Source organism: Wolbachia endosymbiont (group A) of Hylaeus communis (assembly GCF_947251915.1).
GTDB classification, from domain to species: Bacteria; Pseudomonadota; Alphaproteobacteria; order Rickettsiales; family Anaplasmataceae; genus Wolbachia; species Wolbachia pipientis.
In genome coordinates this window covers 749,729-980,414 of the sequence record NZ_OX366396.1, presented here as the reverse complement: position 1 = coordinate 980,414, position 230,686 = coordinate 749,729, and the positions used below count along the sequence as shown (strand labels likewise).

Sequence of the window (230,686 nt, the reverse complement as noted above, 5' to 3'; positions counted from 1 at the left end):
AGAAGCAGTGAAAAAATTAATAAAGGAAGTAATGGTAAAAGAAGATGGAATAGAGGTGCGTTCTGAATCAGAGGAGACATTTATAGCAATGAATTTGAAGAAGAAAGGAAACAAATGCACAGTAGTGGAACCAGAGGGGAAAACAAACAATGCACTACTGAGAGCAGTGGTGAGAGCTCACCTATGGAAACGGCAGCTAGAAGAAGGAAAATATAGAAGTGTGAAAGAGCTGAGCGTTAAAATTAATATAGGTACAAGACGTATACAACAAATTTTAAGGTTAAATTATTTAGCTCCAAAGATTAAAGAAGACATAGTAAATGGGAGACAACCAAGTAATTTGAGGTTAGCTGATTTAAGAGAAATACCGATGCTTTGGGGTGAGCAATTGAAGAAATTTTACGGCTCAGCATCGTAACGTTTATAAAAACAACAATATGAAAAAACATCGAAAAAAGTATGTGCCAGAAAATTAAAAAAGGTTATTGCAAAAGGAGCTACTACAAAGAGCCACACAAAAAGATGTTGAAATTGATACAGAAGAGCAAATATAGCATTTCTCATAATAGTCCGAACAGGTCATAGGAAGGCAGAATCAACAGCACGACGAAAGGATTCGAATAGAGGAATGTTTTTCCTGGCTCTGTTTTTTATAGCAAACCAATGATGCTCAATTTTGTTGAAATCTGGAGAATAAGGCGGCAGATACAAAATTTCTGCACCAACCCCTTTAGCAAGCTCGATAATCTTATCAGACTTATGAAAAGTAGCATTGTCAAGAATGACAGTCTGTCCAGGTTCCAAGATCGGTGTCAAAAATTGCTCAAACCATCCATTAAAAACATCCATATTACAGTGGCCTTCAAAGGTTAACGGAACAACTATCTTTCTTCCACTTAAGGCTGCAACCATACTGATTCGTTGAGTTTTCTTTCCAGATTTTAAGGCATAAAACCGCTGTCCTTTCTGGCAATATCCGTAGGGGTAGTCTTCGGTGTTATCAATGCCAGACTCATCTATATACACTAAGTTTTTAGGTTCTTTTGTCGCTATAATTTTCAAAAATTCAGCACGTTTTTCTTCGTTTCTTTCCTTGTATCCATATGTCTTTTTTTGCGCGTAAATTCAATTTTTTTAAGGGCTCGATAGATCGTTTGGATACTAACGTTGTTCCAAAGTTTAGCCATTTCCGATAGAGTCTTTCCTCCGTGTTCTCTGGCAAATTTGGCAAAGGTATCCCAGTCGGTAATTTTGTGATTGTAACCCCCATTTCCAAGTTTTTTTGATTGAAAGTCTCCTGTTTCTTTTCTTCTTTGCTGCCACTCCCATAAAGTAGTTCGTCCAATCTTAAATCTTGCTGCCACTGTTTCTCTGCTTTCTCCTTCGTCTAGCGCTTCCATTGCTTTTTTTCTTAAATCATAACTATATGCTGCTGGCATTCAACCTCCTTATCATCATCTACCCTTATCCTATCACATCCGGACTTTTATGGAAAGAGCTCTAAGAGGTTGTCCGGAAACAAGTAAAAGGCTATAATATCTGAAATTTTAGTACGGGGTAAAGATGAGAAAAAAGTATCCAACAGATCTAAGCGAAAGGGAATGGGCAAGAATAGAAAAACACTTCAGAGTATCATACAAGAAAGGAGGAAGGCCGCCAAAGTATAGCAAAAGAGAAATATTAGAAGCAATTTTCTATGTATTGCGTACAGGGTGTCAATGGCGGTATTTACCAAATGATTTTCCGCTATGGAAGACTGTGTATGAGCAGTTCAGGCAATGGAAGAAGCAGGGAATTTTTGAGAAAATGAATTATGAAATTACAAAATATAGTAGAAGAAAAATAGGAAGGAATGAGCAGCCGAGTGCCTGTATAGTAGATAGTCAATCTGTAAAGACTACAGAAAAGGGGGGATCAAAGGCTATGATGGAAGTAAAAAAGTAAAGGGTAGAAAAAGGCATATAATTACAGACACTCAGGGTTTTATACTAGGTTGTTACGTAGGCGCTGCTAACGAAAATGATAGAGATGGTATTAAAATAGCATTAAACAATATGAGAACAAAATATACTAAAGTTAAAAAAATGTGGGCTGACATGGGATACCAAGGAAGAAATTTAAAGAATCACATAAAGGAAGAATATGACATAGATATTGAAATTGTTAAAAGGCCTACATGTAGATTTTGGGTGCACAAAGATACGCCACCTGAGCTACTACCAACAAGAGAACAAGGGTTTAAAGTACAGCCAAGAAGATGGGTTGTAGAAAGGACTTTTGCTTGGGTTAATAGGAATAGAAGGCTATCGAAGGAGTATGATTTACTCACAACATCCACTGAGAATTTCATATACCTAGCTATGAGTAGGGTTATGTTAAAGAGGGAATATGCTTGAATTTACTTGTTTCCGGACAACCTCTAACACCGAAGACTACCCCTACGGATATTGCCAGAAAGGACAGCGGTTTTATGCCTTAAAATCTGGAAAGAAAACTCAACGAATCAGTATGGTTGCAGCCTTAAGTGGAAGAAAGATAGTTGTTCCGTTAACCTTTGAAGGCCACTGTAATATGGATGTTTTTAATGGATGGTTTGAGCAATTTTTGACACCGATCTTGGAACCTGGACAGACTGTCATTCTTGACAATGCTACTTTTCATAAGTCTGATAAGATTATCGAGCTTGCTAAAGGGGTTGGTGCAGAAATTTTGTATCTGCCGCCTTATTCTCCAGATTTCAACAAAATTGAGCATCATTGGTTTGCTATAAAAAACAGAGCCAGGAAAAACATTCCTCTATTCGAATCCTTTCGTCGTGCTGTTGATTCTGCCTTCCTATGACCTGTTCGGACTATTATGAGAAATGCTATATCTATAACGTTTGGACGATTTCTCGAGGTTCGTTCTGATGTACCTTGATTACAAATAAAAATACGTTTGCTTAATTTTTCATCTTCAATTCTATCAGGAATAAGCATTAACTGTCCTATAATAAACCGACTTACGTAATGTATATTATCACTACCTCCATTGCTCCAAACAATTCCATAGTAAAGATACTCTAGCTGTGTTCTTATCACCTCAGCATTCGCTGCTTCAGTGCCAAGTAACTTTTCTATTACAGAATTACCTTCTCGACTAAGAAAATTTTCTACATCAATTTTAACATTTTCGTGATGAACCATGTCAAAATTTAATCCTACACAAATAGCTTCATTAGCTATAGTAATCATTCTTATAGAGTTAGAAAAAGAGCCCTTAACATAATCTTATGCTTGCTTCAATGCTTTTATCACTGTACTTATCTCACCAGTACCTGCTTTAAGCTCAATAATAATAGGAATAGAGCTTAGCGACTTATCAGAACCGCGCACAAGTAAAATAATGTCTGCGTAACCTTTTCCAGCAAATAATTCGAGATAAAGTTTTAGGTGAAAACGATACTTAAAATTTATCAAAAACCCAGCTAAAAACCCATGATGACTTGATTCTTTACCGCTAAATAGAGTTTCTTTTTCATATTTCTTATAGACATTTGTAATATAATTAAACATTCTTCTAGCGTTCTTTTTTACTTCTTCGAAATCTTGATTACTCAATTTTGAAATTAAGCTCTCTAGGTCTTGTTGGTCACGATCTTTTTCTATTTCTGTAAAACCTTTTTGTGAATAATCAGTCTTTTTACTAAAAGCTGGATCAACATTTCCGTACTTTACTTCTTTTCCTGTAATTGTTATTTCATGCTCTTCTTTTTCTAGTTTATCAAACTCTGCTCCCATTTTCCATTTCTGTGCTATTTTTTCTCACTCTCCTTGAGAGAACTTTAGATGCATGTTACCATCAACTTGATCAGACACCGTTATACACTTAAGTCCCTCATTAGTTAATATAGCTATTTTTAAAGTTCTATTATCATCAAAACGAAAATGAAGTTTTTTGATACCAATTTTAGTAGCAAGTTCTGTGTCTAATACAGTAGCAAACATACCAAAAAGAAACTAGGGAAAAAGCCTGGCTTTCCAACTGAATGCAAAAAAGAAGGAGATTGATTGATAAACGATTGGAACCTTTTGTGAAAATCTAGGAACTCGTCTTTTGATTTATTTCTCATTAACAGAAGCTGTACCAACTCAAGCGGCTTGACATTGCTTGGCATATTACTCTCCTATTTGCTATGGCCTAAAGATTTTATATTATATGGGTTATCAGTCGTACTGAGACTTGACTGTGGCAAAGTATCACCAGCTTCACACAAAATTGATTCTTTAGAAGCTTCTTGAGCTAATTTAGAAAATACTTGTTCTCCTAATTGCAATTTTTTACCCCCATGAAATAACTGAATTTTACTTAATACAGAATCTTTAACCTTTATCATCCCTTCACCACTCATTTCTTTTACGTGCTTTAATATCTTCCCTAATATTTCTTCTTTACTTACCCCTTGTGTACTTGGATCCACAATTAAATTTGCTATTGTATATGTAACTGAATAGTCTACAAAAATAGAGGAAATAGATTGCTCCCCGCGGTCTTGAGTTTTTAATTTTATTATACGTTCCCAAACATTCATCATACATTTTTTTGTTTCTTCAGACAGATCTGGATTCTTCAGTACTTGATCTGATAATGAAGATAAAAAAGTTGTGTAACGTTCACATTCAATCTGACTACACAATCGGCTTAATTCCATAAAAGAATCAAAGTAATACTGACCTACTAGCACATTCAACACTGCATAATAAGTATTTTCCTTATAATCTCTATCTAGTAATTTTTTCTTTTGCTCATCATCCATTTTAGACAGGCAAAACTCTATGGTGTCTACTTCTTTGTAACCCTTTACTGCAGATAAAGCTGCTTCAATTAACAAATTATTTTTATCTTGACTAGAAATACTGGAATCATTGTGCAATTTATTATAGAAGAACTCTATACCTTCTTCCCAGTTTTTATTAGAATTTATCTGTATGGATTTTTGCAAACCTTCAACTGATTTATATTCGTTTAGTTTTCCAATCTGCTTATCAATAAGAAAAGACCAGAAAGCTTCTATAGGTCTAGTTTCTTCGATATTTTCCAACAATTCTCTTCTCAGATCATCATCAGATCCATCTTCTTCAAAGGCACTTCTCTTAAATCTCATAAATACTTGTTCAAATAATCCAGGAATCTTATCTTCTAGACAATATTTACATGCTAAGTAATATCTTTTAGAAATGTTTAATGGATTCTCTTTTCCATTTTTATTTTTTTCTTCAGTTAACCTTTCACCAACAATTTCATTTTTTAATCTTACTCCATCCCAACAAGAATTATCAGAGAATATATCAGAAAAAAAAATTAGTTTTTCCTCATCAAAATCTTCAATTAATTGAATATAAACCCTCAACCATCTTTCTACTCTAAGATGTTTTCTTGCTTTAACTTGATTATCGTCGCCTTTAATAGCACCTTTTAATATATCAAGTATTTTATTGTAATTGTGATCCAAACCAGATTCCATACCCGCAACCCCATTTTGTATTTTAATATAAACTTTAGTCTAGTAAATTATCGTTGCCAAGCCAATCTTTTTCTCCAAACCTTACCACTGCACAACAGGAAATTTCTTGAGAGCCAAGTATGATATTTTCATTCTAATAATTAATTGTAAAACACTTTTACTTACGAAAAAATAGACCTTGCTGTAACTAAAGAAATTCCTATTTTAGTGCCACAAAAATTTGAATTATTGACTCTTCCTAAGATTGCAAAAAGGGTCGTATATTTGTGAGAACAAGCCGCGTAAAAATAAGATTATAAAAATAGAAGATTTAAATTATTTTCATAAGCTTAGGCAAAATAGTTCGTATGTAGATGTGGGTGAAATGGGCTAATGTGGTTAGTTTTAGCGTATAATGAAACTACCATATAAAAAAGTTCGTATGTATCGTTTGGTAGTCCAACACATCCCAAAACAAACTCTTCTCACGGCCCTTGGTTTTGAGCGCTGGAAATGGCTGTTTTATTTAAGTTCTTAGTAAAATACATTAATAAATCATTATTACTCCACTTGCAAATGTATAGAATGCAATTCTTTTTATTAATACTTGTATAGAAATATTCCAAACTCCTCTACAACTTTTTCTGACTAAGGCCACTATGTTCTACAATAAATATTTGACATATACAGCGTATCTTACGTTTAAATTATCTGACATCCAAAAATCAAGGAAGGCATTTTTAATGAAACATAATCACACATATGGAACGAACAATTTGAGGTTTTTTATAGTTAAGAGATCGTTATTTATTGGAGTAGTATCAGTCTGGTACTGCATGATCACTCAACATAAAAACGCCGCAAAACTATATAGAATTTATAAACCTACTACCAGTGACATGGTAGGAAAACGAAATTAATATAGTATTCCCTACCACACACTTGTAAAACCTTAATAAAACATTGAAATTTACTACTTACCCTTAGAACTACCTGCAGAATTAACCTGAACTATGTTAAGGGCTTCTGTTATTTTAGTAGATACTCCATCTTTTTCAAGATCTATATCTTCCATTTTTTTTAATTTCTCTTGTTTATCTTTTAACAAATCATTCAGATTCTTGTGCATAGTGTCATCTCTTTCCAAAGACCCTCTTGCCATTACTATTGCACCTGTCAGTACTTCACATTCTTTTATTTTTAATTCTTTATAGCTATCCTCATTTTTGAACTTCTCATTATGAACCGCATCAAGAAGAGTGACAATACTACCAAACTTACCCTCACGAATATACTTCCTAATTAGTGATTTTTCTGCCTCATAAAAAGCAGTTCTTGATGTTTTACCACCTCTTATTTGGTCGTCACCTTTCATTAGGTTATTTTCCACCCATTGTGTAATCAAGTCAGGGTTATTATTATTCACTGCATCACATAAGAAATCTGAGTGTGCTCCTTCAAATGCCACCTGTAAATTACTTTTACGTTTTTTCATATAACCTCCTTTATATATATTTTCCTTAATACCTTTTCCTTTTAAGCGTTGTTCAATATCACTGACACCGCCTTCTCTTGGTAGTTTTTCAATATGAGTCTCATCGATACCACCTTCTTCTGGCGGTCTTTTAGTATCACTTTCCTCTATAATGATACTGCTTGCTTCAGAAAAAGACTGATTTTGTTCTTGATATTTTTCAAGTGTTCGATTTACCCAATCATCATTTAGTACTTCTCCAATTCTTTCGTGAAATGGCGCATTAATATAGTCTTGCTGTACTAAATCTATAAAAGACTTTAGTATCTTTTGCATTCCATTTCCTAATCCTTCTTCCACTGCACTTTCCATAAAACCATCCTTCAAGTACCTGTATGGCACTAGATGAATAATAACATGAGAAACAATTTTACTAGATAGTATTTTTCCTATTAATTTATTAGCCATTCCTGAACGAAATATTGCTTTATCATTATAACCTTTTGCTTCATTTATTTTTAACCTTCTATATTCATCTCCTTCTTGTACTAAATATTCTGCTTCTCTTATACCACCAGCAGAAGGATATACTTTGATAGCATCCCCTGCCTCTCTTCTTGGCGCTAATACTCTTTTTTCCAACGGTTTAAAATCAAATACTTCATACAAATGTTTTGCTACATGATTATAAAGAACATCATTTAGATTATTTTTATTAATCTTCCCATTATAATTACCTAAATCTTGACTATGTGTTCTAATAGTAGAATTACACTTTTCATTATAATCATCCAAATATTTCTTACTTTCTTTTTCATTGATATTATATGAAGTAGTTTTTAGTAAAGAATTTAAAACACTCAACGCACATGCTGTTCTCTTTACTATATATCCTTCATTATTCACAATTCTAATACGAAGATTATAATCTCCGACTATCTCTTGAGTGATTTCGTCATGTAGCAATACACTAAACACCTTTGCTTTAGGTTCTTTTGCATCGTTTTGGCTCTCATATAAACGAATTTCTTCTGATAGAGTATTACCTTCTTCAGGAAAAGCAGCATGTATGTCTTGATTAAACATAGTTAATATTATTCTGGCAACTCCCTCACACATTATTGTAACAGTGTTTATATCTTCTGCAGCTAATCCATCAGTTAGATAATCAATTCCATGGCTTATGTATTTTCTAAGTCTTGCATTAAAATCAGAGCGAGCTTTTTTTATTTCTTCTTCTGTAAAAATTTTTTTGCTATTAATGGCTTCTATAATCTCTTTATCGTATATTAAGTGATATTTTTTACGTTGTCCTTTTTTAGTTTCAGTCGTGAGTTTAAATTCATCATATTTACCAGAAGAAATAACCTCTTTCTCTTTAAGATTATTATACTGTTCTTCTGTCAAACACAAACCTTCTCTGCTCATTACTAGTGGAGTCATAACTTGTTCTACCATGTTTTTCACATATAACTCGTAGTCACCTTCTGCTTTTATTACACTTTCAATAGCACTCTTTACCGAAGAATATGATATAACATGACGCATTTGTTTTGTAGAACTTCCCAATACCTTTGGACGTCCTACTACAGCGATTTTAGTATCATCTTTACTATCAACTATAATATCTACTAGCACATCAGGACTCATCTCTATTCTAAGAAGATTTTCTAAAAACTTATACGCGTAAGCCTTATCATGTCCTTTAGGTATATTTCTTCGGGCAATTGGTGTAGAAGCACGTACAGGAGAAAAAAGACTACGTGAACCAAAGCCCCTGATTGATGCTACAAATTCATTATATGGACATTTCAACTCTCTAGTAAATTCTTGCTTTTCAGAAAATGATTTACAGACTAATTCTCTATCATTCCCCTTCCTTTCTTTTCCTGTGAACATTTTATACTCTTGAAACACAAATGCTCGTTTTTTCCCTTCAGTATCGCTATCAGGTAGTTTGTTTCTTACCAATTCCATCTCTTCTTCACTGAATCTTGAGTCAGGACTGTTTATTCTATAAGAAATAGTATAGCACCTTACAATTTGTTGACCTTCTGAGTCTCTTTTATTAGTTAAAACAGCAAACTTCAAATTTCTTTCTTCAACGCAGTCTTGATTATTGTAACGACCTAAATAAATTACTTCAACGTTCCCAAATATATCAACAAAATGCGAAGATTCGCCAAGGTAACCTTCGATCTTTTTTTCAAGATCATTAAGAGGCTCACCACTTCCTCTGTCGTTTTGTTTTCTCAATATTGGAATAAAATGACCATGGCCTCTATTTATTATGTGTATAGTATTTTCCTCATTATAATCTATGTTGTCCACATTCTTAGAACCTTCTTCACTATTTATGATCTGATTTGTCCATACCTCTTTTCCATCCACAACATGTCTTTCCATAACATACAGTTTTACACCATACTTTCCACAAAGTATTCTACCTTCAACTTCGGAATCACCCCATCTATTGTTATTTAGAATATTTTTTGCATAAGAATCTGGAGTTTTCCTACGCACTACACCATTATTGTCATAACTGTTAGCAATAGCATTTATGAACCATTCTGGTGGGTTATTTTGTGCAAACTCTTTACAATATTCTCGCAGTTCCTCAACAGCAGCGCTCATTCCTAATTGTCCTAGTCCTTGCTTAAACGAATCAAAAAAACAGTTTCCATCTGTAGTTGCTTTTCCTACACGAAAGCCTGGAGGCAAAACTGGCTCATTTACTCCTAAGAAACTCACTCAACTAACTCTTCTTGTTGAACTAATATGTAGCCAAATTCGCTCGCTTTTTTGATCAAATTTTTTACAGTTCTATCTTTATAGCGTGTTTCATAGTATTCCATTCCTTTTTCTACATATTCCTGTCCGTATTTGAGCATACTATAAAATATGCATGCCATTTTTCTTGCAGTAGCTGTTATTGCTTTTGGTGCTCCTAGTCGTTTTTTCAATCTTCTGTAGTATGCACCCAACGCACTTTTACTATTTCCTACAGAATGAGCAGCTATTCGCAAAGCATTTGCAGCACGGTTAATGACTTTACGTGTTCTTGTGTTAAACACTTTTTCCCCTGTAACTTTATTAGCAGGACTGAGTCCCAACCACGATGAAAAGTGCTTTTCTGTTGGCCATTTACTATGGTTTATACCAACTTCTGAAATTATGGTTTGTATACTTAATACATCAAATCCAGGAATTTTAGTGAAATCCATACCAGTTATTCGGTGCAGTTCCTCATACAAAGCAAAGCTTGGCTTACTTTTGCTATTTTTATTCTTTTGCTTACTTAGCTGTTTGCTTTCACAAGACTTTGTTTCAAACGTTTTATAATAGGCTTCAATATTTCTATCACATTCTGCTATTTTTTCTTGATAAATATTATATAGTTCAAATTCTTGCTTTAGCGTGAATAAGTGTTCCTCTCTATAGTCACCAGCTAACGCTTTTGCAATAGTAGACTGATCATTTTTCATTCGCACGTCCCTGAATTCTGCCAATTTTTCAGAATCTCTTTCGCCTTCAATTATAGCTTCAATGATTTTCATACCAGTTATCCCAGTAATATGACTAATAACCTTGTGTAATTGTATATTCATTTGAATTAATGCCTTCTGCATACGCAGAATATGTGTAGATGCACTTTCAGTGAGATTTTTGCGTTGCCGCACGTAACTGCGCAATACACACATCTGATTATCTGGCCTAAACGATCCATGAAGCAGTCCGTAGCTATGCAGTTGTTGGAGCCATTGGCAATCTTGAACGTCAGACTTCCTACCAGGTACATTCTTTACATGCCGTGCATTTACCAATCTTACCTCGAATTTGTATGACTTAAGTATTTGAAATAAAGGAATCCAATATACTCCTGTTGATTCCATAGCTACTGTTGTAACTTTACACTTTTTCAACCACTGTGCTAAGTTATGAAGGTCTTCAGTAAAGCAGCCAAATTTCTGAACGCGTTGTTCATCTCTTCCTTCAGGTACACACACATAGTGTACAGCTGAACCAATGTCTATTCCTGCTGCATTAGGATTCACTATTTCTAATTTACTTTTTGCTTTTTTCATGGTAACTCCTACATATAATTTGTAATAGGGAAACGCTTCAGCTTGGAACGGTTGATAGTACAATCTCCTAACCGAGGTAGTCTAAATGACTCCATCAATGATTTGACCGTTCCTTCCAAAACCATGCTTGCATACGGGCACTTAGGCACCATTGAAAATGTCGGTCATAACTGCAAAGGCGCTCCCTGTACAACTATACTTGAAAACTACTAAAAACTTAAATTTGTGTGTTTCTTTCTGATTTGACAGATTTCGTCTGTTCGATGCTTGCATAACCATATAACAAACTTTTATTGGGAATAGAAACGAAAAAACTTGCTTGACAAGCCTTGCCAGTCCCCTTATCATGAAACTGAAGCTATTGTATTTGCTTTCGCCAATCTGCAGATTAAAAGGTAAGGATTACTTAATGTATCGGCGTCTTATGTTCAATTTTTTGCAGTATATAGATACTGTATGTCTTTACAAAACTTCATCTACATCTAGATTTTTATCTAAATAAGCTGAACGCGCTTATAAAGCGTTACAAGACATCAAAAAATGCCAATACTCGACAGAGATAGTAAAAGACTAGCTAACTCGGGGATTCTTTGTCTTTTTTTCTGCTTAGTAAACTTCTTAAACATTTGCAGCGTAAGTTAGTTGCAATTAAAAGCAGCTTAATCTTGCTTGTCAAGCGTTTAAAACATAAAAAACGCCAATATTTTAAAGCGGATAATAACCACGGGGCTTCTTTTGCCTTTTTTCATTTGGTAAATTTCTTAATATTTATAGCTAAACAACAACCGTCATCCCTAAGTATCCCGCTGCTTGTTAGCGGGATCTAGAGATACCGCGACGTCTCACCTATAGCCTTCAGTGCTCCTTTTTTTGTCATCCCAGCGTCACGCGCTGGTTTCAACATTATATCATGAACTTTCTAAAATTCATTGAGTTATGCTTTCAAACGGTAGTGCCGGGGTGTGAGTATAACGATTATCAGTATATAAAAGTCATAGCAGACAGGCTGGAAGCAGCGAGCGCTGGTGAAGTGAAACGAATAATATTCAATATGCCTCCGCGTTCGATGAAGTCCATATGTGTAAGTGTTGCGTGGCCCGCATGGATACTGGGAAACCAACCAACTGCGAGAATAATAGTTGCAAGTTATTCTCAGCGGCTCAGCGAAAAGCACTCGCTCGACACCAGGTGCGTGATGCAGTCTAGTTGGTATAGAGCGCTATTTCCAGAGATAGAACTATCCAAAGACCAGAATACCAAATATAAATTTCAAACAGTGCAGAGAGGATACAGAATCGCAACATCAGTTGGTGGAACACTAACTGGTGAAGGTGGTGATTTTATCATTGTGGACGATCCGCTCAGTTCTGCTCAAGCTTTGAGTGAAACGCTTAGAAAGCGTGCCACAAACTGGTTTGATCAGACTTTAGTAACCAGGCTGAACGATAGAAAAAAAGGAGTCATCGTTCTTGTAATGCACAGGCTACACCAGGAGGACTTAACTGGACACCTTCTCTCCAAGCCAAAAAACATATGGCATCATATTTGTTTGCCAATGATTTCTGAAAATAAGCAGGTTATTTATTCAATCAAAAAGCCAATACCTCCTGTTCCTATCATCCGAGTAGCTCAGCACTGTGCGACCAGGCGATTATATAATAAACCAGCGTCACCTGTAAGGATATTATATTCAAGAGAAGAAGGTCAGTTGTTATATCCCCTCGATGGAGGAAAAGAAGAAGTTGAGATAATAAAAGCTGAACTTGGGAGTTACGCTTTTGCTGCTCAATATCAACAAAACCCTCTGCCGCTTTCAAGTGGTATAATTAAACCAGAGTGGTTGAAACGCTATAAAAAATTTCCTGATAATCTCTCGCATATAACACAAAGTTGGGATACTGCGGTTTCAACAAGTAACATGAGCAACTTTAGTTCCCTAATTGCATGAAAGTCAATAATAATTTTTTGTATCATGAAAAATATTTTTTGATGTAAAATTCAGCTCTAATACAACCTTTTATTTACTATCGTATTATCTTATTCAATCAAAAGGGGTTTTATTGGCAATAAAAACACCAGCACTAAATTTCTAATTAATCCCTTTTAAATTATGCAGCCAATGAATATGTGGATAAATACGCCACACACATTTAAAGTATTTATCCACATATTCATTAAGCTTATAAAAACTAAGGTATCATTCTTTCCCTCCATAGTCTTAATATAAGTTAAAATAGCATGCTTCCATGGTTCTCTCCGCGGTCTGATATGGCTAATTTGTATTTTAGCCAAGCCGCACTATACTTGTTAGGCGGAAGTGGACGGCAACATGTGTCTTACGAAGTCTATGCTTCAACCTAGGATCTTGCTTATCCCTTCCATCGGCATTGCTATCTTTACTTTACATCAAATTATCTACTTTTTGCATTTATTGATAACAAAATTCTGTTTTACTAACCAATATCCTATGCATAATTACAGACAACTTCCGCGCTACGGCAACAATTGCTTTCTTCATACCCTTCTTTTTTGCAAGCCTCAATCCCCAGCTTCTCAATTTAAATTTCCTTTTACATTTTACCAGTAAGACTTGTGCTGCTTCGTACAACACATTCCTACATTCTACTGGTCCCATTTTTGATATACTTCCATGCCGATCAATCTCTCCAGAAGCGTACTGTCTTGGGCTCAATCCCATATAGGCTCCAACTGCATAAGATGTTTCAAACCTATATGCATCATCTATCGCAGCTTTGTATGTCATTGCTACTATAATACCAACTCCTGGAACAGTAGTTAATAATTTACAATCCTCATCTTTTTTACCTTGCTCTGAGAGCATTTTGTCAAGTTTTCTTATCGATTCTTCTATTGTTTCTAAGCTATGTACTAATACTTCAATTGAGTTCTTGCTAATTTCATCTAGCTCATTAATTATTTCTTGCACTTTTAAAACGAAACTTGTAGATCTGGCACGCTGATCAATTTTTATCCCGTATATTTTTAATAATCCTCTTATTGTTCCCTCAATTTTCCCTCTGCTACGTGTTAATTGTCTTCTGCTTCCAAGCATTATTTTAATCTGACAAGCTTCATCTGACTTTACTAATACCTCTTTAAATAGCCCAACTCTCATCATTTGTGCTATACCTCTTGCATCATTTTTATCATTCTTATTGATTCTTGCAGACAATGCTGCTGCCATATGCCTTGCATCTACACAAGTTACTGGCAATCCAAATCTCCTCAATTCTTTGCACATTGATATTGATAGTTGTCCACTTTCTATCCCTATTGCTTCATATTTTTTGCTTTGACTAAGCAAATACTCCGCTATTGTACTGCTTTCACTTACAATAACTTCTTCTTTAACAATTTTTCCTTTCTCATCAATGATACTGATAAAAGTTTCCTTGAGTGAGACATCTAATCCACTATAATATTTCATGAGGCTGCTCCTACTGTAAAAGTTTAAATTATTTTTGAAGAACTAATTCTATTGAACTTGTTACTTCGTGCTAAAATAATGGAGTATGTCTCTCCATCATTCAATAGCAATTACAGTATGTGTCTGCACCACCTGGGCAAAAATAGATAATAAATTCTATTTACTCGACGTATATCGCGCAAAGCTTGAGTATCCAAAGCTTAAAGAACAGGTTTTGTCACTAGCTGCAAGATGGACGCCACACGCAATTTTAATCGAAGCAAAAACAAGTGGTCAACAATTGGTGCAAGAGCTAAAGACAAACAGTGATTTACCGATTATTGAAATAGTGCCACATGATGACAAGCTCACTCGATTTCATCAAATTGTTCCGATTATAGAGTCTGGCAAGGTTTTTCTGCCACATCAAGCAGTATGGCTGAACGATTTTGAGTATGAGATTTTAATGTTTCCTGAAACTCGACACGATGATCAAGTAGATAGTACCGTGCAATATCTCCAGTGGGTGAGAAACAGTACCTCCAGGGTTGCAGCTATACGAGCATTGTGATTTGAGTCTACCAGTACTGGGATGACAGCTAGGAGACAACCGTCATCCCGCTTCTTGTTAGCGGGATCTAGAGATACCGCGAATGAATCGCGGTATGACGTAGGACTGCTGTTATTCCAGTGTCTGGGCACTGCCGTCTTGGATGGAAAGGCTGGATCCAAGTAGTCAGCTACTCGTATGACATCTTTGTGTTTGAGGCAAAACCAGCTATAACATTTCTTCGCAAACAAATGTTCGTACAGTTGTGGGTCGTGCACAACTCTATTCCTATAGTGAGTAGCTCCCTCCTATCTTATTTATATCATATTTTTAACTTACCCAATAACATAAATTACTTTAGCTATGCTATAGCTAAAGTGGCTTAGGTTTACTTACAATTTGAAAAACAACAAATTCGTCATTCCGCTACTCGTTAGCGCTGCGGCGGTATGATGTAGGGAAACCTTTCTTGGGTTAGCTATATCAATAGCATTGCTTTAAAAAGAGTGCCCATATTTTCAGTCAACCTTAAGAATTCACTAAAGATCCTATTCTTTTGTTTATCACTTGCGCTTTTCATTAAAGCCTGGGTTCTTTCTTTTATGCCAAAAAGATATAAAAATTCCCTTTGAGTTAAAATCTCACAATCTACATGCTTTAATGAATCTCTTAACGCTTGAAAGTTCACAAGTGCGGTAATATCACTATTACCAACATTCTCAAGAAAATTAGCATACTTATGTTGTTTTATCGATTGCAAAGTGCTCTTATATGCGGGGTATACATAACCGTAATCTACAATCAAAGCAGCTCCTTTATTATTATATATCTTCTTCTCAAGTTTTTTTAATATTTCAACCCCAACTGAACATATTTCCACCACTGCACCATTAAAAAATTTTCCATTTGTCATCTGAGTAGCTGACACTGGAATCCATGATTCTTTTTTTCTGGATTCCAGTGTCACGCACTGGCATGACACCAAGAGACTGCCATCATCTTGTTTTGTCACCATATTTTCATACCACCCCTCATCATGATATACAAACTGATCTATCGGAAGAGCGTCAAAGAACTCATTTGCTAAAAAAATGGTTGGTTGTTCTGGTAGGTTGTCAATATTTTTGTGCCAATTAACATCTAAGCTTTTTAATTTTTCCTTTTGTATCTTCCGTAAAGTAGGGCTTATTTCAACTAAGTGGATCAACATCGAATTAAAAAAGCTGCTGTATTTTTTAGTGACTCTTATTATATCGTGAATGAGTGTTCCTTTGCCTGGCCCAAGTTCAACTAGAGAAAATTTTAATGGCTTTCCTAATTTTTCCCATGTATGCATTATCCAAACTGCAATTACTTCACCAAATAATTGGCTGATCTCAGGTGCGGTAGTAAAATCACCATCCTTACCAAGCGGTAATTTACTTGTATAATAGCCGTATTTTTCATGGTACAAAACGGCATTCATGAAATCACTGATGGATATTGATCCTTGACTTTTGTCAATTAATTCGTGTATATAAGTGAGCATGTTATTAATAAATGTTTAACTATAGCGTGCCATAATATAAAATAGTAGAGTATTTATATATATAGTATACACTTAAGTTTGTGAGTAATAGTGCTTCAGTTATGGACGACAAAAACACCGATTATGTTGCCCTTATAGCTCAAGATGATAGTATTGAATACAAATTTGAAGAAGCTGTCAATTTTATAGAAAACAAGGTTATAAATGCTGATGGGCTAACTTTAGCGGAAGTGTTTCAAGTGCTAGTTCAAATGCTAGATGGTGATCTAGCATTGGTAAAAAAAGTACTAGCATATGCTAATATTATGGCAAAGTATGGAATGAAGGTAGCAAAAGAGTCGCAATTAAGCAGAGCTGATGTTCGCCGAGCTTTGGAAGGTAGAGAAAGTGTTGTCAATAGACAAGATTTTATAAAGAAACCACCTCTTCCACCTGCTATAAAATCGACCAAAAAGAAAAGTAGAGGTCTTTAGATGGCTGAATCTATAAAAAAATTTACTGTACAATGTGACTTCAAAGGACAAAGTTCACCTTTTGCAATATACATAGGAAATCCAAAAAGTGATGCTCATCCAATTCATCATCAAGATTCCTGGCTTGTAAAAGAACGTGGAGGGAATATTCCTAATAAAGTAAAAGAAAGTCTACAAAAATTATATAAACTATCTCAAGAAAATGGAGTCTCTTTCTCAGAGTTATGCGCGTATGCCATTACTGTGGTTAGTAACAATGATAAAAAAAGTGACGACAAGCAGTGAGATAGTTTAATCCCTCAATATTTCATTTATAGAGATTTTCGATCTCGTCTTTTCATCCACTTTTTTTACTATGACTGCACAATAGGTTAAAATATTATTTTTAGATGGAATAGACCCTGGTACCACTACAGAATAAGGTGGCACTTCGCCGTAAAATACCTTGCTAGTTTCTCTATCAATAATCTTTGTTGATGCCCCAATAAACACGCCTATGCCAAGGACTGATCCTTCTCTCACTACCACACCCTCGGCCACTTCGCTACGTGCTCCAATAAAGCAATTATCTTCTATAATGACAGGTGAAGCTTGAATAGGCTCAAGAACTCCACCTATTCCCACTCCACCGGAAATATGACAGTTTTTTCCTATTTGCGCACAGCTACCAATCGTTGACCAGGTATCTATCATTGTTCCTGAATCAACATATGCACCAACGTTGATAAAACTTGGCATTAGAACAACATTTGTACCTATATAAGCAGATCGGCGAACAAAACACCCAGGAACTGCTCTAATTTTTAACCGGCGAAATTTCTCCTCATTCCATTCACTAAACTTGTTACCGATCTTATCAAACCAGCAATTAGTATTATCTATTATTTTATTTTCTTCGGTGAGAAAATGTAATAATATTGCCTGCTTTATCCACTTATGTACTACCCATTCTCCACTTGATAGCTTTTCTGCTACTCTAATTTTGCCACTATCAAGGAGCTCAATTACCTCTTTAATTGCTATTCTTGCTGTTTTCTTTAGATTACAGTCATTAAATTTTTCTCTATTTTTCCAAATATCTTTTATCTCACTCTGTGTTTTTTTTAGTTGCAAACCTTCCATTTGTTATATATATATTGATATTAAATTTGTAGCTCTGTATCATTTAAGCTTGTTACTACTTTATACGTAAGTACTATGAAAATACAATGTTATAATTGTACTAAGACTTACTTAGTATCTCCTAAGCAAATTGGTGCGTCTGGAAGAAAGGTAAAATGTACGCACTGCAATCACATATGGCATGAATATCTAGAAGAAGTGTCAAACAAATCGCACTCTGCTAATATACAGGAAAAAAAAGTTAGTGGAAGGAATTTTTTACAAAATCTAGCATTTACCACTCTAGCTTTTGCAACAGCTACAGGGTTATGCATTGTAATTGCTAATGGCATCTTTCCTAGAGAGATGAACAAAGCATACAAAACGATCAGTTCATATAAGGATTCAATAAGCTATAAATTAGGGTACAAAAAAGAACAAACGGAAAGTCCAAATGTAAAAAAACTTGCTGTAAATAAGTTTTATCAAGACTACCTTTTTTTATCTAATTTAAGATCTAGTTAAATAGGCATACCGATATCGGTATCCAGCTTCTCTAGCTACTTAGATGGTGTTTAGGGTGACAGAGTTTAAAAATAAGTTATTTTTTAGTAAAAAAGGCAGCTCATGAGTATTAAAATTGCACCTTCTATACTTTCAGCAGACTTTGCAAAATTAGGAGAAGAAGTAAGAAAAATTAGCGATTTAGGTGTAGATTACATACACATAGACGTTATGGATGGGAATTTCGTTCCAAATATTACAATTGGTTCTAGCGTTGTCTCTGCAATACGTAAATACAGCAATCTTCCTTTTGATGTGCATTTAATGGTCAAATCTCCTAGTAACCACATTGAAAGCTTTATAAATGCTGGTGCTGATATTATCACTGTACATGCAGAAGCAGAGATACATCTTGAGAGGTTGATAAGAAAGATAAAGTCATACAAAAATGTAAACGACGCAAAAAAACCGATTCAAGTTGGAGTTTCAATTGTTCCTTCAACTTCTCCAAGTGTGCTTGAATACATAATACATGAGCTAGATATTGTGCTGATTATGACAGTCAACCCTGGCTTTGGAGGGCAGGAATTCATTCATTCACAGTTGAACAAGATATCTACTATAAAAAAAATGATACAAGAGCGTAACCTTAAAACACAAATTTCAGTAGATGGTGGAATTAACTTTTCTAACGCAGCTGATATAATAAAAGCAGGTGCAGATATTTTAGTTGCGGGATCGGCGATATTCAAGGCTGAAGATATTAAGAAGGCCGTAAACGATCTTAAAAATCTATTGTTGTGACCCTATATAGCTAAAGTGGCTTAGGTTTACCTACAATTTGAAAAACAACAAATTCGTCATTCCGCTACTCGTTAGCGGAATCTATGCTGAGATACCGCGGCGGTATGACGTAGAAAAACCTTTCTTGGGTTGTATCCGTTCAGCTAAGCGGTGTGAGAGATGATAGATAAGAGGTTTTGGAAAGCCCATTTGTTTCCATGTCAAGTATAATGAAATTATCCGTTCAAGTTCCCCACTTCGATTGGGTAAAATATGAATTTTTGCGATAAACGACATAATGCCGTATCTGCTGTTCAGCATGGTTGTTTGTCAGCGGAATGTTTTCTGGGTCATCTAAAAAATTCCACATTATTCTTTCAGATTTCAAAATATTTTTTGCAACTCGAGAAGCTCCAATTGCTTCAGGTAAACGGCTTCAAGTAATACCTTGTACGTTTTCGCAATTTTCTGGCACGTCTGGTAAATCTAAAAACATCTATCTCATTTTTTAGCAAGGCCTTTTTTAGTGCAAATAATTCAGTGGCTACGTTTCTTAAGTAACAGCCCAGAACTTTAACTTCAACTATGTGCTAATCTTTCAAAATCTCTTGATAAATGTGCCCAACAGATTTGCCTGTTCTTATCGGCAAAGTAGTTGTATGCTGCGTACCTGTCGTAAGCTATTGCGATTGCAGAACTTACTATTTTGTAAAACCTTCATTCCTCTTGACTCTGTCAATTTTATAAAACTTGCTGTATTACTGGCAAACATCCAGCACCAACCAAGTTTACCTTTGTTATAATGGCTCGTTTCATCGATATGCAGAACTTCACTTTTACTTACTTCTTGCTCGATTTGCTCATATGCTTCTTGGCATTTTTCTGCAACTCTAGCCTCGCTATTTGACACGCTACCAACACTGATGTCCAGGTTGAAAATATTTTTTATAATATTTGCTACTTCTCTTTTCGAGTTCTTGTAAAATCCGCTCAGCGCCGCAATTGTTGACTTAACTTTTGGACCAAATGTATCCGCAGTAACACCTTCTGGTAGCCTGCTACTTTTTCTTTTTCCACACTTGCAACAGCGGCCATTGGTATTCCACAACATAAGGCTTAATTTCTGGCAAATCAACTTTTTGATGAATGTATGGCTCTTTCGATATCGCAATTTCTCCTCCGCACTCGCAAGAACTCTATTTTCACCACTTCATCTGCTTCCATTTTAGGGCGATACTTTCCTTCATGCCCAATCTGTGCCCCTATTTTCCTGTCACTTTTTTTCTTTTTCTTCTTTAGCTTGTATAACTCTTTTGAGCTCGGTATCGATGAATTTTGTGAATTCAGACCTAGTCTTTCTTTCAATTCAGCATTTTCGATTCTTAGCGCCTTATTCTCAGATCTAAAATTTTCGTTTTCTATCTCTAACCTCTTTATCTCTGCTTTTAGTTGCTCTATCTCTATTTTAAAGCTTTCACAGAGCTTGAGAAGACTAGCTAGTAGATCAGACATATTTACCACACATACTACTTGTGATATTATGTTTTTAGCACTCCTTGTCTACTTTTTATTTTACCGCTCCGCTGAACGGATACCTTTTTTTTACTGTTTGAGTATGTAAGGATTATGACGACCTATCCCAAACCTCAACTATATCCTCACTAAACTCTATTATCTTTGTTTTTTTAAACTGATAACAGTTGTTAATGAATTGAATCCCTAAATCTCCTACAAAAGGAGTGGCATCATTGCCTAAAATTTTACCACTGCGGCATATTATCAACCTGTCGATTAAATTACACTTTAATAGTTCTGTGATTAACACTCCTCCACCTTCAACTAATAATCTTGTTATACCAATTTCTGAAACAAGTTTTAATGCCATGTCCTTTAGGCAAACCTTACCTGCGTTGCTTGAATTAACTACTAAGTAGTTAATGTTTTTTATTTTTTTCTCTACTTCTTTATTTGTGATGACCCAAGTTATTACTTTGTCTGCAGTCTTTGCAATGTTATGCTCTTCCTTTAATCTCCCTTGGCTATCTATAATTAGCCTTATTGGCGATCTACTTCCAAGTCCTGGTAATCTGCAAGTTAAGAGTGGATCATCATTAATAAGAGTATTGCTGCCAATCATAATTGCATCATATTTTGCTCTAAGCTCATGCACCCAATTTCTCGTATTTTCACTTGTTATCCATTTGCTATCGCCTGTAGATGTTGCGATTTTTCCGTCAAGAGTTGTTGCGACTTTGCAAGCTATAAATGGTCTATGTAATTCTTTAGTGGTGAAAAAACCGACATTCAGTTCTTTTGCCTCTTTTTGCATAATACCTTGCTCAACTTCAATTCCTGCTTCTTTCAGAGCTTTCATGCCTCTGCCTGAAACTCTACTATCTGGGTCAATAGTTGCAATTACTACTCTTTTTATGCTAGCTTTTATGATTTTTGCAGTGCAAGGCCCCGTGACTCCGTGATGACAACATGGCTCAAGAGTGATATATATAGTTGCGCCATGAGTTGAATCTTTAGCGTTTTGCAAAGCGACTACCTCCGCATGCGGACGCCCACCAATCCCTGTATATCCCTCACTAACAATTGTACCATCTTTTACAATAACACACCCGACAGCAGGATTTGGTGCAACATTTCCAAGATTTTTTTCTGCAAGCCTTAATGCAATTGACATGAAATGATCATCAGTCATTAGAAAGAAGTCATTTCGTATGAGGTATCAAAAATTCTTCTGTGCTCGTGTATAGCAAATCTATCTGTCATACCTGAGATATAGTCACATATTATTACTGAACGCTGAGATTCACAAGCGAGTTTGCTCCACTCTGTGGGAAGTAATCCTGGGTTTTCATAAAAACATTGAAAGAGTTCCTGTATTATGCGTTTTGCTTTGTTCATCGTTCTACTCAGTTTATAGCTTCTGTATATTTTCTCCATGTTGAATCTTTTCATTTCTTTTGTAGCATTCGCAACTTCTGGTGAAAATGTGACTAGCATTTTATTTAGACTTCTTACGTCTTCTACGCTTTTTATTTTGTGATCTTCAATATTTCTTTCAGTCTGAGAAACAACATCACTTATCATAGTTCCTATAGTTTCACTCAGTGATTCATGTATGAGTTTGCTCTGAGGCAATTCTGAATATCTGCTCCTTATGTCTTTAAACATTTTTTCAATTAAAGGAACATTCAGCAAATCTTCGATGGTTACTAAATTCGCCCTGAGTGCATCATCAAGATCGTGAACACTGTAAGCAATATCATCGGCAATTGAAGCAACTTGCGCTTCAATGCTTGAAAATTCTTCAAGTTTTAGATCATATTTTTTGTTGTATTCTAATAACAGCTGATTACTTGTAGAAGACTCCGCGTTTTGACCAAGCAAGGGACCGTTATGTTTTGCAACTCCTTCAATCACCTCCCAACTTAGATTCATACCATCAAAATCAGCATGTTTTTGTTCAAGATAAGTTAAAATCCTTATAGCTTGAACATTATGATCAAACTCATACTTCTCGTTATCAAGATTCAAATCTTGAACTGATTTCTTTAGAGCATCTTCACCTGCATGACCAAATGGAGGATGACCAAGATCATGTGCGAGCGCTATGCATTCAGTGATATCCTCATTTAAGCCAAGTCTACGCGCAATGGACCTTGCAATTTGTGCAACTTCAAGGCTATGAGTAAGCCGAGTGCGATAGTAGTCGTGCTCATAATTGATAAAAACTTGTGTTTTGTACTCCAATTTTCTAAACGCATTAGAGTGAATGATACGGTCCCTATCACGCTGAAAGCAGCTGCGATTCTCATCTTCTGGCTCTTTGAAGTATCTCCCTTTTGTTTTGCTTGGAAAACATGCATAATTTAATAGAAAATTATTGTTTGACATGTAAAATTTCTACTATAATAAGTTATCAATAATAAACGGTGGTTACTATGTCAACAAATTACAACATCAACTTAACTGATAATGCACTAAAAAAAATCCACTCTCTTGCAGAGCAGGAAGGGGATAAGAGTTCCATTTTACGGGTTGCAGTTTCAGGTGGTGGATGTTCTGGCTTCAAATACAATTTTCTTATGGATCAAATGAATAAAAATCTATCTTTGGATGATGAAGACGATGATTACGATGATGAGTTTGATGACGAAGACGAAGATGATGACTATGACTATGAAGAAAGTGAGGACTATAGAAGCCACTCCAGTTTTAGCGAAAAAGGTAAAGATATAGTAATTAATGATGAAAATGGAAACCCTGTATTAATGGTTGATAATTGTTCAGCAAAATTTTTAAATAACTCAGTTATAGATTATACTGAGGATCTCAGTGGTTCTGGTTTTCAAATAAAGAATGCCTTTGCTAAGTCTCAATGTGGTTGTGGTAACAGTTTTTCGGTTTAATTATTACTAAAACTTAGATGCCTTCTGGATCTTTTAAACATGGGTGGTAATGTAGCACTAGAAATAACTTCTGTAGATAAAAGCTTCAAGGACAATTCTGCTGTTGTAAAGGATATCAACTTAAGTGTTACAAGAGGGCAAGTAGTAGCGCTGATTGGCAATTCAGGTGCAGGGAAAACAACTATATTGCAAATCGCAGGCTTATTGGATAAGCCAACTTCAGGTATAGTTACGATAGATGGAATAAATTGCACACAAGCCAGTAATAAGCATAAAACTCATGTAAGAAGAAATTTTCTTAGTTTTGTTTATCAATTTCACTATTTGTTACAAGAGTTATCGGTGTTGGAAAATATTATGCTTCCTCAACTCATTGCAGGAAAAAGCAAAGCTGAAGCAAAAAAAAATTCGCAAGCAATGTTGGAAAAATTTGGTCTGGAAAACAAAGCAAGTAGCATGGTATCTGAAGTTTCGGGTGGGGAAAGGCAGAGAGTTGCAATTGCAAGAAGCATTGTAAATTCTCCAAAGCTTTTACTTGCAGATGAGCCAACAGGAAACTTAGATCCAACAAATTCTTTTAACGTGTTTTTACTGCTACATTCATACGTAAAGGAAAATAACAGCTCTATGCTTATAGTAACACACAATCATCTCCTTGCAGAAAAGGCAGACTGCATTTTCCAATTGAGAGATCGATCATTAGTGAAGTTGTGAATAGGAAAAATAGCACAATTTCTATGCCTTATACTTATCTAACCAATGATCATTAACAGAGTACAACTCGCATGAAATGCTTTCATTGCTTTTTATACACGGACTTTTTAACTTACGCTGTTTACTTAGGGAACACCCCGATAACATAAACACAGCTAAAACAAAAAATAATAGCTTTTTAAACATAACAAAACCTTTTCATTTATATTACTACACTCATTTCTCTTGTTTGTAAAGATTAGGCATATTCTTTTACCCTTACCTCTTTTTTGACCTTTTGAGAAGAAATAGTTGCACTATTCAAGCGCAGTTTTATATAATTGTCCACGATTTGAGTCACTTCCTCTTCTTTATCCTTTAGAAAGTGATTAGTATCATCTATTATATGGTATTTCATGTGATCACTTCTTACTGAATTTATCAACCTTTTTGCTAATTCTGTTACATCGCTTTCTTCTGAGATTGTATCATTACTGCTTTGTATTATAAGCCCAGAAACTGGACAGGGAGAAAGAAAAGAAAAATCGTACTTAGTTACCGGAAGAGAAAGAGCAATAAAACCCACTATCTCAGGGCGGCGCATTGTTAGCTGCATAGCCACCCATGTTCCAAAAGAAAAACCAGCGATCCAAATTGGAACATTGCTAGGATTATGTTCCTGAAGCCAATCAATGGCTACCGCAGCGTCAGTTAATTCTCCTATACCCTTATCAAAAGTTCCGGTAGATTTTCCCACACCACGAAAGTTAATCTTCAATGCAGAAAAATTGTTATCGATAAAAGACGTATATGTACTATGTACAATTTTACTATCCATATTACCACCATATTGAGGATGATGATGTAAAACCAGCACAACCGGCGCGTTGGCATCTTTGCTTTGGTGGTATTCACCTTCTATCTTTCTTGTTGCATTATTTAAAAAAACTTCAACCATGGTAACTCCTAATAAGAACCCGCTTGACAGGTATTGATGACGTGAGTTATTAATTATGTATTAATTTCGCTGTTTTTGCAATAAATTTTTTATCGTGTTAAAGCTAACGTACATAGTTATGGCTATAGTTGATGGTAAACTTATTTAAGTGACAGATGAGTCCATTCTCTTTAGAAAATAGTGGTTGCGTATATGCTGATTACAATGCAACTGCTCCAATTAGTGAAAATGTAAAAAAAAGTATATTTGAGGTCTTGTCAAAACAAACGCTCAATCCATCATCACTACATAAGAGAGGACAAGAAGCGAGGAAGATTCTTCAGGATGCAAGAGATAACGTACGTGGTGCTATTGGCGTTTCAAGTGATAAAGAAATAGTTTTTACGTCTGGTGCAACTGAAGCGAATAACCTTGTTATGAGAGGAATAGCAGGCTACCTGCATATAATTTCAGCTATAGAGCATCCTTCAATTCTTAATTCTGCATGTAATCCATATATAATACCTGTTAATCAGGAGGGCATTGTTGACTTTTTAGAGCTAGAAAAAATTCTAAGCGAACTTAAAGGAAACAAAGCAATAGTTTCAGTTATGATGGCAAATAACGAAACCGGAGTTATTCAACCTATTGAGGAAATAGCTAAAATAGTACACAAGTTTGGAGCAATTTGCCACACTGACACTGCTCAAAGTGTTGGGAAAATTAAAGTTAATATGGAAGATTTAGGAGTGGATTTACTCACTTTATCCGCCCATAAATTTGGCGGTGTAGCAGGCAGTGGAGTTTTAATATTCAATAAAGAACTTGCGATAGAACCTATTATAATAGGTGGTGGACAAGAGAAGGGATTTCGTGGTGGTACGGAAAATATTGTTGCGATTGCAGGCCTTTCTGCTGCACTGCAAAATATTCCAGACCTTCTATCAAAAATGGATGAAGTAAAGGAGCTACGTGATCAATTAGAGTGTGAATTATTAAATCTTGCCAGTGACATAAGAATCTTCGGTAAAAACTCTAAGAGGCTGCCAAACACAAGTTTTATTTATATGCCAGGAGTAAAGAGTGATGTGCAGCTTATGCATTTTGACTTGAATCATATTGCAGTTAGTAATGGCTCCGCATGTTCTTCTGGAAAAGTTGAGCCTTCCCATGTTTTGCTTGCAATGGGGGCAACAAAAGAGCAAGCAGAGTGTTCAATTAGAATCAGTATAGGTCCAGAAACTAAACCACAAGACATAAAAAAAATAGTGGATTGTTGGTATAATATCTACAAGCAGAACTCCTTGGTATAGATAATACGTGATATCATGCAGGGAGCTATAAATTAGATGTAAAAAATTCCTTTACAAGTTTCGCCAGCCCCCTTATCATAACAGTGAAGCTATTTATTTATCTTCGCAATCTGTGCAGGTTAATGACAAAAACTTAGGGTATTTGGCGTCTCATGTTTAATTTTTCGCACTACGTGCATCGCATGTCTTTAAAAATTTTAGGTTTTTACCTATATAAGCCGAAACGCGCTTACAAAGCGTTTAAGACAGCAAAAAACGTCAAATTGACAAGGGAGAATTTGAATGCTAGCTACTACGGGGTTTCTTTGCCTTTTTTCCTGCTTAGTAAATTTCTTAAACACTTGCGGTGTAGGTTAGTTGCAAGTTAAAAGCAGCTAAATCGCTCTTAATCAAGCGTTTTAGAATAAAAAAAACGCCGATATTTTAGTACATAGTAAATAGCCAACCACCACGGGGCTTCTTTTGCCTTTTTTTATTTAGTAAATTTCTTAAATATTTATGGCTAAAGCAATTTAAGAGACCGAAAATGGTGTCATTTCAGTGCCCCTGTAATGTCATCCCAGTGCCCTGACTACTTGGATCCAGGAATTTTATTAAGTTGGTGAGCATAAAAATAGCTGTTTTACGTTAAAATACAATATTTTGATGATTATGGAAAGGCTGGATTCCAGTGCCAAGCACTGGAATGACATCCTCCCTTATGGAAATTGCTCTCAAATCACAATGTTCGTACAGCTATGGAATGAATCGCGGTATGACGGTTATCAGTAAACATGAATTACTTTAGCTATGCAATCAGGCTTCCTAAAAACACTTTGTAGCCAATCAATTCTTGAGTATAAAAAGAATTCCTTTAATAATAAGGTATGCTAATCAGGAATTTAATAAAACAAGCAACTCAAGTAGGAAGCAGTGAAAATGCAATACGGTATGTCGAATATCTCTATCAATTTGAGAAGTTTAGAAACACATTAAACCTCACTTTATCACTAATAAAGCAAAACAGGCTCTCATTTGAAATATACCAAGAGGGATTAGTGGATATGGAAGAGGGAGTGTGTAAGACAATCAGGTCTTCCAGTGTAAATAGATATGTTATTGTAGAGGTTGTCCGGAAACAAGTAAATTCAAGCATATTCCCTCTTTAACATAACCCTACTCATAGCTAGGTATATGAAATTCTCAGTGGATGTTGTGAGTAAATCATACTCCTTCGATAGCCTTCTATTCCTATTAACCCAAGCAAAAGTCCTTTCTACAACCCATCTTCTTGGCTGTACTTTAAACCCTTGTTCTCTTGTTGGTAGTAGCTCAGGTGGCGTATCTTTGTGCACCCAAAATCTACATGGAGGCCTTTTAACAATTTCAATATCTATGTCATATTCTTCCTTTATGTGATTCTTTAAATTTCTTCCTTGGTATCCCATGTCAGCCCACATTTTTTTAACTTTAGTATATTTTGTTCTCATATTGTTTAATGCTATTTTAATACCATCTCTATCATTTTCGTTAGCAGCGCCTACGTAACAACCTAGTATAAAACCCTGAGTGTCTGTAATTATATGCCTTTTTCTACCCTTTACTTTTTTACTTCCATCATAGCCTTTGATCCCCCCTTTTCTGTAGTCTTTACAGATTGACTATCTACTATACAGGCACTCGGCTGCTCATTCCTTCCTATTTTTCTTCTACTATATTTTGTAATTTCATAATTCATTTTCTCAAAAATTCCCTGCTTCTTCCATTGCCTGAACTGCTCATACACAGTCTTCCATAGCGGAAAATCATTTGGTAAATACCGCCATTGACACCCTGTACGCAATACATAGAAAATTGCTTCTAATATTTCTCTTTTGCTATACTTTGGCGGCCTTCCTCCTTTCTTGTATGATACTCTGAAGTGTTTTTCTATTCTTGCCCATTCCCTTTCGCTTAGATCTGTTGGATACTTTTTTCTCATCTTTACCCCGTACTAAAATTTCAGATATTATAGCCTTTTACTTGTTTCCGGACAACCTCATATAGCATTTCTCATAATAGTCCGAACAGGTCATAGGAAGGCAGAATCAACAGCACGACGAAAGGATTCGAATAGAGGAATGTTTTTCCTGGCTCTGTTTTTTATAGCAAACCAATGATGCTCAATTTTGTTGAAATCTGGAGAATAAGGCGGCAGATACAAAATTTCTGCACCAACCCCTTTAGCAAGCTCGATAATCTTATCAGACTTATGAAAAGTAGCATTGTCAAGAATGACAGTCTGTCCAGGTTCCAAGATCGGTGTCAAAAATTGCTCAAACCATCCATTAAAAACATCCATATTACAGTGGCCTTCAAAGGTTAACGGAACAACTATCTTTCTTCCACTTAAGGCTGCAACCATACTGATTCGTTGAGTTTTCTTTCCAGATTTTAAGGCATAAAACCGCTGTCCTTTCTGGCAATATCCGTAGGGGTAGTCTTCGGTGTTATCAATGCCAGACTCATCTATATACACTAAGTTTTTAGGTTCTTTTGTCGCTATAATTTTCAAAAATTCAGCACGTTTTTCTTCGTTTCTTTCCTTGTATCCATATGTCTTTTTTTGCGCGTAAATTCAATTTTTTTAAGGGCTCGATAGATCGTTTGGATACTAACGTTGTTCCAAAGTTTAGCCATTTCCGATAGAGTCTTTCCTCCGTGTTCTCTGGCAAATTTGGCAAAGGTATCCCAGTCGGTAATTTTGTGATTGTAACCCCCATTTCCAAGTTTTTTTGATTGAAAGTCTCCTGTTTCTTTTCTTCTTTGCTGCCACTCCCATAAAGTAGTTCGTCCAATCTTAAATCTTGCTGCCACTGTTTCTCTGCTTTCTCCTTCGTCTAGCGCTTCCATTGCTTTTTTTCTTAAATCATAACTATATGCTGCTGGCATTCAACCTCCTTATCATCATCTACCCTTATCCTATCACATCCGGACTTTTATGGAAAGAGCTATACCATGCAGGCAAGGTGTAACGCAGCAAATTTGCTACTTCGTTCCACTGCGTTTACATCGGCTCCTGCCTTTATCAGCTCTTTTGTATTTTCTACACGTTGTCCCATGACTGCTAAGTGCAGTGGTCTATATTTCCCGGCATCTGCTGCATCTACATCTGCTCCCTTTTTGATTAATAACCTCACTTTTTTTGGATCTGGCATTCCTACTGCGTAATGTAATATCGTCCTTCCTTTTGTGTCTTTTTTATTAATATTTTCTATTGAGTTATCTAATACCTCTTTCCACGCCTTATTAAACTCTTCTCTTTCTTTTTTACTAAATTTTACCATAACTTTCCTCAGCTATTAATGCAATATAAAGTGCCTCCAATTTGGCTCACTTTAGCGCTTAGCAAATCTTGTTTATTTACTAGCTACTTTTTCACTTAGGGCTATCTTGGCATAAAAAGCAAGTTTTTTTTTGCTAAATTTACACATTTTTTCGAATATTAATATAATATATTAAGATGTATGTCTATCTATTTAACCTGTTAAACAATACCTCCTTTTCTAAGTGACTTCATTTTTTCAGTCTCGTTTCTCCATTACCTCCTCTATTGCCTTGTTTGCTTCTCCATACATCACTTCTACATCTCTCATATTCACTCCCTTCTTTTCTAGATAACTTGTCACTTTCGGGTAAATTTTTGCATAGTTTAGTGGGCTACATCCAAATTTATCTACTGTATCAAGATCTCCTCCTGCATTTATCAGCTCTTCTATTGTTCCTATTCTTCTTGCTAAACAGGCTAAGTGTAGTGGTACTGCTTTATTGTTTGATTTTGCATTTACTGTAGCTCCTCCTTCTATCAGCACTTTCACATTTTTTCTTCTTCCTAAAAACGCTGCTAGGTGCAACGGTGTCTCGCCTCTATTGTTTCTATCGTTTGTACCTGCACCTTTTTCTATTAATAACTTTATTACTTCTGGCTCTGACACCTGTGCTGCTCGGTGCAATATTGCGCAACCTGCTGCGTCTTTTTCATTTATTTGTTGAAACCTGTTTTCTGATAATGCTTTCAATAACCTATCAAAAACATTCCTTGCTTCTTTCCTTGACATAACATACCTCACTTTCCCTTTGAAATTTTCGCAACCAAACTCTTTGCTCATCTTTTTGAGCTCCCTCCTCACCACATCTTGCTTAAGTCTGCCTCCACCACCTCATCTATCATTTCGTTCACTTGGCTCATTATTTTGCTTGCTAAATTTTTACATTCTTCCTTTATTAGTGACTTATCTTTCTTCCTTATTTCTCCTATCTCTATTATTTTTAACTCAGGCAAATAACTCCTATTCAACATGTCTGCTATTTCTCCCACTAGCCTCTCTATTCCATAGCACGTCAGTTCTCTACTTTTTGTTATTCCGCCTTGCTTTCCCAGAAATTTCCTCGCCTTTTCATTCTCTCCATTATCCCATAGGCCATACCTTTCACTTTCCCAGATATAGTACATTGGTGTTGCACCATATTTATCCAGTTGATTAACTGCAGCTCCTGCTTTTACTAGCTCTTTTATTATTGCAATTCCTGCCCCTAGCCTACATGCAGAGTGCAGTGGCGTACATCCGTTGATATATTGAGTAGCATTTACTTCTCCTCCTTCCCTTATCAGCTCTTTTACGTTCTCTAGACGTTTCGCCGATGCTGCCCAGTGCAATGGTGTAGAACCCCTGTTATCTGTTGCATTGACATCCGCTCCCTTCCTGACTAGAAAACTTACTTTTTTTCTTGTCGACATTCTTGCTGCCTTGTGCAGTATTGTTTCTCCTTTTTCGTCTTTTTCGTTAATATTCTTAAACGAGTTCTCTAATAATTCATAAAATGACTTATTAAAAGCTTTTCTCTTTTCCTTGCTAAACCTGTTCGGTAGAAGCTGTAGCTTTACTCCTCTCGTTTGAGTTTTATTACTACAACTCCCCCTAAAGAACCGTGCTTGCAGATTTCCCGCACACGGCTCATCAATATTAGTTTTCACAGTCGTCCCTCTTATGCATATAAAGAAAAATGTATTTTTGGCTTTGGTAATGGATTTACTTCTACGTAGTGTACAAACTGTTCCCAGGTCATACTCTTTTTCTGACTACGCCGATTTATCCATTTAAATGCTAGCTTTCTTACTGATGTGTAAAATTGTTTCAAACACCAATAATTTCCGCTAATACCAAAGTAGTTATAGTGTCCTGTTAATTTAGCCTTCAGTACTTGCCACCAATCTTTAAGTCGAATACTTCCGCGGACTATTTTCAACCACTCCTTGATTTCTTTTAGTTTTCTGGCTAGATTTAACTTAGAGGTTTTATGTCCCATCATTAATCTACCACGACGACTTTTTGCACCATAGTGCGTAAACCCCAGAAAATTGAAACTTTCCGTCCTTCGTTTCTCTCTTATCGCTCGTTGCCACTCCCTCTTGCCAAACTTTACTACTCTGGTCTTGTTTTCAGATACTTCCAACCCAAATTTATTTAGCCTTTGTTTCAGTAATTCCAGAAATTCTTCCGCGTCTACCTTACTTTCGCAACAAACCACAAAATCATCGCAAAACCTTATTTGTTGTATATATCCTCTGGATCTTGATTTAAATTTCTTTTCTATCCATAAATCCAACACATAATGTAAGTATATATTTGCTAATACAGGACTTACTATACCGCCTTGTGGTGTACCTTGTTTTGTTGCTTCATAATTTCCAGCTTCGACTATCCCTGCCTTGAGAAACCGCTTTACTAACCACAGCAAATTTGGGTCAGTTATTCGTTCCCTTAGACACCTCATTAGCCATTTATGCTGTATATTATCGTAGAACTTCTTGATATCCACTTCTACAATGTAGTTTATTGGCTTGTACTTAACTGCTTTATCTAGTGCATTTACCGCTTGATGACAGTTTCTTCCAGGTCGAAATCCATATGAGCTGTCCAGAAAGTTTGCCTCGTAAATATTTTCTAATATCTTCTTCAGCATAATCTGTACTAATTTATCCTCGGTCGATGGTATTCCGAGTCCGCGTTTCTCTTTACTTCCAGCTTTCGGTATATATACCCTCTTTACTGGTTGTGGTTGATATTGCTTCCTCTTCATACTTTCTACTAGCACTTCGAGTTTCTCATTCAGATTTTCTCCGTATGATTCCACTGTTATCTGGTCTACTCCACAAGCCTTGTTACGCTTCAGTTCTTTATAACATCTCGCAAGATTCTCTGTATTTATCAGATGGACTAACGATGTGAATTTTAGTCGCTTATCTTGCTTTGCTCTTACTGCTATCTGGTTTAGTTTATATCGCATGTTATTCCTACCTCCGTTGTATTGGCATAGCAATCCCTATTCCAGTTACTATATTGCTGATCGCTTCCCCTTGTACGTGGCTTTCCCACATTCTGAGTACTATCAATCAGTCCGACTTCCCCTGCATCTTCCGCTAGTTCTTGCCTTTGTTGACTTGTTCCAACGTACCTTAATAGGAATGCATGGGATCTCCCAAGTTCACTTGAAGTCCATTTCAATACATGGCACGGTCTCAGATCCCGATAGAGTGAGTGATAACTTGCCTTTACGTTATCCTTCATGCTGTCTTCCATGGCCATGAACATGTCGACCTCTATGTCTTCAGGTATTTCGGGACTCCACTCCTTCACTTCCGTTGTGCCCTGCATTGTCCATCCCACTAGCTCTATTACACTCGTTACCTCATGCAACATAGTGGTCTGTTCCAAACTTTTGGCTAGACTTTGTTTGTGTTGGATTTTCACCAACTGTTCTCCAAGCACTTCTTGGCGCACCACAGTATACCTCTCAAAATTACCAATTTCTATTGAATACAAAAAACATCATTTCCAGCATGAGCCATAAGGGCTGTTGTTACGATAACTCTGTTGCAGAAAAGTTCACTTAAAAGGGAGCTGCTTATTGATACTTCTCGCTCAACAAACCAGAACTGCCATATTTGAATACATAGAAATCTTTTATAACAAATAACGTAGACATTCTACTATTAACTATTGCATTCCTGCACAATTTATTCTCATGATAAAAACGTCTTAACTTTCTCTCTGCTTTTTCTGGGTAAGGTCACCTCTTTAGGTGCTCCTTTTTTCTTTCTTATACACACAAAAATCATATAGAATTGTAAATACAGCTTTTTTATTCTGATGCTTTTCAATTCTATAGCTCTGGTTGTCTCTCTATTACTATTTTTCTACATTATCGTAAAAAAACTGAGCGAAAAGAAAGCAAACCTTGAGGGTAATTTATGTAAATTAGAGCAAGAACTTCAAGAAACAAAGCAAACTTTGCTTACGAAGAATGAAGAAATAGTTGATTTAAGGGTCAAAAGAGCAGAACTTGAAGTAACTCTGCAAAAAGAACGTGAGGAAAAGAAAAAGGAAATAGAATTACTAACAAAAGCAGAGGAGAGATTAACAAACACTTTTAAAGCGCTCTCTCTTGATGCTTTGCAAACAAATAACAATAATTTTCTGAACTTAGCAAAGGAAGTAATCGATAGTAAATTAAAAGAAACGGAAAGCGATTTCAAAAAAAGACAAGCAACGATCAACGAAGTTGTAACTCCAATAAAAGAAAAATTAGAAAAATTCGATAATGAAATACGTGAGCTAGAAAAGGAGAGGGTAGGGGCCTATGAAGGTTTAAAGGAGCAAATTGGAGCGCTGATGAACCAAACTTCCAACCTTGCTAATGCCCTGAGGAAACCTCACATTAGGGGCAAATGGGGTGAAATGCAACTCAAAAGAGTGGTAGAAATGGCAGGAATGATTGAGTATTGCGATTTTTTTACTCAGCCGTCAGTGATTGATAAAAACGAGGATAATTTATTGCGTCCTGATTTAATAATCAAAATGCCATCTGGAAAGCAAATAATAATAGATGCTAAAGTGCCGCTTGATTCTTACATGGATGCTATATCACAAAATGATTTGCAAATACAAAAGGAGAAATTAAAGAACCATTCCCTGGCAATAAAAAAACACATAAATGACTTGGGTAAAAAAGAGTATTGGAATCAATTTGAAAATACGCCAGAACTTGTGGTGCTTTTCTTAACAGGGGAGGGAGTTTTTAGCGCAGCACTGGAATATGAGCCTGCTTTGATAGAGATTGGAGTGGAAAAAAAAGTGATCATTGCAACACCGATCACTCTAATTGCGTTGCTGAGAGCAATAGCGTATGGATGGAAGCAAGAGATGATAGCTGAAAACGCAAAGAAAATCAGTGAACTAGGTCATATTTTATATGAGCGCATTTGCACAATGGGTGAAAACTTTGATAATTTGCGCAGGAGCTTAAAAAGTGCTGTTGATCATTATAATAAAACTGCTGGCTCTCTTGAAGCAAGGGTGTTTCCTGCTGCTCGAGAATTCAATAAGCTTGGTATACATGCAAAAAATAAAAGTTTAAGTGCTGCAAAGGAATTAGAGTCTTTACCACGCAGTTTACATACTGAGGAGCTGAAAGTAGATTAGGCATCTTAACAGGGAATGTTCAAAAAAGCATACGCGTCAAGTTAAGAGATTGTGAGCAAATTTAGAGAGGTTAAAGTGGATACTCTAGCCCTTCTACGTTTGTCTTTTAATGAAAATCGCGACCAAGTTATAGTGAGTTTTTTAAGAAATGCTTTTAAACTATTAATTTTGGTTAATACTAAAAATAACTCTCTAACCCGCCTTTTTAGCTCAATAAATGCCTTTGTTAAGCTAAGTTCTGTATTCTTTTTCACTTCTGTGCAAACAACTATGCCGTGAAATATAAGAATTGCGCACAATTTAGCATATAGTTCACATAATACTCTGCATGGCTTTCCTTTTAGCTTATCAAGTCTGATATGGCTTTTATACAATTTAAATAATAACTCAATTTGCCACCTTACTCTGTAAATCGTTAATACTTGCTCAGCACTAATTTTATTTTCTGGAACATTAGTTATAAATATTGACCAGTTCAACAATTTTTGATTTCTTTTAGAGGATGTATATCCCTGCGATCTTGCTAATCTATTAGCTTTCCTTCTTCTGGCTATAGACTGTTCTTCAGTTAGTTTCTGACATATAATTCTTACTCTAATTTTTGCTTCTTTTCCTAACAATACCTCGTTTTCTAAAAATAACTTATCCTCTAAACATTCTAATAACTCCATTTTTTGATTTGTTTCTACATCATATACGTTGGTATCGGATTTATAACGACTTATGAAATAAGCTCCTATTTCATTGATTTGTTTAAAAGAACTTGGCACAAAATAACCGAGATCAGATATTAGCAAATCATTGCTTGATATATTACTTAAATGTTTCCTATATCCCTGGTCTGATCTTATTCCCTCCGTTAAATTAAGTTGGTCTATTATCTGATTCATGTAATCGAAAACTAATTGTAACTTTATTCCAGACTTAGTATTGCTTTCATAGCCACTGTAGCTAGTACCATAACCTTTATACATCTCTTCCATACTGTTAGGTAGAGTAATATAGCTACTGTCCAATAATTTAACACTATTAAATTGCTGTAAGATTTTGCAATCAACTTGCAAGATATTTTTAAAGAGAACCACAGATTCATTATACATCCTTTTCATAAATTCCACTGCTTCTTCAGTAAATCTAAAATCCAAACCTTGTTTTGTTATATCTATCGAGTCCTCGTTTAGTAATTGACACATTGTTTCTACGCTACAATTATCAACTCCTATATTACCCAAGACCATGGCTTTTACGAATGATGAACCTTTTAGCTTTCTCTTTCTTTTTATAAACCTTGTTGTAATTGAGATTTTCTCTGCTTTTTCATTAAAAAATTCTTTGAGCTTTTTTGATAAGCAAGTTATTTTATTCATTGGTTCTCTCACTAAAAGTATATCTGGGAGAACTTATACCTTATTATTCTATCTCTTTCATACCTTTATTTCCTTAACTTGACGCGTATGGTTCGTACAGCTGTGCGTCATGCGCTGGAATGGCATCAAGGGGTAACTTTTTATTTAAACAATGATTGTAAAATGATTATAATAAGAGATCTATTGAAATTTTAAAGTTATTAAATATTGACGCTGTATACTTAAGTGTTAAAATAGAATGAAAAGTTTTTAGGAGTTTATATGTCAGCAGGTGGGAAAGCAAAGACAGCTAGTAAAAATAACCCTACTCAGCGTAAGAAAGCTGAGCAAAAAATGTATAAAGATAAACCGGTAAAACCTGTTAGATATATAGATCGTGATTCGCGCATGAATTATATGTCTGCTCAATATGACAACGGCAATCTGGTTGAAGATGAGGTAAGCGGCAATCCTATAAAGTGGGAAGCTGTATAATAGTTGTGGTTAAAGTTACTATTAATTCTAAGGAATGTGAAGTAGAGCATGGGCTCACTATAATTCAAGCTTGTGAAGTCGTGGGCGTTGAAATTCCACGTTTTTGTTATCATGAGCGTTTAGCAATTGCTGGTAATTGCAGAATGTGTTTGGTTGAAGTGGAGGGTGGACCTCCAAAACCAGTAGCCTCTTGTGCAATGCCAGTTGCAGAAGGGATGGTTATTCACACTGATACCCCTAAGGTTAAAAAAGCACGTGAAGGTGTGCTTGAGTTTTTGCTAATTAACCACCCGCTTGATTGCCCAATTTGCGATCAAGGTGGTGAATGCGATTTGCAAGATATCACGATGGCTTATGGGAAAGGAACCAGCAGACTTGATGAGCATAAGAGGGCTGTGCCAAAAAAACACTTCGGACCACTGATTGAGACTGCGATGAATCGATGCATTCATTGCACTCGGTGTGTTAGATTTTTGTCTGATGTTGCAGGTACAAATGAACTTGGAGGAATCGGAAGGGGAGAAAATGTAGAGATTAGCACTTACATAAAAAGGCATATTAGTTCTGAATTATCTGGAAATATCATAGATCTCTGCCCGGTAGGGGCTTTAACTTCAAAGCCTTACTCCTTTACAGCGCGTCCATGGGAGCTATCACATTGTGAGACTATAGATGTGCTAGATGCTGTGGGCAGCGCAATTAGAGTTGATTATCGTGGCCCGGAGGTTATGAGGATATTACCAAGGCTGAGCGAAGAGGTAAATGAAGAATGGATATCAGATAAAACCCGCTTTGCCTATGATGGACTAAAAGTTCAGCGTCTTGATCGACCTTATATAAAAAAAGATGGTAAATTAGCCCCAGTTGATTGGAATGAAGCATTAACTGTTGCTGCAAAGAAATTAAAGAATACAAAATCAAATAAAATAGCTGCAATTGCAGGTGATTTAGCAGATTGTGAGTCTATGCTTCTACTCAAAGAAGTGATGCAGAAGCTCGGCTCGGGGAATATAGACTGTAGGCAAGATGGTGCAAAGCTTATACCAAGTAATCGTGGATCGTATGTGTTCAATACCACTATTGAAGGTATAGAAAATGCAGATTTATGTCTGCTTATAAATACAAATCCAAGGATAGAAGCACCGATTATTAACGTAAGATTGAGAAAGAGATATTTACAGGGCAACTTTCCTGTTGCAAGTGTTGGTCCTAACATTGAATATTTGTATCATGTTGAGAAATTGGGCGATAATCCTGATATTTTGAGTGAAATAGCAAATGGAAATCATAAGTTCTGTGAGCTGCTGAGTGCTGCTCAGAGCCCTATGCTGATTATCGGTCAAGATGCATTAGTAAGAGACGATTCTGAATCAGTTCTAGTTCTAGCTGGCAAAATTGCAGAAAAATTTAACATGGTCAGAGATGACTGGAATGGCTTTAATATGCTGCATAAAGCTGCAGCAAGAGTTGGTGGGCTAGATACTGGGTTTGTTCCTAAAAAAGGCGAAAGGGATATTAATCAAATATTGGAACATGCAGAAAGTGGTGAAATAGAAGTGGTTTATCTTCTTGGTGCAGATGAAATTGATACATCAAAATTAGAAAATACATTTGTAATTTATCAAGGTCATCACGGTGATAAGGGTGCACATGTGGCAGATGTTATCTTGCCTGGTGCTGCATATACAGAAAAATATGCAACTTATGTAAACACTGAAGGTCGAGTGCAAAGAACAAATTTAGCTGTATTTCCTCCAGGTGAAGCAAAGGAGGATTGGTTAATTATTAAAAATCTCTCGCAATATTTGGATCTTTCCTTACCATATGATAGTTTATTTGACGTGAGAAAAAAATTAGATACTATCGGTCCACAGTTTAGAAATGCTGATCAAGTGGTAAAAAACACATGGGTACCAATCAGCAGCGGTGAAATAAGCTTAAGTAATACACCTTTTACTTTAAAGGAGTGTAATTTTTATATGACGGATTCAATAAGTCGCGCTTCAAAAATAATGGCAGATTGTACTAAAGCTTTTTATGAACACGCTAGTTAATATTTTATTTATTTTAGTACCGCTACTACTTTCAGTTGCATATTTGACATACTTTGAGCGTAAGGTCCTTGCTGCAATTCAACTGAGGCAAGGCCCAAATGTAGTTGGATCTTTTGGGCTATTGCAGCCATTTGCAGATGCTATTAAGCTCCTGATTAAGGAGCCGATAATACCATTTAGAGCGAGCACCATACTGTTCATTATGGCTCCAATGCTTACCTTTATCTTGGCATTAATTGCCTGGGCAGTTATACCGTTTGGTGCTGAAGTAATTGTAGAAAATGGCCAGCAAGTAGTTATTCCTAAGGTTATAGCAAATATTAATGTTGGAGTGCTTTATGTGCTAGCTATATCGTCGCTGGGAGTATACGGCGTGATTATTGCAGGCTGGTCAAGCAATTCTAATTATGCATTTCTTGGCGCTATACGGTCGGCTGCTCAGATGATTTCGTATGAAGTTTCAATAGGCTTAATAGTTGCTACAGTCGTTATTACCACTGGAACATTAAATCTTGGAGAGATGGTGGTAGCGAAACACAATATGCCATTTTGGGTTGATTTACTACTAATGCCTATAGGAATAATATTTTTTATTTCTTTGCTTGCAGAAACTAATCGTCACCCATTTGATTTACCAGAAGCTGAAGCAGAGCTTGTCTCTGGATATAACGTTGAATATTCATCCATGCCTTTTGCCCTCTTTTTTCTTGGAGAATATGCAAATATGATTTTAGCAAGTGCTATGATGACAATATTCTTTCTGGGGGGATGGTATCCTCCGTTAGAACTTGGTTTGCTTTATAAAATTCCAGGTTTAATTTGGTTCGTTTTGAAGGTAATTATACTTTTATTCGTATTTATTTGGATTAGAGCAACAATACCTCGTTATCGATATGATCAGCTAATGCGCCTTGGTTGGAAAGTATTTTTACCAATATCAGTGTTTTGGGTGATACTCATTTCAGGGGTGTTGCTCTTTACTGGGAATTTGCCTGGATCCAATGTTTAATTTCCCAAATACAAGATTAAGACGCAGGCGCTCGAGCAAATGGGTTCGCAATTTAACAAGTGAAAATAGTTTATCAGTAAATGATCTGGTTCTTCCTCTGTTTGTTCATGACAGAGAAGAAACAACTGAACCAATTTCTGGCTTACCAGGCGTAAAGTGTTATTCAATAGATGGATTAGTGTCTATAGTTAAGGAAGCTAAAGATTTAGGGATTAATGCTGTTGCAATTTTTCCTGTAGTTGATAGTAAACTAAAATCTGAAAACGCTGAGGAAGCATATAATTCTGACAACTTAATCTGCAGAGCAATTTGTGCTGTAAAATTAAAGGTACCTGAAATTGGTATTATTGCAGACGTTGCATTGGATCCATACACTATTCACGGCCATGACGGCATTTTAAAAGATAATCAGATGGATGTAGAAAACGATGAAACTATATCAGTGCTGTGTAAGCAAGCGTTTGCTTTAGCGAAAGCAGGATGTGATATAGTTGCTCCTTCTGATATGATGGATGGTAGAATAGGAAGAATCAGAAAATCATTAGATGATAACAACTTTCAAGACGTATTAATATTATCTTATGCAGTGAAATACTGCTCTAGCTTCTATGCTCCATTCAGGCAAGTCGTTGGTTCATGTGGGCTATCACATTCTATAGACAAAAGTGGTTATCAAATGGATTATAAAAATGCGCGCGAAGCAATGTGCGAAATTGAAATGGATATAAATGAAGGTGCAGATTTTATTATGGTTAAACCGGGTATGCCATATTTGGATATTATCAAAACAGCAAGTGATAAGTTTAATTTTCCGATTTTTGCTTACCAAGTAAGCGGTGAGTACGCAATGATAAAAGCTGCTGCAAATAATAGCTGGCTGGATTATGACAAGGTGATTTATGAATCTTTGATTGGTTTCAAACGTGCGGGTGCAAGTGCAATATTCACTTACGCTGCACTTGATATTGCAAAAAATTTAAGTGCACAAGCCCTATAAAATTACTAAATTTTTGGCGCATGTTCTTCTACTGTTGCTGCATATTACCTAAAATTTTCCAATACATGTTTTAAGTTATTGATAAGTCCGTTACAATACAGTATTATAAATAATATAAACCAAGTGTTACTTAGGGCATGGGGATTTTTTTTGAATTTTTGGGGAAGATGCTAGGCAAGGTTTTTCCTGCTAAAACAGTAAGCTCTTTTTTGGGAATAGGATATTTACCAGGTTGGCAGAACTATTGGTCTTCTTTTTTAATATTATTTATTGTCGATGTTATATTGATTTTTACATATGGAGGCGAATATTTACTATATAAAATGCCAAATTCAGGAGTAGTTGTAGCTGCTGTTTTTACAAAATTGGCAATAGTTATGTTAGTAATGCAATTAATTGGAATATTTATTTTTCATGCTCAGGACCCTTCAGCAAACAGTGGTGAAGACATAGTAATACAAATAGCGTCAGGGCAAGTATTGACTGTAGCACTTTCAATGCCAGCAATAATGTCAATTTATTATGCTGTAAGTAAACTCTATGGGAGTATATGTAAGCAGATGTTTCAATGCCCATTTTGGTTTAATGATTTTATGCACTTTTTCTTTTTTCTTATGATACCTTACGTATTTTTTAATGTCGTAGAAGTGATAAAACCATGGCCAATAAGTTCAATACAGCTCAGCTATAATAATGCAATGTCAATTACATTTGAGGGGATTTTTCACACATTTTATGCGGTGATTTTACTGTATTTAACAGCATTTATATTCTGCGATTTAACTATGCGTGATGCAATTGTCCTAAATAAAAGCATAATTCAGTATGTGAGGGAAAGTTCAGCAGTTTTAGGTGATTATTTACATAGTGCTGCAAAAAAAATAAATATTGAATAGTACTTATTTATTTATATATTTAGTATAAAAAGTGTACAATTTGTGTGAACTTACAAAGTATAATAAAAGAGTTACAAGATTTTTGGGCTGGTGAAGGGTGCGTTATACTTCACCCATACACATCTGAAGTTGGTGCTGGTACATTACATCCCGCAACAATTATGTCTGCAATTGATACAAAACCGACAAAAATTGCATATCTACAACCAGTAATTAGGCCATCAGATGGGCGCTATAGTGATAATCCTAATCGCTTGTATCAACATCACCAATATCAAGTTATAATAAAGCCATCTGGTAATAATTTACAAGACGTCTATTTAGATAGCTTAAAAGCTCTTGGCATATCTACAGAAAAATATGATATTAAGTTTGTTGAAGATGATTGGGAAAACCCAAGTGTTGGTGCATCAGGACTTGGATGGGAAGTTACATGCAATGGAATGGAAGTAACACAGCTTACTTATATACAGCAAGTTGGAGGGATTGACTGCAAGATGATTCCTGGTGAGGTGGCATATGGGTTGGAACGTTTAGCAATGTGCATACAAGGTGTAGATAATGTTTACGATATAATTTGGAACGATAACGGTGTAACTTACGGAGATATTTTTAAACAAAGAGAATATGAATTTTCTTATCTAGCGTTAGATTATTATGATACTAAAGTGGTACAGCAGCAATTCGAAGATACGGAAAAATTGTGTAAGTTCCTTATTGAAAAGGAGCTACCAATGGCAGCTTATGACCAATGTATTAAAACTAGTCACCTACTTAATCTGCTTGATGCAAGAGGTGTGCTTGGTGTGAATGAACGTACAGCTTATATTGGTAAAGTTAGAGAGCTAACAAAAAAATGTTGTGAATTGTACATGAGTAAATAGCGTATGTCGTTGCAGTTGTTATTTGAGTGCCTTTCAGAAGAAATACCCCCGAGAATGCAGAATTCAGCTACAGTTCAAGTTAAGAGCTGTATTGCCAATGTTTTTAACAAAAATAATGTAAAATTTACATCAATGGAGGTTTTTATAACGGCACGTCGCATTACCCTATTTGTCGACAACATAAATGCTTTGGAGCTAAAGGATTCCAATAACGAAGTTAAGGGACCAAACATTAACGCACCAAAAAGTGCTATCGAAGGTTTTTTAAGAAAATATCAGAAAAATGAAGAAGATTTGCTCGTTCGAAAAGTAAATAATGAGGATTTTTACTTCATTAAAAGAGAAAGCTGCTCATTTAACATTCAAGAGTTTCTTAAAAATCAACTAGGAGAAATATTAAAAAATTTCTCTTGGCCAAAAAGTATGAGATGGGGCAAAGGAAAAGAAAGGTGGGTTAGGCCAATTAAAAACATTTTATGCATTTTAAATGATGAAATAATACCTGTATCTTTTGCAGGGATTACAGCATCTAACACAACATATGGCCATCGATTTCTCTCAAGTGGTACGGCGCTTACTGTTAAAACACCTAAAGACTATTTTGAATTGCTAGAAAAAAACAGTGTAATTCTCCAAATGGACAAAAGAAAGCAATTTATACTAGATCAGATTAATAAATTCACAAAAGAGCAGAATTTACAACTTGAGAAAAATGATTATTTACTAAATGAATTGACAGGGCTTATAGAGTGGCCAATCGTACTGTTTGGTGAAGTGAATCAAGAAAAGTCATTTGGATTACCGAAGGAAGTAATACTTAGTATAGTTAATACACAACAAAAATACCTTGCTTTAAGTAATGGAAAGAGAATTTCACACTTTGTCACTGTTGTCAACGTCAACAATGGTGAAGTTGTTAAAGGACACGAAAGAATATTAGAAGCACGTCTTGCTGATGCCCAATTTTTAATATCTCAAGATAAAAAGGAAAATCTAGATTATTATGTCAAAAGATTAGGTTCAATATTATTTCATGCTTCACTTGGCAGCGTGGGGGAAAAGGTGAAGCGTATTACGGCTTTGTCAAAGTATATAGCTATATTTATTCCACATGCTTCGCTGATAAAAGTTGAACGTGCTGCATATTTGGCAAAAGCTGATTTGGCAACATCGATAGTAAGAGAGTTTCCAGAATTACAAGGAGTAATGGGTGGATATTATGCTTCTTATTTTCAAGAAGATAGAGAAATAGTGGAAGCTATAACTGAGCATTATAAGCCAATCGGGCCAGAGCAGGAGTGTCCTAAATCTCCTTCTGCAATTGCTGTGTCAATTGCAGACAAAGTGGATAGCTTAGTTGGTTTAATTGCAGCAGGTGAGAAAATCTCTGGTTCGTATGATCAATTTGGTTTGCGGAGAATGACAATTGGTATAATTAGGACAATACTTGAAAATAATTTGCATGTTCCAATTAGGCTAATGATAGACAAGTCAGTATCTTTATATTCAAGGCTTCTATTTAATAAAAATACAGCGTCGGTTGATAAGCCGAATAGAAAACAAATTTCAGAACTAGTATTTAGATTTTGCTTAGAAAGATTCAAGGTTATTTTAAAAAATAGAGATATAAGGCAAGATGTTGTAGATTCAATACTATATAAAATCGATATTAATGATCTGCTGACAGCAGAAAAGCAAACTGTTATATTGGATCGTTATCTTAGTACTCCAGAAGGTGAACAAATTCTAAGCACTTACAAAAGAGTCAGTAACATGATGAGCAAAGCAAGGAAAAGTGATGGCACTACTTATAGTGCATCTTACGGTAAGAGGTTTTTGATTGAAAGTGAAGAAATTGCGCTATCAAATTGTGCTATAACTGCTTGTAAAAACATAAAACAAGCGATAAAAAATAACCACTTTAATGTAGCACTTGATGAACTTGCTGGTTTTGCTCCGTTTATCAATCAGTTTATGGACAGTATAAAGATTAACTGTGATTCTGATAAGCTGAGAAGAAACAGATTATCTTTGCTTGAAAATGTAGTTTCCATCTTTCATTTAGTAGCAGATTTTAACCTCATACAGGTTAAGCAATGGATAAATGCTCAGGCAATATAAAGAACAAATCAAATCATCTCCACAGTCCTGTGGCGTGTATAAGATGGTCGGAGATAAGAATAAAGTTTTATATGTTGGAAAAGCAAAAAACTTAAAGTCGAGATTATCCGACTACCTTCAATTCGAAAACCTTTCTGAACGAATTAGAGTTATGCTCTTACAGGTTATTAAGGTTGAAATATTCATCACTGAGAATGAAATCGAAGCACTGCTTCTTGAAGCACAGCTAATAAAATCATTGAAACCACTTTATAATATTGTGCTCAAGGATGGAAAATTTTATCCTTATATAACAATTTCCAAGCACGATTATCCAAGAATAGCAAAATATAGAGGCAAATTTAAGAAAAATGAGTTTCATTATTATGGTCCCTTTACATCTGCCGCTGCTGTTAAGCAAACTATATTGTCATTGCAAAAAGCTTTTCTCCTAAGAGTATGTTCAGATCAATACTTTTCCTCAACAAAAAGACCATGTATTGAATATCAAATTAAGCGCTGCTCAGCACCATGCATAAACAAAATCACAAAAGACGACTACTGCCAATCAGTAAAACAGGCACGAAATACATTGCTTGGAAGAAATAAGGAAGTGAAAGAACAGTTACTTTTCACAATGAGAAAGTGCAGCAGTGAAGAAAACTATGAGCTTGCTGCTATATATAGAGATCGGGTAAAGTTTCTTGAGCAAATTCAAATACAGCACACGGATTTTTCTTTTGAAAAAGATGCAGATTTCTTCAGTATTGTACGTGAAGAGGATCTAGCATGTATTAGTGTGTTATCGTTCAGAAATAAAGACAACTACGGCAGCACTCCTTACTTTGCCGAGAACTGTGGTGATCACTCAAATGATGAAATTTTATCCACCTTTTTGGTCAATTTTTATAATTCAGCTAACATACCTCCAATACAAATTTACGTTCCAGATTCTATTGTGGATAAGGAAATTATAGAACAAGCACTATATAAGGTTGCTCAAAAGCCAGTAAAAGTTCTGCATGCAAAGAATAAAAAAGAGCGTGATTTATTGAAATTTGTTTATGATAACTCTCAGCATAGCTTAGAGCAGAAGCTTATCGATTATAGAAATAACCTAGAAAAGCTTGAAGAGCTTAGCAAAATCTTCTTGTTACCAAACATTCCAAAGCGTATTGAGGTTTATGACAATAGCCATATATTTGGAAACCAACAAATTGGTGTAATGGTTGTTGCAGGGCAGGAGGGTTTTTTAAAAAGTGAGTACAGAAAATTTACTATAAAGGAAAAATTTTCAGGCGATGACTATAAAATGATGAGGGAAGTGCTAACCAGACGTTTCTCCGGCAATATAAAAGGCATAATACCTGATTTTTTACTGATTGATGGTGGACCAGGACATGTTTCCATAGTACAGAATGTACTGGAAGTATTGAATATAAACGTTCCTTTTGCTTGTATGGCAAAAGGTCCTGATCGTAACGCAGGAAATGAAAGATTTTATATGCTGGGCAGGGAAGAATTCAGTCTGGCAAATGACAGCAAAGTCATGCTTTACTTACAATCGCTGCGTAATGAAGCCCACCGTTTTGCGATAACTTCACATAGAAAAAAACGCGATAAACAGTTTATAGTTTCACAATTAAGCAAAATACCCGGCATTGGCAACAAAAGAAAAAAAGCGTTGATGTCTTATTTTGGTTCAGTGAAAAATATAAGCAAAGCTTCTCTGGCTGAAATTCAAAACGTACCTGGAATTAGTAAAGGTTTAGCAGAAGTCATTCTTAAATACGTGAATTATAAGAGAGGAGTACTGGAATGACACAAAACCCGTTTTATTATTAGGGAATTTATATCTTAAACCCGCAAAAAAAGGTGTGCGTATTTGTGAAAAAAAATCTCCATAAAATTTGTGAAGCAATGTGGTGGGACTAGTGCGATTCGAACGCACGACCTTCGGATTAGGAGTCCAACGCTCTATCCTGCTGAGCTATAGTCCCGTGTTTCCTACCATTCATGTAAAGTTATAGCAAAAAATCCTTTCTTTTCTAGATTTCTTGCATAACCAATTTATGACGACAAAAAACATTTCTGTACTTCTTGAGTATAATGCTATTATATTTAATAACATGGTTTAAGTAAGATTAATGCTAGTTAACAATATTGGTTATTTCTATAACAATCAAAACGACTTTGCTTTAAGCAATATAAACATTAAAGTAAAGAAAGGAAATGTTGCATGTTTATTGGGGCATTCTGGCTGTGGCAAGTCAACAATTTTGAAATTAATTGCGGGGATAGAAAATCCAAAATCTGGAACTATTTTTATAAATGATAGGTTAGTTGCAAGTAATAAGGCATCAGTCGCTATAGAGCATAGAAATATCGGATTGATTTTTCAGCATTCTGCATTATTTCCTCATAAAACAGTAGTAGAAAATATAACCTTTGCTATCCGCAGCTCTTCCAAGAGAGAAAAGCACCTAATTGCATTGGAAATCTTGAAGTTACTCAATATAGAAAAATATGAAAATATGTACCCTAACGCCTTATCTGGAGGACAGCAACAATTAGTTGCAATAGCAAGAGTGATGGCACAAAACCCTGATGTTGTGTTGTTAGATGAACCATTTTCTAATTTAGATATACTGCTCAAGTGCCGAATAAGACAACATATATTGTCCCTTTTCAGAAGTAAAAATATCCCTGTGCTAATGGTAACTCATGACCCGCAAGAAGCATTGAAAGTTGCAGATTTTATCTACGTAATGAAAAATGGTAAAATTATTCAATCAGGAGTTTCTAGCGATATATACCATAAGCCTAAAGATGATACGCTAGCAAAGTTTTTTAGTGAGCTCTCTTCTACTCTACAGTTAAGCGAAAAGTTTCCACTTATTCGCTGCAAGAAAATAATCTAGTTTGGGATTGTTATAAAATAATTAAAAAACCTTGATTTATAATTAAATAAAGGTGATATAATCTATGTGTTACTTGACTTCAGTCAAGTTTTAATATTTAAAGGTCAATATTTTAAATGGAGGTGAAAATGAGTTTAGGACCATGGCAATTGTTTCTAGTCTTAATAATAATTTTAGTTCTGTTTGGTGCAGGCAGATTACCGCAAGTTATGGGTGATTTAGGAAAAGGCATCAAAAACCTTAAACAGGAGCTTAAGGACTCAGAAAAATTATCGTCTAATGAACCAGATCGTTAGCGTCCTCATACTTCGTGACATGCACCTTAGTGCATGTCATCTGTTTAAAAACTTAGTCAGGTTAAAGAATGAAAGAGATGAAGTGTTGGTATGAAATAAATAACAAATATTGAAATACAGCAACAACTATGTTAGCTTAAGAGGAATATTTTATTAAAGGATAATTGTGCAAAAAAGTGAGAAACTAACTAAAGATAAAAAACTAGCTTCTGATATTCTAAAAGAGGTTGCAGATACCAATAACAATGATAGCAATAAAGTAACTTTGTTTGACATTAAAACAGCTTTGCATGAGCGCGGTTTTGGTATTTTAATAATCATCTTCTCCTTGCCGCTATCGGTGCCTATACCGGTTCCACCTGGTTATACAACTATTCTTTCTATACCTTTAATCTTATTCTCACTGCAGCTTCTATTTGGATTTGATTCTCCTTGGATGCCCAGTTGGCTAGAAAGAAGATCTTTTCAGCGTTCAACACTAGCTCTTGTGGTAGAGAAAACTTCCCCTGTATTAGAAAAAATAGAAAAATTCATGAAGCCAAGACTGTCTTTCATTTTCTATGGGCCTGGTGAGAAGATTCTGGCTTTTATAATGTTGCTTTGTGCAATAATAATAGCTCTTCCATTACCTTTTACTCACTTCCTTCCTGCAATTGGCACAACTCTTATTTCACTTAGCATTATGAGTAAAGACGGGTTTCTATCCATATTGGGAGTTTTAGTATCATTGTGCGCGTTGTTGCTTACTCTTGTTGTAATAGTCAAAGGACCACAACTTATAACCGGAGCACTTTCTCTTCTTAAAAGCTTTACAACACTTTAACAAAAGAACGAATTACTAGCGCAAAATGAATAATGCATATTGAAATAAAACAATAATTGTGTTAAGAATTATTTTTATCAAAGGTTTTTCGTGTCAAAAAATGATAAGTTGACTAAAAGTGATAAATTAGCTTCTGATATTCTAAAAGAAGTTGCAGATACCAATAACAATGATAGCGATAAAGTAACTTTGTTTGACATTAAAACAGCTTTGCATGAGCGTGGTTTTGGTATTTTAATAATCATCTTCTCCTTGCCGCTATCGGTGCCTATACCGGTTCCACCTGGTTATACAACTATTCTTTCTATACCTTTAATCTTATTCTCACTGCAGCTTCTATTTGGATTTGATTCTCCTTGGATGCCCAGTTGGCTAGAAAGAAGATCTTTTCAGCGTTCAACACTAGCTCTTGTGGTAGAGAAAACTTCCCCTGTATTAGAAAAAATAGAAAAATTCATGAAGCCAAGACTGTCTTTCATTTTCTATGGGCCTGGTGAAAAGATTTTAGCTTTTGTAATGTTGCTTTCTGCATTATCGATAGCTCTTCCATTGCCTCTTACTAACTTCATTCCTGCAATTGGTACGACTCTTATTTCGCTTGGCATTATGAGTAAAGATGGGTTTCTATCCATATTGGGAGTTTTAATATCATTGTGTGGGCTATTGCTTACTCTTGTTGTAGTAGTCAAAGGGCCACAACTTATCATTGGGGCATTTTCTTTTCTCAAAAGCTTCGTATATGGTTAGGCTTTACAACACCTTAACAAAAAAAAAGGAGCTTTTTACACCTATCGATAAAGATCATGTGAAAATGTATGTTTGCGGACCAACAGTATATGACACAGCACATATAGGCAATGCACGGTCTGTTGTTGTGTATGATGTGTTATTTCAGCTACTTAAGTTTTGTTATGGCAAAGTTACCTATGTGCGTAACATAACCGACATTGATGATAAGATAATTAATGCAGCAAGTGAAAAAAATAGCAACATAGAAAGTATAACCACATATTACATTAAAGCTTTTCATGATGATATGGAAAGCATAAATTGTAAAAAACCAACATACGAACCAAAAGCAACGGAAAACGTAGATTATATTATAAAATTAATTGAACATTTGCTGCAATCAGGCCACGCTTATGAATCTGACAAACACGTGTATTTTAATATAGAATCTTACCATGAATATGGTGCTTTATCAGGAAAAAAAACTGATGAATTGGTTCCAGGTAGCAGAGTTGAAGTTAATGAAAATAAAAAGCACCCGGGAGATTTTGTGCTGTGGAAGCCTGCAAGTGATATTGACTACAAACTTTCAAGTTATTGGGATAGCCCATGGGGAGAGGGCAGGCCTGGATGGCATATAGAATGCTCAGCAATGTCATATGCTTACCTTGGCAAAGATTTTGATATTCATGGTGGCGGCATAGATTTACAATTTCCTCACCATGAAAATGAAATTGCACAGAGTAAGTCTGCATTTGCTGGATCAATGTTTGCAAAATACTGGATACATAACGGCTTTCTTACAGTAAATGAAGAAAAAATGAGCAAGTCCTTATTTAATATAGTCAAAGTAAGAGATTTGCTAGATAGTGGAATAAAGGGTGAAGTAATACGCTATGCACTGCTCAAAACTCACTACAGAAAACCACTTGATTGGACAGAAAACGTTATTTCTGATGCACAGGAAACCTTAAATAAATTTTATCGATTATCACGTGGTTTAGATACAACGAATATTGATGAAAGTAACGCAGAGATTTCTAAAGATTTTATAGACGCTTTAAAAAACGACTTAAACATCCCTGAAGCTCTAGCTATATTACATGAAATGGCTGCAAAAATCAACAAAATGAGTAATGAAAGTGAAAAGCTTAAATTAACTAAGAGTTTTGTTAAGAGTGCCAGATTTATTGGTCTTCTTGAGTCAAGTTATCAAGAGTGGTTTGCTGTGGATGTAAATCATCAAGAAATAGAAAGGTTGATAGACTTAAGAAAAATTGCAAAAAAAAATAAAAATTACGATACTGCAGACAAAATAAGGGATCAGTTGAAACAAAAGGGGATTACAATTTCTGACAATGAAGATGGTACAACAACTTGGTAAACTTATATGGAAGATTACTTTCTGCTGTTTAAAGACAGCCTATTATCATCGTTAATCTTGCCTATACACCAAGGCTTTATGTTTGAAGCTATGCTGTACTTTAGATCACATCACAATCTACTACTTATGTTATTTTTTGGAGTACTAGGATCAAGCCTTGGTGGAACAGTTAATTGGTACTTAGGTAGAATAACAATCTTAATGCGAGAATTATACCACAAACTAGAAAACAAACGTACAACGCCAAAAGCCACAAAAAATTTGCTAATTTTTGCAACTTTATTACTTTCGTGGGTGCCAGCACTTGGAAGTGTGATTCAAATTTTATCAGGTTATTTTAAGTTAAACCTTTATATCCTTACCCCTTTAATCATTCTATCTAATTTCTTCTATTTGTTATATCTAATACTTACTTTTGGAGTATAACAGCTATAGTACTACAGCTATTAAAGCCCACTTCTGTCATCCTATGCCCTGATAGAAGCGGAGCTCTAAGAGGTTGTCCGGAAACAAGTAAATTCAAGCATATTCCCTCTTTAACATAACCCTACTCATAGCTAGGTATATGAAATTCTCAGTGGATGTTGTGAGTAAATCATACTCCTTCGATAGCCTTCTATTCCTATTAACCCAAGCAAAAGTCCTTTCTACAACCCATCTTCTTGGCTGTACTTTAAACCCTTGTTCTCTTGTTGGTAGTAGCTCAGGTGGCGTATCTTTGTGCACCCAAAATCTACATGTAGGCCTTTTAACAATTTCAATATCTATGTCATATTCTTCCTTTATGTGATTCTTTAAATTTCTTCCTTGGTATCCCATGTCAGCCCACATTTTTTTAACTTTAGTATATTTTGTTCTCATATTGTTTAATGCTATTTTAATACCATCTCTATCATTTTCGTTAGCAGCGCCTACGTAACAACCTAGTATAAAACCCTGAGTGTCTGTAATTATATGCCTTTTTCTACCCTTTACTTTTTTACTTCCATCATAGCCTTTGATCCCCCCTTTTCTGTAGTCTTTACAGATTGACTATCTACTATACAGGCACTCGGCTGCTCATTCCTTCCTATTTTTCTTCTACTATATTTTGTAATTTCATAATTCATTTTCTCAAAAATTCCCTGCTTCTTCCATTGCCTGAACTGCTCATACACAGTCTTCCATAGCGGAAAATCATTTGGTAAATACCGCCATTGACACCCTGTACGCAATACATAGAAAATTGCTTCTAATATTTCTCTTTTGCTATACTTTGGCGGCCTTCCTCCTTTCTTGTATGATACTCTGAAGTGTTTTTCTATTCTTGCCCATTCCCTTTCGCTTAGATCTGTTGGATACTTTTTTCTCATCTTTACCCCGTACTAAAATTTCAGATATTATAGCCTTTTACTTGTTTCCGGACAACCTCTAATTGATGTTAATTCGTTCTAAAATTGGTAGCTTGCTCTGAAGAAACACTATAGTTGTTTTCTCTAAGGTGGGTTTGATATATTTAGAAAAATTATCTATAAGATTAATATTCAATTTATTTATATTGAGATATACGATTTTATAAAATGGCTATTTATGGAAGAACATGGTGGGGAGAGAAATGGCTTCAGTGCTTCAATAGAATTGATTATGATAACCGTCTTCCACGTGGCAGAACTTGTGCTAATACTGGTCGAGCTTTTGGTATTAAAATTAATGGTCACATAGTTACAGCTAAAGTTCATAGCTCAGGATCTTACCCATATCGTGGTTCAAAACCTCAACCATATAAAGTCAAAATTATACTCAATGAATTAAGCTCATCAGAACAACAGACCATTCGTCAAATTATTGAAACTTCACCTTCTATACTATCTAAATTAATAAATAGGCAATTACCAACCAGCTTGTTTGATAAGCTTAATGATCTTGGGATTAAATTGTTTCCTTCAAATTGGGAAGAGATGAATGCAAATTGCAACTGTCCTGATTGGGCTATGCCTTGTAAACATATTGCTGCTGTAATTTATCTTATTGCTGCAGAAATTGATAAAAACCCCTTCATGATTTTTAATATTCATAATTGTAATTTGTCAGCACTTATCGATGATTTTGGGAATGGAAAATTAGAAAATGCTCAAAACATTTTAAAGATAGATGATATATTTAAGGCATGTTCTAAAATTAGAATACATAACCAAGCAATTTTAAATGATATTGATTTATCAACTATTCCTAACCTTTTTGATTGTATCAGTAGTATTTTAACAGATAATCCACTTTTTTTTGAAAAAAACTTCCATAATATTTTACAGATAGCTTATAAGCACTGGCAAAAGTATCCTGCAGGAAAGTTAGTGTACTATCCAGCTTCTAAGAAGGAACTATCAGAAGAGGAGCTATTTATTAAAAGATGGGGAAATATTGAGAATTGGAAAACATTTCAACTATTCATTGATGATCAGCATTACCTTACTCAAGTGAGCAATGGTACAACTAATGTATTTATGCTAAGTAGAAATGTATTGAAAGATATAGCGCGATTTTTAAACGACATTCCTAATTCGTTACTTCACAGGCTTAATCCTGAACTTCGCTTCATGCATATGATTTCACAGTTTGCACATATGCTGATGGAAAAGTCAGCGCTAATACCACAAGTATTACAAAACAAAAGAGGAGAAATTATAATTAGGTGGATTCCGGCGTTGTTTAATGAGTCAGTTAAGGAAATTCATAGCAAGATATCATCTATTTGTCCGCCTCTATTGATTAAATATCAAGAAATCGCTATGGAACCAGAGGAACAAGTAAATGTTGCTATCTCTTTCATCCTTTTAGGGTATATAGAAGATAACTTTCCTGCATCTCTGGATAAGTATGGAGATAAGGACATCTTTGAATTATTCTTTACTGGAAGACCATACAAGTTTACTGAGTTTAGCAACAAGGAAATACCGCAAGCAATTAATCTCTGGCTTTCACGTCTTTATTTAGCAGATAAGCCTTACAAATTCTATCTAATGATAAAAGATCACCATGAAAAATTTGAACTTGAGGTACAGTTATCACTGGATGATGAGAAGTCATTCATAAAGCTGGAAAAAGCATTTTCTAATCAAAACGTAAAGCTTAGTATTTTATCTGATCTTGCACTCTTATCTGAATACATACCTGAATTAGAAAGATCGATTGATAGCAATAGCAAGTTATCATTTAATTTAGATGATTTTGCACCTTTATTCCTGGGTATTGTACCAGTACTAAGAGCAATAGGTATAACGGTTATCTTGCCGAAATCTTTGCAAAAAATCTTCAAACCACAATTAAGTCTTAGTTTGTCTGCCAAGGATAAAATAAAAGAAGATCGCGAAAGTTTTTTAACGCTGGAAAATTTATTGAAATTTGATTGGAAAGTAGCAATAGGAGATAAAAAATTAAGCGTTACAGAATTTAAAAAATTGCTAAAAGATTCCCGAGGGCTTGTGCGAATAGTCGATCAGTATGTGCTTTTGGATGATAAGGAGGTAGAAGCTTTATTAAAAAAACTTGATAAATTGCCTGATTATTTAAGTCAAGCAGAGCTTATGCAAGCTGCTCTAACAGGAGAAGTAAATGAAACTAAAGTAGCATTTGACCAGCAGCTTACAAGCTTATTTAATAAACTTAATACTTACACACCTGTTACTACACCAAATAATCTAATAGCACAACTACGCCCATATCAAGAACGCGGATTTAGTTGGCTTATACAGAACATAGAAAACGGGTTTGGTAGCATAATTGCTGATGATATGGGTCTTGGTAAAACATTACAGGTTATAGCAGCTATTCTGTATTGCAAAAATATAGGGTTTTTGGATCGGGACAGAGTCTTGGTAGTAGCTCCCACAAGCATATTAAGTAATTGGCAACGAGAGATGGAACGTTTTGCACCAGAATTAAAGCTTTTCGTCTATCACGGACAAAATCGAGAATTGGCAAGTGATTATGATGTAGCTCTAACATCTTATGGTCTTGCACGTCGTGATAAAAAAGAACTTAATAAAATTCGCTGGTTTTTGCTCGTGATTGATGAAGCACAAAATATAAAAAATCCTAATACCGAACAAACCAAGGCAATTAAAGCTATTGAGGCAACGCATAGAATAGCAATGAGCGGTACTCCTGTTGAGAATAGGTTACTTGAGTATTGGAGCATTTTTGACTTTATCAACAAATCTTATCTTGGTACTCCTAAGCAGTTTAAAAGCAGCTTTGCAACACCGATTGAAAAAGCAAGAGATAAAATTTGTCTAGAAAGGTTTATGAAAATCACTAGCCCTTTTATGTTACGTAGGCTTAAGAGTGATAAAAGCATTATTCAGGATTTACCAGATAAAATTGAGAATAATCGTTATTGTTCCCTCACTTCAGAGCAAACAGCGCTTTATCAAAAGGTTGTTGATACAACTATGGAGAAGATAGAAAAAAGTGAAGGGATTGAACGTAAGGGACTAATCTTTAAACTTATCAATGCTTTAAAGCAAATTTGTAACCATCCATCACAGTTTGGCAAGAAAAAGCGTGCGAGTATTGAACAATCCGGTAAAATGCAGATGCTTGAGGAAATATTGATTAGTATTGGTGAAGTTGCAGAAAAATCATTGATATTTACTCAATACACTGAAATGGGTGAGATTATAGCTAGGCTACTTGAAGAAAGGTTTGAATCAAAAGTGCCATTTTTACATGGAGGACTGTCCCGTAAAGCACGAGACGAAATGGTTGATGACTTTCAAAATTCATTCCAATCAAATATTCTTATAGTATCTTTAAAAGCTGGTGGAACAGGGCTTAATTTAACAGCAGCAAACCATGTAATACATTACGATTTATGGTGGAATCCAGCAGTGGAAGCACAAGCAACAGATCGGGCCTATCGTATCGGGCAAGAACGTAATGTCATGGTGTACAGGCTACTTTCAACAGGTACATTTGAAGAGCGTATTGATGAGATGATTCAAAGCAAGAAGGAATTAGCAAACCTAACTATAAGTAGTGGCGAGAGTTGGATTACAGAATTTAACAACGATCAATTAAGAGATTTAGTTAATATAAAAAATGCACTATAGAACTTATAAAGTTTATATGTTGCTGTATTCAAAAAAAATCAAAAATTTTCTGTTTTTTCTACTTACAACAGGTTATACAAAACTTAAGTAGAGAAATTTTTTTATGATGTACGAGATGATTTTTTGACTGATTTCAATACTGTAAAACCATAGCAGTTAGATGTATACACCCTATTATTGCGGCCTGTTTGTATGAGCTTATACCATATATTTATGCCTTTTCCTCTATCGAAGCGGTCTTGAATAGCAATGATTAGGATATTCTGTAGTATTAATTGACTTTTTATACTATTTGCATATAATTGTACATAAATAATGTTGTTAATTATATAAAATCTATTATGAGTATTGAAAAGCAGAAGCTAGACATTGAAAATATTGTTAAAGCGGGAAAAAAAGTATATCTAGGATACCTTTTGCTAGATATAATTAATGATAAAAAAAACAGTTATTTTACTATAAATAACAAGAGGGGCTTATCATTAAATGAATACGTAACAGAGTCAATTAAGGAAGAAAAGGCAGATAAATTTTCTAAGCAAGTAAAGATAGGAAAAAAGAATTGCAAAATTCATATAGAAAAAAACTCTGATGATAAATATGATGTAAAGATTACTGGTACTATAGTATCTGACCGTGAAGATTCAGGTTATGAAAGTGATAGCAGTCAAGGAACTCAGACTCAAAACATTGAGTTTAAACCGAAAAATAAGTATAATGACGATGATTTCCTTGATTTATGTAGTTCACATGAATTGACGTTTAGTTGTGATAATAACGGTAATTATGCTTTTAATACTAAAATAGATGAGCATATTATCGGTGGACCAGACAAAATTGATCTCTATCCAATACATATATCCAACCTTTATCAAATGATAAATTATGTAAATGGTGATACAAAAAATCCTGATGTATTAATTGCTATGGCAACAGGATCTGGAAAATCATTTACACAAGCACTATGGACTTTTGTATTAGATTTAGCAGGTTATCATGGAGTCTGTGCAGTTCATCAGGATGCTTTAGCACATCAACTAAGAGAAGATTTTTGTAGGCTATTACCAAAAAGTATCACTGATAAAGTCAAATTAGGTGATAAAGGTAAAATTGATAATATAGATCCTAATTCACATATCATCACTACTCATGATATTCTATTCAAAGAAAAATCAAGTGAGTTTGAAACTATATTCATTAAAAATAATAAATGGTGGATTAGTGTTGATGAAGCACATAAGGCAACTGAGATAGAACTATATAAAAGAAATATTGAAAATTTAAAAAATCCTATCGCATTTTTAACTGCTACACCTTCAGAAGTCATTGCTAAACGAGTTGGTTGTATTATAAATCTTTCTCTTAAAGAAAAAGAAGAGCAGGGTATTTCTAAATCACCTGCTGTAAAAACTAGAACAGCAAAAAGCCGTATCCAGGCAGCTAAGAAGAGATCCAAATTTAATTTTGGAGAAAGGATAGCACTATGGTTTGCTAGTATTATCGAGAAAGAAAGATTGAGCTCAGCACATGAATGCATTGGTAGCATTGAGGAATGTGTAATCTATAGAAAAACTACTGATCCTTTTTATGTATCAGATGGTAATGAAGGTGATATTAGAAAAAGCATAAGATGGAATGTTCATCTTCCAATAGGGGAAAAGTTTCTAGGTTTGGTCGGACGCGGTAGTCATGACTCAGTAGTAAATTTTCATCTTATGCTAAATGGTAATGAGGTTGGTAGTGCATACGAAAACGGAAATAAAGTTTCTCGTGAAAATGTATATGATTTTTTCGGATTAAGTCTTTTATCTTCTCATGGAGCAGAGTTAGATGAAGCTATATTTAAAAAATATGAAGAATCAAAACAAGAATTGAGAAAAGCAGGCTTACGTAATTATTTGATTGATTATCATGGGTATGATTCAAATAAAGCAGAAAATTTTATAGAAAGTAACGTAGATTATTCCAGTAATGCTGCAAAATATCAAGAATTTCATGTTCTACATGGTATCATTGAAAATACTATCTCATATCTCACTGGTTATGATAGTATTACTTTAGATTACAAAAGACGCCACGATTTAGACTCATTAGTTAAAGAAGTTAAGGCAAAATTATCATCCAAAAATATCGGAGATACTGAAGAGCACATGGATCAAATATCAAAAGATCTGATTAGTGAAGGTATTCCACAAGATATAGCTGAGAGTATAGCAACTCAAGAAATAAGAGTTTTACAGGCTTTATTACAAACCAGGAATGATGACGATGAATTCTTTAAAATGATTGTTGATAATTGGGCACTTGATAAAAGAATTCATAACCAATATTTAGGGACAGATAACTGCTCCTATAGTCCTCTTTTAGCATTACAAGAATTTTGTCAAAAGCATAAAACTATCTTTTTAGTTAATGGTTTACAAAAGAGTGCTACAAAAGTTGAGGATAATAAGCCATTTTTTAACTTAAAAGAAAAAAGCTTTAAACTATCTGATGATAATCATGATAAAGAGAAGAATCTTACAAAACATAAATTAAGTACTATAGAGGCGTTAGATGATACAACGAAACAATATTATTATGAACCTAATTATTGTTCTGCAGAATACACTGAAAAAGTAGTTGATAAGCTATGTAAGAAGGGGCTTATAGGCTCTTATATTACTAGCGAAAAGACTACTGGATTTAATGATCTAAATTTATGTAGTGTTGGCCTTATCACAGACAAAACAGATGACAATATTAACGATCCTGCTGAAATTATACAGGCTTTTGGTAGAAATAGAGGGTTAAATTGGGCAAAACAGCCAATTTTTTATCTTGTTACAAAATCAGGAGTAAAAGTAAGTTTTGATGTTAATGAGCTAACAAGAAATGGCTACATTAAAGCTCTAAATAAAGCTGATAAGAAACATCATAAAGAATTAGTGAAAAGACTTGGATCTAAGATTGCAAAACAAATACAAGATTATATTGATATAAATACTGAGCCATCAGGAGAAATTCATTCTAATCATTTAGAAAATAAATTAATTGAAATTATCTGGAATGAGTATGAGGATTTATACAATCAAAATAATCACGATAATCAAAAGACAAAAAACGATTTTATTGATGTTCTAAATGATACATATAAGATACTTTATTCTTATAGAGATAATATAAAAAAGAATTATCATCTGCCTACTTCAGCTCACGTGATAACTTTCATTTTAGAATTTATCACAAAAATTGTCTACTGGTTCAAAACGCATTCTTCATACAAAGAGTTTAAACAAGAAGTAAAAAAACTAGAAAATAACGAAAAAAAAGATGAATTGATAAATGAAAGAACGTACGCACATATAATTCAAAATTATAAATATAAAGATATTATTAGCAATGGATTGGCATTGAAGAAAATCCTTTCTTTAACAGGAGATAAGGTTAAAAGTAGCACAGATTTTATAATGGAAAATCTACATGAATTCGTAAAAGAAGAAAGAAAAGAAGAATTGAACCAACTAAACCAGACTATAAAAACTTTATTAAATAAATTAGTTGTAACTACTGGTCTAAGTAAAGAGCAGAAAGAACAAATAACTCAGTACATTAATGAGAAAAATTCATGGGCTAAAGAAGTATATGATCACGCACAGTCATTATTTTCGAATGATCAAAAGATTGGTTCAAATGATATATCTAGTATAATATTTAATCTGATTTCAAGTGACTCTACAATTAAGCAGTATTTAGAGAAGGAAAAAATTACAAAAGAGAAATTTTATGTTAATGTTCTTAATGACCTATCTATTTTTACAGAATTGCAAAATTCTCCTCTAATAAAAGAGTTAACTAGTTGTAATTATGAAAATGTTATAGATAAAGATAAGGCAGAACAATACGCTGTAAATAGTATAGCTCATTATTTTCAGTCTAAAGTTTACCAAAAATTACTTAATGATTTCATATCACCGCTTAAAGAAGAGCACTTACTTGCTATTTTAAATGCAGTTTATCCAGAAGATAATGCTAATAAAACAGAACTAAATAGTGAAAAATTGAAAAAAATCTTGGAGTTTAAGAAAGGTATAGATGATGAAGAACGATTTAGAGAAGTAGTTAAAAAATGTGGAGATATAGAAAAAATACAGGATATTCAAGAGAGTATATATAAAGTATGCTTTGAAATTCTACACTGTTATTGTTACTATCAAAACATGTCTGAAAAGGGTGATCTGTATTGCAGTGATAAAAATGATATTATTCCTAGAGACAAGAATCTGGCAACACCGGAGTTATATAAAAGAACAAATAATAAGAAAAATTCAATATGGAGTTATAGCAGTAGAGGCTCTGATTTTGATATAGGCATGATGTGCAATAAGATTCAATTTATCAGTGGTAGTCTTAAGTCATTTGATGATACTAGTGAAATAGATCTTTTAGATCAAATACAGAAGGTTCAGCATGGACAAGAGGCTGCAGATAATCTTCAACTATTTAATAGAGCTCTTAAGTATCCTAAAAACAATACGACTAGTACAAATAGAGAAATAGAAAAAGTAGCATCAAAACTAGGTGATTTGAAGCCATTAACAAGTAAGGATTATGACAATGCTGTGCAACAGGTACGTTCAGCTTTTTCTCCCCCAGCTACTTAACTTGATCACGAAAAGTGTTCAATAAACCGTACGCGGCCAAGTTAAGGAAAAGTGTGACTTAAGGCTGAAAAACCAACCTTTGTACTCTTGCCGCGCTCTGCAATACCGGAAAAACTTTGTTTCTTATGATCTTTTTGGCTGGCAAACTGCAATAAAAGTTGAATCTATTGCATTTTTAGTATTCGAATAAACAGCATTAATTTTGATGAAGTAGATCTAATTTTAAAAATAAACGTTTTCGACCGGTAATTGCGTTTCTAAGACTATTCTGTGATTTTATGTACTCCCTTATTTAATGAACGGATGTGGCATACCTTAAACCCTAGCAAAAGGCGCTTCCAATTAACTCTTATTACAACAAACCTCTATGGTCTCTTGTGAACCCAAAAATAATCGCTGTTTTGTAGAGTGCAAATTTATATAGAAGTTAGATTTATGTAAGTTAGAGGTTGTCCGGAAACAAGTAAATTCAAGCATATTCCCTCTTTAACATAACCCTACTCATAGCTAGGTATATGAAATTCTCAGTGGATGTTGTGAGTAAATCATACTCCTTCGATAGCCTTCTATTCCTATTAACCCAAGCAAAAGTCCTTTCTACAACCCATCTTCTTGGCTGTACTTTAAACCCTTGTTCTCTTGTTGGTAGTAGCTCAGGTGGCGTATCTTTGTGCACCCAAAATCTACATGGAGGCCTTTTAACAATTTCAATATCTATGTCATATTCTTCCTTTATGTGATTCTTTAAATTTCTTCCTTGGTATCCCATGTCAGCCCACATTTTTTTAACTTTAGTATATTTTGTTCTCATATTGTTTAATGCTATTTTAATACCATCTCTATCATTTTCGTTAGCAGCGCCTACGTAACAACCTAGTATAAAACCCTGAGTGTCTGTAATTATATGCCTTTTTCTACCCTTTACTTTTTTACTTCCATCATAGCCTTTGATCCCCCCTTTTCTGTAGTCTTTACAGATTGACTATCTACTATACAGGCACTCGGCTGCTCATTCCTTCCTATTTTTCTTCTACTATATTTTGTAATTTCATAATTCATTTTCTCAAAAATTCCCTGCTTCTTCCATTGCCTGAACTGCTCATACACAGTCTTCCATAGCGGAAAATCATTTGGTAAATACCGCCATTGACACCCTGTACGCAATACATAGAAAATTGCTTCTAATATTTCTCTTTTGCTATACTTTGGCGGCCTTCCTCCTTTCTTGTATGATACTCTGAAGTGTTTTTCTATTCTTGCCCATTCCCTTTCGCTTAGATCTGTTGGATACTTTTTTCTCATCTTTACCCCGTACTAAAATTTCAGATATTATAGCCTTTTACTTGTTTCCGGACAACCTCTTAGAGCTCTTTCCATAAAAGTCCGGATGTGATAGGATAAGGGTAGATGATGATAAGGAGGTTGAATGCCAGCAGCATATAGTTATGATTTAAGAAAAAAAGCAATGGAAGCGCTAGACGAAGGAGAAAGCAGAGAAACAGTGGCAGCAAGATTTAAGATTGGACGAACTACTTTATGGGAGTGGCAGCAAAGAAGAAAAGAAACAGGAGACTTTCAATCAAAAAAACTTGGAAATGGGGGTTACAATCACAAAATTACCGACTGGGATACCTTTGCCAAATTTGCCAGAGAACACGGAGGAAAGACTCTATCGGAAATGGCTAAACTTTGGAACAACGTTAGTATCCAAACGATCTATCGAGCCCTTAAAAAAATTGAATTTACGCGCAAAAAAAGACATATGGATACAAGGAAAGAAACGAAGAAAAACGTGCTGAATTTTTGAAAATTATAGCGACAAAAGAACCTAAAAACTTAGTGTATATAGATGAGTCTGGCATTGATAACACCGAAGACTACCCCTACGGATATTGCCAGAAAGGACAGCGGTTTTATGCCTTAAAATCTGGAAAGAAAACTCAACGAATCAGTATGGTTGCAGCCTTAAGTGGAAGAAAGATAGTTGTTCCGTTAACCTTTGAAGGCCACTGTAATATGGATGTTTTTAATGGATGGTTTGAGCAATTTTTGACACCGATCTTGGAACCTGGACAGACTGTCATTCTTGACAATGCTACTTTTCATAAGTCTGATAAGATTATCGAGCTTGCTAAAGGGGTTGGTGCAGAAATTTTGTATCTGCCGCCTTATTCTCCAGATTTCAACAAAATTGAGCATCATTGGTTTGCTATAAAAAACAGAGCCAGGAAAAACATTCCTCTATTCGAATCCTTTCGTCGTGCTGTTGATTCTGCCTTCCTATGACCTGTTCGGACTATTATGAGAAATGCTATACTATTTCATCACGTGTTGTAGTCATTTTCTCTGCTAAATCCTTTTGAGTGCACTCTCTTACCAGTCTCCATTCCTTTATCTTTTTCCCTATTTTGTAGTAGATAGAACCTATTTTTTCTTCAACACATTCATCAGCAGAGAGACCAATTGCTTGTGAAACAATATCAACAGAAACTCCTGCTTTAACCAGATCCTTTGCAATTTTTATTTTCTCTGCTTTTTTACCACTTTTCTCACTAATTTGAACAAACTTGGTTAGTAAACAAAATATCTTACGTAACTCTTGATCATTAATCTTTTTATATTCTCTTACTAGATCTAATATTTCCTCTCCCTTATCTTCAAAACAGATTTTTTCATTTGATACAGGAATGAGATCCGTAATACTGATTGATAGTGCCTCAGCTATAGCATATAACCTTTCAATTGGAACTCTACGATTCCCTTTCTCATATTGCAGTATTACCCAATACTTTACACCAATTTTCTCAGCTAAATCCTTCTGAGTATACCCTCGCTCTAACCTCCAACTTTTTACTTTTTGCCCTACTTCATAGTCTAGACTTCTTTCCACGCAAAGAACCATATATAATATTTTCTACTATAGCTCAAAGGCTCCAGATATAATAGCCAGACTCTGGAACCTTTAAATTAAAGTGCTCTACAAGTTTCTTTACTATTTTCACGTACTTTGTCTGCCCATGAAAACAATTTTTCACTTACTTCCTTCTGCTTTTCACTCCATATGCCGCACCTAGTGAAATTACCTTTCTCTACTGCTTCTTTAAGTTTTACTCCAGCAAAAAGGCAATTTTTTCCAATTTCTTCGCCTCTTTTTTGTAACTCAGCCCACATTTCCTTGTTTTCTACTCTGACTTGTACTTGATCATATTTTTTTACATCGTGGTACAATATAACATTTAGCTTACCAATGCTCGTAGGAAACTCTAATATAATAGAGCTTTCATCTGACATATCGATATAGTTTCTTATACCTCCCTTCTCACTTTTAACCTCAACTGCATCATTGCCAATTTTTAAAATATTACTTCCTAACTCTCTCAGTATTTTGGCTACCTCTACCTTGCTATCATCAGAAAATTCTATATATGATGTTGTATTGTCTATCTCGAAATCTATTAAGGATCCTTCTTGAACAGCACTTTCGCCAGCTTTTTCTAGTTCTTCTAGTTGCTTATCTCTCTGTGGCTGAATTTCTGGTTGTAGCTCATTATAGATTTCACCTATCAGTTTATTCTGTAGTAGAGTATCATGAAACTCTGCACCGCTTAGCATTAATTTTCGTATTAGCTTTTTACGATCACTTTTTTCTAATTTGTGAAAATGTGTACCTAATACTACATATTCTGCAAAACTCCATTCGCCATCATTACATGCATTTAGCCTTGCTCCAGCAGCTAGTGCTTCGTCTACAACCTTGTGCAGTTCATTTGGATTTTTTGCTCTTACCACAGCACTCTTAAACCAGCTCAACTTTTCTGTATTTGGCTTTATTTTTTGCAAAGCTGAAGCAAATGGATTTAATCCTTCTGGATAATCTGCTTGATTACTCAAAGGTTTTGTGCCATAAATATAGTCAAATCCTTTCCCATAGTTGATTTTGTTTTCGCGAACTTCTCTACCAGGGAAAGGCATTGCATCTTCCGGTTTTATCTCCTTCTGATTATTAATTTTGCTCACAAACTTAGACTGCTTTATATCAACGCCTTCAAGAGCACCAAATATTTTCTTCAATAACTTGTCTTTACTAGTCATATAACCCCCATATTAAAAATACTTTTTAAGTATATAAATCTTAGTTTATACATTCTATTACTCAGTATAAATTATAATGAGTAGATTTGCAAATACTTTCTGCTATAACAATCCGTTTTCTCTAAAACTAAAATAGCCTCCACTTGTGATAATAATGTGATCAAATAATCTAACGCTTACAGTACTACATGCTGCTGCTAAACTCTTCGTTACTTCTTGATCTTCTTCTGATGGTTCTAAACTCCCTCCAGGATGGTTATGTGACATTATTACTAATGTTGCATCTTTTATTAATGCTTTTCTTGTAATTTCCTTTATGTATACTGGTGCTTTTTCCATTTCACCAATATAGGATTCTTCTCCGATTAATTGGCGCCTTTTATTCAAGTACAGTATTTTTACACATTCCCTTTCTGAGTGGCCTATACTTACGTTTAAGTACTCTACTAGCCCTTGTAAGTCCATTATTGGCTCACTTTTTAGCTTTTCTCTCAGTACTCTTTCTAGTGTTTCCTTAACACACATAATCATTGCTACTGCAGAATCAGTTACTCCTTCTATAACTTTCAGGTCATCCATTTCTCTACCTAAAATCCTTCCTACTCCTGCATAAGTATTCACCAGATTTTTAGCAATTTCTTGAGCTTGTGGCCTTTCATGTACTGCACTTAAAAATGTTTCCATTATTTCACGATCAAGTAATGCCTTGCCTTTGCTTTCTAATATTCTGAATTCGATTTCTTCTTTACTTTTATTCATATAATTTACCCTTCACTAACAACAAACTTTTTTTAGATATTTACTGCTGTTTTTTATCAGCATTGGCATAGAGCCATAGCTTCCGAGTGAAGTCAAATCAATTTTTCAATCTTTTTTACTTATTTTTTCATGAATAAGTAAAGATATTAATATATGGTGATTTTTTTATTTTAAACTTGTCGAATTTCATCTAAAGAGATGCCTATTATTTTTAAAATAATATTGATAGAAATTCCTTTTTTTACTAAGTCTTTTGCAATTTTGATCTTTTCTGCTCTTTTCACTTTTTCTTCGCAAATCCGTATGCCTTCAAATAGAGATCTTATTAATGCATTACGTAGTTCTTGACTTTCAATCTTTTTGTATTCTTCAATTAAATTCGGTAGTTCATTTTCTACTTTACTACCTTCCTCTATTAGCAGATCTGTAATATTAATCGATAATGTTTCTGCTATTGCATATAATTTTTCCAGTGGAATAGCTACACGTCCTTGTTCATAGTTGCTTATTTCATCACGTGTTGTATCCATTTTCTCAGCCAAATCCTTTTGAGTATACTCTCTCACTAGCCTCCATTCTTTTATCTTCTTTCCTATTTGGCAGTAAATAGAACCTCCTTTTTCTTCAACACATTCATCAGCAGATAGACCAATTGTTTTTGAAACAGTATCAACAGAAACTCCTGCTTTAACCAGACCTTTTGCAATTTTTACTTTCTCTGCTTTCCTACTACTTCTTTCACTGACTTGGACAAATTTGGTTAGCAAACAAAACATCTTACGTAATTCCTGATCATTAATCTTTTTATATTCTCTTACTAGATTTAGTATTTCTTCTCCCTCATCTTCAAGACAGATTTTTTCATTTGATACAGGAATTAGGTCTACAATACCAATCGACAATATCTCTGCTATAGCATACAACTTTTCAATCGAAATTTTACGTGTTCCTTTTTCATATTGTAGTACTACTTGATACGTTACACTGACTTTCTTCGCTAAATCTTTTTGAGTATATCCTCGCTTTAACCTCCAGTTCCTTACTTTTTGTGCTATCTGATACCTTATTGAGATGTTTGCCATAAATATTATACATGTTAATACTACCAAACAAAGATATACAAAAACTTCTATGTTTGCATTTTAGTTGAATATTTCTTCACAATTGTGTATAATTATTAATGCTTTTTAAGTCGATTCCCTATGGCTCTCTCGAAGTTTCTGGATCCCAAGAATGATGTCGCATTTCGCCGTATCTTTGGCACTGAAAAGAATAAAGACATCCTCATTCACTTTCTCAATGATATTCTGGGTTTTACTGGCAAAAATGAAATAAAGGATATAGAGTTTTTAAGTACTATTCAAGACCCTGATATTGCCTCTAAAAAGCAAAGCATTGTTGATGTATTATGTAGAGATTCCACGGGGGTGCAATGGATTATTGAAATGCAGGTCGCTAAAACCAAAGGCTTCGAGAAACGTGCCCAATACTATGCTGCTAAAGCCTATTCAAGACAAGCCGATAAAGGTGATCAATACCAGGACCTTAAGGAAATTATCTTTATTGCTATAGCAGATTGTATTTTATTTCCTGATAAGTCTGAGTACAAATCAAAGCATACTATTCGCGATGAAGATACTAATGAACGTGATCTAAAAGATTTTTACTTTATATTTATTGAGTTGCCTAAATTTCCAAAAACAAAAGAAGATCAGCTTTCAAGTATAGTTGAAAAATGGGTCTACTTCTTTAGATATGCAGATGAAACTAGTGAAGAAGAGCTAGAGAGAATAATAGGAAGTGATCTAATAATTAAAAGAGCGTATGAAGAATTAAATAGGTTCAACTGGTCAGAAAAAGAATTTATAGCCTATGAACAAGAGATAAAGCGTATTCGTGATGAACAGGCTGTCCTCGCTCAAAAACTCGATGATGCCACTCAAAAAGGTAGACAAGAAGGTAGACAAGAAGGCATCCAAATCGGCCATGAAAAAGGCAGAAAAGCAGAGAAAATTGAGGTTGCAAAGAATCTACTTAAAGCAGGAGTTTCTATTGACATTATAACTCAAACTACTGGTCTTTCTGTTGATTATATTGAGAAAATTCAAGAAAAGAAGTTTTAGCCATAACGTTTTTTTATTAAACCCTCTATTCTGGTAATTTTAATATTGCAATCCATTCTAATGTCTGTATAATGCCTTTTTTACATGACACTGTTAATACTTAATAGGGGGGATAATGTCAACACAGAAAGAGCTTCGGGCTACGATGTCCAAAAAATTACAGGAAGCTATTAAACATCCAGATCCAGCAGTTGTTGCCGGGAGGAAGTCAGCTATCAAGAGATGGGTGGGAGTCCTTCAAGATAACTTTATGGAGCACATAAAATACTTTAAGGGTGATAAGTTGAAGTTTTTGCACAATGTATTTCAAGATGAAGGTTGCTGGTCAGGTGTAAGGTTGGATAATGCTGCTTTAGGTCAAAGGTTTACTGAAGAAAAAATAGGTGGAATAGATAATCCACTTCGCAAATATGAGATGGCTTGTAGTTACTGTGTAGTGGATAAAATTCATCCTCTCTTTCAAAAAAGATTTGAATCTTATAGGAACAAGTTTCCTCCTGGTGCATTTGATGGTAAAACTGAAACTGAATTTGGCAAATACGTACGAAACTCGTTACTAGATAGCATAAAGAGGAAAGGTCCTGTATTTGATTTCTGGATCGATAGAGAATCTGGGGAATTAAAGAAGTATGATGCAGTAGAAGGTTTTGACAGTGCTGTAAAACTTAAGTGGAGTGAAGGAGTAGAGTATTTTTATAATCTGTTGAAAGAAGAAGATAAAGAAAAGAAGCTCACAGAAGCTATTCTTGCTCTATCTCGCGTTCAATCTGTTGAGAAAGATGCTCCTATTTTAGATTTTTGTGTAAATAAGATAGTCGATAAAGATACTCTTTTACAGAAATTATTGCAGAAAGATAAGGGAGTATATGCTCTTCTTGCTGAATTAATAGAGTCATGTTTTTTTGATACAGTTCATGATTTGGTAAAGTGCTGGTGCTATAAAGACGTTTCAGCAGGAGGAGACCATTCAGACAAAATATTCTCACAGCGAGAGTATGAACTTCTTCTTTCATCACTCTCAGATGTAATGTTGAAAAATTCTGAGTCAAGTGTTCAAGCTAGATCTCTTATTATGAAGATTTGGGAATGTGATCACTTTTATAAACACAAGAAGGCTGCCGTTAATACTTCTAATTATACAGTTCATGTAAGTGGTATGCTTGCAGGATTAATAGTCAATTGGAGACGAGAAGACATTTATAAGACTGATGAAGAAAAAGAAATAGAGAAAAAAGAAATATTAGATATGATGTCATTTGCCAAAGATTGCTTTCCTGAAAAGTTTGAACTTTTTAAAGAAGTCATGATAGAAAACCTTAGATTATGTGGTAGAGAAGGTAAAAGAGTAAATGTAGATTACGGTCTGTTTGCAGAAGAGTTATTCTCTGAGTTAGAGAAAACAACTCTACCTCTTGGTCCTGTAGGTGATGGTCCTTGGAATAATTTACGGTCACGATCTAAAGCTCATGGTAGTAAGGAAACAACTTTGCCAGTTGATGATGGTCCGCAGTCTGAGCTTGGAACTCCTAGTGTAAGTGGTGTTTCTTCTTATAAGAAAAAAGCGTCTTTACGCTTAGTGGTAACAAGTAATCCACTTATGAACTCTTGGTGTTTCTGGTCGTAGTAAATAAGGGGTATTTTGTATGAGTAATGGTGATGGACTTATTAGGAGTTTGGTGGATGGAGATCTTGAAGGATTCAGACAAGGATTTGAATCTTTTTTAGATCAATGTCCATCTTTCTTGTATCATGTAAGTACAGGTCGTTTCCTTCCTGTATTCTTTTTTAGTATGTTTGCTACTGCACATGATGCTAATATCTTAAATGCAAATGAGAGAGTCTATTTTTGTTTTGATAACCATGGTGTTAATCCACGTAATGGTGAAAATCGAAATACGGCAAACCTAAAAGTTGCTGTTTATCGTGACGGACAGCAAGTTGTCAGATGCTACAGTATTTCTGATCGTCCTAATAGTGATGGGTTGAGGTTCAGTACAAGGGAGAGAAATGCTCTAGTACAAGAGATTAGACGGCAAAATCCAAATTTAAGGGAAGAAGACCTAGATTTTGAGCAATACAAAGTATGCACGCACGGAAAGGGCAAGAGTCAGGGAGAGGCAATTGCAACGGTATTCGAGGTAATTCGTGCAAAAGATCGTCAAGGTAGGGATAAATTTGCCAAATATTCAGCATCTGAAATCAATCTTATTAGACTGCTCTTAGAAGATCACAGACTAACAATTAAGGAAATAGCAGGAAGACAACTCAGTCAAAATCAGCGTAGACAACTTGGTAACTTGGTCAATTTTGCGCAAGTAGCACAGGGTCAACAAGGAATTGATAATTTTATGGAAATGCTAGCGAGTGATAGAAGACAAGATGTAAGAGATAGAATGTACGAAGAAATTGTCCCATACATAGCTCGCATCTATCATAATTACAGGCAGGAACTGGAATATAATATTGAAAATCGCATTCAAAAATTTGAGAGTCACGGGTTTTTATTAGGTTTCTTAGCAAATTTTAGTCATCGCTACACAATAGGCATCGAGCTTGATTTATCTCCTAGAAACTCACATGTTGCATTTTTTGTACGTCACCAAGCAGAAAAAGCACAGGTAATAGAAACATTCAAGTCAATAAGGATAGGTGGTACTCCTACAGCACAAGTAATATTACAACAAATAAATGCTATCCTTCGTAGAAACAACGCTCGTGAGATAGAAGATGTGCATGATCTACTTGCACTAGACTTTGCAACAGATAATCAAAATGATCGTTATTGGCTACAAACTCATGACATGTTTTTCGCTGCACAACAATATACTTTCTATGATGATCGATCTAATCCAACTAATAATCGTCATGATTTTACAATAACTTCAGTAGGAGTCGATGGAAATCAAAATGATCCAACAGGTAGGGGCTTATTAAGTAGTCACATAGCTAACTTTAAACAAAAAGTAGATTCGGGTGAAAAAGATAGATTAATTGCTATTATTAATGTAGGTAATCATCATTGGGTTACATTAGTTATTGTACACCAAAATGGAAATTATTATGGGTATTATGCTGATTCACTTGCTCCAGATAGTCGTATTGACAATAATATTCGAGGAGCTTTAAGAGAATGTGATATTAACGATGGTAATGTCCATAATGTTTCCGTTCATCAGCAAACAGATGGCCATAATTGTGGCATATGGGTATACGAAAATGCTAGGGATATTAACCAAGCTATTGATCAAGCTTTACAGGGAAATAATAACTTTGGAGAGAAAGGTGAGGGTATTATAGGTTATATACGTGGTCTTCTTAGTGTAGGCATTGGAAATGACACTAGACAATCTCAAAGAAATGAACAACACTTTAAAAATCGGAGAAGAAATATTTCACAATTATTCCAAAATGATCCTCTATCTTCTCCTAGGGGTAGACTGATTCAAGATCATCCAGGAATTCAACATGAAATTGATCCATTACTATTACAATTTTTAGGACTCCAATACCCACAGCGTGGAGGTGGAGGAGCATTACAATTAGGCGGAGAAAGAGTGATATCAATTGATTTGGGTAACCCGCAGTCTGCATTAGATAAAATTGATGGAGTGAGTAGAGTTTATAACCATAGCAATAGTAGAGGTAGTAGGTAGAAGTTAATAGGTGGATGAAGTTTTCTTTACTCTATATTTACGCATTGGTTGTAATCGGTCTTCTAGGTTGTTTCTGCATATTTTATCTTACTATTACCCACAAATATAAATGTTTGTTGCGTAGCTCTTAATGGCATAACTTTTGCTTGAAATAACTGTTTATATGGTGCAATTTACAGCTTTTAGTTGCTAAAATTATAACTCTTAGTTTAATAATTTTAATCCAATAAGCTTTCAGGTTAATAAAATTAAATTATTTGAGTAAATACAATACTATGTTTTTATTTGTGGGTAATAGTAAGATATTTTATGGTGGTGTTTATTAACAATAATATAGAAGACTATTATTAAGACTCTTGTCCGTAAAGCACCTTCATTTGCTCCTCTCATGAGAGTGATATTTCCTTCAAATCAGCTAGTTTTAGATGCTGAGGTTGTGTGCCGTTTAAAATGGCTTCCTTAATTTTGGGTATCAAATAATTTAAACGTAAGACCCATTGTAAAAGATAAGATTTAATTTGAAAGAAAAATTGATGTGGTTAAAACTTGACCTTGCGCAGTATAGGAATATTTTTTATAAAAAGAACAATATCGATTTGAAATGTAAAATTATCATAAATTTTTCTTTTTATTCTCAAATGAATTACTATTAATTCAGTAAACTATATTATTAATATCTCAAGTAAATCAACCATTTTCAGCGCTCAAAACCAAGTGCGGTGAGAACAAGTTTTTTTGGTATGGATTGGACTACCAAACGATACATACGAACTTTTTTATATGGTAGTTTCATTATACGCTAAAACTAACCACATTAGCCCATTTCACCCACATCTACATACGAACTATTTTGCCTAAGCTTATGAAAATAATTTAAATCTTCTATTTTTATAATCTTATTTTTACGCGGCTTGTTCTCACAAATATACGACCCTTTTTGCAATCTTAGGAAGAGTCAATAATTCAAATTTTTGTGGCACTAAAATAGGAATTTCTTTAGTTACAGCAAGGTCTATTTTTTCGTAAGTAAAAGTGTTTTACAATTAATTATTAGAATGAAAATATCATACTTGGCTCTCAAGAAATTTCCTGTTGTGCAGTGGTAAGGTTTGGAGAAAAAGATTGGCTTGGCAACGATAATTTACTAGACTAAAGTTTATATTAAAATACAAAATGGGGTTGCGGGTATGGAATCTGGTTTGGATCACAATTACAATAAAATACTTGATATATTAAAAGGTGCTATTAAAGGCGACGATAATCAAGTTAAAGCAAGAAAACATCTTAGAGTAGAAAGATGGTTGAGGGTTTATATTCAATTAATTGAAGATTTTGATGAGGAAAAACTAATTTTTTTTTCTGATATATTCTCTGATAATTCTTGTTGGGATGGAGTAAGATTAAAAAATGAAATTGTTGGTGAAAGGTTAACTGAAGAAAAAAATAAAAATGGAAAAGAGAATCCATTAAACATTTCTAAAAGATATTACTTAGCATGTAAATATTGTCTAGAAGATAAGATTCCTGGATTATTTGAACAAGTATTTATGAGATTTAAGAGAAGTGCCTTTGAAGAAGATGGATCTGATGATGATCTGAGAAGAGAATTGTTGGAAAATATCGAAGAAACTAGACCTATAGAAGCTTTCTGGTCTTTTCTTATTGATAAGCAGATTGGAAAACTAAACGAATATAAATCAGTTGAAGGTTTGCAAAAATCCATACAGATAAATTCTAATAAAAACTGGGAAGAAGGTATAGAGTTCTTCTATAATAAATTGCACAATGATTCCAGTATTTCTAGTCAAGATAAAAATAATTTGTTAATTGAAGCAGCTTTATCTGCAGTAAAGGGTTACAAAGAAGTAGACACCATAGAGTTTTGCCTGTCTAAAATGGATGATGAGCAAAAGAAAAAATTACTAGATAGAGATTATAAGGAAAATACTTATTATGCAGTGTTGAATGTGCTAGTAGGTCAGTATTACTTTGATTCTTTTATGGAATTAAGCCGATTGTGTAGTCAGATTGAATGTGAACGTTACACAACTTTTTTATCTTCATTATCAGATCAAGTACTGAAGAATCCAGATCTGTCTGAAGAAACAAAAAAATGTATGATGAATGTTTGGGAACGTATAATAAAATTAAAAACTCAAGACCGCGGGGAGCAATCTATTTCCTCTATTTTTGTAGACTATTCAGTTACATATACAATAGCAAATTTAATTGTGGATCCAAGTACACAAGGGGTAAGTAAAGAAGAAATATTAGGGAAGATATTAAAGCACGTAAAAGAAATGAGTGGTGAAGGGATGATAAAGGTTAAAGATTCTGTATTAAGTAAAATTCAGTTATTTCATGGGGGTAAAAAATTGCAATTAGGAGAACAAGTATTTTCTAAATTAGCTCAAGAAGCTTCTAAAGAATCAATTTTGTGTGAAGCTGGTGATACTTTGCCACAGTCAAGTCTCAGTACGACTGATAACCCATATAATATAAAATCTTTAGGCCATAGCAAATAGGAGAGTAATATGCCAAGCAATGTCAAGCCGCTTGAGTTGGTACAGCTTCTGTTAATGAGAAATAAATCAAAAGACGAGTTCCTAGATTTTCACAAAAGGTTCCAATCGTTTATCAATCAATCTCCTTCTTTTTTGCATTCAGTTGGAAAGCCAGGCTTTTTCCCTAGTTTCTTTTTGGTATGTTTGCTACTGTATTAGACACAGAACTTGCTACTAAAATTGGTATCAAAAAACTTCATTTTCGTTTTGATGATAATAGAACTTTAAAAATAGCTATATTAACTAATGAGGGACTTAAGTGTATAACGGTGTCTGATCAAGTTGATGGTAACATGCATCTAAAGTTCTCTCAAGGAGAGTGAGAAAAAATAGCACAGAAATGGAAAATGGGAGCAGAGTTTGATAAACTAGAAAAAGAAGAGCATGAAATAACAATTACAGGAAAAGAAGTAAAGTACGGAAATGTTGATCCAGCTTTTAGTAAAAAGACTGATTATTCACAAAAAGGTTTTACAGAAATAGAAAAAGATCGTGACCAACAAGACCTAGAGAGCTTAATTTCAAAATTGAGTAATCAAGATTTCGAAGAAGTAAAAAAGAACGCTAGAAGAATGTTTAATTATATTACAAATGTCTATAAGAAATATGAAAAAGAAACTCTATTTAGCGGTAAAGAATCAAGTCATCATGGGTTTTTAGCTGGGTTTTTGATAAATTTTAAGTATCGTTTTCACCTAAAACTTTATCTCGAATTATTTGCTGGAAAAGGTTACGCAGACATTATTTTACTTGTGCGCGGTTCTGATAAGTCGCTAAGCTCTATTCCTATTATTATTGAGCTTAAAGCAGGTACTGGTGAGATAAGTACAGTGATAAAAGCATTGAAGCAAGCATAAGATTATGTTAAGGGCTCTTTTTCTAACTCTATAAGAATGATTACTATAGCTAATGAAGCTATTTGTGTAGGATTAAATTTTGACATGGTTCATCACGAAAATGTTAAAATTGATGTAGAAAATTTTCTTAGTCGAGAAGGTATAGCTCTTTCCATAAAAGTCCGGATGTGATAGGATAAGGGTAGATGATGATAAGGAGGTTGAATGCCAGCAGCATATAGTTATGATTTAAGAAAAAAAGCAATGGAAGCGCTAGACGAAGGAGAAAGCAGAGAAACAGTGGCAGCAAGATTTAAGATTGGACGAACTACTTTATGGGAGTGGCAGCAAAGAAGAAAAGAAACAGGAGACTTTCAATCAAAAAAACTTGGAAATGGGGGTTACAATCACAAAATTACCGACTGGGATACCTTTGCCAAATTTGCCAGAGAACACGGAGGAAAGACTCTATCGGAAATGGCTAAACTTTGGAACAACGTTAGTATCCAAACGATCTATCGAGCCCTTAAAAAAATTGAATTTACGCGCAAAAAAAGACATATGGATACAAGGAAAGAAACGAAGAAAAACGTGCTGAATTTTTGAAAATTATAGCGACAAAAGAACCTAAAAACTTAGTGTATATAGATGAGTCTGGCATTGATAACACCGAAGACTACCCCTACGGATATTGCCAGAAAGGACAGCGGTTTTATGCCTTAAAATCTGGAAAGAAAACTCAACGAATCAGTATGGTTGCAGCCTTAAGTGGAAGAAAGATAGTTGTTCCGTTAACCTTTGAAGGCCACTGTAATATGGATGTTTTTAATGGATGGTTTGAGCAATTTTTGACACCGATCTTGGAACCTGGACAGACTGTCATTCTTGACAATGCTACTTTTCATAAGTCTGATAAGATTATCGAGCTTGCTAAAGGGGTTGGTGCAGAAATTTTGTATCTGCCGCCTTATTCTCCAGATTTCAACAAAATTGAGCATCATTGGTTTGCTATAAAAAACAGAGCCAGGAAAAACATTCCTCTATTCGAATCCTTTCGTCGTGCTGTTGATTCTGCCTTCCTATGACCTGTTCGGACTATTATGAGAAATGCTATACCTGAAAATTGCAATGTTCGTACACTTGACTACTTGGATCTAGTATGATTTAATTAACCAAGAAGTAGGCATGAAAAAATTATGTAGTGAACCAGTTTGCATAACACCAGGAGGAAAATATGGATAGAAAGACGAGAATAGAATCAGACAGCTTAGGGGAAGTAAAAGTACCAAGTGAACATTACTGGGGAGCGCAGACTCAGCGTTCTTTAGAAAATTTTAAGATTGGCACAGAAAAAATGCCAGAGCCTCTGATTAAAGCATTAGCAATAGTAAAACTTGCAGCAGCACATGTTAACATGAAGCAGGGTAGCATAGATAATAAGGTAGGGGACGCAATCTGCGCAGCCGCAAAGGAAGTAATAGATGGCAAATTTAATAATGAATTTCCGCTTGTTGTTTGGCAAACCGGATCCGGAACGCAGACTAATATGAATATGAATGAAGTGATCAGCAATCGCGCAATAGAGATTTTAGGTGGTAATTTGGGTAGTAAATCTCCGATACATCCAAATGATCATGTGAATTATGGTCAGTCGTCAAATGACACCTTTCCAACAGCAATGCATATAGCAGCAGCAGACCAGATAAACCGCTTGCTTATTCCAAATCTTGAAAAATTGCATAAGGTGCTGGATAATAAGGTTCAGGAATTTAAAGATATAATAAAAGTAGGACGTACTCATCTGCAAGATGCAACGCCCCTAACACTAGGACAGGAGTTCTCTGGCTATGCAGTCCAGATTAAAAAGGGGATAGAGAGAGTAAAATCAACTTTAAGTGATATATATGAGCTTGCACAAGGTGGCACTGCGGTTGGCACGGGACTCAATACTAAAAAGGGTTTTGCTGAAGATTTTGCAAAGCAAGTTGCAGGAATTACTAACCTTCCATTTACTTCAGCAGGCAATAAATTTGAAGCGCTAGCAGCAAATGATGCTTTAGTTGAGCTCAGTGGAACACTCAATACAGTAGCAGTCAGTTTAATGAAAATTGCAAATGATATAAGGTTGCTTGGTTCTGGTCCAAGATGCGGAATTGGGGAAATAATGTTACCGGAAAATGAGCCTGGTTCTTCAATTATGCCAGGTAAAGTGAATCCAACTCAGTGTGAAGCGGTGACTATGGTATGCACTCAAGTTATGGGAAATCATGTTGCTGTAACCATTAGTGGTTCAAACGGTCATTTTGAATTGAATGTGTTTAAGCCAGTGATAATTTACAATGTTTTGCAGTCTATAAGACTTTTAGCTGACGCAAGTTTAAATTTTACAGAAAAATGTGTAATTGGTATTAAAGCAAATGAAGAGAGGATAAAAGATTTACTGAATCAGTCGTTGATGTTGGTCACTATATTAAATACGCATATAGGGTACGACAATGCAGCAAAAATAGCGAAGCTTGCTTATAAAGAAAATATCACTCTAAAAGAAGCAGCAGCAAAACTTCAACTGCTCACTGAGGAAGAGTTTGAAAGGATAGTGAAACCAGAAGAAATGGTAAATTATTTGTAACCGCTCACACTTAATTCTTCAATCTCACTAATAGAAAGGCCAGTAAACTTGACAATAGTGTTAACATCAACATTATTAGCTAGCATTGTTTTTGTAACTTCAATTTTCCCTTCCTCTTTACCAATTTTTTGTATCCGTTCAGCGGAGTGGTAGAATAAGGTAGACAAAGCAAGATAATAAAGATAATCATAGAGCAAAAGTGAGGTAATGTGGTAAACCTTTTAGAACTTTGCAAAAATTTGCAGCAAAAAATAGAAAAACTGAAAGCAGAGATAGAAAACTTAAAAGCAGAAAATAAAGCTTTAAAGATAGAGAACGCTGAATTAAAGGAAAGGCTCGGTTTAAATTCAAAAAACTCATCCCTGCCCAGCTCAAAAGAGCTATACAAAATAAAAAAGGACAAGCCAAAAAGCGAAAGGAATGTTGGCGATCAGGTTGGGCATAAAGGAAATTTTCATGCCACAATGGAAGCGGATAAAGTAGTAAAAATAGAGTTGCCTAATATTTGCGAATGCGGAGGAGAGTTTGTAATATGCGAAAAACCTTATGTTCACCAAAAAGTTGATCTTCCGGAAATTAGGCCTTATGTAGTAATTGGAACATGGTCGTTGTTGGAGATGCAGAAAAAGAAAAAGTAGCAAGTTACCAGAAGGTGTTACGCCAGATACATTTGGTCCAAGGGTTAAGTCTATAATTGCAGCACTCAGGGGATTTTACAAAAACTCAAAGCGTGAAGTGGCTAGTACCATAAATGACATTTTTAATTTGAACATAAGTGTTGGCAGCATATCAAATCTTACTATTACCCACAAATATGAGGTTCGTGAGCAAGTCGCCATCCTTCTGCTAAATCAAAGAGACGTTTATATCCTTTCCAAAGAGTAATTGGTCCTGGTTTTGGGTCATTTTTTCTTGCTAAATGGCCTCCAAGTTCACGAAACGGCTTCTTTTATAGTAGGGGCTATATTTGGACATGGTTTCCTGTGTATTTTAACATATAAAACTTTCCATTCTTCCTCAGCTAATAAGGCAGTACATGGTAATGTTGGGTTAGTTCTTGCAATTGATGTAATAAAGAAAATTCTCCAAGCAATAATGCTCATGACTGTTAAATACCTCATTAATCTTTCTGCTGTTCCAAGTCTACATTCCTCAACTTTGAGACCAGATTTTAAAATCTTATGCAATATCTCTATTTTCCATCTCAAACAATACCAACTAACTTTTTCAACAGCTTCTTCAAAAGTACTGACCGGAAAAAAGCATCCACTCTAGAGGACTTGCTTCGGGAGGAGAGTTTTTTTCAACAACATGAATTGCGTGAAGTTGTAGACTCTGTCGGTTTATATCTTATGTGACCTTCTTTACATTTTATATGGCCTTCATGTGATAAATTTTCCGAATCTAATTTCTAAAAACGCTGTCCTTTTTTGCTTGTTATCTCTAGCAGGGATTTCAACTTCTACTTTTCCAGCGCAAGGGAGGCCTTGGATAAATGACCATAATTTTTGCTTGTTCCTGGTATGCATGAATTTTTTATTTACATTTCTGTTGTGGCGAGCTCTTACTAAAATTGCTGAGTTAAGATTATGTGCAAGTTCAAAAAAATCATGCATATCTGCTTCTCTGTCACATACAGTTATAGCTTCGGTTTGGGCCAGATCTATAATATTATTTGTTTTCTTTAAACTTTCTAGCCATTTCATACTTTCTTTATCCTCAATATGAACGTTGTTACGATGGCTCTTTAGTCTTTTTTCTTCTTCAGAAATGAGTTGCCTCGAGTAAATCTTTTGATCCAGTATTCCCAGCTTCCGTACTAACAGCAAGGGCTGTATGCATTACTGCTCCTTTTCCAGCAATAGTTCCCAATCCGCTTATGGCTTGAGTATGAAATATAAGTTGTATCTTGAATCACAAGAATTCTTTTATGAGCTTTTGTTCTCTCAACTGTTTTATCAATGTGTGAAGCTAGAATATCGACTTCTTTTACGTTCTCATTTTGAAAAAAACGTTATGCTGCTTTTGCTTCTGACCAACTTCCGCATGCCTCATTAATTGAGCTTTCAGGTAAACTTATCAAACTATCAGCAATCTTTACTAATCGGTCAGTTAATCTTTTATCTCCAAGTACAGCATCTCCAAATTCATTTTTAGCCCATTCATTACTCTCGTTTGCCATTTTTATACCCTCAATATTTGCAAACTCTAATATTGTAATACTTTATTTATAAGTACATTTATATTTGTGGGTAATAGTAAGATTTGATATGCTGCCAACACTTATGTTCAAATTAAAAATGTCATTTATGATACTAGCCACTTCACGCTTTGAGTTTTTGTAAAATCCCCTGAGTGCTGCAATTATAGACTTAACCCTTGGACCAAATGTATCTGGCGTAACACCTTCTGGTAACTTGCTACTTTTTCTTTTTCTGCATCTCCAACAACGACCATGTTCCAATTACTACATAAGGCCTAATTTCCGGAAGATCAACTTTTTGGTGAACATAAGGTTTTTCGCATATTACAAACTCTCCTCCGCATTCGCAAATATTAGGCAACTCTATTTTTACTACTTTATCCGCTTCCATTGTGGCATGAAAATTTCCTTTATGCCCAACCTGATCGCCAACATTCCTTTCGCTTTTTGGCTTGTCCTTTTTTATTTTGTATAGCTCTTTTGAGCTGGGCAGGGATGAGTTTTTTGAATTTAAACCGAGCCTTTCCTTTAATTCAGCGTTCTCTATCTTTAAAGCTTTATTTTCTGCTTTTAAGTTTTCTATCTCTGCTTTCAGTTTTTCTATTTTTTGCTGCAAATTTTTGCAAAGTTCTAAAAGGTTTACCACATTAGTTATCTAAGTGAGGAAAGTCACCTCTCCCCACTCGACTTCGAAACCGGACTTGTGACTTTCACCACATCCGGCTTCTCTCTAACTTGGTGTTTGTCATACACACTCCTATGTAAATAATGTTCGGTAGAAGCTGTAGCTTTACTCCTCTCGTTTGAGTTTTATTACTACAACTCCCCCTAAAGAACCGTGCTTGCAGATTTCCCGCACACGGCTCATCAATATTAGTTTTCACAGTCGTCCCTCTTATGCATATAAAGAAAAATGTATTTTTGGCTTTGGTAATGGATTTACTTCTACGTAGTGTACAAACTGTTCCCAGGTCATACTCTTTTTCTGACTACGCCGATTTATCCATTTAAATGCTAGCTTTCTTACTGATGTGTAAAATTGTTTCAAACACCAATAATTTCCGCTAATACCAAAGTAGTTATAGTGTCCTGTTAATTTAGCCTTCAGTACTTGCCACCAATCTTTAAGTCGAATACTTCCGCGGACTATTTTCAACCACTCCTTGATTTCTTTTAGTTTTCTGGCTAGATTTAACTTAGAGGTTTTATGTCCCATCATTAATCTACCACGACGACTTTTTGCACCATAGTGCGTAAACCCCAGAAAATTGAAACTTTCCGTCCTTCGTTTCTCTCTTATCGCTCGTTGCCACTCCCTCTTGCCAAACTTTACTACTCTGGTCTTGTTTTCAGATACTTCCAACCCAAATTTATTTAGCCTTTGTTTCAGTAATTCCAGAAATTCTTCCGCGTCTACCTTACTTTCGCAACAAACCACAAAATCATCGCAAAACCTTATTTGTTGTATATATCCTCTGGATCTTGATTTAAATTTCTTTTCTATCCATAAATCCAACACATAATGTAAGTATATATTTGCTAATACAGGACTTACTATACCGCCTTGTGGTGTACCTTGTTTTGTTGCTTCATAATTTCCAGCTTCGACTATCCCTGCCTTGAGAAACCGCTTTACTAACCACAGCAAATTTGGGTCAGTTATTCGTTCCCTTAGACACCTCATTAGCCATTTATGCTGTATATTATCGTAGAACTTCTTGATATCCACTTCTACAATGTAGTTTATTGGCTTGTACTTAACTGCTTTATCTAGTGCATTTACCGCTTGATGACAGTTTCTTCCAGGTCGAAATCCATATGAGCTGTCCAGAAAGTTTGCCTCGTAAATATTTTCTAATATCTTCTTCAGCATAATCTGTACTAATTTATCCTCGGTCGATGGTATTCCGAGTCCGCGTTTCTCTTTACTTCCAGCTTTCGGTATATATACCCTCTTTACTGGTTGTGGTTGATATTGCTTCCTCTTCATACTTTCTACTAGCACTTCGAGTTTCTCATTCAGATTTTCTCCGTATGATTCCACTGTTATCTGGTCTACTCCACAAGCCTTGTTACGCTTCAGTTCTTTATAACATCTCGCAAGATTCTCTGTATTTATCAGATGGACTAACGATGTGAATTTTAGTCGCTTATCTTGCTTTGCTCTTACTGCTATCTGGTTTAGTTTATATCGCATGTTATTCCTACCTCCGTTGTATTGGCATAGCAATCCCTATTCCAGTTACTATATTGCTGATCGCTTCCCCTTGTACGTGGCTTTCCCACATTCTGAGTACTATCAATCAGTCCGACTTCCCCTGCATCTTCCGCTAGTTCTTGCCTTTGTTGACTTGTTCCAACGTACCTTAATAGGAATGCATGGGATCTCCCAAGTTCACTTGAAGTCCATTTCAATACATGGCACGGTCTCAGATCCCGATAGAGTGAGTGATAACTTGCCTTTACGTTATCCTTCATGCTGTCTTCCATGGCCATGAACATGTCGACCTCTATGTCTTCAGGTATTTCGGGACTCCACTCCTTCACTTCCGTTGTGCCCTGCATTGTCCATCCCACTAGCTCTATTACACTCGTTACCTCATGCAACATAGTGGTCTGCTCCAAACTTTTGGCTAGACTTTGTTTGTGTTGGATTTTCACCAACTGTTCTCCAAGCACTTCTTGGCGCACCATTATATACCTCACTAAAAATTAAATTATAATTAAAATAAGATGTTAAGTTAAATAATTTAATAAGATTAGTAAATTTTAAAATACAGAGCTGACTGTAATTAACACTCTAATTACATATTTTGTTAATGTATCAATGTTATAATAACACAGAGCCTTATCTTAACCCTTGACTTTGTCCTATAAAATTCATACTTTATTTACTGTTATAGTTCAAGTACATAGGGTCAAAATGGCGTTAAATCCGCTAGAGCAATTTAAAGTATATACAATAATAGAGTTACCTAGGTTATTTGGGTATGACGTAAGCTTTACCAATTCATCTTTTTTCACGATGATTTCGGTGATATTGATGATACTCTTTTTGCTTTTTGGAATAAAGAAGGGGTCAGTAATACCAGGATATTTGCAAGCTGCAGTTGAGTATGTATATGATTTTGTTATTTCAATAATAGAAAATAACACTGGAAGCAAAGGCTTGCAGCACATTCCATTGATATTCACAGTATTTATTTTCATTTTATCGTGTAATTTAGTTGGTGTTCTTCCTTATAGTTTCACGGTCACAAGTCATGTGATAGTCACCTTCGCTTTATCGATGGTGGTTTTTATTTATATAACGATTGTTGGATTTAAAGAAAGGGGAGTAGAATTTTTACGCATATTGCTACCAAAAGGAACTCCTTCGTGGCTTGCACCTATAATAATTATTATTAAGTTGTTTGCTTATTTAGTAAGGCCGGTTAGCCTATCAATAAGGCTTGCAGCAAATATGATTGCTGGTCATACAATCATCAAAGTGATAGCAGGGTTTATTGTAAATATGAACATATTTTTCACTCCTGCGCCGTTTTTGTTCATAATTGCATTGATAGGATTTGAAGTATTTGTTGCAATTTTACAAGCTTATATATTTACTATATTAACATGTGTATATTTGTCAGATGCAGTAAAGTAATTGACTTCCTTGTAGAATATTTTACAATTATATTATAAAGAAATAATTAAAGGTAATATATGGATTTAGTAGCTTTAAAATTTATAGCAATTGGTTTAGCTGTGTTTGGAATGCTCGGTGCTGGTTTAGGTATAGCTAATATCTTCTCTGCTATGTTAAATGGGATTGCGAGAAACCCTGAATCAGAAGGTAAAATGAAAAGTTATGTTTATATTGGTGCTGCCATGGTTGAAATCATGGGATTGCTTGCGTTTGTACTTGCAATGTTATTAATATTTGCTGCTTAACAGATGCCACAGCTTGATGTTTCAACCTTCTTTTCTCAAGTTTTTTGGTTTTTAATTTTTTTCTCTTCACTTTTTTTCGTAGTAAGTTGTTTATTTTTGCCAAAGTTAGATGAAATAATAATCACTAGAAGTAAAGAAGTATTGGATTCTTTTAATAGTTCTGTTCATCTTTTAAGACTCACGGAAGATCAGGTTGCCAAGTATAATGCCGCTTTAAACCAAGCTAGAATACAGGCAAAAAAAATCATAGATGATGCACTTGCTCAGGTAGAAGAAATGAGAGCTAATGTTAAGAATATATTAGAAGAGGAAGATAAAAAAAAGAGCAAGCTTATTGAAAAAAAAGTGGCAGAATTTAAATCTGAATATACTGATCAGTTAAAACAAATGGCTACTAGTATTGCTTTAATTTATTATACTAAATTGACTAATTCTGAAATTGAAGAGGAATTTATTGCTGACTTGGTGTCCAAAGAATTTTAGGGGTTTTTATGTCTACATCACTGATTATCGGTCTTGCCTTCTTGGTAAGTTTTGTCCTTTCGTATAAATTGCTAAAGAAAGTGATAAAAAATGCGCTTAACAATAAGCGTAACAAAAGCAAATTTTCAAGTGAAGAAACTGAAAAATTCAGGAAAGATATGTTGGAGTATTACAAAAAATCTTCTAAAAAATACAAAGAATTAGATGCAGAAGTTAATAAAATGATGAATGAAGCACTTGATAAAGCTAATAGTATCATTAAGCACAATAGACAGCAGCTAGATCAGACATTAGATGACAATGCCCATTCTAACTTGAAGAAAGTCACTGACCAAGTTGAAAAAGCTCTTGGGGATTTACAGACTAACACAGTGAATATAGCTGCTGATGCTGTAAAAAAAATAATGCATGAACGTAAAGATGATAAGCGTAGTAGCGAGGTCATATCTTCATTTTCACGTGACTTAAATAAAAAATTGCATTAGGTTCAATGCAACAATTGCCTATACTTCAAGCTGATAATGTAGAAAAAATTAAGTTTGATTCTAGTTTGTGCAAAGAGCCAGAGAAACTTTTTTACTATAAATTTAATATAATTCCTTGGCAAAAATTAAATAATACTACTTTTTTTATGGTTGAAGACACATACTGTAATTGCTATTGAATGATGGAGAGACATACTCCATTATTTTAGCACGAAGTAACAAGTTCAATAGAATTAGTTCTTCAAAAATAATTTAAACTTTTACAGTAGGAGCAGCCTCATGAAATATTATAGTGGATTAGATGTCTCACTCAAGGAAACTTTTATCAGTATCATTGATGAGAAAGGAAAAATTGTTAAAGAAGAAGTTATTGTAAGTGAAAGCAGTACAATAGCGGAGTATTTGCTTAGTCAAAGCAAAAAATATGAAGCAATAGGGATAGAAAGTGGACAACTATCAATATCAATGTGCAAAGAATTGAGGAGATTTGGATTGCCAGTAACTTGTGTAGATGCAAGGCATATGGCAGCAGCATTGTCTGCAAGAATCAATAAGAATGATAAAAATGATGCAAGAGGTATAGCACAAATGATGAGAGTTGGGCTATTTAAAGAGGTATTAGTAAAGTCAGATGAAGCTTGTCAGATTAAAATAATGCTTGGAAGCAGAAGACAATTAACACGTAGCAGAGGGAAAATTGAGGGAACAATAAGAGGATTATTAAAAATATACGGGATAAAAATTGATCAGCGTGCCAGATCTACAAGTTTCGTTTTAAAAGTGCAAGAAATAATTAATGAGCTAGATGAAATTAGCAAGAACTCAATTGAAGTATTAGTACATAGCTTAGAAACAATAGAAGAATCGATAAGAAAACTTGACAAAATGCTCTCAGAGCAAGGTAAAAAAGATGAGGATTGTAAATTATTAACTACTGTTCCAGGAGTTGGTATTATAGTAGCAATGACATACAAAGCTGCGATAGATGATGCATATAGGTTTGAAACATCTTATGCAGTTGGAGCCTATATGGGATTGAGCCCAAGACAGTACGCTTCTGGAGAGATTGATCGGCATGGAAGTATATCAAAAATGGGACCAGTAGAATGTAGGAATGTGTTGTACGAAGCAGCACAAGTCTTACTGGTAAAATGTAAAAGGAAATTTAAATTGAGAAGCTGGGGATTGAGGCTTGCAAAAAAGAAGGGTATGAAGAAAGCAATTGTTGCCGTAGCGCGGAAGTTGTCTGTAATTATGCATAGGATATTGGTTAGTAAAACAGAATTTTGTTATCAATAAATGCAAAAAGTAGATAATTTGATGTAAAGTAAAGATAGCAATGCCGATGGAAGGGATAAGCAAGATCCTAGGTTGAAGCATAGACTTCGTAAGACACATGTTGCCGTCCACTTCCGCCTAACAAGTATAGTGCGGCTTGGCTAAAATACAAATTAGCCATATCAGACCGCGGAGAGAACCATGGAAGCATGCTATTTTAACTTATATTAAGACTATGGAGGGAAAGAATGATACCTTAGTTTTTATAAGCTTAATGAATATGTGGATAAATACTTTAAATGTGTGTGGCGTATTTATCCACATATTCATTGGCTGCATAATTTAAAAGGGATTAATTAGAAATTTAGTGCTGGTGTTTTTATTGCCAATAAAACCCCTTTTGATTGAATAAGATAATACGATAGTAAATAAAAGGTTGTATTAGAGCTGAATTTTACATCAAAAAATATTTTTCATGATACAAAAAATTATTATTGACTTTCATGCAATTAGAGAACAAGCCGAGATATCAACCGTTGGGTCGAAGCTCATTACGGTATTGACTATGTATTAATAAAAGTGGATAGCGAACAGATTTTAAATCTTCTTAACTCGCACTTTGGTATTTCAGAATTTGCAAGCAACTACTTATATTACAAGAATCCTAATTTTTCAGCTAAAAGCATTAAACTAAGCTCAATATTTTTTGCTTCTTTCTTTATTGTATAGCCTTTCTTATAATAGTCCGAATGCGATAAGATATGTGTTTATGGCTATAGCAGGCCAGTAGCATATTACGGTCTGTTCGGATTATTGTAAAAAGAGCTATAACTTCAATTTTAACACTAACAGAGAAATATACATATTTTGCTTTGATGTTGATATTTATAATCGGATGTTCTAGTTATTTATTCAAGTTTATAGCTACAGTTTTTAGCTTATGTGAAACCTCCAACCAAAAAGTGGATTATAGTAAGCTGAATGAAGAAGATTTTCCTATATATACTATTTTATTGCCTGCTTTTAAAGAAAGTGCAGTGATAGAGCAATTGATCGAAAGCATTGAAAGTTTGGATTATCCAAAATCAAAATTAGATGTGAAGCTTCAGGTAGAAAGTGATGACCAAGAAACGCTAGCAGCTATAGAAAAGTACACTTTACCGCAGTATTTTGAAGTAATAAAAGTGCCTCATTCTTTGCCTAGAACAAAAGCCAAGTCATGCAATTATGCTATGAGCTTTGCTAGAGGAAAGTATGCAGTAATATATGATGCGGACGATAAACCAGACCCATTGCAGTTAAAAAAAGCACTGATTGAATTTAATAAGGACGACGATAAGCTTGCCTGTGTACAGGCGAAATTAAATTACTACAATTGTGATTATAATTTTCTCACAAAATTCTTTTCTCTGGAGTATATGAACTGGTTTCAATACTTATTGCCTGGATTCCAAAAAATGAACATGCCGATGCCTTTGGGTGGTAGCAGTAATCATTTTTCAGTAAAAATTCTAAAAAAAGTGTTTTTCTGGGATGCTTACAGTGTTACCGAAGATGCTGACCTCGGTTTGAGACTTGCGCAAATGGGATATAAAACCAGGATGATTGACTCAGAAACATTGGAAGAGTCACCAATTGTTGTATTTGCTTGGATTAAGCAAAGAGCGCGCTGGATCAAAGGCTATATGCAAACTTATATTGTTCATTTAAAAAATATAAAGTCACTTTATAAACACACTGGATTTAAGGGAATTTTGCTATTGAATCTTTTTGTTGGCTCTGCAGCTTTTATATTTTTTACTACTCCATTTTTACTGCTTTCATTGATATTAACTAAAGTTTTAAATGAATTATTTTTGTACTACTTTGTAGTGGTATACGTTACTAACCTGATTCTTTTGGTAATAGCTGTCAAACAGCAAAAGATGCCTTTTTATTTTTATATAGTATCGATATTTTTTCCGGTCTATAGTCTGCTACATAGTGTTGCAGCTTTTCTTGCCTTATGGGAATTTATTCTTTACCCTGAGCGATGGAACAAAACTCAGCATGGTTTATGGAAGCAAAACCTGTAGCTATTTGGCTTTTTCTCTGCTCGGTCATGGTAATTCTCATGGTAGGGATTGGTGGATTTACCAGACTTTCAAAAGCAGGATTGTCAATCACGGAGTGGAAACCAATTACTGGAACATTACCACCACTGAGTGAACAAGACTGGCTACAAGAAAAATTAAAATACGAAGCTACACCTGAATATAAAGCACTTAACTATGGTATTAGTATGGAGGAGTTTCGCGCTATATACTTAATAGAATATATACACAGATTGGTTGCAAGACTAACAGGTTTAGTTTTTGTCCTGCCATTTATATATTTCATATTAAGAAGAAAAATATCTAAAAAGGTAGTAATAAAGCTATTTGTGGCATTATTATTTGGAGCTTTACAAGCTTTTGCTGGTTGGTATATGGTTAAAAGTGGTTTAGTAACTGAACCTCATGTTAGCCACTATAGGCTTGCACTTCACTTATTATTAGCATTAATTATCTTTGCATTATTGTCATATCAATTTTTTGATTATCAGATAAGGCCACAACAAACAAAAGTTAAGGTTAGTGGTAACACTATATACTACGCAAGGATGATTTTGGTCCTAATTGTAATACAAATAATTTTCGGCGCATTTGTTGCGGGATTAAATGCTGGTTTGATTTACAATACCTTTCCACTAATGGACGGACAAGTCGTTCCAGAAGATTTATTTTTCTTACAGCCTATATGGCTGAATATCTTTGAGAACAGAGCGACAGTGCAATTTATACATCGAGCACTGGCATTGCTAATACTAACTTTGGTAGTAATACTCACAGTAAAAAATGCTAGCGTAAAACCGGTATATATTATGCTGCTCTCCATCATCATTCAGATAATTTTAGGAGTGGTTACTCTTTTGTTACACATACCAATAGCCATTGCCATAGCTCATCAAGTGTTTTCATTTATCTTGTTTGGGTCAAGTTTGTACTTCTTGTGTTATTTAAGAAAGCAGACTACATCACCGATCTGCACATTTTTTCCTTCTTGAACGGGAATATTTTTTATCACCATTGCTGCTTCAGCACATATGATATTTTCCATTTTCATTGCCTCCACCACAAATAAAGGTTGTCCTATTTCCACCTGATCTCCTACATTTACGTGCAATTTAACTAATAAACCAGATATTGGGGATTTTACAGCATCTGCTGAAATCCCTTCTGTTTCATTATTTAGCATTAACCTACTTAATTCAGCTACATGAGGCTTAAATATACAACACTCAGCTTTCATGCCTGCATGCCTTATGAAGTACTTGCTGCCTTGTCTTTCTATTTTAAGTGCTATATTGGTATCGTCATTAATTGTGATATATAGCAATCTATAACTTGATTTCCACTTGCCTATAACGGAGTATTTATTGTGATTATATACCGTTATTAATATATTATCTTGGTATTTTGCATTTACGGAGTACTCATTGTCATTTATATTCACTATGAATAAATCTCTTGCACGGTCACCTGCCATCCGAGTAGCTGATACTGGTGCCCCTTCTTTTTTACTAGATTCCAGTGTCACGCACTGGAATGACACCTGAGATGTTTCATTCACTGCTTTATGATGGTACCTTTCTTCATTTTCCAAATGAATATATAACGCAGTGAAAATAAATATTTTAATATACTCCTCTGTAACAAAATCGCCGTGAAACCCACTAGGGTAATGATCTGGAATGAATCTCGTGTGGAGCTTTGCTGCAATAAAATTTGGGTGATGGAAGATGGATTCTAGAAATTCTATATTATTTGTTACTCCTTCTATATAGCATTCAGACAATGCTTTTTGCATTCTGCTGATCGCTTCTACTCTATCTTTTCCATATGTTATAACTTTTGCAATCATTGAGTCATAGAACGTGCTAATTTCTGAACCTGCAGCAACTCCATCATCTATTCTTACATAATCATTTTCATCCGGTTTATCATAATATTTTATCCTTCCGCTGGAGGGGAAAAATTTCTTCGATGGGTCTTCAGCGCAAATTCTACTTTCCATCGCAGAACCAGTAAGTTTAATGTCATCCTGACTAAACCTTAGTTTTTCTCCACAGGAAGTTCTAATCATTTCTTCTACTATGTCTATTCCAGTGATAAATTCTGTTACTGGATGCTCAACTTGTAATCTCGTATTTACCTCAAGAAAATAGAAGTTTTGGTCTTTATCTACAACAAACTCAACAGTGCCTGCTGAAAAATAGCCAACTTGCTTTGCTAAAGAAACACATTGGGCATACATTTTTTGTCTTACTTCTTCACTAATGAATGGACTTGGCGTTTCTTCTATTATTTTCTGATTATTCCTTTGTATCGAGCATTCTCTCTCTCCAAGACACACTATATTGCCATATTTATCTGCTATGATTTGTATTTCAATATGTCTTGGTAACTCTATATATTTCTCTATAAAGATACTGCCATCCTTAAAACTTTTCTCTGCTTCATTTGTTGCTGATGTGAACGCTAGTTCAATTTCTTTTTTGGAATTTACAATTCGCATTCCTTTGCCACCACCGCCTGATGCAGCTTTAAGCATAACCGGAAAGCCAATTTCTTCAGCAACTTGAGCTGCGTGGGCAGCGTCGCTAATCTTACCCATATATCCTGGCACTACATTCACTCCAGCTTTTCTTGCCGCTTCTTTTGCTGTTATTTTGTTGGCTGTAACTTCTATTGTTTCTGCACTGGGGCCGATGAAGTCTATATTATGTTTTTGAAGAGCACGTGGAAAATCTGGATTTTCTGCTAAAAAACCATAGCCAGGATGAACTGCCTCAGCACCTGTTTCAACTGCTACTTCACATATTTTTTCAATGTTTAAGTAACTGAGGCAAGAAGGCGAAGGGCCGATACATCTTGACTCATCTGCTTGTCTTACATGCACAGAATTTACATCTGCATCCGAATATACGCATACACAAGATATACCCATCTTATGGGCAGTTCTGATAATCCTGCAGGCAATCTCCCCTCTGTTTGCTATTAAAATCTTACTGTACTTCTTTTCTGTCATCTTATCAGTATACTTTCTTAGCTTGAGAAAGTAAATTTCTATATCATTGTCTGCAGGTAATTTCTAGCTTCATGCTGCAGCTAAACCACCATCTAAAAGTTGCATAACATCAGGATCTGTCACTATAGTACTTTCATCATACAAGCCGTATATCCCGTTACATGCCTTAAACAACAAACATGTAGATCCTCCAGAAGCTATTGTAGCTACTGAAGCTAGTGCAAGAGATTGAGAAACCAAAAATAAAAAGTACAAGGATAAACACAAGGCAGCAATACACGCTATAGCTCCTATTATGTATAAGCACAAATGAAATTTTCTATTACATATAAAACCGCCCTTTATACCTGCGATTTGCTTAGCTTCCTCCCGTTCTGCAGCATTTAAAAAATAAAGAGGAGCTACCGCTACTCTCCCATGAAGAAAGCAGCTTTTATCGCAGAGTGCATTTTTAATGTATTTGTTATTACATTTAAGCTCCTCTTTTAATCTTTTTACTTCCCCCCAATTTTTAGCTTCTTCTGCTTTTTCAACCTTACTCTTAGTACCTTCTTCTAAATCCCTCATAATCTCTTTGATTGCAGGTAGCAGAATCTTGCTTCTTGCTGCTTCATGAAATGGATTATCTCCGCTTTCATTATGCACAGTTACAGAAGCAATGTTCTTTTTGCAAATGGCTACAAATGCCTCTTTATTTCCTGTTCTTGCAGCTATGTGTAAATAATTATCTCCCCGCACTATTTGTTTTGTTTTATCAAATGGGCCGGTGTAGCCATAGTTAACCTCGAATCCTTTTGCGCCCAGTAATAATTCTATAATTTGAATGTTAGGATTAGACTGCTCTAAAGCAATATGAAGAGGAGTTTTCCCATCTTCTTTTAAGTTAATTATTAAGGGTTGCTTGCCTGGGACTCAGAGCGGCTTCCACTCTCTCATAATTGCCTTCTTTGATTGCATTGACCAGATCTTTGAATTTTTCATTCATAATATACACCTACTATTTAACCAATAATAAATTATACAACACAATTTATTGAAAATAAAGAAAATTTAATCTCTCAGAATAAATAAATTCTAAATTGTTACAAACATAAATTTTAGCTATTATCATTTACATTACTGTAACAGACAAATATGCCAGGTATAGTCACTAGATTCGCTCCATCACCTACAGGGTTTTTGCACATTGGAGGGGCTCGTACTGCGTTATTTAATTGGCTCTACGCGAGGCACCATGGTGGCAGGTTTTTGCTAAGGATTGAGGACACCGACAGAAAACGTTCAACACAGGAAGCAATTGATACAATTATAGAAGGGCTAAGATGGCTCGGTGTGAGCTATGATGGGGAAATAATATACCAATCAAAAAGAGTAGAGCGGCACATTGAAGTAGCAAACCTTTTAGTTGAGAAGGGTAAGGCGTATCACTGTTATTGCCCTGAGGATGAAGTTGCAGAAAAGAAAATAAAAGCAAGAGAAGAGGGCAAGATATACAAGCATAAATGTACTACAAAACCTCCTTCTTGTCATCCAAGTAGCCGACACTGGAAAAATATGTGGTCACGTGCTGGAATGACATCGGGTGTGAGGTCAGTTATCCGTTTCAAAGTGCCAGACTCGCAAGAGATCGTCATTAATGACAAAATATACGGCCAAATCAAAGTAAATAGCAACCAGCTTGATGATATAGTGATCTTACGCTCTGACAACACTCCAACATATATTTTTGCTGTCGTAATTGACGATCATGATGCTGGAATAACTGATATAATACGTGGTTCTGACCATCTTACTAATACCTTTAAACAACTACTAATATACCAGGCTCTTGATTTTGACATTCCACGCTTTGCACATGTGCCGCTTATCCATGGGGAAGATGGGAATAAGCTATCCAAAAGGCATGGTGCCACAAGCGTTTGCGATTATGAAAAGATGGGAATATTGCCAAAAGCGATGCGTAATTACTTGCTGAGACTTGGCTGGAGTCACGGCAACGATGAGATTATTAGCGATGAGCAAGCAATAGAGTGGTTTAATTTAGAAAGTATTGGTCGTTCATCTGCACGGCTCGATTTCAAAAAACTGGAGCATTTGAATAACCACTATATTAGTAATATGAGCAATGAAGATATTCTGGCTCTAATACTTGGAGAAAATACTCTAACTGACAAAAAAAAGGGCTATTTACTGCAAGGGCTAACGGAACTAAAAAAAAGAGCAAATTACCTGGCTGAACTGCTGGATTTAGCAAGGTTTTATATTCAAGATCCGCCACTTGATTTAAGTGAAGAAGCTCGTCAAATTGTCAAATCTAACCTCGATATAATCAAGTTACTTGCGTCATTTCTGTCAAAGATCGGTGATGAAAATTGGAATAAGGGTTTTTTATCTTCTCAGATCAAGGAATGTGCAAAATTGCACGATATGAAAATAAGCGATGTATACCACTCATTACGCGCCCCTATAACTGGAGTAATGGATGCACCTGGAATCATCGATATCATGGTGATTCTTGGTAAAGACGAGTGTATAAGAAGGTTACAAGCAATTTAAATGAAATAAGAAAATTTCTTGACAAGCTTTGCCAGCCCCTTTATCATGACAGTGAAGCTATTGTATTTGCTTTTGCCAATCTGCAGATTAAAAGGTAAGGATTACTTAATGTATCGGCGTCTTATGTTTAATTTTTTGCAGTATATAGATACTGTATGTCTTTACAAAACTTCATCTACATCTAGATTTTTATCTAAATAAGCTGAACGCGCTTACAAAGCGTTACAAGACATCAAAAAATGCCAATACTCGACAAAGATAGTAAAAGACTAGCTAACTCGGGGGTTCTTTGTCTTTTTTTCTGCTTGGTAAATTTCTTAAACATTTGCAGCGTAGGTTAGTTGCAATTAAAAGCAGCTGAATTTCGCTTGTCAAGCGTTTAAAACATAAAAAACGCCAATATTTTAAAGCGGATAATAACCACAGGGCTTCTTTTGCCTTTTTTTTGTTTGGTAAATTTCTTAATGTTTATAGCTAAAAGAGCCCAAGAGAGGTGTCATTCCAGTGCCCCTGTGATGTCATTCCAGTGCTTGACACTGGAATCCAGTTTTCCATATAATCTCATCGAAAACGTTGTAACCACTTTCTATGCTAGTTTGCTTGTTTACAAGCAAACTTTCCTGGATCCCAGTGTCAAGCACTGGGATGACAGCTAGCCTGATAACCGTCATCCCGCTGCTTGTTAGCGGGATCTATGTTAAGGTATGACGGTTAAGTAAGGGATCTATGTTAAGAGATACCGCGGCGGTATGACGGTTCGTGGCGGTGTGACGGTTCGCGGTGGTATAGCTATAGAAAACTTGTATAGATTTTTTCTACTTCTGTGATATCATAAGCCTATAATGATAAAATAAGTAAATATGGATAAGTCAGCGTATGAGATCATAGAACATGAGTATGATGTGGTAGTAGTAGGTGCAGGTGGAGCAGGGCTCAGAGCAACGCTTGGGATGGCTGCAACTAATTTTTCAGTTGCCTGCATTTCTAAAATTTTCCCTACACGAAGTCATACAGTTGCAGCACAAGGCGGAATTAGTGCAGCTTTAGGTAATATCGGTGAAGACGATTGGCGCTGGCATGCATATGACACAATAAAAGGTTCAGACTGGCTTGGTGATCAAGATGCAATAGAATATATGTGTAAAAACGCTGCTAAAGCTGTTATTGAACTTGAAAATTTTGGCGTACCTTTTTCTCGTACAGAAGATGGCAAAATATACCAGCGCTCTTTTGGTGGAATGACAACTCACTTTGGTAAAGGAAAATCAGCTCAACGCACTTGTGCGGCGGCAGATAAAACTGGGCACGCAATCCTTCACACTCTATATCAGCAGTGTCTTAAATTCAACGCTGAATTTTTTGTTGAATACTTTGTGATTGATTTAATTATGGATAGCGAAACCGGAGCATGCTGCGGAGTTCTTGCTTGGTCGCTATGCGACGGCACATTACATAGATTTCGTGCGCATAGAGTGGTGTTAGCAACAGGTGGATATGGACGTGTTTATTTCTCTGCAACAAGTGCGCATACCTGCACAGGTGATGGTAATGGCATGGTAGTAAGGGCTGGATTACCACTTGAAGATATGGAATTTGTACAATTTCATCCAACAGGAATATATGGCTCAGGGTGCTTGATGACAGAAGGGTGCCGTGGCGAAGGGGGATATCTCGTTAATTCTCAGGGCGAAAAGTTTATGGAACGTTACGCACCAAAAGCAAAAGATTTAGCTTCTCGTGATGTGGTAAGTCGTGCAATAACAATTGAAATTAGAGAGGGAAGGGGAGTTGGACCAAAAAAAGATCATATGTATTTAACTATAGCGCATCTTGATCCGGAAGTAATAAAACTCAGATTGCCGGGCATCAGCGAAACCGCAAGAACTTTTGCTGGAGTTGATGTCACTAAAGATCCAATACCGGTCATTCCGACTGTTCACTATAACATGGGTGGCATTCCAACCAATTATTATGGAGAAGTGATCACGCTGAAGCAAGGTAAGGAAGAAGTGGTAGATGGACTATTTGCAATTGGAGAAGCTGCGTGCGTCTCTGTGCACGGTGCAAATCGACTTGGTTCTAACTCGCTTCTTGATCTTGTGGTTTTTGGCAGAGCTGCAGCGCTCAGAGCAAGAGAGAAACTAAAATCCGGTACACCACATAAAAAATTGCATTCAGACTGCACAGACTGGATAGTAGATAGATTCAATAAAATGCGATTTGCTTCTGGTGGGCTAAAAGTAGCAAAAATACGCAGTGAAATGCAGAACACTATGCAAAAATACGCATCAGTTTTCCGTGTTGCTGAAGTTTTAGAAGAAGGCAAAAAAGCTATAAAAAAGGTAGCAAAAATGATGCCTGATATTTCACTTGAGGATCGCAGTATGATGTGGAATAGTGATTTAGTTGAAGCACTGGAGCTTGCTAACATGATCCCACAAGCGGTTATTACCATGGAATGCGCAGCTAATCGCGAGGAAAGCAGAGGTGCCCATGCTCGTGAAGACTTTCCTGAACGTGATGACAAAAACTGGATGAAGCACACTATAGCGTGGCTTGAAGAAAAGAAAGGGCAAATTAACGTAAAAATTGATTATAAAAAAGTGGCTGAAAAAACTCTGAGCGGTGAGATTGATTTCATAGCGCCAGAGAAGAGGGTTTACTAGTTACACTATCCCTACACAATTTTTCAACGAGTTCATTATTGATATGGCACTCATTTTAGTGTCTGGAGGACTCTCAGTATGCTCTGATTGATTTGGTGACTCTTGTACTGCTTGATTTTTAGTCTCATTCCTTAAATTCTGTTGATCATTATTAACAAGGTTCTTCGAAGCTTGATTCTGCTCTGTTGTTGAATTAGAGCGGTTTTTGTCGTTAAATGTGTCCTGTGCTTTGTTGGTTGATTTTTCAAAAAGTTTCTTAATACCACTAAATCCTAAAGTTAAAGTAAGGCATATAACTCCAGCAACAGCTATGATAGGAATGGCTGCTCCAATTGCCATTTGACCCTGAAAGAAAGCAAATGTTACCATTGCAATAACAGTAATCGTTATCGTGATTGCTAACAGTTCGCGGGTCCTTTTTGCTGGATCTATGAATCCTGCTACAGCAGATACTCCTTTTTTTATACCAGAACCTGCTTCTTTAATGCCAGACTTGCATTTTTTTGAAGCAGTTTTACAGTGGTATTTTTCTTCAAGCTTCTCTTTTAGTTCTTTAGCTTTCTCCTGTGCTTTCTGTGGAGTCCCTGAATAATCTTTTAGATCTCGTAAAGTTAAATAGTACTTTTTAGTATGGAATTTTGGATCTTTCAGCTCCAGAGAACAGGGATCAGCGCCTATTTCTAGCAGCATTGTACAAAATTTTGTTGTATTGTCATAAGCAGTTGCTGTATCAAAAATTGTTCCTTGCGGTAGGTATTCGATACTTCTTTTTTCTGCTTTTTTCTTTAATGCCAATTCTAGGGGTGTGTTCCCTTCTCCATTCTTAGCATTTATAGCTTTACCTAATTTATCTTTAGATATTGTTCCATTTTTTACTAAACCTAAAATCAATTCCAAACATGTAACTTTTTGTTCTCCTTTGAATGAAGCAATATAGTGCAAAGCATTTTTTTCATCTTTATCTTGCACAGTAATATCTGCACCGTTTTTTAGCAATAGTTCTAGGGTTTCATACCTTTTAGTTTTTTCAAATTTTCTATCTGTACATGATCGATCCTCATTCTTTCCTTTTATATGCTGAAGCAGCTGATGAAGAGGTGTTAATCCTTCCCTGTTAGTAGTATTTACAGCATCATCTTTATTTGAAATCAACTCTAAACATGTAACTTTTTGTTCTCCTTTGAATGAAGCAATATAGTGCAGAGCATTTTTTCCATCTTTATCTTGCACAGTAATATCTGCACCATTTTGTAGAAATAACTCTAAGGCTTTATACCTATTTGTTTTTTCAAATTTTCTATCTGTACATGATCGATCCTCATTCTTTTCTTTTATATGCTGAAGCAACTGATGAAGAGGCGTTTGTTCTTCCTGATTTTTACTATTAATGAGTTGTGCTAAATCTTCCTCGGTGACCGTTTTTATTAGGGTACCTAGAAACTTGCATTTCTGTTTCTTTTCCAACGACACGATAAGGTGTAAAATATTGTTGTCTTTTTCACCTTTTACACTATTAATATCCGTACAATCTTTTAGATATTTTTTAAATTTCCTGTTATTTCCATTTTTGATCGCTTTTAGTAATAGAGCATTGCTATTTGTTATTTCGTTGCTTATTTCTACTTTATGATCATCTTCAACATCGCTACCGTAGCCACTTTCTGCTTCACTATCTTCACTATTCCTACGATCATTTTGGTTGTGGGTAATACTATTAGAACAATATTTGCTATTATCAGTAATTTCTGAAATTACTTGCTTTACTCGTTCTTTTGTTTCATTTGATATTTTTTTCGATCGTTTTATTGCTTTATCTAGCACTGGAAGGAAGCATTGGACATAATACCTATAATATTTTTCTTGTTCTCTAAGTGATTCTTCTAATTTAGTTAATACTTCAGGGCTAGCACCTTCCTTGAATAACCTTTTACACTCCTTGAGAGCTCCATCTTGACCTCTTGGTTTTTCACGCTTGTGTTCTTCTTTTTTTACCTTTCTCTCTATAATGCCATACAATTGTTCGTCTTTTCTATCCTGCTCTTGCTTTTTATTTTTATCTATGCATTCACCTAATTTATCTGCATTAGTAGTTAGTGCAGTTATATCTATACCCATAATAAAACCTCAATATTAAAAGCTATTTAAGTTGTCAGCACTAAACTAACAACCAAGAAGTTTGACTTTTAAATTGAGCTAAACGTTGTATATGTATAGGTGGAAAGGCAGAAAACTAGTTTCTATTAGAAAATCTGTTATCATAGTCAAATCCTCACTTGAACAGTTGCTACTATTTTAACCATTTAATCTTAAAAAATAATAAATATAGCTAAACTGTGAAACGTGCTATTGGCTAAAATAGGATAAGAAACTATAGCTGCAAATATCCAAATTGATTTTTTATAAATCTTCCAGGCTTGGTTTTTCTTCTGATTTTTTAAGTCTTTCTTTATTTAGTATGGAGCTTATCTCTTCTACACTTTTGTCAATATCATCATTGATTATTACATAATCATATTTATCACGTTTGCTTATCTCTTTTTGAGCTTCGGCTAATCTGCGCTCTATTTCGCTTGCATCATCACTATTACGCTTTTGCAAACGCAACCTAAGCTCTTCCATTGAAGGGGGAAGTATAAAAACACTTACAACTTTTTTTCTCATGAGCTTGAATAAGTGAAATGCTCCTTGCCAGTCTATGCTGAGTAAAACGCTTATTCCATTGCTTAAGTTTTGCTCTATAAAATTTCTTGGTATACCATAAAAATTCTCAAAAACTTTGGCGTATTCAAGCATTTGGCCAGCTTTGCATAACTCGTGAAATTTTTCTTCGGTAACGAAAAAATAGTCTTTTCCATTTATTTCGCCGGGGCGAGGCTTGCGTGTAGTCATAGAAACAGACCTAACTAAATTAGTTGATTGCTCAAGTAATTTTGCTGATATAGTAGTTTTTCCAGCTCCAGAAGGGGAGGATAGAACCAATAATACGCCCTCACTTTTTACGGTCATTTTTCTTTGCATTTTTTAACATGGTGCTTTTTGGATCAGAGTTTAAAAAGCTAGAACCTTCTAAATTAGAATTTGATAAGTTGGTGCCAATAAGAGAAGAGTTATCAAAGACAGTATAGCGCAAATCGGTTTTTTCAAAATTTGCCTTATTCAAATTAACGTTTACAAACTTTGCTCTACTCAATGTTGAATTAGAAAAATCGGCATTTTCTAAATTCATATTCTTAAATTCAAAGTAAGAATAATTTACATTAAATTTTTCACCCTGTGATATTTTCTCTTGCAAATCTTTAATCGAAGTTATAGCATTTTCTGAACCTGCAAGTTTTTTCTGTCCTTTATTGTCAATCAAAATTGAATTATCAAATTTGCAACCTGTTAAGTGAGCATCAACAACTGAACTTTTATATATGCTTGAAGAGAGAAAAGACATATCACTAATTGTTGAATTACTCAAATTGCTAAGAAAAAAACTAGTTTTCCTAAAGGCATTAGTGTGAAGCAAAGAAGATCTGAAATCGCTTTCAATAAAATTTGAATTAGTTACTTTTAAATTGGACCAACTCGAATTATCAGCTAATAAATTAAAGAATGTTGAATTTTCTATTTCACTGGAATCAATATTATGGCGAGAAAGTGTACTGTTATAAACTTGAGAGTCTTGGATTTTTATCTTATACATTGAAGTTGTAGAAAGGTCTGAATCTTCTATCTTCGCAGAGGTGAATAGTGAATGGTCAAAAAATGAGCCATTCATGTTAGAATTTGCAACTTTAGTATTATGAAACTTTCCGTGACGAATGTCAGCATTAGAGACATTAACTTGATGCAGTTCACTAAAACTAAAATCAATATTGGATAAATCAGCATCATGAAGATTTGCTTCAGAAACATATGCATGTTTTATCTTGGAACCATTTAGTATAGATTGAACAAAACTTGAATTATCGTCATTCACATAGGAAATTTGTGTGTTGCTTAAATCAGTTTCGTCGAAGTTACTGTTAATTATGATAGAAGAATTAAGGCAAGCATCGGAAAGATTGCTACCTGTAAAGTCTGATTCTTTTAACTCTGCACCATATATGTTAGCATTTTTTAATGAAGAAAATTGTATCTTTAATTTATATGCATCCACTCCAAAGAAACTTGCATTATCAAGGTTGTTTTTCTGCATAACAGTATCGTTTATTTCACTATCACTAAAATTTACGTGGCTAACATTCGAGTTTGATAAGTTGGAGAAATTCATTTTCACATTCGAGAAATTAGTATGCAAACCAATTACGTTGTGCATACTTACTTTTTTGAGATCGGAACTGATAAAATCAGCATAACTAACATTAGACTGATCAAATACGATATCTGTTAAGTTTGCAGAAACAAATTTTGTAAAACTCAAATTTGTACCTTTTATTTTAATGCCATGTAAATTAGCATTGGAAAAATTAGCACCACGTAAATCAACATCAATGAAAGACACATCGGATAAATCGGTGTTAGAAAAATCGGCACCAATCAGACTTACTCCATCAAAAACAGATTTACTTAGGTACAGTTGGTTAAAATTAGCTCCATTTAAGTTAGAACCAAAACCTTTCTTAAAATCTTCTGGCACGCCCTCTTTGTGGCACTGCACCAAAAATTCAGCAAAGTCTTTTTTACTGTAAGATACGTATTTTGCATCACGCAAAGCGTTTAAAAAATCACTAATCTGATTTTTTTCATCATTTGTTTCGTTTCCATAACATAAATGACCAACTAAAATTAATATCAAAAATCTAATCATCTTGCTTATCGCACTGTATTTCTTTCGTTTTCACAGCCCAATCGTACATTGCTGAGCTTTCTTTATTGTCTATTTTTCTATCCTCCAAAAGATGTGGCATCATTTCGGCAATCGCATTTATTATATTGATCTGCTTTTTTTCGATTGCTATATCAATTGGGGATTGAAAATTATTGTTAACTACTCTAAGATCAGCACCTTGTAATAAGAGAAAGCGCACTATGTCTACCTCACCTTGTTTAACTGAATAAATGAGAGGAGTATCACCCAATTTATTTCTAAACCTTAGTATCTCTTGAATTGTTAATCCAATTTTTTCTAGCTTACTTATTACTCCTCTTAAGCAAGTTAAGTTGTTCTTCTTAATGCAGTAAAAAAATTGCTTACTGTAATCATCAATAAACACAGTTGTAGGAAGATGCTCATTAAGGCTATCATATTGTCGTTTATATATTGACTTGCTTTGTATGTCTTTATGACCCCATTCTTTTATTGGTTCTCTGTTTAGCTTTGTCCATTTTTGTAAACTTTTCTTTTCACTTTGCTCTTCTTCATCTTTTTTAGTTATAGGTTTTACTCTATTGCGGTCCTTGGAATTACTGTTTGTTTCTTTCACTTTTTTTTCTTCAGACTGATTCTCTACTTTTTCTTTTTTTCCCTCTAATAATTGACTCGCATCACTTTTTGAAAGTTCATTATCTTTTATATCAATCTTCTGATCAGCTTGTAGATTTTTTTGCGGGTTAGCTGTATTCTCATTTAAATCAGCACTTAAAGGCAAAGGCTCTGGTTTCAAATCTTTATTCACTTCTTTATTGGCCACATTTGGTAAATTTTGAGCAAATTTGTCTGTGCTTCCTTCTAGCTGGTCATTTGGCAAATCTTTATCAATCCTTTCACCTTCACTTATAGTTTTTTCAACCACGAAAGCTTTGTTCTCGTTGTGTTGCAGTTTCTCTTTATCGGTAGTGCCGTCTAATCTTTTGCTCTCAGCCTCTTGTGTTTGTTTAGCATCGACGTTGCTTTTTAACTCATCTTTTTGATTTGTGCTATCTTGCTTCCTTACACCTACATTTTCGTTTTTATGAACTGATTCAATTTTCTTTTCTTCAAATTGCTCTACAGCAAATAGGCTCAGTGATCCGAATACAACAGCTAATAATATAAAATATAAAATATTTTTCATAAATATCCCAAGCATAAGCTTAATTAAAATGATACTATAATCAAATGATTAATCTACAGTAAAAAATGCCTTAGGATTTAATTTATAAAAAAACAATAGATTTTTTGTATCTGTTCAGGGGCATCGCAAATATTGAAGCAAAGTGGTCAGTGCTTACTGTACGAACATTGTGATTTGAGAGCAATCTCCGCTAGGGAGGATGTCATCCCAGTGCCAAGCACTGACCATTTGCTGTGCAATTTACCTTCAAAAATGAATGTTCGTACAGCTATGGAATGAATCGCGATATGACGTAGGACTGCTGTCATTCCAGTCTGGAATCTAGTCTTTACTGGGGAGAAGAAACTATCCTTCTACAGTGTATCCGTTTAGGGGAGGTATCTGTTCAGATGCATGGCTAATGTACAAATATTGAAACAAAAATTCCAGTGCTCCCTTTCTTGTTATCCCAGTGCCCAGACACTGGGATCCAGAAAACTTAACTTTAAATAAGTGGCTGCATAATAAACTACACATTAAACCTAAAGTGCATTATATCACCATCTTGCACGATGTAATCTCTGCCTTCAAAGCGAATTTTTCCTGCGTCTTTACAAGCCGGTTCACTTCCATACTTTATGTAGTCTGCAAAGCCTATCGTTTCTGCTTTTATGAAACCTTTCTCAAAATCAGTGTGGATTACACCTGCAGCTTTGTCAGCTGTTGACCCTATTTTTACTGGCCATGCCCGTGCTTCTTTGGGGCCCACAGTAAAGAAAGTTATCATACTCAGCACTTCATACATAATACGCGCTACTCCATCAAGGCCTGATTCTTGTAAGCCAAATTCTGATAAAAAACTCTGTTTTTCCTCTTCAGTATCAAGATTTGCAATATCTGCTTCGAGTTTTGCTGAAATACAATAAAATTTACTTTTATTTTCCTCCGCCATTCTCTCTACCTTTTTAGATAATTCATTGCCAGTTATAACATTTGTATCTTCAACATTGCAAACGTACATAACGGGCTTTGTTGTCAGCAATTGAAGCGACTTCATCTCATCTTCATCGATATTCTCCAAACTTCTTGCAGGTTTACCCAATTTTAAAGTAGCTAATACCTCTTGCATTAATTCAAGTTGTCTCTTTAGCTCTTTATCACCTTGCTTTGCTTTCTTTTCCAATTGAGGAAGCCTTTTTTCTATGCTATCAATATCAGCTAGGATTAATTCCATTTCTACCACTTCAGCATCTGATATTGGATCTATTTTACTGTGTACATGGCTGATATCGTCATCCGTAAAGCACCTGAGCAGATGAACGATAGCATCAACTTCTCTGATATGGCTTAAAAATTTATTGCCGAGCCCTTCACCTTTGCTCGCACCCTTTACCAGACCTGCAATATCTACAACTTCTAATTGATTATAAATTATCTTCTCTGAGCCTGCAATTGCTGCGATTTGTTTCAAACGCTGATCTTTTATCGAAATCTTGCCTATATTTGGCTCAATTGTGCAGAAAGGATAATTTGCAGCTTCGGCTGCACTTGACTCTGTAAGTGCATTAAATAAGGTTGATTTTCCTATGTTTGGTAACCCAACTATACCGCAGTTAAAACTCATATTTGCTATTTAAAGCTACAACTATTGCATAATTTAAAAATTTCTGCTATACTTAATTAGTTGCTTATTAATAATTTTGTTGGTATAGTAACATATAGCTCAAATTAAGGTAAAAACTATGGCTGAACCTAGGAAACGGAAACTATCAAATGATTTTTACGATACTGGAAGTCCGAAAAGGTTCAAGAGCTCTGGACAAGAAATAACTCTTTTAAATAGTAATCCTTACCCTGACAATTTCCATGTAGGACAAGCAATTGGTAATGGAAGCTGCTTTTTTGACTCGTTCAGACAAAGTCTAGAACAACAGACAGGAGAGCAAGTTACTATCGAAAAATTAAGAAATGATTGTAAAGAATTTGCGCAAAAGAATCCACCAAAGTGGTTTACAAATGCAATTGTCAATAGTCATGATAACAATGGCCAGCACCGTAGTGAAACTGTAGATGATTATACAGCAGACATTATGCGTAACAGTAGGTGGGGTGATCCTGACGTTGAAGGCAGAATACTTTGTGAAAAGTATAAGGTAAAGCTACATGTTATAGAGAACCAGACTGTTGATAACCAAGATCTGTCTTTGCATGAATTAATAGACAATTCAGGTTCAAAAAGTGCAGGTGAATACAATAAAGTTGATTATGATGATAGTAGTATTGTGCATATAATAAACAAAGGCGGATTGCATTTCGAACCATTGCTTGATAGAAATAAAAGTTTAGCAAAACAACTGCAAGAGGAAACCAAACTTAAACAAGAGCAAGAACAAGAAGATTTCCTATTAGCAAAAAAACTTCAGGTAGACGAGATCTTAGAATATTGTAACCTTTCAAAGGATATCTCTGAGAGAGCAGAGGTTGAAAAGGGATTTGATGAGTTATTGGCAAAAAATGCTGATGGAAAAATTGGTGATGTTGTAGAGCAGTGCGTTAGTGAGATAAAGCAGCACATAGAGCGCTCTGAGAAGCAAAACCCTTCAAGCTCACCAAGATGTAGTATGGCGGAATCAAGAACAGAAAAAACATTTCATCAACAACAAATATTACAATTGGAAGTGTAAAATAAATCTTCATAGCCCTGTATATTTTTATATGGGGCTTTTTGCAAGCATTTCATATAATATGAACTGCAGCATATACTAACTAAATGCAAGTTGACCGTGAAACTAGTTTAATTATTGATGCCATAGAGAAATTTGGTGGTGAGGCTAGGCTTGTCGGCGGGTGTGTGAGAGACTCAATTTTGCAGCGTGATGTCCACGACATCGATTTAGCTACTAATTTGCCTCCCAATCAAACGATTAAAGCGCTAAAACTCCGTAATATAAAAACTATTCCAACTGGCTTAAAACATGGAACTATCACTGCGATCTTAAATCAGAGGTCTTTTGAAATTACAACACTAAGACATGATGTGAAATGTGATGGTAGGCATGCAAAAGTAGAATTTACCAATAATTGGCAAGCGGATGCTTCAAGGCGCGACTTTACATTTAATGCTCTGTATGCAGATAAGCATGGCCATATATATGATTACTTTGGTGGTATAGAGGACTTAAAGGCGCGAAGGTTAAACTTTATAGGCAACGCTGAAGATAGAATTAAAGAAGACTATCTACGTATTTTAAGAGCATTTCGTTTTCATGCAAAAATATGTGTCGGAGATTTGAGTGATGAAATACTAAGCGTATGCAAAAAGCATTCGCATATGATCCAAAACCTCTCTGGAGAGAGAATAAGAGATGAAATACTTAAATTGCTGGAGTGCAATGATCCTTTTCCAACACTTAAGAGCATGCAAGAATCTGATATTTTGCAAAAGATTATCCCAAAAGAAATAAAATGCGAAATTCTGTCTTCGCCACTTCTTTTGGGCACTGATGCACTAGTAAAATTAGCGTTACTCCTTAGGACCACTAAAGAAAATGACAGGCTAAGTCTTGGAGAATACATAAGTAAGTTTTTACGTCTTTCGAACAAGCAAAAGAAAAAGCTGCTATTTTTACTATCCAACGATATCAAAACAGAACTCTCAGAAAAAGAGCAAAAAAAATACATATCTTTATTTGGTAGAGAATCATATTGTGATTTAGTAAGAATTTGTGGTGTTGAGTCTGGAGAAAATGTTGATAAATACATTTCATTTGCTAATATATTCAATATTCCAAAATTTCCTTTATCTGGTAATGATTTGATAAATATAGGTCACCAGCCAGGAAAAAGTTTAGGTAGAAACTTAGAGTTGCTCAGGCAACATTGGGAAGACAGCTCCTACACTTTAACAAAAGAGGAGCTGGTGCTTTATGCTAAGAGCCTACTCTAACTGCTTTCTGGCTGTTTAATGAATGTACGCTTACAGTATTAGTGTAACTCATCGAGGAATTAGGTGTGTATTCTTTTTTAGCTTTTTCTGTTAATTGGTATTCGTTTACTCCTCCTTGAGTTTGATTACACATTCCCTGATCTGTAGATAAAAATTTATCTCTTATGCTTGATGTCAGTTGTAACTCTTGAATCTTATCTAAAAAAAATCTCATTCTAGCTTCTACTAGCTCTTTCACAACAATTTCTTTAAGTAATTCTCCTGAGTCGTTATTATTATTATTCTTGCTATTAAAGCTGTGCAAGATAGAGTCTACAATCTTATTTACCCCTTCTTCTTGTTTGTTAAATTCTAATTTTTTTATGCATTTTCTAACAGAAGGTGATAACTTGGCTTTTAACGTACCATCTCGTAGTTCTTTTATATTTTTTTCAATGCAATGTTTATTGACAACTTCTTTAACCTTAGCTTCTATGATCTCCCTTGCGGATTGTTTCAAATCACTTTCTAATAATTCAAGCAGCTTACTGCTTTCAAATTTGCCATCATCTTGATTTGATAGAGATTTTATGGTTTCATCAAGCACGTTATGGCAAAAGTGCTTTTCTTTAAATTCAGGAAAACCTTTTTTTAACTCCTCGTTTTTCCTAGATAAAAAGTTATTGAGACCCTTATCCCTAGAAAGCTTATTGGGCAAGTTTCGTAATTTTGAAAGGGTTGATTTACTAGAGCCTGTAGTTGATTTTACAGTAGATACTGTGCTTACCAAACTCACTGCATCTGGCTTGTGAGCTTTTGTTTGTTCTTGTGATTTTTTAGTTTCTCCATCAATATCTTCTAACCTTTTATCAACACCTTTTAACTTTTCTTCCAACTTTTGTTGTTCTTGATTATTTAACAGTTGTTGTTGCATTATTTTTAATTGTTCTTCCATGTTTTCTTTTTCTCCCTGTAGTTTCTTAATATCAGCTTTTGATTGATCTTCTGCTTGCTTCCGTTCCTTTTGTAACTGCTCTATCAACTTCTCTTGTTCTGCAAGCTTTTCTTGTAACGCTTCATCTGATTCTTCATTTAACCGCATTAAACTATTTATTTTCATATCCTTTTCTACTTCAATCAGAGGTCTTTTTATTTCATTTAGAGATTCTATGTTGCACTCAATTAATCTTTCGCTTAGTCCAAATATCAATTTAGATTTTTCCTTTAATTCTGCTGAGAGCTCTTCCTCTAGTTGGCCTGAAACATCTTCCAATTCCGTATAATCTTTTTCGCATTCTGCAAGTTTAGACCTTAACTCTCTATTTTCCTCTTCTAAAAAGTCATTTTGTGCACGCTCAAGTTCTAGTTCCTGACTCAGTTGTTCATTCAATTCTTCATCCTCCTCTATGCTTACTTCTTCCATACTATCGTAGTCTTCATCAATGAATTCATCATTTACTATAGTATCAAAACAACTCTCATCAGTGAACTCACTATTTTCTTCAGTTTGAACCTCTTCATCCTTACTTATTGCTTCACTTTGACTCTCTTTTACTGCAACTCCAGGTTTTAAATCAATTTGAGCACTTTCATCTGTTGTTTTAAGACCATCAGTATGACTTCCAGTAGCTTTATCGTAATATAGAATATTTTCCGCCCATTTGTTCCATTTCTTTGGTAGTATTCGTCCAATCGTTTTTAAGTACAACCAAGCAAACACAGTAGACCAACTGTATTTTTGTTTAACATTAATTTCATAATTAACCGTATTATTAATATTTGACATAAAATTACCTTGTTTTTTAACTTTAATTTACAGAAAATTTTAATAGTGATAAAGTTATATATATTAGTATAAATGTTAAATAAATACTAACGCGGGTTGTCAAATTATGGTAAAGCTTTTGCCTGCATAATACACTTTAAGCAGAAATACACATGTCTGTAAGTACAGCATTTGCTTTTCCTATCGCCCTTGCTAACATTTCCTGTTCATTGTTCTGATTTTTCACATTGATTACCTGAGCAGCTAAGTTTGCAGGAAAAGTGACCAAACTGACTTCCCATAATTCCACTTGTTTTAACACTCTAGCTCCGCTTTTATGATCAACATCATACTCTATAGGTATATAGCCGATGGAAAGTCCGTTAATTGCCCCAGTTTTGAGCATCAAATACACTTCTTCTGCTTTCTGAATACCCAAAAGTAAATGTGCAATTATATATAGACCAACATCATTTTCATAAATATCTATGATGCTACCTATAGGTTCGTCAGGATTATGCTGCCAAAGGAGTTTTATTTTATTTCTGTTTAAATTTTCCTTAAATGCTCCGGGTAAGATCAGATCATTTTGTTTATCAACTATATTAAAAACGCTAGCATAACCAGAAAATACACCGTTTTCTCCTATGCTTTTTATTGACAATGGTGAATAGAGAAATTTCTTATTCATAAAGCCTCCTGTAGTATTGGGAATTTTGTTTCGCAATGCACTGCGATATAATTCTATTATATGCAGTGCTCTAAAAGGGGGAAGCACTTTTCTTAGTTACTAAAAACGCTAACTAGAATCCAGATTGGACACTGGGTTATAAAATTCTACGTCATACCACCGCGGCGCTAACAAGTAGCGGAATGACGATTGTCAAGGTGTCATCCTAGTGCCTCTATGATGTCATCCCAGTGCCCTGACTACTTGGATCCAAGAAAAAGAATGATGTCATGCAAGCCCCTATGATGTCATTCCAGTGCGTGACACTTGTATCTTTATGATGTGAGGCATTAGAGCTAAAATACCTCACAGGGAGGGTGAAGCTGATGCGACACTAATGCCATTAAGCCAGATTTTGCTTCCCTCCCATAGAGTTAAAGACTGAACAGTATCTTTTGGAATTATATCCCGTATTACAAGGTTAGTCTAAACTCTCAGTTTATTTATAGTCTTGGAGGCAATTTTATGCAAGCATCGAACAGACGAAATCTGTCAAATCAGAAAGAAACACACAAATTTAAGTTTTTAGTAGTTTTCAAGTATAGTTGTACAGGGAGCGCCTTTGCAGTTATGACCGACATTTTCAATGGTGCCTAAGTGCCCGTATGCAAGCATGGTTTTGGAAGGAACGGTCAAATCATTGATGGAGTCATTTAGACTACCTCGGTTAGGAGATTGTACTATCAACCGTTCCAAGCTGAAGCGTTTCCCTATTACAAATTATATGTAGGAGTTACCATGAAAAAAGCAAAAAGTAAATTAGAAATAGTGAATCCTAATGCAGCAGGAATAGACATTGGTTCAGCTGTACACTATGTGTGTGTACCTGAAGGAAGAGATGAACAACGCGTTCAGAAATTTGGCTGCTTTACTGAAGACCTTCATAACTTAGCACAGTGGTTGAAAAAGTGTAAAGTTACAACAGTAGCTATGGAATCAACAGGAGTATATTGGATTCCTTTATTTCAAATACTTAAGTCATACAAATTCGAGGTAAGATTGGTAAATGCACGGCATGTAAAGAATGTACCTGGTAGGAAGTCTGACGTTCAAGATTGCCAATGGCTCCAACAACTGCATAGCTACGGACTGCTTCATGGATCGTTTAGGCCAGATAATCAGATGTGTGTATTGCGCAGTTACGTGCGGCAACGCAAAAATCTCACTGAAAGTGCATCTACACATATTCTGCGTATGCAGAAGGCATTAATTCAAATGAATATACAATTACACAAGGTTATTAGTCATATTACTGGGATAACTGGTATGAAAATCATTGAAGCTATAATTGAAGGCGAAAGAGATTCTGAAAAATTGGCAGAATTCAGGGACGTGCGAATGAAAAATGATCAGTCTACTATTGCAAAAGCGTTAGCTGGTGACTATAGAGAGGAACACTTATTCACGCTAAAGCAAGAATTTGAACTATATAATATTTATCAAGAAAAAATAGCAGAATGTGATAGAAATATTGAAGCCTATTATAAAACGTTTGAAACAAAGTCTTGTGAAAGCAAACAGCTAAGTAAGCAAAAGAATAAAAATAGCAAAAGTAAGCCAAGCTTTGCTTTGTATGAGGAACTGCACCGAATAACTGGTATGGATTTCACTAAAATTCCTGGATTTGATGTATTAAGTATACAAACCATAATTTCAGAAGTTGGTATAAACCATAGTAAATGGCCAACAGAAAAGCACTTTTCATCGTGGTTGGGACTCAGTCCTGCTAATAAAGTTACAGGGGAAAAAGTGTTTAACACAAGAACACGTAAAGTCATTAACCGTGCTGCAAATGCTTTGCGAATAGCTGCTCATTCTGTAGGAAATAGTAAAAGTGCGTTGGGTGCATACTACAGAAGATTGAAAAAACGACTAGGAGCACCAAAAGCAATAACAGCTACTGCAAGAAAAATGGCATGCATATTTTATAGTATGCTCAAATACGGACAGGAATATGTAGAAAAAGGAATGGAATACTATGAAACACGCTATAAAGATAGAACTGTAAAAAATTTGATCAAAAAAGCGAGCGAATTTGGCTACATATTAGTTCAACAAGAAGAGTTAGTTGAGTGAGTTTCTTAGGAGTAAATGCTATTTTGGGTGTGGATATTTCAAAAAAGAAATTTGATGTTTGTTAGTGGACAGTAAAAAACGACACAAAGTCTTTCAAAATAATCAAGATGGTTTTGCAAAACTTGTAGTTTGGTGCAATGGCCATGGAGCAAATCTTACTCATTTATGTCTTGAAGCAACTAGTTGGTATGGAGAAGATTTGGCTACTTTTATGCACGATTTAGGACATAATGTCAGTATAGTAAACCCAGAAAGCTTTTGGCAAAAGTGAGCTGCTCAGAAATAAGACAGATAAATCAGATGCAGCTATGATAGCTAGATTTTGTATCGCCAACAAACCTGCTCTTTGGAAGCCCATTGCACCTGAAATGAGGCATTTGAGGGAGCTTTACCGTTGCATGCAATCGCTAAAAGATGATAAGGTGCAACAGACAAATCGCTTGGAAAACAAAAATATGCATTCCAGTTGCAAAGAAGCTATATCTAAAGTAATTTTGGCAATAGAGGAGCAAATTATTGTTCTCGAAAAAGAAATTAATGAGCATATAAATAACTATCCACATCTAAAAAATATGGTGGAAAACCTTAAGACTATAAAAGGTATAGGATATCTTACTGCTGTTGCTGTTGTCGCAGAAATGCCATCAGTTGATAACTTTGACAATGCTAAACAATTTACAGCTTTTGCTGGTCTAAATCCAGGACATTATCAATCGGGATCGTCAGTAAGTAAGAGAAGTTGCATATGCAAAATAGGATCTGAGCGTATTCGAAAAGCTCTTTATATGCCAGCTATAGTAGTCAAAAACCATAATAATCATTTTCAAAAGTTTTGTCAGCGTCTAGCAAGTAAAGGCAAATGTCCAAAAGTCATAGTTCTTGCGTTAATGCGAAAATTAATGCATGTCTTTTTTGGTATTCTTAAAAATAATCAACCATTTAATTGTAATTTTGTTGGATAATTTGTTTGACAGCAGAGACAGTATCTGGGATCTCATTTTACTCTATAATAGCAGTGCTCCTTTCTTGTCATCCCAGTGCGTGATACTGGGATCCAGCCTTTTCATAATCATCAAAACATTGTATTGTAACGTAAAACGGCTACTTTTATGCTTACCAACTTAATAAAATTCCTGGATCCCAGTGTCTGGGCACTGGGATGACACCCTCCTAGTAGAAACGCTTTTGTAATTGCAACATTCGTGCAATCTTTAGCCATAAATATTAAGAAATTTACCAAACGAAAAAAAGGCAAAAGAAGCCCCGTGGTTGGCTAATTACTTACATTATACTTTCAAGTATGGCGTTTTTTTATTCTAAACGTTTAATAACCACGACTCAGCTGCTTTTAAACCGCAACTAATCTAAATTATAAACGTTAAGAAATTTACTAAACAGAAAAAAAGGCAAAAGAAACCCTAGAGTAGCTAGTTATTCACTATCCATTTTTTAAGTTGGCGTTTTTTTATGTTTTAAATGCTTTATAAGCGCATTTTAGCTTATATTAGGTAAAAACCTAGAAATTTTATAAAGACATAAGGTGCACATAGTGCAAAAAATTAAACATGAGACGCCAGATACGTGAGTTTTTTGTCATTTAATCTGTACAGAGAAGATAAATAAATAGCTTCAGTACCATGATAAGGGGGCTGGCGGAGTTTGTCAAGCAAGTTTTTAGCCCTGTCTCCTTGCTATAATGTTCATATCGATAGAAAAGCAAAAGAATAGAATGAAATATCAAGTGATATCCTCTATAATTAAATTTTTTGAATGAAGAGATGACGATTCGTGTAGGAATTAATGGTCTTGGTAGAATAGGCAGAAGTGTATTGCGTGCTATTTATGAAATAGAAAAATATGGTGAGCAAATAGAAGTCGTGGCTGTAAATGGGTCACTCAGTGCAAAGCAGCATGCACATTTGATTAAATATGATTCTGTTCATGGCAAATTCAGTGGTGATATTGATTTTAATGAGTCTCAAAATTGGCTATCCATAAATGGCAGAAAGTTTTCTTTGTATAGAGAACGGAGCCCTGAAAATATTCCTTGGAATGTTGATGTAATACTTGAATGTACTGGTGCATTCAACAAACGTGAAGAAGCAATAAGGCACAATGCAGAGAAAGTAATTGTCTCTGCTCCAGTTCCGGATGCTGATGTCACTATAGTTTATGGTGTGAATAACGATATGCTCGAAAAAGAGCATAAAGTGATATCAGCAGGTTCTTGCACTACAAATTGCCTTGCTCCGATTGTGAAAGTCCTACATTCTAGTTTAGGCATAAAAAGCGGTTTTATGACTACTATACATGCCTACACGAATGATCAAAATGTTCTTGATGGTAATCATAAAGATTTGCGTAGAGCAAGAGCTTGCGGATTATCTATGGTGCCAACTACAACCGGGGCAGCAAAAACAATTGGTTCTGTCATTCCTGAATTAAAAGGAAAGCTAGATGGCACTGCCGTCAGAGTTCCGGTTAGCAATGTTTCTATAGTTGATTTTACATTTACGACTGATAAGAAAGCGACCGTTGAAGAAATCAATGAAATGTTTAAGGATGCAGCTCTCTACTCTACGTCATTCCAGCGCGTGACGCTGGAATCTAATTTCTGGATCCCAGTGTCAGCTACTCGGATGACATCAGAGGGTACTAGGATGACATCAGAGGGTACTAAGATGACATCAGAGGGTACTAGGATGACATCAGAGGGTACTAGGATGACATCAGAGGGTACTAGGATGACAGAGGGTTATCCAATGTCAAATGTACTTTCTATATGCGAGGAACCTTTAGTCTCAATAGATTTTGTGCATAACCCTTATAGTGCAATTGTGGATTTAACTGGTACATATGTTACAGGTGATATATGCAGGGTTGCAGCGTGGTATGACAATGAGTGGGCTTTTTCGCTGAGAATGTTAGACATAGCATTATTGAGCTATAGTAAAGTATGAACTGGAACTCAAACAAATACGCCTCATTTTATGAGCACTTTGCGGAACTCAGAAAAAGAGTTATCTTTTGCTTTCTATTTTTTTGCGTTGCTTTTGGTTTTTGTTATTATTTTAAGGAAAATATATACCGTTTTTTACTCGCACCTTTAATAGAAGCAACAAAAGGTAGCGAAGGTTTTTCTTTAATTTACACAGACTTAACAGAGGCATTTTTTGTGTATCTCGAAGTTGCAATAATGAGCGCACTTTTGTTTTCTTTTCCTGTGTTTGCATGGCAATTTTATATGTTCTTAGCACCTGGGTTATATAAAAGTGAAAGGGCAGTGTTGTTGCCATACTTGATTGCAACACCGGTTTTATTTGTAACGGGAGCTACTGTAGTCTATTACTATATATTTCCTTTAGCCTGGAAGTTTTTCATCACTTTTGAACATAGTGGGAAATCTTTCGGTATACCAATAGAGTTTATGCCATCAGTTAGCGAATATTTAGACCTCGTTCTCCAATTTATGTTTGCATTTGGCACTGCATTTCAAATTCCAGTAATACTCACATTGATGGTGAGGGTAGGGTTACTTACTACACAAAGTTTGTCAAATAAACGCAGAATCGCGATAGTGGTAATTTTTATTATCGCTGCAATCTTAACTCCACCTGATGTATTAAGCCAAGTAGGGCTTGCAATACCAATGCTGATTCTATATGAATTGTCCATTCTGATATGTAGGTATATTGAAAAAAAGAAGACAAAGATTTAAACAAAGGAATCCCTCTTATCTCCTTTATATCACATTTTTAACTTACAACATTCTTATTCAGGACTTAAATATGGAAATGTTTCATAAATTGATTGTAATACTTTGTTAAGTTCAGCCTTACTTTTGATGATCAATAATACTGTATCATCACCTGCTATAGTTCCTATAATTCCTATGTTTTTGCTATTATTTAATGAATAAATAACATACTTCTGATCTAGAAAGTAAGCCAGACTGCTAGCTTGTCCTGGTTGGGTATGTAGTACTATTAAACCAAAATCCGAAATTTGCATATTAAGTATCAATGGTAATTGATACTGGTTGATATCGATTACTTTATATACACCAGCAACTTTGGCAATTTTAAGTTTTTTTAATTTTCTTGATAAAGTAGCCTGAGGAATGTTGTGCCCTCTTTCTTTAAGCAAGGTCTGTAAATCGCTCTGCTCTAAAATTTCGTGATTTTGAATAATATTTAAAATATGTTCACCTAGTGTGTTGTCATGCATTATGCATTTTCCTCATATTGAATATGTAATAAGTATATTTGAAATTATATTCATTATTTCTTGACTATTCAATTTTTAATGTCTATACTCATAAGATGAATAAAACATGAATATAAATTAGTAATATGAAAAAATATATTTTAAATGCTATTATAGTGATAAGTATTCTATTAACAGGATGCAAGGAAGATAAACACGATAATATCATTAGATTTGCAATTTCTGCAGATTATCCACCTTTTGAATATTATGAAAATGGTAAATTTACTGGCTTTGACATTGAGCTTGCTCAATTAGTAGCAAAAGAGTTAGGTAAAGAAGCAATGTTTAAAGATATGCAGTTTAGTGCTATATTTGCAGCATTACAAAGTAATTCTGTAGATGCTGCTATATCTACTATTGGTAGCACAGAAGAGCGTGAAAAAAATTTTGATTTTTCAAATAGTTATTATACAGGGGAATTTGGTATTCTATATCACAAAAATAAACCCATAGCCGGTATAAACAACTTAACTCACAAGAAGATAGCCGTTCAACTAGGAACTGTCATGGAAATTTGGCTAAAAGAGCATGTTCCTACAACAGCTCAAATTATTGCTATAGACAATAATAATCAAGCTGTAGAAACATTAAAGTCTGGTCATGTTGATGGCGTCCTAATTGATGAATTCCAAGGTAAAGTATTTAGCAAAAAAAATCCTGGTCTATCATGGTCAGCCATCGCTAAGTCAGATAATGGTTATTCTATTGCTGTGAATAAAGGATCTGATTTAAAGGATAAAATAAACGAGGCGTTAAAAAGTTTAGAAAGTAAAGGTGTAATACAAAAGATAGCAGAAAAATGGCTAGGAGATAACTGATGCAAGAATTAATTTCTAATTTCTTGTTTGTTGGAACAGGCCTTGCCTTTACTTTAAAATTATTGATTGGAGGACTGCTTTTAGGTATGAGTCTAGGAGGGTTATTTTCAGTACTCAGATATAATAAGATCTGTATTCCATTAATTAATGGAATTATATCTGTAATACGTGGCACCCCCCTTATATTACAGTTAAGTGTTGTTTATTTTATGACTCCAACCATTGCAGGAATTAAATTAAACATATTTAGTGCTGGCATTATAGCATTTGGTCTAAATAGCTGTGCTTATATTGCTGAGATTTTACGAGCTGGTATTGAAACTATATCAAAAAACCAGTTTGAAGCAGCTAAAACTTTACAAATACCTAGTTTCTATATGTGGAGAGATATTATATTACCACAAGTTATTAAAAATATTCTTCCTGCAATGATAAATGAGATCATTGCACTCCTTAAAGAAACGGCATTAATCTCTACTATTGGTGGTGTTGATATTATGCGCTCTGCGCAAATGCTTGCAGCAGAACAATTTACTTATTTTATACCACTTTGTCTTGCTGGGGCTTATTATTACGCTCTTGTATTACTAATTGAATATATAGGCAAAAAGATTGAACAGAAAGGTATATATGATAAAAATGCATAATGTTTGTAAATTATTTAATAATATTCCAGTACTTAATAATATTAACCTGATTATAGAACAATCTATAGTTGGTCTTGCTGGTCCTTCTGGTAGTGGTAAATCAACATTGTTACGTTGTATACAAAAACTCGAAGTTTTAGATTCTGGTAGCATTGAATGCAATGATAGTACTGGTTTTGTATTTCAGGATTTTCAACTTTTCCCACATATGACTGTCTGGGAAAATCTTACATACGCTCCCAAGCTTAAAAATAAAACTCAGGATCAAAGTTATTCACTACTTGAGTTTTTGGGTATTGCCTCTAAAAAAAATGATTACCCTAATAATCTATCTGGTGGGCAAAAACAGCGGGTTGCGCTTGCCAGAAGTTTAATGATGAATCCAAAGATTCTATTATGCGATGAGCCAACGTCTGGTTTAGATGTAGCAACAATAGTCGACGTTGTGGAACTATTACAATCAGTTAGAGATATGGGTATTACTATGATTATCGCTTCTCACAATTTGGATTTTTTAACAAAAATATCAGATCGGATTATTCTGTTAAAAAACGGAAAAATAATTGTAGATATCAATCCTAAAGAAATTGATGAACCAACAAACTATTTAAAAAATAATTATTAAAAGAGAATCACTCATATCATACTGAGAGCTATAGCAGATCTTAGCATCGAAAATTACATAATATACATTATGGAAAATAAATCACATAATATAAGAAGCAACGCTAAAAATAAAATTACATAATGTAAGAAGCAAGGTTTTCCTGCGTCATACAGCGATTCATTCGCGGTATCTCGGCATAGATTCCGCTAACAAGTAGCGGAATGACGAATTTTTGTTTTTCAAACTGTCGGTAAATCTAAGTCAGTTTAGCTATATGTGTCAAGCACTGGGATGACACCCTCCTGATGGGCCAAAATCACAATGTTCGTACAGTTATGGAATGAATCGCGGTATGACGTGTTGCTTTGATCAGCTATAAAGATGATGCTGCGGAAGTTTTTAGTACTTGCTCGCAACTTTCAACAATTTAATAGCACTGGTGTTTACAACCTCTCCGCCGACACGCTTAGTGACAAAAAACCTCACATAAGGTTTATTCGTATAAGGGTCTCTTAATATTCTCATTCCTCTGTTATCTACAATCTTATAAGCTTGTTTGAAATCTGCCATCGCAATTACTGGTAGCTGATTGTTTGGCGCTGGTGGCATATCGGCAGATTGATATACTGGTATTCCCATTAAAGTATCTGGAGCTTCAAGCGACAGACTTGGCTGCCAGAGATACTGACCTGTTTGAGATTTTAGCAGCCTGATATCCTTCAACGTACTCCTGTTCATCAAAAATGACGCATTTTTGGAATAATATTCGTCCAGAGAGTAATACAACATCATTATTGAATCACTATCTAATTTTTCAGTTTTAACTTGCTCTATTTTATTATAACTGTTCCCATTTTCATAAGCTAAAATTCCTTTTGGTTGAAAAGTGCCCTCACCCTTAATGAAGGCTTCGCTTTCTTCCTTACTAAAAGTCTCGGCAATCTTTTCCACCAGCCAACTCTCAACATCGACAAACGCATCATCGAGTAACTTTTGTGATATTTGTGGTTGAGCATATAATAGCTCTTTCCATAAAAGTCCGGATGTGATAGGATAAGGGTAGATGATGATAAGGAGGTTGAATGCCAGCAGCATATAGTTATGATTTAAGAAAAAAAGCAATGGAAGCGCTAGACGAAGGAGAAAGCAGAGAAACAGTGGCAGCAAGATTTAAGATTGGACGAACTACTTTATGGGAGTGGCAGCAAAGAAGAAAAGAAACAGGAGACTTTCAATCAAAAAAACTTGGAAATGGGGGTTACAATCACAAAATTACCGACTGGGATACCTTTGCCAAATTTGCCAGAGAGCACGGAGGAAAGACTCTATCGGAAATGGCTAAACTTTGGAACAACGTTAGTATCCAAACGATCTATCGAGCCCTTAAAAAAATTGAATTTACGCGCAAAAAAAGACATATGGATACAAGGAAAGAAACGAAGAAAAACGTGCTGAATTTTTGAAAATTATAGCGACAAAAGAACCTAAAAACTTAGTGTATATAGATGAGTCTGGCATTGATAACACCGAAGACTACCCCTACGGATATTGCCAGAAAGGACAGCGGTTTTATGCCTTAAAATCTGGAAAGAAAACTCAACGAATCAGTATGGTTGCAGCCTTAAGTGGAAGAAAGATAGTTGTTCCGTTAACCTTTGAAGGCCACTGTAATATGGATGTTTTTAATGGATGGTTTGAGCAATTTTTGACACCGATCTTGGAACCTGGACAGACTGTCATTCTTGACAATGCTACTTTTCATAAGTCTGATAAGATTATCGAGCTTGCTAAAGGGGTTGGTGCAGAAATTTTGTATCTGCCGCCTTATTCTCCAGATTTCAACAAAATTGAGCATCATTGGTTTGCTATAAAAAACAGAGCCAGGAAAAACATTCCTCTATTCGAATCCTTTCGTCGTGCTGTTGATTCTGCCTTCCTATGACCTGTTCGGACTATTATGAGAAATGCTATACATTGCAGTTTGTTAATTAACTTTTAATGCCTATGGTGGCATTTACAGCTTGGACCAAAGGTTTATGTATTATAGAAAATAATTATAAAAAAAACACACTATTTGTATACCATACAAACTTTTTTTATTCTGCATAGCTGAGTTACTAGATTCTGTAAACGAAATCTTTAGAGAAGCCAAATGGGCAAAGTTTCATGAAGGTCTTTGGCATCTCTTAGCATAGATCCCTTACTTAACCATCATACCGCGATTCATTCGCAGTATCTCAAAGCATAGATCCCGCTAACACGTAGCGGGATGACGATTGTCGTTTAGCCATAAACATTAAGAAATTTACCAAATAAAAAAAAAGGCAAAAGAAGCCCTGGGGTTATTATCCGCTTTAAAATATTGGCGTTTTTTATGTTTTAAACTCTTGACAAGCGAGATTCAGCCGCTTTTAATTGCAACTAACTTACGCTGCAAATGTTTAAGAAATTTACTAAGCAGAAAAAAAGACAAAGAATCCCCGAGTTAGCTAGTCTTTTACTATCTCTGTCGAGTATTGGCATTTTTTGATGTCTTGTAACGCTTTATAAGCGCGTTTCGGCTTATATAGGTAAAAACCCAGAAATTTTTAAAGACATGCGATGCACGTAGTGCGAAAAATTAAACATGAGACGCCAAATACCCTAAGTTTGACTCGCGACATAATGTTGAACATTTTTTTTTGCATTTCCAGAGCAAGTTCTTGAAACTTAAACATTATATGTACATCATCATGATCAATTCTAATGCATCTAACTAATGCTATGATGACCTTACCCAGAAAAAGTGGAGAGAAAGTTTGGAATGTTTTTCACAAAGAGAATGATGAATCAAAATGCTCAGGAATGCAATAGTTAATAGTGACGTTGTTTGTTATAAAAAATTTCTATATATTCAAATATAGCAGTTTTGATATGCTGTTTAGAGTGCCGAGAGGTGTCTATTGGTAACTCCCTTTTTAGAGAACTGAAGAAGCTTTCCACAACAGAATTGTCGTAACAACAACCTTTATAACTCATCTATGTTTTTTATGGATAAGAGATATTGATAACCTTGCGAAGTATATTGTGAACCTTGATCACTATGTAATAGTAGATTTTTGGCAGGTTTACGCTTGTTAACGGCCATTAATAAAGAGTCCATAACCAATTGTTTATTTATTGAACTGCTCATTAACTACCATGCGTGAATATAGATCGATTATTGTTGCCAAATATAGCCATCCTTCTTTGGTTTTTATATAAGTAATCCCATACTTTATTTGGTTGATCGACAATAAAGTTTTGGTCTAATATATTGGGAGCTACTGTCCGTTTGTTGTTTCTTAATTTTAAATTTTCTTCTCAATATAGCCTGAATACCATTTTTCTGCATAATACTTTGCACTGTTTTTAAGTTGCAACTTTTACCCAAAGCCTTTAATTCAGCATGAATTTTAGGAGCTCCATATCTACATTTAGAAGCTTGATATATTTTTTGAATATCTGCTAATAACTCTTTATTTGCTGATTCTCTACTGCTTATTTTCCTTGTAGTCCACTTATAGTAGCCACTAGCAGAAAACCCTACATAATTCCTGCACTTTATAGTGTTTACTATGCTCTTTTATGAAAAAATATTTTACTCTTTTTGACTGGCCAGGGCTTTTTTTTAAATGTCTCTTTCCCTTGTTACTCTTGCTTTGTAAATCAAACCTCTCTTTGTCGTAAGGAGCCATGTTACCTCTACCTGGAAATGCATTTGCCGCTGACTTTTTTTCGTTATATTTCTTCATCCATTTTCCTAATACACTATCCCTTATTCCTAGATCTCTTGCTACTTTTGCAACTGGTTGACCTACCTTTCTTTGTTCATTTGCCAGCTTAACAGCTTCCAATTTGAATTCTGCCGTATATTCTCTTACCATTTCTAATCCTCCAAAATTTTATTTTACCCGAAAAACTCCTTTCTTTCTCTCCACTTTTTCTGGGTAAGGTCAATTCGGAACTCTATTTCTTTTTTACGATCTTTACTTTTATTCTTATTGTTCATATAATATACCCTTCACTAATAATAAATTATTTTTAAATGTTTACTGTTATTTTCTTAGCAGTATTGGCATAAAGCCATAGCTTTTGGGTGAAGTCAAATCAAATTTTCAATTTTTTTTTGTTTATTTTTTTATGAAAAGGTAGAAGATATTAATAGCTGCTAATTTCTTTAAACGATGTTGTCGTAGATTCGTATTTTTATACACCAAAAAGGGTATCTTTGATGTCTCCTACAGCTCCAAACTCATAGCATCCATTTGCCAGCCTTTTAAGGCGCTTTATAGAAGGGTTAATAAAAGATGTACAAAAGGACGTCTAAGGTGCGTAGTAGCATTCTAAAGCCATCTATGGGAGACATTTTTTTCATCAACGCATTCAAAACTTAAAAAAATAAAAAACTTGAACATTTCTTCAGAATTGTGTATAATTATTAATGCTTTTTAGGTTGATTTCTTATGACTTTTTCTAAGTTTCTTGATCCCAAAAATGATGTATCGTTTGTGCGACGTGAAAAGTCGCTTATTAAATTGTTTAGCAGGTCACCCTGACTAAACCGAGTGTTTTGCCGCTCGTACCCTACTAGACTGTACAAAAGCAGTAATGCTTTGTGCAAAGCGTTTAGGACAATGAACCCGCCTGAAAAGGAGAAGTTCGGTCTGCGAAGAAAGAACAATGCTATAAGTGTCGAGTTGGCACGGGGGCTAGGGTTAATGGTATGGATAGCGCAAGCAAATGATCCTAAGCATCGTTACGTCGAACAAGCCAAAGACACTGATAGGCTTGAACCAAAAGGTAAGTAGACTGGTTATCAAACTGAACGCATTTGATACGCAAACATCAAGGTCACCGGTGTAGAGATCAATCCTAACCCGTTGTTGTTTAATAGGTGGAACACGGAAACCCCATATATCTCTGGGTACCAATATTGGATATTCAGTAAGGTCGATCGTGAGAAAGGCTTATGGGTATGTGGGATTGGGAGTGTGGAAAAAGTGAACGCTCATCTGTAATGGATGTGATACAGGTTTAACGTTACCTGGCTCGAAAGAGAACTGACGTCCACAATGGTCATCTTGGATAAGATTGTTTGTAAAACTTTTAAAGAGAGGAAAGCAGATGGTTACAGGTAAAATTGTAAGTGCACCTTTCGGTACTGCCGAGCACTGGAACCAAATTAATTGGTCTCAATGTAAGAAAAAAACCAGGAAGCTACAAGCTCGTATTGTTCAGGCAACAAAAGATGGGAGATGGAATAAAGTGAAAACTTTACAACATCTTCTCACACGTAGTTTTAGTGCTAAAGCATTAGCAGTGAAACGCGTAACTTCGAACAAAGGAAAATACACGGCTGGTGTTGATAATCAGTTGTGGCAAAGTCCTTCAGCTAAATCTCAAGGAATTGCTAGCCTAAAGCGACGTGGATATCGCTCTCAACCTATGAGACGCATTTATCTAATCAAGCCTGAGGGCGGCAAGCGGCCGATTAGTATTCCAACTATAAAAGATCGTGCGATACAAGCCTTATACCTTATGGGCTTGGACCCTGTTGCAGAAACAATAGGAGACACTCACTCATATGGATTCAGGGTGCATCGTTCAGCAGCAGATGCGGTAAGTCAAATTTTCATAACATTGGCAAGACGTGATGCTCCGCAATGGATTTTAGAGGGGGATATTAAGAAGTGTTTCGATGAAATAGACCACCACTGGTTGAAAAACTCAATTCCAATGGAAAAGAGTATCCTAAATAAATGGTTAAGGTCTGGATTCGTAGAAAGACGAATGCTACATCCCACAATAGCAGGAACTCCACAAGGTGGAATTATATCTCCTGTACTTGCTAATTTAACTCTCGACGGTCTTGATGATGTTTTCAATAAACATTTCGGAAAAAAGGGAACCAAAAAACGCAAGAAATATGGTGTACACATGATCCGCTATGCGGATGATTTTATAGTAACTGGAAAATCGAAAGAAATTCTAGAGACTAAAGTCAAACGGCTTGTAGAGGATTTCCTGAGCCAAAGAGGGCTATCTTTATCGGCAGGAAAGACAAAGATCACACATAGAACAGGGATTCGATTTTCTCGGTCAGACAGTACGCAAGTACAAAACAAAACTAATCATCAAACCTTCAGAAAAAAGTGTAAACAGACTTCTGAAGCGCATCCGGTACCTAATTCGCAAGAAGAACGCAGAAACCCAAGAAAAAGTAATTGATATGCTTACACCTCAAATTCGAGGATGGGCCAATTACCATCGAGGAATATGTGCGAGAAAAGCTTACGAAAAAGTGGACCATGAGATCTTCAAAGCCTTATGGCACTGGTCAAAACGCAGACATCCTAATAAAGGATTACGTTGGATTAAAGGTAAATACTTTAAAGTCAAGGAATCTCGAAAATGGTGTTTTGCAGTACTGGCTAAGAATAAAAACATAATTGAATGGAAAGAACTCTTCCAAGCGACAAGTGTACCAATTCGCCGCCATAAGAAAATTAGAGCAGTAGCTAACCCCTATGATAAAGAGTGGTATGCTTACTTTAAAGAACGTCAATCAAAAAACTCTTCTCTTTGCAAAAATGGTAAGGTATGATTAATGTTAGTTCTAAGAAGGAATTTGATATGTCCAAATATTCGATAAAAACTGTTGCCGGTTCTAAAGAAAAGGACTTAAGGTGGCTCGAGCCGTATGAAGGGAAACTTTCACGTACGGTTCCTAGAGGAGGGTTCGATGGGTAAATATCTTAGTCCATTGAACTCTTACTCTTTCAAGCGTATCTTCGGTACTGAAAAAAATAAAGATATCCTTATTCACTTCCTCAATGATATTCTTGGCTTTACTGGTAAAAATGAAATAAAGGATATAGAGTTTTTAAGTACTATTCAAGACCCTGATATCGCCGCTAAAAAGCAAAGTATTGTTGATGTTCTCTGTAGAGATTCTACAGGTGCTCAATACATTTGCGAGATGCAGGTCGCTAAAACTAAAGGCTTTGAAAAACGTGCCCAATACTATGCCGCTAAGGCCTATTCAAGTCAAGCTGATGTAGGTGATCAGTATCATGATCTTAAAGGCGTTATCTTTATTGCTATAGCAGATTGTGTGCTGTTTCCTAATAAATCTGAGTATAAGTCAAAGCATACTATTCGAGATGAAGACACATACTGTAATTGCTATTGAATGATGGAGAGACATACTCCATTATTTTAGCACGAAGTAACAAGTTCAATAGAATTAGTTCTTCAAAAATAATTTAAACTTTTACAGTAGGAGCAGCCTCATGAAATATTATAGTGGATTAGATGTCTCACTCAAGGAAACTTTTATCAGTATCATTGATGAGAAAGGAAAAATTGTTAAAGAAGAAGTTATTGTAAGTGAAAGCAGTACAATAGCGGAGTATTTGCTTAGTCAAAGCAAAAAATATGAAGCAATAGGGATAGAAAGTGGACAACTATCAATATCAATGTGCAAAGAATTGAGGAGATTTGGATTGCCAGTAACTTGTGTAGATGCAAGGCATATGGCAGCAGCATTGTCTGCAAGAATCAATAAGAATGATAAAAATGATGCAAGAGGTATAGCACAAATGATGAGAGTTGGGCTATTTAAAGAGGTATTAGTAAAGTCAGATGAAGCTTGTCAGATTAAAATAATGCTTGGAAGCAGAAGACAATTAACACGTAGCAGAGGGAAAATTGAGGGAACAATAAGAGGATTATTAAAAATATACGGGATAAAAATTGATCAGCGTGCCAGATCTACAAGTTTCGTTTTAAAAGTGCAAGAAATAATTAATGAGCTAGATGAAATTAGCAAGAACTCAATTGAAGTATTAGTACATAGCTTAGAAACAATAGAAGAATCGATAAGAAAACTTGACAAAATGCTCTCAGAGCAAGGTAAAAAAGATGAGGATTGTAAATTATTAACTACTGTTCCAGGAGTTGGTATTATAGTAGCAATGACATACAAAGCTGCGATAGATGATGCATATAGGTTTGAAACATCTTATGCAGTTGGAGCCTATATGGGATTGAGCCCAAGACAGTACGCTTCTGGAGAGATTGATCGGCATGGAAGTATATCAAAAATGGGACCAGTAGAATGTAGGAATGTGTTGTACGAAGCAGCACAAGTCTTACTGGTAAAATGTAAAAGGAAATTTAAATTGAGAAGCTGGGGATTGAGGCTTGCAAAAAAGAAGGGTATGAAGAAAGCAATTGTTGCCGTAGCGCGGAAGTTGTCTGTAATTATGCATAGGATATTGGTTAGTAAAACAGAATTTTGTTATCAATAAATGCAAAAAGTAGATAATTTGATGTAAAGTAAAGATAGCAATGCCGATGGAAGGGATAAGCAAGATCCTAGGTTGAAGCATAGACTTCGTAAGACACATGTTGCCGTCCACTTCCGCCTAACAAGTATAGTGCGGCTTGGCTAAAATACAAATTAGCCATATCAGACCGCGGAGAGAACCATGGAAGCATGCTATTTTAACTTATATTAAGACTATGGAGGGAAAGAATGATACCTTAGTTTTTATAAGCTTAATGAATATGTGGATAAATACTTTAAATGTGTGTGGCGTATTTATCCACATATTCATTGGCTGCATAATTTAAAAGGGATTAATTAGAAATTTAGTGCTGGTGTTTTTATTGCCAATAAAACCCCTTTTGATTGAATAAGATAATACGATAGTAAATAAAAGGTTGTATTAGAGCTGAATTTTACATCAAAAAATATTTTTCATGATACAAAAAATTATAGCATTTCTCATAATAGTCCGAACAGGTCATAGGAAGGCAGAATCAACAGCACGACGAAAGGATTCGAATAGAGGAATGTTTTTCCTGGCTCTGTTTTTTATAGCAAACCAATGATGCTCAATTTTGTTGAAATCTGGAGAATAAGGCGGCAGATACAAAATTTCTGCACCAACCCCTTTAGCAAGCTCGATAATCTTATCAGACTTATGAAAAGTAGCATTGTCAAGAATGACAGTCTGTCCAGGTTCCAAGATCGGTGTCAAAAATTGCTCAAACCATCCATTAAAAACATCCATATTACAGTGGCCTTCAAAGGTTAACGGAACAACTATCTTTCTTCCACTTAAGGCTGCAACCATACTGATTCGTTGAGTTTTCTTTCCAGATTTTAAGGCATAAAACCGCTGTCCTTTCTGGCAATATCCGTAGGGGTAGTCTTCGGTGTTATCAATGCCAGACTCATCTATATACACTAAGTTTTTAGGTTCTTTTGTCGCTATAATTTTCAAAAATTCAGCACGTTTTTCTTCGTTTCTTTCCTTGTATCCATATGTCTTTTTTTGCGCGTAAATTCAATTTTTTTAAGGGCTCGATAGATCGTTTGGATACTAACGTTGTTCCAAAGTTTAGCCATTTCCGATAGAGTCTTTCCTCCGTGTTCTCTGGCAAATTTGGCAAAGGTATCCCAGTCGGTAATTTTGTGATTGTAACCCCCATTTCCAAGTTTTTTTGATTGAAAGTCTCCTGTTTCTTTTCTTCTTTGCTGCCACTCCCATAAAGTAGTTCGTCCAATCTTAAATCTTGCTGCCACTGTTTCTCTGCTTTCTCCTTCGTCTAGCGCTTCCATTGCTTTTTTTCTTAAATCATAACTATATGCTGCTGGCATTCAACCTCCTTATCATCATCTACCCTTATCCTATCACATCCGGACTTTTATGGAAAGAGCTATAAGAGGTTGTCCGGAAACTAGTAAATTCAAGCATATTCCCTCTTTAACATAACCCTACTCATAGCTAGGTATATGAAATTCTCAGTGGATGTTGTGAGTAAATCATACTCCTTCGATAGCCTTCTATTCCTATTAACCCAAGCAAAAGTCCTTTCTACAACCCATCTTCTTGGCTGTACTTTAAACCCTTGTTCTCTTGTTGGTAGTAGCTCAGGTGGCGTATCTTTGTGCACCCAAAATCTACATGTAGGCCTTTTAACAATTTCAATATCTATGTCATATTCTTCCTTTATGTGATTCTTTAAATTTCTTCCTTGGTATCCCATGTCAGCCCACATTTTTTTAACTTTAGTATATTTTGTTCTCATATTGTTTAATGCTATTTTAATACCATCTCTATCATTTTCGTTAGCAGCGCCTACGTAACAACCTAGTATAAAACCCTGAGTGTCTGTAATTATATGCCTTTTTCTACCCTTTACTTTTTTACTTCCATCATAGCCTTTGATCCCCCCTTTTCTGTAGTCTTTACAGATTGACTATCTACTATACAGGCACTCGGCTGCTCATTCCTTCCTATTTTTCTTCTACTATATTTTGTAATTTCATAATTCATTTTCTCAAAAATTCCCTGCTTCTTCCATTGCCTGAACTGCTCATACACAGTCTTCCATAGCGGAAAATCATTTGGTAAATACCGCCATTGACACCCTGTACGCAATACATAGAAAATTGCTTCTAATATTTCTCTTTTGCTATACTTTGGCGGCCTTCCTCCTTTCTTGTATGATACTCTGAAGTGTTTTTCTATTCTTGCCCATTCCCTTTCGCTTAGATCTGTTGGATACTTTTTTCTCATCTTTACCCCGTACTAAAATTTCAGATATTATAGCCTTTTACTTGTTTCCGGACAACCTCTAAATCCATTACCAAAGCCAAAAATACATTTTTCTTTATATGCATAAGAGGGACGACTGTGAAAACTAATATTGATGAGCCGTGTGCGGGAAATCTGCAAGCACGGTTCTTTAGGGGGAGTTGTAGTAATAAAACTCAAACGAGAGGAGTAAAGCTACAGCTTCTACCGAACATTTTTGATATAGAGATCTGCACCATTCTTAAGAAAATCATAAAAAGTAGCGTTAGCTGTATAGGTTTCATCACATTCAATTAAGCGCTGCTTAATAAAATTAACAACAGCGTAGTGTAGTGAGCTATTTCCATTATTATCTGGTATATTAACGTTAACTCTTTGTTTTATGAGATATTTTGCATGGCCCAACTTATCTTGAATAATTGCATTTAGTAATAACGTTCTTCCTTCAGCATCTTGAGAATTTACTCCTTCATGTGCTCCCCTTTCAAGCAATAGCACAGCATTTTCAACATCACCTTTTTCAGCTGCAACACTCAGTAGGGCTTGATCACCTTTATTAACATTAATGTTAGCACCATTTTTTAGCAACCAATCTATAACCTCTTCCTTTTCGCATCTGTCCTCAATCTCTAATGCTTTTGTAAGCACATCAAAGCAGTAGTTATGGTCAGAAACAAGTTTATTTAAATCTAATTCCCCTATATTAAGGTTGCGTGAGTATAAAAACTTTTCACTATGTTGTGCTCCATATTTTTGCAGCAAGCTATACATTTCACTGCCATATTGAGCATAATCCAAAGCAGTACAACCATCATTATCCTTAGCATTTACTTCTATTTTTTGATATAACATAGACAATGGCAAAAACCTTGCTACCAGGTACTGAGACACTTCTTTTTCATTAGCTTCTAAAAACAACTCAACAACTTTTCTATTTTCATTCCTAACAGATCTATGCAGTACAGTACGATCGCTAGCATCTATAGTATCAATCCTACTGCCATTGCTTATTAATGAACTTATAACTTTTGATGAGCATTTTTTTTCTATAGCAACGTCTAGAATAGTTTTGCCATTTTTTGTAGCATTTATATCTAAATCTTCCTTGATAAGCTGCTTAATTCTGTTTTCCCTATCGGTGCTGTTTTTTATTCTCAACACATCTTCAAAGTACTCAAAATTAGACCACGCATCACACAATGCTTCATTTTCTACTGATTTTTGTATTCTTTCTGAGTAAGCAATATCTGAATGAACAGCATTTCCTGCTTGTTCACGTACTATATTAATTCTATTATTATTTTCTGTATCTGTTGTCATATACCCTCTATAAAGCCTAACTTATATCATACTATATTTGTGACGCTTGTAAAAACTTAAATTTACAGTTGGAAATACTGTTTTTTTAGACGAATAGAATAAGAAATTAGTGTTACGCATAAAAAAGTTTATCATGGCATGTGTTTTTGATCGTTCTAATTTTTCCGCAATAAAATTTTCTCATTTAGCGAGATTAGCGCATTTTTCACACCTTTTTTCAACTTAGGAGAATACACACTTAAGAGAAAACTAAGACCAATCAAATTTCTTATCTTGCGGTTTTATTTGCAATATTGCTACCACACTGATCAACAAGCAGAAGACTATATAAAGCCCAGCAGCAAGGTTTGTTTGAGGAAATGTTACAGTCAACCAAATACAAACCATAGGAGTAAATCCTCCATGTAACGCATAAGAGATATTGCGTGATAAGCTCACACCACTAAATCTAACATTGGTAGGAAAGAGTTCAGATGCAACTATTCCTATGGGAACTATACCCCTTTCTATTATAGAGAGAACCATTACGCTCAACGCAATCACAAGATAATTTTTATAGTAATATGCAATAGATAACGCAGGACAACACAGTGCCATTGTAATTGCTATAAATAAGATTGCAGTGCGCTCTTTTCCAACTTTATCAGCCAACATTCCAAACGCTATTGAAGATATCGGCATTAATACACTGGTTATAATCAATACAATTTCGTTGATATATGTTGTTACATAAACATCCACTGATGCTATTTCCTTTGCGAGAGTTCGAAGAAATATGGTAAATCCAACAGCAACATTAACAGGTACAGATATTAAAATAGCAAGTATAAGAGCTCTCTTGTGGCGTTTTATAAGCTCTATTATTGGCAAATCAGGTAAATTTCTTTGTTTTCGATTTTTTTCATATGCTGGAGTTTCTCCCAATGTGTATATGCTATACGCGCTAATTAATCCTAAAATAGCTGAGAAAATAAATGGCAATCTCCAACCCCAGGTACAAAAATCAGTAGTTTTTTTGCAGATAATCACTATCACCGCAGAAAGCAAGACGCCAATGGAGCGACCAAAACCCATCATTCCAAAATACATCCCTAAGTTCTCTTTCCTACTGGATAAATGCTCTATAAGATAAACAGAACTTCCTTGTTCACCACCAAGTGCAATTCCTTGTGTTATATGGATTGCAAGAAGCAATATAGTAGAAATTATACCTACTTGATTGTGACTTGGAATAAATGCAATGAGACTTGATGGTATCGATATTAGCAAGATAGTAATTATTAATGCTATCCTCCTTCCATACCTGTCACCAACGTGACCAAATATGAATGCACCAAGTGGCCTTACAATTGCACCTAGCCCTACAATTCCAAATAATTGCAGTATGTTACTGTAGACATCTTTTGCAAAACAAAACTCTCTGCTGATTATGTTAATCAAATCAATAAAAAGCATGTAGTCATACCATATTGCGATTCTGCAGAGTATGGTTGATATCAACACCCTTGTTTGCACTAAATTCAATTCGTAAATGTTTGCTTATTCTATTCTGGCTGCTTTTTGGGATTTTACAACCTAAACATATGGAGTTGACTTTTTTATTATGGTGTGTGATAATTGCAGTGTTATTAAGTTTAGTGGTAAAGTTATAATGAATATAGCTTATTTAGCAGCACTTATAGCAGCAGCTATAATAAAAATAGCAGCAGTAATACTTTGTGCTATAATGTGTATAAGCATTTTCTTTATATTATTTAAGGGAATTAAAGAACATTTAGATTCAAAAGGATTTCTATCTCTTCTGAAAACAGTAGGTGTAATTTCTATAATACTATCAATTATATCTCTCCCACTTATTATATTAAGCCTTACTACTCCGTCACCTCTGGTAGTAGGTATAGTAGGTGGTATCGTTGGTGCTATTTCCATAATACCATTAATAGTAGCTTACATTTTGCTTGTGGCTATATCGGATATCTTTATTACCAAGTCTTTATAAATTTGAGCTAATGTTACTGTCTTCATTTCTTCTTGGTTGTAATATTGCTGAAAGTTATCTATTTCCATAGGTATAACATATAATCTGATTTTATAAGATATTCTACCGGGATTAAAATATCGTAAATCTTAGGCGTTATAAACAAAATTTACAGGAAAAATAAGATGATACTACTCAAAAAGGCAAACAAGACGGTATTTTTTTGGCATAAGTTAACGTTCAGCTTTACCTTTCCTTGCAAGACATTTTAGAGCTATTATGTCTTACTTCTTGAAGATACCTAAAGTACTCCGACACTGGGATGACACCCCGGGGTTTCTGGGATGACAAAAAAGAGCCCCCTGAGCAAAAATCTTATAGCCACTTGAATGATAATTGACTTTTTGTCTAAAATAACTAAGAAAGAAACTTCTCATCAAGATAACTTAAATATATACTAATTCTCTTATTTTTAAACGATTTCTCATCATGAATTGCACGATCAAAAACCTGAATTTGACTTGTTATAATGCTACAATTATTATTTGCAACTTCTAATACGCCACTATCAATTACAACCTTCTTTTCTGTTTGGTTACTCATTTTAACAGTAATCATACCAGGCAATAAATAAATTAAGTAAGGAGCATGGTGAGCTAAAATCATAAGCTCCCCTTCGAGCCCAGTTACTGAAAGAGAAACCACTCCACTGAATGAAATTTGATCATCAGGAGAGAAAAATTGCACTTTAAAAGTATTCATAATCTTTAACTTTTATTTAGCTTCAGCTTGTATTAATTCAGCCTTTTTTATTGCTTCATCTATATTCCCCACCATATAAAAAGCAGCCTCTGGTAAGTGATCATATTTGCCTTCAACAATCCCTTTAAAACTGGAAACAGTATCAGAAAGTGAAACAAATTTACCAGGCATGCCAGTAAATATTTCTGCAACGTGAAAAGGTTGAGAAAGAAATTTCTGAATCTTACGAGCCCTATCAACAATAATTTTATCTTCATCAGATAGCTCATCCATACCAAGTATTGCGATAATATCTTGCAGTGATTTATAAGTTTGCAATATACGTTTCACCTCAGAAGCTACATTATAATGTTCTTCACCAATGATTTCAGCAGATAAAGACTGAGAAGTTGAATCAAGTGGATCAACAGCAGGGTATATTCCCATTTCAGCTATTTGCCTTGACAACACTGTGGTTGCATCAAGGTGAGAGAATGTAGTTGCTGGGGCTGGATCAGTCAAATCGTCCGCAGGAACATATATAGCTTGCACAGAAGTAATAGAGCCAGAAGTTGTTGAAGCTATTCTTTCTTGCATTGCACCCATATCAGTTGCAAGGGTTGGCTGATAACCAACAGCTGACGGTATTCTTCCAAGTAAAGCAGAAATTTCAGAACCAGCTTGTGTAAATCTAAAGATATTATCCACAAAAAATAGAACATCTTGGTTTTCACGGTCACGAAAATACTCTGCCATAGTAAGTGCTGTTAAAGCAACTCTAGCCCTTGCTCCAGGAGGCTCATTCATCTGACCATAAACCAAAACAGCTTGAGATTTTTCATGCTCATTTATATTTATTACATTTGAAGTGATCATCTCGTGATAAAGATCGTTACCTTCACGCGTTCTCTCCCCTACCCCGGCAAACACAGAAAATCCTTTATGAGCTTTTGCTATATTATTAATTAATTCCATTATTAGGACTGTTTTACCAACACCGGCTCCACCAAATAAGCCAATTTTTCCTCCTTTAAGATAAGGTGCAAGAAGATCTATAACTTTTATTCCCGTAACTAAAACTTCTTCCTGTATTCTCTGTTCAGTAAAACTTGGAGGTGCTCTGTGTATAGGCTCTAAGTTATACTTTCCCTTCAGTGGACCACACTCATCTATAAGCTCTCCAACAACATTAAAAATCCTTCCTAAAGTTGAACGCCCAATTGGCACCGATATTGGTGCACCTGTATCAACAAATTCATCCCCCCTTGACATGCCATCTGTGCTATCCATAGCAATACAACGAACTATATTGTCACCTATATGCTGCGAAACTTCTAAAACCAGCTCCTTATCCTTATATTTTAGTTTGCTTTTTAAAGCATTAAATATTTTAGGCAATTCACCTTCAAATTTTATATCAACAACTGCTTGAGTTACCTTAATCGCTCTACCTATATTCATCTCTTTATTTTTATCACCTAACACTATAATTCCATAAAAGAACTTCTAAAGAAAATAAATTTTATATTATTAATAGAAATTTTGCAACATTAAAACGCTTACTAGTTACGCTTCATTACAAACAATGCAAATGCATTTAATAGCCAAGTAATAATAAACAATACTAAACTAAGCGCATAAGCAGCAAGAGTTTGTACACTATTGAAATCCTGATCTCCGGTAAGTAATGTAGCGATCTGCACGGTAATGGTAGTAACTGAATTAAGAGGGTTAAAAGTCAAATTTGCGTTGATTCCCACAGCCATTAGCACAATCATTGTTTCACCTATCACTCTTGAAATTGACAATAAAATTGCACTTAAAATTGTAGGCATTGCATAAGGTATTGTTATATGCCATATAGTTTCCGCTGGAGTTGCACCAAGTGCCATGAAGCCATAACGCAAGCTTTTTGGAACAGATCTTATGGCATCTTCGAGTAAAGAAATAATAAAAGGAAGAATCATTATCCCAATCGATAAACCGGCAACTAAGGCACTTTCTGAGTGTATACTTAAACCAAAAAAATTTGCTACCTGCTTTATAAAGAAAGACAAAAACACAACCGCGAAATATCCATATACAACCGTAGGAATAGCAGACAAAACTTGCAAAGTTGTATTAACAATATAACGCGCTTTCTCACTCGCATATTCACTAATATATATTGCAGAAAATAAACCAAGCGGAACGACAACTAACATTGCTATAATAGTTATAAGTAATGTACCAACTAAAAGCGGCGCTATACCAAAACATCCTATCTTCTCTTCATTGATAGTGACTACATTGTGGCCCCATTTCAAGCAAAACAAGAATTCTGAAATAGCTACTTTATTAAAAAAACTAATGGATTGAATAAAAATAGACAGCATTATAAATAAAGTGATAAAAAATGATATGGCCAAAGCCACAAATAACGAAAGTTTTATTATCTTATTTCTTTTATTTTTAAAGATAAAAGCAAGCATGAAAAAAAGTAACGCTATAGAAATAAAAGTTACAAAACAATTATTATAGAATACTAACAACCAAGTTAGCATCCATACACAACTAAGATATAGATAAGATTTAACCTTATTTACTTCTTGAAACCTACTAAAACAAAATAAAAGGATTAGTAAGACAGGTATGACTATCACCGAATTCATTCTTCCATGCATCAAATTTTATTCTACGAAAATGTCATACAAGTTCACCATTATTTGACAATAAAGTAAAACAATTTAAAATAAATAATTATATTAATATAAAAACAATGAAGAGAACATTTCAACCAAAAAATTTGATAAGAAAGCGCAGACACGGATTTCGTTCACGTATGGCAACAAGAGCTGGAAGAAAAATCCTTAATAGGCGCCGTTCATTAGGGTGTAACAAATTATGCGCATAGTAAGTATAAAAAAAAAGATTTTTCTTCTGCTTTCAAAAATAAGTTAGCACTCAACAGTCTTTTTTATCGTGGGCTTTATATATCACTGTACGCTATAAAAGAAAGAGAACCTGAAAAGTACATTCATACTATTAGAGTAGGTCTGGCTATCAGTAAAAAAACCGGAAAAGCAGCAAAAAGAAATAAAATAAAAAGGCAACTACGAATGCTTGCTAAAATTAGCATTTTAAATATAAGTAATATAGGGCACTACTACATAATACTAACTCATAGAAACATTATGCAAGCAAGTTATAAAAATTTACAAAAAGATCTAACTATTTGCTTAAAAAAGATAAAATAAAAAAAAATCTCAATTAAGGTATTTACAACTATATTTTTTATGATAATATAGGTAAAATTTTTAAAAATAGTTAATGGGTGTGGTGAATGGTAGAGCATATAAAAGAGGTAAATAACACAGGCTTTGGTCAGATGTATCAATTCTTATTTCTTCCTAAAGGAACAGGAACAGATTGGAGGTCAGCATTTCGCCAACAAGAAGAATTATTTAAAAAAGTGGGAGGTAATGTAATATTACCAGAAATCAGTAATTCTCCTTCAAAAGGGAATCAATTAGGGGAAGTAGGAACAATGCTAAATAATGTAGAAAATGACCAAGAACATATAAGAAAAAAAAGATATCGTAGTTAAAGTAAAAACTTAAAGAATAGTAACAAAACAAGAAAGTTAAAATATAAGTATACCTACTGTCTAATTAACAAAGAAATTTTTATAAACTTGGCGGCGACCTACTCTCCCTTTTCAAGTACCATCAGCGCTAAAAAGTTTCACTTCCGAGTTCGAGATGAGATCGGGTGGTTCATTTTTGCTATAGCCACCAAGTCAATAAAAATTTCTAACTTAACAATTTTAACTTAATATTTAACACTGCATACACACATATAGAAAGCAAATAAATCAATCAGGCTATTAGTACTAGTTAGCTTCACATGTTACCATGCTTCCACACCTAGCCTATCAACGTGGTAGTCTTCCACGGCCTTAATTGGGAAATCTTTTTGAAGAGGGTTTCTTGCTTATATGCTTTCAGCAATTATCCCATCTATACATAGCCACCCAGCGATGCTATTGGCATAACAGCTGGTACACCAGAGGTATATCCATCTCGGTCCTCTCGTACTAGAGTCAGACCTTCTCAAATTTCCTTCACCCACGGCAGATAGAAACCGAACTGTCTCACGACGTTCTAAACCCAACTCACGTATCACTTTAATCGGCGAACAGCCGAACCCTTGGGACCTTCTTCAGCCCCAGGATGTGATGAGTCGACATCGAGGTGCCAAACGGTGTCGTCGCTATGAACGCTCGAACACCATCAGCCTGTTATCCCCGGCGTACCTTTTATCCGTTGAGCGATGACCCTTCCATACAGAATCACCGGATCACTATGACCGACTTTCGTCTCTGCTTGGCTTGTCAGCCTCGCAGTCAGGCAAGCTTATGCCATTATACTATCAAGCTGATTTCCGACCAGCTCTAGCTTACCTTCGCACGCCTCCGTTACTTTTTAGGAGGCGACCGCCCCAGTCAAACTACCCACCATACAATGTCCTAGTTCCAGATAATGAAACATAGTTAGATATCAAAAGTGTAAAGGGTGGTATCTCAAGGTTGACTCCATTATAGCTAGCGCCATAACTTCAAAGTCTCCCACCTATCCTGCACATCACACTTTTAATAGCAATGTAAAGCTATAGTAAAGGTGCACGGGGTCTCTTCGTCTAACCGCGGGTACCCCGCATCTGCACGGGGAATTCAATTTCGCTGAAGTGATGTTGGAGACAGTGGAGAAATCGTTACGCCATTCGTGCGGGTCGGAACTTACCCGACAAGGAATTTCGCTACCTTAGGACCGTCAGTGTTACGGCCGCCGTTTACTGGGGCTTCAATTCGGAGCTTGCACCCTTCCTATTAACCTTCCAGCACCGGGCAGGCGTCAGACCCTATACTTCCACTTACGTGTTTGCAGAGTCCTGTGTTTTTAGTAAACAGTCGCTACTCCCTATTTTGTGCCACCTACTCATAGTTGCCTAAAAGCAGGTTACCCTTCTTCCGAAGTTACAGGTATAATTTGCCGAGTTCCTTCAACATCATTCTTTCAACACCTTAGTATACTCTACTCATCCACCAGTGTCGGTTTGCGGTACGGCCTCATAAATATAAGTGCTATTTCCTGGAGCTTCTTTTAAGCATAGATCAATCCAATAAGATCTATACAAATACGAAACCCGTCACACTTAAGAGGTTTAGGAATATTAACCTAATTGCCATCGACTACTCCTTTACGGACTCGCCTTAGGAACCGACTAACCCTACGCAGATTAACTTAACGTAGGAACCCTTAGATTTTTGGTGAGAGTGTTTTTCACACTCTTTTACGCTACTTATGTCAGCATTCTCACTTCCGATATCTCCAGCAGTTTTCACAAACCACCTTCACAGACTTACGGAACGCTCCGCTACCGCGCCTATTGATCGAAATCAATAAGCACTCACATCTTCGGTATACAGCTTTAGCCCCAGTACATTTTCGGCGCAGAAAAACTTATTTAGACAAGTGAGCTGTTACGCTTTCTTTAAAGGATGGCTGCTTCCAAGCCAACCTCCTAGCTGTAATGGTTTTTCTACTTCCTTCCCCACTTAGCTGTAATTTTGGGACCTTAGATAGTGATCTGGGTTGTTTCCCTCTTCACCACGGACTTAGCACCCGTAGTGTGCCTGCTGTATAATTAATTGTTGGTATTCGGAGTTTAGTTAGATTTGGTAAGACGGTGAATCCCCCTAGTCTATCCAGTGCTCTACCCCCAACAACATACATACAACGCTCTACCTAAATAGATTTCGCGGAGAACCAGCTATTTCCAAGTTTGATTGGCCTTTCACCCCTAATCACAACTCATCCAATAATGTTGCAACATTAACTGGTTCGATCCTCCAGTGTGTTTTACCACACCTTCAATCTGGTCATGACTAGATCACTTGGTTTCGGGTCTAATCCATAAAACTAAAACGCCCTATTCAGACTTGCTTTCGCTACGCCTACACCTAACGGCTTAAGCTTGCTTCATAGATTAACTCGCTGACCCATTATGCAAAAGGTACGCTGTCACTCTAAATATCAATAAATTGATATAGAGCTCCAACTGTTTGTAAGCACTTGATTTCAGATTCTATTTCACTCCCCTCCCGGGGTTCTTTTCACCTTTCCCTCACGGTACTTGTTCACTATCGGTCGTTAAGGAGTATTTAGGCTTGGAGGATGGTCCCCCCATATTCAAACAGGATTTCACGTGCCCCGCTCTACTCAAGGATTTAAAAACTTTCTACTTATACAGGACTATCACCTTCTATGGTTACTATTTCCAGAGTATTCTAATTCTTATTCTTAAATCACTAGCCTTTTCCGCTTTCGCTCGTCACTACTAACAGAATCTCGGTTGATTTCTTTTCCTTTGGCTACTTAGATATTTCAGTTCACCAAGTTTGCTTTACATACTTAGTACGTAATAACTAGCTAAACTAGTTGGGTTTCCCCATTCGGAAATCTGCGGATCAAAATTTGTTGACAATTCCCCACAGCTTATCGCAGCCTGCCACGTCCTTCATCGCCTCTTAACGCCAAGGCATCCATCAAGTGCTCTTAATAATTTATTTATCCGACTATATGCAGAATATGCAGAGTTAAATATTATTAAAATTGAATTGAGATTAAATTAATCTCTACCATAAAACTTGTCAAATATCTAAAAACTAAATTAATCTTTTATATGTTATAACCTAATAAATAATATGTCAACGCCTTTTTGCACAAAACATTTACTTATATTATCAACAACAATATACTAGCAATCCTAAACAGTATAATCTGAGAAATATGTGGTAAACTTATATATACAGTAAAAATTAATAAAAAAGATATTTTGTAAGATAAAATGTGTTAAAATCAATTGCCTAAAAATGATAATAAACATTCGGAGTATTTCTAACGTATGAAAAGTAATCTCTCTTTTATAAAAAACGTTGCTTTAAATTGTATGTCTAAGCTCATTGGCGTATTAAATATTAAGAAAGTAAAACACTTCATTGTGAATAAATATAATACTCTTCATAAAGAAATGACAGTGCTTCTTAAAAAATCTAAGAACCTGTTAAACACCAACATTGAAATCGGTTTATATCACTTTTATAAAGGTAGCATATCAGATGCAAAGTTACGATTTTGGTTAATTAGCATATTTTACCCCCATTTACCTATAGTCTGGTATAACATCGGAAGGTGTCATTTTGCGGTAGGGAATACTAACAAAGCTTATAATTATTTAACAAGGGCACTAAAATTAGATAATGACCACGAGGAGGCGTCTTACTATATAAAAAAAATGACAAACTCAGCGCCTATTACAGAATTGCCAAAAAACCTCATAAGACAATATTTTGATTACACAGGTGAATATTTTGTTGAGCATTGGTTGATTGCCAAACAATATAGAGGGCATGAACTTGTACACATGATAATTACAAAAATCTTCAACAACTCCACTTCTGAGCTCAATATACTCGACCTTGGTTGTGGAACTGGAATATGTGGTCATTTCTTGAAAATAAATAGTATTGGAAACCATATAACAGGAATTGACATTTCAAGTAGAATGCTAAATATCGCAAGAGGATGCTTTATAAAAGGTAAGCCTGTTTACAATGAATTAATACATATGGAAATGAAAGAGTTTCTTAAACAAGAGAAAAACCAGCAGTATGATGTAATTATCTTTGCTGAAGTGCTACATTATCTACATGACTTTCAAGAAGAGTTGGAATTAGCAAAAAGATCTACGAGCAAAAAAGGAGTTATTGTATGTTTAATAAGAAGAAAGGAAGGTGAAGGTATTGACTTTGTAAATAAAGGAGACTATTTTCGTCACTCAGAAAGTTATGTTCAACATGTTGCAAAAGAAATAAATATGCAAATAAGTTATATGAGTTACTGTAAAATATATGGCAGTCAGGTTGACGGTATCTTGTTTGCATTACAGCATCAACAAGAAAATCCGAAAAACCTAACTTAAAAATCGCTCAAAATGACTTTTAAGTATCTATATATAATAAAAGAATAAAAGGAACTTTATGAATAACATTACCATTAATTACGCAAAGGACAGCAAATTAACCGACTTTGGAAAAGCAGTTCTATCAGACAGGTATTTAATAGAAAATGAAAGTTATCAAGACCTCTTTGCACGTATTGCTAATTACTATTCTGATAATAAAGAACATGCGCAGCGTCTTTATGACTACATGAGCAACTTGTGGTTCATGCCTTCAACACCAATACTCAGCAATGGTGGCACTAAGAGAGGGTTACCTATCTCTTGCTTTCTTAATGAAACCGAAGACAGCTTGCAGGGAATAGTTGATCTATGGAACGAAAATGTTTGGCTTGCTGCACGTGGAGGAGGCATAGGTAGTTATTGGGGAAATTTACGCTCAATAGGCGAAAGCGTAAAGGGTAGCGGCAAAACATCAGGAATTGTTCCATTTATTGTAGTGCAAAATGCTCTAACGCTTGCAATTAGTCAGGGATCCCTAAGGCGAGGAAGTTCAGCAGTCTACCTTCCTGTATCTCATCCGGAGATAGAAGAGTTTCTAGATTTACGCAAGCCAACAGGCGGTGACCCAAATCGCAAAGCGTTAAATATACATCATGCTGTAATAGTAACAGATAAATTTATGCAGGCTGTTGAGAATGATCAAGAATGGAATTTAATAAGCCCTCACAACAATAAGGTTATTTCAACTGTAAAAGCGCGGGATATATGGATCAAAATATTAACAGCAAGAGTTGAAACTGGAGAACCTTACATTATTTTCCTTGATGCAACAAATAACAATAAGCCAGAATCTTACAAAAAGCTCAACTTAGACATCAAGATGTCAAATCTATGCAGTGAAATAACTTTAACCACAGGTTATGATCACCTGAATAAGTCACGCACTGCTGTGTGTTGTCTATCATCCGTAAACCTTGAGTACTACGAAGAATGGAAAGACAATAAACTCTTCATAGAAGATATAATGCGCTTTCTTGATAATGTATTGGAAGATTTCATAAATAAAGCACCGAATGAAATGCAGCGAGCAAAATATTCTGCAGCCAGAGAACGCAGTATTGGTCTTGGTGTGATGGGCTTTCACTCATTTTTACAAAGCAAAATGGTTCCTTTTGAATCAGTAACAGCACAACAATGGAATAAAAAAATATTTAAGTATTTACGCGAGCAAGCAGATATAGTTTCTAAAAAATTAGCAGAAGAAAAGGGAGCATGTTCTGATGCCAAAGAAGTTGATCTAATGGAAAGGTTTACACACAAACTCGCTATTGCTCCTACTGCCTCGATCTCCATTATTGCAGGTAATACCTCCCCTGGAATAGAACCATACGCAGCAAACGTATTCATACAAAAGACACTTACAGGCTCATTTGTAGTGCGAAATAAATTCTTGCAAAAACTATTAGCAGAAAAAAATCAAGACAATGATAAAATATGGTCTTCAATTTCAACAAACGAGGGTTCCGTTCAGCATTTAGATTTTCTTAGTGAGCATGAAAAATTGACATTTAAAACAGCGTACGAGCTTGACCAAAGATGGATTATAGAACATGCAAGTGATAGAACTTCGTATATTTGTCAATCTCAATCAGTAAATCTGTTCTTACCTGCCAACGTACATAAACGTTACTTGCACAAAATACATATGCTTGCTTGGAAAAAAGGATTGAAGAGCTTATATTACTGCAGATCACAATCAATGCAGAGAGCCGATAAGGTCTCGCATGACATATTCAAAAAAAGTGAAATATTGCAACAAAAAACAGATATTGACTACGATGAATGTCTGTCATGCCAATAGCGGCCTTACTCAAAAAAAGTAGAGAGAAAGTTAAGCAAATGGGTAAATAGACTTCTTGCATAACCATATAACGCACTTTTATTGGGAATAGAAACGAAAAAACTTTCTTGACAAACTCCGCCAGCTCCCTTATCATAAAACTGAAGCTATTTATTTATCTTCGCAATCTGTGCAGGTTAATGACAAAAAACTTAGGGTATTTGGCGTCTCATGTTTAATTTTTCGCACTACGTGCATCGCATGTCTTTAAAAATTTTTAGGTTTTTATCTATATAAGCCGAAACGCGCTTACAAAGCGTTTAAGACAGCAAAAAACGTCAAATTGACAAGGGAGAATTTGAATGCTAGCTACTACGGGGTTTCTTTGCCTTTTTTCCTGCTTAGTAAATTTCTTAAACATTTATGGCTAAACGACAATCGTCATCCCGCTACTTGTTAGCGGGATCTATTGCCGAGATACCGCGAATGAATCGCGGTATGACGGTTCGCGGTGGCATGACGATAAAGTTTATACCTCGTCATCCCGCTGCTTGTTAGCGGGATCTCTTGTTAGCGGCTGAGATACCGCGAATGAATCGCGGTATGACGGTTCGTGGCAGCATGAAGATAATCCCGCTACTTGTTAGCGGCTGAGATACTGCGGCGGTATGACGTAGATTGCTGTCATTCCGCTACTAGTTAGCGCCGCAGCGGTATGGTGTAGGAAAATTAGCTATATAGCTAACTTGTACCACGCGTTAAAGCTTTTAAACAGGTCTTGGTTTACTTACTCCATTATTTTCTTTATTATCAGATATCATTTTAAATAATATGGAGGAGCAAATTGTCAGCAATTGCCATTATTGATTTTGGTTCACAGTTTACACAGCTTATCGCAAGACAAGTAAGAGGAATGGGTGTTTATTGTGAGATATTTCCAAGCAACATCAGTTTTGAAACAATATCAAAATTCAATGGGTTTATTCTCTCTGGAGGACCACAATCTGTAAATGATGATTGTTCTGAAACAAGTAGAGTAGTACATGAAATTATAAAACTTAATGAGGCAACAAACGTTCCTATACTTGGAATATGCTATGGACAGCAACTCATTTGTCATTATTTTGGAGCAAAAGTAAAAGAGAGTTTCAAACAGGAGTTTGGTAGAACTAAAATCAAGATACTAAAAGAATCCCCCATTGTAAAGGATACCTGGGATGTTAATTCTGAAGTGGATGTATTAATGAACCATGCGGACAGTGTTGATACTATACCACATGGATTTACTGTTATTGCATCAGGTGTGATAAATCAAACAATTGCAATGATTGTCAACGAACAGCGGAAGATTTACTGTACTCAGTTCCATCCTGAGGTTAAGCCCACAACAAATGGCAGTAAATTGCTCTCTAACTTCTTGGATATTGCAAATTGCGAAAGGGACTGGACAATGAAGTCGTTTATTGAGGAGCAAAAGGAAAAAATCAAAAATGTAGTAGGAGAGAAAAAAGTAATCGCTGCAGTGAGTGGTGGGGTTGATTCAAGTGTTGCAGCGGCTCTCACACATAAAGCTATAGGAAAACAATTGAACTGTATTTTTATCGATACTGGGTTGTTACGCAAGAACCAAACCATCGCTATGTTGAAAGAGATTCCGATAAATTACGTTGATAAATCAAATTTATTTTTGAGTAGGTTGAAGGGAATAACTGATCCAGAAGAAAAGCGAAAAATTATCGGTAACACTTTTATTGAAGTGTTTGAAGAAGAAGCAAAAAAAATAGGTGATGTGGATTTTTTGATGCAAGGTACCATCTACTCTGATGTAGTTGAGTCAGGGCATGCCTCAGACAACACTAGTACAATTAAGTCTCACCATAATGTTGGTGGGTTGCCAGAAAAGATGAATCTGAAGTTAGTGGAGCCTTTACGTTACCTCTTTAAAGATGAGGTAAGGCTACTTGGAAAAGAAATTGGGCTTTCAGACGAGATAATATTTCAACATCCATTTCCTGGACCCGGACTTGCAGTGAGGATTATAAGTGAAGTCGATAAAGAAAAGGTGCAAATATTGCAAGAAGTAGATGAAATATATATTAATACGATGAAAAATTACGATCTATATGATAAGATATGGCAAGCTTTTGCTGTATTATTACCAATAAAAACTGTAGGCGTTATGGGAGATGGTCGTACGTATGGATATGTTTGTGCTTTAAGGGCTGTAACATCATCTGATGGTATGACAGCCGATGCATTTCCATTTGAAGATAAGGATCAACACTTGCTAGTATTTTGGGATTTTTTACGCAATGTCGGCAGTATAATTGTTAATAATGTTCCCGGAGTAAATAGAGTTGTTTATGATATCACTTCTAAACCACCCGCAACTATTGAGTGGGAGTGAATCAAAAAGATCCCGCTGCTTGTTAGCTGGATCTAGAGATACCGCGAATGAATCGCGGTATGACGGTTAATTTTCTTTATTTTGCTTATAATTTCCACAAGCAGTGCAAACATAAATGAAGAATACAAATATCCTTTTGGTAATTCTATATGAAATCCATGAAGTATGAGGTACACACCGACAAGTAAAACAAATAAAATGGCGATTATTTTTAACACTGGGTTAGATTTGATTAACTGGGCGGTATAACTTGATAAAAACAGCATTGCTAGCATGGAAAATGTAAATGCTGTAGCAATTATTACCATGTTATAAGTTAGTGCTATAGCAGTTAATATCGAATCAACCGAAAAAACTAAATCTATTAATATAATTTGTAGCACAACTAAAAAAAATTTTGATTTAACGTTTGCTTTCCTTTTATTTTTCTTACATACAAAGATGTCATCCCGTAACTCCATAGAGCTTTTAACAATAAGGAATAATCCCCCTGCGATCATAAGTAAATCCCTTGCTGATGCAGTGTGAAATATAGGTTTTTGCATTGATAATATAGATGATGTAAAAAATAGTATTACAAAACGCATTAATAGTGCTAATCCAAGGCCCATAAGGCGCACTCTTTCTCTCAGCGCATTTGGTACCTTATCTATTGCTAGAGAAATAAAGATTAAATTGTCTACACTAAGTATAGTTTCAAGTAGTGTAAGTGTCAGTAAAGTCCAAGCATCAGTTAGCATTTTTGTTTCAAATTCGGTTCTTCTTACTCTACAATAGATGTGTAAAAATTAAGTGACTTCACTCAGAAGTTTTATAGCAGTTCTCCAGAAAAACAGGATATATAAAGTTCAGCAGCTTCTTCTATTTTCGTTTTTGAGCAAAATCAATAATAAGAGAGTTTCTTATTTTCATGCACGCAAATAAGATAAAGCCTTATTTTCATTTTTGACTTTATTTGAAAATAATATATACTATAAAAATAGTGTGCTAGGTTGAATGAATGTATATTAAAGGATCACCATCAGGCAAAGTATTCGCTGGTTATCAGGCATTTATACCAAGCCCCTTGCCACCAAAATTTGAATGGGACAATGATTTAGTTAATAGTCTTTAAACCCTTACTTTACTATAAGGAAAGTGGTTGAAAACTTAGGTGTCGTATTTACAACAGCCCAAAGAGCAATCGTAAAGCTTGAAGATTTAGGCATCGTTTCACAAACTTCTCAAGGAAAGAGAGATCGGGTTTATTGTGCAACTGATATTTTGAATATTCTAGAAGAACCAACTAAGATTACAGAGAACTTCGATAGCACATTGTAGCTATTATGATGAATAAATTCAGCAAACAGCAAGCTTAAAGAGTCTGATCCAATGGACATGCTGAACAAAAAGTAAGGAGCTCCTTTTGGAGGATTGTATTAACTTATTAATTAATTGCTTGACTTTTAGCAGGATTTATTATACTATTTATTAATGAGTAATGCAATCAAACCAAGGAGGATAGCATGATAAATAATTTGGATTCAATAATTCTTGGAATAAAAGATGGTGAAAAGGCGATTGAAGATTTAAGGGTTGTTCTTAAAAAAAGAAAAGAAGACGTTATCACTACACAGACATTTAATTATGCTTTACGATGCCTACAAACTACAAAGGAAGCGATAGTACACGAAATTCTGCTTCATTTTATACAAAATCCTGGCGAGCAATCACTAGAACAAGTGATACAATGCTTAGATAGAGCAATACAATCTGGGATATATGCAAAAAACAACCCAATAAGAAATCTAGATGAAGAATTTCGTACTCATATAAACTTTAAAGATGAAGAGGGAAATACATTACTACATCATGCAGTTATAGGTAATAAAACTGAAGAAATAATCACCCTTCTTGTTACATATAGTGCAAATCCTTTGATACAAAACGCGGATAATAAAATTCCTTTAGATTTAGCTCAAGGAGAAACAAAAGAAGTGCTTATTAAAAGTATGAAAAAACAAGCTCATACGAAAAAAGAAAGCGCTATGATAGGCAGTTTAGTGCCTGGCGTAATAATTGGTGGTTTTCTTGGTGTTGTACTTGGAGCTGGTGTGTATGTTGCAGTAAGTCTTTCTGGTGGTATGATACTAGGTGTAATGATAGCATCTGTTCTTGTTGCTAGTATAGCTGTTGGACTGGCCATGTATTTTTTGAGTCAAGACTATGAACAGGCTAAAGCGATAGAAAAAACTATTAGCACTGTTAGCTCTGTTAGCTCTGAAATATCTGTTGGTGCTGCAAATGGTAAAAATGATAAAGAAGGGCAACAACTTACATAGAAAAAGCTATAGTATTTTTCAAACTAAATAATAAACCTTGTAATTAGGATATTCTGGATTCCAGCGTCACGTGCTGGAATGACAACTGCGTTTTTTGTTTTTTTGTCATCAAATACTCCTACTCTTTATGTCATCCAAGTGTCCTGACTACTTGGATCCAAGAAATTTAATTGTTTTAAATTTTTCCCTCTATACACCTATTTAAAATTTATGTTATCCACATGTGCAATATAATCTATAATAACGTTTATCAATACAATATATTAAAAAATATTATGAGCTTCGTAAAAGAAAAAAACACCCCTGTGATGGAGCAGTATTTGAACCTGAAAGCTCAATACAAAGATCATCTGCTATTTTATAGGCTAGGAGATTTTTATGAATTGTTTTTCGATGATGCTATTAAAGCTGCGAAATTGCTGAATATAGTGCTAACCAAGAGAGGTAATTCGTGTGGGCAGGACATACCAATGTGTGGAGTGCCAGCACACAGTAGTGAATCTTACCTACACAAGCTAATAGATTTAGGATTCAAAGTAGCAATCTGTGACCAATTAGAAACTGCTGATGAAGCAAAAAAGAGGGGCTATAAATCCATAGTAAAACGTGATGTAGTGCGAGTTGTAACTCCAGGTACAATTATAGAAGATTCACTACTGGAGGATAAAAGCAATAATTATCTCGCGTCCATAGTTGAACAAAATGACGAATATGCTATTAGTTGGCTTGAATTATCGACGGGAAAATTTTTTCACACTTTAACGAGTTTGAAAGCTCTAGATAGTGATTTATTGCGTATATCACCAAGAGAATTATTAATTTCTGAAAAATTCACTGAGGATGAAAAAATTAGATCGGTTTTAAAAAATTATAAAATATCAATTACGCAACACGCACAGAGTTTTTTTGAGTATAGTAAATCTCACAGAACGTTATGCGAGTTTTATAAAATCAGGGAACTTGGGAGTATAGGAAATTTCAGCAAAGTAGAAATCATGGCGTGCGGTGCACTGCTTGAATATGTCAGAGTAACACAAAGGGGCTCCATTCCAAGGCTTGAATTCCCAAAAACCTATAAGCAACAAAATTTCATGCTTATTGATGCTTCAGCAAGGAGAAATCTTGAGTTGTTTTCAACTCAATTTGGTGAAAAGAAAGGTTCACTAATTTCAGTTATTGATCACACAGTTACAGCCTCTGGTGGACGCCTGTTAAAACAAATGCTTGCTTCACCACTTGCTTGTTCTAAGGCGATTAACCTAAGGCTCAGTACCGCTCAATTTTTTGTAAATAATCATGATTCACGCAGAAAAATACGAGAGATATTATCTAACATTCCGGATATTGAAAGGTCTTTATCGCGCTTAATACTAGGGCGTGGTTCACCAAAGGATATGAACCTATTGAAAATAGGCCTAGGAAAGACTTTAGAATTGTCTGAGTTCTTATGTAAAATTGAATCAGGTGAAAATGGATCTCTCCCACAACAATATGTCATCCAAACTGAGATCCAGCCAGCGTCACACGCTGGAATAACAGTAAAATCAGACGAGAGTGAACTAAGCACAATACATAAAAGCCTTGGCAATCATAAAGACCTATTTGAACTGTTAAATAGTGCTATACTCGATAATAACCTCAGTTCCGTGAAAGAAGGAGGATTTATTCACTCAAAATACAACTCAGAATTATCTGAGTTATCCTACATATTAAATAATAGTAATAAACTAATAACCAAACTCCGTGAATCTTATCGCGACCTAACTGGCATTGCCGCACTCAAAATATTACACAACAACATACTTGGTTATTACGTTGAAGTGTCGGCAAATCACAAAATAACTTCGGATATATTTATTCATAGGCAAAGCTTAGCAAATAGCATGCGCTACACTACTAATGAATTGAAAGAACTAGAAAATAAAATTCTTACGGCACGTGATGCTGCAATCGGCTTAGAAATGAAAATTTTTAGTGAACTGTGTAGTGAAGTCGCTAAAGAATCTGAAAAAATTGCTCTTGCTGCAAATGCTTTGGCAAAACTTGATATTAGAACCGCATTTGCAGAGCTTGCAGTGCAAAATAATTACGTAAAACCCATTATTGATGACAGCAAAGAGTTCAATATCTGTAGCGGAAGACATCCATTGGTTGAAGTTAACGATAAATTCATTGCAAATAGCATCAATTTAGCTGGTATACATCTAATTACTGGTCCTAATATGGCTGGAAAAAGCACTTTCTTGAGGCAAAACGCTCTCATTGCAATTTTAGCTCACATGGGGTCATTTGTGCCAGCAGAGAGTGCACATATTGGAGTGATTGACAAGATATTCAGCAGGGTTGGCGCAACGGATAATATAACAGCTGGTTATTCTACCTTCATGGTAGAGATGATCGAAACAGCAACGATAGTAAATCAGGCAACGGACCGTTCCTTGGTGATACTTGATGAAATTGGTAGGGGCACAGGGGTGTATGATGGATTATCTATTGCACAGGCGGTGATTGAACATATTCACAATGTAAATAAGTGCCGCGCCATTTTTGCAACTCATTATCATGAATTAACTAAAGTAAGCAAATACTTGAAGAACGTGAAATGTTTTTGTGTAAAAATAAGAGAGTGGAACGGAGAGGTTATTTTTCTACATGAAGTAATTGAAGGCATTGCAGATGAGTCATATGGAATACATGTAGCAAAACTTGCTGGTTTTCCTGATTCTGTTTTAAATAGAGCAAGTGAAGTGTTTGAGGAGCTGAAGGCTTGAATCATTATTATAAGTGAAGAATTACCTATACAATCGTGGTAGTAGCTATAGAAACGAAAAACTTACTTGACACCCTTCGCCAGCGCCCTTATCATGATAGTGAAGCTATTGTATTTGCTTTCGCCAATCTGCAGATTAAAAGGTAAGGATTACTTAATGTATTGGCGTCTTATGTTTAATTTTTTGCAGTATATAGATACTGTATGTCTTTACAAAACTTCATCTACATCTAGATTTTTATCTAAATAAGCTGAACGCGCTTATAAAGCGTTACAAGACATCAAAAAATGCCAATACTCGACAGAGATAGTAAAAGACTAGCTAACTCGGGGGTCCTTTGTCTTTTTTTCTGCTTAGTAAATTTCTTAAACATTTGCAGCGTAAGTTAGTTGCAATTAAAAGCAGCTTAATCTTGCTTGTCAAGCGTTTAAAACATAAAAAACGCCAATATTTTAAAGCGGATAATAACCCCAGGGCTTCTTTTGCCTTTTTTTTATTAGGTAAATTTCTTAATATTTATAGCTAAACGACAATCGTCATCCCGCAGCGGGATCTAGAGATACCGCGGCGTTATGACAGTTCGCGGCGGTATGACGTAGAGTGCTGTCATTCCAGTGCTTGGCACTGGAATCCAGCCTTTATTATGCAGCCACTTGGTTGAAATTAAGTCTTCTAGATCCCAGTGTCAGCTACTTGGATGACAGGAGAAGGAAGCACTGGGATTGGGATGGAAAAGGCTATTTGTGTGATGCCAATGAGTGATAGAAAGTTCTGCAAGAAGTCATTAATTGCAAAAATTTAATATAAGTGGTAAAGTAGAACCACTGAATAAAAAACATATGTTAATTAATACAACGTCGGAGCTGGAGGACATATGTGAGGGGTTGATAGCAAAAAAGCCAAAATTTATAGCAGTTGACACGGAGTTCATTAGAAATAATTTAATCTACTACCCAAAATTATCGTTAATTCAAATTTCTTACGGAGAGAAGAGTTTTATTGTAGACGCATTAGTGCCAGAAATTGATTTATCATTCATTAAGAAAATAATGCTAAATCAGGGGATAACCAAAGTGTTTCATAGCTGCCGGCAGGATATAGAATCCTTACTCACTGTATTTAAATGTATTCCCACTCCCATTTTTGATACCCAAGTTGCTGCTATGTTTTGTCATTATTATCATGACTTTATTGGTTACTCAAAAGTAGTGGAGCAATATCAAGGAATAGCACTGGATAAAATTAAAGCTAAAAATTCAGATTGGTTAAGGCGTCCGTTGTCCGAAGATCAGTTAGATTATGCAGTAAACGACGTGGTACACCTATATGACCTATACCAAATATTGTGCAATAAACTTGAAGAAAATAATAGGATGGGTTGGTTTCAAGAAGAGATGGAATCAATAGTTGATATAAATAAGTATTTACATAGCCCAAAAGATGCATGGAAGAGGATTAAATTTAATTATGAAGTAAATCCAAGATTGATACTAACTGTTAAAGCAGTTAGTGAGTGGCAAGAAACCTTAGCACAGCGCTATAATATGAACCGTAATAAAATAATCAATAATGCTGTAATAGCTGATTTTATTGAAAAAAATGTAGAGCATGTTGATGAGATTTTAGATGATCTCAAGAGGAATACAAAAAATATAAAAGATGCGGATTTACTAGAGTTTGTGAATATTTTTAATGAAAATGAGAGAAATTGGATGCAGCAAAACAACACCTTATCGAGTAATTATGATAAATCTGTACTTGATATACTCTCAATTATTTTAGATAGTAAATGTAAAGAAAGTAACATATCAAGGAAATTAGTTTCTTCAAAAGATGAGTTAACCGGGTCAATATCTGGACAGACAGATAAATTATTCAAGGGATGGAGATATGATTTTTTTGGCAGGTCAGTTGAATCATTTTTCAACACAAGCTCAAAATTTGAGATTTCAGCAGTGAAATCCGCAAATAATATAACCAAAATTCAGAGTAATTTAGTGGAGAATAACTGTTGCTAAAGTAACTTAGATTTATCGACAATCGTCATCCCGCTACGTGTTAGTGGCTAAGAGATACCGCGGCGGTATGACGGTTAAGTAGGGTGTCATCCCAGTGCCTTGACTACTTCGATCCAGGAAAATTGATTGTAAACGAGCAAACATTTTCGATAAAATTACCAAAAAGCTAGAGCCCAGACTGGGATGACACCACCTACAAATTGCAATGTTCGTATAGTTATGTGCTTGACACTGGGATCTAGAAAATCTAGTTAATATATATAGAGAAACCTTAGCTATAGTTTCAAAAGAAGTCGAATGTATTTTGTTATATGATTATAAGTCTAACAGGCGGAATTGGGGTAGGAAAGAGCTTTGTAGCTAATTGCTTTCAAGAGTTTGGTGCTGTTGTATTTGATGCTGATTCTGTTGTACACCAACTTTATAAAGTGGATAAAAGCATAATAAGTTATGCAGAGAAAAATTTTCCTGGAGTGGTAGTAAATGGTGAAATAGATAGAACAGTACTGTCTAAATATTTCTTAGCCTACGATGAAAATTGGAAACAATTTCAATCTTTGGTTCACTCTGCTGTGCTGCGTGAATTAGAATTTTTTATTGCCAAGGAAAAAAAGATCGATAGAAAACTTTTAGTTTTAGATGTGCCACTTCTATTAGAAACAAAATTTTATTTATATTGCGACCTTATTGTTTTTGTTCATGCAGATAGCGTTGTGCAAGCTCAAAGACTTAACGAACGCAACATAGATAAAGAAAAGCTTAATCTAATCTCCGATGTTCAGTTATCTATTGAGGAGAAAAGGAAGATGAGTGACTTTATTATCGATACCAGTGTAAGCAAAGAGTATGTTTTTTCTCAAGTAAAAGATATAGTGGATTCATTAAACCTAAACACGTAGCTCTACGTCATACCGCCGCGGTATCTCTAGATCCCGCTAACAAGCAGCGGGATGACGGTTGTCAGGATCCCAGCAGCCTCCCTCCCCTGTCATCCCAGTGTCAAGCACTGGAATGACACCCTTCCGATGGGAACTGCTCTCAAACTACAACAGCATGAGTAGCTATAGAAGCTTTAATGATACAAGCATCGAACAGACGAAATCTGTCAAATCAGAAAGAAACACACAAATTTAAGTTTTTAGTAGTTTTCAAGTATAGTTGTACAGGGAGCGCCTTTGCAGTTATGACCGACATTTTCAATGGTGCCTAAGTGCCCGTATGCAAGCATGGTTTTGGAAGGAACGGTCAAATCATTGATGGAGTCATTTAGACTACCTCGGTTAGGAGATTGTACTATCAACCGTTCCAAGCTGAAGCGTTTCCCTATTACAAATTATATGTAGGAGTTACCATGAAAAAAGCAAAAAGTAAATTAGAAATAGTGAATCCTAATGCAGCAGGAATAGACATTGGTTCAGCTGTACACTATGTGTGTGTACCTGAAGGAAGAGATGAACAACGCGTTCAGAAATTTGGCTGCTTTACTGAAGACCTTCATAACTTAGCACAGTGGTTGAAAAAGTGTAAAGTTACAACAGTAGCTATGGAATCAACAGGAGTATATTGGATTCCTTTATTTCAAATACTTAAGTCATACAAATTCGAGGTAAGATTGGTAAATGCACGGCATGTAAAGAATGTACCTGGTAGGAAGTCTGACGTTCAAGATTGCCAATGGCTCCAACAACTGCATAGCTACGGACTGCTTCATGGATCGTTTAGGCCAGATAATCAGATGTGTGTATTGCGCAGTTACGTGCGGCAACGCAAAAATCTCACTGAAAGTGCATCTACACATATTCTGCGTATGCAGAAGGCATTAATTCAAATGAATATACAATTACACAAGGTTATTAGTCATATTACTGGGATAACTGGTATGAAAATCATTGAAGCTATAATTGAAGGCGAAAGAGATTCTGAAAAATTGGCAGAATTCAGGGACGTGCGAATGAAAAATGATCAGTCTACTATTGCAAAAGCGTTAGCTGGTGACTATAGAGAGGAACACTTATTCACGCTAAAGCAAGAATTTGAACTATATAATATTTATCAAGAAAAAATAGCAGAATGTGATAGAAATATTGAAGCCTATTATAAAACGTTTGAAACAAAGTCTTGTGAAAGCAAACAGCTAAGTAAGCAAAAGAATAAAAATAGCAAAAGTAAGCCAAGCTTTGCTTTGTATGAGGAACTGCACCGAATAACTGGTATGGATTTCACTAAAATTCCTGGATTTGATGTATTAAGTATACAAACCATAATTTCAGAAGTTGGTATAAACCATAGTAAATGGCCAACAGAAAAGCACTTTTCATCGTGGTTGGGACTCAGTCCTGCTAATAAAGTTACAGGGGAAAAAGTGTTTAACACAAGAACACGTAAAGTCATTAACCGTGCTGCAAATGCTTTGCGAATAGCTGCTCATTCTGTAGGAAATAGTAAAAGTGCGTTGGGTGCATACTACAGAAGATTGAAAAAACGACTAGGAGCACCAAAAGCAATAACAGCTACTGCAAGAAAAATGGCATGCATATTTTATAGTATGCTCAAATACGGACAGGAATATGTAGAAAAAGGAATGGAATACTATGAAACACGCTATAAAGATAGAACTGTAAAAAATTTGATCAAAAAAGCGAGCGAATTTGGCTACATATTAGTTCAACAAGAAGAGTTAGTTGAGTGAGTTTCTTAGGAGTAAAAATAAACAGCTATCATTTTTTTAGTAATTAAGTAAAATAGAGTGAAAGATTGCGAGGAAGTTTTGAAAAATAAGATAAAAAAGATAGTAATTTCAGGAAAGGAAGTGTGGCCAATCATCGAGGGCGGCAAAGGCATTGCAGTTAGTGATGGAAGATCAAGCGGAGTATTTGCTGCAGCAGATGCTGTGGGTACATTTTCTGGTGCAAATGCTAAGCTTATTGATGATAATGGCGAGTTAGTGCCACTAATTTATAAAGGCAAAACAAGAAATGAAAAGCATAGTGAATTGATTGAGTATAGTATTGAAGCTGGAATTAGTCAGGCAAGAATAGCAAATGAAATATCAAAAGGTCATGGAAGAATACACATGAATGTACTTTGGGAGATGGGAGCAGCAGAACGCGTGCTTCATGGCATATTAGAAGGAGCGAAAGGTTTGATTCATGGTATTACCTGCGGTGCTGGTATGCCTTATAGGCTTGGAGAAATTGCAGCTAAATATCAGGTTTATTATTACCCTATTATCTCATCGGTGCGTGCTTTTAAAGCATTATGGAAGCGTGCTTACCAAAGAATATCTTCCTATTTGCTTGGTGGAGTAGTGTATGAAGATCCATGGCTTGCTGGAGGGCACAATGGACTGAGTAACAGTGAAGACCCAGAGCTACCACAGGCTCCATTTGAAAGAGTTGCAGAGCTTAGATCTTTCATGAACGAGATCGGTCTTTCAGAAACACCAATTGTTATGGCAGGAGGAGTGTGGCATTTGAAAGATTGGGAACATTGGTTTGACAATCTGCAAATTGGACCAATAGCTTTTCAGTTTGGCACTCGTCCACTTTTGACGAAAGAAAGCCCAATTTCTGCAGAGTGGAAAAAGAAGCTACTCACTTTAGAAGAAGGTGATGTATTTTTAAATAAATTCAGTCCAACAGGGTTTTACTCATCTGCAGTAAAAAATAACTTCATACGTGAGTTGCAGGAACGGAATTCACGTCAAATAAAGTTTTCAGAAAATGCTAGCGAAGAATTTAATAATGAATTTGCAATGGGTAGCAGAGGTAGAAAGATCTACCTTACTGCAAAAGACAAAGAACTGGCAAATACATGGACTAAAGCAGGGTATACAGAAGCAATGAAAACTCCAGATACAACTGTTATTTTTGTGACGCCAGGCAGGTTTGCAGAGATAAGACAAGATCAAATCAATTGTATGGGATGCTTAAGTCATTGTTTGTTTAGCAATTGGAAAGATCATGGTGACCATTCAACAGGACGAAAGCCAGATCCTCGTAGTTTTTGCATACAAAAAACACTGCAAAACGTTATACACGATGGTGATATTGAGAACGAACTCATGTTTTCCGGGCACAATGTGTACAAATTTAAGCAAGATCCATTTTATGAGAATGGCTACGTACCGGCAGTAAAAGAACTGGTGGAAAGGATATTGACTGGGTATTGAGTCAGTGACCTTACCCAGAAAAAGTGGAGAGAAAGTTTGGAATGTTTTTTACAAAAAGAATGATGCATCAAATTGTTCTGGAATGCAATAGTTAATAGTGACGTTGTTTGTTATAAAAAATTTCTATGTATTCAAATATTGCAGTTCTAGTGTGTTGAGCAGAGTGTTGTGAAGTATCAATAAGTATTTCTCTTTTCAATGAGCTAAAGAAGCTTTCTGCAACAGAATTGTCGTAACAACAGCCTTTATTACTCATCTATATTCTTTACAGCTAAGAGATATTGATACCCTTGCGCAGTATATTGTGAACCTTGGTCACTGTGCAGCAGTAGATTTTTAACAGGTTTACGCCTATTAATGGCCATTAATAAAGAGTTCATAACCAATTGTTTATTTATTGCACTACTCATTAACTACCATACGTGAGAATTATTGCTGCCAAATATAGCCATCCCTCCTTGGTTTTGATGTAAGTAATCCCATACTTTATTTGGTTGATCAACAATAAAGTTTTGGTCTAATATATTGGGAGCTACAGCTCTATTATCTGTTTGTTGTTTTTTAATTTTAAACTTTCTTCTCAGTATAGCCCTGATGTCATTTTTCTGCATAATACTTTGCACCGTTTTCAAATTGCAACTTTTACCCAAAGCCTTCAATTCAGCATGAATTTTAGGAGCTCCATATCTACATTTAGAAACTTGATATATTTTTTGAATAGCTTCGAGTAGCTCTTTATAGCCTTTCTTATAATAGTCCGAATGCGATAAGATATGTGTTTATGGCTATAGCAGGCCAGTAGCATATTACGGTCTGTTCGGATTATTGTAAAAAGAGCTATATTTGCTGATTCTCTACTGCTTATTTTTCTTGTGGTCCACTTATATAGCATTTCTCATAATAGTCCGAACAGGTCATAGGAAGGCAGAATCAACAGCACGACGAAAGGATTCGAATAGAGGAATGTTTTTCCTGGCTCTGTTTTTTATAGCAAACCAATGATGCTCAATTTTGTTGAAATCTGGAGAATAAGGCGGCAGATACAAAATTTCTGCACCAACCCCTTTAGCAAGCTCGATAATCTTATCAGACTTATGAAAAGTAGCATTGTCAAGAATGACAGTCTGTCCAGGTTCCAAGATCGGTGTCAAAAATTGCTCAAACCATCCATTAAAAACATCCATATTACAGTGGCCTTCAAAGGTTAACGGAACAACTATCTTTCTTCCACTTAAGGCTGCAACCATACTGATTCGTTGAGTTTTCTTTCCAGATTTTAAGGCATAAAACCGCTGTCCTTTCTGGCAATATCCGTAGGGGTAGTCTTCGGTGTTATCAATGCCAGACTCATCTATATACACTAAGTTTTTAGGTTCTTTTGTCGCTATAATTTTCAAAAATTCAGCACGTTTTTCTTCGTTTCTTTCCTTGTATCCATATGTCTTTTTTTGCGCGTAAATTCAATTTTTTTAAGGGCTCGATAGATCGTTTGGATACTAACGTTGTTCCAAAGTTTAGCCATTTCCGATAGAGTCTTTCCTCCGTGTTCTCTGGCAAATTTGGCAAAGGTATCCCAGTCGGTAATTTTGTGATTGTAACCCCCATTTCCAAGTTTTTTTGATTGAAAGTCTCCTGTTTCTTTTCTTCTTTGCTGCCACTCCCATAAAGTAGTTCGTCCAATCTTAAATCTTGCTGCCACTGTTTCTCTGCTTTCTCCTTCGTCTAGCGCTTCCATTGCTTTTTTTCTTAAATCATAACTATATGCTGCTGGCATTCAACCTCCTTATCATCATCTACCCTTATCCTATCACATCCGGACTTTTATGGAAAGAGCTATACCAACAAGAGAACAAGGGTTTAAAGTACAGCCAAGAAGATGGGTTGTAGAAAGGACTTTTGCTTGGGTTAATAGGAATAGAAGGCTATCGAAGGAGTATGATTTACTCACAACATCCACTGAGAATTTCATATACCTAGCTATGAGTAGGGTTATGTTAAAGAGGGAATATGCTTGAATTTACTTGTTTCCGGACAACCTCTAACAGTTCACACTTAATTAAACCATACGCGTCAAGTTAAGAGATTGTGAGCAAATTTAGAGAGGTTAAAGTGGATACTCTAGCCCTTCTACGTTTGTCTTTTAATAAAAATCGCGACCAAGTTATAGTGAGTTTTTTAAGAAATGCTTTTAAACTATTAATTTTGGTTAATACTAAAAATAACTCTCTAACCCGTCTTTTTAGCTCAATAAATGCCTTTGTTAAGCTAAGTTCTGTATTCTTTTTCACTTCTGTGCAAACAACTATGCCGTGAAATATAAGAATTGCGCACAATTTAGCATATAGTTCACATAATACTCTGCATGGCTTTCCTTTTAGCTTATCAAGTCTGATATGGCTTTTATACAATTTAAATAATAACTCAATTTGCCACCTTACTCTGTAAATCGTTAATACTTGCTCAGCACTAATTTTATTTTCTGGAACATTAGTTATAAATATTGACCAGTTCAACAATTTTTGATTTCTTTTAGAGGATGTATATCCCTGCGATCTTGCTAATCTATTAGCTTTCCTTCTTCTGGCTATAGACTGTTCTTCAGTTAGTTTCTGACATATAATTCTTACTCTAATTTTTGCTTCTTTTCCTAACAATACCTCGTTTTCTAAAAATAACTTATCCTCTAAACATTCTAATAACTCCATTTTTTGATTTGTTTCTACATCATATACGTTGGTATCGGATTTATAACGACTTATGAAATAAGCTCCTATTTCATTGATTTGTTTAAAAGAACTTGGCACAAAATAACCGAGATCAGATATTAGCAAATCATTGCTTGATATATTACTTAAATGTTTCCTATATCCCTGGTCTGATCTTATTCCCTCCGTTAAATTAAGTTGGTCTATTATCTGATTCATGTAATCGAAAACTAATTGTAACTTTATTCCAGACTTAGTATTGCTTTCATAGCCACTGTAGCTAGTACCATAACCTTTATACATCTCTTCCATACTGTTAGGTAGAGTAATATAGCTACTGTCCAATAATTTAACACTATTAAATTGCTGTAAGATTTTGCAATCAACTTGCAAGATATTTTTAAAGAGAACCACAGATTCATTATACATCCTTTTCATAAATTCCACTGCTTCTTCAGTAAATCTAAAATCCAAACCTTGTTTTGTTATATCTATCGAGTCCTCGTTTAGTAATTGACACATTGTTTCTACGCTACAATTATCAACTCCTATATTACCCAAGACCATGGCTTTTACGAATGATGAACCTTTTAGCTTTCTCTTTCTTTTTATAAACCTTGTTGTAATTGAGATTTTCTCTGCTTTTTCATTAAAAAATTCTTTGAGCTTTTTTGATAAGCAAGTTATTTTATTCATTGGTTCTCTCACTAAAAGTATATCTGGGAGAACTTATACCTTATTATTCTATCTCTTTCATACCTTTATTTCCTTAACTTGACGCGTATGGTTGCTTGAACAGGCTTCATTTATCCTTGAGAAACATCATAGCCATGATTACTTCTGAAGTTGTTGAACTATGGGAAATTCTAGGCAACGCTTATGGGGCTTTAGGCGAACCCCAGAAGGCACAAAAGTTTCTTGAGCGAGCTTTACCTATTTTTGAGAAACATTATGGCCCTGATCACTTTAAAGTTGCTAGAGTACTGGTGAGTCTCGGTAACGCTTACAAGGATTTATGTAACCCTCATAAAGCTAAAGAGCTGCTTGAAAGGGCTCTAGCGATTCAAAAGAAGCATTATGGGCCTGATCATTTTGAAGTTGCTAGAACACTAGCAAATCTAGGTAATGTTTACAGGGATTTAGGTAATCCTCAGAAAGCTAAAGAGTTGTTTGAGCGGGTTTCACCTGTTTTTGAGAAACACTATGGTTCTGGTCATATTCAAGTTGCTAAGCTACTGGTAAGCCACGGTGGCACTCATGGGGATTTAGGTGACCATAAGGAAAAAAAGGAGCTGCTTGAACAGGCCTTTCCTATTTTTGAAGAACATTACGGCCCTGATCATCCGGAAGTTGCCAAACTACTGGCAGACTTATGTGAAGTTTATGGTACCTTAGGTGACCACAAGAAACAACAGGAGTCGTTTGCACGGGCTGTATCTATCTTTAAGGAACATCAGAGTCCTAATCATTTCTGAAGTTGCTAAACTGCTGGCAGAATTAGACAAAGTTTAGGTTTTGAGCAATACTAGACTAACAACAACTCATTTGAGCTACACTTCCAAAACTAATCTGTTTGGATCTTCTATGTAATTTTTTACCTTAACAAGGAAAGTTACTGCTCCTTTGCCGTCAACTATTCTGTGGTCGTAAGAGAGAGCAATGTACATCATAGGTCTGATTTCTACTGCATTACCAACAGCAACTGGCCTGTTTTGTATTGAATGCATTCCAAGTATTCCAGATTGCGGAGGGTTTATTATCGGAGTGGAAAGAAGTGAACCGTATACTCCACCGTTTGAGATGGTAAATGTTGCACCTTCCATTTCTGATACTTGTAATTTACCCTCACGAGCTTTTTTGCCAAGAGCAACTAAAGTCAACTCAATTTCTGCAAATGACATCTGATCGGCACCCCGAATAACTGGTACAACAAGACCTTTATCGGTGCCAACAGCAACACCTACGTCATAGTAATGTTTATATATGATTTCATCGCCTGAGATTTCAGCGTTAATTTCAGCAATTTCTTTCAATGCTTGCACCGCTGCCTTTATAAAAAACGACATAAAACCAAGTTTTATTCCATATTTTTTTTCAAAGGCGTCCTTATATTTTGCTCTTAGATCCATGACATTCTTCATGTCAATTTCATTGAACGTGGTCAGTATTGCAGCAGTATTTTGCGATGCTTTCAAACGAGCGGCAATTACTTGCCTTATTTTGCTCATTTTTACTCGTTCCTCTCTTTGCTCTCCATTTACTACACTTTTTGGCAATTCATATTGTTTTATTGCAGGTTGTTCAGCTTTGTTCATATGGCCTATCACATCTGCTTTTGTTATTCTGCCGCCCATGCCAGTTCCTTTGACGCTTTCTGCACTGATTGCATTTTCTTCCATAATTTTACGAGCTGATGGAGCATCTTTTTTAGCAGCACTTTCGCTTTTATCTTCTTTTCTCGCTTCCTCTTTTACTTCTCCCATGGAAAGCTTCGCTAACAATTGATCAGGACTTATTACATCATCTTCTTTTATAAGAAATTCAGTTATTTGCCCTGAAGCTTCTGCAGTTAATTCGAGTGCTGTTTTGTCAGTTTCAATTTCAAAGATCAAGTCATCTACTTTTACTGCTTCTCCAATACCCTTCTTTATTTTTACTATACCTTCTGTAACTGATTCACCACCAAGAGTTTTTGGTGCTCTGATTTCTATAATTTTGCTCATAAAACAACTTCCGTATAAAACTTTCTATAGATTTATACATGAAAAGAGACATGTAATAAACTAATAAATTCATTGAGGCTCTTATCATTTAGAAGTGACAAACGGATAACATATTCCCAAATGTCATTCCAGCACGTGACGCTAGGCCATAAAAATTCCTTGACAAGCTTTGTCAGCCCCCCCTATCATGGTACTGAAGCTATTTATTTATCTTCGCAATCTGTGCAGGTTAATGACAAAAAACTTAGGGTATTTGGCGTCTCATGTTTAATTTTTCGCACTACGTGCATCGCATGTCTTTAAAAATTTTTAGGTTTTTACCTATATAAGCCGAAACGCACTTACAAAGCGTTTAAGACAGCAAAAAACGTCAAATTGACAAGGGAGAATTTGAATGCTAGCTACTACGGGGTTTCTTTGCCTTTTTTCCTGCTTAGTAAATTTCTTAAACACTTGCGGTGTAGGTTAGTTGCAAGTTAAAAGCAGCTAAATCGCTCTTAATCAAGCGTTTTAGAATAAAAAACGCCGATATTTTAGTATAGCATTTCTCATAATAGTCCGAACAGGTCATAGGAAGGCAGAATCAACAGCACGACGAAAGGATTCGAATAGAGGAATGTTTTTCCTGGCTCTGTTTTTTATAGCAAACCAATGATGCTCAATTTTGTTGAAATCTGGAGAATAAGGCGGCAGATACAAAATTTCTGCACCAACCCCTTTAGCAAGCTCGATAATCTTATCAGACTTATGAAAAGTAGCATTGTCAAGAATGACAGTCTGTCCAGGTTCCAAGATCGGTGTCAAAAATTGCTCAAACCATCCATTAAAAACATCCATATTACAGTGGCCTTCAAAGGTTAACGGAACAACTATCTTTCTTCCACTTAAGGCTGCAACCATACTGATTCGTTGAGTTTTCTTTCCAGATTTTAAGGCATAAAACCGCTGTCCTTTCTGGCAATATCCGTAGGGGTAGTCTTCGGTGTTATCAATGCCAGACTCATCTATATACACTAAGTTTTTAGGTTCTTTTGTCGCTATAATTTTCAAAAATTCAGCACGTTTTTCTTCGTTTCTTTCCTTGTATCCATATGTCTTTTTTTGCGCGTAAATTCAATTTTTTTAAGGGCTCGATAGATCGTTTGGATACTAACGTTGTTCCAAAGTTTAGCCATTTCCGATAGAGTCTTTCCTCCGTGTTCTCTGGCAAATTTGGCAAAGGTATCCCAGTCGGTAATTTTGTGATTGTAACCCCCATTTCCAAGTTTTTTTGATTGAAAGTCTCCTGTTTCTTTTCTTCTTTGCTGCCACTCCCATAAAGTAGTTCGTCCAATCTTAAATCTTGCTGCCACTGTTTCTCTGCTTTCTCCTTCGTCTAGCGCTTCCATTGCTTTTTTTCTTAAATCATAACTATATGCTGCTGGCATTCAACCTCCTTATCATCATCTACCCTTATCCTATCACATCCGGACTTTTATGGAAAGAGCTATACATAGTAAATAGCCAACCACCACGGGGCTTCTTTTGCCTTTTTTTTCGCTTGGTAAATTTTTTAATATCTATAGCTAAACGACAACCGTCATCCCGCTGCTTGTTAGCGGGATCTAGAGATACCGTGACGGTATGACGGTTCGCGGTGGTATGACGATAAGGTTTATACCTTGTCATGCAAGTACTAGAATCCAGTAAGCTTATTTATGCATATAAAAGGTTATTATTTTGTAAAGTCAAAGTTGCTTTTGGTTTTAAGTTAAAGTACAATAAATGCAAAGGTTTATATAAACTGGATCCAAGTAGTTAGCTACTTGAATGACATCAGACAAACAATCGTACACATGCTAGTCAAAATAGGCACCAGAGGAAGCAAGCTTGCAGTTGCCCAGGCTTTGGAAGCAAAACAAAAGTTGCTGGATTCTTTTCCTAACTTATCTATTGAAATTATTAAAATAAAAACTTCTGGAGATAAGTATGCAAACGCAAATCTTGCTGAAATAGGAGGTAAAGGATTATTCATTAAAGAAATTGAGACTGAATTGCTCGAAAATAATATAGACATGGCAGTTCACTCGCTAAAGGATGTGCCTGCGTTTTTCTCAGGGGGTTTAACAATTTCTTGTGTTTTAGAAAGGCTAAGTTCATGCGATGCGTTTATTTCTCATAAACACAATAGCCTTGAGTCTTTGCCACAGCAGGCTACTATTGCCACTTCTTCAATAAGAAGAAAAGTTCAGTTGTTAAATGTTAGACCAGATCTAAATATAATATCGCTACGTGGAAATGTAACAACCAGATTGCAAAATCAAAGTTTTGATGGAATAATTCTAGCTGAAGCAGGACTCATAAGATTAGAAAAACATCACTTGATTACAGAGGTATTGCCACCAAAAGTTATGTTAAGTGCAGTGGGGCAGGGGGCGGTTTGTATTCAATGTAGAAGGAATGATGTAAAAATTATCGATCTTTTAGAGAAAATTAATAATAATATGTCTTTTATAGGAGTGAAATCAGAGCGCAGTTTTATGAAGACAGTGAATGGTTCATGTTTTACACCACTTGCAGCTTTGGCTGAATATGTGAGCGAAAATATGCTACACCTTCGTTGTATGTTAGCAAGTGGAAAAAATATATACTTCACTGAGCGCACTTCATTTATAGAAGATGCGGAGAAAATGGGTATGGATGCAGGATTAGAGTTGAAATCAAAATGCTTATAAGCTTACCTAAAGTACGTGGAATCTATCGTTATGATGTCTTAATGTCTAAAGCGACGTGGTTAAATGTTGGTGGACGAGCTGATGTATTATTTAAACCATGTGATATTGAAGATTTAACATACTTGATTAAAAATACTGAACTGCCAGTTAGCGTTATTGGTGCAACATCCAACATAATAGTGCGAGATAGTGGCATTCGAGGAATAACAGTAAAATTAGGTAAGGAGTTTGCATATATTAAAAGTAAGGGTAACAACTCTATTGTAGCTGGGGGAGCTGTGCTGCTCAGCAACCTTGCTCACTTTGCGGGAAATCAGCAGATTAGTGGGTTGGAGTTTCTAGTTGGAATTCCAGGAACAGTTGGTGGCGGAATAGAAATGAATGCAGGTGCATATGGTAGTGATATCGCAAGTGTTGTACAATCCATAAAAGCAGTGAATCTAGAGGATGGAAACCTATATGAGTTCTCCAGCGAAGAAATGGGGTATTTTTACCGTGGACATAGCCTAAAAGGAAATTGGATTTTTGTTGAAGCTGAGTTTAAAGGAGTAAACTCAGAGTATGAGCTTATACTGCAAAGGTTAAAGGAAGTTATTGAGAGGAAAAATAAAAGCCAGCCAATAAGAGGAAAAACTGCTGGGTGCATATTCAAAAATCCAAAAAACTACCGAGCATGGGAGTTAATTGATAAATCTGGCTGCCTAGGGTTAAATATTGGTGGAGCTAGAATCTCTAAGAAACATTGTAACTTCTTGCTCAATTACGATAATGCAACTGCATCTGACTTGGAAAACCTTGGCAACAAAGTAAAAGATGCAGTAAAGGATAAATTTAATGTTGAACTTGAGTGGGAAATAAGGGTTTTGGGTAGCTATTAGATAGTTTTTATAGCTTATGTATATTCGTTCAGGAGAACGGCAAATAAGGTAAACAAGTAATCTAAAAAAATAATCATAGAGAAACCGTGAGGTAATGTGGTTAATCTTGTAGAACTTTGCAAGAATCTAGAGAGAAAAATAGCAAAGTTATACCAATTCTCATTATTAGTGAATCAAATAAGCGATATTGTAGAGTTATTTAATTGTGGAGTGAGAAAGAAAGGCAATAGTATGGCTTTTTTTCCATTGTTATCTATCCGTTTATTGTGCAGTGGGAATTGGTATTAGCTGAACGGACACTATTGTTATACTATATCTTATATACAATTGTGCAATATGGACAATGGCAACAAATTTACTAGCGAAATTCAGTGATTTATGATTGATAATTAAAGTTCTTAATTAGTAACCGTTCACACTTAATTCTTCAATCTCACTAATAGAAAGGCCAGTAAATTTGACAATAGTGTTGACATCAACATTGTTAGCCAGCATTGCTTTTGCGACTTCGATTTTTCCTTCGATTTTTCCTTCAATTTTCCCTTCCTCTTTACCGATTTTGATGCCTCTTTCTTCGCCAATTTGGATGCCTTTTTCAGTAGCAAGGTCAAGTCTGTATTCAAGAATGGCTTCTTCTTTCCGTAGATCCATTATTCTTTCTTCATAAGCTACTAAATCTTTTTCATTCCAGCTAAACCTGTCTAATTCATCGTAGGCTAACTTTATTATTGGTGCTTTTTCTGCTATTTTCCTTAAGTCTTCTTCCGTAGTTTCATCTGCATATTTGAAGAAAAATAACCAACGATCCACTATGCTTTCTAGCTGTTCTTCCTTATTCTTAGGAAATTTAGGTAGTTCAATAAATACAAATTGAAAATCTTTTAAGTCATGCTCATTGGTTTTCTCATCTCTTATAGTGTGGCTGGATATATAATCAAGCTTATCAGGAAATAAATTACAATTAGAGATAGCAATAAAGAAAACCTTCTTTAAATCAATGTACTTACCAGATTTATCAGCTTGCCTTGAGTAAGCCTTAGCAGCATATAATTGAGCTCGTTTTTCGAAGCCTTTATCGCGAGTAAGCTGCATTTCAATCACATACCTGGCCCCACTAGAATCCCTGCAAAGAACATCAACTATACTTTGTTTATCAGATGCAATTTCAGGATCCATTATAGTACTGAGGAATTCCACTTCTTGTATAGTATTTATCTCAGTAAACCCTAAAATATCATTCAAAAAATGTATGAGAATATTCTTATTTTTTTCAGTGCCAAATATTTTTTTGAAGGTCAAATCCAGCTTAGGGTCGAGAAACTTAGATAAAGCCATAGCCAAAGTGCTTAAAAATATTAATAATTATACACTATTATTAACAATTATTCAACCATATTTTTGAAGATAGCTATGCCGCCGCGGCGCTAACAGGTAGCGGAATGACGAATTACTTAACCGTCATACCGCGATTCATTCGCGGTATCTCGGCATAGATTCCGCTAATTAGTAGCGGAATGACGATTGTGTATCGTGTTTTGCTAAAAATCACAGAATGCAGTCTGGTTAGCTTAATTAGAAGTTTAGCTTTAACTTTAAATGGACTACTCAACCGTGACAGACTTAGCTAAATTTCTTGGACAATCTGCATCTAACCCTTTTTTTGCTGCAGTAAAGTAAGCAAGGAATTGCATAGCAACACTGTAGATGATTGGAGAGATAAAATTATCAGTGTCTGGAAGTTGCACCACATCTGCGCAAACTCCCCTTAGGAATGGCGCTCCTTGTTTATCACTGAAGGCAATTACTTTGCCTTTTCTTGCAATAATCTCTTGTATATTAGATAGCGTTTTAAAGAATAAATCATCATAAGGGATAATTGCTATAACAAGCACAGTAGAGTCTATTAAAGCAATAGAACCGTGCTTCATTTCTCCCGCTGCAATACCAATTGTATTGATGTATGAAAGCTCTTTTATCTTCAATGCACCTTCCATTGCAACTCCGTATGAACTTCCTCTGCCAATTAAAATAACGTTATTGTGTTCTAATATGCTGCCTGATATATGTTGTATTTTCATCACATTTAAAACATGCTCAACATACTTGGGAATAGAGTTAATAGCGTTGCTTAGCTGTTTTATTCTCTCTCCACCCAGTATACCTTTTATTTTTCCAAGCTCCACGGCAAAGCATGCTAAAGTTGCAAGTTGCGCAGAAAAGGTTTTTGTTGAAGCAACACCAATTTCTTGCCCAGCAAGAGTATGTAACACAATATCTGAGATCTTTTCAATGCTGCTGCTAAATGTATTAGTTATACTTATGATTGTTTGCTTCTGTGATTTCGCATAACGCAGCGCTTCTATGGTATCTGCAGTTTCGCCAGATTGAGAGATAAATAACCCAATGCTGCCTTCTTCCAGCTTGACGTTGCTATACCTAAATTCTGATGAGATTTCTAGATATACTCGAACTTGAGCGACATTTTCCAGCCAATACTTTGCTATTAGCCCAGCAAAATAAGATGACCCGCATCCAACTATAGTAATGTAACTCAGCTCAGAAAACAATTTTTTGTTAGCAAATATTACCTCTTTATATTGCTTGTAAAATTGATTTATTGTTTTGTTTAATGCACGCGGTTGCTCAAAAATCTCTTTTAACATGAAGCTAGGGTAACCATTTTTGCTAATTAGAAAATCACTTGGACTACTATTTTCTATACTGCGTTTAACTTGTGTACCATTGTTGTATATACTAACTCCACTAGATTTTATCACTGCAATGTCATCATCTTCCAAATGCGATATTTTTTCCACAAATGCACTTAAAGCATTAGAGTCAGATGCAGCAAACACTGTGTTACAGTTATAGCCTATTGCTAAAGGCAAATTTCTCTTCGCAACAAATAAGGCGTCTGGATATTCTGCAAATAATAAGACCAAGGCAAATGAGCCGTGTAGGTTGTTTAAACACTTAAATAGAGAATCAACTGGCGACAATCCTTCATCAAGATATAAGGTTAGCATGTTTGGTATGATCTCTGTGTCAGTGTCAGTATGGAATGACATGCCCCTTTCTTCTAGGCCCTTTTTTAGCAGATTGTAATTCTCAATTATGCCGTTATGAGCAACAACAACGTTATTTGTACGAATGGGGTGAGCATTTTTAAGGCCTGGGACTCCATGTGTAGCCCAGCGAGTATGTGCTATACCAACTGTACTGTGAGACATCTTGCTGTCATCAACAACTTCACATAACCTTTCGACTTTACCTTCTGATTTTTTGACTTCTATCTTACCTTCGTTATTTATGATTGCTATACCTGAGGAATCATATCCCCTATATTCCAATTTTTGTAACCCAGTTAGTAAGGTTGGTATTACTGAATCACCGCTACTTACTACACCAAATATTCCGCACATAAATGGATCACCAAACAAACTTTTTTCTAAACATGTTAAGCATTTTTGCCTTTATTACTGGTTGATTTATATTCTTTTTATCATTCTTTCGATTTTACCTTTTTAATTGGTTTAGCTGCTACTTTTTGAGTTTCTTTGCTTAAAACCTCAGATATAGCGGACTTTAGAACTTTTATCTCAACTTTTGGTGCTATTTCTATTATAAATTGTGCATTTGCCTCATCAACTTTATTAACTTCACCTATTATTCCACCAGAAGTAATGACTGTATCACCACGTTTTATTTGATCTATCATCTTTCTATGTTCTTTTAGTTTTTTTTGTTGCGGGCGAATAATGAGAAAATAAAATACCACAAATATTAAAATCAATGGAGTAAAACTAGCAAAAGATGCGCCGATACTTGATGTATTGCTAGTTGCATCTGCTGCAAAAACTTCAGAAATGAGCATATTTAATCCTAATTGTTAATGATAAAAACAAACCTATTTAAGTATTAATTACAATACCATGCCATGTCAAGTTTGGTGAAGGCGTTTCTCAATACCGGCAATAATACTGCGAATTCTAAGTTATGCTAAAACTAATATGGCGGGAGTGATGAGACTTGAACTCACGACCTCATGCGTGACAGGCATGCGCTCTAACCAACTGAGCTACACCCCCCTAATTTCTTTTTAGCGTTTTCGGGCTTCAACTTTAAAGCTAATAAACATGTTGCCCTTTGTCAATATTTTTTGTTTGCGCTTTGCTGTCTTTTCTATTACTATGTAAATAATTTAATTTCACACATGGCTTGTACAAGTAGTCCCATTAGGGTTATGCCATGGAAGATAAACTATTTGGAGGAATGATATATGACAAATTTGCCTAAAGTCACTGTGCGTGATTTAGCTGAATCTGGTGTACATTTTGGTCACAAAATTAGTCGCTGGAACGCAAAAATGGCTCCATACACATATGGAGTGCATCAAGAAAATCGTATACATATAATTGATTTGCGAAAAACACTACCATTGCTACAGGTGGCCATGAAGGCTTTATATGACGTTGCATTTCAAGGTGGTCGCATTCTATTTGTTGGTACAAAGTTTCAAGCTTTTGATATTATTGCAAGTGAAGCGATTCGTTGTGGTCAATATTATGTGAATCATCGTTGGCTTGGTGGTATGCTTACTAATTGGGGCACTGTTTCTTCTTCGATAAAAACCTTGATGCAATATGAGAAAATATTAAATGACGAGGATAGCATTTTAACAAAGAAAGAATTGGGAAACATTGAAAAGAAAAAGCAAAAGCTTGATAAGGCGCTTGGCGGTATTAGAGAAATGGGAGCAATTCCTGATATCTTATTCATCATTGATACTAATAAAGAGCATATAGCGGTTAAGGAGGCTAAGAAGTTAGGAATTCCAATAGTTGCAATACTTGATACTAATTCTGATCCAGATGGTATTACTTATCTAATACCTGGAAATGATGACTCAAGAAAATCAATAGAGCTCTATTGTAAATTAGCTACCGACTCTATATTAGCTGGAATAGAGTCTAGTCTAGCAAAATCTGGAGTTAAGATTGATGATATAAGGGGTGATGAGTTTATTCAAGAAAAAGAAGATGGTATTGTGCAAACTAAAAGGAGACGTAGTAAAGTTTACAAAGAAGAAGAAAGGGAGGTAGTAACAAATGAAGATGAATCCAGATGATATAAGAGAATTACGTGATAGAACAGGGCTTGGCTTAAGTGACTGTAAAAAAGCATTAGAAGAATGTGATGGTGACATTAAGAAAGCCGTTGATAAGTTACGTACAATAGGTCTTGCTAAAGCTGACAAAAAATCTGATAGAGTAGCTTCAGATGGGCTCGTTGCTATGTGTTTGACTGAAAATTGTGGTGTATTGATTGAACTCAATTGCGAAACCGATTTTGTCGCAAGGAATGAGAAATTTATAGAGTTAGTTTTAAATTTAGCATCAATTGCTCATCAAGAACGCTGTACTAGCGTTGATGAGTTAAAAAATGCCAAGTATGAAAGCATTGGCACAGTGCAGGAAGCTATTATGAATGGTACGTCAGTTCTTGGTGAGAAGCTAGAGTTAAGCAAGCTTTGTTACTTAGAAGCTAAGGATGGAGTTATTGCTGGCTACGTACATGGTGATGCGCATGGCTTAGGTAAGATTGGTGCTTTAATTGCATTGCAATCATCTGGTGATAAGGCGAAGCTACAAGAGATTGGGAAACAAATAGCTATGCATGTAGTTGCTATGAAGCCTGAAGCCTTGTCTATAGATGATTTAGATCAAATGAAGTTGAACAACGAACGTTCTATAATTGAAGAGCAAGTGAGGAGCTTAAATAAACCTGAAGAAGTAGCAAAAAAAATAGTAGATGGACGAATGGCTAAGTACTATGAAGAAGTTGTTTTACTGGAGCAAAAATTTATAAAGGATGATAAGATGAAGATTTCTGATTTTATAAAATCAAGCGAGTTGAGTGCTGTTAAACTCTCTAATTACAAGTTACTTGTTTTGGGTGATGCAGATTAAATAGCAAAAAATGTTTATTTCAACAAATGAAAAAAGCGAAATAAAATATTCCAGGGTGTTATTTAAAATCTCTGGTGAGGCTTTGATGGGATCAAAGCAATTTGGTCACGATATGGAGACTATAGGTGAGTTATCTAAAGGCATAGTTGAAGTTTGTAATCTTGGAGTTCAGGTATGTATTGTTGTTGGTGGTGGTAATATCTTTCGTGGCACATCTGCGTCTTTAAGTGGTTGTGAAAGAGCAAGCAGTGATTATATTGGAATGCTTGCAACTATAATCAATGCTTTAATTTTACAAAACTTTTTAGAAAAAAATTTAGTAGCTTCTAGGGTATTATCTGCAATACCCATGGCCACTGTATGCGAACCTTACATCAGAAGGAAAGCTATTCGTCATTTAGAAAAAGGTAGAGTGGTAATTTTTGCAGCAGGCACAGGCAACCCATTTTTTACTACAGATACAGCTGCAGCCTTACGTGCTGTTGAAATGAATTGTGATGTTATTCTAAAGGGTACGCAAGTAAATGGTGTATACTCCGCTGATCCGAAAAAAAATGAGGATGCTGTAATGTATGATAGGCTTTCTTACACGGATTTATTGACTCGTGATTTAAAAGTTATGGATGCATCAGCAATTTCACTTGCTCGTGAGAATTCTATTCCAATTATAGTTTTTTCTTTGAGGGGAGAAAAAATAGTCAATATTATTAAGGGTCAAGGTACTTATACTATAGTTTCAGATTGTAAACATTAGGTAATTTATGTTAAATGAAATAAAAGCTAAAACAAAAGAAAGAATGCTAAAAACTATTCAGTCCTTTCATGATGATATTAAAGGCGTACGCACTGGTAGAGCTAGCGCATCGTTGCTTGATGGTATAGTTGTAAATATCTATGGTGGACATCAAAAGTTAAATCAGGTTGCAGGTGTTTCGGTTATAGATAACAAAACTCTATCAATTAAAATTTGGGATATTAATGTTGTCGGTGAAGTGAAAAATGCTATATTAAATGCCAACTTGAATTTAAATCCTGTTGTTGAGGGCAATACCATACGTATAGCTCTTCCGGACTTGACACAAGAAACCCGTGAAAAATTAGTGAAATTATTGCATCAGTTTGCTGAAAATGCACGGATTGCCATTAGAAATATACGTAGAGATATTATGGAAGAAACAGAAAAAATGAAGGAAAATAAAGAAATCTCAGAAGATGATTTTCATGGTGCTAAGAAGGAAATACAAAATATTACTGATGATAATATAAAAAAGATTGATGGTGAATTGTCCATCAAAGAAAAGGATATACTGAATCACTAAATGATATGGAGAAAGCTTACATAGCAAATGATGTCATTCCAGTGTTTGACACTGGAATCCAGTCTTTACTATACAACTATCTGATGCACTTGTTTGAAATCAAATTTCCTGGATCCCAGTGTCGGAGCACTGGGATGACACCAATTTTGCATTCAAGTATCAACTATTGGTGTCACTACAGTAACTCTCTTCCTGTCATGCAAGTAGCTGACACCTTCCAGGTGTCCATTGAAATCCAAAAAATTTCACTCAAGTCAAAATTAGGTTAAATTTAAATGTTGAATCAAGAATCTTTACCGAAACATTTAGCAATTATTATGGATGGTAATGGTAGATGGGCAAACAATCAAGGAAGAGTAAAAATTGATGGTTATAAAAAGGGCAGTGAAGTTGCATACGATATTGCCAAGTATTGTACGGACTTAACTATACCCTACTTAACTTTGTATGCATTCTCTATGGAGAATTGGCTTAGACCTAAAAACGAAACTGACTGTCTATTTGATTTATTTTACTCCGTTTTAACTAATGAAGATAAAGTCAATTTCATTTACAATTGTAACATTAAGTTGAATTTTATTGGCAATTTAAGTCTGTTACCCAGTAAAATATTGGATCAAATTAAAAAAGCAGAAGAAATGACACATAAGAACGATGGTTTATTACTCACTGTGGCAGTCAGTTACGGAGCAAAGCAAGAAATTACACAAGCTATAAGCAATATTATAAAAGAAAATATTGCTTATGTATCAGAAGAGGAATTTGAAAAATTTCTATATACTAAAGATTTGCCAAAATTGGATTTATTAATTCGCACTGGTGGCGAAAAAAGGTTAAGCAACTTTTTATTATGGCAAGCAGCTTATGCTGAATTGTATTTTTGTGATACTTTATGGCCTGATTTTTCTTGTCAAGATTTGAGTAAAGCATTAGAAGATTATACAAAAAGAGAGAAAAAATATGGTAGATAATAATTTTATAATTAGAATGTTGTCCTCAATAGTAATATTATTCATATTTTCCTTTGCTACATATTTCAGTGATTTATCGTTTTACCTATTGATTTTTTCAATAGCAGTTTTATCTTCTTTTGAATGGTATAATCTAACCCAAGGAAATAAAATTTTATACGTTTTTGCATTATTATTGATTGCACTACCAAGCGCCTCATTAATATATTTATATAATCTACCACAAGGAAAATACGCATTAGTATGGTTCGTCTTAACCATTTGGGGAATTGACGTTACTGCCTACCTATTTGGTAAGAATTTTGGTGGAGCTAAAATTTGCCCAATTCTTAGCCCTGGAAAAACTTGGGCAGGACTTCTTGGTGCGATTTTAGCTGGAGTAGTGTGCACAATTTTTGGATCAATATTTTTTGGTCTATTTTCAATTTTTTATTCTCCAATCATTGGCCTTGCAATTGCTATTCTAGCGCAACTTGGCGATTTCACTGAGTCGCTTGTTAAAAGAGCTTACGGTGTTAAAGATAGTGGAAATATGATACCTGGCCATGGGGGAGTGCTCGACCGTATGGACAGTTTCATTTTTACTGCCCCTCTTATTGCTATTTACATAAGCTAAGTCTGCAGAAGTGCCATTAGAGCTCATCCCTAGTCAGCTTCCCAACCGCTTCTACAGTGCAGTCATGGACAAACGTCTTTTCACAATAAGGGCAGGCTATTTCCTCTTCTTCTCCCATATCTAAATATATTAATGGATGGCCGGAACCCTCATCATTCTCATCACCATGACAACAAACTTTTCTATTATTAACCTTCACTTTTGACATGCTGCTCCTTTAGCTTATAACATTTTATATATTGAATATACCCATTCAGAAATAAAAAACAACAAGCACTATTCTCCATTTTTTATCCTATTCAGGTTAATCAATTCGTTTTGAACACCTTTTGATACAAATTTGCTAACATCTTCTCCTAATCTTGCTATTTCCTTTACAAAGCTTGATGAGATAAATTGAGTATCTTCAGAAGCAGGAAGAAATATGGTTTCGATTTCAGGAAGAAGTTTATAATTTACCCAGCTCATTTGAAACTCGTAATCAAAATCCGATACTGCTCTTAATCCCCTAATAATAACAGAAGCATTCTGCTCTTTGGCAAACTTCACTAGCAACCCATTAAAAGATATAACATCTGCATCAATTCCTAGCCCTTTGATTTCATTTTCAGCCATGCTTGTGCGTAGCTTTGTGTCAAAGGCAGTATGCTTATTAACGTTTTCTGCAACTCCTATTATTAATTTATCGACTAGTTTACACGCTCTTTTGATTATGTCAAGATGCCCAAAAGTTATAGGGTCAAATGTGCCAGGGTAGATTCCTATTTTGTCATTAATGTTCATCCTTTATTTTTATAAACTACTTTAAAAACTTTTGATAGACATAATAACATTTTTTATCTAAAAATAAAAGTATACAGTTGGCCTGATAGCTCAGTTGGTAGAGCAAAGGACTGAAAATCCTTGTGTCGCTGGTTCGATTCCTGCTCAGGCCACCTTCTCTTTCTTGGCAAACTTGCCTTTTTGTTATAAAATACTCTATATCGTAATATAAATATTAGGGAGGCAAGTCATAGTATATAAATATTATAATAAACTATTTAATATCTTATTAATTATAGTTCTATTATTAAGCAATATTACTTATGCTGGCGTTAGTGAAAAACCGGCATCTCAACATGTAACCAGAAAAGAAGAACCAGCGTCAACTGTCTTGACGGCAGAAAATACAGTAAATAATGACATAGTTGTTGGTTTGTTGAAAACGGAAGAAGCACATGAGCTTGGGCTATCTCAAAATATCTACGAGATGTTTAATAACTTTGGAGTTAAAACCGTACTCATTGACTACAATAAAATAATTAACTTAAAAGAAATCCAAGAAAAGTCGCTTATCTTTGCAAAACAAGATGAAACATTGGCAAAGAAGCTAACATTAGACCGAATAAAAGTTGAAGTTGCAAAGTTTGTTAAAGAGCACAAAATAAATAGAATATTTATTCCGGATAATTTACACTCAGCACCCACTCCTTGTCGCCAGCTTGTTACTGAAGCAATTGTAAAAATAGTGGATGATAACCCTGTAATTCATTTGCTTGGCATATGTGAAGGCATAATGAATGCAAAGGGAATTGAAGTAGTGAGTGTTGTGAGTGATGAAGAGAAACGAAGATCTCATTTAAAATCAGCACCTAATCCACAGAAAGAGGATGTACCTCTCCAGCAGATAAAGATCGTTCCAAATAGTCGTTTAGCAGAAGTAGTAGCCAAATTCCTAATACCTAATGAAAATGGCTGGTTTTCAACATATTTTCCAGATGCTCATTCAGGAGCAGTAAGTAATACACCAGAAAATAGAAGAAAATTGGAGTCACTTGGATATAAAGTTGCAGCATTTTCCAGTGAGGGGGTAATAGAGGCTATTGAAGATAAGCATGGTAATGTTCACTTTCAAAGTCATCCAGAAGCCCTTGTTGTGAAGTCAGATAAAAACCTCTATTTATCAAATCACAAGGAACGTCAAGTGTCTACACTAGTTGCTATAGCGATTATGAATGATTTTCTTTATCGTGCTTAATGGCTATAGCTTTAGGCTTACCGACGATTTGATAAACGATAGATTTGTCATGTATCCGTTCAGGCAATGGCGTCAACTTAAGGAAAAATATCAGCGATAGTGTATAAAATTTCTCTCTAAATTTTTTATCATTAAATTATCCAAAGAGTGCAAGGGACAGCACTTTTGTTTCTATTTTATTGCAACAAAAAAGTTTAAAATGTGTCTTTTTTAGGTGAGGCATGCAAAAAGGAAAAGATCTTATCTTACAAATTAAAAATGCAATATACTCGAAAACTTTTCAGAAAATCCATTGTGTTGAGTTTTACACGAACAAGAAAACTTCCTTTTTCGACAGTATTTTCTATGATTTTAAAGTTAGTTAAAAAAAGTTTGGGAATAGAATGTGAACTTATGGAGCCATTGACATGTGACCTTACCCAGAAAAAGTGGAGAGAAAGTTTGGAATGTTTTTCACAAAGAGAATGATGAATCAAACATACGCGTCAAGTTAAGGAAATAAAGGTATGAAAGAGATAGAATAATAAGGTATAAGTTCTCCCAGATATACTTTTAGTGAGAGAACCAATGAATAAAATAACTTGCTTATCAAAAAAGCTCAAAGAATTTTTTAATGAAAAAGCAGAGAAAATCTCAATTACAACAAGGTTTATAAAAAGAAAGAGAAAGCTAAAAGGTTCATCATTCGTAAAAGCCATGGTCTTGGGTAATATAGGAGTTGATAATTGTAGCGTAGAAACAATGTGTCAATTACTAAACGAGGACTCGATAGATATAACAAAACAAGGTTTGGATTTTAGATTTACTGAAGAAGCAGTGGAATTTATGAAAAGGATGTATAATGAATCTGTGGTTCTCTTTAAAAATATCTTGCAAGTTGATTGCAAAATCTTACAGCAATTTAATAGTGTTAAATTATTGGACAGTAGCTATATTACTCTACCTAACAGTATGGAAGAGATGTATAAAGGTTATGGTACTAGCTACAGTGGCTATGAAAGCAATACTAAGTCTGGAATAAAGTTACAATTAGTTTTCGATTACATGAATCAGATAATAGACCAACTTAATTTAACGGAGGGAATAAGATCAGACCAGGGATATAGGAAACATTTAAGTAATATATCAAGCAATGATTTGCTAATATCTGATCTCGGTTATTTTGTGCCAAGTTCTTTTAAACAAATCAATGAAATAGGAGCTTATTTCATAAGTCGTTATAAATCCGATACCAACGTATATGATGTAGAAACAAATCAAAAAATGGAGTTATTAGAATGTTTAGAGGATAAGTTATTTTTAGAAAACGAGGTATTGTTAGGAAAAGAAGCAAAAATTAGAGTAAGAATTATATGTCAGAAACTAACTGAAGAACAGTCTATAGCCAGAAGAAGGAAAGCTAATAGATTAGCAAGATCGCAGGGATATACATCCTCTAAAAGAAATCAAAAATTGTTGAACTGGTCAATATTTATAACTAATGTTCCAGAAAATAAAATTAGTGCTGAGCAAGTATTAACGATTTACAGAGTAAGGTGGCAAATTGAGTTATTATTTAAATTGTATAAAAGCCATATCAGACTTGATAAGCTAAAAGGAAAGCCATGCAGAGTATTATGTGAACTATATGCTAAATTGTGCGCAATTCTTATATTTCACGGCATAGTTGTTTGCACAGAAGTGAAAAAGAATACAGAACTTAGCTTAACAAAGGCATTTATTGAGCTAAAAAGGCGGGTTAGAGAGTTATTTTTAGTATTAACCAAAATTAATAGTTTAAAAGCATTTCTTAAAAAACTCACTATAACTTGGTCGCGATTTTCATTAAAAGACAAACGTAGAAGGGCTAGAGTATCCACTTTAACCTCTCTAAATTTGCTCACAATCTCTTAACTTGACGCGTATGATACGCTTAACTGCCTCATAATCACCACTTTTAGCAAGCGAATGTAATGGCGTACATTTTTGTATACCATAAGTAAAATTAAAATAAAAATTATCAATCAACTCATCGTACTTACTTGCATATCCCCAAACAGATGCAACAATAGAATCATCGAATATGTAATCAGCGTTTATCAATTTTATAGTCTTCCTTAAGACCTCTTCCTCCCGACCTTCTTTTTTTAATTTTAATTCAGTCACTTTTTGCACTAGTCTATGAATGTTTGCTACTCCTCCTTCTAAGTCAATCATTGAATATCTATTGAGTAACTTAACAGCCTCCCACATCCTCTTTTCACTGTTCACTAATAACTTTAAAAAGATTTCCTCTATTTGTAACTTTAATTCCGCTGGTATGTAAACGCTTGCCTCTTTTTCTTTTAAGTCAATCACCGGATATTCACTGAGTAATCCAAAAATGTTACACAGCTTTGCTTTATCATATATTAACTTTAAAAAGATCTCTTTTACACGGATTCTATCAGGGGCAAGATAAACCATTACTTCCAGAATATCCAATGCTTCAGGACCACATTCTTTTTGTTTTATAGCATCAATTGTAACATTCCACGTTGTTAAAATTGTTTTAGTATAACGAACTCTTTTACTATACTCTCCTTCATTCTCCTCTTCCTCATCATACAACCATTTTTTTAATAGGCTTTCTGTTTCTTCAAACAATTTCTCTGCTTGTTGCTTATATTTCTTCAAGTAATCGCTTATTTCAAATTTTTCGTAAGGTGCTAACTCCTCGTTTTTGTTGTAAATATATACAACCGCTTGTCCTAAAGCCAACGGAAGATACTGTAATTCTTCTGTCAGTTCCCTTATTTTTTCATCCTGTAAATTGTCTTTTATGTCCAAAGCCTTTTTAACAAATTCCCAAGCTTCAGTTTCATCGAGTACACCTAACCTTATTACTTCTATTCTTCCTTCCTCATATTCTACTCCTTCTACTTCCCATTTTGTGTCATGAGAAGTAATTAAAACATAAGGTTTTTTACAGTCAGGAAAAGATAGTGGTAAAAATTTATTGACGTCTCTATATCCTTTGGCATTGTCAAAAATAAAAAGACTTTCTACGTTCCTAAAATACCTATATACGTCTTTAATGGTAGACTTGATTCCTTCCTCTGTAATAGAAATTTTTGAACCTTCAGTTAACCTTTTTTTTAACTCCTCAGCTAATCCCCTAAATGACCCTTCAAGATCCTTTTGTGTCTCAGCATTTATCCATATAACATTGCCATCATAATCTTTTCTATATTCATAAGCGTATTTCCTAGCTAACTCACTCTTACCTATTCCCCCAAGACCGCTAATGACAACTATTTGTGATACTTCCGCTTGCTCATTTGTAGTTTTGTGCAACTCTTTGTATATCTTTTGTAATTCACTCCTTCTACCAGTAAACGTTTTAACTGGATACTTCATATTAAACCAAATAGGTTCTTTACGTGCTTGCTGATTATTTAATACTTCTCCTATCTCATCAACCTTTCCTTCTATTCTCTCTACTCCTTGTCTTATCTCACTTACAGTACTGGCCCATAGCTCCACTTTTTGGAAAAATTCTTTTCCTTCTTCTGGTGTGAGAAAACGCCCTCTTTTATCCTTCATCCAATTTGATATCATTGTGGAAAGGGCATTGAGAACGGAGTCATTATCACCAAAGTATTTGAACCTTCTGGCCAAGTCATCATTTATCTCATTTCTGATTAACTTTTCTAGCTCAACATCACTAGGCAAATTCACTACAAACACTAGCTCATTTAAAAAGCCTTTTATTTCTTCATCGCTTACTTCCCTATCTTCAGCACTCATCCTTTGCTTTAAGTATTGAGCAATATTATTACGTAAGTCTCTAAGCTTATATTTTGCACTATCGCCTATATTCAGAAACTCATCCTGTGTTTCTATTTTTTCGACTGTAATTCCCTTGCTTGCTAGACTTTCATAGTCAAAATCAACATTTATAACAATAAAAAAATCCTTTATTTTATCCTTGAATTCTTCATTACCTTGAATTTCTAAAAAGGCAGCAAAATGTTTTACTAAGTTAAGTTCACCACTTTTTGTCAATAAGTCGCCTACACAGATCTTCTTGCTGCCATCTTGTTTATGTTTAACTTGTATAAGCATACATACTGTTGTCCCATTTTGCTCATACCGGAAAACAATATCGTCAAAACCTGCAGCCGAACTCATTTCCGTGGCTAAGCGGAAAAAGTACTTTCTATTCACTGCACGTCTAAAAAACAGCATTAGCCACAATTTTTGATAGTCAATACCATGAATAAAGTTTTTCGCCCCTCCAGTAGGATAAGTTTCAGGCATCCTCAACCTCACATAATTTTAAAGATGGTGCCGACAAATGGTAAAAAAATAATAAAATTATATGTCATGAGATTAAAGATATCGTAGTGTAAATCTGAGAATATCTACGAGATGTGCTGTTATGTAAATAAAAAAATGTGACTAATTACTTAATCTTTCACTCAAAATTGAATTCACAACATCAGGGCTGGCTTTTCCCTTGGTGAGTTTCATGACTTCGCCGACAAAGAATCCGTATAACTTTGTTTTACCGCTTTTGTATTCTTGAACCCTATCTTGGTTGTTATTGATGATTTTGTCGATAACTTCTGCTATTTGACCTTTATCTGTGATCTGTTTTAGGTCTTGCTCTTCTATAGTTAGAGATGCAGGTTTGCCAGTTTCAAACATACTATCGAATACCTGTTTGCCAAGTTTAGCAGAGATCGTTCCATCAACGATAAAATCTAAGAGCTCGGACAAGGCATTGGCTTTGATTGGGGAGCTTACAATATCAATACCTGCTTTATTTAAACGACCAAAAAGCTCTACGGTTAACCAGGTGACCGCAAGCTTTGAATCATGTTTTTTTATCAATTCCTCAAAGTAATCAGCAATTGCCTTATCGGAAGTAATGACGTTTGCATCGTATTCGTTGATACCCAATTCCTCAATGTATCGCAGCTTTTTTTGATCTGGTAACTCGGGCAAAGATGATTTAATAGAATCGATTTTATCCTGGCTTACCTCAACTGGCAACAAGTCAGGCTCAGGGAAGTATCTATAGTCGCTTGCATCCTCTTTGTTTCGCATCACTTTTGTTTTTCCCGAAGCAACATCAAACAATAAAGTATCTTGACTTATTTCTTCCCCACTTTCTATAATTTCAATTTGTCTTTGTATTTCATAGTCTATAGCTTGCACAATATAACGTATCGAGTTCAGATTTTTTATCTCACAACGAGTGCCAAATGTGCTACTGCCTTTTAGGCGGACAGAAACATTTGCATCACAACGAAGTGATCCCTTTTCCATATCACCATCACACGAACCAATGTAACGCAAAATCTGCCTCAATTTTTTCATGCATTCTGCAGCTTCCGCAGATGAACGGAGATCTGGTTCTGAAACAATTTCCATTAAAGCAACCCCTGCACGATTTAAATCCACATAAGTTTTGCTTTCCTCATGAACGCTCTTTCCTGCATCTTGCTCTAAATGAATTCTCGCAATTCTTATTTCTTTTTCATTATCGTTGATAAATACTCTACCATTTTTAACTATTGGCTCAAAAAACTGAGTTATCTGGTAACCTTGCGGTAAATCAGGATAAAAATAATTTTTCCGATCAAAGTAAGAACACTTATTAATTTCTGCAGAAAGTGCAAGACCGGTGCGTATTGCTTGCTCTATGCAGTAATAATTTAGTATTGGCAGCGTACCTGGCATTGCCGCATCAACTAGAGAAACTTGAGTGTTATGCTCAGCACCAAACTCCGTTGATGAGCTAGAAAATAGCTTCGTATTAGAAGAAACTTGAGCGTGCACCTCAAGCCCAATTACCGCTTCCCAATCCTCTTTTGTCATGTATTTTATTTAGATGATAATCTTAATATTCTGCAAAATTAACACAAAAAGTCAAAACAAAACTCATGTTAGCTAAGTGGTATGCAACCCGTAGAAACAGGACGAAAAATTAAACGAAAAACTTACTTGACAAACTCCGCCAGCCCCCTTATCATGAAACTGAAGCTATTTATTTATCTTCTCTGTACAGATTAAATGACAAAAAACTCACGTATCTGGCGTCTCATGTTTAATTTTTTGCACTATGTGCACCTTATGTCTTTATAAAACTTCTACCTACATAAGCTGAAACGCGCTTATAAAGCGTTTAAAACATAAAAAAACGCCAACTTAAAAAATGGATAGTGAATAACTAGCTACCCTAGGGTTTCTTTTGCCTTTTTTTCTGTTTAGTAAATTTCTTAACGTTTATAATTTAGATTAGTTGCGGTTTAAAAGCAACTGAATCGCGGTTATTAAGTGTTTAGAATAAAAAAACGCCATACTTGAAAGTATAATGTAAGTAATTAGCCAACCACGGGGCTTCTTTTGCCTTTTTTTTCGTTTGGTAAATTTCTTAATGTTTGTAGCTAAACGATAACCGTCATCCCGCTACTTGTTAGCGGCCGAGATACCGCGAATGAATCGCGGTATGACGTAGGATTGCTGTCATTCCAGTGGGCTTTGTTGCATCGCTACTTATGAAAGGCTAACTATAGTTAGGATTATAAGCAACCTATTGAAAATCTTGTTTTTTTGCAATCAATCTGATCAAATTTAAGAATAGTAATTTGTTATTTATATTAATAAATTTAATTCTATTGAAAATAGCTAAAGCATTGAAATTCTTGAATTTTAGCCGGATTGGTAAATGGTAGTGAAATTTCTTTTACTCAAATTTAGGTATTCATTGACCGTTCTTGTTATAAATACCAGAATAATAAGCTACTGATATTCCCTATCTTTTTTATCTTTAATCCATCATAGCTAGCGATGCAACAAAGCCATCCCAGTGTCAGCTACTTGGATGACACCATTCTTTTTCCTGGATTCCAGTGTCTGGGCACTGGAATGACAAGAAGAGGGCACTGCCCTCCTTGTATGTATTAGATATCATACGCGTCAAGTTAAGAGATTGTGAGCAAATTTAGAGAGGTTAAAGTGGATACTCTAGCCCTTCTACGTTTGTCTTTTAATGAAAATCGCGACCAAGTTATAGTGAGTTTTTTAAGAAATGCTTTTAAACTATTAATTTTGGTTAATACTAAAAATAACTCTCTAACCCGCCTTTTTAGCTCAATAAATGCCTTTGTTAAGCTAAGTTCTGTATTCTTTTTCACTTCTGTGCAAACAACTATGCCGTGAAATATAAGAATTGCGCACAATTTAGCATATAGTTCACATAATACTCTGCATGGCTTTCCTTTTAGCTTATCAAGTCTGATATGGCTTTTATACAATTTAAATAATAACTCAATTTGCCACCTTACTCTGTAAATCGTTAATACTTGCTCAGCACTAATTTTATTTTCTGGAACATTAGTTATAAATATTGACCAGTTCAACAATTTTTGATTTCTTTTAGAGGATGTATATCCCTGCGATCTTGCTAATCTATTAGCTTTCCTTCTTCTGGCTATAGACTGTTCTTCAGTTAGTTTCTGACATATAATTCTTACTCTAATTTTTGCTTCTTTTCCTAACAATACCTCGTTTTCTAAAAATAACTTATCCTCTAAACATTCTAATAACTCCATTTTTTGATTTGTTTCTACATCATATACGTTGGTATCGGATTTATAACGACTTATGAAATAAGCTCCTATTTCATTGATTTGTTTAAAAGAACTTGGCACAAAATAACCGAGATCAGATATTAGCAAATCATTGCTTGATATATTACTTAAATGTTTCCTATATCCCTGGTCTGATCTTATTCCCTCCGTTAAATTAAGTTGGTCTATTATCTGATTCATGTAATCGAAAACTAATTGTAACTTTATTCCAGACTTAGTATTGCTTTCATAGCCACTGTAGCTAGTACCATAACCTTTATACATCTCTTCCATACTGTTAGGTAGAGTAATATAGCTACTGTCCAATAATTTAACACTATTAAATTGCTGTAAGATTTTGCAATCAACTTGCAAGATATTTTTAAAGAGAACCACAGATTCATTATACATCCTTTTCATAAATTCCACTGCTTCTTCAGTAAATCTAAAATCCAAACCTTGTTTTGTTATATCTATCGAGTCCTCGTTTAGTAATTGACACATTGTTTCTACGCTACAATTATCAACTCCTATATTACCCAAGACCATGGCTTTTACGAATGATGAACCTTTTAGCTTTCTCTTTCTTTTTATAAACCTTGTTGTAATTGAGATTTTCTCTGCTTTTTCATTAAAAAATTCTTTGAGCTTTTTTGATAAGCAAGTTATTTTATTCATTGGTTCTCTCACTAAAAGTATATCTGGGAGAACTTATACCTTATTATTCTATCTCTTTCATACCTTTATTTCCTTAACTTGACGCGTATGGTCAAGAATGACAGACATAAACTCTATAAATTGTGTGATGAATGCGGCATAAAGACAAAAATTCCTCCAAAAAAACAATGCAGCAGAGCATCCAAAGTATGGCAGAGAGAAATGCTGCAATTAGACTAATAAAGTCATACAGCAAAGATGGAATGAAGAGGTGGAAAAGGCAAACAAACTACGGAAAAAGATCTTATATAGAAAGTTTTTTCTCGCGACTGAAACAAACATTCGGGTTTAATTTTCGGAACAAATCTGAAATTAATCGTGGGAAGGAACTGCTACTCAAGTGTTATTTGCTTAATCAATTTACTGACATTGGTATGGCTAAATTTGAAATGGCTACATGAATTTATCGTAAATTACCACCGCATAGTTGTAACATTGTACCATATTACAATGTTCGTACAGTTGTGTGCGCGACCGGGGGTTTTATACTATTCTAGAAGTAACATACGGAAAAGGGGGGATTCGAACCCCCGACATATTTTCATATGTGCACGCTTTCCAAGCGTGTGCTTTAGACCACTCAGCCACCTTTCCATGCTTATTCATAATATTGAAAATTGTACTGCTAAACAATATAAAAACCTGGTATATAGGGTTCACCACGAAAATTCACAGTATTGTTAAACTTGCTTCTGCAAGTTGGAAATGTTTTATCGCAACCTGCGAGTATTGAATATTTATCTCCAGCAAAAATTTGGTATGGAGGCGAAGTAAACAACGTAACTACTTTATTTTTATATTCTTTTACTACACCTTCAAACGCTATTGAGCCAAAGAATTTTACTACTCCGTGCTTATAATATTCATCACTCTCAGTTAAATTCGTGTCTTCAAATCTTCTTTCGTCTATTAGAGGTTGTCCGGAAACAAGTAAATTCAAGCATATTCCCTCTTTAACATAACCCTACTCATAGCTAGGTATATGAAATTCTCAGTGGATGTTGTGAGTAAATCATACTCCTTCGATAGCCTTCTATTCCTATTAACCCAAGCAAAAGTCCTTTCTACAACCCATCTTCTTGGCTGTACTTTAAACCCTTGTTCTCTTGTTGGTAGTAGCTCAGGTGGCGTATCTTTGTGCACCCAAAATCTACATGGAGGCCTTTTAACAATTTCAATATCTATGTCATATTCTTCCTTTATGTGATTCTTTAAATTTCTTCCTTGGTATCCCATGTCAGCCCACATTTTTTTAACTTTAGTATATTTTGTTCTCATATTGTTTAATGCTATTTTAATACCATCTCTATCATTTTCGTTAGCAGCGCCTACGTAACAACCTAGTATAAAACCCTGAGTGTCTGTAATTATATGCCTTTTTCTACCCTTTACTTTTTTACTTCCATCATAGCCTTTGATCCCCCCTTTTCTGTAGTCTTTACAGATTGACTATCTACTATACAGGCACTCGGCTGCTCATTCCTTCCTATTTTTCTTCTACTATATTTTGTAATTTCATAATTCATTTTCTCAAAAATTCCCTGCTTCTTCCATTGCCTGAACTGCTCATACACAGTCTTCCATAGCGGAAAATCATTTGGTAAATACCGCCATTGACACCCTGTACGCAATACATAGAAAATTGCTTCTAATATTTCTCTTTTGCTATACTTTGGCGGCCTTCCTCCTTTCTTGTATGATACTCTGAAGTGTTTTTCTATTCTTGCCCATTCCCTTTCGCTTAGATCTGTTGGATACTTTTTTCTCATCTTTACCCCGTACTAAAATTTCAGATATTATAGCCTTTTACTTGTTTCCGGACAACCTCTAACTGCTATAAAGTACAGGAATTATGTAGGATTTTCTGCTAGTGGCTACTATAGCATTTCTCATAATAGTCCGAACAGGTCATAGGAAGGCAGAATCAACAGCACGACGAAAGGATTCGAATAGAGGAATGTTTTTCCTGGCTCTGTTTTTTATAGCAAACCAATGATGCTCAATTTTGTTGAAATCTGGAGAATAAGGCGGCAGATACAAAATTTCTGCACCAACCCCTTTAGCAAGCTCGATAATCTTATCAGACTTATGAAAAGTAGCATTGTCAAGAATGACAGTCTGTCCAGGTTCCAAGATCGGTGTCAAAAATTGCTCAAACCATCCATTAAAAACATCCATATTACAGTGGCCTTCAAAGGTTAACGGAACAACTATCTTTCTTCCACTTAAGGCTGCAACCATACTGATTCGTTGAGTTTTCTTTCCAGATTTTAAGGCATAAAACCGCTGTCCTTTCTGGCAATATCCGTAGGGGTAGTCTTCGGTGTTATCAATGCCAGACTCATCTATATACACTAAGTTTTTAGGTTCTTTTGTCGCTATAATTTTCAAAAATTCAGCACGTTTTTCTTCGTTTCTTTCCTTGTATCCATATGTCTTTTTTTGCGCGTAAATTCAATTTTTTTAAGGGCTCGATAGATCGTTTGGATACTAACGTTGTTCCAAAGTTTAGCCATTTCCGATAGAGTCTTTCCTCCGTGTTCTCTGGCAAATTTGGCAAAGGTATCCCAGTCGGTAATTTTGTGATTGTAACCCCCATTTCCAAGTTTTTTTGATTGAAAGTCTCCTGTTTCTTTTCTTCTTTGCTGCCACTCCCATAAAGTAGTTCGTCCAATCTTAAATCTTGCTGCCACTGTTTCTCTGCTTTCTCCTTCGTCTAGCGCTTCCATTGCTTTTTTTCTTAAATCATAACTATATGCTGCTGGCATTCAACCTCCTTATCATCATCTACCCTTATCCTATCACATCCGGACTTTTATGGAAAGAGCTATATCTTGCATGGTAGATGTACAACTGTACGAACATTGTCTAGCAGGAGGGTGTCATCCCAGCGCCCCTATGATGTCATCCCAGTGCTTGACACTTGGATCCAGAAATTTTATTAAGTTGGTAAGCATAAAAGTAGCCGTTTTATGTTAAAATACAACGTTTTGATGATTATGAAAAGGCTGGATCCCAGTGTCTGGGCACTGGGATGACACCATCTGCCACGCAAATTGCCTGCAAATTGCAATGTTCGTACAGTTGTGTGGTAGATGCAAGTAGCTGACACTGGGATTTGTTGTGTTTAACAAAAACAAATGTTCGTACAAATATATTCTAGTTATATGATAAAATAAATGAAATTCACATCTTAAAAGGATCATATACATCGATTTCCTTAGAATTACTCTTTTTCAATTTTTCACTTAATAATCTTAAAATAGGCTGTAAATCACCATTAATTGATAAGCACAGCACTTCTTTATTGAGATAATTAGCTAGGTGATTCTTCTTTTCCAGAATTTCTGCTTCCCTCAATAAGTCGCATTTGTTTAATACTACAATCTCTTCTTTTTCAACAAGATCACTATTGTAAAGTTCCAATTCATTATGGATACAACTATAAGCCGAAACAACGTCATCGTGAGTTACATCGATTAAATGAAGTAAAATTTGACACCTTTCTATGTGCTTTAAAAATTTATGCCCGAGCCCAACTCCAAGGTGAGCATCAGTAATTATTCCAGGAATATCTGCTATTACAACTTCGCTATCATCCACTTTTACCATGCCTAAATGAGGTCTTACGGTGGTAAATGGATAATCGCCTACTTTTGTATCGGAATTTGAGCAGCGAGTCAAAAATTTTGATTTACCTGCGTTTGGCATGCCAATAATTCCAACATCTGATAAAACTTTTAGTTTTAATAATACATGTTTTTCTTCGCCAGGCTGACCGTAAGTAAAATGTCTTGGTGCCTTATTAGTAGAAGATTTAAAATTAGTATTTCCAAGTCCACCTTTTCCACCCTGTGCTACTTGAAATTCCATACCAGGCTTGTCAAGGTCTACTATTATCTCTTCACTTTCTTCATCAATTATTTGTGCACCGACTGGAACTTTAAGTATAACGTCTTTCCCTGCTGTGCCAGATCTATCCCTGCCTGCACCATTTTTTCCACTATCTGCTTTAATGTGTCTTCTATAACGAAAATGAAGCAAAGTGTTGAGATTAGCGTCGCTGATGAAAACTATGTTTCCACCCTTTCCTCCATTACCACCATTTGGACCACCAAATTCAACGAACTTTTCTCGACGAAAACTTGCACAGCCATCACCACCGTCACCAGCTTTTAAACACAATTTTACTTCGTCTATAAAACCCATGCTAACCCACGATAATATTTAGCATCCTTTCCTAATGTGCTTTCTATTCTGATTAGCTCGTTATACTTCGCGAGTCTATCAGAACGCGATAGCGACCCGGTTTTTATTTGCCCGCAATTTGATGCAACTGCTATGTGGGATATTGTTGTGTCTTCTGTTTCACCTGAGCGATGAGAAATAACAGCTTTATAGCCATTTGATTTTGCCATTTCAATAGCAGCAAAAGTTTCTGTTAACGTCCCTATTTGATTTGGCTTGATCAGTACAGCATTTGCCATTTTTTCCTCTATTCCTTTGCATATCAGTTCACAATTTGTAACAAACAAATCATCCCCAACCAATTGAATTTTACTCCCCAATTTTGCAGTAAGTAATTTCCAACCTTCATAGTCGTCTTCACTCATTGCATCTTCTATAGAAATTATTGGATATCTTTCCACAAGATTACAATAATATTCAGTCAACTCTTCTGAAGTAAGATCTCTGTGTTCAAATTTGTAAATTCCATCTTCATAAAAAGTAGATGAAGCAACATCAAGGCCTAGTGCAAAATCACTTTGCGCTGAATAACCTGCTGATTCTATAGCGTATATGATCAAATCAAGTGCTTCTTCAGTACTTTCAATATTTGGTGCAAAACCACCTTCATCCCCTACATTTGTGCTATAACCTTTTTTCTTAAGAATGCTACGTAAGTTGTGGAATACCTCCGCAGATATTCTAATCGCTTCGCTGAAAGTCTCAGCACCGACCGGAAGAATCATGAATTCTTGGAAATCGAGCTTATTGTCTGCATGTACTCCACCATTAATTATGTTAATGAGTGGAACCGGCATAACACTCGTCTGCTTTCCTCCCAAATATCTATATAGCGGCATTTTGAAACTGTTTGCTGCTGCTTTTGCAACTGCAAGAGACACACCCAAAGTTGCATTTGCTCCAAGTTTTGATTTGTTTTTTGTTCCATCCAGTTCAATTAATGCTTTATCAATTGCATTTTGGTCCGCTGCATTCATTCCAATGATTTCATCTGCTATTATCCCATTTACAGCTTGAACAGCTTTCAGCACTCCCTTACCACAATACCTTTTCTCATCTTGGTCCCTGAGTTCCAAGGCTTCTAATTTACCGGTTGAAGCTCCAGAAGGTACAGATGCCCTGCCTATTGCACCATCACAGAGCTCAATTTCTACCTCAATAGTGGGGTAACCCCTGCTATCTAAAATTTCTCTTGCAAATACGTTATTGATTATCTTATTCATTACATTAAACCTTAACTTCCGCAATAAGTGCTGCAGTTTCCTTTGCCAATTTAGCTATATTACTACCAGCACCAATAAATAATACTATATCACTTGGACTTGTCGAATCACTAATAAAATGTGAAATGAGCAAAGCATCATTCATAATTTTTGTGTTATTAAATCCATTACTGATTAAAGCTTTTTGTATATCATCAATCCCACAACCAGGAATAGGCTTGTCTTCTGGGGGATGAACAGGAGTGAGGATGACATAATCAAACATCATGAAAATTCGTATGAATTCATCAAAAAAATTACGAATGCGGGCAAAACGAAGTGGTTCGATAATTCCTATTACTTTTCCTTTAGTAATCGAACGTGCAGCCGTTAAAGTTGCATATATTTCATTTGGATGATGGGCATAATCCTCAATTAACTTAACACCTTTAATATCGGCAATCAAAGAGAATCTTCTTGCTACTCCTTGAAATTCCAAAAGGCCTTTTTTAATATCTGCATCGCTAATTCCGAGCTTTATCGCAACTGATATTGCAGCTAGGGCGTTGCTTACTTTGTGAATTCCAATTGCATTTGATAGTACTATGTTTTTTAAAGGGCTGGATCCCAGTGTCACGCACTGGGATGACATCTCTGTACACTTTCCTTTTGTCATTCCAGCACGTAATGCTGGAATCCAGTTGTTCAACACATCAAATTCTATGCTGTTAGCATGCTGTTTAATGTTGCTGGCTCTTATGCTACCATTCTCAAACCCAAACGTTATAGAATTACCCGCATCATAATCGATGTCTACAGAATCAGGTAAAACTGCAGAACCTGCATTATTCACGAATTGGGAAAATGCATTTTTGATATTATCAAATGTGCCGTAATAATCTATGTGGTCATTGTTGATACTTGTTATGACAGCAATCTTTGCAGGGATTTTTAGCATAGTTCCATCAGACTCATCAGCCTCGATCAGAAAAGTGTCACTCCCTCCAAGTTTGAAGTTGCTCTTATAGGAATTTAATATCCCTCCTACAGTTACAGTCGCATCAATGCCAGAATGATCAAAAATGGAAGCAATCATAGCGGTTGTTGTTGTCTTTCCGCTTGAACCTGAAACCGCTATCACATATTTATCTCTTAAAAGTTCAGCAAGCATGTCTGATCTATGCAAAACGATTTTATTGTTATTTTTTGCCGCAATTAACTCCACATTATCAGATTCTATCGCAGAAGAATATACAACTATTTGAGCTTGGCTTATATTATCAGCATTGTGACCAATGTAAACTTCTATACCCAGCTTTTGTAATCTATCTACATTGTTGTTTGACTGCGCATCACTGCCTTGAACTTTGTAATTGGAATTGTGAAGAATTTCAGCAATGGCACTCATTCCGATTCCACCTATACCAATAATATGTATTATTCCTTCTTGAGTTTTGTTAATATTTAGCAGTAGATGTTTACTCATTACTAAATTTATTATAGTATAATTTAAAATCCTCATAGTATCGAACCCTCTTACCGAATACAATGATAAAAAACCTAACCTTTCTATGCCTAATATTTGTTTTGATAAGTAGCTGCAGTGTTAGCAACAGGTTTAACTGCACTGCAGGTCATTATAAAATTGGCAGCAGCTACACAATAAATGGTATAACTTATTATCCAAAAAACTGTAAACACTATGAAGAGATAGGGATAGCATCGTGGTATGGAATAGAAGATCATGGCACACTTACAGCAAATGGTGAAGCGTTTAACCGTCACTTGATCTCTGCAGCGCATAAGACTTTGCCCTTACCCTGCTTTGTTCTTGTCACTAATTTAGAAAATGGAAGAAAGCTTGTTACAAGGGTTAACGATAGAGGGCCTTTTATTGAAGGCAGAATAATAGACTTATCAGAAAAAGCAGCTCAAGTCTTAGGATTTCATAAATCTGGGCTTGCAAAAGTAAAAGTTCAATACCTAAGAAAGATGTCAGAACAATTGATACAAAATACTCCTCATTACAGAAAGCAATATGAAAAAGAAATGCAGAAACGTCATCCGAAACAAGACAGTGCAGAAAGTAAGGGATATGTTGCATTTTTTAAAAGTGCTCAGGCTGCTAAATCAGCTGCATCAAAGCTTCGCAATCAAGGAATAAAAAATGTTAGATTGCTTTTTAAGAACGATCAATATTGCGTGAAAGTGAGTTATAGGTAGTGGTGAGTGCAGAATTTGAAAGATTTGGTTAATGTAAGGAACGCTGGCTAACTATTGTAAGTTAAAAATGTGATATAAAAAAGATATCAACAATTTATAGCTATACCACCGCGATATCTCTTAGCCGCTAACACGTAGCGGAATGACGAGCTTATCGTCACGCCACCGCTAACCGTCATACCGCGATTTATTCGCGGTATCTCAGCCGCTAACAAGTAGCGAAATGACAGCAATCCTACGTCATGCCGCCGCTAACCGTCATACCGCGATTCATTCGCGGTATCTCAGCCGCTAACAAGTAGCGGGATACTTGACCTTTACAGGAATGACAGTTGTCGTTTAGCTATAAACATTAAGAAATTTACCAAATGAAAAAAAAGGCAAAGAACCCCTAGGGTAGCTAGTATTCAAATTCTCCCTTGTCTATTTGACGTCTTTTACTGTCTTAAACACTTTATAAGCGCGTTTCGGCTTGTATAGGTAGAAACCTAAAAGTTTTATAAAGACATGAGGTGCACATAGTGCAAAAAATTAAGCATGATTTACGCCAAATACATTAAGTTTTTTGTCATTAATCCACTGCAGAGATTGCGAAGATAAATAAATAGCTTCAGTTTCATGATAAGAGGGCTGGCGGAGTTTGTCAAGTAAGTTTTTCGTTTCATCCAATGCGCTGCCAAAAGTTTGTTATGCAAGAATGCACTAGCCATTTCTCACAGATTCATTTAAACTTAATCAAGTAGGAGTATTATTAACGCGAAAAGAGTTTAATTAGAGATTTAAGTGATATGGCGCGTGAGGAAGATATAAACCAATTAGTAGAAAATGGATTTGATATTAACTCAAAAGATGCAAGTGGAATCACTCTCTTGCATAAGTTCACAAAAGAAGGCGATTTAGTTGGAGTAAAGTCATTACTAGAGCACGAAGCTGATTTCAATGTCGTAGACAACGAAAATAGAAACCCTCTGCATTACGCCATTATGCATGGACACAAGAAAGTTGCTAAACTTTTTGTTAACCAACTGACAATTAATTCCAAGGATAAAAATGGATTCACTCCACTGCACCTTGCTGCACTACAAGATGACACGGAATTAATAGATTTTTTGATAACAAAAGGCGCAAAAATTAATGAAAAAGATGTCAAAGAGGGCTATACTCCTCTTCATATAGCTTCACTATACGGTTCTAAAAAAAGTGTTCAAATTTTAATTGATAGCGGAGCAAATCTTGAATGTGAAGATAACAATTTTCGTACTCCTTTGTTTTTAACCATTTATCAATGCACCGCACATTATGACAGCAGAGCAGAAATTATAGAATATCTGATAAAGAAAGGTGCAAATATAGAAGCCAAAGATGCAGAAAATAACACTACACTTTTCCTAGCAGCGTATAACAACAAAATGCAAATAGTAAAGCTTATTGCAAAAAAACAGCAAGCAAGTAACGATAAAATTAAACTTAAAGAGTTTTTTTGCACAAAAAATAACCATGGTTTTGATGCATTAGATTGCGCTATTGAGCATAATAATAGAAAAATGGTAACATTTCTTGTATCAAAAGGAATAGATGCAAATGATCAAGATTTTAATGGCAACGCCAGGCTGCATAAAGCTAGCCATAATGGTAACACTAAAACAGTTAAGCTCTTATTGAGGCTTAAGGTAAACATTAATGCTGTTACTAAATGTAACAGAACTCCCTTGCTACTCGCAGTTAAAAAAGGCCATACACAAATTGTGAAAATGTTATTGGAAGTTAGAGCCAATATGAACATTTGTGAGCAACAAGGTTTTGCACCTCTACATCTTGCTGTTCAAAAGGATTATTTTGATATAGCTCAGTTGTTAACAGAAAAAGGTGCAGACCTTAACATTAAGTGCAATAACGGTCATACCGCAATAGATATGTTCATTAGCAAGGCTCATAGCAAAAAAAACATCGAAGAAAATTACAAAAAATTTTGTAGATTTTTGATGCTTTACCTGAAAGAGCTACATAGTAAACACAAAGCCTGTTGTATACTTTCAACCCTAGCTCTAAGCTTAACAATTATAGGCTTACCATTTATTTTCAAGCCTATTATTAAATACAGAGAAAGAAGTAAAATATATAAAAAAATTAGGGCTATGCTGGTCTACATTTAAGTACAAGAAGAGTATACAAAAAATACATAGCCAAAGCTAATACACGACAATTATCTGCTCGATGAAAATGAGATTAAATACATTTTTAATATTTTTATAGAAATCTATTAGTATAGATTTTGTATGCTGTTCTAATGGCTATTTTTAAATGCTTAATACTCCTCTTCATTATTTCTTGCACACATCTACCTACCAAGCAATATCCTATTAACATAGACAATTATAAGCACGATTATCCGTTGCAACAATATAACACCTCTTTGGAGATTAATGAACCGGCAATACCAGAAATTATGCCTTTACCAATAGAGTTTCCCGATCTCACAATCAGTAATCAGCTTATTTCTATTAATGTTAGTGAAGAAGTATCAGTAAAGGATTTGCTGATTGAGATAGGAAAACTTTCTGACGTTAACTTGGATATGGACCCAAAAATATCAGGTAATATTATTTTAAAGCTAAAAGATAAGGATATAAACGAAGTAATTCAGAGTATAGCAAATAGCGCCAAACTGCGTTACTCAACAAGTAATGGTGTAATTAGAATTGAGCAGGACTTGCCATACGCACAAAATTATTACGTAGACTTCATCAATATTCAACATTCTGCTCAAAGCAGTTTCGTTATTAATAACAATATTACTAACAGTGATGGAAGTAACGTTGATAGGGACTATAACAATGTTATGAAGTCTCAATACAGTAGTGACTTATGGAATTCATTAGAAAAAGGCTTGAATGCAATAATGGATGTTAACGGGGTGGATGATGGCGAATTCCTTTCATCCAACAGAGAAGCTGGTGTTATTATTTTGAATGCTAGAAAAGATGTCCACAAAGCTGTTGAAGAATATATTAATAAGGTTAAGAAGTTAGCGTCTTCTCAAGTAATGATAGAGGCAAAAATAGTTGAAGTTGTGCTAGATGACAAATACCTTTCTGGTATGAACTTAAATGACTTACAAGATGGAACTAAGTCTATAATAAATCAAGATAACTCCATTATTAACCTAGCAATGAACTTTGGTGCGAATGATCTAGGAGATTTAGTAAAAAATTTAGACAAATTTGGCACTTCAACTGTAATTTCAAGCCCCAGAGTACATGCTATAAATAATCAGCAAGCAATGATTTCATTTACTAAAAACCATATTTATTTTACCTCCGATATACAAAAAGATACTAGAAACTCTAATCAGACCTTAATTACCAAGATGAATAGCGTCCCAATAGGTGTTGTGCTAATAATCCACCCAAGCATTAACATTGATACTAGTGAAATATTCATGGATATACATCCAACTTTATCAAGAATTAACGGCTACACTAAAGATCCAGATATAGAGTACGTCGCACAGCAGAGTAAAATGAAATTAAATAGCGACATTCCAATTGTTGAAATCAGAGAAATGAACTCTATGTTAAAAATTAAGAGCGGTGAAATTATGGTAATCGGCGGGCTTATAGAACATAGAGAAGATAAGCAAAGCTTATTGCATCAGAAATCAAAAAGGCTAGCGAATAATATTAGAACAGTAGAAACTGTCATTTTTTTAAAAGCAACAATCGTACCAACATTTGGTTTGTTAGATAGAAAAGATAAGAATTTATATATATATTAAATTATCACTAAAAATTAAATATCAAACCAACTTCAATATTGCGAGTAGATATGTCATCTGCAACAGGTATCGGAACGCTAAAGTAACGATAGCCGAGAAAGGTTTTGATTTTTGGGATTATTGAATAATCAACACCAAGTTTTATTTGATAAGCAAACCAAGGAACATTCAGTGGCATTGAATTTTGGGGTGACCCATTAATCCTTTTTAATCTAAAAACTGTTGGTCCTATACCAAGACCGATGTACGGAGCAAATTGTGTATCCTGAACGCTGGGATTATAATAGAAGTTTAACAAAAACGCAAATATACTTGCTGATTTATCAAATACCGGAGGAGAATTACTATCTTCAATATTGGCTATAGAATACGCGGCTTCAAAATCAATTTTACCATTTTCTCCAGCATAGTAACCTAAAGACATGCTGCTAAACCACTGGAAATCAATTTTACCATCAAATTGCTGTATACTTTTAATTTCATCTGCCACTATATTTTTTATTATAAAACCATAATGACTTTCAACTAAAGTTAGGACTCTCTCCCCTATTGCCTTTATACCCTTTACAAATATTTCTGAATTATCATGGTATACCTTACCACCGTTAGCGCTAACATAAAAATCAAGTTTTTTTGATTTTTCTTTTGTAGGCTCAGCTTGATCTGCAATACGTGACCACATATTTTTCTGATCAGCTACTTGGAAAACAGAAGGTGGACTACTTTCAAGTTCTTGATATTTTATTGGTATTTCTTTTGCAGTAACCTCCTCAGAACGTATCACACTTTTATTATTGTCTGTTTCTAATTTTAAGGGTTGTACTTGCTCAATGTGTGTATCATTACTAATATAAGTAATAAAAAAATAGACACATGAAATGAAAATCAAAAATAAAGTAATAGATATTCTAGTTATCATAAATGAATTCACAATTATCATTTACAGTATAATTACTATATCGTATATTTCTTCAATGTACAAAAATTAAGAAAAAATATTTCCAATTAGATAATTATTTTCCACTCCTTTAACATTAACTTTCACAATACTCTTGGCTTGAGCTTTTGATTCAAGCTTTATTAATGCAAAATTTTCTGCTCTACCGACATTATTTTGCTCAACCAGAACACTTTGCTTAGTGTTGATCAAGGATTGACAAAAACTGCTCATAATTTCTTTATTTACTTCTCTTAAATTTTTTACTCGTTCTTTACGCACATTCTCTGGTACTTGTGGCATTCGTGCAGCAGGTGTATTTTTCCGCTCTGAATATGGAAAAGCATGTAGGTAAACTATATTTGTTTTTTTCAGTAAATCAACTGTATCCTGAAACATTTCATCAGTTTCTGTTGGAAATCCAGCAATAATATCAGCGCCAAATGCTATATTAGGCCTCAAGCTCTTCATTTTATGACAAAATTCTATCACTTGTTCTCTGTTGTGACGACGCTTCATTCTCTTTAGTATTAAATTATTACCAGATTGTAGACTCAAATGTAAATGAGGCATAAGTCTTGACTCATTAGCTATTAAATCCATTAATTCGTCGTCAACTTCAGCAACATCGATAGAGGAAAGTCTTAGCCTCTTCAACTCTGGTATATCCTTTAAAACTCTCCTAATCATTGAACCAAGTGATGGCTTACCCAACAAATCTGTACCAAAGTCAGTAATATCAACCCCTGTAAACACTACTTCTTGATATCCATTTTCTACAAAGATCCTGATTTGCTCTATAATACTGTTTATTGGCACAGATCGATTATTCCCTCTTGCCTCAGTAATTGAACAAAATGTGCAGCTATGATTACAACCATTTTGAATTTCAATAAATGCCCTTGACTTATCTTCAAATCCATTAATTAGAACAGGTTCTACTTGGTTATCACTGACCAAGATTTTATCGTCATTTAGTAAGTAATTTTCAGCTTTTAGCTTATCTTGATTACCGAGCACTTTACTTACACCAGGAATGCTACTGTAAACTTCTGGATCCAACTGAACAGCACAACCAACTACGATAATTTCTTTATTTGGATCATTTTTGTAAATCTTACGTATCTTTTGCTTTACCTGACGTTCTGCTTCGTTTGTCACTGCACAGCTATGCACCACAACAACATTTTCTCTCTTTGCTTTTTTTAATGCTTCTTTGATTAACTCGCTCTCGTAAAAATTTAGACGACAACCAAATGTTATCACTTCATTCATGTTAGTATTTTTTGCTTTAATAGACCTAAATTATATCAAATATCCAAGCAAAGTCTCTTGCATGACTATTTTTTTGTAAATAAATGCTATGCAAGCAGCAGACACTTGTATCTGGGATCTCAACGATTTTCACTCAGACACAGTATCACTCCTTTGCTTATTATAGTCTTTTGACCTTTTTAAGATACAATCCGGATTGGATACTGAGTTGGTGAGTATAAAAGTATAGCTTCTACGTCATACCGCTGCGGTATCTCTTAGCCGCTAACAAGTAGCGGGATGACGATTGTCGGTGAATCTAAGTTACCTTAGCTACATTTCTAGCTGTAACTATAAATGTATGGATTTTTTATCGTGCCATGTTATAATTAACGTCTTGCTAAAAATTAAATATTGATGAATGAACTAAGAAAGTTAAGTATTACACAAATGCATGACGGGCTCAAAAAAAAGAGTTTTTCTGCCGTTGAACTCGTAGAGGCGCACATCAGTGCGGTTGAAAATGAGAAATTAAATGCATTTATAACAAAAACCCCAGAGATAGCAATGAAAGCTGCTAAAGCTGCAGATGAACATTTCTCTAGGCAAAAGGATGATTTAATCTCGCCGCTCATGGGTGTACCAGTTGGCATCAAAGATCTATTCTGTACAAAAGGAATAAAAACAACAGCATGCTCAAAAATGCTGGAAAATTTCGTTCCGACTTACGAATCTACGGTGTCTGACTTGCTTTTAAAAAGTGGAGCAGCCATGCTCGGTAAGCTTAATATGGATGAATTTGCTATGGGTTCTGCGAACACAAATAGCTATTTTGGCCCTGTTGAAAATGTGTGGATTAGAAAAAGCGATGGGGAAAAAGTTGTTCCTGGTGGATCATCTGGTGGATCTGCAGCATCGGTTGCTGAATTTTTATGCGCTGGAGCGTTAGGGAGCGACACCGGTGGATCTGTACGCCAACCAGCAGCTTATTGTGGAGTAGTTGGAATAAAGCCAACTTATGGAAGATGCTCGCGTTTTGGTATGATTGCATTTGCGAGTTCTCTGGATCAAGCAGGAGTCATTACTCGTTCTGTCTCTGATTCAGCATTAATGCTGGAAGCAATTTGTGGCTATGATACAAAAGATTCAATATCGAGCGAAAAGCCAGTGCCTAAATTTTCTAGCTTTATAAATGGTGATGTCAAGGGTAAGTGTATTGGTATACCAAAAGAATATAGGATGGATGGAATTTCAGAGGAAATAGTTCATAATTGGGAAAGAGTTGCTTCCTATTTAAAAGAAAATGGCGCTGAAGTTGTTGACATTACTCTGCCACATACTAAATATGCAATACCAGTCTATTATTTAATCTGTTCTGCTGAAACTTCATCCAATCTTGCTCGTTACGATGGTGTGCGTTATGGATTAAGGGTTGATGCTGATACCCTTGAAGAAATGTATTCACTAACAAGAGCAGAAGGTTTTGGTAAAGAGGTGAAAAGAAGAATTTTAATTGGCGCTTATGCGCTTTCTTCAGGTCATTATAATGAATATTACGAAAAAGCGCAGTGCATTAGGGCATTAATCAGAAATGATTTTATAAAAGCGTTTGAAAAAATAGATTACATACTTGTGCCATCTGCTCCAACAGAAGCTTTTGGCTTAAATGAAAAGCCAGATCCGCTAATTATGTGCATCAATGATGTGTTTACTGTGCCGGCAAGTCTGGCAGGATTGCCTGCTATTTCTGTTCCTGTTGGGCTCTCCAATGAGGGTTTACCACTTGCCTTGCAAGTGATTGGAAATTATTATGATGAAGCTGGAATATTAAATGTGGCAAGTGTGATAGAGCAAAATTGCGGCAGAATAATTAGACCTCTTGCATAATCTATTTTTTGATAGTAATTTTTGCATTAAAATTTGCTTACGCTCCTCAACGTACTCTATGGTTCCATTTTTAGATGAATAGCAAAAACAGGGTATATTAATCTGTTTACAAAATTTTCGTGTATAGCTCTTTCCATAAAAGTCCGGATGTGATAGGATAAGGGTAGATGATGATAAGGAGGTTGAATGCCAGCAGCATATAGTTATGATTTAAGAAAAAAAGCAATGGAAGCGCTAGACGAAGGAGAAAGCAGAGAAACAGTGGCAGCAAGATTTAAGATTGGACGAACTACTTTATGGGAGTGGCAGCAAAGAAGAAAAGAAACAGGAGACTTTCAATCAAAAAAACTTGGAAATGGGGGTTACAATCACAAAATTACCGACTGGGATACCTTTGCCAAATTTGCCAGAGAACACGGAGGAAAGACTCTATCGGAAATGGCTAAACTTTGGAACAACGTTAGTATCCAAACGATCTATCGAGCCCTTAAAAAAATTGAATTTACGCGCAAAAAAAGACATATGGATACAAGGAAAGAAACGAAGAAAAACGTGCTGAATTTTTGAAAATTATAGCGACAAAAGAACCTAAAAACTTAGTGTATATAGATGAGTCTGGCATTGATAACACCGAAGACTACCCCTACGGATATTGCCAGAAAGGACAGCGGTTTTATGCCTTAAAATCTGGAAAGAAAACTCAACGAATCAGTATGGTTGCAGCCTTAAGTGGAAGAAAGATAGTTGTTCCGTTAACCTTTGAAGGCCACTGTAATATGGATGTTTTTAATGGATGGTTTGAGCAATTTTTGACACCGATCTTGGAACCTGGACAGACTGTCATTCTTGACAATGCTACTTTTCATAAGTCTGATAAGATTATCGAGCTTGCTAAAGGGGTTGGTGCAGAAATTTTGTATCTGCCGCCTTATTCTCCAGATTTCAACAAAATTGAGCATCATTGGTTTGCTATAAAAAACAGAGCCAGGAAAAACATTCCTCTATTCGAATCCTTTCGTCGTGCTGTTGATTCTGCCTTCCTATGACCTGTTCGGACTATTATGAGAAATGCTATAGCAGTGGTTGTGGGAATTGTTGGATTAGCTTGTGTGAGTTATGCGTTGTATGATGTCCTAAAGCCGAATACGACGCTAGAGAAAGTAGAAAGTGTGGAGCAGCCTATTCAGTCTTCTTTGAATCTAACATAAAAGGCTATGCTCAAAAAACTATAAGCGTCAAGTAAATTTCAAATAAGGTAATTTCTTTAGAAGAATCTATAAGTTATTAAACTTTCTGCAATTCTTTTATCTCACTTATAGAAAGACCAGTAAACTTGATAATAGTGTCAATATCAACATTATTAGCCAGCATTGTTTTTGCTACTTCAACTTTTCCTTCAATTTTTCCTTCCTCTTTACCAATTTTTTTGCCTTGTTCAGTAGCATCATCGAGTCTTTGAGCGAGGACAGCCTGTTCATCAAGAATACGTTTTATTTCCTGTTCGTAGGCAATAAATTCTTTCTCTGACCAGTTATAGCCTTTCTTATAATAGTCCGAATGCGATAAGATATGTGTTTATGGCTATAGCAGGCCAGTAGCATATTACGGTCTGTTCGGATTATTGTAAAAAGAGCTATAAATCTATTTAGCTCTTCATAGGCTTTTTTGATTATAAAATCACTCCCTATTATTTTTTCCAGCTCCTCTTCACTGGTTTCCTCTGCATACCTAAAGAAATAGACCCACTTTTCAACTATATTCTCCAACTGATCTTCCTTAGTTTTTGGAAATTTTGGCAATTCAATAAATATAAAGTAGAAATCTTTTAAATCATGTTCATTAGTTCTCTAATTGCATGAAAGTCAATAATAATTTTTTGTATCATGAAAAATATTTTTTGATGTAAAATTCAGCTCTAATACAACCTTTTATTTACTATCGTATTATCTTATTCAATCAAAAGGGGTTTTATTGGCAATAAAAACACCAGCACTAAATTTCTAATTAATCCCTTTTAAATTATGCAGCCAATGAATATGTGGATAAATACGCCACACACATTTAAAGTATTTATCCACATATTCATTAAGCTTATAAAAACTAAGGTATCATTCTTTCCCTCCATAGTCTTAATATAAGTTAAAATAGCATGCTTCCATGGTTCTCTCCGCGGTCTGATATGGCTAATTTGTATTTTAGCCAAGCCGCACTATACTTGTTAGGCGGAAGTGGACGGCAACATGTGTCTTACGAAGTCTATGCTTCAACCTAGGATCTTGCTTATCCCTTCCATCGGCATTGCTATCTTTACTTTACATCAAATTATCTACTTTTTGCATTTATTGATAACAAAATTCTGTTTTACTAACCAATATCCTATGCATAATTACAGACAACTTCCGCGCTACGGCAACAATTGCTTTCTTCATACCCTTCTTTTTTGCAAGCCTCAATCCCCAGCTTCTCAATTTAAATTTCCTTTTACATTTTACCAGTAAGACTTGTGCTGCTTCGTACAACACATTCCTACATTCTACTGGTCCCATTTTTGATATACTTCCATGCCGATCAATCTCTCCAGAAGCGTACTGTCTTGGGCTCAATCCCATATAGGCTCCAACTGCATAAGATGTTTCAAACCTATATGCATCATCTATCGCAGCTTTGTATGTCATTGCTACTATAATACCAACTCCTGGAACAGTAGTTAATAATTTACAATCCTCATCTTTTTTACCTTGCTCTGAGAGCATTTTGTCAAGTTTTCTTATCGATTCTTCTATTGTTTCTAAGCTATGTACTAATACTTCAATTGAGTTCTTGCTAATTTCATCTAGCTCATTAATTATTTCTTGCACTTTTAAAACGAAACTTGTAGATCTGGCACGCTGATCAATTTTTATCCCGTATATTTTTAATAATCCTCTTATTGTTCCCTCAATTTTCCCTCTGCTACGTGTTAATTGTCTTCTGCTTCCAAGCATTATTTTAATCTGACAAGCTTCATCTGACTTTACTAATACCTCTTTAAATAGCCCAACTCTCATCATTTGTGCTATACCTCTTGCATCATTTTTATCATTCTTATTGATTCTTGCAGACAATGCTGCTGCCATATGCCTTGCATCTACACAAGTTACTGGCAATCCAAATCTCCTCAATTCTTTGCACATTGATATTGATAGTTGTCCACTTTCTATCCCTATTGCTTCATATTTTTTGCTTTGACTAAGCAAATACTCCGCTATTGTACTGCTTTCACTTACAATAACTTCTTCTTTAACAATTTTTCCTTTCTCATCAATGATACTGATAAAAGTTTCCTTGAGTGAGACATCTAATCCACTATAATATTTCATGAGGCTGCTCCTACTGTAAAAGTTTAAATTATTTTTGAAGAACTAATTCTATTGAACTTGTTACTTCGTGCTAAAATAATGGAGTATGTCTCTCCATCATTCAATAGCAATTACAGTATGTGTCTTCATCCCGAATAGTATGCTTTGATTTATACTCAGATTTATCGGGAAACAAGATACAATCTGCTATAGCAATAAAGATAATTTCCTTAAGGTCATGGTATTGATCACCCTTGTCAGCTTGTCTTGAATAAGCTTTAGCAGCATAGTACTGAGCACGTTTCTCGAAGCCTTTAGTTTTAGCGACCTGCATTTCGACGATCACTTGCAGTCCATTTTCATCTCTGCAGAGAACATCAACAATACTTTGCTTTTTAGCGGCGATATCAGGGTCTTGAATAGTACTTAAAAACTCTATATCCTTTATTTCATTTTTACCAGTGAAGCCAAGGATATCATTGAGGAAGTGAATAAGAATATCCTTATTTTTTTCAGTACCAAAGATACGCTTGAACGATATATCATTTTTGGGGTCAAGAAATTTAGAAAGAGCCATAATAAGTAAACCTATAGGACGTTAACAATTATACACAATTCTGAAGAAATGTTCAACTTCTTTATGCTAAAGTCTATTAAAGTTAGCTGAATTTCAAGAGTTGGTGAAGAATCTACTTGAGGTAGGTGTTCCTATTAATATAGGCGACTGACCTAAAAAATCTTAAAGCTAGTGGTATGCTTGAAAGATCATAAATATCAAGTAATTTTTTTAGAAGAATATCTAAATTATTAACTCAATATCTAAACAGTTATTCTACTTCTGCTATCCTTTCTCAACTTGGGCTATTTTAAACTTCCACAGCTATAGGATCAACACCATTTTTAACTTCAACATTACTAAGCGCTGTATTTGCCTTATATGAACAGTAAAATCCTACTGCAAGAAAAGTTAATGCAGCTACAGCAAGTGAAATACATATTACTAAATGAAACATTGTTAAACTTGCACCAACAGCAAATACTCCTGACAACACAAAAGAAACAGAGGCATAATTACTTTGCCTTTTACTATGAGTGCTTGCCTTCGACAGCTTTTGATTTTTACAACTTAGCTCCTTAATCTGATTTTCCAGCTTGCTTTTGTTTTCAAGTTGTCCATGTGTATTATTTAACTCTTTACTTTTAAGTTTATTGTTTAACTCTTTGACTCGAACATCATTACTTTTTAGTTGATCATTTAGGCCTTCAATGTGACTGTCTTTATTTCTTAGTTGCTCATTTAGTTCTATGATGTTACTGTTTAGGTTCCCAATTTGACTGTCTTTTTCATTCACGATTTTTCGTGTAACCTCTAGATCATTCTGCAGTTTAGTATCTTCTTCAGTTGTAGTCTTTAGGGTATTTTTTATAGCATCAAAATTGCTCTGTAGTTTAGTATTTTTTTCAGTTGTAGTTTTTAAATTGTCCTTTAATTGAGTATTTTCTGCAGTAAGTTGAGTTACTTCGCTAATTCTTATACCCAATTCTTTCTGTACACTATCCAACTGCTCATCTAGTTGATTTTTTTCTTGAGTAAGTTGATCTATTTGACCATTTAGCTTGTTAATCTCTTCTTCAGCTTGAGCTTTTGTATTCTTAAGTTGTTCAGTAAGGTTAGTTACTTCATTAGCTTTTCCAACTGATTCTTGCTGTAGCTTTTCAAGCTGAGCTTGTGTCCTCTCAAGAGCTTGAGTTCTTGCATTCAAAGCTTGATTTGCAGCATCCATCTCTTTATCTTTACTTGCAAGCTGTTCTTGTAGCTCTTCGATTCGACTCTCTAGTCCTTTACTTTTGTTTTCAGATTCCTGCAGCTTTGTCTTCAGGTCGTTATTTTCATTTTTAGGCTTTTTCAGCTTTAGCTCATTCTTTAGTTCGGTGTTTTCTTCAGTTGTAGTCTTTAGGTTATCCTTTAATTGAGTATTTTCTTCAGTAAGGTGAGTTACTTCACTAGTTTTTGTATCCAGAGCTTGATTTGTATCATCAATACTTGCTTGTTGATTTAATGTCTCGTGCTCTAACTTTGAAACCTTTTCATTCACATTATCCAGCTCTTTCTTGCCGTTTTTAAGATCAGCCTCTTTCCTCTTAAGCTCCTCAGTTGTTTTATCCAATTCTTGCTTTACACTATCCCGCTCCCGTTCTAACTGAGCTTTTGTACCCTCGAATTCTTTAGTTTTTGCATCTGAGTCTTTCTGTAGCTTTTCAAGCTGAGCTTGTGTGCTATTAAGTGCCTTAGTTTTTTCAACCAAGTCTTGCTGTATACTATTTCGCTTTTTCTCTAGTTGACTTTTTTCTTCAGTAAGCTCAGTTACTTCCCTAGTTTTGCTATTCAGCTCTTTCTCTTTCTTCTTGAGCTCATCTTGCAGTTTTGTTTTCTCTTGCTCTAATTGAACTTGTACACCCTTCAGCTCTTCCTCTTTCTCTGCAAGCTGAGTTTTCATGCTTTCAAGTGCCTGAGTTTTTTCATTCAATTCTTTTTGTAGCTTTTCAAGCTGATTTCTTGTATTCTCAGATTTCTCTTGTCCTAATGAGCTTTTGACTTGCTGTTCTGTATTTGTAGGCATTTTACCCTCCCTGGAATTATGGCTTATAAGGTTCTGTATTGAACTCCCCATTCTATTTAAGGTATCATTTTTTTCTTCTTTTGCAAAAGTCTTTCTGTCTTTAAGTTCTGCAATTTTCCCATCCAAGCTTTTCTGTGCACTATTTGGTTCTTTTCCTAGTTGATTTTTTTCTTGAATAAGGTCATCAGTCTTTGCTTGTTGACTTGGTTCTTCTTGTTCCAATTGTAAAGCATTTTGCCCTGTAATGTCTAAGTTCTCTTTTCTATCTTGTGAAGTATGACCTTGAAACCTAATAGATGAGGCTACTGTTTTTTTATTTTCACCGTCACTACTGTTGCTTTCAGTTACTATAACTTCAGAATGTGCTTTACTACTATCACCTTGCGCATTCGACCCAGTTGTATTGTCTAAAGAGTTACAACCTAAACTCAAATCTTCCATTTTAAGATCTTTATTCTTCTTGCTCAACTCTTCTGAAAACTCTTTTGCTTTTTTAACTTGATCATACAATATTTCTTTGAAATACTTACTAAGCTCATCACCTTGATCAGTAACGAATACACGATGTTTAGCATTATACGAAAAAGTCTCATTGAGAATGGAAAATTTTATACCGTGATGTGCACTTAGAGCCTTGTTTAAATCTCCTACTTGTTTGTCTATTAATTGCTCAACAGTTGTAGGAGAAGCATTTTCTGAAATAGTAGCAAAACTTTCACGAAAAGGCTTTGTATTACCTTTAACTAAATTCAATACTTTTCCTAAAAATATAATGTTATCAGCACTCGATGCAGTTTTCAACATTAAATCGTAAATTTCCCTTCTACCGCGAGTTCCTATGCTTTTCAGGATTTGTTTCTTTAACGTCTCAATAATCTTATCATCTGTAAATGCTTCTTTGTAGATTGTTTGAATTGCTTCATTTTTGTCCTCAATACATTTTTTGCATAAGTATTCAACAATCGGGAAACACTCTTGACTTATTGCAGCTTCTAATAAAGTAATACAACTCTCCTTCAACAGAGTTTTGGTAGCTGGATCATTGATATTCTGTTTAGCATCTCTTTCAAACACATCTAATACTTTCTTGATAAATTCCTCATTTTGTACTAATGACGCTGCTTCAAGTACACCATACGTAGGATCAGAAGTATTATTTTTCAAAATTTCTTTTAGATTTTGAAGAGTATCTTCATTAGCAAAAACTTTATCCAGTAATTCTTGTTCTTCCCTTAGCACTATAACTGAGAAAAACCCAACTTCACCATTTTCAAGTCGGATTGCTTGATTTTTTAAACTTTGATAAAGATCGGGAAATTTCCCTATAAAGGTTTCAATATACTTTTCACCACCAACAAGCAGATGTAAAAGATTCAAGTTTCCTTTAGCAAAAAGCATATCATGGTATTTCTTTGTTAGCTCATCATTAGCTGCGATTGCCAGCAGTAACAATTCTTTTACTGAGTACCTGCTACCATTTTCTTGAGATTGAAGCACCATTAATATACGGCTTAGTACATATTGGTCTCTAACTTGCGATTGTAAATTCAAAACCTTCTTAGAGAATCCCACGAAAAGCCCTGCTTCTTCTGGATCATCAAAATTGCAAATCACCTGACTTTCGTAATCCTGAATATTATTTACAACCTCAGTCAATTTTGCATCATCATTTTCATTTGCTGCTTTATCTAGAATGTCCTGTATTTTATTCAAAGTTAAATTGTCAGGAATAATGACAAATGAATCCTCTAAACTTTTAGACTCTCTTCCCAATTTTTGATTAAATAAATTCATAAGCTCAATATTACCTTTATCGGTAGCAATTTGCATTGCATCAGGTTCTCCTATATTAGGATCAGCCCCTTTATCTAAAAGCAACTTTACAATTTCAGTACTTTCCAGGGTTACATTGCTTGAAAAATGTTTTAGCATCTCGGTATTTTGTTCAGGAGAAGTATGCTGCAACAGAATCCCCATCGTCTCCTTTTCATATTCGCTGTAGCTATCAGCAATAATTGCTTGTTCTAATTCAGGGGTAACATCAATTTTTGCTCCATATCGAAAAAGCAAACTTGCTAGATTGTGGTCATTGTTTTTTAGAGCAATAAGAATTGGTGTTTTACCCGACAGGGCACTCACTTTATTAATATCAGTTCCATGCTTTAATAGTAATTCTGCAACATCTTTGTTCTTTTCTCTGCATGCATAACTTAAAGCTGTACCACTAGAACAAACATCGGCATTAAGATCAATTTTACCACCTTCTGACAAGACATCTTTGTAAAATTCGAACCAGCCAGCATCTTTACATGCGTTTGTAACAAACAATCTTAATAAGAGTAGTAGTTTGACACCCTGTACCCGATAAGATATATTAAGGTTCTTCATCTCCCTTACTAGCTCTTTTGCTGATACCAAATCTTCACCTTCAAAAGCTTTTAGTAATTTAAAGTACAAATCTTTTTGCCCTGTATTAGCTTGCCTAAGCTGTTTCTCTATTTTGGTGAATTTCCTTGCATCTTTACACGCTCTTCTTTTTCCTGTAGATGGAATGTCTTTAACTTGAACTTTTGGCTCAAATTTTAGCTTTCTTTTTTGTTCTAATTCCTCATGAATAGAACCCTTTAATTCTTCATAGCGCACAGGCAAACTAGTATTAACTTGTTGATTTTCACTATTAGTACCAAGAACCATATTTCTCACTCATTGCAATTAATTTAGTCTATCACTAAAAAAAGATTATGTCAAACAAATTACGAATTTTGGTAAAATGCTAATACCAACCTTCGTTATTGGTTTTGCCCTATTACCTACGAGATTTGGTATTACATGTCCATTTTTCCATATCCTACAATACAGGCAACATTTTTTAGGCAAAACATTGCAATAACTAGTATCAGCAACAATTTAATTGTTTACTCTTTATGAAAAATCGTAAAGAAGGTACGTATCTTTGTGAGAACTTTTTACGTAAAAGCGGTGTTTCAAAAATAAAAACGCAAAATTATTACAACAAAGTTAGGCAAATTAGTTCATATGTAAATTTAGTTAAAGTAGGCTAAAATAGCTGCTTTTACAATATAGTAGAATTATTATAAAGAAAAGTTCGAACAGGTTATTTGGTAGTCCAATCCATACCAAAAAAACTTGTTCTCACCGCACTTGGTTTTGAGCGCTGAAAATGGTTGATTTACTTGAGATATTAATAATATAGTTTACTGAATTAATAGTAATTCATTTGAGAATAAAAAGAAAAATTTATGATAATTTTACATTTCAAATCGATATTGTTCTTTTTATAAAAAATATTCCTATACTGCGCAAGGTCAAGTTTTAACCACATCAATTTTTCTTTCAAATTAAATCTTATCTTTTACAATGGGTCTTACGTTTAAATTATTTGATACCCAAAATTAAGGAAGCCATTTTAAACGGCACACAACCTCAGCATCTAAAACTAGCTGATTTGAAGGAAATATCACTCTCATGAGAGGAGCAAATGAAGGTGCTTTACGGACAAGAGTCTTAATAATAGTCTTCTATATTATTGTTAATAAACACCACCATAAAATATCTTACTATTACCCACAAATAAAAACATAGTATTGTATTTACTCAAATAATTTAATTTTATTAACCTGAAAGCTTATTGGATTAAAATTATTAAACTAAGAGTTATAATTTTAGCAACTAAAAGCTGTAAATTGCACCATATAAACAGTTATTTCAAGCAAAAGTTATGCCATTAAGAGCTACGCAACAAACATTTATATTTGTGGGTAATAGTAAGATAAAATATGCAGAAACAACCTAGAAGACCGATTACAACCAATGCGTAAATATAGAGTAAAGAAAACTTCATCCACCTATTAACTTCTACCTACTACCTCTACTATTGCTATGGTTATAAACTCTACTCACTCCATCAATTTTATCTAATGCAGACTGCGGGTTACCCAAATCAATTGATATCACTCTTTCTCCGCCTAATTGTAATGCTCCTCCACCTCCACGCTGTGGGTATTGGAGTCCTAAAAATTGTAATAGTAATGGATCAATTTCATGTTGAATTCCTGGATGATCTTGAATCAGTCTACCCCTAGGAGAAGATAGAGGATCATTTTGGAATAATTGTGAAATATTTCTTCTCCGATTTTTAAAGTGTTGTTCATTTCTTTGAGATTGTCTAGTGTCATTTCCAATGCCTACACTAAGAAGACCACGTATATAACCTATAATACCCTCACCTTTCTCTCCAAAGTTATTATTTCCCTGTAAAGCTTGATCAATAGCTTGGTTAATATCCCTAGCATTTTCGTATACCCATATGCCACAATTATGGCCATCTGTTTGCTGATGAACGGAAACATTATGGACATTACCATCGTTAATATCACATTCTCTTAAAGCTCCTCGAATATTATTGTCAATACGACTATCTGGAGCAAGTGAATCAGCATAATACCCATAATAATTTCCATTTTGGTGTACAATAACTAATGTAACCCAATGATGATTACCTACATTAATAATAGCAATTAATCTATCTTTTTCACCCGAATCTACTTTTTGTTTAAAGTTAGCTATGTGACTACTTAATAAGCCCCTACCTGTTGGATCATTTTGATTTCCATCGACTCCTACTGAAGTTATTGTAAAATCATGACGATTATTAGTTGGATTAGATCGATCATCATAGAAAGTATATTGTTGTGCAGCGAAAAACATGTCATGAGTTTGTAGCCAATAACGATCATTTTGATTATCTGTTGCAAAGTCTAGTGCAAGTAGATCATGCACATCTTCTATCTCACGAGCGTTGTTTCTACGAAGGATAGCATTTATTTGTTGTAATATTACTTGTGCTGTAGGAGTACCACCTATCCTTATTGACTTGAATGTTTCTATTACCTGTGCTTTTTCTGCTTGGTGACGTACAAAAAATGCAACATGTGAGTTTCTAGGAGATAAATCAAGCTCGATGCCTATTGTGTAGCGATGACTAAAATTTGCTAAGAAACCTAATAAAAACCCGTGACTCTCAAATTTTTGAATGCGATTTTCAATATTATATTCCAGTTCCTGCCTGTAATTATGATAGATGCGAGCTATGTATGGGACAATTTCTTCGTACATTCTATCTCTTACATCTTGTCTTCTATCACTCGCTAGCATTTCCATAAAATTATCAATTCCTTGTTGACCCTGTGCTACTTGCGCAAAATTGACCAAGTTACCAAGTTGTCTACGCTGATTTTGACTGAGTTGTCTTCCTGCTATTTCCTTAATTGTTAGTCTGTGATCTTCTAAGAGCAGTCTAATAAGATTGATTTCAGATGCTGAATATTTGGCAAATTTATCCCTACCTTGACGATCTTTTGCACGAATTACCTCGAATACCGTTGCAATTGCCTCTCCCTGACTCTTGCCCTTTCCGTGCGTGCATACTTTGTATTGCTCAAAATCTAGGTCTTCTTCCCTTAAATTTGGATTTTGCCGTCTAATCTCTTGTACTAGAGCATTTCTCTCCCTTGTACTGAACCTCAACCCATCACTATTAGGACGATCAGAAATACTGTAGCATCTGACAACTTGCTGTCCGTCACGATAAACAGCAACTTTTAGGTTTGCCGTATTTCGATTTTCACCATTACGTGGATTAACACCATGGTTATCAAAACAAAAATAGACTCTCTCATTTGCATTTAAGATATTAGCATCATGTGCAGTAGCAAACATACTAAAAAAGAATACAGGAAGGAAACGACCTGTACTTACATGATACAAGAAAGATGGACATTGATCTAAAAAAGATTCAAATCCTTGTCTGAATCCTTCAAGATCTCCATCCACCAAACTCCTAATAAGTCCATCACCATTACTCATACAAAATACCCCTTATTTACTACGACCAGAAACACCAAGAGTTCATAAGTGGATTACTTGTTACCACTAAGCGTAAAGACGCTTTTTTCTTATAAGAAGAAACACCACTTACACTAGGAGTTCCAAGCTCAGACTGCGGACCATCATCAACTGGCAAAGTTGTTTCCTTACTACCATGAGCTTTAGATCGTGACCGTAAATTATTCCAAGGACCATCACCTACAGGACCAAGAGGTAGAGTTGTTTTCTCTAACTCAGAGAATAACTCTTCTGCAAACAGACCGTAATCTACATTTACTCTTTTACCTTCTCTACCACATAATCTAAGGTTTTCTATCATGACTTCTTTAAAAAGTTCAAACTTTTCAGGAAAGCAATCTTTGGCAAATGACATCATATCTAATATTTCTTTTTTCTCTATTTCTTTTTCTTCATCAGTCTTATAAATGTCTTCTCGTCTCCAATTGACTATTAATCCTGCAAGCATACCACTTACATGAACTGTATAATTAGAAGTATTAACGGCAGCCTTCTTGTGTTTATAAAAGTGATCACATTCCCAAATCTTCATAATAAGAGATCTAGCTTGAACACTTGACTCAGAATTTTTCAACATTACATCTGAGAGTGATGAAAGAAGAAGTTCATACTCTCGCTGTGAGAATATTTTGTCTGAATGGTCTCCTCCTGCTGAAACGTCTTTATAGCACCAGCACTTTACCAAATCATGAACTGTATCAAAAAAACATGACTCTATTAATTCAGCAAGAAGAGCATATACTCCCTTATCTTTCTGCAATAATTTCTGTAAAAGAGTATCTTTATCGACTATCTTATTTACACAAAAATCTAAAATAGGAGCATCTTTCTCAACAGATTGAACGCGAGATAGAGCAAGAATAGCTTCTGTGAGCTTCTTTTCTTTATCTTCTTCTTTCAACAGATTATAAAAATACTCTACTCCTTCACTCCACTTAAGTTTTACAGCACTGTCAAAACCTTCTACTGCATCATACTTCTTTAATTCCCCAGATTCTCTATCGATCCAGAAATCAAATACAGGACCTTTCCTCTTTATGCTATCTAGTAACGAGTTTCGTACGTATTTGCCAAATTCAGTTTCAGTTTTACCATCAAATGCACCAGGAGGAAACTTGTTCCTATAAGATTCAAATCTTTTTTGAAAGAGAGGATGAATTTTATCCACTACACAGTAACTACAAGCCATCTCATATTTGCGAAGTGGATTATCTATTCCACCTATTTTTTCTTCAGTAAACCTTTGACCTAAAGCAGCATTATCCAACCTTACACCTGACCAGCAACCTTCATCTTGAAATACATTGTGCAAAAACTTCAACTTATCACCCTTAAAGTATTTTATGTGCTCCATAAAGTTATCTTGAAGGACTCCCACCCATCTCTTGATAGCTGACTTCCTCCCGGCAACAACTGCTGGATCTGGATGTTTAATAGCTTCCTGTAATTTTTTGGACATCGTAGCCCGAAGCTCTTTCTGTGTTGACATTATCCCCCCTATTAAGTATTAACAGTGTCATGTAAAAAAGGCATTATACAGACATTAGAATGGATTGCAATATTAAAATTACCAGAATAGAGGGTTTAATAAAAAAACGTTATGGCTAAAACTTCTTTTCTTGAATTTTCTCAATATAATCAACAGAAAGACCAGTAGTTTGAGTTATAATGTCAATAGAAACTCCTGCTTTAAGTAGATTCTTTGCAACCTCAATTTTCTCTGCTTTTCTGCCTTTTTCATGGCCGATTTGGATGCCTTCTTGTCTACCTTCTTGTCTACCTTTTTGAGTGGCATCATCGAGTTTTTGAGCGAGGACAGCCTGTTCATCACGAATACGCTTTATCTCTTGTTCATAGGCTATAAATTCTTTTTCTGACCAGTTGAACCTATTTAATTCTTCATACGCTCTTTTAATTATTAGATCACTTCCTATTATTCTCTCTAGCTCTTCTTCACTAGTTTCATCTGCATATCTAAAGAAGTAGACCCATTTTTCAACTATACTTGAAAGCTGATCTTCTTTTGTTTTTGGAAATTTAGGCAACTCAATAAATATAAAGTAAAAATCTTTTAGATCACGTTCATTAGTATCTTCATCGCGAATAGTATGCTTTGATTTGTACTCAGACTTATCAGGAAATAAAATACAATCTGCTATAGCAATAAAGATAATTTCCTTAAGGTCCTGGTATTGATCACCTTTATCGGCTTGTCTTGAATAGGCTTTAGCAGCATAGTATTGGGCACGTTTCTCGAAGCCTTTGGTTTTAGCGACCTGCATTTCAATAATCCATTGCACCCCCGTGGAATCTCTACATAATACATCAACAATGCTTTGCTTTTTAGAGGCAATATCAGGGTCTTGAATAGTACTTAAAAACTCTATATCCTTTATTTCATTTTTGCCAGTAAAACCCAGAATATCATTGAGAAAGTGAATGAGGATGTCTTTATTCTTTTCAGTGCCAAAGATACGGCGAAATGCGACATCATTCTTGGGATCCAGAAACTTCGAGAGAGCCATAGGGAATCGACTTAAAAAGCATTAATAATTATACACAATTGTGAAGAAATATTCAACTAAAATGCAAACATAGAAGTTTTTGTATATCTTTGTTTGGTAGTATTAACATGTATAATATTTATGGCAAACATCTCAATAAGGTATCAGATAGCACAAAAAGTAAGGAACTGGAGGTTAAAGCGAGGATATACTCAAAAAGATTTAGCGAAGAAAGTCAGTGTAACGTATCAAGTAGTACTACAATATGAAAAAGGAACACGTAAAATTTCGATTGAAAAGTTGTATGCTATAGCAGAGATATTGTCGATTGGTATTGTAGACCTAATTCCTGTATCAAATGAAAAAATCTGTCTTGAAGATGAGGGAGAAGAAATACTAAATCTAGTAAGAGAATATAAAAAGATTAATGATCAGGAATTACGTAAGATGTTTTGTTTGCTAACCAAATTTGTCCAAGTCAGTGAAAGAAGTAGTAGGAAAGCAGAGAAAGTAAAAATTGCAAAAGGTCTGGTTAAAGCAGGAGTTTCTGTTGATACTGTTTCAAAAACAATTGGTCTATCTGCTGATGAATGTGTTGAAGAAAAAGGAGGTTCTATTTACTGCCAAATAGGAAAGAAGATAAAAGAATGGAGGCTAGTGAGAGAGTATACTCAAAAGGATTTGGCTGAGAAAATGGATACAACACGTGATGAAATAAGCAACTATGAACAAGGACGTGTAGCTATTCCACTGGAAAAATTATATGCAATAGCAGAAACATTATCGATTAATATTACAGATCTGCTAATAGAGGAAGGTAGTAAAGTAGAAAATGAACTACCGAATTTAATTGAAGAATACAAAAAGATTGAAAGTCAAGAACTACGTAATGCATTAATAAGATCTCTATTTGAAGGCATACGGATTTGCGAAGAAAAAGTGAAAAGAGCAGAAAAGATCAAAATTGCAAAAGACTTAGTAAAAAAAGGAATTTCTATCAATATTATTTTAAAAATAATAGGCATCTCTTTAGATGAAATTCGACAAGTTTAAAATAAAAAAATCACCATATATTAATATCTTTACTTATTCATGAAAAAATAAGTAAAAAAGATTGAAAAATTGATTTGACTTCACTCGGAAGCTATGGCTCTATGCCAATGCTGATAAAAAACAGCAGTAAATATCTAAAAAAAGTTTGTTGTTAGTGAAGGGTAAATTATATGAATAAAAGTAAAGAAGAAATCGAATTCAGAATATTAGAAAGCAAAGGCAAGGCATTACTTGATCGTGAAATAATGGAAACATTTTTAAGTGCAGTACATGAAAGGCCACAAGCTCAAGAAATTGCTAAAAATCTGGTGAATACTTATGCAGGAGTAGGAAGGATTTTAGGTAGAGAAATGGATGACCTGAAAGTTATAGAAGGAGTAACTGATTCTGCAGTAGCAATGATTATGTGTGTTAAGGAAACACTAGAAAGAGTACTGAGAGAAAAGCTAAAAAGTGAGCCAATAATGGACTTACAAGGGCTAGTAGAGTACTTAAACGTAAGTATAGGCCACTCAGAAAGGGAATGTGTAAAAATACTGTACTTGAATAAAAGGCGCCAATTAATCGGAGAAGAATCCTATATTGGTGAAATGGAAAAAGCACCAGTATACATAAAGGAAATTACAAGAAAAGCATTAATAAAAGATGCAACATTAGTAATAATGTCACATAACCATCCTGGAGGGAGTTTAGAACCATCAGAAGAAGATCAAGAAGTAACGAAGAGTTTAGCAGCAGCATGTAGTACTGTAAGCGTTAGATTATTTGATCACATTATTATCACAAGTGGAGGCTATTTTAGTTTTAGAGAAAACGGATTGTTATAGCAGAAAGTATTTGCAAATCTACTCATTATAATTTATACTGAGTAATAGAATGTATAAACTAAGATTTATATACTTAAAAAGTATTTTTAATATGGGGGTTATATGACTAGTAAAGACAAGTTATTGAAGAAAATATTTGGTGCTCTTGAAGGCGTTGATATAAAGCAGTCTAAGTTTGTGAGCAAAATTAATAATCAGAAGGAGATAAAACCGGAAGATGCAATGCCTTTCCCTGGTAGAGAAGTTCGCGAAAACAAAATCAACTATGGGAAAGGATTTGACTATATTTATGGCACAAAACCTTTGAGTAATCAAGCAGATTATCCAGAAGGATTAAATCCATTTGCTTCAGCTTTGCAAAAAATAAAGCCAAATACAGAAAAGTTGAGCTGGTTTAAGAGTGCTGTGGTAAGAGCAAAAAATCCAAATGAACTGCACAAGGTTGTAGACGAAGCACTAGCTGCTGGAGCAAGGCTAAATGCATGTAATGATGGCGAATGGAGTTTTGCAGAATATGTAGTATTAGGTACACATTTTCACAAATTAGAAAAAAGTGATCGTAAAAAGCTAATACGAAAATTAATGCTAAGCGGTGCAGAGTTTCATGATACTCTACTACAGAATAAACTGATAGGTGAAATCTATAATGAGCTACAACCAGAAATTCAGCCACAGAGAGATAAGCAACTAGAAGAACTAGAAAAAGCTGGCGAAAGTGCTGTTCAAGAAGGATCCTTAATAGATTTCGAGATAGACAATACAACATCATATATAGAATTTTCTGATGATAGCAAGGTAGAGGTAGCCAAAATACTGAGAGAGTTAGGAAGTAATATTTTAAAAATTGGCAATGATGCAGTTGAGGTTAAAAGTGAGAAGGGAGGTATAAGAAACTATATCGATATGTCAGATGAAAGCTCTATTATATTAGAGTTTCCTACGAGCATTGGTAAGCTAAATGTTATATTGTACCACGATGTAAAAAAATATGATCAAGTACAAGTCAGAGTAGAAAACAAGGAAATGTGGGCTGAGTTACAAAAAAGAGGCGAAGAAATTGGAAAAAATTGCCTTTTTGCTGGAGTAAAACTTAAAGAAGCAGTAGAGAAAGGTAATTTCACTAGGTGCGGCATATGGAGTGAAAAGCAGAAGGAAGTAAGTGAAAAATTGTTTTCATGGGCAGACAAAGTACGTGAAAATAGTAAAGAAACTTGTAGAGCACTTTAATTTAAAGGTTCCAGAGTCTGGCTATTATATCTGGAGCCTTTGAGCTATAGTAGAAAATATTATATATGGTTCTTTGCGTGGAAAGAAGTCTAGACTATGAAGTAGGGCAAAAAGTAAAAAGTTGGAGGTTAGAGCGAGGGTATACTCAGAAGGATTTAGCTGAGAAAATTGGTGTAAAGTATTGGGTAATACTGCAATATGAGAAAGGGAATCGTAGAGTTCCAATTGAAAGGTTATATGCTATAGCTGAGGCACTATCAATCAGTATTACGGATCTCATTCCTGTATCAAATGAAAAAATCTGTTTTGAAGATAAGGGAGAGGAAATATTAGATCTAGTAAGAGAATATAAAAAGATTAATGATCAAGAGTTACGTAAGATATTTTGTTTACTAACCAAGTTTGTTCAAATTAGTGAGAAAAGTGGTAAAAAAGCAGAGAAAATAAAAATTGCAAAGGATCTGGTTAAAGCAGGAGTTTCTGTTGATATTGTTTCACAAGCAATTGGTCTCTCTGCTGATGAATGTGTTGAAGAAAAAATAGGTTCTATCTACTACAAAATAGGGAAAAAGATAAAGGAATGGAGACTGGTAAGAGAGTGCACTCAAAAGGATTTAGCAGAGAAAATGACTACAACACGTGATGAAATAAGTAACTATGAGCAAGGAAGGGTTGCTGTTCCACTTGATAAATTATATGAAATGGCAGAGGCGTTATCGATTAATATCGTGGATCTACTTGAACCAGCAGAAGATGCAGATGAAAGAGTAGGAAATGAATTACCGAATTTAATTGAAGAATACAAAAAGATTGAAAATCAAGAACTACGTAATGCACTAATAAAATCTCTGTTTGAGGGAATACGTATTTGTGAGGAGAAAGTGAGAGAGATAGAAAGGATTAAAGTTGGAAGGGATTTAGTAAAAGGGGGAATTTCTATTGATATTATTTTGCAAATAGTTGGTTTATCTGCTGATCAAATTGGATGAAAATTTATTTCTAAATAAGGTATATATGTTTGTTTCTGTAAGAGATGTTAGTTCTATACACTACAAAATAGGGCAAAAAATAGAAGATTGTAGATTAATGCAAAGGTGTACTCAAGCAGAGTTAGCAAGTAAAATCGGATTAGCATATAAAGAAGTAACCAATTATGAAAATGGGTATATTCCTATTCCGATTGAAGTACTATATGTAATAGCAAGAGTATTGTCAGTTAATGTTGTAGATCTATTACCTAAACCAATAACAGTAAGAGAGTATAAAGATGAAGACGAAGAAATACTCTATCTAACAAAAATATACGAGAATCAAAAGTTAGGCAAAATAGTACCTTCATTAGTCAGGTTTGTTCATATTAGCGAGAAAATCAATCAAGAGGAGGCAAGATTAGAAGTAGCAAAAAATCTAGTTAAAGAAGGAGTTTCAGTTGACATATAGCTCTTTCCATAAAAGTCCGGATGTGATAGGATAAGGGTAGATGATGATAAGGAGGTTGAATGCCAGCAGCATATAGTTATGATTTAAGAAAAAAAGCAATGGAAGCGCTAGACGAAGGAGAAAGCAGAGAAACAGTGGCAGCAAGATTTAAGATTGGACGAACTACTTTATGGGAGTGGCAGCAAAGAAGAAAAGAAACAGGAGACTTTCAATCAAAAAAACTTGGAAATGGGGGTTACAATCACAAAATTACCGACTGGGATACCTTTGCCAAATTTGCCAGAGAACACGGAGGAAAGACTCTATCGGAAATGGCTAAACTTTGGAACAACGTTAGTATCCAAACGATCTATCGAGCCCTTAAAAAAATTGAATTTACGCGCAAAAAAAGACATATGGATACAAGGAAAGAAACGAAGAAAAACGTGCTGAATTTTTGAAAATTATAGCGACAAAAGAACCTAAAAACTTAGTGTATATAGATGAGTCTGGCATTGATAACACCGAAGACTACCCCTACGGATATTGCCAGAAAGGACAGCGGTTTTATGCCTTAAAATCTGGAAAGAAAACTCAACGAATCAGTATGGTTGCAGCCTTAAGTGGAAGAAAGATAGTTGTTCCGTTAACCTTTGAAGGCCACTGTAATATGGATGTTTTTAATGGATGGTTTGAGCAATTTTTGACACCGATCTTGGAACCTGGACAGACTGTCATTCTTGACAATGCTACTTTTCATAAGTCTGATAAGATTATCGAGCTTGCTAAAGGGGTTGGTGCAGAAATTTTGTATCTGCCGCCTTATTCTCCAGATTTCAACAAAATTGAGCATCATTGGTTTGCTATAAAAAACAGAGCCAGGAAAAACATTCCTCTATTCGAATCCTTTCGTCGTGCTGTTGATTCTGCCTTCCTATGACCTGTTCGGACTATTATGAGAAATGCTATATGAGGTTGTCCGGAAACAAGTAAAAGGCTATAATATCTGAAATTTTAGTACGGGGTAAAGATGAGAAAAAAGTATCCAACAGATCTAAGCGAAAGGGAATGGGCAAGAATAGAAAAACACTTCAGAGTATCATACAAGAAAGGAGGAAGGCCGCCAAAGTATAGCAAAAGAGAAATATTAGAAGCAATTTTCTATGTATTGCGTACAGGGTGTCAATGGCGGTATTTACCAAATGATTTTCCGCTATGGAAGACTGTGTATGAGCAGTTCAGGCAATGGAAGAAGCAGGGAATTTTTGAGAAAATGAATTATGAAATTACAAAATATAGTAGAAGAAAAATAGGAAGGAATGAGCAGCCGAGTGCCTGTATAGTAGATAGTCAATCTGTAAAGACTACAGAAAAGGGGGGATCAAAGGCTATGATGGAAGTAAAAAAGTAAAGGGTAGAAAAAGGCATATAATTACAGACACTCAGGGTTTTATACTAGGTTGTTACGTAGGCGCTGCTAACGAAAATGATAGAGATGGTATTAAAATAGCATTAAACAATATGAGAACAAAATATACTATAGCTCTTTCCATAAAAGTCCGGATGTGATAGGATAAGGGTAGATGATGATAAGGAGGTTGAATGCCAGCAGCATATAGTTATGATTTAAGAAAAAAAGCAATGGAAGCGCTAGACGAAGGAGAAAGCAGAGAAACAGTGGCAGCAAGATTTAAGATTGGACGAACTACTTTATGGGAGTGGCAGCAAAGAAGAAAAGAAACAGGAGACTTTCAATCAAAAAAACTTGGAAATGGGGGTTACAATCACAAAATTACCGACTGGGATACCTTTGCCAAATTTGCCAGAGAACACGGAGGAAAGACTCTATCGGAAATGGCTAAACTTTGGAACAACGTTAGTATCCAAACGATCTATCGAGCCCTTAAAAAAATTGAATTTACGCGCAAAAAAAGACATATGGATACAAGGAAAGAAACGAAGAAAAACGTGCTGAATTTTTGAAAATTATAGCGACAAAAGAACCTAAAAACTTAGTGTATATAGATGAGTCTGGCATTGATAACACCGAAGACTACCCCTACGGATATTGCCAGAAAGGACAGCGGTTTTATGCCTTAAAATCTGGAAAGAAAACTCAACGAATCAGTATGGTTGCAGCCTTAAGTGGAAGAAAGATAGTTGTTCCGTTAACCTTTGAAGGCCACTGTAATATGGATGTTTTTAATGGATGGTTTGAGCAATTTTTGACACCGATCTTGGAACCTGGACAGACTGTCATTCTTGACAATGCTACTTTTCATAAGTCTGATAAGATTATCGAGCTTGCTAAAGGGGTTGGTGCAGAAATTTTGTATCTGCCGCCTTATTCTCCAGATTTCAACAAAATTGAGCATCATTGGTTTGCTATAAAAAACAGAGCCAGGAAAAACATTCCTCTATTCGAATCCTTTCGTCGTGCTGTTGATTCTGCCTTCCTATGACCTGTTCGGACTATTATGAGAAATGCTATAAGAGGTTGTCCGGAAACAAGTAAAAGGCTATAATATCTGAAATTTTAGTACGGGGTAAAGATGAGAAAAAAGTATCCAACAGATCTAAGCGAAAGGGAATGGGCAAGAATAGAAAAACACTTCAGAGTATCATACAAGAAAGGAGGAAGGCCGCCAAAGTATAGCAAAAGAGAAATATTAGAAGCAATTTTCTATGTATTGCGTACAGGGTGTCAATGGCGGTATTTACCAAATGATTTTCCGCTATGGAAGACTGTGTATGAGCAGTTCAGGCAATGGAAGAAGCAGGGAATTTTTGAGAAAATGAATTATGAAATTACAAAATATAGTAGAAGAAAAATAGGAAGGAATGAGCAGCCGAGTGCCTGTATAGTAGATAGTCAATCTGTAAAGACTACAGAAAAGGGGGGATCAAAGGCTATGATGGAAGTAAAAAAGTAAAGGGTAGAAAAAGGCATATAATTACAGACACTCAGGGTTTTATACTAGGTTGTTACGTAGGCGCTGCTAACGAAAATGATAGAGATGGTATTAAAATAGCATTAAACAATATGAGAACAAAATATACTAAAGTTAAAAAAATGTGGGCTGACATGGGATACCAAGGAAGAAATTTAAAGAATCACATAAAGGAAGAATATGACATAGATATTGAAATTGTTAAAAGGCCTCCATGTAGATTTTGGGTGCACAAAGATACGCCACCTGAGCTACTACCAACAAGAGAACAAGGGTTTAAAGTACAGCCAAGAAGATGGGTTGTAGAAAGGACTTTTGCTTGGGTTAATAGGAATAGAAGGCTATCGAAGGAGTATGATTTACTCACAACATCCACTGAGAATTTCATATACCTAGCTATGAGTAGGGTTATGTTAAAGAGGGAATATGCTTGAATTTACTTGTTTCCGGACAACCTCTAAAGTTAAAAAAATGTGGGCTGACATGGGATACCAAGGAAGAAATTTAAAGAATCACATAAAGGAAGAATATGACATAGATATTGAAATTGTTAAAAGGCCTACATGTAGATTTTGGGTGCACAAAGATACGCCACCTGAGCTACTACCAACAAGAGAACAAGGGTTTAAAGTACAGCCAAGAAGATGGGTTGTAGAAAGGACTTTTGCTTGGGTTAATAGGAATAGAAGGCTATCGAAGGAGTATGATTTACTCACAACATCCACTGAGAATTTCATATACCTAGCTATGAGTAGGGTTATGTTAAAGAGGGAATATGCTTGAATTTACTTGTTTCCGGACAACCTCTAATAGATCTAAGGCCATTACTGGAAATTGGTGACGCAATATTTGACGGATGTTAAGCACAACTAGTGAGTTAATACTTAGTGCAAACAGAACCATGGTCAAAGCTCTCTCTCGAACATTTATTCTTGCAATTCTTTGTCCTTGCTGGCCTAGCATTCTATCATCATTATGGTAATTGAATAGATATTTTGTTACTCTTACCAAATCTCTCCCTATCCGAGCAGTACCTTTTTCAAATGCAATACTTGAAACGCAAACCTAGATGTGTAGGAAAATGGGCTAGAACCAGGTACTGCACGTGTGCAAGAGGCTGGATATAATAAATAGTTTTCTACATCTCTTGCAACCTCTCTCTCAGTAGGATTAAGTAATCTTTTTATCAAAGAAGGTTCTTGCTCTAAAAAGTGTTCTGCATCAAGCTGCAGACGTTGAGCATTATGGTTAAAGTTTAGCCCTACACAAACAGCATTTCTTGACGAAGTATGAGCAGATACAGATGAAATGGGACAGTTTCTAACATAACCCCTAGCTTGTTCCAACGCTTGTCCAGCGTGTTCTTGACCTGCTTTGAGCTCAATTATAATGGGAACTGAATTATTTAATTTTTCCTGACCACGCACAAGCAAAGTAATATCTGCATATCCTCTTCCTATAAGTAATTCTAGGTAGATATCAGCCATAGCGCGGTACCTAAAATTTACTAAAAATCCGGATAAAAAACCATGATCGTCAGACTCACTATCAAAATTCAATTCTTGGCGATATGCATCGTAGACATTGACGATGTATTGTAAAATTCTTCTAATGTCTCTTCTTACTTCTTGACTGTTATTATTTGCTAACCCATTTGCTCGATCTAATAAGTTGCCTTGCTGCATGATTGGAGCAATTTCTCTAAAATTATCGATGGGAGATGCATGATTTCCATTAAAATCTCTTCCTTGAGGAAAAAATACACACTCTTCTCCCCGCTGAAATATTTTATATTCTTCCCAAGCCAGATCTTCCTGTAAGTGCTGTAGCTGATTTTCTTCTATCCATAGCCTTTCTTCTTCACTGAATCTTGATCCAGGACTGTTCTCATTATCAGCAATAGTGTAGCATCTTACTATTCTCATGCCATCTTCATCTACGTCATTAGTTAGAACAGCAATTTTTAGATTTCCTTTCCCATTATCATAATTATCAAAACGAAAGTAAATTCTTTCACCATTTGCAATATCAGGGTCAAAATCTATAATACCAGAATCAAATGCAGTAGCAAACATACCGAAGAAGAATGCAGGAAAAAAACGACTCCTACCAACCGAGTGTAAAAAAGATGGACACTGGTCTAAAAAAAGTCCAACTTTTCTATTTAGCTCATCACAATCTCCATTTAACAAATCTTGAATTAATTCAGTATCTTCATCATTATTTCGCATAAACACTCCTAATTATAACTACGACTAGCCACACCACTAACACCAGCACTTTCTAACACGGTCTGTGGATCACTGAAACCACTACCTTCAGGAGACAAATGCACAGACTTCCCTAGCTGAGAAAATAACCCCTCTGCTAACTTGCTATAGTCGATGCCATCTTTCATACCTGACACATAAACCGTTTTTAGATCATTAGTGATACCATCTTCTAAGAAACTCCTAAGAACCTTCTTCATCTATCGGCTCCTCTTTCATTAGTATATAACCAAATTCCTTTGCTTTTTTAGTCAAATTTTTGACTACTCTCTCTTTGTAGAGTGTTTCATAATAGTTCATTCCTTTTTCTACATATTCTTGTCCATATTTTAGCATATTATAAAAAATACATGCTAATTTCCTTGCTGTAGCAGTGATCGCTTTTGGTATCCCTAGTCGCTTCTTTAACCTCCTGCAGTATGCACCAAGTGCAGTGTTGCTTCTTGATACACAATGAGCAGCAAGTCGCAAGGCAGTTGCAGCACGATTAACAACTTTACGAGTTCTTGTTCCAATAATTTTCCCTCCTGTAATTTTATTAGCAGGACTTAATCCGAGCCAGGAAGAAAAATGCTTTTCTGTCCTCCATTTATTGTGATTTATACCTGTTTCTGAAATGATAGCCTGTATACTTAATACATCAAGTCCTGGAACTCTAGTAAAATCCATCCCCGTTATTCGATATAAATCTTCATCTACGGCAAAATCTGGACTATTCTTCTGTTTTCTCTTTCGTGTCTTATTCAATGCCCTGTTCTCATTCGACTTTGTTTCAAATGTTTTATAGTAATTTTCTATACTTTTATCACATCCCGTTATTTGCTCTTGAAAAAAAGTATATGCTGCATATTCTTGTTTTAGCACAAACAAGTGTTCCTCTCTATAATCACCAGCTAACGCTTTTGCTATAGTAGACTGATCATTTTTTATTCGTGCATCCCTGAATTTAGCCAATTTCTCAGGATCTCTTTCGCCTTCAATTATAGCTTCAATGATTTTCATACCAGTTATCCCAGTAATATGACTAATAACCTTGTGTAATTGAATATTCATTTGAATTAGCGCTTTTTGCATACGTTGAGTATGTTTAGCTGCATTTTCAATTAGATTAGCACGTTGTCTAACGTAACTACGCAGTACACACATTTGATTATCCGGTCTAAATGATCCTTGAAGCAGTCCATAGCTGTGCAATTGTTGCAGCCATTGACAATCTTGAACATCAGACTTTCTACCAGGCACATTTTTGACATGTCGCGCATTTACTAATTTTACTTCAAATTTATGTGATTCTAATATTTGAAATAAGGGAATCCAATATACTCCAGTTGACTCCATGGCTACAGTTCTAACCTGACACTTTTTTAACCACTTTGCTAAGTTGTGTAGATCTACTGTAAAGCACCCAAATTTTTGGATACGTTGTTCATCTCTTCCTTCAGGTACACATACATAATGTACAGTCGAGCCAATATCAATCCCTGCTGCATCAAGGTTTATTGTTTTTAATTTACTTTTTGCTTCTGCCATATAAAATCCCTCCTATATTATTATGATAAGAAGCACTTCAGCTTGGGACGGTTAGGTTATACAATCTTCTAAACGAGGTAGCCCAAAAAGAACTCCATCAATGGTTTTACCATTTCCCCCAAAACCATGCTTTCAAACGGGCATTTATAGCACCATTGATTGTTTCGGTTATAGCTGCAGAAGCGCTTCTTCATAACACTATACCCAAAGAACATAAAGTAAAGAGGGAGTTTCTTTTTGGTTTTACAGATTTTATCTGTTCTGGGCTTTCAATAATTTAAAATCCTTATCTGAACAAAAATCTTTGACAAATTGCAAAATTTCCAGTATTTCACGCTTCTTTACAACGTTACTACTGCTATTATCACGTTGCCAATCAACAATTAACCCTGCAAGCACATCTGTTATCGGATCTATGTTCTTGGAAAATTTAACCACAGCTTTTTTATGCTCATCAAAAAGATCGCATTTCCAAAGATTCACAATAATCATTCTTGCCTTAATTTGAATATCTATTTCAGGATCTTCTAACATCAAATTTGAAAGCGAGGAAAGGAGAAACGCGTAACCACAATGTGAAAGTATTTTCTTCTCCTCAGACACTAAAACTTTTTCCTGAGACAAGTGCTTTACTACATATTGAACTGTATCAACGAACCCGCACTGTATTAATGTGTTAAGAGGTTGATACATAACTCCTTTGCCTTTATTTGATAACTCAAGTAATAATTTATGCTTTATTGGATCAGTGATTATTTCATGCAGAAGAAAATCTAAAACGGTAGCAACATTATGGTTAGCTTGAATAGCAGATAAATTAGCAACAGCTTTAACCATCAGGTTATCAATCTTTTCCTTTCCTTCCTGATTTATACGACGATAGAAGTATTCTACTCCTTCACTCCACTTGAATTCCACAGCTTTATTAAAACCCTCTACTGCATTATCATGCTTTTTAAATTCTCCAGATTTTTTATCAATCCAAAAGCTAAGTACAGGATCTTCACTATTCATAGCATTTAACAATTCATTTCTGACATATTTGCGGTTGTTAGTTGCAGGCCTGCCATTATCATCTACTTCTTCGGAAGAGAAGCCACTTTTGTAAGACTCAAGTTGCTTCTGAAATAGTGGATGAATTTTATCTGTCATACAGTACCTACAAGCCATATTGTATCTGCAAAGTGGATTCTTTACTTCATCTATTTCTTCTTCAGTTAACATTCTTCCTAGAGTAGCAGTGTTTAACCTTGCACTTGACCAACAATTCTCATCACGAAATACGTTATATAAGAACTGTAATTCATCATCTTTTAGATATTCTACCTCTCTAGTGTAGGTTTTTACCCATTTTTCAATAGCTAAACGCCTTCCGGCAGCAATATTAGAATCTGGATGTTTAATGATATTCTGCAATTTCTTAAGTATTGTAGCATGGCGATCTGTCCATCTTGGCATTGTATCCTCCATATAGAAATATTTACTGCATTATGCAAAAGTTAGAATCAAATAGCAACACTAAAATTATCAAGGACAAGAAAAATTTTATGAAAAATATTTTTTATATTTAAATATCATCTATTTTGCGCTTAACTGATGCGTAGAATTAGTGAGAAAATCAAATAGGCCATAGCGAGAATAGCGGAAGAGTTAGATGTAGGCTTTAATATATTAGACTAATGGATAAAGAAGTATAATAAGTTGAAAAGAGCTCTAAGGGAGTTACAGTACTTAGAACCTGTACATGATCTCAAGAAAGGAATAAACTAAGAGATAATGTATATAAGTTAGGATATATGAGGAGTTTATACCCAAGTGATATAAGTCGGGAAAGATTTGAGATTATGTTACCAGATCTAGAGTCCTGTAGAAAAAAAACAAAACCAAGAAAACTTGATTTGTATGATGTATTTTGTGGAGTGTTATACGTTCTGAAAAGTGGTTGTCAGTGGAGAATGCTACCAAAAGAGTTTCCAAAATGGCGCAATTGTTACGACTATTTTAAGAAGTGGAGTGAAAAACCAGATGCAGATAAAGAAAGTGTTCTGGAGCTGGTGTTAAAAAAAAATAGTTGGCGTGGTCCGACAAAACAATGGTCGGAAAGAAAAAACCAGCTTCTGCATAATTGATGCACAGAGTGTAAAAAATGCAGATACTGCTGAAGAAAAAGGCTATGATGCAGGCAAAAAGATTTCAGGAATAAAACGCCATATTGAAGTAGATACGCAAGCATGCAATTTATATAACAACAGCAGAGATAACTGACCGTAGCAGTGCTGTGAGAATGGTCGAAAATGCAAAAGAAAACCTCTCGGGAGTTAAAAATGTACTGGTTGATGCAGGCTATACTGGAGAGAATTTTGCAACTCAAATAAAAACGATTATTGGTGCAACCGTTGAAGTGATAAAAAGAAATGAATTACATTCCTTTGTTGTATTGCCCAAAAGATGGGTTGTGGAGCGATCTTTTGCTTGGTTAGAAAAATGTAGAAGATTGTGGAAAAATTGTGAGCGAAAACTCAATACTAGCCTACAAATGGTCGTTCTGGCTTTCACTGCCTTACTTCTGAAAAGATTATGAACAGGCTCTTAGGCTTTTTCCTTAGGTTTTGAAATTTCAGCTTTAGGAAGACCGGTAGACTCAGCTATTAATTCAACAGATACACCTGCTTTAAGTAGGTTTTTTGCAACTTCAATTTCTCTTTCTTTTCTACCTTGCTCTTCCCCAATTTGGATGCCTTCCTCCCTGCCTTTTTCATGGCCGATTTGGATAGCTTCTCTATTTATGACTGATCAGACTATAGCATTCTGTCTAGCAACCAATCTGGTGCTTCTCTGCCTTTTTCCCACTTGGCAAACTTCATCTTTTCTTTTAAGTAATACTCTCTATAGGCTTCTATTGGATTACTACATTTATATCGATCAGGTAACGCTTGTGTAAAAGCTTGTATATCAGCTGATTGAAAAATTAGCAAATCCTTATTATTATCACACCAATCTATAACTTCTTCAGATTTATGCGTTCTTTTATATCGCCAGGTGTACTCTTTACATAATTCTTTTCCATATCCTATCAACCAATTAAAGTTTCCTTTTGAGTGTCTAGCCCATAGAGAACAAGGGTGGTTTTTGTGAGTAAGTTTATATGGAACTTCTATATTTTGGTTTGTGATACTGACAAAAGGATTTGGCGCTTTTAATGCGATTGAAAAAACACTACTAAGTAATTGAGCAGTTTCTAATGGCATTTTCACTATGTGCTTATCGCATAACATTCGTGCTGCAATTACTGGGTTTTCATCTAGTACAAAGATGTTCATCTAGGTGTCAAAAGATAAAATCAGATTAAGTCTTTGACTTCGTTAACTGTAAGACCAGTAGTTTGAGCTATAATATCAATAGAAACACCTGCTTTTAGTAGATTCTTTGCGACCTCAATTTTCTCTGCTTTTCTGCCTTTTTCATGTCCGATAAGGATGCCTTCTTCTCTACCTTTTTCAGTAGCATCATCAAGTTTTTGAGCGAGGACAGCCTGTTCATCAAGAATACGTTTTATTTCCTGTTCATAGGCAATAAATTCTTTTTCTGACCAGTTAAATCTATTTAGTTCTTCATAGGCCTTTTTAATTATTACATCACTACCTATTATTTTTTCCAGCTCTTCTTCACTAGTTTCGTCTGCATATCGAAAAAAATAAACCCATTTTTCAACTATATTTTCCAACTGATCTTCCTTGTTCTTTGGAAATTTTGGCAACTCAATAAATATAAAATAGAAATCTTTTAGATCATGCTCATTAGTTCTCTAATTGCATAAAAGTCAATAATAATTTTTTATATCATGAAAAATATTTTTTGATGTAAAATTCAGCTCTAATACAACCTTTTATTTACTATCGTATTATCTTATTCAATCAAAAGGTATCCGTTCAAGCAATGGCGTTAAGTTAAGGAAAGATTGTCTAGTATAGCAAAATTTAAAGTAGGTTCCCTAATTGCATGAAAGTCAATAATAATTTTTTGTATCATGAAAAATATTTTTTGATGTAAAATTCAGCTCTAATACAACCTTTTATTTACTATCGTATTATCTTATTCAATCAAAAGGGGTTTTATTGGCAATAAAAACACCAGCACTAAATTTCTAATTAATCCCTTTTAAATTATGCAGCCAATGAATATGTGGATAAATACGCCACACACATTTAAAGTATTTATCCACATATTCATTAAGCTTATAAAAACTAAGGTATCATTCTTTCCCTCCATAGTCTTAATATAAGTTAAAATAGCATGCTTCCATGGTTCTCTCCGCGGTCTGATATGGCTAATTTGTATTTTAGCCAAGCCGCACTATACTTGTTAGGCGGAAGTGGACGGCAACATGTGTCTTACGAAGTCTATGCTTCAACCTAGGATCTTGCTTATCCCTTCCATCGGCATTGCTATCTTTACTTTACATCAAATTATCTACTTTTTGCATTTATTGATAACAAAATTCTGTTTTACTAACCAATATCCTATGCATAATTACAGACAACTTCCGCGCTACGGCAACAATTGCTTTCTTCATACCCTTCTTTTTTGCAAGCCTCAATCCCCAGCTTCTCAATTTAAATTTCCTTTTACATTTTACCAGTAAGACTTGTGCTGCTTCGTACAACACATTCCTACATTCTACTGGTCCCATTTTTGATATACTTCCATGCCGATCAATCTCTCCAGAAGCGTACTGTCTTGGGCTCAATCCCATATAGGCTCCAACTGCATAAGATGTTTCAAACCTATATGCATCATCTATCGCAGCTTTGTATGTCATTGCTACTATAATACCAACTCCTGGAACAGTAGTTAATAATTTACAATCCTCATCTTTTTTACCTTGCTCTGAGAGCATTTTGTCAAGTTTTCTTATCGATTCTTCTATTGTTTCTAAGCTATGTACTAATACTTCAATTGAGTTCTTGCTAATTTCATCTAGCTCATTAATTATTTCTTGCACTTTTAAAACGAAACTTGTAGATCTGGCACGCTGATCAATTTTTATCCCGTATATTTTTAATAATCCTCTTATTGTTCCCTCAATTTTCCCTCTGCTACGTGTTAATTGTCTTCTGCTTCCAAGCATTATTTTAATCTGACAAGCTTCATCTGACTTTACTAATACCTCTTTAAATAGCCCAACTCTCATCATTTGTGCTATACCTCTTGCATCATTTTTATCATTCTTATTGATTCTTGCAGACAATGCTGCTGCCATATGCCTTGCATCTACACAAGTTACTGGCAATCCAAATCTCCTCAATTCTTTGCACATTGATATTGATAGTTGTCCACTTTCTATCCCTATTGCTTCATATTTTTTGCTTTGACTAAGCAAATACTCCGCTATTGTACTGCTTTCACTTACAATAACTTCTTCTTTAACAATTTTTCCTTTCTCATCAATGATACTGATAAAAGTTTCCTTGAGTGAGACATCTAATCCACTATAATATTTCATGAGGCTGCTCCTACTGTAAAAGTTTAAATTATTTTTGAAGAACTAATTCTATTGAACTTGTTACTTCGTGCTAAAATAATGGAGTATGTCTCTCCATCATTCAATAGCAATTACAGTATGTGTTTTATTAGGGTTGGGGCCAAAGCCCCTGACCCTGGGGATGCTGTCGGTGGTTTTTCTTGTCCATTGTAAATATTGTACCGTACTAAATATTTAAAAAGTATTAATATAAAGATATCAATAAAATTATTTACATTTTTATACTATGCCCATAGCATCATATATTACTTAACCTTGCAATAATTTTTTTATTCTTGCTGCTTCTTCGAACTCTAAATTTTCAGCATGCTCTATCATTTGCTTTCTCAAATCATCCTTATTAATATTTACTTTCGGTTCTGCTATTGCCCTCTCCTGTAAGGTGTTTGATATAGGTTTTATTATAGTCTTTGGGA

General features: G+C 35.1%; 169 protein-coding genes, 4 tRNA genes, 2 rRNA genes and 37 pseudogenes (2 of these 212 cut by a window edge). 114 read left to right on the top strand and 98 right to left on the bottom strand.

Annotation, left to right across the window (positions count from 1 at the left end; translation table 11 throughout):
* Window positions 1-418, top strand: partial view of a recombinase family protein gene (locus OPR52_RS04890; protein WP_265037892.1) — the 3' end only. The gene continues 1,085 nt to the left of window position 1, outside the view; the window shows 418 of its 1,503 coding nt (coding positions 1,086-1,503); its start codon lies beyond the left edge, outside the window; its stop codon occupies window positions 416-418.
* A gap of 161 nt (window positions 419-579) precedes the next feature.
* On the opposite strand, the gene OPR52_RS04885 is transcribed toward OPR52_RS04890, so the two are convergent.
* Window positions 580-1,439 (bottom strand): IS630 family transposase gene (locus OPR52_RS04885; protein ID WP_265037751.1). Its coding sequence is split into 2 segments (ribosomal slippage): window positions 580-1,115 and window positions 1,115-1,439, totalling 861 coding nucleotides; the frame shifts between segments, so codons are not numbered across the junction.
* A 124-nt stretch (window positions 1,440-1,563) separates the two neighbouring features.
* Here OPR52_RS04885 and OPR52_RS04880 point away from each other — a divergent pair.
* A protein-coding gene (locus tag OPR52_RS04880; RefSeq protein WP_265037890.1) for an IS5-like element ISWpi1 family transposase occupies window positions 1,564-2,396 on the top strand; the annotation gives its coding sequence in 2 pieces (ribosomal slippage) (window positions 1,564-1,933 and window positions 1,933-2,396; 834 coding nt in all).
* A gap of 25 nt (window positions 2,397-2,421) precedes the next feature.
* Window positions 2,422-2,841, top strand: a pseudogene (locus OPR52_RS04875) (IS630 family transposase); the annotation flags it as partial.
* A 428-nt stretch (window positions 2,842-3,269) separates the two neighbouring features.
* On the opposite strand, the gene OPR52_RS04870 reads toward OPR52_RS04875, so the two are convergent.
* From OPR52_RS04870 to OPR52_RS04850, 5 genes are all read right to left on the bottom strand, one after another.
* Complete coding sequence (locus tag OPR52_RS04870; RefSeq protein WP_265037837.1) at window positions 3,270-3,779, bottom strand: hypothetical protein; 510 nt, start codon at window positions 3,777-3,779, stop codon at window positions 3,270-3,272.
* Between the two features lie 24 nt (window positions 3,780-3,803).
* Window positions 3,804-3,986: a hypothetical protein gene (locus OPR52_RS04865; protein WP_265037839.1), complete on the bottom strand. Its 183-nt coding sequence runs from the start codon at window positions 3,984-3,986 to the stop codon at window positions 3,804-3,806.
* Between the two features lie 179 nt (window positions 3,987-4,165).
* Window positions 4,166-5,503, bottom strand: coding sequence for a hypothetical protein (locus OPR52_RS04860; RefSeq protein ID WP_265037841.1), 1,338 nt, complete (start codon window positions 5,501-5,503; stop codon window positions 4,166-4,168).
* A gap of 952 nt (window positions 5,504-6,455) precedes the next feature.
* Complete coding sequence (locus tag OPR52_RS04855) at window positions 6,456-9,707, bottom strand: OTU domain-containing protein (RefSeq protein ID WP_265037888.1); 3,252 nt, start codon at window positions 9,705-9,707, stop codon at window positions 6,456-6,458.
* Complete coding sequence (locus OPR52_RS04850; RefSeq protein WP_265037784.1) at window positions 9,704-11,041, bottom strand: IS110 family RNA-guided transposase; 1,338 nt, start codon at window positions 11,039-11,041, stop codon at window positions 9,704-9,706. Before OPR52_RS04850 ends, OPR52_RS04855 begins: the two co-directional genes overlap by 4 nt.
* Before the next feature lie 590 nt (window positions 11,042-11,631).
* On the opposite strand from OPR52_RS04850, the gene OPR52_RS04845 reads away from it, so the two are divergent.
* Window positions 11,632-11,868: a hypothetical protein gene (locus OPR52_RS04845; protein WP_265037886.1), complete on the top strand. Its 237-nt coding sequence runs from the start codon at window positions 11,632-11,634 to the stop codon at window positions 11,866-11,868.
* Window positions 11,869-11,951: 83 nt separating this feature from the next.
* A pseudogene (locus OPR52_RS04840) lies at window positions 11,952-12,974 on the top strand (phage terminase large subunit); the annotation flags it as partial.
* Window positions 12,975-13,469: 495 nt separating this feature from the next.
* Here OPR52_RS04840 and OPR52_RS04835 read toward each other — a convergent pair.
* The gene (locus tag OPR52_RS04835) at window positions 13,470-14,489 is read right to left on the bottom strand and encodes an IS110 family RNA-guided transposase (RefSeq protein ID WP_265037747.1); all 1,020 of its coding nucleotides are present in this window, start codon (window positions 14,487-14,489) and stop codon (window positions 13,470-13,472) included.
* 118 nt (window positions 14,490-14,607) lie between these two features.
* Between OPR52_RS04835 and terL the strand changes: the two are divergent.
* A pseudogene (gene terL / locus OPR52_RS04830) lies at window positions 14,608-15,039 on the top strand (phage terminase large subunit); the annotation flags it as partial.
* A gap of 457 nt (window positions 15,040-15,496) precedes the next feature.
* On the opposite strand, the gene OPR52_RS04825 reads toward terL, so the two are convergent.
* Window positions 15,497-16,546: a class I SAM-dependent methyltransferase gene (locus OPR52_RS04825; protein ID WP_265037880.1), complete on the bottom strand. Its 1,050-nt coding sequence runs from the start codon at window positions 16,544-16,546 to the stop codon at window positions 15,497-15,499.
* Between the two features lie 101 nt (window positions 16,547-16,647).
* Between OPR52_RS04825 and OPR52_RS04820 the strand changes: the two genes are divergently transcribed.
* Together OPR52_RS04820 and OPR52_RS04815 are read left to right on the top strand one after the other, a co-directional pair.
* Entirely contained in the window at window positions 16,648-17,019 is a 372-nt protein-coding gene (locus tag OPR52_RS04820) for a hypothetical protein (RefSeq protein WP_406833382.1), read from the top strand.
* Complete coding sequence (locus OPR52_RS04815; RefSeq protein ID WP_007549418.1) at window positions 17,020-17,304, top strand: DUF2610 domain-containing protein; 285 nt, start codon at window positions 17,020-17,022, stop codon at window positions 17,302-17,304. It begins immediately after the preceding gene.
* 6 nt (window positions 17,305-17,310) lie between these two features.
* Here OPR52_RS04815 and dapD read toward each other — a convergent pair whose 3' ends face one another.
* Window positions 17,311-18,141 carry a 2,3,4,5-tetrahydropyridine-2,6-dicarboxylate N-succinyltransferase gene (gene dapD, locus OPR52_RS04810; RefSeq protein ID WP_264722843.1) on the bottom strand — a complete coding sequence of 277 codons (831 nt, stop codon included), beginning with the start codon at window positions 18,139-18,141 and terminating at the stop codon, window positions 17,311-17,313.
* 75 nt (window positions 18,142-18,216) lie between these two features.
* Here dapD and OPR52_RS04805 point away from each other — a divergent pair, with 75 nt between their 5' ends.
* Together OPR52_RS04805 and rpe are read left to right on the top strand one after the other, a co-directional pair.
* Window positions 18,217-18,645: a zinc-ribbon domain-containing protein gene (locus OPR52_RS04805; RefSeq protein ID WP_007549510.1), complete on the top strand. Its 429-nt coding sequence runs from the start codon at window positions 18,217-18,219 to the stop codon at window positions 18,643-18,645.
* A 102-nt stretch (window positions 18,646-18,747) separates the two neighbouring features.
* On the top strand, window positions 18,748-19,428 hold the full coding sequence (gene rpe, locus OPR52_RS04800; RefSeq protein WP_264722842.1) for a ribulose-phosphate 3-epimerase: 681 nt from the start codon (window positions 18,748-18,750) through the stop codon (window positions 19,426-19,428).
* Between the two features lie 143 nt (window positions 19,429-19,571).
* Here rpe and tnpC read toward each other — a convergent pair.
* From tnpC to OPR52_RS04785, 3 genes and pseudogenes are all read right to left on the bottom strand, one after another.
* Window positions 19,572-20,919: pseudogene (tnpC, locus tag OPR52_RS04795) on the bottom strand (IS66 family transposase).
* A 112-nt stretch (window positions 20,920-21,031) separates the two neighbouring features.
* Window positions 21,032-22,114: a bifunctional diaminohydroxyphosphoribosylaminopyrimidine deaminase/5-amino-6-(5-phosphoribosylamino)uracil reductase RibD gene (ribD, locus tag OPR52_RS04790; protein WP_265037873.1), complete on the bottom strand. Its 1,083-nt coding sequence runs from the start codon at window positions 22,112-22,114 to the stop codon at window positions 21,032-21,034.
* The gene (locus OPR52_RS04785) at window positions 22,114-23,313 is read right to left on the bottom strand and encodes a deoxyguanosinetriphosphate triphosphohydrolase (protein WP_265037872.1); all 1,200 of its coding nucleotides are present in this window, start codon (window positions 23,311-23,313) and stop codon (window positions 22,114-22,116) included. The genes ribD and OPR52_RS04785 overlap by 1 nt, the downstream gene beginning before the upstream one ends.
* 47 nt (window positions 23,314-23,360) lie before the next feature.
* Here OPR52_RS04785 and OPR52_RS04780 point away from each other — a divergent pair, with 47 nt between their 5' ends.
* On the top strand, window positions 23,361-23,828 hold the full coding sequence (locus OPR52_RS04780; protein WP_012673221.1) for a HesB/IscA family protein: 468 nt from the start codon (window positions 23,361-23,363) through the stop codon (window positions 23,826-23,828).
* Between the two features lie 39 nt (window positions 23,829-23,867).
* Entirely contained in the window at window positions 23,868-24,542 is a 675-nt protein-coding gene (locus tag OPR52_RS04775) for an ABC transporter ATP-binding protein (protein ID WP_265037870.1), read from the top strand.
* 238 nt (window positions 24,543-24,780) lie between these two features.
* On the opposite strand, the gene OPR52_RS04765 is transcribed toward OPR52_RS04775, so the two are convergent.
* A complete protein-coding gene (locus OPR52_RS04765; RefSeq protein ID WP_265037868.1) occupies window positions 24,781-25,479 on the bottom strand; it encodes an alpha/beta hydrolase in 699 nt (232 codons plus the stop codon).
* A gap of 155 nt (window positions 25,480-25,634) precedes the next feature.
* Between OPR52_RS04765 and OPR52_RS04760 the strand changes: the two genes are divergently transcribed.
* Together OPR52_RS04760 and OPR52_RS07520 are read left to right on the top strand one after the other, a co-directional pair.
* Window positions 25,635-26,771 (top strand): cysteine desulfurase family protein, encoded by a 1,137-nt coding sequence (locus OPR52_RS04760; RefSeq protein WP_264722838.1) that lies wholly within the window; start codon window positions 25,635-25,637, stop codon window positions 26,769-26,771.
* A gap of 866 nt (window positions 26,772-27,637) precedes the next feature.
* Window positions 27,638-27,874 (top strand): annotated as a pseudogene (locus OPR52_RS07520) (WD_0702 family putative metalloprotease); the annotation flags it as partial.
* A 24-nt stretch (window positions 27,875-27,898) separates the two neighbouring features.
* Here the strand turns inward: OPR52_RS07520 and OPR52_RS04755 are convergent.
* The 7 genes and pseudogenes from OPR52_RS04755 to OPR52_RS04725 all read right to left on the bottom strand — a co-directional run bounded on the left by OPR52_RS04755 (window position 27,899) and on the right by OPR52_RS04725 (window position 33,490).
* Window positions 27,899-28,731 (bottom strand): annotated as a pseudogene (locus tag OPR52_RS04755) (IS5 family transposase).
* 90 nt (window positions 28,732-28,821) lie between these two features.
* A protein-coding gene (locus OPR52_RS04750; protein WP_265037751.1) for an IS630 family transposase occupies window positions 28,822-29,681 on the bottom strand; the annotation gives its coding sequence in 2 pieces (ribosomal slippage) (window positions 28,822-29,357 and window positions 29,357-29,681; 861 coding nt in all).
* Window positions 29,682-29,740: 59 nt separating this feature from the next.
* The gene (locus OPR52_RS04745) at window positions 29,741-30,076 is read right to left on the bottom strand and encodes an ankyrin repeat domain-containing protein (RefSeq protein WP_265037866.1); all 336 of its coding nucleotides are present in this window, start codon (window positions 30,074-30,076) and stop codon (window positions 29,741-29,743) included.
* 237 nt (window positions 30,077-30,313) lie between these two features.
* Window positions 30,314-30,898, bottom strand: coding sequence for an ankyrin repeat domain-containing protein (locus tag OPR52_RS04740; RefSeq protein ID WP_265037864.1), 585 nt, complete (start codon window positions 30,896-30,898; stop codon window positions 30,314-30,316).
* Between the two features lie 17 nt (window positions 30,899-30,915).
* Entirely contained in the window at window positions 30,916-31,764 is an 849-nt protein-coding gene (locus OPR52_RS04735) for an ankyrin repeat domain-containing protein (RefSeq protein ID WP_265037862.1), read from the bottom strand.
* A gap of 11 nt (window positions 31,765-31,775) precedes the next feature.
* Window positions 31,776-33,077, bottom strand: coding sequence for a group II intron reverse transcriptase/maturase (gene ltrA / locus OPR52_RS04730; RefSeq protein ID WP_265037833.1), 1,302 nt, complete (start codon window positions 33,075-33,077; stop codon window positions 31,776-31,778).
* Entirely contained in the window at window positions 33,062-33,490 is a 429-nt protein-coding gene (locus tag OPR52_RS04725; RefSeq protein WP_264722787.1) for a hypothetical protein, read from the bottom strand. The genes ltrA (OPR52_RS04730) and OPR52_RS04725 overlap by 16 nt, the downstream gene beginning before the upstream one ends.
* Before the next feature lie 83 nt (window positions 33,491-33,573).
* Between OPR52_RS04725 and OPR52_RS07880 the strand changes: the two are divergent.
* Window positions 33,574-33,767 (top strand): annotated as a pseudogene (locus OPR52_RS07880) (IS3 family transposase); the annotation flags it as partial.
* Window positions 33,768-33,940: 173 nt separating this feature from the next.
* A complete protein-coding gene (locus tag OPR52_RS04720) occupies window positions 33,941-35,272 on the top strand; it encodes a DNA recombination protein RmuC (RefSeq protein ID WP_077188164.1) in 1,332 nt (443 codons plus the stop codon).
* Window positions 35,273-35,313: 41 nt separating this feature from the next.
* Here OPR52_RS04720 and OPR52_RS04715 read toward each other — a convergent pair whose 3' ends face one another.
* Window positions 35,314-36,639, bottom strand: coding sequence for an IS4 family transposase (locus tag OPR52_RS04715; RefSeq protein WP_265037763.1), 1,326 nt, complete (start codon window positions 36,637-36,639; stop codon window positions 35,314-35,316).
* A gap of 261 nt (window positions 36,640-36,900) precedes the next feature.
* Between OPR52_RS04715 and OPR52_RS04710 the strand changes: the two genes are divergently transcribed.
* The 8 genes from OPR52_RS04710 (at window position 36,901) to uvrC (ending at window position 46,875) form a co-directional block, all read left to right on the top strand.
* The gene (locus OPR52_RS04710) at window positions 36,901-37,113 is read left to right on the top strand and encodes a hypothetical protein (protein ID WP_265037861.1); all 213 of its coding nucleotides are present in this window, start codon (window positions 36,901-36,903) and stop codon (window positions 37,111-37,113) included.
* Window positions 37,114-37,118: 5 nt separating this feature from the next.
* Window positions 37,119-39,167: an NADH-quinone oxidoreductase subunit NuoG gene (gene nuoG / locus OPR52_RS04705; protein ID WP_213863144.1), complete on the top strand. Its 2,049-nt coding sequence runs from the start codon at window positions 37,119-37,121 to the stop codon at window positions 39,165-39,167.
* A complete protein-coding gene (nuoH, locus tag OPR52_RS04700) occupies window positions 39,151-40,176 on the top strand; it encodes an NADH-quinone oxidoreductase subunit NuoH (protein WP_265037859.1) in 1,026 nt (341 codons plus the stop codon). The genes nuoG and nuoH overlap by 17 nt, the downstream gene beginning before the upstream one ends.
* Window positions 40,169-41,173 carry a porphobilinogen synthase gene (hemB, locus tag OPR52_RS04695; protein ID WP_265037857.1) on the top strand — a complete coding sequence of 335 codons (1,005 nt, stop codon included), beginning with the start codon at window positions 40,169-40,171 and terminating at the stop codon, window positions 41,171-41,173. The genes nuoH and hemB overlap by 8 nt, the downstream gene beginning before the upstream one ends.
* Window positions 41,174-41,310: 137 nt before the next feature.
* A complete protein-coding gene (locus tag OPR52_RS04690) occupies window positions 41,311-42,069 on the top strand; it encodes a phosphatidylglycerophosphatase (protein ID WP_265037855.1) in 759 nt (252 codons plus the stop codon).
* 44 nt (window positions 42,070-42,113) lie between these two features.
* Window positions 42,114-42,953 (top strand): glycine--tRNA ligase subunit alpha, encoded by an 840-nt coding sequence (locus OPR52_RS04685; protein ID WP_077188493.1) that lies wholly within the window; start codon window positions 42,114-42,116, stop codon window positions 42,951-42,953.
* Between the two features lie 3 nt (window positions 42,954-42,956).
* Complete coding sequence (gene glyS / locus OPR52_RS04680) at window positions 42,957-45,074, top strand: glycine--tRNA ligase subunit beta (protein WP_077188494.1); 2,118 nt, start codon at window positions 42,957-42,959, stop codon at window positions 45,072-45,074.
* Complete coding sequence (uvrC, locus tag OPR52_RS04675; protein ID WP_182318997.1) at window positions 45,058-46,875, top strand: excinuclease ABC subunit UvrC; 1,818 nt, start codon at window positions 45,058-45,060, stop codon at window positions 46,873-46,875. Before glyS ends, uvrC begins: the two co-directional genes overlap by 17 nt.
* Before the next feature lie 101 nt (window positions 46,876-46,976).
* Here uvrC and OPR52_RS04670 read toward each other — a convergent pair.
* Window positions 46,977-47,053, bottom strand: a tRNA-Arg gene (locus OPR52_RS04670).
* 147 nt (window positions 47,054-47,200) lie between these two features.
* Between OPR52_RS04670 and OPR52_RS04665 the strand changes: the two genes are divergently transcribed.
* The 6 genes from OPR52_RS04665 (at window position 47,201) to OPR52_RS04640 (ending at window position 51,632) form a co-directional block, all read left to right on the top strand.
* The gene (locus tag OPR52_RS04665; RefSeq protein WP_006280146.1) at window positions 47,201-47,974 is read left to right on the top strand and encodes an ABC transporter ATP-binding protein; all 774 of its coding nucleotides are present in this window, start codon (window positions 47,201-47,203) and stop codon (window positions 47,972-47,974) included.
* Window positions 47,975-48,102: 128 nt separating this feature from the next.
* The gene (gene tatA / locus OPR52_RS04660; RefSeq protein ID WP_006013840.1) at window positions 48,103-48,270 is read left to right on the top strand and encodes a twin-arginine translocase TatA; all 168 of its coding nucleotides are present in this window, start codon (window positions 48,103-48,105) and stop codon (window positions 48,268-48,270) included.
* A 166-nt stretch (window positions 48,271-48,436) separates the two neighbouring features.
* Window positions 48,437-49,093, top strand: coding sequence for an exopolysaccharide biosynthesis protein (locus OPR52_RS04655; protein ID WP_265037852.1), 657 nt, complete (start codon window positions 48,437-48,439; stop codon window positions 49,091-49,093).
* 90 nt (window positions 49,094-49,183) lie between these two features.
* Window positions 49,184-49,840, top strand: coding sequence for an exopolysaccharide biosynthesis protein (locus OPR52_RS04650; protein WP_265037850.1), 657 nt, complete (start codon window positions 49,184-49,186; stop codon window positions 49,838-49,840).
* On the top strand, window positions 49,833-51,206 hold the full coding sequence (cysS, locus tag OPR52_RS04645; protein WP_264723211.1) for a cysteine--tRNA ligase: 1,374 nt from the start codon (window positions 49,833-49,835) through the stop codon (window positions 51,204-51,206). Before OPR52_RS04650 ends, cysS begins: the two co-directional genes overlap by 8 nt.
* A gap of 6 nt (window positions 51,207-51,212) precedes the next feature.
* Window positions 51,213-51,632, top strand: coding sequence for a YqaA family protein (locus tag OPR52_RS04640; protein WP_265037847.1), 420 nt, complete (start codon window positions 51,213-51,215; stop codon window positions 51,630-51,632).
* Window positions 51,633-51,725: 93 nt separating this feature from the next.
* Here the strand turns inward: OPR52_RS04640 and OPR52_RS04635 are convergent.
* Window positions 51,726-52,558 (bottom strand): annotated as a pseudogene (locus OPR52_RS04635) (IS5 family transposase).
* 207 nt (window positions 52,559-52,765) lie between these two features.
* On the opposite strand from OPR52_RS04635, the gene OPR52_RS04630 reads away from it, so the two are divergent.
* Both OPR52_RS04630 and OPR52_RS04625 read left to right on the top strand, forming a co-directional pair.
* Window positions 52,766-56,293, top strand: coding sequence for a DEAD/DEAH box helicase (locus OPR52_RS04630; protein ID WP_265037844.1), 3,528 nt, complete (start codon window positions 52,766-52,768; stop codon window positions 56,291-56,293).
* A 341-nt stretch (window positions 56,294-56,634) separates the two neighbouring features.
* The gene (locus OPR52_RS04625; RefSeq protein WP_265037842.1) at window positions 56,635-60,936 is read left to right on the top strand and encodes a DEAD/DEAH box helicase family protein; all 4,302 of its coding nucleotides are present in this window, start codon (window positions 56,635-56,637) and stop codon (window positions 60,934-60,936) included.
* A gap of 469 nt (window positions 60,937-61,405) precedes the next feature.
* Here OPR52_RS04625 and OPR52_RS04620 read toward each other — a convergent pair.
* Window positions 61,406-62,238 (bottom strand): annotated as a pseudogene (locus OPR52_RS04620) (IS5 family transposase).
* A 124-nt stretch (window positions 62,239-62,362) separates the two neighbouring features.
* On the opposite strand from OPR52_RS04620, the gene OPR52_RS04615 reads away from it, so the two are divergent.
* A protein-coding gene (locus tag OPR52_RS04615; protein ID WP_265037751.1) for an IS630 family transposase occupies window positions 62,363-63,222 on the top strand; the annotation gives its coding sequence in 2 pieces (ribosomal slippage) (window positions 62,363-62,687 and window positions 62,687-63,222; 861 coding nt in all).
* A gap of 31 nt (window positions 63,223-63,253) precedes the next feature.
* On the opposite strand, the pseudogene wmk (OPR52_RS04610) reads toward OPR52_RS04615, so the two are convergent.
* From wmk (OPR52_RS04610) to wmk (OPR52_RS04595), 4 genes and pseudogenes are all read right to left on the bottom strand, one after another.
* A pseudogene (wmk, locus tag OPR52_RS04610) lies at window positions 63,254-63,838 on the bottom strand (WO male-killing family protein Wmk); the annotation flags it as partial.
* Between the two features lie 65 nt (window positions 63,839-63,903).
* Complete coding sequence (locus tag OPR52_RS04605; protein ID WP_265037736.1) at window positions 63,904-65,028, bottom strand: hypothetical protein; 1,125 nt, start codon at window positions 65,026-65,028, stop codon at window positions 63,904-63,906.
* 102 nt (window positions 65,029-65,130) lie between these two features.
* Window positions 65,131-65,787 carry a JAB domain-containing protein gene (locus tag OPR52_RS04600; RefSeq protein ID WP_265037738.1) on the bottom strand — a complete coding sequence of 219 codons (657 nt, stop codon included), beginning with the start codon at window positions 65,785-65,787 and terminating at the stop codon, window positions 65,131-65,133.
* A gap of 170 nt (window positions 65,788-65,957) precedes the next feature.
* Window positions 65,958-66,869: a WO male-killing family protein Wmk gene (wmk, locus tag OPR52_RS04595; protein ID WP_265037741.1), complete on the bottom strand. Its 912-nt coding sequence runs from the start codon at window positions 66,867-66,869 to the stop codon at window positions 65,958-65,960.
* A gap of 120 nt (window positions 66,870-66,989) precedes the next feature.
* Between wmk (OPR52_RS04595) and OPR52_RS04590 the strand changes: the two genes are divergently transcribed.
* The 8 genes and pseudogenes from OPR52_RS04590 to fumC all read left to right on the top strand — a co-directional run bounded on the left by OPR52_RS04590 (window position 66,990) and on the right by fumC (window position 77,592).
* Window positions 66,990-67,910 (top strand): Rpn family recombination-promoting nuclease/putative transposase, encoded by a 921-nt coding sequence (locus OPR52_RS04590; RefSeq protein WP_264337290.1) that lies wholly within the window; start codon window positions 66,990-66,992, stop codon window positions 67,908-67,910.
* Between the two features lie 145 nt (window positions 67,911-68,055).
* Window positions 68,056-69,534, top strand: coding sequence for a cytoplasmic incompatibility factor CifA (locus OPR52_RS04585; protein ID WP_320109376.1), 1,479 nt, complete (start codon window positions 68,056-68,058; stop codon window positions 69,532-69,534).
* Between the two features lie 976 nt (window positions 69,535-70,510).
* Window positions 70,511-71,563 (top strand): annotated as a pseudogene (locus tag OPR52_RS07695) (Ulp1 family isopeptidase); the annotation flags it as partial.
* A gap of 1,187 nt (window positions 71,564-72,750) precedes the next feature.
* Window positions 72,751-74,088, top strand: a complete 1,338-nt coding sequence (locus OPR52_RS04575; protein ID WP_265037841.1) for a hypothetical protein — start codon at window positions 72,751-72,753, stop codon at window positions 74,086-74,088.
* Window positions 74,089-74,267: 179 nt separating this feature from the next.
* Complete coding sequence (locus tag OPR52_RS04570) at window positions 74,268-74,450, top strand: hypothetical protein (RefSeq protein WP_265037839.1); 183 nt, start codon at window positions 74,268-74,270, stop codon at window positions 74,448-74,450.
* 24 nt (window positions 74,451-74,474) lie between these two features.
* Window positions 74,475-74,984 carry a hypothetical protein gene (locus tag OPR52_RS04565; protein ID WP_265037837.1) on the top strand — a complete coding sequence of 170 codons (510 nt, stop codon included), beginning with the start codon at window positions 74,475-74,477 and terminating at the stop codon, window positions 74,982-74,984.
* A gap of 204 nt (window positions 74,985-75,188) precedes the next feature.
* Window positions 75,189-76,048, top strand: a protein-coding gene (locus OPR52_RS04560) for an IS630 family transposase (protein ID WP_265037751.1) whose coding sequence is annotated in 2 segments (ribosomal slippage) — window positions 75,189-75,513 and window positions 75,513-76,048 — 861 coding nt in all. Because the reading frame shifts where the segments join, the coding sequence is not laid out codon by codon here.
* A gap of 149 nt (window positions 76,049-76,197) precedes the next feature.
* The gene (fumC, locus tag OPR52_RS04555) at window positions 76,198-77,592 is read left to right on the top strand and encodes a class II fumarate hydratase (RefSeq protein ID WP_265037835.1); all 1,395 of its coding nucleotides are present in this window, start codon (window positions 76,198-76,200) and stop codon (window positions 77,590-77,592) included.
* Here fumC and OPR52_RS04550 read toward each other — a convergent pair.
* Window positions 77,583-77,714 (bottom strand): annotated as a pseudogene (locus OPR52_RS04550) (Rpn family recombination-promoting nuclease/putative transposase); the annotation flags it as partial. The gene fumC and the pseudogene OPR52_RS04550 overlap by 10 nt on opposite strands.
* A gap of 87 nt (window positions 77,715-77,801) precedes the next feature.
* Here OPR52_RS04550 and OPR52_RS04545 point away from each other — a divergent pair.
* Window positions 77,802-78,387 (top strand): annotated as a pseudogene (locus OPR52_RS04545) (DUF6444 domain-containing protein); the annotation flags it as partial.
* Between the two features lie 7 nt (window positions 78,388-78,394).
* Here OPR52_RS04545 and OPR52_RS04540 read toward each other — a convergent pair.
* From OPR52_RS04540 to OPR52_RS04520, 5 genes and pseudogenes are all read right to left on the bottom strand, one after another.
* A pseudogene (locus OPR52_RS04540) lies at window positions 78,395-79,774 on the bottom strand (IS4 family transposase).
* A gap of 54 nt (window positions 79,775-79,828) precedes the next feature.
* Window positions 79,829-80,441 (bottom strand): annotated as a pseudogene (locus OPR52_RS04535) (DUF6444 domain-containing protein); the annotation flags it as partial.
* Between the two features lie 64 nt (window positions 80,442-80,505).
* Complete coding sequence (locus OPR52_RS04530; protein WP_264722855.1) at window positions 80,506-80,679, bottom strand: hypothetical protein; 174 nt, start codon at window positions 80,677-80,679, stop codon at window positions 80,506-80,508.
* Window positions 80,680-80,690: 11 nt separating this feature from the next.
* Window positions 80,691-81,992 carry a group II intron reverse transcriptase/maturase gene (gene ltrA / locus OPR52_RS04525; RefSeq protein ID WP_265037833.1) on the bottom strand — a complete coding sequence of 434 codons (1,302 nt, stop codon included), beginning with the start codon at window positions 81,990-81,992 and terminating at the stop codon, window positions 80,691-80,693.
* On the bottom strand, window positions 81,977-82,405 hold the full coding sequence (locus tag OPR52_RS04520) for a hypothetical protein (RefSeq protein ID WP_264722787.1): 429 nt from the start codon (window positions 82,403-82,405) through the stop codon (window positions 81,977-81,979). The genes ltrA (OPR52_RS04525) and OPR52_RS04520 overlap by 16 nt, the downstream gene beginning before the upstream one ends.
* 313 nt (window positions 82,406-82,718) lie before the next feature.
* Between OPR52_RS04520 and OPR52_RS04515 the strand changes: the two genes are divergently transcribed.
* The 7 genes and pseudogenes from OPR52_RS04515 to OPR52_RS04485 all read left to right on the top strand — a co-directional run bounded on the left by OPR52_RS04515 (window position 82,719) and on the right by OPR52_RS04485 (window position 89,062).
* Window positions 82,719-83,444 (top strand): F0F1 ATP synthase subunit A, encoded by a 726-nt coding sequence (locus OPR52_RS04515; RefSeq protein ID WP_022626288.1) that lies wholly within the window; start codon window positions 82,719-82,721, stop codon window positions 83,442-83,444.
* A gap of 59 nt (window positions 83,445-83,503) precedes the next feature.
* Window positions 83,504-83,731 (top strand): F0F1 ATP synthase subunit C, encoded by a 228-nt coding sequence (locus OPR52_RS04510; RefSeq protein ID WP_006014985.1) that lies wholly within the window; start codon window positions 83,504-83,506, stop codon window positions 83,729-83,731.
* Window positions 83,732-83,734: 3 nt separating this feature from the next.
* Window positions 83,735-84,214: a F0F1 ATP synthase subunit B family protein gene (locus OPR52_RS04505; protein ID WP_265037831.1), complete on the top strand. Its 480-nt coding sequence runs from the start codon at window positions 83,735-83,737 to the stop codon at window positions 84,212-84,214.
* An 8-nt stretch (window positions 84,215-84,222) separates the two neighbouring features.
* Complete coding sequence (locus OPR52_RS04500; RefSeq protein ID WP_077188071.1) at window positions 84,223-84,699, top strand: F0F1 ATP synthase subunit B family protein; 477 nt, start codon at window positions 84,223-84,225, stop codon at window positions 84,697-84,699.
* A gap of 279 nt (window positions 84,700-84,978) precedes the next feature.
* Window positions 84,979-85,998 carry an IS110 family RNA-guided transposase gene (locus tag OPR52_RS04495; protein ID WP_265037747.1) on the top strand — a complete coding sequence of 340 codons (1,020 nt, stop codon included), beginning with the start codon at window positions 84,979-84,981 and terminating at the stop codon, window positions 85,996-85,998.
* A gap of 507 nt (window positions 85,999-86,505) precedes the next feature.
* Window positions 86,506-88,052, top strand: a pseudogene (locus OPR52_RS04490) (glycosyltransferase family 2 protein).
* The gene (locus tag OPR52_RS04485; protein WP_265037827.1) at window positions 88,034-89,062 is read left to right on the top strand and encodes a COX15/CtaA family protein; all 1,029 of its coding nucleotides are present in this window, start codon (window positions 88,034-88,036) and stop codon (window positions 89,060-89,062) included. Before OPR52_RS04490 ends, OPR52_RS04485 begins: the two are co-directional and overlap by 19 nt.
* On the opposite strand, the gene OPR52_RS04480 is transcribed toward OPR52_RS04485, so the two are convergent.
* Both OPR52_RS04480 and OPR52_RS04475 read right to left on the bottom strand, forming a co-directional pair.
* Window positions 89,011-91,086, bottom strand: coding sequence for an acetyl-CoA carboxylase biotin carboxylase subunit (locus OPR52_RS04480; RefSeq protein WP_265037825.1), 2,076 nt, complete (start codon window positions 91,084-91,086; stop codon window positions 89,011-89,013). The genes OPR52_RS04485 and OPR52_RS04480 overlap by 52 nt on opposite strands.
* A gap of 69 nt (window positions 91,087-91,155) precedes the next feature.
* Window positions 91,156-91,824: an ankyrin repeat domain-containing protein gene (locus tag OPR52_RS04475; protein WP_264723410.1), complete on the bottom strand. Its 669-nt coding sequence runs from the start codon at window positions 91,822-91,824 to the stop codon at window positions 91,156-91,158.
* Window positions 91,825-92,220: 396 nt separating this feature from the next.
* On the opposite strand from OPR52_RS04475, the gene gltX reads away from it, so the two are divergent.
* Window positions 92,221-93,642 carry a glutamate--tRNA ligase gene (gene gltX / locus OPR52_RS04470; RefSeq protein WP_265037823.1) on the top strand — a complete coding sequence of 474 codons (1,422 nt, stop codon included), beginning with the start codon at window positions 92,221-92,223 and terminating at the stop codon, window positions 93,640-93,642.
* Window positions 93,643-94,160: 518 nt separating this feature from the next.
* Here gltX and OPR52_RS04465 read toward each other — a convergent pair.
* A complete protein-coding gene (locus OPR52_RS04465; RefSeq protein ID WP_265037821.1) occupies window positions 94,161-94,313 on the bottom strand; it encodes a hypothetical protein in 153 nt (50 codons plus the stop codon).
* A 189-nt stretch (window positions 94,314-94,502) separates the two neighbouring features.
* Between OPR52_RS04465 and sdhA the strand changes: the two genes are divergently transcribed.
* A complete protein-coding gene (gene sdhA, locus OPR52_RS04460; protein WP_265037819.1) occupies window positions 94,503-96,308 on the top strand; it encodes a succinate dehydrogenase flavoprotein subunit in 1,806 nt (601 codons plus the stop codon).
* On the opposite strand, the gene OPR52_RS04455 is transcribed toward sdhA, so the two are convergent.
* The 4 genes from OPR52_RS04455 to OPR52_RS04440 form a co-directional block, all read right to left on the bottom strand.
* A complete protein-coding gene (locus tag OPR52_RS04455; protein ID WP_264723407.1) occupies window positions 96,309-98,423 on the bottom strand; it encodes an ankyrin repeat domain-containing protein in 2,115 nt (704 codons plus the stop codon).
* 282 nt (window positions 98,424-98,705) lie between these two features.
* Window positions 98,706-99,314: a guanylate kinase gene (gene gmk, locus OPR52_RS04450; RefSeq protein ID WP_264723406.1), complete on the bottom strand. Its 609-nt coding sequence runs from the start codon at window positions 99,312-99,314 to the stop codon at window positions 98,706-98,708.
* Window positions 99,298-101,103 (bottom strand): pentapeptide repeat-containing protein, encoded by a 1,806-nt coding sequence (locus tag OPR52_RS04445; RefSeq protein WP_264723405.1) that lies wholly within the window; start codon window positions 101,101-101,103, stop codon window positions 99,298-99,300. The genes gmk and OPR52_RS04445 overlap by 17 nt, the downstream gene beginning before the upstream one ends.
* Window positions 101,096-102,289: an ankyrin repeat domain-containing protein gene (locus tag OPR52_RS04440; RefSeq protein WP_077188062.1), complete on the bottom strand. Its 1,194-nt coding sequence runs from the start codon at window positions 102,287-102,289 to the stop codon at window positions 101,096-101,098. Before OPR52_RS04440 ends, OPR52_RS04445 begins: the two co-directional genes overlap by 8 nt.
* Window positions 102,290-102,421: 132 nt before the next feature.
* Here OPR52_RS04440 and OPR52_RS04435 point away from each other — a divergent pair, with 132 nt between their 5' ends.
* Window positions 102,422-102,568: a hypothetical protein gene (locus tag OPR52_RS04435; protein WP_265037817.1), complete on the top strand. Its 147-nt coding sequence runs from the start codon at window positions 102,422-102,424 to the stop codon at window positions 102,566-102,568.
* 229 nt (window positions 102,569-102,797) lie between these two features.
* On the opposite strand, the gene ychF is transcribed toward OPR52_RS04435, so the two are convergent.
* Complete coding sequence (ychF, locus tag OPR52_RS04430) at window positions 102,798-103,892, bottom strand: redox-regulated ATPase YchF (protein ID WP_264723404.1); 1,095 nt, start codon at window positions 103,890-103,892, stop codon at window positions 102,798-102,800.
* A gap of 118 nt (window positions 103,893-104,010) precedes the next feature.
* Here ychF and OPR52_RS04425 point away from each other — a divergent pair, with 118 nt between their 5' ends.
* Window positions 104,011-104,952 (top strand): OTU domain-containing protein, encoded by a 942-nt coding sequence (locus tag OPR52_RS04425; protein ID WP_265037814.1) that lies wholly within the window; start codon window positions 104,011-104,013, stop codon window positions 104,950-104,952.
* A gap of 86 nt (window positions 104,953-105,038) precedes the next feature.
* Window positions 105,039-106,214, top strand: coding sequence for a CCA tRNA nucleotidyltransferase (locus tag OPR52_RS04420; protein ID WP_265037812.1), 1,176 nt, complete (start codon window positions 105,039-105,041; stop codon window positions 106,212-106,214).
* Here the strand turns inward: OPR52_RS04420 and OPR52_RS04415 are convergent.
* Both OPR52_RS04415 and OPR52_RS04410 read right to left on the bottom strand, forming a co-directional pair.
* The gene (locus OPR52_RS04415) at window positions 106,198-107,979 is read right to left on the bottom strand and encodes a hypothetical protein (protein ID WP_265037810.1); all 1,782 of its coding nucleotides are present in this window, start codon (window positions 107,977-107,979) and stop codon (window positions 106,198-106,200) included. The two genes, OPR52_RS04420 and OPR52_RS04415, sit on opposite strands and share 17 nt — an antisense overlap.
* 136 nt (window positions 107,980-108,115) lie before the next feature.
* A complete protein-coding gene (locus tag OPR52_RS04410; RefSeq protein WP_264723310.1) occupies window positions 108,116-108,649 on the bottom strand; it encodes an HK97 family phage prohead protease in 534 nt (177 codons plus the stop codon).
* Between the two features lie 777 nt (window positions 108,650-109,426).
* On the opposite strand from OPR52_RS04410, the gene OPR52_RS04405 reads away from it, so the two are divergent.
* The 4 genes and pseudogenes from OPR52_RS04405 (at window position 109,427) to tatC (ending at window position 114,482) form a co-directional block, all read left to right on the top strand.
* The gene (locus OPR52_RS04405) at window positions 109,427-110,764 is read left to right on the top strand and encodes an IS110 family RNA-guided transposase (RefSeq protein WP_265037784.1); all 1,338 of its coding nucleotides are present in this window, start codon (window positions 109,427-109,429) and stop codon (window positions 110,762-110,764) included.
* Window positions 110,761-111,726: pseudogene (locus OPR52_RS07875) on the top strand (IS110 family transposase). Before OPR52_RS04405 ends, OPR52_RS07875 begins: the two are co-directional and overlap by 4 nt.
* Before the next feature lie 816 nt (window positions 111,727-112,542).
* Complete coding sequence (locus OPR52_RS04390; RefSeq protein WP_265038470.1) at window positions 112,543-113,724, top strand: type I glyceraldehyde-3-phosphate dehydrogenase; 1,182 nt, start codon at window positions 112,543-112,545, stop codon at window positions 113,722-113,724.
* Entirely contained in the window at window positions 113,721-114,482 is a 762-nt protein-coding gene (gene tatC / locus OPR52_RS04385; RefSeq protein WP_265037807.1) for a twin-arginine translocase subunit TatC, read from the top strand. Before OPR52_RS04390 ends, tatC begins: the two co-directional genes overlap by 4 nt.
* A gap of 53 nt (window positions 114,483-114,535) precedes the next feature.
* Here the strand turns inward: tatC and OPR52_RS04380 are convergent, their stop codons facing one another.
* On the bottom strand, window positions 114,536-114,991 hold the full coding sequence (locus tag OPR52_RS04380) for an arginine repressor (protein WP_065094904.1): 456 nt from the start codon (window positions 114,989-114,991) through the stop codon (window positions 114,536-114,538).
* Between the two features lie 125 nt (window positions 114,992-115,116).
* On the opposite strand from OPR52_RS04380, the gene OPR52_RS04375 reads away from it, so the two are divergent.
* From OPR52_RS04375 to OPR52_RS04365, 3 genes are read left to right on the top strand one after another with little or no spacing between them, the layout of a single operon-like run.
* Entirely contained in the window at window positions 115,117-115,851 is a 735-nt protein-coding gene (locus tag OPR52_RS04375; RefSeq protein WP_264723312.1) for a substrate-binding periplasmic protein, read from the top strand.
* The gene (locus OPR52_RS04370; RefSeq protein ID WP_007548901.1) at window positions 115,851-116,498 is read left to right on the top strand and encodes an amino acid ABC transporter permease; all 648 of its coding nucleotides are present in this window, start codon (window positions 115,851-115,853) and stop codon (window positions 116,496-116,498) included. Before OPR52_RS04375 ends, OPR52_RS04370 begins: the two co-directional genes overlap by 1 nt.
* Window positions 116,482-117,123 (top strand): amino acid ABC transporter ATP-binding protein, encoded by a 642-nt coding sequence (locus OPR52_RS04365; RefSeq protein WP_265037805.1) that lies wholly within the window; start codon window positions 116,482-116,484, stop codon window positions 117,121-117,123. The genes OPR52_RS04370 and OPR52_RS04365 overlap by 17 nt, the downstream gene beginning before the upstream one ends.
* Window positions 117,124-117,504: 381 nt before the next feature.
* Here OPR52_RS04365 and OPR52_RS04360 read toward each other — a convergent pair whose 3' ends face one another.
* Window positions 117,505-118,200: a phage major capsid protein gene (locus OPR52_RS04360; protein ID WP_265037802.1), complete on the bottom strand. Its 696-nt coding sequence runs from the start codon at window positions 118,198-118,200 to the stop codon at window positions 117,505-117,507.
* Here OPR52_RS04360 and OPR52_RS04355 point away from each other — a divergent pair.
* Window positions 118,188-119,047, top strand: a protein-coding gene (locus tag OPR52_RS04355; protein WP_265037751.1) for an IS630 family transposase whose coding sequence is annotated in 2 segments (ribosomal slippage) — window positions 118,188-118,512 and window positions 118,512-119,047 — 861 coding nt in all. Because the reading frame shifts where the segments join, the coding sequence is not laid out codon by codon here. The genes OPR52_RS04360 and OPR52_RS04355 overlap by 13 nt on opposite strands.
* 868 nt (window positions 119,048-119,915) lie before the next feature.
* On the opposite strand, the pseudogene OPR52_RS07870 reads toward OPR52_RS04355, so the two are convergent.
* Window positions 119,916-121,010: pseudogene (locus tag OPR52_RS07870) on the bottom strand (IS3 family transposase).
* Window positions 121,011-122,250: 1,240 nt separating this feature from the next.
* Between OPR52_RS07870 and OPR52_RS04345 the strand changes: the two are divergent.
* The 4 genes and pseudogenes from OPR52_RS04345 (at window position 122,251) to OPR52_RS04330 (ending at window position 125,438) form a co-directional block, all read left to right on the top strand.
* Window positions 122,251-123,354 carry a reverse transcriptase domain-containing protein gene (locus tag OPR52_RS04345; RefSeq protein ID WP_265037800.1) on the top strand — a complete coding sequence of 368 codons (1,104 nt, stop codon included), beginning with the start codon at window positions 122,251-122,253 and terminating at the stop codon, window positions 123,352-123,354.
* Entirely contained in the window at window positions 123,257-123,730 is a 474-nt protein-coding gene (locus OPR52_RS04340) for a group II intron maturase-specific domain-containing protein (protein WP_320109389.1), read from the top strand. Before OPR52_RS04345 ends, OPR52_RS04340 begins: the two co-directional genes overlap by 98 nt.
* 138 nt (window positions 123,731-123,868) lie before the next feature.
* Window positions 123,869-124,300 (top strand): annotated as a pseudogene (locus OPR52_RS04335) (Rpn family recombination-promoting nuclease/putative transposase); the annotation flags it as partial.
* Between the two features lie 118 nt (window positions 124,301-124,418).
* Window positions 124,419-125,438, top strand: a complete 1,020-nt coding sequence (locus OPR52_RS04330; RefSeq protein ID WP_265037747.1) for an IS110 family RNA-guided transposase — start codon at window positions 124,419-124,421, stop codon at window positions 125,436-125,438.
* A gap of 498 nt (window positions 125,439-125,936) precedes the next feature.
* Here the strand turns inward: OPR52_RS04330 and OPR52_RS04325 are convergent.
* From OPR52_RS04325 to pstC, 8 genes and pseudogenes are all read right to left on the bottom strand, one after another.
* A protein-coding gene (locus OPR52_RS04325; RefSeq protein WP_265037751.1) for an IS630 family transposase occupies window positions 125,937-126,796 on the bottom strand; the annotation gives its coding sequence in 2 pieces (ribosomal slippage) (window positions 125,937-126,472 and window positions 126,472-126,796; 861 coding nt in all).
* An 89-nt stretch (window positions 126,797-126,885) separates the two neighbouring features.
* Window positions 126,886-127,718, bottom strand: a pseudogene (locus tag OPR52_RS04320) (IS5 family transposase).
* Window positions 127,719-127,940: 222 nt separating this feature from the next.
* Entirely contained in the window at window positions 127,941-129,056 is a 1,116-nt protein-coding gene (locus tag OPR52_RS04315; RefSeq protein ID WP_265037796.1) for an ankyrin repeat domain-containing protein, read from the bottom strand.
* A gap of 249 nt (window positions 129,057-129,305) precedes the next feature.
* Entirely contained in the window at window positions 129,306-130,511 is a 1,206-nt protein-coding gene (locus tag OPR52_RS04310) for an MFS transporter (RefSeq protein ID WP_244663081.1), read from the bottom strand.
* Window positions 130,512-130,718: 207 nt separating this feature from the next.
* A complete protein-coding gene (locus tag OPR52_RS04305) occupies window positions 130,719-130,985 on the bottom strand; it encodes a hypothetical protein (protein ID WP_038198831.1) in 267 nt (88 codons plus the stop codon).
* Between the two features lie 466 nt (window positions 130,986-131,451).
* On the bottom strand, window positions 131,452-131,796 hold the full coding sequence (locus OPR52_RS04300; protein ID WP_006279902.1) for a F0F1 ATP synthase subunit epsilon: 345 nt from the start codon (window positions 131,794-131,796) through the stop codon (window positions 131,452-131,454).
* Window positions 131,797-131,808: 12 nt separating this feature from the next.
* The gene (gene atpD / locus OPR52_RS04295; protein WP_010962432.1) at window positions 131,809-133,236 is read right to left on the bottom strand and encodes a F0F1 ATP synthase subunit beta; all 1,428 of its coding nucleotides are present in this window, start codon (window positions 133,234-133,236) and stop codon (window positions 131,809-131,811) included.
* 101 nt (window positions 133,237-133,337) lie between these two features.
* Window positions 133,338-134,426 carry a phosphate ABC transporter permease subunit PstC gene (pstC, locus tag OPR52_RS04290; protein WP_265037792.1) on the bottom strand — a complete coding sequence of 363 codons (1,089 nt, stop codon included), beginning with the start codon at window positions 134,424-134,426 and terminating at the stop codon, window positions 133,338-133,340.
* Between the two features lie 107 nt (window positions 134,427-134,533).
* On the opposite strand from pstC, the gene rpmH reads away from it, so the two are divergent.
* From rpmH to OPR52_RS04275, 3 genes and pseudogenes are all read left to right on the top strand, one after another.
* Window positions 134,534-134,668 (top strand): 50S ribosomal protein L34, encoded by a 135-nt coding sequence (rpmH, locus tag OPR52_RS04285; protein WP_006279898.1) that lies wholly within the window; start codon window positions 134,534-134,536, stop codon window positions 134,666-134,668.
* 67 nt (window positions 134,669-134,735) lie between these two features.
* Window positions 134,736-135,011, top strand: a pseudogene (rnpA, locus tag OPR52_RS04280) (ribonuclease P protein component); the annotation flags it as partial.
* Window positions 135,012-135,097: 86 nt separating this feature from the next.
* A complete protein-coding gene (locus tag OPR52_RS04275; protein ID WP_077188558.1) occupies window positions 135,098-135,361 on the top strand; it encodes a hypothetical protein in 264 nt (87 codons plus the stop codon).
* Between the two features lie 85 nt (window positions 135,362-135,446).
* Here the strand turns inward: OPR52_RS04275 and rrf are convergent.
* Window positions 135,447-135,553: ribosomal RNA gene (gene rrf, locus OPR52_RS04270) — 5S ribosomal RNA — on the bottom strand.
* Between the two features lie 66 nt (window positions 135,554-135,619).
* Window positions 135,620-138,385, bottom strand: a 23S ribosomal RNA gene (locus OPR52_RS04265).
* 335 nt (window positions 138,386-138,720) lie between these two features.
* On the opposite strand from OPR52_RS04265, the gene OPR52_RS04260 reads away from it, so the two are divergent.
* From OPR52_RS04260 to guaA, 3 genes are all read left to right on the top strand, one after another.
* Entirely contained in the window at window positions 138,721-139,797 is a 1,077-nt protein-coding gene (locus tag OPR52_RS04260) for a methyltransferase domain-containing protein (RefSeq protein WP_012673083.1), read from the top strand.
* A gap of 58 nt (window positions 139,798-139,855) precedes the next feature.
* Window positions 139,856-141,640 (top strand): ribonucleoside-diphosphate reductase subunit alpha, encoded by a 1,785-nt coding sequence (locus OPR52_RS04255; RefSeq protein WP_006280151.1) that lies wholly within the window; start codon window positions 139,856-139,858, stop codon window positions 141,638-141,640.
* Window positions 141,641-142,463: 823 nt separating this feature from the next.
* Window positions 142,464-144,026 carry a glutamine-hydrolyzing GMP synthase gene (gene guaA / locus OPR52_RS04250; RefSeq protein WP_155968965.1) on the top strand — a complete coding sequence of 521 codons (1,563 nt, stop codon included), beginning with the start codon at window positions 142,464-142,466 and terminating at the stop codon, window positions 144,024-144,026.
* 32 nt (window positions 144,027-144,058) lie between these two features.
* Here the strand turns inward: guaA and OPR52_RS04245 are convergent, their stop codons facing one another.
* A complete protein-coding gene (locus OPR52_RS04245; RefSeq protein ID WP_265037790.1) occupies window positions 144,059-144,766 on the bottom strand; it encodes a TerC family protein in 708 nt (235 codons plus the stop codon).
* A gap of 397 nt (window positions 144,767-145,163) precedes the next feature.
* On the opposite strand from OPR52_RS04245, the gene OPR52_RS04240 reads away from it, so the two are divergent.
* From OPR52_RS04240 to OPR52_RS04200, 8 genes are all read left to right on the top strand, one after another.
* A complete protein-coding gene (locus OPR52_RS04240; RefSeq protein ID WP_006279522.1) occupies window positions 145,164-145,346 on the top strand; it encodes a hypothetical protein in 183 nt (60 codons plus the stop codon).
* Between the two features lie 185 nt (window positions 145,347-145,531).
* On the top strand, window positions 145,532-146,347 hold the full coding sequence (locus tag OPR52_RS04235) for an ankyrin repeat domain-containing protein (RefSeq protein ID WP_265037788.1): 816 nt from the start codon (window positions 145,532-145,534) through the stop codon (window positions 146,345-146,347).
* Between the two features lie 275 nt (window positions 146,348-146,622).
* Window positions 146,623-149,118 (top strand): DNA mismatch repair protein MutS, encoded by a 2,496-nt coding sequence (mutS, locus tag OPR52_RS04230; RefSeq protein ID WP_265038469.1) that lies wholly within the window; start codon window positions 146,623-146,625, stop codon window positions 149,116-149,118.
* A gap of 337 nt (window positions 149,119-149,455) precedes the next feature.
* The gene (locus OPR52_RS04225) at window positions 149,456-149,644 is read left to right on the top strand and encodes a hypothetical protein (RefSeq protein WP_265037786.1); all 189 of its coding nucleotides are present in this window, start codon (window positions 149,456-149,458) and stop codon (window positions 149,642-149,644) included.
* Window positions 149,645-149,957: 313 nt separating this feature from the next.
* Window positions 149,958-151,136, top strand: a complete 1,179-nt coding sequence (locus OPR52_RS04215) for a ribonuclease D (protein WP_265038468.1) — start codon at window positions 149,958-149,960, stop codon at window positions 151,134-151,136.
* Window positions 151,137-151,447: 311 nt separating this feature from the next.
* Entirely contained in the window at window positions 151,448-152,035 is a 588-nt protein-coding gene (gene coaE, locus OPR52_RS04210) for a dephospho-CoA kinase (RefSeq protein ID WP_006280338.1), read from the top strand.
* Window positions 152,036-152,487: 452 nt separating this feature from the next.
* Window positions 152,488-153,825, top strand: a complete 1,338-nt coding sequence (locus OPR52_RS04205) for an IS110 family RNA-guided transposase (RefSeq protein WP_265037784.1) — start codon at window positions 152,488-152,490, stop codon at window positions 153,823-153,825.
* 78 nt (window positions 153,826-153,903) lie between these two features.
* Window positions 153,904-155,307, top strand: a complete 1,404-nt coding sequence (locus OPR52_RS04200) for an NAD(P)H-dependent flavin oxidoreductase (RefSeq protein WP_264723264.1) — start codon at window positions 153,904-153,906, stop codon at window positions 155,305-155,307.
* 48 nt (window positions 155,308-155,355) lie between these two features.
* Here OPR52_RS04200 and OPR52_RS07865 read toward each other — a convergent pair.
* Window positions 155,356-156,044: pseudogene (locus OPR52_RS07865) on the bottom strand (IS3 family transposase); the annotation flags it as partial.
* Window positions 156,045-156,221: 177 nt separating this feature from the next.
* Window positions 156,222-157,081 (bottom strand): IS630 family transposase gene (locus tag OPR52_RS04185; RefSeq protein ID WP_265037751.1). Its coding sequence is split into 2 segments (ribosomal slippage): window positions 156,222-156,757 and window positions 156,757-157,081, totalling 861 coding nucleotides; the frame shifts between segments, so codons are not numbered across the junction.
* Window positions 157,082-157,142: 61 nt separating this feature from the next.
* Here OPR52_RS04185 and OPR52_RS04180 point away from each other — a divergent pair.
* Window positions 157,143-157,322: pseudogene (locus OPR52_RS04180) on the top strand (transposase); the annotation flags it as partial.
* Window positions 157,323-157,382: 60 nt separating this feature from the next.
* Here the strand turns inward: OPR52_RS04180 and OPR52_RS04175 are convergent.
* A complete protein-coding gene (locus OPR52_RS04175; RefSeq protein WP_265037781.1) occupies window positions 157,383-158,708 on the bottom strand; it encodes an IS4 family transposase in 1,326 nt (441 codons plus the stop codon).
* A gap of 116 nt (window positions 158,709-158,824) precedes the next feature.
* Between OPR52_RS04175 and OPR52_RS04170 the strand changes: the two genes are divergently transcribed.
* Window positions 158,825-159,487: a tetratricopeptide repeat protein gene (locus OPR52_RS04170; RefSeq protein WP_265037779.1), complete on the top strand. Its 663-nt coding sequence runs from the start codon at window positions 158,825-158,827 to the stop codon at window positions 159,485-159,487.
* 75 nt (window positions 159,488-159,562) lie between these two features.
* On the opposite strand, the gene odhB is transcribed toward OPR52_RS04170, so the two are convergent.
* On the bottom strand, window positions 159,563-160,735 hold the full coding sequence (odhB, locus tag OPR52_RS04165) for a 2-oxoglutarate dehydrogenase complex dihydrolipoyllysine-residue succinyltransferase (protein WP_265037777.1): 1,173 nt from the start codon (window positions 160,733-160,735) through the stop codon (window positions 159,563-159,565).
* Between the two features lie 567 nt (window positions 160,736-161,302).
* Window positions 161,303-162,162, bottom strand: a protein-coding gene (locus tag OPR52_RS04160; RefSeq protein WP_265037751.1) for an IS630 family transposase whose coding sequence is annotated in 2 segments (ribosomal slippage) — window positions 161,303-161,838 and window positions 161,838-162,162 — 861 coding nt in all. Because the reading frame shifts where the segments join, the coding sequence is not laid out codon by codon here.
* Between the two features lie 408 nt (window positions 162,163-162,570).
* On the opposite strand from OPR52_RS04160, the gene hemC reads away from it, so the two are divergent.
* The 3 genes from hemC to OPR52_RS04145 all read left to right on the top strand — a co-directional run bounded on the left by hemC (window position 162,571) and on the right by OPR52_RS04145 (window position 164,615).
* Window positions 162,571-163,449 (top strand): hydroxymethylbilane synthase, encoded by an 879-nt coding sequence (hemC, locus tag OPR52_RS04155; protein WP_264723448.1) that lies wholly within the window; start codon window positions 162,571-162,573, stop codon window positions 163,447-163,449.
* Window positions 163,440-164,327 carry a UDP-N-acetylmuramate dehydrogenase gene (gene murB / locus OPR52_RS04150; protein WP_253303484.1) on the top strand — a complete coding sequence of 296 codons (888 nt, stop codon included), beginning with the start codon at window positions 163,440-163,442 and terminating at the stop codon, window positions 164,325-164,327. Before hemC ends, murB begins: the two co-directional genes overlap by 10 nt.
* A 96-nt stretch (window positions 164,328-164,423) precedes the next feature.
* Window positions 164,424-164,615: a hypothetical protein gene (locus OPR52_RS04145; protein ID WP_070356842.1), complete on the top strand. Its 192-nt coding sequence runs from the start codon at window positions 164,424-164,426 to the stop codon at window positions 164,613-164,615.
* Window positions 164,616-164,729: 114 nt separating this feature from the next.
* Here OPR52_RS04145 and OPR52_RS04140 read toward each other — a convergent pair whose 3' ends face one another.
* The 4 genes from OPR52_RS04140 to OPR52_RS04125 all read right to left on the bottom strand — a co-directional run bounded on the left by OPR52_RS04140 (window position 164,730) and on the right by OPR52_RS04125 (window position 168,415).
* Entirely contained in the window at window positions 164,730-165,662 is a 933-nt protein-coding gene (locus OPR52_RS04140; RefSeq protein WP_015589057.1) for an Rpn family recombination-promoting nuclease/putative transposase, read from the bottom strand.
* A gap of 266 nt (window positions 165,663-165,928) precedes the next feature.
* Window positions 165,929-167,749 carry a glutamine--fructose-6-phosphate transaminase (isomerizing) gene (gene glmS, locus OPR52_RS04135; RefSeq protein WP_264723449.1) on the bottom strand — a complete coding sequence of 607 codons (1,821 nt, stop codon included), beginning with the start codon at window positions 167,747-167,749 and terminating at the stop codon, window positions 165,929-165,931.
* 80 nt (window positions 167,750-167,829) lie between these two features.
* Window positions 167,830-168,201: a preprotein translocase subunit YajC gene (gene yajC, locus OPR52_RS04130; RefSeq protein ID WP_015589055.1), complete on the bottom strand. Its 372-nt coding sequence runs from the start codon at window positions 168,199-168,201 to the stop codon at window positions 167,830-167,832.
* Window positions 168,202-168,338: 137 nt separating this feature from the next.
* Window positions 168,339-168,415, bottom strand: a tRNA-Asp gene (locus OPR52_RS04125).
* Between the two features lie 191 nt (window positions 168,416-168,606).
* On the opposite strand from OPR52_RS04125, the gene rpsB reads away from it, so the two are divergent.
* The 7 genes from rpsB to OPR52_RS04090 are packed head-to-tail and all read left to right on the top strand — an operon-like array spanning window position 168,607 to window position 173,202.
* On the top strand, window positions 168,607-169,455 hold the full coding sequence (gene rpsB / locus OPR52_RS04120) for a 30S ribosomal protein S2 (RefSeq protein WP_265037774.1): 849 nt from the start codon (window positions 168,607-168,609) through the stop codon (window positions 169,453-169,455).
* A complete protein-coding gene (tsf, locus tag OPR52_RS04115) occupies window positions 169,436-170,296 on the top strand; it encodes a translation elongation factor Ts (protein ID WP_006279981.1) in 861 nt (286 codons plus the stop codon). The genes rpsB and tsf overlap by 20 nt, the downstream gene beginning before the upstream one ends.
* A gap of 16 nt (window positions 170,297-170,312) precedes the next feature.
* Window positions 170,313-171,050, top strand: coding sequence for a UMP kinase (gene pyrH, locus OPR52_RS04110; protein ID WP_406833385.1), 738 nt, complete (start codon window positions 170,313-170,315; stop codon window positions 171,048-171,050).
* Window positions 171,051-171,057: 7 nt separating this feature from the next.
* Complete coding sequence (gene frr / locus OPR52_RS04105) at window positions 171,058-171,615, top strand: ribosome recycling factor (protein WP_006279983.1); 558 nt, start codon at window positions 171,058-171,060, stop codon at window positions 171,613-171,615.
* 5 nt (window positions 171,616-171,620) lie between these two features.
* Window positions 171,621-171,884: a hypothetical protein gene (locus tag OPR52_RS07785; protein WP_010962657.1), complete on the top strand. Its 264-nt coding sequence runs from the start codon at window positions 171,621-171,623 to the stop codon at window positions 171,882-171,884.
* Between the two features lie 6 nt (window positions 171,885-171,890).
* The gene (gene uppS / locus OPR52_RS04095) at window positions 171,891-172,586 is read left to right on the top strand and encodes a polyprenyl diphosphate synthase (protein WP_006279327.1); all 696 of its coding nucleotides are present in this window, start codon (window positions 171,891-171,893) and stop codon (window positions 172,584-172,586) included.
* Window positions 172,576-173,202 (top strand): phosphatidate cytidylyltransferase, encoded by a 627-nt coding sequence (locus tag OPR52_RS04090; RefSeq protein ID WP_077188153.1) that lies wholly within the window; start codon window positions 172,576-172,578, stop codon window positions 173,200-173,202. The genes uppS and OPR52_RS04090 overlap by 11 nt, the downstream gene beginning before the upstream one ends.
* Before the next feature lie 16 nt (window positions 173,203-173,218).
* Here the strand turns inward: OPR52_RS04090 and OPR52_RS04085 are convergent, their stop codons facing one another.
* Together OPR52_RS04085 and coaD are read right to left on the bottom strand one after the other, a co-directional pair.
* Complete coding sequence (locus OPR52_RS04085) at window positions 173,219-173,410, bottom strand: zinc-finger domain-containing protein (RefSeq protein WP_265037770.1); 192 nt, start codon at window positions 173,408-173,410, stop codon at window positions 173,219-173,221.
* A gap of 68 nt (window positions 173,411-173,478) precedes the next feature.
* Entirely contained in the window at window positions 173,479-173,985 is a 507-nt protein-coding gene (gene coaD / locus OPR52_RS04080) for a pantetheine-phosphate adenylyltransferase (protein ID WP_006279325.1), read from the bottom strand.
* Between the two features lie 79 nt (window positions 173,986-174,064).
* Here coaD and OPR52_RS04075 point away from each other — a divergent pair.
* The 4 genes and pseudogenes from OPR52_RS04075 to OPR52_RS04060 all read left to right on the top strand — a co-directional run bounded on the left by OPR52_RS04075 (window position 174,065) and on the right by OPR52_RS04060 (window position 177,112).
* Window positions 174,065-174,137: transfer RNA gene (locus OPR52_RS04075), tRNA-Phe, on the top strand.
* 218 nt (window positions 174,138-174,355) lie between these two features.
* Window positions 174,356-175,219 carry a gamma-glutamyl-gamma-aminobutyrate hydrolase family protein gene (locus tag OPR52_RS04070; protein ID WP_082246099.1) on the top strand — a complete coding sequence of 288 codons (864 nt, stop codon included), beginning with the start codon at window positions 174,356-174,358 and terminating at the stop codon, window positions 175,217-175,219.
* Window positions 175,220-175,440: 221 nt separating this feature from the next.
* Window positions 175,441-175,648 (top strand): annotated as a pseudogene (locus tag OPR52_RS04065) (IS4-like element ISWosp8 family transposase); the annotation flags it as partial.
* A 138-nt stretch (window positions 175,649-175,786) separates the two neighbouring features.
* Window positions 175,787-177,112, top strand: a complete 1,326-nt coding sequence (locus OPR52_RS04060) for an IS4 family transposase (RefSeq protein WP_265037763.1) — start codon at window positions 175,787-175,789, stop codon at window positions 177,110-177,112.
* Here the strand turns inward: OPR52_RS04060 and OPR52_RS04055 are convergent.
* The 3 genes from OPR52_RS04055 to OPR52_RS04045 all read right to left on the bottom strand — a co-directional run bounded on the left by OPR52_RS04055 (window position 177,089) and on the right by OPR52_RS04045 (window position 183,498).
* Window positions 177,089-179,371, bottom strand: a complete 2,283-nt coding sequence (locus OPR52_RS04055; protein WP_265037767.1) for an NB-ARC domain-containing protein — start codon at window positions 179,369-179,371, stop codon at window positions 177,089-177,091. The two genes, OPR52_RS04060 and OPR52_RS04055, sit on opposite strands and share 24 nt — an antisense overlap.
* A gap of 270 nt (window positions 179,372-179,641) precedes the next feature.
* Window positions 179,642-181,066: an Asp-tRNA(Asn)/Glu-tRNA(Gln) amidotransferase subunit GatB gene (gene gatB, locus OPR52_RS04050; RefSeq protein ID WP_265037765.1), complete on the bottom strand. Its 1,425-nt coding sequence runs from the start codon at window positions 181,064-181,066 to the stop codon at window positions 179,642-179,644.
* Window positions 181,067-182,172: 1,106 nt separating this feature from the next.
* The gene (locus tag OPR52_RS04045; RefSeq protein ID WP_265037763.1) at window positions 182,173-183,498 is read right to left on the bottom strand and encodes an IS4 family transposase; all 1,326 of its coding nucleotides are present in this window, start codon (window positions 183,496-183,498) and stop codon (window positions 182,173-182,175) included.
* A gap of 99 nt (window positions 183,499-183,597) precedes the next feature.
* Between OPR52_RS04045 and OPR52_RS04040 the strand changes: the two are divergent.
* A pseudogene (locus tag OPR52_RS04040) lies at window positions 183,598-183,938 on the top strand (transposase); the annotation flags it as partial.
* A 106-nt stretch (window positions 183,939-184,044) separates the two neighbouring features.
* Here the strand turns inward: OPR52_RS04040 and OPR52_RS04035 are convergent.
* The 7 genes and pseudogenes from OPR52_RS04035 to murC form a co-directional block, all read right to left on the bottom strand.
* Window positions 184,045-184,131 (bottom strand) — tRNA-Ser (locus tag OPR52_RS04035).
* A 31-nt stretch (window positions 184,132-184,162) separates the two neighbouring features.
* Window positions 184,163-184,450: pseudogene (locus OPR52_RS04030) on the bottom strand (phage BR0599 family protein); the annotation flags it as partial.
* Window positions 184,451-184,473: 23 nt separating this feature from the next.
* Window positions 184,474-185,306, bottom strand: a pseudogene (locus tag OPR52_RS04025) (IS5 family transposase).
* Window positions 185,307-185,445: 139 nt separating this feature from the next.
* Window positions 185,446-186,305 (bottom strand): IS630 family transposase gene (locus tag OPR52_RS04020; protein WP_265037751.1). Its coding sequence is split into 2 segments (ribosomal slippage): window positions 185,446-185,981 and window positions 185,981-186,305, totalling 861 coding nucleotides; the frame shifts between segments, so codons are not numbered across the junction.
* A 418-nt stretch (window positions 186,306-186,723) separates the two neighbouring features.
* Window positions 186,724-187,746 carry an Obg family GTPase CgtA gene (gene cgtA, locus OPR52_RS04015; RefSeq protein ID WP_174515741.1) on the bottom strand — a complete coding sequence of 341 codons (1,023 nt, stop codon included), beginning with the start codon at window positions 187,744-187,746 and terminating at the stop codon, window positions 186,724-186,726.
* Window positions 187,734-189,008, bottom strand: coding sequence for a phosphopyruvate hydratase (gene eno / locus OPR52_RS04010; RefSeq protein WP_265037757.1), 1,275 nt, complete (start codon window positions 189,006-189,008; stop codon window positions 187,734-187,736). The genes cgtA and eno overlap by 13 nt, the downstream gene beginning before the upstream one ends.
* A 4-nt stretch (window positions 189,009-189,012) precedes the next feature.
* Window positions 189,013-190,509 (bottom strand): UDP-N-acetylmuramate--L-alanine ligase, encoded by a 1,497-nt coding sequence (murC, locus tag OPR52_RS04005; protein WP_264723398.1) that lies wholly within the window; start codon window positions 190,507-190,509, stop codon window positions 189,013-189,015.
* Between the two features lie 26 nt (window positions 190,510-190,535).
* On the opposite strand from murC, the gene OPR52_RS04000 reads away from it, so the two are divergent.
* From OPR52_RS04000 to OPR52_RS03990, 3 genes are all read left to right on the top strand, one after another.
* Window positions 190,536-191,210: a septal ring lytic transglycosylase RlpA family protein gene (locus OPR52_RS04000; RefSeq protein WP_319803565.1), complete on the top strand. Its 675-nt coding sequence runs from the start codon at window positions 190,536-190,538 to the stop codon at window positions 191,208-191,210.
* Between the two features lie 788 nt (window positions 191,211-191,998).
* Window positions 191,999-193,363 carry an ankyrin repeat domain-containing protein gene (locus OPR52_RS03995; RefSeq protein ID WP_264723400.1) on the top strand — a complete coding sequence of 455 codons (1,365 nt, stop codon included), beginning with the start codon at window positions 191,999-192,001 and terminating at the stop codon, window positions 193,361-193,363.
* 119 nt (window positions 193,364-193,482) lie between these two features.
* Entirely contained in the window at window positions 193,483-194,985 is a 1,503-nt protein-coding gene (locus tag OPR52_RS03990; protein WP_186809106.1) for a type II secretion system protein GspD, read from the top strand.
* A gap of 7 nt (window positions 194,986-194,992) precedes the next feature.
* Here OPR52_RS03990 and OPR52_RS03985 read toward each other — a convergent pair whose 3' ends face one another.
* Window positions 194,993-195,904: an outer membrane protein gene (locus OPR52_RS03985; protein WP_265037754.1), complete on the bottom strand. Its 912-nt coding sequence runs from the start codon at window positions 195,902-195,904 to the stop codon at window positions 194,993-194,995.
* Between the two features lie 66 nt (window positions 195,905-195,970).
* Entirely contained in the window at window positions 195,971-197,197 is a 1,227-nt protein-coding gene (mtaB, locus tag OPR52_RS03980) for a tRNA (N(6)-L-threonylcarbamoyladenosine(37)-C(2))-methylthiotransferase MtaB (protein ID WP_010082135.1), read from the bottom strand.
* Window positions 197,198-197,593: 396 nt separating this feature from the next.
* On the opposite strand from mtaB, the gene gatA reads away from it, so the two are divergent.
* From gatA to OPR52_RS03965, 3 genes are all read left to right on the top strand, one after another.
* Window positions 197,594-199,063 carry an Asp-tRNA(Asn)/Glu-tRNA(Gln) amidotransferase subunit GatA gene (gatA, locus tag OPR52_RS03975; RefSeq protein ID WP_264723307.1) on the top strand — a complete coding sequence of 490 codons (1,470 nt, stop codon included), beginning with the start codon at window positions 197,594-197,596 and terminating at the stop codon, window positions 199,061-199,063.
* A 186-nt stretch (window positions 199,064-199,249) separates the two neighbouring features.
* Window positions 199,250-200,109, top strand: a protein-coding gene (locus OPR52_RS03970; protein WP_265037751.1) for an IS630 family transposase whose coding sequence is annotated in 2 segments (ribosomal slippage) — window positions 199,250-199,574 and window positions 199,574-200,109 — 861 coding nt in all. Because the reading frame shifts where the segments join, the coding sequence is not laid out codon by codon here.
* 15 nt (window positions 200,110-200,124) lie between these two features.
* Window positions 200,125-200,271 carry a hypothetical protein gene (locus OPR52_RS03965; protein ID WP_265037749.1) on the top strand — a complete coding sequence of 49 codons (147 nt, stop codon included), beginning with the start codon at window positions 200,125-200,127 and terminating at the stop codon, window positions 200,269-200,271.
* Between the two features lie 76 nt (window positions 200,272-200,347).
* On the opposite strand, the pseudogene OPR52_RS03960 reads toward OPR52_RS03965, so the two are convergent.
* From OPR52_RS03960 to OPR52_RS03925, 8 genes and pseudogenes are all read right to left on the bottom strand, one after another.
* Window positions 200,348-200,596: pseudogene (locus OPR52_RS03960) on the bottom strand (Rpn family recombination-promoting nuclease/putative transposase); the annotation flags it as partial.
* Between the two features lie 104 nt (window positions 200,597-200,700).
* Window positions 200,701-200,907, bottom strand: a pseudogene (locus OPR52_RS03955) (PD-(D/E)XK nuclease family transposase); the annotation flags it as partial.
* Window positions 200,908-201,402: 495 nt separating this feature from the next.
* Entirely contained in the window at window positions 201,403-202,422 is a 1,020-nt protein-coding gene (locus tag OPR52_RS03950; RefSeq protein WP_265037747.1) for an IS110 family RNA-guided transposase, read from the bottom strand.
* Between the two features lie 118 nt (window positions 202,423-202,540).
* A pseudogene (locus tag OPR52_RS03945) lies at window positions 202,541-202,978 on the bottom strand (Rpn family recombination-promoting nuclease/putative transposase); the annotation flags it as partial.
* Between the two features lie 289 nt (window positions 202,979-203,267).
* Window positions 203,268-207,716, bottom strand: coding sequence for a host RNA manipulator TomO (locus tag OPR52_RS03940; protein WP_265037745.1), 4,449 nt, complete (start codon window positions 207,714-207,716; stop codon window positions 203,268-203,270).
* Window positions 207,717-208,898: 1,182 nt separating this feature from the next.
* Window positions 208,899-209,951: pseudogene (locus OPR52_RS07660) on the bottom strand (Ulp1 family isopeptidase); the annotation flags it as partial.
* A 976-nt stretch (window positions 209,952-210,927) separates the two neighbouring features.
* Window positions 210,928-212,406, bottom strand: coding sequence for a cytoplasmic incompatibility factor CifA (locus OPR52_RS03930; RefSeq protein WP_320109376.1), 1,479 nt, complete (start codon window positions 212,404-212,406; stop codon window positions 210,928-210,930).
* Between the two features lie 145 nt (window positions 212,407-212,551).
* Window positions 212,552-213,472: an Rpn family recombination-promoting nuclease/putative transposase gene (locus OPR52_RS03925; protein WP_264337290.1), complete on the bottom strand. Its 921-nt coding sequence runs from the start codon at window positions 213,470-213,472 to the stop codon at window positions 212,552-212,554.
* 120 nt (window positions 213,473-213,592) lie between these two features.
* Here OPR52_RS03925 and wmk (OPR52_RS03920) point away from each other — a divergent pair, with 120 nt between their 5' ends.
* The 10 genes and pseudogenes from wmk (OPR52_RS03920) to OPR52_RS03875 all read left to right on the top strand — a co-directional run.
* Entirely contained in the window at window positions 213,593-214,504 is a 912-nt protein-coding gene (gene wmk, locus OPR52_RS03920; RefSeq protein WP_265037741.1) for a WO male-killing family protein Wmk, read from the top strand.
* 170 nt (window positions 214,505-214,674) lie between these two features.
* Window positions 214,675-215,331: a JAB domain-containing protein gene (locus tag OPR52_RS03915; RefSeq protein ID WP_265037738.1), complete on the top strand. Its 657-nt coding sequence runs from the start codon at window positions 214,675-214,677 to the stop codon at window positions 215,329-215,331.
* A 102-nt stretch (window positions 215,332-215,433) separates the two neighbouring features.
* Window positions 215,434-216,558: a hypothetical protein gene (locus tag OPR52_RS03910; RefSeq protein WP_265037736.1), complete on the top strand. Its 1,125-nt coding sequence runs from the start codon at window positions 215,434-215,436 to the stop codon at window positions 216,556-216,558.
* 65 nt (window positions 216,559-216,623) lie between these two features.
* The gene (gene wmk / locus OPR52_RS03905) at window positions 216,624-217,547 is read left to right on the top strand and encodes a WO male-killing family protein Wmk (RefSeq protein ID WP_265037927.1); all 924 of its coding nucleotides are present in this window, start codon (window positions 216,624-216,626) and stop codon (window positions 217,545-217,547) included.
* Window positions 217,548-217,572: 25 nt separating this feature from the next.
* Window positions 217,573-217,995: pseudogene (locus OPR52_RS03900) on the top strand (helix-turn-helix domain-containing protein); the annotation flags it as partial.
* Between the two features lie 62 nt (window positions 217,996-218,057).
* A protein-coding gene (locus tag OPR52_RS03895) for an IS630 family transposase (protein WP_265037751.1) occupies window positions 218,058-218,917 on the top strand; the annotation gives its coding sequence in 2 pieces (ribosomal slippage) (window positions 218,058-218,382 and window positions 218,382-218,917; 861 coding nt in all).
* Window positions 218,918-219,007: 90 nt separating this feature from the next.
* Window positions 219,008-219,516: pseudogene (locus tag OPR52_RS03890) on the top strand (IS5-like element ISWpi1 family transposase); the annotation flags it as partial.
* A gap of 63 nt (window positions 219,517-219,579) precedes the next feature.
* Window positions 219,580-220,439, top strand: a protein-coding gene (locus OPR52_RS03885; protein ID WP_265037751.1) for an IS630 family transposase whose coding sequence is annotated in 2 segments (ribosomal slippage) — window positions 219,580-219,904 and window positions 219,904-220,439 — 861 coding nt in all. Because the reading frame shifts where the segments join, the coding sequence is not laid out codon by codon here.
* Between the two features lie 90 nt (window positions 220,440-220,529).
* Window positions 220,530-221,362, top strand: a protein-coding gene (locus tag OPR52_RS03880) for an IS5-like element ISWpi1 family transposase (protein WP_094189578.1) whose coding sequence is annotated in 2 segments (ribosomal slippage) — window positions 220,530-220,899 and window positions 220,899-221,362 — 834 coding nt in all. Because the reading frame shifts where the segments join, the coding sequence is not laid out codon by codon here.
* A gap of 22 nt (window positions 221,363-221,384) precedes the next feature.
* Window positions 221,385-221,711 (top strand): annotated as a pseudogene (locus OPR52_RS03875) (transposase); the annotation flags it as partial.
* A 236-nt stretch (window positions 221,712-221,947) separates the two neighbouring features.
* Here OPR52_RS03875 and OPR52_RS03870 read toward each other — a convergent pair.
* The 4 genes from OPR52_RS03870 to OPR52_RS03855 all read right to left on the bottom strand — a co-directional run bounded on the left by OPR52_RS03870 (window position 221,948) and on the right by OPR52_RS03855 (window position 226,186).
* Window positions 221,948-223,159 carry a hypothetical protein gene (locus tag OPR52_RS03870; RefSeq protein WP_265038459.1) on the bottom strand — a complete coding sequence of 404 codons (1,212 nt, stop codon included), beginning with the start codon at window positions 223,157-223,159 and terminating at the stop codon, window positions 221,948-221,950.
* 8 nt (window positions 223,160-223,167) lie between these two features.
* Window positions 223,168-223,398 (bottom strand): hypothetical protein, encoded by a 231-nt coding sequence (locus OPR52_RS03865; protein WP_264373955.1) that lies wholly within the window; start codon window positions 223,396-223,398, stop codon window positions 223,168-223,170.
* Entirely contained in the window at window positions 223,382-224,728 is a 1,347-nt protein-coding gene (locus tag OPR52_RS03860) for an IS110 family RNA-guided transposase (protein ID WP_264373686.1), read from the bottom strand. The genes OPR52_RS03865 and OPR52_RS03860 overlap by 17 nt, the downstream gene beginning before the upstream one ends.
* 252 nt (window positions 224,729-224,980) lie before the next feature.
* Window positions 224,981-226,186: a hypothetical protein gene (locus OPR52_RS03855; protein ID WP_265038458.1), complete on the bottom strand. Its 1,206-nt coding sequence runs from the start codon at window positions 226,184-226,186 to the stop codon at window positions 224,981-224,983.
* Between the two features lie 338 nt (window positions 226,187-226,524).
* Here OPR52_RS03855 and OPR52_RS03850 point away from each other — a divergent pair.
* A pseudogene (locus tag OPR52_RS03850) lies at window positions 226,525-227,309 on the top strand (IS5 family transposase).
* 8 nt (window positions 227,310-227,317) lie between these two features.
* On the opposite strand, the pseudogene OPR52_RS03845 reads toward OPR52_RS03850, so the two are convergent.
* From OPR52_RS03845 to uvrB, 5 genes and pseudogenes are all read right to left on the bottom strand, one after another.
* Window positions 227,318-227,506: pseudogene (locus tag OPR52_RS03845) on the bottom strand (Rpn family recombination-promoting nuclease/putative transposase); the annotation flags it as partial.
* 20 nt (window positions 227,507-227,526) lie between these two features.
* Window positions 227,527-228,048, bottom strand: coding sequence for a pyrimidine dimer DNA glycosylase/endonuclease V (locus tag OPR52_RS03840; RefSeq protein WP_065095448.1), 522 nt, complete (start codon window positions 228,046-228,048; stop codon window positions 227,527-227,529).
* A 20-nt stretch (window positions 228,049-228,068) separates the two neighbouring features.
* Window positions 228,069-228,530 (bottom strand): annotated as a pseudogene (locus tag OPR52_RS03835) (Rpn family recombination-promoting nuclease/putative transposase); the annotation flags it as partial.
* Between the two features lie 681 nt (window positions 228,531-229,211).
* Window positions 229,212-230,231, bottom strand: a complete 1,020-nt coding sequence (locus OPR52_RS03830) for an IS110 family RNA-guided transposase (RefSeq protein WP_265037747.1) — start codon at window positions 230,229-230,231, stop codon at window positions 229,212-229,214.
* Window positions 230,232-230,519: 288 nt separating this feature from the next.
* Window positions 230,520-230,686, bottom strand: the 3' end of a protein-coding gene (uvrB, locus tag OPR52_RS03825) for an excinuclease ABC subunit UvrB (protein ID WP_265038457.1). The gene runs 1,747 nt beyond the window's last position; 167 of the gene's 1,914 nt are visible here — the last part of the coding sequence; its start codon lies beyond the right edge, outside the window; its stop codon occupies window positions 230,520-230,522.

Bases quoted from the DNA above. Each gene is read 5' to 3' on its own strand.
- OPR52_RS04870 (WP_265037837.1), bottom strand. From the start codon at position 3,779: ATGGGAGCAGAGTTTGATAAACTAGAAAAAGAAGAGCATGAAATAACA.
- OPR52_RS04865 (WP_265037839.1), bottom strand. From the start codon at position 3,986: ATGTTTGCTACTGTATTAGACACAGAACTTGCTACTAAAATTGGTATC.
- OPR52_RS04860 (WP_265037841.1), bottom strand. From the start codon at position 5,503: ATGGAATCTGGTTTGGATCACAATTACAATAAAATACTTGATATATTA.
- OPR52_RS04850 (WP_265037784.1), bottom strand. From the start codon at position 11,041: ATGAAAAAAGCAAAAAGTAAATTAGAAATAGTGAATCCTAATGCAGCA.
- OPR52_RS04835 (WP_265037747.1), bottom strand. From the start codon at position 14,489: ATGAAATATTATAGTGGATTAGATGTCTCACTCAAGGAAACTTTTATC.
- OPR52_RS04825 (WP_265037880.1), bottom strand. From the start codon at position 16,546: ATGCTCACTTATATACACGAATTAATTGACAAAAGTCAAGGATCAATA.
- OPR52_RS04820 (WP_406833382.1), top strand. From the start codon at position 16,648: ATGGACGACAAAAACACCGATTATGTTGCCCTTATAGCTCAAGATGAT.
- OPR52_RS04815 (WP_007549418.1), top strand. From the start codon at position 17,020: ATGGCTGAATCTATAAAAAAATTTACTGTACAATGTGACTTCAAAGGA.
- dapD (WP_264722843.1), bottom strand. From the start codon at position 18,141: ATGGAAGGTTTGCAACTAAAAAAAACACAGAGTGAGATAAAAGATATT.
- OPR52_RS04805 (WP_007549510.1), top strand. From the start codon at position 18,217: ATGAAAATACAATGTTATAATTGTACTAAGACTTACTTAGTATCTCCT.
- rpe (WP_264722842.1), top strand. From the start codon at position 18,748: ATGAGTATTAAAATTGCACCTTCTATACTTTCAGCAGACTTTGCAAAA.
- ribD (WP_265037873.1), bottom strand. From the start codon at position 22,114: ATGACTGATGATCATTTCATGTCAATTGCATTAAGGCTTGCAGAAAAA.
- OPR52_RS04785 (WP_265037872.1), bottom strand. From the start codon at position 23,313: ATGTCAAACAATAATTTTCTATTAAATTATGCATGTTTTCCAAGCAAA.
- OPR52_RS04780 (WP_012673221.1), top strand. From the start codon at position 23,361: ATGTCAACAAATTACAACATCAACTTAACTGATAATGCACTAAAAAAA.
- OPR52_RS04775 (WP_265037870.1), top strand. From the start codon at position 23,868: ATGGGTGGTAATGTAGCACTAGAAATAACTTCTGTAGATAAAAGCTTC.
- OPR52_RS04765 (WP_265037868.1), bottom strand. From the start codon at position 25,479: ATGGTTGAAGTTTTTTTAAATAATGCAACAAGAAAGATAGAAGGTGAA.
- OPR52_RS04760 (WP_264722838.1), top strand. From the start codon at position 25,635: ATGAGTCCATTCTCTTTAGAAAATAGTGGTTGCGTATATGCTGATTAC.
- OPR52_RS04745 (WP_265037866.1), bottom strand. From the start codon at position 30,076: ATGGTAAAATTTAGTAAAAAAGAAAGAGAAGAGTTTAATAAGGCGTGG.
- OPR52_RS04740 (WP_265037864.1), bottom strand. From the start codon at position 30,898: ATGAGCAAAGAGTTTGGTTGCGAAAATTTCAAAGGGAAAGTGAGGTAT.
- ltrA (WP_265037833.1), bottom strand. From the start codon at position 33,077: ATGCGATATAAACTAAACCAGATAGCAGTAAGAGCAAAGCAAGATAAG.
- OPR52_RS04725 (WP_264722787.1), bottom strand. From the start codon at position 33,490: ATGTTGCATGAGGTAACGAGTGTAATAGAGCTAGTGGGATGGACAATG.
- OPR52_RS04720 (WP_077188164.1), top strand. From the start codon at position 33,941: ATGCTTTTCAATTCTATAGCTCTGGTTGTCTCTCTATTACTATTTTTC.
- OPR52_RS04715 (WP_265037763.1), bottom strand. From the start codon at position 36,639: ATGAATAAAATAACTTGCTTATCAAAAAAGCTCAAAGAATTTTTTAAT.
- OPR52_RS04710 (WP_265037861.1), top strand. From the start codon at position 36,901: ATGTCAGCAGGTGGGAAAGCAAAGACAGCTAGTAAAAATAACCCTACT.
- nuoH (WP_265037859.1), top strand. From the start codon at position 39,151: ATGAACACGCTAGTTAATATTTTATTTATTTTAGTACCGCTACTACTT.
- hemB (WP_265037857.1), top strand. From the start codon at position 40,169: ATGTTTAATTTCCCAAATACAAGATTAAGACGCAGGCGCTCGAGCAAA.
- OPR52_RS04690 (WP_265037855.1), top strand. From the start codon at position 41,311: ATGGGGATTTTTTTTGAATTTTTGGGGAAGATGCTAGGCAAGGTTTTT.
- glyS (WP_077188494.1), top strand. From the start codon at position 42,957: ATGTCGTTGCAGTTGTTATTTGAGTGCCTTTCAGAAGAAATACCCCCG.
- uvrC (WP_182318997.1), top strand. From the start codon at position 45,058: ATGCTCAGGCAATATAAAGAACAAATCAAATCATCTCCACAGTCCTGT.
- OPR52_RS04665 (WP_006280146.1), top strand. From the start codon at position 47,201: ATGCTAGTTAACAATATTGGTTATTTCTATAACAATCAAAACGACTTT.
- tatA (WP_006013840.1), top strand. From the start codon at position 48,103: ATGAGTTTAGGACCATGGCAATTGTTTCTAGTCTTAATAATAATTTTA.
- cysS (WP_264723211.1), top strand. From the start codon at position 49,833: ATGGTTAGGCTTTACAACACCTTAACAAAAAAAAAGGAGCTTTTTACA.
- OPR52_RS04640 (WP_265037847.1), top strand. From the start codon at position 51,213: ATGGAAGATTACTTTCTGCTGTTTAAAGACAGCCTATTATCATCGTTA.
- OPR52_RS04630 (WP_265037844.1), top strand. From the start codon at position 52,766: ATGGCTATTTATGGAAGAACATGGTGGGGAGAGAAATGGCTTCAGTGC.
- OPR52_RS04625 (WP_265037842.1), top strand. From the start codon at position 56,635: ATGAGTATTGAAAAGCAGAAGCTAGACATTGAAAATATTGTTAAAGCG.
- OPR52_RS04605 (WP_265037736.1), bottom strand. From the start codon at position 65,028: ATGACTAGTAAAGACAAGTTATTGAAGAAAATATTTGGTGCTCTTGAA.
- OPR52_RS04600 (WP_265037738.1), bottom strand. From the start codon at position 65,787: ATGAATAAAAGTAAAGAAGAAATCGAATTCAGAATATTAGAAAGCAAA.
- wmk (WP_265037741.1), bottom strand. From the start codon at position 66,869: ATGGCAAACATCTCAATAAGGTATCAGATAGCACAAAAAGTAAGGAAC.
- OPR52_RS04590 (WP_264337290.1), top strand. From the start codon at position 66,990: ATGGCTCTCTCGAAGTTTCTGGATCCCAAGAATGATGTCGCATTTCGC.
- OPR52_RS04585 (WP_320109376.1), top strand. From the start codon at position 68,056: ATGTCCAAAAAATTACAGGAAGCTATTAAACATCCAGATCCAGCAGTT.
- OPR52_RS04575 (WP_265037841.1), top strand. From the start codon at position 72,751: ATGGAATCTGGTTTGGATCACAATTACAATAAAATACTTGATATATTA.
- OPR52_RS04570 (WP_265037839.1), top strand. From the start codon at position 74,268: ATGTTTGCTACTGTATTAGACACAGAACTTGCTACTAAAATTGGTATC.
- OPR52_RS04565 (WP_265037837.1), top strand. From the start codon at position 74,475: ATGGGAGCAGAGTTTGATAAACTAGAAAAAGAAGAGCATGAAATAACA.
- fumC (WP_265037835.1), top strand. From the start codon at position 76,198: ATGGATAGAAAGACGAGAATAGAATCAGACAGCTTAGGGGAAGTAAAA.
- ltrA (WP_265037833.1), bottom strand. From the start codon at position 81,992: ATGCGATATAAACTAAACCAGATAGCAGTAAGAGCAAAGCAAGATAAG.
- OPR52_RS04520 (WP_264722787.1), bottom strand. From the start codon at position 82,405: ATGTTGCATGAGGTAACGAGTGTAATAGAGCTAGTGGGATGGACAATG.
- OPR52_RS04515 (WP_022626288.1), top strand. From the start codon at position 82,719: ATGGCGTTAAATCCGCTAGAGCAATTTAAAGTATATACAATAATAGAG.
- OPR52_RS04510 (WP_006014985.1), top strand. From the start codon at position 83,504: ATGGATTTAGTAGCTTTAAAATTTATAGCAATTGGTTTAGCTGTGTTT.
- OPR52_RS04505 (WP_265037831.1), top strand. From the start codon at position 83,735: ATGCCACAGCTTGATGTTTCAACCTTCTTTTCTCAAGTTTTTTGGTTT.
- OPR52_RS04500 (WP_077188071.1), top strand. From the start codon at position 84,223: ATGTCTACATCACTGATTATCGGTCTTGCCTTCTTGGTAAGTTTTGTC.
- OPR52_RS04495 (WP_265037747.1), top strand. From the start codon at position 84,979: ATGAAATATTATAGTGGATTAGATGTCTCACTCAAGGAAACTTTTATC.
- OPR52_RS04485 (WP_265037827.1), top strand. From the start codon at position 88,034: ATGGAAGCAAAACCTGTAGCTATTTGGCTTTTTCTCTGCTCGGTCATG.
- OPR52_RS04480 (WP_265037825.1), bottom strand. From the start codon at position 91,086: ATGACAGAAAAGAAGTACAGTAAGATTTTAATAGCAAACAGAGGGGAG.
- gltX (WP_265037823.1), top strand. From the start codon at position 92,221: ATGCCAGGTATAGTCACTAGATTCGCTCCATCACCTACAGGGTTTTTG.
- OPR52_RS04465 (WP_265037821.1), bottom strand. From the start codon at position 94,313: ATGACGGTTATCAGGCTAGCTGTCATCCCAGTGCTTGACACTGGGATC.
- sdhA (WP_265037819.1), top strand. From the start codon at position 94,503: ATGGATAAGTCAGCGTATGAGATCATAGAACATGAGTATGATGTGGTA.
- OPR52_RS04455 (WP_264723407.1), bottom strand. From the start codon at position 98,423: ATGGGTATAGATATAACTGCACTAACTACTAATGCAGATAAATTAGGT.
- gmk (WP_264723406.1), bottom strand. From the start codon at position 99,314: ATGACCGTAAAAAGTGAGGGCGTATTATTGGTTCTATCCTCCCCTTCT.
- OPR52_RS04445 (WP_264723405.1), bottom strand. From the start codon at position 101,103: ATGATTAGATTTTTGATATTAATTTTAGTTGGTCATTTATGTTATGGA.
- OPR52_RS04440 (WP_077188062.1), bottom strand. From the start codon at position 102,289: ATGAAAAATATTTTATATTTTATATTATTAGCTGTTGTATTCGGATCA.
- ychF (WP_264723404.1), bottom strand. From the start codon at position 103,892: ATGAGTTTTAACTGCGGTATAGTTGGGTTACCAAACATAGGAAAATCA.
- OPR52_RS04425 (WP_265037814.1), top strand. From the start codon at position 104,011: ATGGCTGAACCTAGGAAACGGAAACTATCAAATGATTTTTACGATACT.
- OPR52_RS04420 (WP_265037812.1), top strand. From the start codon at position 105,039: ATGCAAGTTGACCGTGAAACTAGTTTAATTATTGATGCCATAGAGAAA.
- OPR52_RS04415 (WP_265037810.1), bottom strand. From the start codon at position 107,979: ATGTCAAATATTAATAATACGGTTAATTATGAAATTAATGTTAAACAA.
- OPR52_RS04410 (WP_264723310.1), bottom strand. From the start codon at position 108,649: ATGAATAAGAAATTTCTCTATTCACCATTGTCAATAAAAAGCATAGGA.
- OPR52_RS04405 (WP_265037784.1), top strand. From the start codon at position 109,427: ATGAAAAAAGCAAAAAGTAAATTAGAAATAGTGAATCCTAATGCAGCA.
- OPR52_RS04390 (WP_265038470.1), top strand. From the start codon at position 112,543: ATGACGATTCGTGTAGGAATTAATGGTCTTGGTAGAATAGGCAGAAGT.
- tatC (WP_265037807.1), top strand. From the start codon at position 113,721: ATGAACTGGAACTCAAACAAATACGCCTCATTTTATGAGCACTTTGCG.
- OPR52_RS04380 (WP_065094904.1), bottom strand. From the start codon at position 114,991: ATGCATGACAACACACTAGGTGAACATATTTTAAATATTATTCAAAAT.
- OPR52_RS04375 (WP_264723312.1), top strand. From the start codon at position 115,117: ATGAAAAAATATATTTTAAATGCTATTATAGTGATAAGTATTCTATTA.
- OPR52_RS04370 (WP_007548901.1), top strand. From the start codon at position 115,851: ATGCAAGAATTAATTTCTAATTTCTTGTTTGTTGGAACAGGCCTTGCC.
- OPR52_RS04365 (WP_265037805.1), top strand. From the start codon at position 116,482: ATGATAAAAATGCATAATGTTTGTAAATTATTTAATAATATTCCAGTA.
- OPR52_RS04360 (WP_265037802.1), bottom strand. From the start codon at position 118,200: ATGCTGCTGGCATTCAACCTCCTTATCATCATCTACCCTTATCCTATC.
- OPR52_RS04345 (WP_265037800.1), top strand. From the start codon at position 122,251: ATGGTTACAGGTAAAATTGTAAGTGCACCTTTCGGTACTGCCGAGCAC.
- OPR52_RS04330 (WP_265037747.1), top strand. From the start codon at position 124,419: ATGAAATATTATAGTGGATTAGATGTCTCACTCAAGGAAACTTTTATC.
- OPR52_RS04315 (WP_265037796.1), bottom strand. From the start codon at position 129,056: ATGACAACAGATACAGAAAATAATAATAGAATTAATATAGTACGTGAA.
- OPR52_RS04310 (WP_244663081.1), bottom strand. From the start codon at position 130,511: ATGCTTTTTATTGATTTGATTAACATAATCAGCAGAGAGTTTTGTTTT.
- OPR52_RS04305 (WP_038198831.1), bottom strand. From the start codon at position 130,985: ATGGAAATAGCACCAACGATACCACCTACTATACCTACTACCAGAGGT.
- OPR52_RS04300 (WP_006279902.1), bottom strand. From the start codon at position 131,796: ATGAATACTTTTAAAGTGCAATTTTTCTCTCCTGATGATCAAATTTCA.
- atpD (WP_010962432.1), bottom strand. From the start codon at position 133,236: ATGAATATAGGTAGAGCGATTAAGGTAACTCAAGCAGTTGTTGATATA.
- pstC (WP_265037792.1), bottom strand. From the start codon at position 134,426: ATGAATTCGGTGATAGTCATACCTGTCTTACTAATCCTTTTATTTTGT.
- rpmH (WP_006279898.1), top strand. From the start codon at position 134,534: ATGAAGAGAACATTTCAACCAAAAAATTTGATAAGAAAGCGCAGACAC.
- OPR52_RS04275 (WP_077188558.1), top strand. From the start codon at position 135,098: ATGGTAGAGCATATAAAAGAGGTAAATAACACAGGCTTTGGTCAGATG.
- OPR52_RS04260 (WP_012673083.1), top strand. From the start codon at position 138,721: ATGAAAAGTAATCTCTCTTTTATAAAAAACGTTGCTTTAAATTGTATG.
- OPR52_RS04255 (WP_006280151.1), top strand. From the start codon at position 139,856: ATGAATAACATTACCATTAATTACGCAAAGGACAGCAAATTAACCGAC.
- OPR52_RS04245 (WP_265037790.1), bottom strand. From the start codon at position 144,766: ATGCTAACTGATGCTTGGACTTTACTGACACTTACACTACTTGAAACT.
- OPR52_RS04235 (WP_265037788.1), top strand. From the start codon at position 145,532: ATGATAAATAATTTGGATTCAATAATTCTTGGAATAAAAGATGGTGAA.
- mutS (WP_265038469.1), top strand. From the start codon at position 146,623: ATGAGCTTCGTAAAAGAAAAAAACACCCCTGTGATGGAGCAGTATTTG.
- OPR52_RS04215 (WP_265038468.1), top strand. From the start codon at position 149,958: ATGTTAATTAATACAACGTCGGAGCTGGAGGACATATGTGAGGGGTTG.
- coaE (WP_006280338.1), top strand. From the start codon at position 151,448: ATGATTATAAGTCTAACAGGCGGAATTGGGGTAGGAAAGAGCTTTGTA.
- OPR52_RS04205 (WP_265037784.1), top strand. From the start codon at position 152,488: ATGAAAAAAGCAAAAAGTAAATTAGAAATAGTGAATCCTAATGCAGCA.
- OPR52_RS04175 (WP_265037781.1), bottom strand. From the start codon at position 158,708: ATGAATAAAATAACTTGCTTATCAAAAAAGCTCAAAGAATTTTTTAAT.
- odhB (WP_265037777.1), bottom strand. From the start codon at position 160,735: ATGAGCAAAATTATAGAAATCAGAGCACCAAAAACTCTTGGTGGTGAA.
- hemC (WP_264723448.1), top strand. From the start codon at position 162,571: ATGCTAGTCAAAATAGGCACCAGAGGAAGCAAGCTTGCAGTTGCCCAG.
- murB (WP_253303484.1), top strand. From the start codon at position 163,440: ATGCTTATAAGCTTACCTAAAGTACGTGGAATCTATCGTTATGATGTC.
- OPR52_RS04140 (WP_015589057.1), bottom strand. From the start codon at position 165,662: ATGGCTTTATCTAAGTTTCTCGACCCTAAGCTGGATTTGACCTTCAAA.
- glmS (WP_264723449.1), bottom strand. From the start codon at position 167,749: ATGTGCGGAATATTTGGTGTAGTAAGTAGCGGTGATTCAGTAATACCA.
- yajC (WP_015589055.1), bottom strand. From the start codon at position 168,201: ATGCTCATTTCTGAAGTTTTTGCAGCAGATGCAACTAGCAATACATCA.
- rpsB (WP_265037774.1), top strand. From the start codon at position 168,607: ATGACAAATTTGCCTAAAGTCACTGTGCGTGATTTAGCTGAATCTGGT.
- tsf (WP_006279981.1), top strand. From the start codon at position 169,436: ATGAAGATGAATCCAGATGATATAAGAGAATTACGTGATAGAACAGGG.
- frr (WP_006279983.1), top strand. From the start codon at position 171,058: ATGTTAAATGAAATAAAAGCTAAAACAAAAGAAAGAATGCTAAAAACT.
- OPR52_RS07785 (WP_010962657.1), top strand. From the start codon at position 171,621: ATGGAGAAAGCTTACATAGCAAATGATGTCATTCCAGTGTTTGACACT.
- uppS (WP_006279327.1), top strand. From the start codon at position 171,891: ATGTTGAATCAAGAATCTTTACCGAAACATTTAGCAATTATTATGGAT.
- OPR52_RS04090 (WP_077188153.1), top strand. From the start codon at position 172,576: ATGGTAGATAATAATTTTATAATTAGAATGTTGTCCTCAATAGTAATA.
- OPR52_RS04085 (WP_265037770.1), bottom strand. From the start codon at position 173,410: ATGTCAAAAGTGAAGGTTAATAATAGAAAAGTTTGTTGTCATGGTGAT.
- coaD (WP_006279325.1), bottom strand. From the start codon at position 173,985: ATGAACATTAATGACAAAATAGGAATCTACCCTGGCACATTTGACCCT.
- OPR52_RS04060 (WP_265037763.1), top strand. From the start codon at position 175,787: ATGAATAAAATAACTTGCTTATCAAAAAAGCTCAAAGAATTTTTTAAT.
- OPR52_RS04055 (WP_265037767.1), bottom strand. From the start codon at position 179,371: ATGAGTTCGGCTGCAGGTTTTGACGATATTGTTTTCCGGTATGAGCAA.
- gatB (WP_265037765.1), bottom strand. From the start codon at position 181,066: ATGACAAAAGAGGATTGGGAAGCGGTAATTGGGCTTGAGGTGCACGCT.
- OPR52_RS04045 (WP_265037763.1), bottom strand. From the start codon at position 183,498: ATGAATAAAATAACTTGCTTATCAAAAAAGCTCAAAGAATTTTTTAAT.
- cgtA (WP_174515741.1), bottom strand. From the start codon at position 187,746: ATGGGTTTTATAGACGAAGTAAAATTGTGTTTAAAAGCTGGTGACGGT.
- eno (WP_265037757.1), bottom strand. From the start codon at position 189,008: ATGAATAAGATAATCAATAACGTATTTGCAAGAGAAATTTTAGATAGC.
- murC (WP_264723398.1), bottom strand. From the start codon at position 190,509: ATGAGGATTTTAAATTATACTATAATAAATTTAGTAATGAGTAAACAT.
- OPR52_RS04000 (WP_319803565.1), top strand. From the start codon at position 190,536: ATGATAAAAAACCTAACCTTTCTATGCCTAATATTTGTTTTGATAAGT.
- OPR52_RS03995 (WP_264723400.1), top strand. From the start codon at position 191,999: ATGGCGCGTGAGGAAGATATAAACCAATTAGTAGAAAATGGATTTGAT.
- OPR52_RS03985 (WP_265037754.1), bottom strand. From the start codon at position 195,904: ATGATAACTAGAATATCTATTACTTTATTTTTGATTTTCATTTCATGT.
- mtaB (WP_010082135.1), bottom strand. From the start codon at position 197,197: ATGAATGAAGTGATAACATTTGGTTGTCGTCTAAATTTTTACGAGAGC.
- gatA (WP_264723307.1), top strand. From the start codon at position 197,594: ATGAATGAACTAAGAAAGTTAAGTATTACACAAATGCATGACGGGCTC.
- OPR52_RS03965 (WP_265037749.1), top strand. From the start codon at position 200,125: ATGAGAAATGCTATAGCAGTGGTTGTGGGAATTGTTGGATTAGCTTGT.
- OPR52_RS03950 (WP_265037747.1), bottom strand. From the start codon at position 202,422: ATGAAATATTATAGTGGATTAGATGTCTCACTCAAGGAAACTTTTATC.
- OPR52_RS03940 (WP_265037745.1), bottom strand. From the start codon at position 207,716: ATGGTTCTTGGTACTAATAGTGAAAATCAACAAGTTAATACTAGTTTG.
- OPR52_RS03930 (WP_320109376.1), bottom strand. From the start codon at position 212,406: ATGTCCAAAAAATTACAGGAAGCTATTAAACATCCAGATCCAGCAGTT.
- OPR52_RS03925 (WP_264337290.1), bottom strand. From the start codon at position 213,472: ATGGCTCTCTCGAAGTTTCTGGATCCCAAGAATGATGTCGCATTTCGC.
- wmk (WP_265037741.1), top strand. From the start codon at position 213,593: ATGGCAAACATCTCAATAAGGTATCAGATAGCACAAAAAGTAAGGAAC.
- OPR52_RS03915 (WP_265037738.1), top strand. From the start codon at position 214,675: ATGAATAAAAGTAAAGAAGAAATCGAATTCAGAATATTAGAAAGCAAA.
- OPR52_RS03910 (WP_265037736.1), top strand. From the start codon at position 215,434: ATGACTAGTAAAGACAAGTTATTGAAGAAAATATTTGGTGCTCTTGAA.
- wmk (WP_265037927.1), top strand. From the start codon at position 216,624: ATGGTTCTTTGCGTGGAAAGAAGTCTAGACTATGAAGTAGGGCAAAAA.
- OPR52_RS03870 (WP_265038459.1), bottom strand. From the start codon at position 223,159: ATGCGAAATAATGATGAAGATACTGAATTAATTCAAGATTTGTTAAAT.
- OPR52_RS03865 (WP_264373955.1), bottom strand. From the start codon at position 223,398: ATGAAGAAGGTTCTTAGGAGTTTCTTAGAAGATGGTATCACTAATGAT.
- OPR52_RS03860 (WP_264373686.1), bottom strand. From the start codon at position 224,728: ATGGCAGAAGCAAAAAGTAAATTAAAAACAATAAACCTTGATGCAGCA.
- OPR52_RS03855 (WP_265038458.1), bottom strand. From the start codon at position 226,186: ATGCCAAGATGGACAGATCGCCATGCTACAATACTTAAGAAATTGCAG.
- OPR52_RS03840 (WP_065095448.1), bottom strand. From the start codon at position 228,048: ATGAACATCTTTGTACTAGATGAAAACCCAGTAATTGCAGCACGAATG.
- OPR52_RS03830 (WP_265037747.1), bottom strand. From the start codon at position 230,231: ATGAAATATTATAGTGGATTAGATGTCTCACTCAAGGAAACTTTTATC.